The sequence below is a fragment of the Chryseobacterium sp. JV558 genome (genome assembly GCF_033712365.1).
Taxonomy (GTDB): Bacteria; Bacteroidota; Bacteroidia; order Flavobacteriales; family Weeksellaceae; genus Chryseobacterium.
Window position 1 is genome coordinate 922744 of record NZ_WJHU01000001.1, and the last position, 230686, is coordinate 1153429.

The window sequence follows — 230686 nt, forward strand, 5'->3', positions numbered from 1 at the left end:
CATCTTAAATTATTTGGGACACTTCTATTCGGAACAGGGTAAAAATACAGAAGCTATTGAGTATGCGCAGGAAGTTTTACAATTAGAAAAGAAAACACATTCTCCTGCCAGCAGAGTGGCTGCGTATGCTACTTTGACTAATTCTTTTGAAAGTCTTAAAAATAAAGATTCTACCATCAAATATATGGCTCTTTATTCAAACCTTAGCGATAGTTTAGCTCATTCTAATAAGCTGTCTGCCGATAAAACTATCAAAAAAATCAGCCTGCAACAAGATAAAGTTCATCAGGATAATATCTTACAGTTCGCTGCTGTTTTTTTCATCATTGCCGTGATTCTTATTGCAGGAGGATGGTGGTATTGGAAACGAAATCAAAATAAACTTCATCAACGATATGAAATAATTATTGAAAACCTCAAAAAAGAAGTTCAAATTTCTGAAAATCAACCTACTGAAATAAAAACAGAGAATAAAGGAACCGAAAATAATCTGATTATCTCGGAAGAAACTACAGCCTTATTACTAAGTAAGCTTTCAAAATTTGAAAAATCTGAAAAGTTTCTGAAAAAGGATATGACATTAACTTCTTTATCCAATTCACTTACTACCAACCCAAGGTATCTTTCAGAGATTATCAAACAATATAAAAACAAAAGCTTCAATAATTATATCAATGGGCTTCGGATTCAATTCATTACAAACAAGCTTTATGACACTCCTATTTTCAGAGAATATAAAATAAGCTATCTGGCCGAGGCTTGCGGTTTCTCTTCAAGAGAAGTTTTTGCAGTAATATTTAAAAAAGAAACAGGTGTAAGCCCTTCATATTTTATCAACCAATTGAAAAAAGAAAAAGCAGCAGAATGATTCTATCCATCAACAACTGTCTGAAAAATAGAGTATCTTCGTTAGAGACAGAAATTTTTATCAATCATGAAGTTAGAATTATATCAAATAGATGCATTTACTGAGAAAATTTTCCATGGAAATCCAGCCTGTGTCGTTCCCCTAAAAAACTGGTTACCTGATGAGGTCCTTTTAAAAATATCCCGCGAAAATGCCGTAGCTGAAACAGCTTTCTTTATTGATAACGGCAGTACAATTCATCTAAGATGGTTTACGCCTGAAATAGAAATGGACTTATGCGGACACGCTACCCTTGCCACAGCGCACTGCCTGATTTCAATCTTAAACTATCAGAGCAATAGAATTGTTTTTGAAACTAAGAGCGGTGAATTAACAGTTGAGGTTAAAGAGGACATTTATTATATGAATTTTCCTTCCAGAATGCCTGAAGCTGCAACTCTTCCGGAAAGCCTGTCCCGATCGCTCAATATTCAGCCTAAAGAAGTTTTCAAATCAAGAGATTATATTCTGGTATATGATTCTGAGGATGACATCAAAAATATCAACATTGAAAGATCCGTTTTTGACCTTATCAATCTGGATCCTGGCGGTCTTATTGTAACGGCAGCAGGTACTGACAGTGATTTTGTTTCAAGATATTTTACTCCCCAGTCATCTATTCTCGAAGATCCTGTAACCGGCTCTGCACACTGCTCGCTTATACCGTTCTGGTCTTCAAGATTAGGAAAAGATACACTTTTTGCCCGTCAGCTTTCTGAGAGAGGCGGACAGCTCTATTGTGAAAACAAAAATGAAAGAGTGATTGTAGCAGGTAAAGCCAAAACATATTCTATGGGACATCTGTGGATAGAGTAAATAATGCGGATATTATAAAAAATCCTGTGACAAAAGCTTTGGGAAAAAGCAGATCAGATCATCCCAATAAAAATTTTTTATTAAATATGAACGAAATTAATCTAGTTTAATTTCAGTGAACGATAACTGTCCTACATTTGCTAAAGAATTAAGACAACAAAAAATTATTAAATAAAACAATCATTCACATTAAAAATTTAAAACTATGAGCACATTTACATTAAAAGACGGAACTGAGATTTTTTACAAAGACCAAGGACAAGGACCGGTATTAATGTTTCACCACGGATGGCCATTATCATCTGACGATTGGGATGCACAGGTTATCTTTTTCTTACAGAGAGGTTTCAGAGTAGTTTCCCATGACAGAAGAGGCCACGGCCGTTCTAGCCAGAACATTTACAACCACACTATTGAACAATATGCATCTGATGCAGCGGAACTTGTAGAATTTCTTGATTTAAAAGATGTTGTTCATATAGGACACTCTACAGGAGGTGGTGAAGTAATCCGCTATGTGAATAAATATTCTAACGGAAGAGCTAAAAAAGCTGTATTAATCAGCGCTGTTCCGCCGGTAATGGTAAAAAGTGAAAGCAATCCTGACGGGGTTCCAATGGAAGTTTTTGATGGTATCAGAGAGCAGACTTTGAACAACAGAAACCAGTTTTATTTTGATTTGACTTTCCCTTTCTATGGGTATAACAGAGAAGGAGCCAACATCAAAGACGGAATCCAGAGAAACTGGTGGAGACAGGGAATGATGGGTGGAATTGTAGCTCATTATGATGGAATCAAAGCATTTTCTGAAACCGATTTTACAGAAGATTTGAAAGCCGTTGATATTCCAGTTTTAGTTTTACATGGAGAAGATGATCAGATTGTTCCTATCGAAAATTCTGCTATAAAATCAGCAAAATTATTAAAGAACGGTAAACTGATTACTTACCCAGGTTTTCCTCACGGAATGCCGACTACAGAACATGAAACTATTAATAAAGATCTTTTGGAATTCATCCAGTCTTAATAACAGAATATACCTATTATAAAGAAAGGTGGACTATTGCAGTCCACCTTTTGTTTTGGCCATATTTTAAAAATTAAATTGCTTAATAATAAAGCTTTTTACGTTTCAGATAATTGATAAGCTCTTTCGGTCGGTCGGTCTGAATAATGTTGACTTCTTTATTAATGTACCAATCATATACCTCTGGATTATCCAGAACCTGATCATCATTATTTCCGGCATTATGATGCGGCCACAATGAATTGACCCATATTTTGACCTTTTTTTCTCTTAAAGATTTAAAATCAATCAGATTTTTCTCGGTTGTTCCTACTGTAAATTCAAAACCGTAGATTTTATAGTTTTTGATATAATCTGATATTTTTGTAAGATCATCACTTTTGCCTAACTGGATAATCGGCATATAATGAATATCATTTTTTATATCACCGTATTTCTGATTAAACTCCTTGTAAGATTCATGACCTTTAAACAAAATCTGATCAAGCATATTTCTTTTTTTCACCAAAGGATACACCTGCTTGATGTAATCAAAACCTTTATCCAGATTCAGAAGAATTTTTCCGTCTGAGATTTCCAGAATTTCCTGTAACGTGGGAACTTTCATTTGCGTTTCCACTCCAAGTCCGTCTCTCAGATGCAGTTTTTTAATTTCGTCCAGTGTAAAATCAGACGGTTTTCCTTTTCCTGTTGTCGTTCTGTCGATCGTATTGTCGTGCATCAGGATCAAAACACTGTCTTTGGTCATGGCCAGATCTATTTCAGCCATATCCACTCCTTTTTCAATGGCCTTTTTTACTGCCCATACTGAGTTTTCCGGCGCTTCTCTCCAATCACCTCGGTGGGCAACCACCATTACTTTATTATCAGGAAAATCAGAAAGTGAAATTTTCTTTTGTTGCGCAATGAACAGTGAAGAAAAACTCAGAAGAAATATTTGTAATAATTTATTGTTTAGCATAATTTCAAATGTTTAATTAATATCCTGGATTTTGTTTAATAGCTGGATCTGTATTGATCTGTCCCTGCGGAACAGGCATCAGAAGATGATAGGATTTAATCTGTGCAGTACTGTAACCCGGGTTATTAGCAAAATGAGCAGTCATCACCGGGATTGCTTTTCCGGTTCTCAAAAGATCAAACCAACGGTGGCCCTCTCCTACAAATTCAAGCCTTCTTTCGCGGTCAATTTCATTCAACAGAAGATCTTTTGTTGAAAGGTTTACGGCAGCAATTCCTGCTCTGGTTTTAATTTTATTCAGATATAGATTCGCATTGGAAATGTCATTCTGTTCCGCAAAACACTCTGCCATCATCAGGAAAACATCAGCTAATCTCAGCACCACAAAATTGCTTCCTCCATCGGCAATAGTATTAGATGTTTTTACCAATTTCTTACTGAAAGGAATTCCGTTTGAAGTGAGCCCAATGTATGCAGAACGCCTTGTATCTCCGGCTGAATAGAGATTGTAGACTTCTTTGGTCGGAAGATTGTGACCTTTAGCTCCCGAAACCGATCCGGAAGGACTGAACATCTGAAATGCCGTACTTCCCTCCGAATTTCCGTTCAATCCCGAAGTAAACTGTACATCGAAAATAATTTCAGCATTATTTTCATTGGTGACATCAAAAATTTTATTGACATCAGGCAAAAGCTGGTAACCTAAAGATTCAATCTGATTTAAATAAGTCAATGATTCACCAAATTTCTTCTGTGTTAAAAGTACTTTTCCCATAATTCCCAACGCAGCTCCTTTAGTCACTCTCCCTTTTTGTGAGGTTGTTGTCGGCAAAAGATCAATAGCTTCTTTCAAATCCTTTTCTATAGCGGAATACACCTCAGCAGCAGGAGTTCTTGGCTGCCCGAAATAATCGTTAACATTCGTGGTTTCTTTTAAAACCAATGGAACATCACCATAAATTCTTACGAGATTAAAATACATCAGTGCACGAAGAAATTTCATTTCGCCTATCCTTGTATTCTTCAGAGCATCTGTCATATCAGGAATTTTTCCAATCCTTGTCAGAATAATATTTGCCTGCTGAATACCGATATAATGGTCCTTCCAAGCACTTGCGATAAGACTGTTATTAGGCTGAATTGTGAAAAAATCCATTTCACCATACGTAAAAGAATCATTGGCAGGAACCTCATCATAGGTATTGTCTGAAGGTAATTCTCCCAAAGCAGGCATTGCCAGCTGATATTGTCCCGTATACTGTAGAGCACTGTAAACCGAAATGATACCCTGCTCAATTTCAGAGGAATTGGTATAAAATTGTGAGGATACTTTCTGCGCCTCAGGATTAACGTTCAAAAGATCAGACGAGCACGAGCACATCACCGAAAGGCTGAATATTGTAATGAATATTTTTTTCATGATTTTAAAATTTAAGATTAAAGCCCATAGAATAAATTTTAGCGACCGGATAATAAGCCTGATCAAATCCTTGCGTAAGAACATTGTCTGAAGTAGCATCGATGTTCATTCCCTTGTATTTTGACAGGGTGAAAAGATTGTTTCCTACCAGATAGATCTGTGCGTTTTCTATCCCGATATTTTCAAGCATAGATTTAGGGAAATTAAAAGCCAGACGAAGCGATCTCAATCTCACATAATCTGCATTTTTAAAGTATAGATTAGAAGTTCTGGCTTCTTTCCTGTTGTTAGAGAAATTCATATTTGGCATCCCAAAAAAGCCATCAGGATTGGTTACTGCATTATAGCGGTTGTCAAAATAATACTGAGAAGCCATTCCGAAGCCTTCTCCTGATTCTAAAGTGGTCACCGCATCCGCATTATAGATTTTCTTCCCAATTTCGCTGTATAATGAGAAGCTCAACTCAAAAAGTCCGTATCTGAAATTATTATTAAAACCGAGAATGTATTTCGGAACACCGCTTCCAAAGCTTCTTTTATCGTTGACATCTATTTTTCCGTCACCATTCAGATCTTCCATAATATAATCTCCAACCATGGTTCCAGTAATGTGTGGTGAATTGTTGATCTCTTCCTGAGTTTTATAGATTCCAAGGATATTATAGCCGTACATTTCACCAATTGAACCCCCTACTTTGGTTACAGAGAAGTTATTTTCTCCCGTGATAATCTGGCTCTGGCCGTTTGCCAATGCCAACACTTCATTTTTATTGGTTGAAAAATTAAAACTTCCGGAATACGTAAAATCTTTAGCGATGGTAAACGTTTTTGAGGCAATCTGTAATTCAAAACCGGAATTCTTGATCTTACCGATATTTTGAAGTGAGGTACTGAAACCGGATTGCTGCGGAACAGGAACATCCAATAACAAACCATCTCTGTTCAGGATATAATAATCTGCAGAAATATTCAGGATATTCTTAAACAAAGAAAAATCGATCCCGAAATTGTTTGATCTGGACTTTTCCCAGGAAATATTCGGGTTCGGGGCTGTTGCCGTTGTGTATCCCGGTACTAACATTCCTCCAAAATTATAATTATCAGGATTCATCAATGAAAGTGCCCCGAAATTAGGAATCTGATTATTACCGTTACTTCCAAGACTGTATCTAAGTTTCAAATCCGTCACGAAATTATTTTCAGGAAAGAAATTTTCATTACTGACGGTCCAGCCTGCAGAAAATGCATAGAAATTCCCCCACTTAGAGTTTTTCCCAAAACGGGAAGAACCGTCTCTACGATAGGAAGCCATCAGGTTATACTTATTGTCAAACGTGTAGTTGACTCTGGTAAAATAAGACATCAGCCTCCATTTGTATTGTGTTAATGTATTTTTAAATGATGTTCCGCCTGCAATATTCTGGATACTGTTATCAGGAAATGCGGTGGCTTCAGTTAAAAGCTGTGTATTATCTTCCTGCTGGAAAGACTGTCCGGCAATGGCATCCACCCGGTGAGCACCCCATTTTTGATCAAATGAAAGTAAGTTTTCTATTAAATAATTTTTGCGGATATATTCTGTTCTGTTGGCAAAAGTAACATCCGGAGCTGGTGCTCTGTACGCTCCTACCGTAGAAGGATCGAAGCAATTGTATTCGTAATTTGAATAATCTCCGCCTACGGACAATCTGTATTTCAGGCCCTTTAACAATTCAAGCTCAGTAAAAATATTCCCGAATGTTTTAAATAATGTATATTTTCTGTTGGTCATTTCCTGAACAGCCACGGGATTTTCTACCAAAGCTCCGTCCGTTGCTGTATTTCCCAGGATCTGTTGAGAAATGGCAAGACTTCCGTCATCATTGTAAGGTTTAAAAAATGGATACATTGCCGTAGCCATCTGCAAGGGATTATAGCTTCTTGAATTTTCTGAAGCATTGATGGTACCCGTAGCGTAAGACGGCGTCATTGTTACGCCCACTTTCCATTTATCCGTAAGCTCTGTCGAAAGATTGATACTGGTGGAAAATTTTTCGTAATCGGTCCCGATAACCAAGCCTTTTTGTTTAAAATAACTCATAGTAAAAGCATATTTGCTCTTATCGCTTCCTCCGGTAATATTCAGTGAAGTCTGGCTGATGGGTGCTGGTTTCATAACTGTATTCAACCAGTCGGTATCCGTTAATCCCGGCTCCTTTGCAAGGTAAGGTGCTAAATAATCCGGAATTAATTCTCTTAAAGAAGCTCCCTTGCTTATTCTTGTCGCATTATTATCGGAAATGCTTCTGTTACTGCCTTTAGAAAGATAATTGTTATCTCTGGCTTCTTTCAGAAAAGTGGCCATGTCATACGCGTTGACTAGTTTTACATTATCACTTCTCATCTGCATTCCGTAGTAGGAATCGAAAGAAACGGCCATCCTGCCTTTTTTACCTTGCTTTGTTTCAATGATAATTACACCGTTTGCTCCTCTGGAACCATAGATTGCAGCTGAAGCGGCATCTTTTAAGATATCAATTTTGGCAATGGAATTAGGATCAATGGCATTCAGATTAGAACCTTCAGTTAATGGCAGCCCGTCTACAACGATCAAAGGATTGGAACCTGCCGTCAACGTTCCAATACCTCGTACCCGTATTGAAGGCGAACTTCCCGGGCTTGCATTGGCCTGAGTAATCTGAACTCCGGTCGCTTTTCCTGCAATAATATCGCCAAAATTACTGGAAGCCACTCCTTTCATCTGCTTCTCGTCAATAGAAGAAATAGAACCTGAATTGTTTTTCTTACTCTGCTTCCCATAGCCCACCAAAACAACCTCATCAATGTTTTTTTCTCTTGATTTTACCGTGTCTTTAATCGGATTTATATACTCTGCAGATTGTTGAGCATTGGTTCTCTGAATTTTTGCCATCGCTCTTGCATTGAGACGAACCGTCACTGTTTTTTGATCTACGTTAAAATCCAGACCGACATTTTTTTTCAGATAGTCTAAAGAGGCTGATAAAGACTGAAAGTTAACTTGAGATTCATCCACCTGAATATCTTTCAGGTCTGAAACCGAATAAAAGAATTTTACGCCATGCTCTTTTGAAAGTTTTTCAAAGATTTTAATCAAAGGCGTTTTCCGCTGAATAACGGACTGTTGAAAACATTTGTTAGCCTCTGCGTAGGTAAACTGTGGCGCACACAAAAGACCCAACAACATCATGCTAATTGTTGTTTTTTTCATAGCTTTGCTGAAATTAGTTGTTATTTGACTGATTTATATTCAATGCATCGGTAACCCCAATTACTGGTGCATTATTTTTCTAAAATGATATGATTTGCTGATTGTTTTCCTGCAGTCAGATTAAATGGAAACCCTATTGTTTTAATAACTTTATCCAGATCTCCGGTGATGTCTCCGTCAATAATATTCTCTTTGTAATGCTGAGGATAGGTTATGGAAACATTGTAGGTCATCTCCAATTGAGAAATGGCCTGCCCGAATTTCATTTCATTAAAATCAAATGTTCTTACCACATCCTGATCGTAAAAATGTTTCTCGGCTCCATCTTTGTCAGCAAGCCAGGTTTCTTTAGGCAAAAGGTATGTTGTATTCCCTTTGTAATCAATTTTTACTTTTCCTTCTTTCAGATAGACTTTCTTATCTGTGGATCTCTGATCAAGCAAAAATTTGGTTCCCAATACTTTTACTTTAAATCCATTGGCATCAATGATAAACGGCAGCGCTTTATTTTTAGCAACACTGAAAAATGCTTTCCCTTTAAAAGAAACATTTCTGTTTTTTTTTCCGAAATCATCCGTCAGTTTCAATTCACTTTCAGGTTCCAGTGTAATGATACTTCCGTCAGATAGTATAAATTCTTTTTGAATCTTTTCTGTCCTGAAAACCATTTGCTGATGATCCTGAGATTTTATTTCATCTCCAGTAGAAAACAAAGTAATCAGTGTAAATAAAGGCAAAAGAACAGCCGCAGCCCATAAAACCCGTTTTGTATTTTTTCTGAACCTGATTTTATTTTCAAGTCCATTCCAGATTCGCTGATCTGCCGAATCCTTCATTTTCCGATTTTCGTCTTTGACCGATTTCCATTGATTGTCGAAATCCATATGCTCCTATTTGATCTTTACTAGAGAATACGCAGGAAGTGTAAAATCGTCAACCTCTATTTTTTTGATTTAACGATTTGTTCATATTGGTTGATGTTGGGTTAAAGTTGAAATTGATTTTTATTTAAATTAATTGATGTAATTAGATACAACTTTACCTTAATCCTGCTCTCTTATTATTATGACTCTGTCATTCAGAATGTAACGCAGTGAAATGAAGAATCCAGGCTTTACATGATGACAATGAGGTAAGTTGTATATAGCTGCCTTAATTAAAACTAATAAACAATTAGATATACAGATTTGAAGTGAAGTTTGTTATCAATATAAACGGAAAAGGTTAAAAGAAAAAATTCAAGTTGGTCCTTAGAAATTTCAAAACCTTGTTGACATGTTTTTCAACAGCTGTTTTGGAAATATGATTTTCCTGAGCAATGGTAAAAAGGCTGAGATTCTGGATTTTATTTTTTATGAAAAAATCACGGCTTCTTTCAGGAACCTGTTCCAGAAGGTTTTCTATCTTTTTGAGTTGATCTTCCTGCTGCAGCTGCTTTTCGATTTCGGAGGTTTCTTCATCCTGATTTTCCGTAGAATTTTCCAGCGGAACAAAGATCATTTTCCTTTTACGGTAAAAGTTGGAGATTTCCTGTTTGGCAGATTTAAAAATGAGTGCTTCAATTTCTGAAGGTGAATTGGTTTTGGATAAATATTTCCAGACATGCATAAAAATATCCTGAACAATTTCTTCAATATCTTCTTCTTCCGAAAGGTATTTTGCCACAAAAAAATACACCCTGTGCTTGTAACCGGAATATATTTCTTTAAAATGATCCATCCTTTAAAATATCTTTGAACCTACAACTCAATGATGCAAAAGTATCTAAAAGCAATGTCAATCATATTAAATTCATATTAAGTTTAAATTCATAATCATAATACAGTTTGACTTTTGACAGACTTCGATTTACCTCAAAAAGAAAAATCTAAATCATCAGCGGAAGGTCTGAAATTGGAGTGCATCGTTGCTGTAAAATAATCACAAAACACCTGATATATTGCAGAATCAGTAGCTGTTGCCCGGATTCCAAGCTGAGTGTAAACAGTAAGTATTTGGTGGGACAATTGCTCGGTTAGTTCTGTTCCGTAAGTATGAATCTCATTTTGATGATCCGCTGAAATCGCTTTGCTATCAGCAAGAATATTTTCAATATTTCTGGCCATACCTAACACCTTTTCCAAATGTTTTTCAACAGACTCAACAAAGTTTTTGAAATTGATCTGAGGACGAATAAGCTCTGCTTCTTCAATAAAATGAGAAGCCATTCCAAGATAATTCACCAAAAGTGTCAAATCTGCAAAAACCCGAAACGGAATGCTGTCCAGTACATCATCAGTGAAAAAATGGTCGTACACAAAGCTGCACTCTTCGCTGACGATAACATTTTCAATGGTAAAGGAATAAGTTCCGCTGGCTTTCATTCCCATTGATTTCCAGTTGGGGATGATTTCAGCCTGTTCTTTGGGAACAATGAAGGATTGAATCCTCTCATTACCTTCATGATCTACCATCGGCTTACCATTTTCTGTAATTCTGGCATTGAGTGTAAAATGAGTCAGATGGGGAGCTCCTGTGGCAAAATTCCATAATCCATTGATGATATAGGTGTTATCATTTTGCTTTTCTGCAGTCCCGCCCACCATTCCGCTTCCTCCAAAACAGGTTTTAGAATCAGTGAACAGCAATTGAGCCACATCGGGTTTTATATTTCTTGAAAAATAATTGGCTCCGGCACAAAGTGTCAGCATCCAGCCAAAGCTTCCATCAGTTTCAGCCCAGCCAAATAATGCTTTAAGTCCCTCTTCAAAACGATATCCCAATCCTCCGTATTTCCTGGGAACCCAGATCTTAAGCCATCCCTCTTCATGAATATGCTGTATCACCTTATCAGAAATTACAGAAGCTCCCTGAAGTTCTTTTCTGATGTCTTTAGTATTGAGCATTGGCTTTGGTTTTAATAAGTTTCTGCCATTCCATATAACCGGAGATTGCCACTAAAAATAAAAATGACGTCAAAACAGCGTAGAGATATAATTCCTTATGAATCATTAAAGGGATGGAAATAATATTACTGATATTGAGGATCACCCAGTTTTCAATTTTCCGTCTTGCCATCAGCCACATTCCTGCCCATGCAAAAGCACTTACCAGAGAATCCCAGACCGGAACATCCGAATCTGTAAAATGAGTGAGAAAGAACCAGAACAGACTAAAAGTTCCCAGTACAATTCCTCCGGTAATCCATTTTTCTAAGGTTGAGGTAACAGAGATTTCCATTTCGGATTTTTGCTTCCCGAATTTCCAATACAGCCATCCGTAGATGCTCATGATCAAATAATAAAGATTTAATGTAAATTCAGCATACAGTTTTGAGGTAAGCATCACATACAAAGTAAGCAGAATACCGGCAATTCCGAAAAGATAGTTATTGACATTGTTTTTACGGGCCAGTAAAACCTGAATGACTGAAAATAAGACTCCGAACCATTCCGGTAAGGTAATTTGTTTTAAAATGTCCTGCATCATATTAATTGTTAGAAATCAAATGATGAGATGATAAGTAAGCAATCCCTACGCCGGCATTATCTGGATCAGGTGTGGAAGTACATTCCTGGGTATCATCTCAGCCACTGTTCTGTAGCACCCCATTGTTGGGGCAAAGGTGCAGCTTTTTTGCTTAAAAAGAAAATACATCAGGCTTTTATTTCAAATAAAATTCATTCGTGGAGAGAACCACAAGATATTTTTTAACTGCTCAAATTACGAAGAATCTGGCTTAGAAATAAATACTCTATAATTGACGAACCAGCCGAAACGTAAGATTGATACGCTCCTTCATGGAAGTTACAGATTTAGCAATCCGGTGCTCCCAGTTCTCCTGCAAGTCTCCTTTCATGATCAATAATGAACCATGAGGAAGAGGAAGGCTGTATTTACTTTGATGGTGATCTTTTTTCCGGAAATCAAAGTTTCTGGTTTGTCCTAAACTTATTGATGCAATCACCGGGCGGTTTCCATATCTGCTTTCCTTATCCCGATGCCAGGCAACAGAGTCATTGTGATCTCTGTAAAGATTAAGCAATACAGAATTGAACTGATAGCCAAATGTTTCTTTTATTCTTTCTTTTAAAGAAAACAGTTCAGGTGTCCAGAGATGAGTCTCCACTTTACCATTTCCTAATGGATAATCCGTTTTCGGATCTCCATACCATGCCGTTAAGCGCGGTGTCAGCACCATTTTATCATACATTTTCTGGGTTCTTTGTTTCCAGGGAGCTGTTTCAAGCAAATGAGTCTTAAGTTTGTCAGCTTCTTCCTGGCTCAGGAAATGTTCTCGATACTCCAGAAGATCTTTGGGAAATTCATACAATTCTTCTGAGTCGAACAGGCTGAGCTGGGTCATATTTTTTAATTTTTAAATAATAGAATTATATTCCTAAGCATAGCAACCGTTACTAACACGGAGCACTCTTGAAGCTTTTATTGACTCTTTGAATATTATACGATAGAAGGAAATTACAATTGATACAAATAATATCTACAAATATATTAAAAACGATACAAAAATAACCAAAACTATTACCACTTCTTTCTTGAATCTCTGGGATCTCAACATAAAAAAGGAGATCAAATTGATATCTGATCTCCTTTCTATAATTGAATATTGTTTTATATTGCTTTGCTGTTAAGATTAGTATCAGCAATTTTTGTTAACAGATCATCACATTTTTTTTCTTCTTCTAGTGTGCTCAAAAGATTTTTAAGACAATCCTTCTCTTTCAATACTTTTGCAAAGGCTGCAAGTGTACCATAGGAAGCAATTTCATAATGTTCCACTTTTTGTGCTGCTGCAATGATTCCTGCATCTCTTACCGCTCCTGGCTCTGTTTCTTCTATAATGCTTTTCCCCTCATCCAGCAGTCCCTGCATCGCATCACATTTCTTTGCCTGAGCTTTCTTACCGAGTGCTTTAAAACATTTTTCCAGCCTGTCAACATGATCTTCCGTTTCCTTAATATGTTTGTTTATTGCTGTTTTAAGTTTTTCACTGGTCGCGTTTTTCATCATTCTTGGCAATGCTTTCAAAAGTGCTTTTTCAGCCCAGTAAAGATCTTTCAGTGCCTCTTCAAAAAGGTCTTCCAACCCTTTTGCCGCACCTTTTTTAGCCGGAGTCTTTGCAGATGCTTTCCGTGTTGCTGCTTTTTTTACGGTTGCTTTTTTTGTTGCTGTTCTAGTTTCCATAATATACTATTTTAGTATTTGATTGGTGATAATTCTACAACTATAAGACCATTTTTGCCTGAAATACTGAGATGTGGTATCTAAAAAATTTAAGGAATATAAGTTATTTTAAGACTGATATTTCTTTACACAAACGGTTATAGATATCAAAATAATTGATCTGTCACTATGTGCAGAAATTTTCAGGCTCCCACCATATCGACAATTATTTATATCGTTGCTGCTGCTCGGTAGAATCTAATGAAGGTCTTGGTTCATTGGAAAACTTCCCTAATTTTTCATAATACTTATGAAGTTGGTCAAGTTCTTCTTCCGTTAAATCTTCAATATCCACCAGCCTGTTACTGGCTTTTTCATAGGATGCTATAAGTTCATTCAGCTTTATCTGGATCGCTTTAGAGTCTTTATTCTGAGTTTTTTGAATCAGAAATACCATTAGGAAAGTTATAATAGTAGTACTTGTATTGATAACCAGCTGCCAGGTTTCTGAATAGTCGAAAACAGGTCCGCAAACCGCCCAGATAACAACAAGTAAACTTGCACCGATAAAAGCTCCTGGACTTCCGGTAATATAGACAACGCGATCTGAAAACTTTTCAAAAAAATTCTTTTTCATACTATAAATACGGTTTTAAAATAAAATGATAATACAAGGTATCAAAACAACAGTATAAAGTTTATGACTCTAGTCAATTACCAAACGTTCTATCACTAAATGGATGAATAATTAGAATATTTTAAAGAAACAGCGGTCGTTATAATAAAAAATATAAGGAACTGCATAATTATTTTATGCAGTTAAACACATTTCCTGTTTTTGATAATTCACTTTTATAACAAATTGTAAATTAAATATCTGAATTAATTAATACACTTAAAAAAATGAGTAATAACAGATCATCCGGATGCTTTCTGAAATCACGTAATGAAGATTTAATACTTTATTAAAAAATAAATATCCATCTTTGCAGCCTTAAATTCAAAAACGCTAGTTTATTTCATGAGCATTACTTTTAAAAAGCGACTAATTATAGCGCTTGTATTACCTACGGCCGCCATATATTATGGACAGAATACGAAGGATTCTTTAGACAAATCAAAATCTATTGATGAGGTTATGTTGGTAGGTAGAAACCTTTCCCAAACAGCCAAAGAGAGAAAAACACCTGTTGCAGTTTCCAACATCAAAGCAGCAGAGATTCAGGAGAAACTGGGAAACAGAGAATTCCCTGAAATTATGAAGTCTACTCCATCCGTTTACGTGACCAAAGTAGGTGGAGGATTCGGAGACAGCAGAATCAACATGAGAGGTTTTGACGGTGCTAACATTGCAGTTATTATCAACGGACAACCCGTGAATGATATGCAGGGAGGTACTGTGTACTGGTCTAACTGGACAGGATTAGCTGACATTGCCAGCAATATTCAGATTCAGAGAGGATTGGGAGCTTCTAAATTTGTTGTTCCCTCTGTAGGAGGAACCATCAACATTGTAACCAAAGCTACAGATTCTGAGCAGAAAGCAATGGTAAAAGGAGAAGTTGGTAATGACAACTACTCCAGAATATCTGCAATGTACTCTTCAGGGTTAAAAAACAAATGGGGAACAACTGTATTGCTTTCCCGTTGGCAAGGTGACGGTTATATCAACGGAACACAGGGAGAAGGTTATTCCTGGTTTTTCTCTACAGGATTTAAGCCTAATGAAAAACATGCTTTCAATTTTATCGCAACGGGAGCACCACAGGTACATGACACAAGAAGATCTTCTGCAACGGGAGCGAATGTAGCTACTTTGCAGCAACTTGACACTTATGGAAGAAGATACAACCCACAAACAGGAATGCTGAATGGTTCTCAATTCAATTTAGCACCTAACTTCTACCACAAGCCTATTGCTTCATTAAACTGGGACTGGAATATCAATGATAATCTGAAATTATCTACCGTTCTTTATGGTTCATGGGGACGTGGAGGCGGTGGTACCGGACTTAACGGTTCTATCAAAAACGCGGCAGGACAAACTATGAATTTCATGAATTCTGGTGCAGGCGGAGACGGTACGATCAACTGGGATATGATTTATCGTTATAACAGAGGCGGTATGGTAACAGATTATAATGGAAACAGCTTCCAAAAATCAACCTTTACAGCACCTGCAGGCTCTCCTACTGATTACAACGGAAAATACGTAGCTACTCTGAACGGAACCAATGGTATCGTTAGAAAGCAAAGCATCAATGCTCATGATTGGTATGGAGTCATTGCAGACCTTAATTACAAAAAGAATAACTGGACCTTTAACGGAGGTATTGATCTTAAAACATATAAAGGAGCTCTGTATGACATTGTAACTGATATGTTAGGATCAGATGCATTATATGTCCCTAATACAGCCAATGCACCAAAGGGATATTTTATCAATCAAACTGTAAAACCTGAACCTCTTACTAAACTTAAAGATGCTCAAAAAGTATCTATCCACAATGAAGGTTTGGTAAAATGGGCTGGTATCTATGGTATGGTTGAATACAGCTCTGAAAAGCTAAGTGCATCCGTTCAGGGATCCGTTTCTGAGCAATATTATAAGAGAGTAGATTATATGCTGTATACACCAGGAAACCAGGAAACAAAATGGTACCACAAAACGGGATATATCGTAAAAGGAGGAGCCAACTATAATATAGATGATCATCATAATGTATTTTTCAATACAGGAGTGATCTCAAGACAGCCGTTATTCAACGCTTTATTCCCATCCAACCAGAATATTTATAACGATGCCAAGAATGAAAGAATCTTCTCTGTAGAATTAGGATACGGTTTCAAATCGCGTTATATAGATGTAAACATTAATGCTTACAGAACGCAGTGGGATGACAGATTTATTTCAAGAACATTCAATGCTACAGCAGCGGATGTTGCAAAATTCCCTCAGTTAAGCCTTGGAAATGCTTATTTCTATAATGCACTGAACGTTGGTCAGGTACACCAAGGACTTGAACTGGAGACAAAAGCAAGACCTTTTGCTAATCTTAAACTTAGAGGAATGGTTTCTTTCGGTAACTGGAAATACAAAGGAAACGCTAACTTCAACATTCTGGATGTTCAAACCAACCAGGAAATATCCGGAGCTACAGGAGTGATCAATATCAAAGATCTGAAGGTGGGAGATGCTGCACAAACAACAGCAAGCATTGGAGCGGATTATAATATTACCAAAGCTTTCAGTATTGATGCGAACTGGGAATATTATGACAGACTGTATGCACAGTTCAACCCGATTAACTTCCTTACTGAAGCAGCAAGAGAAAAAGGAATTGTAAAATTGCCAAGTTACCATTTATTTGATGTAGGTGCTTCTTACAAATTCACATTGGATGCGAAAAAATCTTTAACATTGAGAGCGAATGTATACAACTTATTCAACAAATATTATATTTCTGAATTAAGCTCCAATATTTTCGCAGGTGATAAAATTGCTAATGGTCCGGATGCAGGGAAAACCTATCAGGATGCAGGCAGAGTGTATCAGGGTGTTGCAGATGGCAATACAGGATTCCTTGGTTTTGGAAGAACCTGGTCTGTTGCAGCCACTTTGAGATTCTAAGACAATATTTATTTCAATAATGAATCAATTGAATCGGCTGACCCAAAAATGGGTCAGCCGATTTTTTTATCTTACTCCGAAATCTCGAATAAAAGAATACGCTGTCTTTTACCGATTAAAAGTTTTTAGGTTTTTTATTCTGAGCAGCGTGTGTCGCTATTTCATTTATACGGTTTTTCCTGGTTTCGGGTCTTTTGGCAAGTATCACCCACTGCAGCAACATTTTTTTTATGGATTTGCTCAAACTTAGAAAATACACTTCCGAACCTTCATGAATTTTAAATGCCTCCATCAGATCTTCAGGAATTGCAAGGTCTTCCACACTATCTAAAATATTCCAGGAACCATTTTCTTTAGCAATTCTGATGGTTTCAAATCCGGCTTTTGTCATCAGCTCATTTTCAATCAGTCTTTCAACTTTCTCTTTATTGATTTTTGACCATGTACTATTAGGTTTTCTCCTGCTGAATAACTGCATAAAAGAACCTTCATCAATGGTTTTTCTTGTGCTGTCAATCCAGCCAAAACAAAGAGCTTCATCTACTAGCTCAGTCCAATACACCATGGGTAAATTAGATTTTCGTGTATTGCAGACAAGCCATATAGATTGTAATTTCTGATGGTTCTCTTGTAACCATGCCCGCCATTCTGCTTTTGTATTTATATATACAGTTGGTCTTTCCGGAGTTGTTCCCATACTATCTGCTTTTACACGTTTTGATAGTTTAAAATTAAGAAAGATGATTGACAATAAGTTGTCAGTATTACATGTGCAATATGATACCCTATTATTTGAACTATCAATTCTAAAAAGGCAATAAAATTACTTGGAGTTCTTCACCTGCAGCGCCCTCTGATAAAAAGACTGGCTTGCAATTTTCTCCTCGGCCTCATCAATAGCTGCCAGCAGATTATTATTGTTATCAGTAATTTCCCCCAGAATCTGTGACATCAACTCCCAGACCGGTTTCATTTTACCAATGAGCTCCTTTCCCTTTGGAGTTAATTTAAACATCCTTTTTCGTTCATCCTGTTTATCTTTTTCCCATTGTATCAACTCCAGTTTTTCGAGTTCTTTGAGCAGGGTTATGGTGGATGGATGGGTATACCCTATCTCATTGGCAATTTCAACAACGCTTGCGATCTCTTTTTTATAAATGGTAAAGATCACCGGAAACCATTTAAGCTCAAAATCGATTCCAAATGCTTTATAGATCAGGGCTCCGTCTTTTCTCAGTTGTTCACTCAAACGATGCAATCGGGTTGATATGGCAAGAATTCCTGCTTCGTTGATCACATTCATATTCAGTCAATATTTAAATGGTAAAAAATATCATCAGCACTCATTAAAGGGAATTTCTCAGGAAGATTTCCTTTTTCAATCTTCATAAACCGATTTCTTTCGTAGAAACGCTGTGCTGCTTTCAGGACCGTTATGGTTCCCAAATACAGATCATCAATTGCTGTATCACGGCAGAAAGAAATTAACACTTCCAATAATTCCTGAGCAATATTCAGTTCTTTCCCTCTGAATTCTTTTTTAACAAACATCTTTCTGATCGCTCCTGCCCTTTCATCAAACTTAACCAGTGCAATGGAACCTACCAGTTCACCATCTACAAAAGCACCCCAAAAGTTACCTCCTGCTTCCGTATAAAAACTTTCAATCTGCAAAAGATCAGGCTGATCTTTAATGGTGATCGGAATATTAAACTCCTTCTGCTGAATATTCAAAATCAAGTCAATCGCCTGTTCCGAATAAGAATTTCCTATGGGCTGTATCTTTAATTTCATAGTGTTTGAATTTTAAAGTATAAAACTACGTAGTTAAATACGTATATCCAAACTAAATTTATTCTTTAAAGAATTTTAACATAGAACAAATAAAAAAACGTATGCCATTACTGACATACGTTTTATCGTTTATACTGTTAGAATACGGTTACTTCCAGCCTCCGCCTAAAGCCTGATAAAGCTCTACCGCTGCCTTCATTTTACTGTATCTCGCATTAGAAATATTAAGTTCTGCGTTCAATGAATTCACACTTGCATTCAATACTTCAAGGTAGTTTGCCATACCGTAGTTCACCAATTCCTGGGAATAGTCAACCGATTTTTTATAGGCATTCAGTTCTTTTTGTTTCAAGTCAATGAATGAATCCTGCACAGAGAAAACTCTGATGGCATCTGAAACTTCTTTTCCGGCAGTAAGAACCGTCTTTCTGAAGTTGAGATAAGCCGTTTCCTGATTGGCAAGACTTACATCATAGTTGGTCTTGATCTGTCTTTTGTTCAAAATTGGCTGAGCCAGTCCTGCTACTACATTCGCAAATAATGAATTGACACTGAATAAGTGGTCAATATCCACAGACTGAAGACCTCCGCTTCCAGTCAATTTTAAAGTAGGATAAAACTGAGCTTTAGCAGAATTCGTTAGTTCGAATGCATTCATTAAGCTGTATTCTGCTCTCATAACATCCGGACGGTTAGCCAAAAGCTGAGTAGGATAACCCAATTTTAAATCAATCGGAAGGTTTTGCCCTTCTAATGTAGATCTTTCAATAGAATGAGAAGATTCTCCCATTAAAAGACTCATGGTATTTTCAAGAAGCTGGATCTGTGTATCAATATCAATCAATAATGATTTAGCATTGAAAACAAGTGCCTCACTCTGCTGTACAGCAACTTCAGTAACTGTTCCTGAAATTTTTAAAGCCTTTGTAGCTTCTAAGTTTTTCTCTCTTACCGCAATGGTTTCTGTAATAATTCTCTTCTGTGCATCAAAAGTTAACAATTGATAGTAAGCCGAAGCGATGGAAGATACAAGACTGCTTTTAACAGCTTTGTGAGCAGCAACAGTTCCTAAATAAGTAGCGACTTGCGCTTTCTCCTGAGCTCTTAATTTCCCCCAGATATCTGCTTCCCAGCCTATACTTGCTGTGATATCAAACTGGTTTACATAACGTCTTTCTCCAATGATCTGCCCAAACTGGGTATTGATAGACTGCGTCTGGAAGGTATAGTTGGGTCCTATAGAAAGTGTTGGCTGATAAGCTGCTTTACTTTGTTTCAGGTAAGCTTCCGCAGAATTGATGCTCTGCAGTGCGATTCTGATATCTAAGTTGTTTTCCAATGCTTTAGAAATATGCCCCTGCAGTATTGGATCTGTAAATATCTCTTTCCATGAAATATCTGCGATATTGGTACTGTCTGAAGGAAGCATATCTGTACGAAAAAGCTTTTCGTCCACAACGCTCTTCGGTCTTTCATACTCTTTTCTTGCCATACAGGATGAGATGGCTCCGAGTATGAAAACTGAAAAAGTGATTCCTTTTATGATGTTTAATAAACTCTTCATTATAAAAAATTAGAAATTAGATGTTAGAGGCCAGAAGTTAGATATGGTTTTAGACTGATTTCTAAATATCTAACTTCTAACTTCTCTAATTAATTTTATTCTGCTAAATTGATATCTTCTTTTTTGATAGGTTTAATTTTTTCCTGCAGTGTTTCAAAAATCACATACAGAACCGGAATTACGAATAATCCCAAAATAGTTCCTATCAATAGTCCGATTGCTGCACCTGTAGCGATAGATCTGTTCCCTACTGCTCCAATTCCACTTGCCAGAACTAGCGGTAATAAACCGAAGATAAAGGCGAATGATGTCATTAGAATAGGTCTCACCCTCGCTTTCGCTGCATTGATGGCTGACATGACAATAGTTTCACCATGATGCCTTCTCTGAACAGCAAATTCAACGATAAGGATTGCATTTTTCGCCAGTAGTCCTACAAGCATGATCAGGGCAATCTGGAAGTAAATGTTATTTTCCAAGCCCATAATCTTCTGTCCGAAATAAGCTCCCATTACCCCAAGAGGAAGAGAAATAATAACGATCAGCGGAAGGATATAACTTTCATACTGTGCAGAAAGAATAAAGTAAACGAAGATCAAACTTAACCCGAAAATCAGAAGTGTCTGAGATCCTGAATTTAATTCTTCTCTGGTTAATCCGGTAAATTCTACTGCGTAGTTTTGATTCAATGTTTCATTAGCTACCTGCTGTACAGCTGCGATTGCATCCCCGGAACTGTATCCGTCAGAGTTGGCTCCTGTCACTTTTACTGAAGTAAACAGGTTATAACGGCTAACAGATTGTGGTCCATATGCTTTTGTCAATGTTACAAACTGTGAAATCGGAGACATGATGCCTGATCCTGTTCTTACATAAAGCTGATTCAGGTTTTCGATGTTTTTTCTGTTTTCAGGAAGAGCCTGAACCATCACTCTAAACTGTTTTCCATACTTGGTAAAGTCGGCAGTATAAATACCTCCGATATATCCCTGCATTGTTGCCAAGATGTCATTGACAGAAACTCCAAGCTGCTTGCTCAGCGGAACATTAATTTCCATCTGATACTGAGGATATTTAGTATTGAATGAAGTCTGTGCAAACTGAATTTCCGGTCTCTGCATCAGCTTACCGATGAATTCATTGGTTTTGGCATCCAGATCTGCATATTCTCCACCTGACTTATCCAGCAATACCATTTCAAAACCTGCACTGTTACCAAAACCTGGTACACTTGGCGGCTGAAAGAATACTACTTTGGCATCAGGAACAGATCCTACAATTCCAAATAATTTTTTGGTGATATCTTCAGAAGTCTGCCCGTCTTTTTTTCTTTCTTCAAATGGTTTTAGCTTAACAAAGGCAAGACCGTTGTTACTTCCGTTTCCAGATAAAAATCCTCTACCTGTGGAAATTGTTACGTTCTGTACTCCCGGAACTTTCAATGCTTTAGCCTGAAGCGTTTTCAAAGCGTTGTAAGTTCTTTCCATAGAAGCTCCTGGAGGAAGCTGAACATCTGTAAAGATAATTCCTCTGTCTTCTGTAGGTACAAACCCTTTCTTCATACTGCTGCTTGCCCAGAATAAGATACCTCCGGTAACAGCAAAAATAATAAGGGTTACCCATTTGTGTCTTAACAGGAATACAAATCCTCTTCCGTAACGTTCAGTAGTTGTTTTAAAAGCAATATTAAACTTATAGAAAAACTTCTGTAACAGATTTAAATTTTTATACTCTTTATGGTGCTCTGCATGAGGTTTTAAGAATAATGAACATAAAACCGGGCTCAGCGTTAATGCATTAATAGCAGAAATGATAATCGCTATAATCAGCGTAATACCAAACTGTTGGTAGAATACCCCTGTAGGACCTGTAATGAAGGTTACCGGGATAAATACTGCTGCCATTACCAACGTAATAGAAATAATAGCCCCTGTAATTTCATCCATCGCTTCTACCGTTGCTTTTTTAGCATCTGAAATACCATGCTCCATCTTGGCATGAACAGCCTCGACGACGACAATGGCATCATCCACTACAATACCAATCGCAAGTACCAATGCAAAAAGGGTTAGCAAGTTTAATGAATATCCGAAGAGATTCAGGAAGAAGAAAGCCCCTACAATAGATACCGGAACCGCAATGGCCGGGATCAGCGTAGATCTGAAGTCCTGAAGGAAAATATATACTACAATAAATACCAGGATGAAGGCCTCAATCAGGGTATGTACTACCTTTTCAATAGAAGCTTCCAGGAATTCGTTGGTATCAAAGTTGAAAGTATACTTCACACCCTTCGGAAAAGTTCCTTCTGCAGATTTCAGATATTCTTTGATATTTTTAATAATCTCCTGTGCATTAGATCCCGGAGTCTGGAAGATCCCCATACTGATGGAAGGATTGTTTCCGTTCTCCCCGATTCCTGTATAAGACTGTCCTGCCAGTTCTACTTTAGCAACGTCTTTCAGCATCAGGTTTTGTCCATTTGCAAGAGATTTGATGATAATATTATCGTACTGTTCTTTATCGTTGAATTTACCTACATATTTGATGATATATTCAAAAGAACTTCCGCTGTTTTGTCCGATAGAACCTGCTGCAGCTTCTCTACTCTGCTCGTTGATGGCATTGGTAACATCGGTAGGAGTTACGCTGTAGGCAGCCATTTTTGCAGGATCCAGCCAGATTCTCATTGAGTAGTTTTTACCTCCGAAAACGTTGGCATCCCCTACACCATTTACCCTTTTCAGGTTTGGAATAATGTTAATATTCAAAAAGTTCTGAAGGTATACGTCATCAAGATCTTTATTTTCAGAATAGAAAGACATATACATCAGGGCACTGGTCTGCTGCTTCTGGGTTACAACCCCTGAACGCGTTACTTCAGACGGCAGAAGAGGTGTTGCTCTGGCCACACGGTTCTGTACGTTTACCGCAGCAATATCCGGATCTATTCCTTGTTTGAAGAAAACCTGGATCTGCGCAGAACCATCATTCCCTGCACTGGAAGTAATATAATCCATTCCTTCCACCCCATTGATCTGTTCTTCCAAAGGCACTACTACACTTTTCATCACCGTCTCCGCATTGGCTCCCGTATAGTTGGCGGAAACACTCACTGTGGGCGGTGCAATATCCGGATACTGTGTAACCGGTAACGAGATCAGTCCTAGCACACCGAGAATCACAATCAAAATTGAGATTACGGTAGATAAAACCGGTCTGTTAATAAAGTTTTTTATCATTAGAATTTCGGTTTTATTGATTGAACAAGACTATCCATTTTGATGGGCTTCGGTTTCACTGCTGTTCCCGGTTTTAAACCTCCGATACCAGCTGCAACAACTTTTTCACCCTTATTAACTCCAGATTTGATAAGCGCTAAATTGTCAATTCTGTCAATAACATTTACAACAACGTTTCTGGCAGTATCTCCTTTTTCTATTTTGTATACGTAAACAATACCTTGTTGTTCGTAAGTAGCACTTTCAGGAACTACAAGAACATTATCATATTGATGAGGGAATCTGATGGTTCCACTGTTACCATTACTTAATAATTTCTGAGCATTCGAGAAAGCAACTCTGAACTGGATGGTTCCTGTTGTAGGATCAATCTGACCGGTAATGGCTTCAATTTTCCCTTTTTCAGGATAAAGACTTCCATTCGCCAGCTGAAGCTCAACCATTGGTAAGTTTTTGATTTTCTCAGGCATAGAAGCTCCCGGAGATTTTTCAAGGAAATCAAAATACTCTTTTTCATTCATTGCAAAGTAAGCATAAATCTCAGACGTATCAGAAATCGTTGTCAGAGGAGTCTGATCAGATGGTCCTACCAAACTTCCGACTTTTAACGGCAGTCTTCCGATCACCCCTGAAATAGGAGCACGAATGATGGAATATTCGATATTGGCTTCTACTCCTTTATAATTGGCTTGGGCCTGTCTTTTGGATGCATTGGCCTGTTGTAACTGAGCTTGAGCCTGTGCCAGCTGAGCCTGTGCGGTCTGTAACTGTACGTTGCTGATGATGTTTTTCTGAACCAGAGGCTTTAGTTTGTTAACTTCAACCTGAGCAGCATTTACAGAAGCCTGAGCAGCGGCAATACTGGATTCAGCAGCACCGATTCCTGCTTTGGAAGCAGCTGCAGTTTCGTTCAGGATATTGGTTTCCAAACGGAACAAAGGCTGTCCTTTTGTAACATATTGTCCTTCATCTACCAATACCTGGGTAATATATCCCTGTATTTTTGCACGTACATCATTGTTTACTCTACCCTGGATGGTAGCCGGAAACGTCTGATAACCCACTATATTTTTTGACTCCACGGAAACAACAGGATATGGCTTGGCACCATCCTGTTTCGGAGCTTCTTTTTTGCAGGCAGTCAGTGAAAGCGCTGCAATGGAAAGTATAACTAGCTTATTATTCATTTTATAGTTTATTAAGAGATTCCTGAATATTTTCTATGTTTTTGTTTAAGAGTGCTTTGTAAACTTCTATTCTTTCATTGTATCCATCGTCTTTACTTTTTTTAAAATTGTTTAAATCATCTAATAGTTTCATTTCGTCCTTCATTTTCTGGACAATTTTTTCGAATCGTATTTTTTTGTATTCATCATTGATGAAAAAATACCGCTTCCGCTCATCCATTTTGTTATGATCAACAATAAGCTGAGCATTTAACAATAATGAAATACTGGTAGAAACGGAGCTTTTGCTCGCGGAGAGCACTTCAACAAATTCGTCAAAAGTAATTCCTACTTTCTCATAGTCAAAAAGAAGGTAGGAATAGATTTTTGATGCTAAAGGGGGTAAGCTGAACACGGTGCCATAAAATCTTACGGCATCCTGAAAAATTTTCTCATCAATTTCTATACTCTGGTGCATATATAAAAATTTGAACAAAAGTAAAAATTAGTTCAGAACCAAACGAACAAACCTGATAGAGTTTATAAATACAGGGCGGTTTAAAAATTCAATGAAAGATGATTTAACTTTTTGCTTAAATTATAATCTTCTCAAAAGCCTTTCTCATGCCATCTCTTAAAAGAACCTCTCCACAATAAGAATAGCCTCTGCCTTCAAGGATTTTCAACATGGCAATATTGTCATGATTGGTGTCTACTTTAATACTCTGAATGTCATGGGATTTGGTAAACTCTTCGATATGATCAAAAAATTTCTTTACCATTCCCTGTCCTGCAAATTTTTCATCCACAGCTACTCTATGAACCACCACGAATTCTCCATCACTCAGCCACGCTCCTTCAATGGTACTGTAAGCTGGTTCATCATTCAGAATCAGGGCTCCATAAACTGCAATTTCGCCGTCTACTGTCAAAACATGTCCGAAACCTTTAGCAATATCGCTTTCTACTGTCCCAAGATTAGGATATCCGTTCTGCCATTGGGTGCTTCCATCCTGTCTTCTTCTTTCAATAGATTGCTGGATAATTTCCCAAATTCTGTTTCTGTCTTCAATTTTCGATTGTCTTAGTTTGATCTCTGGGTTCATGTTGTAAAATTTGATTAAAAATTAAAAGATTGAATGATTAAAGAATTAAATTAATCTTTTAATGGTTTGTAATTAATTAAAAAACCGAAAATTAATGAGAATTAATTTTCGGTTTGAAGTAGTAAAATTTAAAATTATGAAATTGTTTATTGATTTTCACTTTGTTGAAGGTAAGCATCAATAATTTCAAATGCTTTTTTTTCTTCTTCCAGATCTACCATTACCTTCAGCGAAGTTGCTGTTGGGGTTGTGGTAAACGTAAGATAGTTATTTTCAACGGTATTTGTAATTTGCGCGTCATCCAATTTAGACTTAACCAACTGAATTTCTGAAGGGTTATCACTTTCATAAACTGATACTCTCGTACTTCTTTCCATATTCTAATTGTTTGAGTATCTAAATATACGATATATTTTTTAAAATTACAAATCCCGGGTTTTAAATTTTATTAATATTGCTTTCAATTTTGTCTAAAGCAAGTTGAATTTCTTCCTTTGTCACATTCAAATGAGGTCTGAAACGAAGAGACTGATCTCCACATGAAAGAATGATTAATCCATCGTTGAAAAGCTCATTCATCAAGTGATTTCTTTGTTCTGCAGATGGCAGGTCAATAGCGCACATCAAACCTCTACCTCTTGCATTTGAAATTTTTTCAGGATATTTTTCAGCAATAGCTTTCAAACTTTCCAATAAGAAGTCTCCAACTACTCTTGCATTCTCAACAAGGTTCTCTTTTTCAATCACTTCCATTACCAGTTGGAAACGAAGCATATCAATAAAATTTCCTCCAAATGTAGAATTGATTCTTGAACTTTCTCTGAAAACATTGTTCGGAACTTCATCAAATTTTTCTTTATTGGCTAAAACACCACAAACCTGTGCTTTTTTACCGAAAGAAATGATGTCCGGTTTTGCTGTAAAGTGTTGGAATGCCCACATTTTTCCTGTAATAGCGATCCCTGTCTGAACTTCATCAAAAATAAGTAAGATTTCGTTATCATCACAGATTCTTCTTAATCCTAATAAGAATTCGTCTCTGAAATGGTTGTCACCTCCTTCTGCCTGAATAGGTTCTATGATGATACAAGCCACTTTATCAGGGTGCATCAAGATAGCCTCTTCAATCTGAAGTAAAGCAAGGTTTTCATTTTTGATTGTTTCTTCAAGGTTTTCTTCAGTAATCGGGAATTTTAATTTCGGGTTTAAAATTCTCGGCCAGTTAAACATTGGGAAATATTGGTATTTTCTTGGGTCAGAAGTATTGGTTAAGCTTAGAGTATAACCGCTTCTTCCATGGAAAGCCTGTTTGAAGTGAATGCAGATTCCTGCTTCTGTTTCTAATCCTTTTGCAAAGTTTTTGCGGGTCTTCCAGTCGAAGCATGCTTTCATCGCATTCTCAACGCCCAGAGATCCGCCTTCGATAAAGAAAGCATATTGTAATTCTTCAGGAATAACCACTCTTTCGAATACTTCAAGAAAATGAGCATATTCTTCCGAGTAAACGTCAGCCAAAGTAGGTTTGTTCACAGCCATTTTTCCCAGCCATTCTGATCTTTCTAAAAGATAAGGATGATTGTATCCGATAGATGCTGATGCAAACATAGAAAACATATCCAGGTACTCTCTATCTGTAAGTTTATCATAAAGCCATGATCCGTGTGATTTTTCAATATCCATCACAAAATCGAAACCGTCTGCCAACACATGTCTTCCTACTATTTCTTTTACTTTATTTGCTTTTATATCTAATATCTGTTCCATAATAAATTGTTGTGTGATTTAATAAATGAATGATTAAATGATCCACAAAGAATGAATCATTTAATCATTCAGGTTATTAAGTTTTATGTTTTTTGGGTGCTTTAAGTAAAGCTTTTATAAATCAAATTTAATTCCTTGTGCTAAAGGAAGTTGTGCGGTGTAATTGATAGTATTTGTTTGTCTTCTCATATAGTATTTCCAAGCGTCTGATCCAGACTCTCTTCCTCCTCCTGTTTCTTTTTCACCTCCGAAAGCTCCACCAATTTCTGCACCGGAAGTTCCGATATTTACATTGGCAATACCACAGTCTGAACCTGCATGAGAAAGGAATAATTCTGCTTCTCTTAAGTTCTGAGTCATGATCGCAGAAGACAATCCTTGTGGAACATCATTCTGAATAGCGATAGCTTCTTCCAGTGTTTTGTATTTGATCAGATACAAGATCGGTGCAAATGTTTCATGCTGCACAATCTCGTATGAGTTTTTCACTTCTGCAACGCAAGGCTTCACATAGCATCCTGATTCGTAGTCTTTTCCAGTTAAAACTCCGCCTTCAACAGCGAATTTCCCACCTTCTTTTTTACATTTCTTGATAGCTTCTTCGTATTGATTTACTGCATCAGTATCAATCAGTGGACCTACATGGTTATTTTCATCCAATGGATTTCCGATTTTCAGCTGCCCGTAAGCTTTTGTCAATCTTGATTTCACTTCATTGTATACACTTTCGTGGATAATCAGTCTTCTTGTTGAAGTACATCTCTGACCTGCAGTTCCTACAGCTCCGAAAACAGCTCCAATGATAGACATATCAATATCAGCTTCTTTTGTAATGATAATAGCGTTGTTTCCACCTAATTCAAGGATAGACTTCCCGAATCTCTCTGCAACCTTAGAAGAAACCATTCTTCCTACTCTTGTAGATCCTGTGAAAGAAACAAGGGCTACTCTTTTATCATCTACCAATTTCTGCCCGATTTCGTGATCTGATACCAATACACTTGAAAGTCCTTCAGGAAGATTGTTTTCCTTTATTACTTCCATCATGATATTCTGACATGCAATGGCACAAAGTGGTGTTTTTTCAGATGGCTTCCAGATCGTAACGTTACCACAGATCCAAGCCAATGCTGTATTCCAAGACCAAACAGCTACCGGAAAGTTGAATGCAGTGATGATTCCTACAACCCCTAGCGGATGGTATTGCTCATACATTCTGTGTCCAGGTCTTTCAGAGTGCATGGTGTATCCCTGAAGCTGTCTTGAAAGTCCTACAGCAAAGTCGCAGATGTCAATCATCTCCTGAACTTCTCCAAGTCCTTCCTGTAATGATTTACCCATTTCGTAAGAAACAAGTTTACCAAGATCATCTTTATATTCTCTTAATTTTAAGCCCAGCTGTCTTACGATCTCTCCTCTTTTTGGAGCCGGGATCAGCCTGAATTCCTGAAACGCTTTCTGAGCAGTTTCAATTACTTTGTCATAATCACTTTCTCCGGAAGTTTTTACTTTAGCGATCAGCTTTCCGTCTACAGGAGAAATGCTTTCAATCACCTTTCCTGAAGCGAAATATTTCCCGCCTGTTGAGGTACCTTTGTTCTCTTCTTTAATACCTAAGTTTTTCAGCGTTTTTTCGATTCCGAAATCCTTTACTTTTTTTGACATAAAATCTTACTTTTCGTTCTCTCTAAAGATAAAAATATTATGTGAACCTCAAAACTTTAATTTTTAATGTGTTTTTTATTTGGACTAATTATAAACATGTTTATCTTTGCAGGGTAATCATTTTGATAATCACCAATGGAAAATTCACAAGAAAATAACTCAAAGCTTAAGAAGTGGTTCAAGCGTGTGGGATGGGCAGGACTTGCTTTCTTTACCATTAAAGGCTTGATTTGGCTCGTCATATTCTACGTTGGAGCAGACAGTCTTCAAAGTTGTATAAAATAAAAAAGCAGAGAAATTTTCTCTGCTTTCTTTTTGGTATAAGGTTAATTGAATTGTTATTTATTTATTGAAAAGCTAAAAAAAGAATCCTTTTTTATATTTTCTGCAATTTCAAAAAGAGAAGAAATACTATCTTTTGGCAGATCTGCTCCCTAAAAAGAGCATTTATACTCCTCAATTCTTCCTTTTTAAAACTAGTCCTTCTTCTTCCTCCCTGCGTTGATCAGGCTTTGATGCAACAGGTATTCTATCTGTCCGTTTACACTTCTGAAGTCATCATTGGCCCACTTTTCAAGGAGTTTATAAGTAGACTCATCTATCCTTATCACAAAAGATTTTTTGCTTTTGTTTTCTGAAGAGTTCTGAGCTTTTTCTGATTTCATTTTCTAAATTCTCTAACATTATTTCTGACTATCCCAGCGTAGATAAGATCTGCACTAGAATCTATTTGTTATTTTTTCACTTCTTAATTATAAAGTGTTCCCGCATTTAATATTGGTGTCGCAGCTTTCTCTCCGCAAAGAACTACCATTAAATTGCTTACCATTGCCGCTTTTCTTTCATCATCAAGCTCAACGATGTTTTCTTCTGAAAGCTTTTTCAATGCAAGATCCACCATCCCTACAGCTCCTTCCACAATCTTGGTTCTTGCCGCTACAATAGCCGTTGCCTGCTGTCTTTGAAGCATTGCTCCTGCAATTTCCGAAGCATAAGCAAGGTGCGAGATTCTCGCTTCCTGAATGATAATTCCTGCTTTTGAAAGACGGTCTGTAAGCTCCTGCTCCAAAATAGAATTGATCTTATCTCCTCCTTCTCTCAGGGTAATGGGAGCATGATCATCTTCTAAGTTATCATAAGGAAAACTCATCGCCAAATGACGTACCGCTGCCTCACTCTGCATTTTTACAAAGTCTGAATATCGTTCTACATCAAAAGCTGCTTTATAAGTATCTCCCACTTTCCATACCATAACAACTGCAATTTCAATAGGATTTCCCATTTTATCATTTACTTTCAAAGTCTGTCCTTGTAAATTCTCAGAACGTAAAGACATTTTCTGTGAAGAATATAAAGGATTGATGAAGAATAATCCGTTCTCTTTTACACTTCCTACATATTTTCCAAAAAAGTTCAGTACTCTTGAGTGGTTAGGCTGAATGATCATTAATCCTTTCAGAAAAAAGCATGAAGTAAGGAAACAAAGCATCGACAGTACTACGAAAGTAATGCTCTGATCTACTCCACTCACGAAGAAATAAACAGCGGCTACAAACAAAATGAGACAAATCACTAATGTCAGATAGCCGGACATAGGTTTTAAGATTTTTTCCATAATTGAATTTTAATTTGATATTATTTTGATATCATAAAGATGGTGATAAATTTTGAATTATGAGTTATGAATTATGAATTTTTTACGGGCTTCGTGATTCGAGGTGTTTAACTAAGCGCAAAGTTCGCGAGGTCAATTTGTTTTATATTGCGTTTTATTTTTTGTTCGCAAAGGCACTTCGTTTTGCTGAGTGAAACGCCTTTGCGAACGATCAATCAACACAATAAAAAATCATTGCGTACTTAGCGTTAAAACAGCTTACCCCAATGCCAAAAACAATAGAAATAAAAAATCCCGGAAAGTAAATTCCGGGATTTTAATTGATATGTTAAACGTTTTATTTCTTCGTTAAGGTTTTAAACTTGAAATAAGAAACAGCTGATAAAAGAATCATTGTTCCTATTCCGATGTATACCCAAGCCGGTACTGGCACCGGATCTCCCGCTGCATAGGAGTGAAGTCCGCTTAAGTAGTAGTTTACCCCAAAATAAGTCATTACCATTGAGCAGAACGCAAACATTGTTGCTACGTGGAATGCCCATCTGCTTCTCAATCCAGGTACTAATCTCATGTGCAGTACAAATGCATATACCATGATGGAAATGAAAGCCCATGTTTCTTTCGGGTCCCAGCTCCAGTATCTTCCCCATGATTCGTTTGCCCAGATTCCTCCTAAGAAGTTTCCTACTGTTAATGCAAACAATCCGATGGTTAATGACATTTCAGAAACGATTACCAATTCCTTCAATGTAGTATCGTGGTGAATTTTATACGTTTCTTTATTGGAGATAATATAAAATACCAATGAGATTACAGCAATAATCATCGACAGGGCGAAGAATCCGTAACTGGATGTAATAATCGCTACGTGAACAATTAACCAATAAGACTTCAGTACCGGAACAAGCGGCGTGATCTGCGGATCAAGAGCTGAACCTCCGTGTGCAAATCCCATCATGATAACAGCTACCATAAACCCGGCTGCAGGAATTAACGCATTTGAGTTTCTATATAATAATAAACCTGCTGTAATACCGACCCAAGAGATAAAGATAATTGCTTCATATCCGTTACTCCATGGTGCGTGTCCTGAGATATACCATCTTGCTACAAGTCCTAAGAAATGACATAGATATCCTACTAGACCAATCGCAATAATTACTTTAATGATTTTATTTAAAATCTTATTAGATTTAAACAACTCAACAAATCCTAAGATTAAAAGAAGCCCTCCAACAAGAGTATAGAAAATCAATAATTTGAAGTTAATATCTGCTTTATTCATGAAAACCTCAAGATCAACTTTAGATTTCGCAGGAACAACTGCTTTACCCCATTTCTGCTGGTATTCTGAAAGCTTCGCCAATTCTGTATCTGCTTTGCTCCAGTTCCCTGTCTTCTGTGCAGTAAGTGCTTCTGCAAAGTAAGGTCCCATCACTTGCTGAGATTCCATATCCGGTTCGAATTTCTGATCTAACCATGAATGCCATGTATGATTGGCGTCATTTTTCACAGGAACAATTCTCATAAACTGACCACTAAAGAACTCATTGAAGATTTGTACTCTTTCGTTTACAGCAATGATTTCTTTATCATAATTGGTCTGCTCAGCCGGTTTTTTACGGAAAGCTGTGTTATAATCGTGTTCCAGAATATAAGTTAAGTTTCCGTTAGCATCTGCCGGGAAAAGGTTCATCAATGAAGTGTAACCCTCTTCGTTGGCCTTTGTTTTATTTTTCAGTTCATCACCACCTTTAGGCCCCACTTTGATCATTGGAACCATTGTCCAGCTTGGTGTATCTGTATTGATAGAAAGGAACCACTGGTTGGCAGTAAGAGACTTTCCGTCTGTTCCTTTGAATTCGTCTTTTTTGTATAGTTTTCTTAAAACATCCAATGCTTCTGTATTGATAGGAACAATTCTTCCTTCAAAACTTTGTACCAAAAGATATCCGAATTTATCAGCATGTTCTTTACTGATTTTATTTCTTGCAATAATTTCATCAGCAGAAATAGATCTCATTTTCCCCATTGGAGTTGCCAATGAATTCTGCTTTGGAGCAGCACCATCAAGCGGTTGAGCAGACGGAGCCGGAGCATGGGTATGATTATCACCTTCTACATGAATATGTTCTCTGCTTCCGTCAGTAGTTCCATGAGTTTCAATTTTCTGTGCATTTAATCCTAAGCTTAAAAACACTAAAAGAATTGTTGCTGCTTTTGTCTTCTTTTTGTTTGCATCAATCAGCATTTTATTCAGTTTCCAGAAGTAAGTTCCCTTCCAAAAGAAGATCACAAACATTCCTAAGAATAAAAGAGTGTATCCTATATAAGAAATTAAAGTTCCCCAGTAATCATGGTTTACAGAAAGAACAGTTCCCATTCTGTCCGGATCAAAACTTGACTGGAAGAAACGGTATCCACCATGGTTTAGAACGTGGTTCATATAAATTTTATAAGGCGTTTCTTTTCCTCCGTCAATGATCTTTACATGACTTTCATAAGCACTTGGAGATGAACTTCCCGGATAAGTTTCCATAACGAAGTCATCCAGTTTTAATGCGAAAGGAGTATTGTATACTTTAGGTCCGAATCCAACCATGATGTTTAATCCGTCCATAGTAACCTGTTTGTAGGCGTTAGGATTTCCTTTTTCAACAGAAAGGTCTACCAACTGCTTTGTTTTTGGACCCTGCAGCTCTATCTGAAGCATATCCGGAACATTAGCATCTTTCTTTCTGTCACCTTCAATAGCCATCAGCCTTCCTTTCTTAAGACCTTCAGGAACTACAAGTTTCAGTTCGTTGATTGTATATAAACTTCTTAATGCCAAAGGCTGGAACTCATTTTTCACAGTACTTCCTGTTGCCTGAGTAGCCATGGTCATAAAGCTCGCATCTACAGGTGTTTTGATGAATAATTGTCCTCCTTCATTTTTGAATTCAACCGCACCTTCAATAGCTCTGTTGAATGTCACCAAAGTTCCGTTGATCGATTTTGTGTCACCCGGTTTGATGTAAATATTTTGTCTTCCGGTGCTTCCGGTAGATACCAAATGAAGATATTCCGCTCCGTTTGGCTCAGCAATAAGACTGTCTTTTTTTCTTTGAATGTATTCCTTAGCAAACACTTTCACTTCTTTTCCGTGGAAGTCATAGGTTGCTTTAAGATCTTTGTTCAATGGAGACATCAAATAAGGAACATCCTGATAGTTAAGAACATCACCTTTTTCTTCGATCTGGATTTTAAAGAAATTTTTATCCGTTACGATCTCGTTGGAAGTTTCGCCTTCTCTGATGTGCATAGTCCCTTCGAAACTGATGTATCTAGTGATGGCACCACCGATAAAAATAAAAATAAAGGCAAGGTGAAAAACAAGAACCGGCCATTTCTCTCTTTTCCATAGTCTGTATCTTCCGATATTTCCTATGAAGTTAAGAATGAGCAGGACCATGATCAGTTCGAACCATTTGGCCTCATAAATTAATGCTTTTGCTGTAGGAGTTCCGTAGTCGTTTTCTAAGAACGTTGCATAAGCCATTGCAAATGCGTACACCAGCAGCAATACAGCCATTGTCCTGGTTGAGATAAGAATATCTTGGAGCTTCTTCATGATTTAATTGTACTTGACATGCAAAAATAAGCATGATAAACCATAAAGAGCTTAAAAAAAGCTGTTTTTTGTCACTTTGGCCTCTGTTTTGCTTATTTTGAAAGATTCTTAATAAGCCTAGAAACATTGAGGAAAATTCAATTCCTAAAACCGAAAAAATAAAGATTCATAATACCTATATCCGTAATTGAAGGCTTCTATTTTTAATTTCAATCATACTTCCCGAAGCCACCTTGAAAATAGTAATATTCTGAATTATTTCGAAAACCAATTTTCAACTATTCTTAACTATTTTCTTCCTGATTTTACTTAAAAACTCATGCGTTATTCCCAAATAGGAAGCAACCTGCTGCTGAGTCAGTCTCTGTTCCAATCCCGGATACTTTTCAAGAAATTCAAGATAACGTTTATCTGCCGTTTTACCCGTTAATGAAAGAATCCTTCTCTGTAATGCTACTGAAGATTTCTGGTTCATGATCCTGAAAAGTTTTTCTATCTGAGGCATGATCTCGTACAGATGTTCTTTGTCTTTTTTGGAAATCATCAGTACTTCACTGTCTTCAAGGGCTTCAATATTCAGAATGCTCGGAACACTATTGATAAGACTGTCTATATCCGTAATCCACCATCCTTCTACAGCGAAATATAAAGTCTGCTCAAATCCGTTTTCATTCATATAATAGATTTTAAAACATCCACTCAGAACAAATCCTTCAAAAATACAATAATCACCTTCTTTGAGAACGACTTCTTTCTTTTTAAATTTTCTGTATTCAAAAGGCTTTACAAACCGGCTGAAATCTTCTTTGGAAAGATTCACATAATTACAGATGTTTTTATACAGCAGATCAGACATTCTATTATTTAAGCAAAATAAAGGTATCAAATTATTGACACCTTTACAAAAATTAAGTTATGTTAAGTTATTTTTGTTTCTAAACAATGGAACTTCAATTTTTTGTTGGGCAAACACAAGGACGCAAAGTTTTTATTATACATTTTGTTTATTTTAAGACGCAAGAAAATCGAAGATTTTCAGCAAAGTGAACCTATTAAATTTTATCGGAGATAAAATCTTCGCGTCTTATAGCATAATTTTAAATATCATTTTGCGCCCTTGCGTATCCAAAGAAGCCTACTTGCTTAAAAATTCATTTGTATTCATTACGTGGGCATAAAGATTTCCAAGAGCAGAAATTCCCGCTAAAAAAGATCTTTGAACCTCTGCAGCCTTTACCACTTCCCCATTCAGTTCCCGGTTTCTGGTTGCCGTGGCATCTCCAATTATCGTATTATTAAATCCAAAGTCGAAAGCAGCTCTCGTAGTTGCCTCTACACAAACATCCGTCATCATTCCTGTAATGACCAGATTTTTGATTTTCTTTGATTGAAGATAACTCAAAAGATCAGTTTCCCTGAAGCTGTTTGGAAAATGCTTGACAACTACTTTTTCATCTTCTTTTGGTGAAACCAGATGATTGATTTTAGCACCTTCTGTATCCGGGAGAAAAAAAGCGGCGCCCTCATTGTCAGAAATATGTTGAATATGAATAACAGGAAGATTATTTTTCCTGAAATATTCTAAAACCTTTTTGCTATTTTCTCCAGCCTGCTCAGCTTTTTCCAATGTCATTTTTCCTCCCGGGAAATAATCATTTTGTACATCGATAATTAATAATGCAGTGTTTTCCATTTTTTGTTTTTGTGCGTTCATTGTAATCAGTGAAATAAAGATCAGACCTAAGGTCAGAATAGTTTTGAATCTGTTTTCCATATGTGAAATTTTCTGAGACAAAATTATAGCTGTTTAAAATCCTGACCTTTGAACTAGTTCAAAAAACGCATCTGATCTTTAATAATATCAATCATAATTTTTAATAGTATTATTTTTTTCATTTCTATATATTTAAATCAGAAATTTTATTATCTTTTTTTAAAGAAATACAAATATGATTAGTTAATATAATTTAACAGCATCAGATTTGCATAAACAAAAAAAATAGCCCTATTTTTATTTTATAATTGCGAACAATATTTTTTAATCAAATTTTAAATAATCGTTGTAAAAATCGGGATTTCCAAAATATTTTTTGGAGAAAAAAGATTCTTTTAGTGTTGAAAAAACATTAAATTTGCGACATTGATATTATGGATAAAAAGACACAAAAAAAACAGACTGAATCGCCTGAAACAGGCAAAATCTTATCTAAGCCGCGTATTTTTTCCGGGCTTACTTTTATACTTTTATCGGCTGTTCTTGCATTCTCATTCATTTCTTATTTAATGAACTGGAAAGCAGATCAAAGCCAAGCGGGAACGATGCTGGACAAGAGTATAAAATCTTCCAATATCTTTGGCAAGGCTGGTGATTGGCTGGGGAATATTTTCATTTTCGAAAGTATTGGTATTGCATCATTCATCATTGCATTTTTATTTCTTGTAGTGGGTACACTGATCCTTAAGAAGAAAATCTTCAAACCATGGAAAACCTTCGGGCACTCTTTGTTTTTTATCTGCTGGCTTCCGATTTTTATGGGAGCACTTACTAAAGGGCAAGGTGTTTTGGGAGGAGTATATGGATTTCAGATCATGGATTACCTTAATTCCATTATCGGAACGGTAGGTCTATGGACTGTATTGGCAGCAAGTATCCTTTTATATTTTATTCTTGAATTTAATCTTCGTCCAAGTTCTATCAAAGCAAAACTGGATAAGATCAATGAAAATACTATTGGAAAAGTAAAATCTATGATTCCTGATTCGGATGATGATTTCGAAGCAGATGAGGAATTGAAAGAAGAAGCTGAAGAAATTGAAGAGGCAGCCCCATCCCGCGTGACGGTAAGTGATATTACCAACGGCACTTCCAATAATTCAATCAATACAATGAAAGAACCAGAACCTGTAAGCATTCCGAAAGGATTTCCAGAAGTTCCGGTTTCCACCGATATAGAAACCATTACCACTCCTAATCACACTTCTTTTGAAGCAGAACCAAGAGAGGTTGCTCAACCGGTAAGTTTAAACCTTTCTACAAAACCTATTGTACCGGTTTCTAGTCCTGAAGAAGCATTTGATATCAGACCATCTGCTCCATCTTCTGGTGTAACCACTTCACCTGCACAGGAAAACATTAAATTCAATATAGAAGTAGCTCCTGTAATTGACATTCTGGATGATACGGATAAAAAATCTCAGGAACTGATAGAAAAACATGGTTTGTATGATCACAAACTGGATTTGGCTAAATTCCAAATGCCGCCTGTAGAATTACTGAAAGATTATGGCAGTGAAGAAATTGCGATCAATAAGGAAGAATTAGAAGAAAACAAAAATAAGATTGTTGGACTTCTGAAGAACTTCAATGTAGGAATCGCAGAGATCAAGGCAACAATTGGTCCTACTGTAACCTTGTACGAAATTGTACCAGAAGCAGGAATTAGGGTAGCTGCAATTAAAAAACTACAGGATGATATTGCACTAAACCTTTCCGCTTTAGGAATCAGGATTATTGCTCCAATGCCTGGAAAAGGAACAATAGGTATTGAAGTGCCAAGAAAAAACCCTACCATGGTTTCTATGCGTTCTGTAATTGCTTCTCAGAAATTCCAGAATACGGATATGGATCTTCCGGTAGTTTTCGGAAAAACGATTTCTAATGAAGTTTTCATGGCTGACCTTTCAAAAATGCCTCACTTGTTGATGGCTGGAGCAACAGGTCAGGGTAAATCTGTAGGGATTAATGCAATCCTTACTTCCCTTCTTTACAAAAAACACCCAAGTGAACTGAAGTTTGTAATGGTGGATCCTAAAAAAGTAGAGCTTTCATTATATTCAAAAATTGAAAGACACTATTTAGCAAAACTGCCGGATGCAGAAGAAGCGATCATTACAGACACCAATAAAGTAATCAATACGCTGAATTCTCTTTGTGTTGAGATGGACACGCGATATGATCTTCTTAAGAACGCTTTCTGTAAAAACTTAAAAGAATACAATAAGAAATTTGCAGAAAGAAAATTAAATCCAGAAAATGGCCACCGTTTCTTACCTTATATTGTATTGGTAGTGGATGAGTTTGCAGATTTGATCATGACCGCAGGAAAAGAAGTTGAGTTACCGATTGCCAGACTGGCACAGCTTGCAAGAGCCGTAGGTATTCACCTTATTGTAGCCACACAGAGACCATCTGTAAACGTAATTACAGGTATGATCAAAGCCAACTTCCCTGCAAGAGCAGCCTTCAGAGTAATCTCCAGTGTAGACTCCAGAACCATTCTTGATTCTCCGGGAGCAGATCAGCTGATCGGTAAAGGAGATATGCTTTATTTCAACGGAAATGAGATTTTAAGACTTCAGTGTGCTTTCGTAGATACTCCTGAAGTAGAAAGACTTGCAGAATTTATTGGAGAACAAAAAGGATATGCTTCAGCATTCTTGCTTCCTGAATATGTTTCTGAAGACTCTACAAGTACAGTAGGTACTTTTGACCCGAACGAAAAAGATGCCCTTTTCGAAGATGCCGCAAGAATTATTGTCTCTACTCAGCAGGGATCTACATCTATGCTTCAAAGACAATTGAAACTGGGTTATAACAGAGCGGGAAGAATTATGGATCAGCTTGAAGCCAGTGGTATTGTTGGAGGTTTTAACGGTGCTAAAGCAAGAGAGGTGCTGATCAGCGATCTTCATTCTTTGGAACAGTTTTTGGAAGATCTGCGTAGTTAAGGGAAAAATCGAATGGTTTAACCTTTCAAAATTTAAAATGTCTAAAGATTATTAAATAAAAAAATGAAAAATATTATTTCAAAAGTTATATTAGGAAGTTTTGTTGTAGGTGCAGTAGGTATGGCCAATGCTCAGAAGATTGATGCTAAGGCTAAAAAGATATTGGATGATATTACAGCCAACTACAATTCTAAAAAGAATTCTTACTTCAAATTTTCTTTTGGAAGCGGCCTTAACGGGCAGGTTACGAAAACAGAGCCAGGTATTTATTATGCTGCCGGAGAAAAATACAAACTGAAGATCATGGATACAGAACAGATCTTCGACGGAAACAAAATTTACAACATCAATGCAGATGATATGGAAGTAACCATCGCTAAACCTAACGGAAGCGGTACCATGTTCTCCCCTATCAACTACCTGACCAATTACAGAAACGATTATAATGTAACGTACAACGGTAAGAAAATGGTAAATGGTGTGAATGCTGATTTTATTAAACTGACTCCTGTAAAGGCAAACGGAATACAGTTCGTATATCTTTTTGTAGATTCTGCTAAAAAGCAAATGGTAAAACTGGAACAGCACGGAAACAACAAAGATGTAGCCGTAATTGCGATAAAAGAATACAAAGAAAATCAGCAACTGGATCCTAATATGTTTGTTTTTGACAAGAATAAGTTTAAAAACTACGTAATTACAGAACTTTAAAAAGCTGAAAGTGAATTGCCAAATAAGCAAATTTGCTTTTTAAGTTAAAAAAATAACAAAATATAAAAAGCCACAAGTAAACTTTGTGGCTTTTTGATTAATTTTGGCGCATGTTAAAAATACTAGACCGATATATCATAAAAACCTTCTTTGGACCGTTTTTCTTTATATTCAGCGTATTGTTTTTCATTTTTATTGTAAACATTATCTGGGTTCAGTTAGGACAGTTTATGGGAAAAGGATTAAGCTACTGGCAGATCCTCAAACTTCTTTTTTATCTTGGGGTAAACGTCATCAGTATGGTTCTCCCCCTTACCATTCTCCTTGCGAGCATCATGTCGTTCGGGGAATTTGGGGAACGGTATGAGCTTGCAGCCATGAAAGCGGCAGGAATTCCTTTGACCAGGGTAATGACTCCCCTGCTTGGAATTTCAACGATTCTTGCCATCATGCTGTATTTTTTCTCAAGCAATATCATTCCCGATTTTCAAAAGAAAGCTAAAAACATGCTTTTCAATATTGCACAGACCAAGCCTGCTCTTAACTTTACACCTGGCCAGTTCATAGATCAGATACCTGGTTATATGGTGAAATTTGATAAGATACACGGAGAAAGCGGAGAAAACATTGAAGGCGTTTTTGTGCATAAAAAAGCCAACGCTTATGAAAACCAGCAGTCGATTGTAGCAGAAAAAGGAAAGTTTGTTCCAGCTGCCAATAAGAATTTCCTGAAACTTGTACTGTATAACGGATATGTATTTGAAGATGCTTTCGCCGGAAAAGGAGATAATGTGAGACAGAAACAGCCCGATCAGGCCATTAAATTTGACACATTGGTTTCTCACTTCGACATCAGTGAAATCATTAATAAAGCAATCGAAAAAGAGCAGATCACGGATGATTACCGTTTTGAGAATTTTAATCAGCTGAACAAAACCATTGCTAAAAATAAAAAGGACAATAAGCAGTTCTTTGACAATATTGGTTCGGAGGTTCTTAACCAGACCAATTCTGTTATTACTTATATGGATAAGGGTAACAAGCATAAAGTAGCTCCAAAAACACAGATAAAACTGGATACGGTAAAAGGAGACAAAAAACTGGAAATCATTTACAACTCTTACAACAGACTGGATAATCTGAAATCCACCCTGGAGTCTAAAAAGAATGAGTATAGCTCCAATGTAAAGTACTTCAGTAAAGTTGTGATTTACCAGCAAAGAATGGTTGCCTATTCAGTGACCTGTATCATCTTCTTCCTGATTGGAGCCAGTTTAGGTTCTATCATCAGAAAAGGAGGAATGGGACTTCCTGTAATCATCGCTATTGTGATTTTCATTATCTTTTATGTAATGAATGTCGGGGTAGAAAACATGTCGTGGAGCGGAAAAATGAATCCTTATCTTGCGGCCTGGCTTCCTAACCTGATCCTTCTTCCTTTTGGAGTATGGATGACGTATAAAGCCCTTACAGACTCACAATTATTTGATGCTGAAAAATACAAAGCATTATTCAAACCCATTACCAGGAGGTTTGCAAAAAGTAAAGAACATCAGAGATATCAATAATTCTGATATACAGCATAAAAGTAGAAAGCTCCGATTTTTTTCGGAGCTTTTTTGTTGAGTTATTTTGAATATAAAAAATTATATTTGCTAAAATTTAAAAACAATACCATGAAGAAATTACTACTTATTGGCCTATTCGGGCTTGTTTCCCTGAACGCATATGCTCAGGAGCAAGATGAAAACGGAACCTACAACGGTGAAAAATACGGATACATTATTGATAAAAGCGGAAAAAAGACTGAAGGCGTTGTCTATCTGCACGGAGGATATTCCAGTCCTTGGCAAAATCAGTTAAAAGTAAAATTTGCTGCGATTGCGGATATTGATAAGGTAAAGAATAAGATCAAATTCAAAACCTACGACACAGGCGATATTAAAGAATATATGGTGTATGAAGGTGATACTCCAAGGATTTTTAAATCAGTAAAATATTCGAATATGAGAGAAGCTTTAAACAGTTCTGAAAGCTCAACAGGGTTGTCAGCGGGCTTTAAAGCGATCAATAATCTTTCAAGAACAGATCAGTTTGCAGAAGTAGTAGCAGAAGGTAAAGTAACCGTTTATAAACTCTATGGTTATCCTACAGCCCTTTCTCCCAACAGCACACAGGCAATTACACAGGCAGAAACAGACCGCTTAAAAGAAAATCCCAATTACATCTTTTCTAAAAAAGGCGGAAAAGTGGAAGAACTCACTCCTGCAAAGGCAAAAGTCATCCTTGCAGACTGTCCGTATGTAAAAGCAAAAATTGCAAAAGGAGAATATGGTTCTCTTAAAAATGAAGAAAAGAAAAGATCCGGTTTCGGAAAATTTATCAGAGATGAAATCAGTAATGCTACAGTAGATAAACTTTCAATTATCAACGAAGTGATCTATGATTACAATGAGAATTGTAAATAAAAAATAGGCTTCCTAGGGAAGCCTATTTTCTTTATTTTCAAACACTGAAATTATACTTTTCATAATTTCAGTTTCTTTTTACTCAATATAAGTTTAAAACTGGTAAACGAAGGCGTTAATATTCATTCCTGCCCCTACAGAAGCAAATAATACCACATCATCTTTCTGGATTCTATGATGCTCCAGTTCATCCTTTAAAATCATCGTCAGTAAAGTAGGAATGGTTGCTACACTGCTGTTTCCCAGTTTATGAATGACCATAGGCATTATATTTTCAGGAACCGGTAAATCATATAGCTGATAAAACCTGCTAACGATAGCCTCATCCATTTTCTCATTAGCCTGATGAATAATAATTTTATTTAATTGGCTGATTGAATATCCACTGCTGTCCAGACATCTTTTCATGGCATCAGGAACATTCACCAGGGCAAATTCATAAATTTTTCGCCCATCCATTTTGATGTATTTTGTATCCGGACATTTCTCATTGTTGTAAGATTTTCCAAAATACAGATAATCCTTCTCCTCAAAGGTATAAGAAGCTGATAAATGAGCCTTTATTCCTGAGTCATCATCATTGTTAACTTCCAGCACAGCTGCTCCCGCACCATCAGCATAGATCATACTGTCTCTGTCATGAATATCCGATACACGGGAAAGAGTTTCACCGCCAATCACCAAACATCGTTTAGCCATACCGGCTTTAATAAATGCATTAGCCTGTATCACTCCTTCAATCCAGCCGGGACATCCAAAAAGAACATCATAGGCCACGCAGAAATTATTTCTGATTCCCAATAAATGTTTTACCCTTGACGCAAGACTTGGCACCGCATCAGACTGAGCTGTTCCAAAACGAACATCTCCAAAATTGTGGGCAAAAATAATATAGTCTAATGTTTCAGGATCTATTCCTGCATTTTCAATGGCAGCCTTGGCTGCGATAAATCCAAGATCTGAAGTAACCTCTGTACTATGGGCATATCTTCTTTCTTCAATGCCTGTAATTTTTTTTAACTTGTCTGTAATAGATGTATTATTTTCTTTTAATAATATCCCCTTTTCATTAAGAAAAATATGTTTATCAAAAAATAGATTGGTTATCGTTTCAGATGGTATGTAGTTGCCTACACCAATAATCTTCGTCATCACTTTAAAATGTTTAACTTCCTGTTTTTAAATTAAGACTGCAGGAATAATTCTATAAATATAATGAATTAACGCAAATACTCATCAATATATTATAGAATGAAGCCTATTTACGATAAAATTCTAAACAAAAATACCAAATACACCGTTCAAAAGCAATAGGACATGCTTATATAAAAGAAAAAAAGAGGTTACCCATCGGAAACCCCTTTATTATTTTCAAAAACTGAAAATTATACTTTCATAATTTCAGCTTCTTTTGTCTTAAGATGCTCATCACAAAGCTTTACATATTTATCCGTAAAACCTTGAATTTCTTCTTCCACTCCTTTTACAACATCTTCAGAAACTCCTTCCAATTTTTTAAGTTCTTTCAAACCGTCCTGTCTTGCGTTTCTTACCGTTACTTTAGTGTTCTCAGCTTCTACTTTAGCCTGTTTTGCAAGCTCTTTTCTTCTTTCTTCTGTCAAAGGCGGAACATTCAGAATAATATTCTCTCCGTTATTAGAAGGAGCAAAACCTAAGTTTGAATTGATGATCGCTTTCTCAATCGCATTGATTGCAGTTCTGTCCCAAGGTTGAATAGAGATTGTCATTGCATCCGGAACAGAAACATTCGCAACCTGGTTGATAGGAGTTGGTGCTCCGTAATATTCTACCATTACATCCTGAACCATTGCCGTAGAAGCACGTCCTGCTCTAATTCTTTGAAATGCATGATCCAAGTGCTTTACAGCTGCATCCATGTCTTGTTTTACAGATTCTAATATAAGATCTAATTCTTCCATTATTATATTAAAGTTTGATAAATTACACATCTATTAATCAATCTGAATATCAATTAGTTAAAATTCGCAAATCCTGTAAACATCAGTGTTCTTTCACTGTTTTAAACTATTTTTTTCTATTCAGTGCTGCAAAAATAATAATTGTTTTTGAATAATAGGTATTTCACAGATGGATTTTGCGTACTTGTCTTTGCTTTGAAAAAAAGAAGGTTGCTTTTCATGATCTTAAGTGCAGAATTTCAGGTACAAATACCTATTATATATTTTGGTAATTTCTACTTACTGACATCCCATTTTATATAACTTATTTTACTCTATCATTTTTAATACAGTTTTGAATTTCATGTAAAATAATTCATAATCACTTTATATTAATTTTAAACCAATCACATTATGACAAATCCATCTTTAGATGCCTATCAACAAGTATTTGGTATGGCAGGTCTTGCAAACCGCGCAGGAGGCTACAACGGCCTAGGTATCCAATTACAATTACAGCTTCAGTATGACTTATCTTTTTATTTTAACAATGTTCCTCCTGTTAAAATAATGGGTCAGAAAGCACCTTCAACAGCTGATCCTTCAGTTCTTCCGGTATTAGGAAACTGGGATCTTGTCTGGGGACCTGCCCTGGTCGAAGAAGAGAATAATAATGTTCCTACAGGAGTTGCAGATAACGCATTATACGTAGTTAAATGTGATGCTGTTGCATTTCCGGGAGGCCCTACATTGCCTGCTTATGTTGTGGCTGTAGCAGCAACTAATCCATCATCACTTTACGATTGGGAAACAGAAGATTTCGCAGTTTCAGAAGTGGTAAACTGGACAACTTATAACCCTTCCGATCCCACTACATCACCATATAATGGCACAGATCCTTACATTTCAAAAGGCACTGCTACCGGTGTAGGTATCCTTCTGGGACTTAAAAGCCCTGATTTTGCGGCCTCACCTAACACGACACTGCAACAGTTTCTTGCAGGTTTAAATCCGGAACCGGGCACAGCCATTATATTTTGCGGACACAGCCTTGCAGGAGCATTATCACCTACCCTTGCCCTTTATCTGAAAGAAAACAAAAATCTGAATGCTTTCGGGGTAACCCTTGTATACCCTACTGCCGGACCAACTCCGGGTGAAGCGGTATTTGCAAACTTATTTAATAGTAAATTTCCACCATTACCGCCAGGATGGGAGGAACAAAAGGGTACTTACCAAAGCTGGAATACCATGCACTGGAATGATCTGGATGTAGTGCCTCATGCGTGGACAATATCAGAACTGGAGAAAATTGCAACTATATATGGTCAGGCCACTAGCAATATGACTCCTTATATATTACAAACTTTACAAAAAATGGCTATTGATGACTCTTCAAAATCAGGAGCCAGTTATACAAGAATACAAAACCAATCGCTTCCAGGCCAACTCCAAACCACTATCAAAACGCCTCCTGCAACTTTACAAGATTATATGCTTCAGCTAGCCGTACAACATGTTGCCATGTATAATGGCATTCCTGCAGCAGGACCTAATCCTCAGGTAAATGGCCTTATTTTACCACAGCCATTACCCAAACCGGATGTTGTAAATCTGGTACCAGGAGTAACTGCTGTCACTGAATCTGAGATGATTATAAAAATAATAAATCAGATCATTGAATGGATTTTGTCCCATTACACTTTGGTTGAAAAGGAAAATGCCACGCAAAATATTGAAGCAGATAAATAGGTATTCAAACTGCTATAAAAACAAAACACCTGTCACGATTATCGTGGCAGGTGTTTTTATATTTTTCTACTAAAATTGATTACAAATCAACCAAAGTACCTACAGTTTCTCCGTCTACAATTTTTGACAGGTTACCATCTTTATTCATATCGAATACAATGATTGGCAACTTATTTTCATGGCTCAAAGTAAAAGCAGTCATATCCATTACTTTAAGGTTTTTTTCAAATACTTCATCGAACGATAATGAATTGTATTTTACAGCATCAGCATTCTTCTCTGGATCACTGTCATAGATTCCGTCTACTCTTGTTCCTTTTAAGATCACATCAGCTCCAATTTCGATTGCTCTAAGCGTAGCAGCCGTATCTGTAGTAAAATAAGGGTTTCCTGTTCCTGCTCCGAAGATCACTACTCTTCCTTTTTCAAGGTGTCTTACTGCTCTTCTTTTGATGAAAGGCTCAGCTACTTTATCCATCTCGATAGCAGACTGAAGTCTTGTCTTGATTCCTGCATCTTCCAGCGCTCCTTGTAAAGCCATACCGTTGATTACAGTTGCCAGCATTCCCATATAGTCTCCCTGTACTCTGTCCATCCCTTTTGCGGCTCCTGCAACACCACGGAAAATATTTCCTCCTCCAATGACGATCGCAACTTCACAGCCTTTTTCGACTACTTTCTTGATCTCAACAGCATATTCCTGCAGTCTTTCGGTATCAATACCATATTGTCTGTTTCCCATTAAGGCCTCACCGCTCAGTTTCAGAAGGATTCTTTTATATTTCATCTTTTATTTTTAATAACTTTTTACTAGTAGGGATTTCCCCAGATTTTGATTTTGCAAATATAATCATTAAAAATTTTGATAAAAGAAAAATATTAAATAGAAATAATGTAAGAAATATTTTGAAAAGTACGAAAAAGGATTATTTTTGCATTAATTATAAATTGAGTTGAAGAAAATTATCATTTTTTCATTATTTCTATCAGGAATTGTTTCTTATGCGCAAACAGGAACAAATGTTTATCCGTTCTTAAATGTACCTGTATCTGCAAGACAGGCTGCTTTGGGTGGAGATGCAATTTCGATAAGAGATTATGATGTTTCCTTTGCTATTGCAAACCCTGCTCTATTAAATAGAGATTCTGACAAACAGCTTTCTGTAAACGCAACAGCTTATCTTGCCGATTCGAAATACGGAACTATTGCTTATGCCAAAGACTTTGATAATGGCCATATGGCTACCATCAATGCAAGGTATATGAGCTATGGAAGTATTCCGAGAACGGATGAAAGCGGGTTTGAAAACGGAGAATTCAAAGCTTCAGATGTAGCCATTGGTGCAGGTTATGCCTACCAGTTTGAAGAAGACTGGACAATTGGTGGAGGGCTTAATTTTGTCACCTCAAAAATTGACAACTATACTTCTTCCGCCATTTCAGGAACAGCGGGAGTTACCTATCATAATAAAAAAAACAAAGAAGTACTTTCTCTGGTCATGAGAAATTTTGGTTTCCAGCTGAAATCATTCAATGGAACAAGAGAAAATCTTCCTTTCAGAATTGATCTGGGATATACCAAAATAATCAAGAACTTCCCTCTTGCGATTACTATTACCGCACACGATCTTCAGAAATTTGACATTTCTTCAGAATATAACCTGGACGGCCAGAAAGTGAATGCAGGCAGAAAAATTGCAGACCACTTTTCATTGGGAGCTGAATTGTTTCCGGAGAAGAATTTCAACATCCGGTTGGGTTATAATGTAAAAAGAGGAAATGAACTGGCAGTTTCAGAACAAAGAAACTTCTCAGGACTTTCTGCAGGATTTGGAGTGAAAGTTTCCAGATTCCGCATAGATTATGCTCATGTAAGATACCACAACTCTTCGAACGTCAATCAGATAGGAATTTCCATGGACCTTTCCAGCCACAGAGGAGAGTAGTCTTTCCGGCTGAAATTTTCTTAATTATTCTGAAATTTTCTTACTTCCTCTTGATTTTTAAGAAAAAATCTTGAAATTTGCAGTATGAAAAAACCTGTAATTGCTATCGATGGGTACTCGTCTACCGGAAAAAGTTCTATCTCTAAAATCATTGCTGATAAACTGGGACTTATTCATATGGACACAGGAGCTCTGTACCGAGGAGTTACCTGGTATGCATTGCAGCACTGTCTGAACGAAAATGAAGAGATTGATCTGAACACACTATTCTCTTCTTTAAATCAAATCAGACTTGAGTTTAAAAACAACGACGGAACACTTATTCTTTTCCTTAATGACACGGATATCTCTAAAGAAATCCGCACTAATATCGTATCTGACAATGTAAGCCTTGTTGCCAAACAGAAAGAAGTAAGAGACTTTTTGCTGCAGTCACAACGCATTTTGGCAGAAAAAGGAGGTGTCATTATGGACGGACGTGACATTGGGACAGTAGTTCTGCCAAATGCAGACTATAAATTTTTTCTTACTGCCAGTATTGACGAAAGAACCAACAGAAGGTTTCTGGAACTGCAAGGCCTGGGGATAGAAGCAGATAAAGAGCAGGTAAAGCAGAACCTTATAGAACGGGATAAGATTGACAGCGAGCGGGAAATAGCCCCATTAAAGCAGGCTGAAGACGCTATCGTTATTGATAACTCAGCATTGACCAAAGAAGAAACTATAGAACTTATTTTATCTCACATCGAAAAGATTTAACAATTTTTAATAGGCTTAAAGCCTCCTTTGGTATACAAATTGTAAGTTTTATTACTGTAAAAACTAATCTATTATTAATTATTAAAAAACTTAAAATGTCTAGAAAAGGAAATAATACAGCAGGTATATTGGCAGGACTTCTTGCAGGTGCTGCGGCAGGTGTAATCTTAGGAATGCTTTACGCACCGGAAGAAGGTAAAGAAACCAGAAAAAAAATAAAGGATAAGGCAAATGATCTTAAAGATCAGGCTAAAAATAAATACGGAGAGGTTTCTGAAAAAGTAAAAGACCAATATGGCAATATTTCTTCTACTTTCAAAGAAACAGCTAACAGCGTAGCACATACTGTGAAAGACGGATATGACAAATACAAAGATCAGATAGTTTCTAAAACTGCAGATGTAGTAAAGGATGTAGAAGCGGAACTGAACGATCTAAAATAATAAGTAATTTATCTTTTTCAGGTAAATTACAGAAAGGAACTTTTGTGCAAAAGTTCCTTTTTTTGTAACTTTAAAAAAAAACAATGATAGAAACTATTAAAGAATACGCCTCCAAGAGAATAGATCTTCTGAAAATTGAAGCGACTGAGAAGTCGTCTCTTTCTGCCGGGCTCATTACTTACTTTGTAGTACTGCTTGTTGCTTTTGCTTTTTTTATTATCCTTTTCAATTTTGGAATCGCTTTCCTTATCGGAAAAGCACTGGATAATTACTCTTACGGATTCTTAATTGTTGCTGCATTCTATGCAGTGGTAATGGCATTTGTCGTTGCCTTCAAAACTAAGATTGTCAATACTGTTGCAGATCAGGTTATTAAATTTTTAAATCATTAAACTATGGGCAGAAATTACGAGAGCATAGAAGAATTAAGAAGAAAGAAAAAACTGCTTCAGGGTGAAATAAATGATCTTGAAAATCTTCTTACCTTCAAGAATACGAAAGAAAGTCTTAGTGCATTTACCAATGGGCTAAGCGATCAGTATCTTCAGGAAAAGATAGATGAAGACGGTGATGAAAAAGTAGTTCTGAGAAAGGACGTCATTGCCAAACAGCTTACCTCAGAAGTAAAAGATTTACTGATTAATAAAAATACTGCTGTAGGGCTTGCAAGTTCCGCTTTTAAAGGAGGAAACATTACGGACAGCCTTGTTAAACTGGGAGTTACTGCTATTGTAGGAAATTATGCAAAAAAGAATATGAAAAGCTCCAACTGGAAGAAAAAACTGATTGGTGCGGCATTGATCTACCTCGCTCCTATAGCGCTGAAGTATGTCAGAAAAAAAATGGAAGTATACCAGAAAAATAAAAGTGTTTCCAGTATGGAACAATTGATTTAAGGAATTAGGGCTTAGAAAAAATGTAAAACTATTTTCTAAGCCCTAATTTCTATATTCTATTTCGAAAATAACTGTCCTAAAATAATCCCGGCAGCCATTGATACATTCAGGCTTTCTGTAGATTGGGATTTTCCAAATCTCGGAATGCTGATACTTTTTTGTAAAAGTTTTTCGGTTTCCGGCCTCATTCCGTTTCCTTCGTTTCCTAAGATCAGGTTGATCTTTTCCGGTTTCTCAAACGTGTAGAGGTTCTCCCCTTCCATATCTGTTCCGATATTTACATTTTCTGTTGCCGAAAGATATTCCACAAGATCTGTATAAACAACATTAACTCTGGTAAAAGAGCCCATAGTCGCCTGAATCACTTTTGGATTGTAAACATCTACTGTATCTTCACTACAGACAATCTGCTCTATTCCGAACCAGTCTGCCAGACGTATAATTGTTCCTAAATTTCCGGGATCCTGTATTCCATCCAAAACCAGCTGTATATTCTTCTCCGTCATTTTTTCTTCCTCAGCGAGATAACATACCGCTACGGAATCTTTTGGCGTTTTAAGAAAACTAATTTTTTTTAATTCATTATCAGAGATATGGGTAACAGGAACATCATTCCGGTCCAGTTTTTGTGGATCGGTTGATAATATTTCTTTAACTTTAAAGTTAGAATTAAAAAGTTCACAAATGATTTTATTACCTTCAACCAAAAACAAATTGTATTTTTGTCTGAACTTCTTTTTATCTAAAGATTGTAAAACTTTTATTGTATGAGCTGTAAGCATTATAAGAATTCTCCTCAAAAATATTATAAAATTATCTCATTTGCAACATTTGTTGGTCTCCTTTATGCTTGTAGTACAACAAAAAAAGTTCCTGAAGGCGAATATCTGCTTACTAAGAACAGTTTAGGGTTCGAGGATAAGAAAGAATTTTTCGATGAAGAACTGAAAGATTATATTCAGCAAAAGCCCAATAAAAAGCAATTTCTTTTCATGCCATTAAGTCTCCTACTGTACAATATGGCTGATACGAAATACGATACGATACTTAATGAATACATGACCTATCCCGGTGAGATGAGAAATCAGAAACTGAGAGACTCTTTATTCCTTAAATACAATATGAAAAGCAGTGTTGGAAAAAGCCTGCTGTTTGATCGTTTATTGCACAACTGGGGAACACCACCGGTAATTCTTGACCAGACGAGAAGTGAAAAAAGCGCTGAATCTATAAAAAAAAGACTTACCTACAGAGGATACTGGGATGCGGATGTAACGTTTAAACATACCTTAGATTCCGCTTCTAAAAAAGCAGCCGTTAATTATTCCATCAAACATAACGATCCTACCCGGATCAAGGATTATTTTTATAATATTCCGGATCAGGGGATCAAAGGATTCTACAATTATAATCTGAACAGAAGTCTTGTGAGATCCGGACAGATTCTTGATCAAACCGTTCTTGAAAGAGAGGTAACCCGAATTACTGATCTGATGAGGGAATTTGGATTCTATAGATTCAATGCCTCCAATGATGAAGTTTATTTTGTAGCGGATTCTCTTAAAAACAGAAAGCAGGTTCCTTTGACACTGGAAATCCATAAAGACTCGCTGGATACTCCCTATAAGATTTCTACTTTCGGAAATATAGATGTGGCGATTGTAGATGAACCGGGCGATTATCCTAAAAATACAAAAAAAGACAGTTTAAGAAGAATACGATTCCATACGATGAATGATAAATATAAACTTTCATCCATATGGAGAGCTATTATTCCGGACAGTAAAAAGGTTTTCGACCAGACCAAACTGGATGTAACCAAGAGGAACCTTTTGGCAATGAACAATTTTAGTATCGTTAAAGCAAGAGACTCCCTGAGACAAGGAGGAATGGCTTCTCCTAACGACAGTATTGTTGATGTTTTATATGTATTGAAACCACTTCCAAAGTATGAGTTTAAACTGGGAACAGATATTAATTATTCTCAGATTCTAAATCTTGGGATCTCTCCTTCTGTAGATCTTACTACCCGAAATGTTTTTAGAGGTGCAGAAAACCTTTCCACGAGCCTTTCAGGGACATTTGGTTCTATCAGAAGTACTAAGGATATTGATAAGAGAGTTGCTGCCTACGAAATATCAGCTCAGGCATCCTTGAATTTCCCAAGGCTTTTGCTTCCTTTTAATTATTATAAATTCATTCCTAAACGATATACTCCTACTTCTTCTATTCTGTTGGGAGCATCCATACAGAACAATATCGGCTTGGGAAGGTTGATTTTCAATACCGGGCTGAACTATCAAGCCAGTGTAAATGATCAGGTGTATCATAAGCTTACTTTATTCAATACCCAGGTCAGTCTGACAAAAAATAAAGATGCTTATTATGATTACTTTGTGAATGACGGAAGGGTAAAAGATGAAGTTTTCGGGAATTATTTTATGTTTAACCCGGAAACTCAGCAAACCGGACAAGATTATAAAGATGGAAAACTTAGTGTAGATGAGGTTTCCAAAAAGATTATTGAAAATGATGCTTACCGTGGAAGTCTTAATCAGCAGGGAACAGATCTTTTGACAGCATTCAGAGGAACATTGGTGAATAAAGACAGACAGACGCAGGATGTACTTATTTCTTCCATGATCTATAACTTTGTATACAGTGAAATCGGGAAAAAAGAATATCCAAACGCATTTTATTTTAATGGAAAAGTGGAGCTTGCAGGTAATATTTTAAGCTTATTCAACAAAAAAGATAATAGCGGAGGGGTTGTTACCGGTCCTCAAAAAACCATTTTCGGATTACCCTATGCACAGTTTGTAAAATTTGATATTGACGCCAGAAAATATTTCAAATTCAATGGAAATCAGACATTGGTACTTCGCCAGTTTATCGGGGTGGGAATACCCTATGGAAATTCTCAGGACATGCCGATCATCAAGTCTTATTTCAATGGAGGTTCCAACGATATCAGAGCCTGGGTAGCATTTGGAGGATTAGGTCCTGCGGATTCTCAGGTTGATGAAAGAGTGCGTACTTATATGACAGACAATTTAAAGCTTACCACCAATATTGAATACCGAATTCCATTCAATAAAACTTATGAGGGAGCTTTGTTTACCGATATAGGAAATACATGGAGTCTTCGTAACTATAATGATGGATACGGAGATGAGTTTAAATTCAATAAGTTCCTGAAGCAGGTAGGTATCGGAAGTGGATTCGGATTAAGGGTTAATATCGCCTATGTAACGGCCAGAATTGACCTTGCATACAAGATCTATGACCCGAATAAACCTGATGGAGACCGATGGAGATTCAAATATTTCCAGCCTTTTAAGCCTACCGTTAATATCGCGTTCGGATATCCGTTCTAATCCGGAGAAACGCCTAAAATAAAATACACTACAGCAATCACACGGGCGAGGATTTCCCTCGTCTGATTTCTGTAGAAGCTTTCAGATTTTGTGACATCCTGAGCATCAAATCCCAAAGCGTTCATATCATTATTTCTCGCAAAGAACAAAGCTCTCAGGTTGTGATATCCCTGAGATACAATAATGACATTTTTCTTTTTATACACATCCTTACAGCGGAGAATACTTTTATAGGTATTGAAACCTTTAGGATCTTCCACAATAATATCTTCCGGAACACCTTCCAGATAAACCAGATAATTTTTCATTGCTCTCGGTTCATTATAGCCTTTACTCTTCTCCCCGCTCACTATGATTTTTTTGATCTTCCCATGATGATAAAGAAGAGCCGCAGCATCCATTCTTTTCGTAAAATAGGGATTGGATTTTCCGGATCTCATTTTCGGAGATGTTCCCAGAACAAGAGCAATTTCTCTGGGTGGAATTTTTGAGATTTTGGTATAGGTTCTCCCATTGGTAAGCCCGAAAACCCACACATTACAGAAGCATATCATTAGAATTCCCAACTCCAATGATATAAAACCCAGGTTAAATATGTTCCTAATAACTCTCAACTAAGATCAAAGTTAAGCTTTATTTTTTTACTTTTCACAATAGACATGCAAGCTAATATATGTCCCTGCTCTTCCTCTTTTTCGGTAAGATACTCATTTTCCAACAGTTCCACCTCTCCTTCTTCCAAAGAACACTCACAACTTCCACAAATTCCGGACTTACAAGAATAAGGAACCGGAAATTTCTGAATCAGAAGCTGTTGCAGGATTCTATCCTTGTTATCAGAAAGTTGAGTAGTATATTTTTTTCCGAGCATGGTAAATTCAACCTCTATATTTTCAATCAGAGGAAATTCTTTTTCTACTGGATAAATATCATCATTAAATTCCTCAAAAAGTTCAAAATGGATATTCTTTTTCGGAATCCCGTGGTGATAGCAAGCATTGGCTAGTGTCTTGATCATTTCTCCTTTTCCACAGATCAGCACTTCATCCACAGCATCCCAGATCGTAGATTCTTCGTCTGTATCATCCAGATGAAGAATCTGATTGATGATAAGATTTAGTTTCTTGGCATCCAATCTGCCATAAAAAAACTGATCCCCTGTATTCTCCTGCGAAAAGAAGTAAAAAATCTGAAGTCTGTCACCACATGTTCTGGCAAGATTATCCAACTGCTCCCGATACACCAGATCGTCAGAACTTTTATTTCCAAAAAATAAAAATAAGCGTGTTCTGGGTTCGTTGTGAAGAATATTTTTAAAATGACTCAAAATCGGGGTAATTCCAATACCCGCAGCAAAAGCTACAATCGTCCTGAACTCACTGGGTTTGGAAACCAGGGTAAATCTGCCTCCTGGATCACTCACCCACAGTTCATCACCTATAGTATAATTTTGAAATAACTGTGAAGCTGCACCTTCAGGAGCGTTGATCTTTATTCCCAGGCATATTTTTCCCTCATAAGGTGCCGAAGTCATTGAATAATCATTAATAACCTCTTTACCATGTGCTTGAAATCTTACACTAACGAACTGCCCTGCTTCAAATCTGAAATTTTCTTTTAAATTCTCAGGAATATCAAACTCCAGAGAAAAAGTATTTTTGGTCAGCTCTTCCTTTTTCGCTATTTTTAACGGATGAAACTGTATCAGTTTCCCTTTATAGATTTGTTGTTCCATAACTTCAATTCAAAAATAGATAAAAAATAATTTATGAAGAAGATAATTTTATCCACGTTACTTCTTACTGCATTGTACAGCTGTAAAAAAGAAGGTCAGAAAACTGAAAACAACACAGCTACAGACTCTCTTTCTGTATCTCAAAATACAGAACCTGAAGGAATTACAATTCTCCCAAAAGAACTTTCTCCTGAAAATGTCAGCCAGCATTTAGCAAAAAATAATGATACTTTATATGTCACCAACTTTTTTGCAACCTGGTGCGGCCCATGTATGAGAGAAATTCCGAGTTTTAAAAGTAAAATGGAAGAATTAAAGGGTAAACCTGTAAAATTCACTTTTATCAATCTTGATGATAAGGCAGAATGGGCTGGTGCAGTTAAAAATTTTGCAACACAAAACAAACTGGGTGGAAATATTATATTACTTGATGGACAAAAATTAGATCAAAATTTCTTCTCTTCCAATTTTAAACAATGGGACGGAGGTTCCATTCCTTTCACTTTTATGAGAAAAGGAGATAAAACCGATGAATATCTGGGAATGATGACGGAAGATGTATTAAATTCAAAAATCGATTCTTTTTTAAAATAAAAATAGACTGAGCTCTTTCTGAATCATGTCAAAAAGATTTAAAATCCTGTGTTTGCTATTCGTGATTGCCATTATTATTAGTGCTGTCATCAATCTGAACACGGGATTTTTAAGTTTAAATTTCCAGGATTTCTTCCTGGATTCTGCTCATAATCAAATCGCTGAAATCCGTATCAACCGAGTTCTCGTCATGATGCTGGCCGGAATTTCAATTCCTACTTCAGGTTTTCTGATGCAGGAATATTTTCAAAATCCACTGGCAGGGCCTGATATATTGGGAATTACTTCGGTAGCCAGCCTGTCTGTCGCCTTTTATATTTTCTTTTCCCATAATATTTTACTGCCTGAGTTTTTGCAGAACAGTTTTCTCAGCTTATCAGCTATTGGGGGAAGTTTACTCCTGATGCTGATATTATTATCAATGTCTAATAGATTTCAAGACAAATCTTATCTTATTATTTTTGGATTTCTTGTTTCTGCCTTTGCCGGGGCAATTGTATCACTGCTTCAGTTTTATGCAGAGAATCAAAGTTTGAAAAACTATATATTATGGTCTTTCGGAGCCAATAATATGGTGACCAGAAACCAGATTTATGTGTTACTTGTCTTGGTTTTAATTGGAATATTCATCTGTTTCCGGGCTATAAAACCTCTCATTGGAAACTCTCTCGGGAATTCCTATGCACAAAGTTTAGGAGTAAACCTGAAACAGCTGAAGCTTTTAATAATAATCGCTTCCTCTCTCCTTTCAGCTTCTATTACTGCATTTCTAGGACCTATTCTCTTTGTCGGAATCATTGTTCCTCATTTTTGCAGACTCGTTTACAACCCTTCAAAACTTTGGCAGCAGTGGATTCTTAATATGTTTCTGGGAATGCTGATCATGTTGCTTTTCTCAGTGATTGCAGAAAAAACACAAATACCTCTGAATGTGATAAGCTCTGTATTTGGAATTCCTGTGATTCTGATGATGCTTCTGAAGCAGAATAAGGTATAATAATAGTATATCAATCAATTCAAATTTAATGTAAATCAAGAAAATTACTCATGTATTTAAGAATAATTTTATAACTTTCTTCAGTGAATAAAAAGGAAAAACATTCATAATGTGTCATTCCGAAGGAATCTAAATCAACTTTGCAGAGATGCTTTCAGCATGACTCACTCAACCCGACTTATCGAACTATAAACGAAACAATGAATATCTTCTTTTAATATGCACCTACAGATCAAACAGGCAAATATCGGCTATAATACAACCTTAATCTCCAATGCTAATGCGGACTTGAAGCTTGGTGATGTATGCCTGCTGATTGGTAATAATGGTGTGGGAAAAACAACGCTGATCAAATCTATTCTGCATCAGCTTCCTTTACTGGATGGAGAGATTTCTATTAATGGGAAAAATGTAAAAAATCTTTCTGTAAAAGAAATTGCGGAGAATATTGCTATTGTTTTTTCAAAGTCGGTGATTCCGCAGCATTATACGGTTGAAGATCTTATTTCTCTTGGAAAATACATCTACTACCCTTTTTATTTTGAGCTTAAAAAAGAAGACCGTGAGGAAGTTGCCCATATCATTGAAGAACTGGATTTAAATCAGTACAGGTATACCCTTCTGAAAAATCTATCCGACGGAAACCTTCAAAAAGCATTTATCGGGCGGGCAATAACCCAGAATTCTCAGATCATTATTCTGGATGAGCCAACTACCCATCTGGACGAAAAAAACAAAATCATTATTCTTAAAACCTTGAGAAAACTGGCTAAAGAACAGAACAAACTTATCCTGTTTTCTTCCCATGACTGGAGGCTGGCTAAAGAATTTGCAGACAAGATATGGTATGTAAAGGAAAATCATCTGTATTCAGGAATTGTTGAGGATATTCTTCTCCAACATGATGAACTCACCAATGCATCGTTATTTCAAATCAATGAGACTTTTATTCCGCCTTTCATCTCGGCACCGCAGTTTCATAAAGAAATGCTGTATTCTCTGCTTCAAAAAAACTTTCCAAAAGACCTTTCTACGCTCAATTTTCACTTTCAGAATGGTTTTTGGGTTATTACTAAAGATTCAGCCAAGTATCAATGTGAATCTTTTGAAGAAATCGTTGATTTGATCCAAAACATTCATTAATACTAGATTTTCTTTGATTAATTCATATACTATGCATGCATAGTATTATGCAAGTCATACAATTTAACATATTTATTTTCAGGTTATTAACAAAATTTAACGTTAATAAATACTATGCATGCATAATATTTACTACATTTGGGTAAAACCATTGGCGCAAAAATGATGGATAATAATAAGGAAAAAATAGAAAACGTAGATTTAATTTTAAAGCAGACCTGGTTGGCTGTTTCTAAAATGTACACAGAACTAGCCCAGGAACATGATTCCACAGCGGTACAGGCGCTTACTCTTCTTAAAATTGATCCCAAAGAAGGAACCCGAAGTACCAATCTTGGTCCAAAGATGGCTATTGAACCCACTTCATTAACGAGAATCATCAAACTTCTGGAAGATAACGGATATATCTATAAGGAAAAGACAACCACTGATAAAAGAGAGGTTATCATTAAGCTTACAGATAAAGGATTAAACTCCAGAAATATGTCAAAGGAAGTCGTTGTCAACTTCAATAAGAAGGTGATGGAAAAAATAGCCCCCGAAAAGCTGGATGCTTTCAAAGACGTGATGACCGAAATAATGAAAATAGCAAACGAATTATTAAACAACAGAAAATAAATTATGATGGGACCTTTGGGTGTCATATAATCTTATAAAAATAAAAATTTACATATGAAAAGAAGAATCAAACATGTAACGGTTCTTGGTTCAGGAATTATGGGAAGCGGTATCGCTGCTCACTTCGCCAACATCGGTGTTGAAGTATCACTCTTGGATATTGTTCCTTTTGAACTTACTGAAGCTGAACAGAAAAAAGGTTTGACCAAAGATGACAAAGTAGTAAGAAACAGAATTGCTTCCGAAAACTTTGAAAAACTTAAAAAAGCAAGTCCTGCACTTCTTTATTCACCAAAGTTTGCAGACAGAATTAAAATCGGAAACTTCGATGATGATTTGCCGAAAATAAAAAATACGGACTGGATCATTGAAGTAGTAGTAGAAAGACTTGACATCAAGAAGTCCGTTTATGAAAAGATTGAACAGTTCAGAAAACCGGGAACATTGATTTCTTCTAATACTTCTGGTATTCCCATTCACTTCCTGACAGAAGGAAGAAGCGAAGATTTCAAAAAGTACTTCGCAGGAACACACTTCTTCAATCCGGTAAGATACCTTCCTCTTTTAGAGATTATTCCTACCAACGATACAGCTCCTGAGATCATTGATTTCTATATGAATTACGGAGCGAAATTCTTAGGTAAAACGACTGTTTTAGCCAAAGATACCCCTGCTTTCATCGCCAACAGAATCGGAGTATTCTCTATGATGGATCTTCTTCATAATGTACAGAAATTGGGCCTTACCGTTTCTGATGTTGATAAATTAACAGGTCCGGTGATCGGCCGTCCAAAATCTGCCACGTTCAGAACAGCTGACGTTGTAGGTCTTGACACCTTGGTTATGGTTGCCAACGGAGTTCGCCAGAGCGGTGCTGAAACCAATGACTTTAATGATGTTTTCGCTCTTCCAGCTTATATCCAGAAAATGATGGATAATAAATGGTTAGGTTCAAAAACTGAACAAGGTTTCTATAAAAAAGTAAAAAACGCAGAAGGAAAATCTGAAATTCACGGATTAAACCTTGATACTTTAGAGTATGAACTTCAAGGAAAATCATCATTTCCTACTTTAGAATTAACAAAAGCGATTGATAAACCAATTGACAGATTCAAAGTTCTGATCGGAGGTAAAGATAAAGCTGGAGAATTATACAGAAAATCTTTAGGGGCATTATTCGCTTATGTTTCGCACAAAGTACCTGAAATTTCTGACGAAGTTTATAAAATTGACGATGCCATGAGAGCCGGTTTCGGATGGGAAAATGGTCCATTTGAAATCTGGGATGCTGTAGGCGTTGCAAAAGGTATTGAACTGGCAAAAGATGCAGGATACGAAGTTTCTGACTGGGTGAAAAACGTAGAAACCTTCTATAAAGTAAATGATGAAGGACAAAGTATTTATGTTGATAAAAATTCAGGAGAATACAATAAAATCCCGGGTCAGGATGCATTCATCATCTTAGACAATATCAGAAAAAACAAAACACTTTGGAGCAATTCCGGTGCTTCTATTGAAGATTTAGGAGACGGAATCATCAACTTTGAGATCCGCTCAAAAATGAACTCTCTTGGAGGCGAAGTTCTTGATGGATTAAACAGAGCGATTGACTTAGCAGAAAAAGAATATGACGGATTGGTTGTAGGAAACCAGGGAACAAATTTCTCTGTAGGTGCTAATCTTGCGATGATTCTCATGATGGCTATTGAGCAGGATTGGGATGATTTGAATATGGCAATTGCTTACTTCCAGAAATCTATGATGAGGGTACGCTACTCCTCTATTCCTGTTGTAGTTGCTCCTCACGGAATGACTCTAGGTGGAGGATGCGAAATGACGATGCATGCAGACCGAGTGGTTGCAGCAGCAGAAACTTATATCGGACTAGTAGAAACCGGAGTGGGTGTCATTCCTGGTGGTGGTGGAACTAAAGAATTGACTTTAAGAACTTCCAGAGAATTCCACAGCGATGATGTGAAAAATAACAGACTTCGTGATGCTTTCATGAATATCGCAATGGGTAAAGTAGCCACTTCAGCATATGAAGCTTATGACATGGGTATCCTTGAAAAAGGAAAAGACATTGTTTCCGTAAGCAAAAACAGACAAATTGCTGAAGCTAAAAAAGTAGCGAAATTATTAGCAGAACAAGGATATACTCAACCTATCGAGCAGAAAGTAAAAGTTCTTGGTAAAGATGCATTAGGAATGTTCTACGTAGGAACTGACCAGATGCTAACCGGAAACTTCATCTCTGCACACGACAAGAAAATTGCAGACAAGTTAGCTAATGTAATGGTAGGTGGAAACCTGTCTGAACCAACAGTTGTTACAGAACAATATTTATTGAACCTTGAAAGAGAAACCTTCCTTCAGCTTTGTGGTGAAAGAAAAACTCTGGAAAGAATTCAGTATATGTTGCAAAATGGAAAACCTTTGAGAAACTAACAGGCAGCTCCGTAGGAGCAAACTGTTAATAGCATGAATAATTTAAAAATTGGAGAGCCTCGTAGAGGCGGCCTGTTAATTTATGGCAAATACCTACACTCAGATTTATATTCAAATTGTTTTCGCTGTAAAAGGAAGACAAAATCTGATTTCAAAAGAAAACAGAGAAGAATTACATCGGTTTATTACAGGTATTGTTTCCAATAGAAACCAAAAATTATTCGCAGTTTTTGCAATGCCAGACCATGTCCATATTCTTGTAAGTCTGAATCCGACACTATCAGTTTCAGATTTAGTAAGAGATATTAAAGCTGGTTCTTCAAAATTCATCAATGAAAAAGGATGGATAAATGGAAAATTCAATTGGCAAGAAGGGTACGGAGCTTTTTCTTATTCTAAAAGCAGTGTTGACTCTGTTGTAAAATATATTTTGAATCAGGAGGAACATCATAAAAAGAAAACTTTTAGAGAAGAATATCTGGATTTTATGTCAAAATTTGAGATAGAATATGATCCAAAATATTTATTTGAATGGGTTATTGATTAACAGGTCGCTCCTACGGAGCTCCACAAAGAAAGCATAAACAAATACTATGAACAGTTTACCTCTACGAGGTTAAAAATTCTTAAAACAATTTAATTAAACAAAAAAAATGAAAACAGCATATATAGTAAAAGGTTTCAGAACTGCCGTTGGAAAAGCTCCAAAAGGAAGTTTAAGATTTACAAGACCTGATGTCATGGCCGCTACCGTTATTGAAAAATTAATGGCTGAGCTACCACAATTAGATAAAAACAGAATTGATGACCTTATCGTAGGAAATGCAATGCCTGAGGCAGAGCAAGGATTAAACGTTGCCCGTTTGATCTCCTTAATGGGTTTAAATACAGATAAAGTTCCAGGAGTAACCGTAAACAGATACTGTGCTTCAGGGAGTGAGGCGATTGCGATTGCTTCTGCAAAAATTCAAGCTGGAATGGCAGACTGCATCATCGCGGGTGGTACAGAATCGATGTCATATATTCCGATGGGAGGTTACAAACCTGTTCCAGAAACGGATATCGCAAAAACTAACCCTGATTACTATTGGGGAATGGGTTACACGGCGGAAGAAGTTGCTAAGCAATATAATATTACAAGAGAAGAACAGGATCAGTTCGCTTTCGAATCTCATATGAAGGCTTTAAAAGCAAATCAGGAAGGAAAGTTTGCCAACCAGATTGTTTCGATTCCTGTAGAATATAACTTTCTGGATGAAAATCAGAAAATGCAGACTAAAAAGTTTGATTTTTCAGTAGATGAAGGCCCAAGAGCTGATACTTCTCTAGCTGGTTTAGCAAAATTAAGACCTGTATTCGCCAACGGAGGAAGTGTAACAGCCGGAAACTCTTCTCAAATGAGTGATGGAGCAGCTTTCGTAATGGTAATGAGTGAAGAAATGGTCAAAGAATTAGGATTGGAGCCCGAAGCAAGATTAGTTGCTTATGCTGCAGCCGGATTAGAGCCAAGAATCATGGGAATGGGACCTATCTATGCTATTCCAAAAGCTTTAAAACAAGCAGGTTTAGAATTAAAAGATATCGAGTTGATCGAACTTAATGAAGCTTTTGCTTCTCAATCTGTTGCTATCAAAAAAGAATTAGGGTTAAATCCTGATATCTTAAACGTAAACGGAGGAGCCATCGCCCTTGGACACCCACTGGGATGTACAGGAACGAAGCTAACCGTTCAACTTCTTGACGAAATGAGAAGACGAGGCAACAAGTACGGAATGGTTTCTATGTGTGTGGGAACCGGACAGGGAGCGGCTTCTATTTTTGAACTACTTTAATTAATTATAGATTTTAAATTATAAATTTTAGATGTAATGAGTTTCAAAGAAGACAATTTGATCCAAATAAAAACTTTTGATTTTGCCTTAAGAATAATTAAATTTTATACTGAATGTAAATCTCAAAGCGAGTTTATTTTATCAAAACAAATTCTTCGTTCTGGAACTTCCATTGGAGCAAATGTAGAAGAAGCTATAGCTGCTCAATCTAAAAAAGATTTTATCTCAAAGCTTTCTATTGCAAATAAAGAAGCTAGAGAAACAAAATATTGGCTGAAGCTTTATGATTCTTCAAATCTTGTTCAAATAGAGATCAATTCATATTTAAGAGACATTGAAATGATCATCAATATTTTGACTAAAATCATCAAAACATCATCTGAAAATTTATAATAACAAAATCTAATTTAAAATTTATAATCTAAAATTTAAAATAATAACAAATGAGCAATATACTTAAAGGCGGAGAATTCCTGATCAAACAAATTCCTGCAAACGAAATTTTCAGTCTTGAAGAACTGAGTGAAGAACAGAAAATGCTTCGTGATTCTGCGAAAGAATTTATAGACAGAGAAGTGATTCCACATCATGACCGTTTTGAGAAAAAAGACTATGAATTGACCGAAAAAACAATGCGTCAGTTAGGTGAAATGGGACTTTTGGGAATTACTGTTCCCGAAGAATATGGTGGTCTTGGAATGGGATTTGTGAGCACCATGTTGGCTTGCGATTATGTTTCAGGAGGAAATGGTTCATTAGCAACAGCTTATGGAGCACATACCGGAATCGGGACTCTTCCAACTCTTCTTTACGGAAGTGAAGAATTAAAAAAGAAATATCTTCCGGATTTAGCTACAGGAACAAAGTTTGGAGCATATTGCCTGACTGAACCGGATGCCGGATCTGATGCCAATTCAGGAAAGACAAGAGCAAAATTGTCTGATGATGGAAAACATTACATCATCAACGGACAAAAAATGTGGATTTCCAATGCTGGTTTTGCTGATACTTTCACTTTATTTGCTAAAATAGATGATGATAAAAATATTACAGGTTTTGTTATCAACCGTTCAGAATTAGAAGATCCAAACAGCTTAACTTTTGGTGAAGAAGAACATAAATTAGGAATTCGCTCCTCTTCAACTCGTCAGGTTTTCTTTAATGATATGAAAGTTCCTGTCGAAAATATGTTGGGTGAAAGAAACAATGGTTTCAAGATCGCTTTAAATGCATTAAATGTTGGTAGAATTAAATTAGCTGCTGCCAATCTTGACGGACAAAGAAGAATTTTAAACCATTCTATTCAGTATGCAAACGAAAGAAAACAGTTTGGAGTTTCCATTTCAACTTTTGGGGCCATCAGAAAGAAAATTGCTGAAATGTCAACCGGAGTTTTCGTAAGTGAAGCTGGTTCTTACCGTTTAGCAAAAAATGTAGAAGATAAAATTGCAGAATTGGTTGCCGGAGGAATGGATCACCAACAAGCTGAATTGAAAGGTGTTGAAGAGTTTGCAGTGGAAGCTTCTATCTTAAAAGTTTTTGTGTCTGATCTTACTCAAAATACAGCTGATGAAGGAATTCAGATTTATGGTGGAATGGGATTCTCAGAAGATACTCCAATGGAATCTGCATGGAGAGATGCAAGAATTGGAAGAATCTATGAAGGTACCAACGAAATCAACAGACTTTTGGCTGTAGGAATGCTTATCAAGAGAGCAATGAAGGGTGAATTGGACCTTTTATCTCCTGCAATGGCAATCAGCAAAGAATTGATGGGTATTCCTTCATTTGAAGTTCCTGATTATTCAGAATTTATGAGTGAGGAAAAAGCAATTATCGCAAATCTTAAGAAAGTATTCTTAATGGTTTCCGGAGCTGCTCTTCAGAAATATATGATGGATATTGAGAAACAACAGCATTTGCTATTGAATGCATCTGAAATCCTGAACCAGATCTACATGGCAGAATCTGCAGTTTTAAGAACTGAAAAACATTTCTCTGCTGATTCTGTGGAAGCTGCGATGGCTCAATTAAATCTTTACAAAGCTATCGACAAAATCATTTCTGCAGCAAAAGAAGGAATTGTTTCTTTCGCGGAAGGCGACGAACAGAGAATGATGCTTTCCGGATTAAGAAGATTCACAAAATATACTAATCAGCCGAATGTAGTGGCTTTAACTGAAAAAGTTGCAGCTCACTATATCGAGAAAGGAGCTTATTAGTCTTTAACAACATAAATTTGATTCAAAACGCCACATTTTGGGGCGTTTTTTTTTATATTTAAATGATAAAACTAAACATGAAATTAAAATTATATTTTATCATTACTATTTTACTACCCGTTATTGCTTTGTCACAGCGCAGACAGAATGATACTTTAGCCTGCAATGGTATTCTTGAAGATCATGTTTTAAACAAAATATTGAGTGCCTATCATTCCAAACCAGAGAAACCCAAAAAGGTATTTGTAGATCGCAGGATAGTCGTTTGTGGTACTGAAGTGATGCAGGAATTTGAAAAAAGCAGATGTAATGATGCCCGCATGATTTTGAAAAAATATCCTTTTCTGATCGATGAAATAAAGAACCTGGCCAATGATTATCCTGGTTATTTAAAGATGGATTTATTTTGGATGGACAGGAAAAGAGATGAAAGTGATGAAAGCTTGCAAATATATAGAGATACAGAGTTTAAAAAATGGAAATCGAAAGGAAATCATTCTTATTTCTCCATGGCCATTATTTCCGATAAAAAGGATGATCACCATGAAAATATACTGCTTACAATCTTATTTCCTAAAAAGATCATTACAAAAAGATATCAGTTATCATTAAAAGATGAATGGACATTTAAAAAACTTTAAATATCAATAATTTTTGCTAATTTTATTATAACTAAAAACCATAAAACGCAAAACATAGCATGAAGACATTATTTCCCCTACTCCTTTTATCTGCTTCTCTGATGGCACAAAAAAAGGACAACTTACTTCCTATTCCCAAAACAGATACCGTAAAAATTGTCAGCAAAGGGGAATTCCCCGGATACTTTGCGTTGAAATCGAATCAACCCCGGACAGCATTTTATAAGATGTTGATTAAGAAACCTAATGATACTATGATGTATCTGGCTTTGAAAGAACCTGCAAAGGATTATTCGCAATACAAAATTTTAAACGCTATCATACCTGACAAACTCCAGGTAAGTCCAAAAAAACTCATACCCTCTAAATAAAACAACACCAATTCAAAAAACAATAAACATGGGAAAATTTATTATCTCTAAAAGAACAAACGGAGACTTTCAGTTTAACCTCAAAGCCGGAAACGGACAGGTTATCTTAACCAGCCAGGGATACAGCACAAAGCCTTCCTGCGAAAACGGAATCGGATCTGTAAAGGCCAATGCGCAGGAAGATTCAAAATTTGAAAGAAATACAGCCAATGACGGCAGATGTTATTTCAATCTTAAGGCAGGAAATGGCCAGATCATAGGAACCAGCCAAATGTATGAATCTGATAACGGCATGGAAAACGGAATAGAATCTGTAAAAAACAATGCTCCACACGCTCACGTAGAGGATGAAGCCAGCCTTTAAAATGAATTGAAATAATCTTGATAAAAATGTCTTATTTTTTTAAGGCATTTTTTATTTTTGTACTCTATTTTTCATTAGAAATGACAAAAGAAGAATTACTGAATAGAGCAATTAAAATTGCAGACAAAGCCCATAAAGGACAAACCGATAAATACCATGCTCCATACATAGCTCATGTAATGCGTGTGATGAATTATGGTAAAACACTGGACGAAAAAATTGTTGGTGTACTACATGATGTAGTAGAAGACCATCCGGAAGAATTCAGTCTGGATTATTTAAGGTCTGAAGGGTTTCCTGAATATATTATTTTCGCCATCAGCTGCCTTACCAAGTTTGATCCGGAAGAAGAATACGATGATTTTATTAAAAGAACAGAAAGATCTCTTCTCTCTGTTGCTGTAAAACTAAATGACCTTCGTGACAATATGGATCTTAGAAGAGTCAACAGAGAACTTACGCCTAAAGATATTAAAAGATTCAACAAATATCTGAAAGCGTATCGCTATCTGATAGAGAAATATTAATAAAAAACACATGACTAATAACCTCCCTAAAATTTCATCAGCTTATCAATCCAAGCTGGTCTCTGCTATTGTATCTATTTCAGTTTTTTTCCTGATTTATCTGATACTTATACTCGCTTCACTCCTAATGATCTTCTTATTAGGATACGGAGCAATAAAGCTGTTAAGTATTTCTCTCAATTACTTTACAGTTTTTGGTGCAGCAGGATTGCTAAGTGTTGGAGTTTTTGTGTTTATATTTCTCGTTAAATTTATTTTCAAAAAGACACATTACAGTACCCGTCATCTGATAGAAGTCAACAGATCCCATCAGCCTGAGCTGTTTGCAATTATTGATGAAATTGTAGCTGAAACCAAAGTAAATACGCCGCAGAAAGTTTTTCTTTCACCCGATGTGAATGCCAGTGTAAGCTATAATTCTATTTTCTGGAGTATGTTTTTGCCGGTAAAGAAAAACCTGACGATAGGGGTTGGACTTATCAATTCAACCAGTGTGGGAGAATTAAGATCCATTTTAGCTCATGAGTTTGGACATTTCTCTCAGAAAAGCATGAAGGTAGGAGGCTATGTGAATCAGGCTGAAAAAATAATCTTTGAAACTGTTTACAATAATAAAGAGTATGAAAATTTCATATTGGAATTTTCGGGAGGCAATGCTGTTTTTAAAATTTTTGGTCTGATATCCGTCAGTTTCATCAATGCATTTCAATCTGTTCTTAAAAGTATATCAAATTTTCTTTTCAAAAACCATGCTTCTCTCCAAAGAGAAATGGAATATCATGCAGATGCTATTTCAACCTTTATTACCAATCCTGAAGAGCAGGCTTCATCGCTGTTAAGGCTGGAATTAAGTGATGCTGCTTTTAATTATTCTTTTAATTTTTATATTGAAAACCAGCAAAAATACCTTCCAAAGGATCTTTATAAGAACCAGATTTCTTTAATGAAAATCTTATGCGAAAGAAATAATCATCCTTATGTAAACGGACTTCCTAAAATAGATCCCGAAGATCTTACCCGGTATAATAAATCCAGAATAGAAATTGAAGACCAATGGACTTCACATCCGGATATTCTAAAAAGGATTGAAAGGATTAAAACAAACGAAACCAGGAATACAGCTGCAGACCACAGATATGCGAAAGAAATCATCAGTGGTTTTGATACTATCTGCGAAATCATGACGTCAAAATTCCTCACTTTACGCAGTGTAAAAAATGTAGGTGAAGTGATAGATGATGAAAGCTTTATACAGCTCTATCTGGACAATAGTACCTATAAAACTTTCAGTTCAGATTTTAACGGATATTACGAAAGGCATAATCCTATTGTAGAAAATATTGAATCTGTAATTTCAGGCTCCTCACCTCATCATACTTCTGAACTTTTCAGTGACAAGAAAGTATCTTTAGTCTACGAAAAATCCGGAATAGAGAGTGATATACAGACTCTGCAATACCTGGCTTCCTATCCGAAAGAAATAAAAACCTTCAGATTTGACGGCAGTCTGTACAAAGCAAAAGATGCCGGAAAACTTATTCCTGATCTTGAAAATGAACTGAAAAAAGTGCAGGAAGAACTTTTGGAAAATGACAAAGCGATCTTTCAACACTATTATCATATTTCTGATGAGGACCTTAAAAAAGACCTGCTCGTCAAGTATAAAAAACTGGCCGTCATAGACAGAGAATTTGATGATTTCCAGAAAAGTCTAAATGAATTTACAGTATATCTGCAGTTTATGGCAGTCACTTTACCTTTTGAAGAAATCCGTAAACATAGAGCCAAGCTGTTAAAAGCAGAAGAACCTTTTAAACAAAAGACCAGAGTACTTCTTGAAAACTCAGCTTATAAGGAAGCCTTAAGTGATGAAGACAAAAACCTTTTTCAGGAATTTGTAGATTCCGAATACATTTACTTCAACAAAGACAAATATCTTGAACATGAGGTAAGTGCTGTATCCCTGCTGATTGAAAAATACCGGGCATTACTCAACGATCATTATCTTAATTCTAAGCTGGATTTATTAAATTTTCAGTCAGGTTTAAATAAGAATTAATCCGCCCCCGGGAAATCATAGGTTTTTGTGTGATGATTTGTTCCATCAATGTTGATGTTTAACGCAAGGTAAACAAAATGTAAATTTTTATTCCCTTTTGCTTCAAATTCACGCTGCCAAAGATATCCGCTTACGATCCCAAAGTAATCATCAATCTGATAGCCGAAACCACCATAGACTCTGTTTCTGGCAAAACTAGGCTTCATCGGGCTTACAAAGAAGATTTCGTCATATGCATTAGCGAAGACAGTTCCTTTCTTAATGGTTTTGGAATTTAAAGGCACACTTACATTCAGACGGTATCTGTAACGCATTCTCTGGGAAGTAAGATCTGTTTTAGGCTCATAGAACCAGCTTTTTTCAACACGAAAACGGTTTTCAAACTTCACGATGCCTTTTTTAATATCAATGACATCCTGAAGCCATACTCTAAACTCCTCTCTGCTTAAGCTGTGCTCTTTATAGTTAACATATCTTCCCAATCCCACAAAAGGCTTGTGATTCTGGGTAAGATTGTATCCTAAGCCCCCTTTTATCTCATAATAATCAGGGTAAGTGTACTCTTCATTACCACGCATCTGCCCTTCTGCATAAAGGAAAAATTTCGGATGAAACTTATAGGTCAGAGTCACTGCATTGAAGCTGGAAATATGTTCCTGTGCTTTAAAAAAAGAAATTCCAAGTAGTAAACCTAAGCCTATAAGACGTTTCATAAAAAATTTTTGCAAATGTATATTTTTTAACAATTTATTAATATTAACTTTCATTAATATTAAATTAACACCTACTTAATATTAATTGTGTAAGAAAACCCAATGTGGAACCACCTTTGTGGCATTGCTACCCCAAATGCTTCCGTGTAGTTTGTATTCGTAATATTGTTAATCAAAACATAGACTGAGTAGTCTTTTTTAGTAAAACTCAGCTTCTCATCAAGAAGATTGTAAGTTCCCAGATTTACTCTTTCATTGTAACGGTAAACAAGCTCGTTGGTAAAGTTTTTCAGGAATTTCACCTCTAATTTGGAAACCAGCTGATGCTTCAGATTATCCAGAATATATCTTGAAACCAAGCCAGTTTTTTCTTCATATTTACTGTCGATATAAGTATATCCAACCGTATATTTCAGCCAGTCTAAAGGCCTATGGCTCCACTCTGCTTCAATCCCTTTGGTTTTGATATCTCCTACATTTTCTGCAAACCAGACTTTGTCTTTAAGGTCATTTTTAACCCAGTCAATAGAATTGCTGGAGTTCCTTAAAAACCCGCTTATTTTAGCTAAAATTTTGTTATTCTGATATTGATATCCTACCTCGGATGAAAGCGCATTTTCAGGCCTTAAATCTGGATTTCCCTGTTCCGTTTTACTTATATAAAAAAGTTCGGTAAAGGTTGGTATACGGTGTACTTTTGCAATATTTCCGTAGATTTTACTATTGGGATTAAAGTTATAACCGACATCCAAACCAGGATAAAAGAAATTTCCTTCTTTAGAGTAGTTGGCCCATGAAATTCCCGGGCTGATGTTCAGTTTTTTATCCAGTAATGAAAAATGATGCTCAAAGAAAACCTGAGATACAAAACGGTTTCTGTTACCCAGATTACTGCTCACCAAAAATTCTTTTCTCAATTCTACCCCAATTCCGGTTGTTCCCAATCCCCATTGGTAGCTGGAATTTACTTCGCCGCCTACATTATTTCCAATGTGCATGTTTCTGTAAAAATCAGGATCCCATCTGTTATAAAGATACATATCCTGTCCTCTTCTCCAATATGCATTTGAATTCAGTTTCAGTTTCCCAAACGTCTGCTGATGAGCTACACTTACAATAGATGCCTGTGTCTCTTCATACTGTTTTGTTGCAGCACTGGAAGCATAAAAACCATTGGCTCCGAATTTCTTTTCCGAAAAACCTGCCTGAACCTTTACGTCCCCGTTTTTAATGTTCAGTTTTCCCTGATAAAAGACATTTCTGATCTCATAATCAGTATTGAACATATACCCTTCTGAAGAGGAAGAGTTGGCTTGAAGGGAATTGGTGAATTTTTCATTTCCTATCTGCGCATTGAATCCAAGCCCGTAAGTACTGTAGTCTCCTCCATCTGCACTGATTTTCACTTTCTTTCCGGGAACCGTTTTAGTAATGATATTGATCACACCTGCATAAGCATTCTGCCCAAAACGTCTGGCAGCTGGCCCTTTTATGATTTCTATTCTTTCTACGTCATCCAGATCAACGGGAATATTCATATTGTTATGTCCGGTCTGGGAGTCATTCATCCTGATTCCGTTCAGAAGCAGAAGAACCTGCTCAAAAGAACTTCCCCGGAAACCGATATCACTCTGCACCCCATTAGCACCTCTCCTTCTGATATCCATTCCTGGTACCTGCTGAAGAATCTCGTCTATACTTTTAGCTGGAGAATTTACAATATCTTCTCTGCTGATAATGCTGATATTCTGGTTGGCACTTTTATAAGGTGTAGAGATAAATTTCCCCTGAAATTCAATGCTTTCAATATCTGTTGTCTTCTCCTGTGCATTTATCCAAAGTAAAGATCCCAGAAAAAAAGCACTTCCTATCTTTTTGATCATAATCGTTTCCGTAGTTTTTCTTTTATAACAGATTCCAAAAGTAAGGGAGTTCACCAAGACAGGCAAATGATAGTTGTCATAAAAAAAGATGCAGCGTAATGCTGCATCTGTGTGTGAGGGAGTAATTCTATCTTTTCTTCATTAAATGTGTAACCAGATCTCTGAATAATTTTCTCATATCTATATTACATATTTACAGGTACAATTTTAAATAATTTTAAAATACAAAACAATAGTTTCATGAAAAAATTTAACATAATTTCTAAAACTATATAAAGTACAGTAAAATAAACAATAAATGAAGAATAAATCACAAAACCCACTTGATTTTATCATTTTCCGATGATTATTTTCCAATTTTAATTGTGTGATTTACCATTTATAATAATAATTTTTAACAATAATATATGCATAAAATTTTCACTAAAAATTCGTAATTTTGTGGGTCTTAATTTTATAATGAAATTATTCTTTTTCAACTGTATTTTTTTAATGCATTCTTTTAAAAAATGAGGCTAAAAAGATCAGACAGATTCAAGAATAGAGGAAAAATTCAATTGATGACAGCCTTGGAATATTCTGTGGCAAAACACCATTATACTGGCAGCCTTAATGCTGTACAGTCACTTTTATGAATAAACAAAATATGGCTAATACAACAGAAATAGACATAAAAAAACAGATTTTCGTTAAGAATGCACATCTTAACAATCTGAAACATATAGATGTTCTGATCCCGAAGAATAAACTGATTGTGATTACAGGAGTTTCAGGAAGCGGTAAGTCATCTTTAGCCTTTGATACCATTTATGCTGAAGGGCAGAGAAGGTATGTTGAAAGTTTAAGTTCTTATGCACGTCAGTTTTTGGGGAAATTAGAAAAGCCAAAAGTAGATGATATCAAAGGACTTGCGCCGTCTATTGCGATCCAGCAGAAAGTAATTTCTTCCAATCCGCGTTCTACGGTAGGAACCTCTACGGAGATCTACGATTATATGAAACTTCTTTTTGCCAGAATCGGGAAAACATTTTCTCCTGTTTCGGGAGAAGAAGTGAAAAAAGACTCGGTTTCTGATGTGGTAGATTTTATCAAAGCATCCAAAAAAGATACTTCTTTCTTATTGACAGCTCCTTTAGAATATGATGCTGACAATTTTAAAGAAACCCTGAATATTTTAAAACTGGCAGGTTTCACAAGACTTGAAATCAACGGAAACTTAGCAGGAATCGAGGATCTGGAAAGCTTTGGATTTGTTCCTGAAAAAGGAATGACGATCAATCTTGTCATTGACCGTTTCTCCTATGAAGAAGATGAAAGCTTTTTGCAAAGGCTTGCGGACTCTATCCAGATGGCGTTTTATGAAGGACGCGGCTATTGCTCGTTAAAAAATACAGATACTGAAAAAGTAAAAGAATTCTCCAATAAGTTTGAACTGGACGGAATGGAATTTCTTGAACCGAATGTTCATTTTTTCAGCTTCAATAATCCATACGGTGCATGCCCTGCATGTGAAGGATATGGAAAAGTAATCGGAATAGACGAAGATCTTGTAGTTCCCAATAAAACATTATCCATCTACGAAGATGCCGTTGTCAGCTGGAGAGGTGAAACCATGAGTGAATGGAAAAAAGACTTCATCAAAAAAGCAGGTGACTTCCCTATTCATAAACCTTATCACCAATTAACAAAAGAACAGAAAAATTTCCTTTGGAAAGGTGATGGAAAAAGCAGTTTCCCATCCATCAATAATTTCTTCAAAATGCTTGAAGAAAACTTATATAAAATCCAGTACAGGGTAATGCTTTCACGCTACAGAGGAAAAACCCTCTGTCCTACGTGTGAAGGATTGAGACTGCGTGAAGAAACAAGTTGGGTAAAAGTAGACGGACATAATATCCAGTCGATGATAGAACTTCCTTTGGATGAACTGGCTCCGGTAATCAATGGATTAAAGCTTTCAGATCATGACAAAGAGGTTGCTAAAAGACTGATCTATGAAATCACCACCCGCCTGGAATTTTTATTAAAGGTAGGGTTAGGTTATTTAACACTAAACAGAACTTCCAATACCCTTTCAGGAGGAGAAAGTCAGAGAATCAACTTAGCAACAAGCTTAGGGAGTTCTTTGGTAGGATCTATTTATATCCTGGATGAACCTTCTATCGGCCTTCACTCTAAAGACACGGAAAACCTGATTGAAGTATTGAAAAATCTTCGTGACCTTGGAAACACCGTAATTGTGGTAGAACACGATGAAGACGTAATGAGAGCTGCGGATTATATTATTGATATTGGTCCGGAAGCAGGTTATCTTGGTGGTGAGCTGGTATTTGCTGGAGATTATAAAGATCTGAAAAAAGCCAATACCCTTACTTCGGAATATCTTACCGGAAGACTGGAAATTGAAGTTCCGAAGAAACGAAGAAAAGGAAAAGAATGGATTCATATTAAAGGAGCCCGTCAGAACAACCTTAAAAATATAGATGTAGATGTTCCTCTGGAAAGTCTGGTTGTTATTTCCGGGGTTTCAGGAAGTGGAAAATCTACTTTGATGAAAGAAATCCTTACGAATGACATTCAGATCCAGCTTGGAATGGGTGGTAAAAAAGGAGACTATGATTCTGTAGAATTCCCGAAAAAACTGATCAAAAACATTGAACTTATTGATCAGAATCCGATTGGAAAATCATCCCGTTCAAACCCTGTAACCTATCTGAAAGCTTATGATGACATCCGTGATCTTTTTGCCAAGCAGAAAATAGCGAAAATGATGGGTTATAAGCCTAAACACTTCTCTTTCAACGTAGATGGAGGAAGATGTGATGAATGTAAAGGAGAAGGAGTGATCAGCGTTTCTATGCAGTTCATGGCAGACATCGAGCTTGAATGTGAGGTTTGTAAAGGAACACGATTCAAAAACGAAATCCTTGAAGTAAAATTTGATGAGAAAAACATCTCGGATATCCTTCACATGACGGTAAATGAAGCACTGGACTTCTTTAAAGATAATAATGAAGAAAAGATCGTAACAAAACTGAGACCTCTTCAGGAAGTTGGGTTAGGATATCTGCAGCTGGGACAAAGCTCTTCTACCCTTTCCGGTGGTGAGGCACAGCGTGTAAAACTGGCTTCATTCCTCGTAAAAGGGGTAACGACAGATAAAACCTTATTTATCTTTGATGAGCCTTCCACAGGATTGCACTTCCATGATATTCAGAAGCTGTTGAAATCATTGCAGGCATTGATTGACCTTGGGCATTCCGTGATTGTTATTGAACATCAGCCTGATATCATCAAATGTGCCGATTATATTATTGATATTGGTCCGGAAGCAGGAAAACACGGTGGTGAAGTTGTATTTGCAGGAACTCCTGAAGATCTGACAAAAAATAAAAAGTCTTACACCGCAAAATACATCAAGGAAAAACTTGAACAATAAAATGAAAAGCGACTGTTTTAGAAACAGTCGCTTTTTTTATGCTGATTTAAATAATAACGGGCTGCATTTTAACACCTGTTTTAAAATAGATTCTTTACCTTTATATATCATTTCAAAATTATTTTTATGCCTTGGAATCCGGAATTATACGATCAATACAAAGATGTACGCTACAAACCCTTCTACGATTTATCAGCATTAATCAAACCTGAAAACGATATAAAAGCCATTGACTTAGGTTGTGGTACCGGAGAACAAACCTCCATTTTAGCCGAAAAACTGACAGGTTCTACATTTTTAGGAATTGATTCTTCAGCAGAAATGCTTGAAAAATCAAAAAAATTTGAAAAAGACAGTTTACACTTTAAGCTTCAGAGCATTGAAGAAACAGTACAGTCTGATCAAAAGTGGGATCTTGTTTTCAGTAATGCGGCTTTACAATGGGCAGATGATCACGAAAATTTATTTCCTAAAATCATTGGATTGCTATCACCTGCAGGACAGCTCGCTATTCAGATGCCTGTTCAGAAAGAAAATGTTCTCAATCAAATTCTTACGGAAATGGCAGACGAAGAACCTTATGTATCACAGTTAAATCATTTCAACCGTGATTCGCCGGTGCTTTCCATGGATGATTATGCTCAGATTCTCTTTGATAACGGAATTCAGGATATAGAAATTTTCCAGAAGGTTTATCCTATTATTGCAGATGATCATGAGGCTTTATATGAATTTATTTCAGGAACAGCCTTATTGCCTTATCTGGAACGTCTGGAAGGAAGTCAAAAAGAAGATTTCATTACTGAATTTAAATCACGTATCACACAAAGGTTTACAAAATATCCTGCTATTTATGCCTTTAAGCGGATATTGATGTATGGCCGTAAAAAATAAAAGAAATTAAAACAGAAATAGCTGTCTTTGAAATGTCATTCTGAACGAAATGAAATGTAGTGAAGAATCTCATATATTGGTTATCAATGAGATTCTTCCTTCGTCAGAAATCGAAGATTTGACGTAGTCAATGACAAAGCTCAAACTATTTGAATTCTGAGACAACTGCTTCTGTTTATCAATTAAAATATTACTCTTTCAGATTATACAAAAACGGACTCTTTCTGATGTACTCAAAATTGTTAATCTGAGAAACCAGAAACTCAGCCAGATCTTTGGCACTGATGCTTTCCCCTTTACAATCTGTAAGACTAGTTTCCGCTGCAAAACTTTCTTCTGTAAGATGAATGAGTGGCAATCTTACAAAAGTCCAGTCCAGATTACTTTCTATAAGAAGTTCATACTCTTTTTGTTTATCAGCCGTTGTTTCAGGATAGTTCTGATACATCCAGTCTGTAGCCATTTTTACCCTTTCATTTTTTTGATCCAATAAGGCATTCACACTCAAACCTGTGGTTGCGATATAACGACTGATCCCATGATGATTCATCGCCCTGATGATATTTTTCGCTGCATCACTGAATATAGATCTCTCTCCTTTTGGCTGCCCCAGAGTGCTCATTACAATATCAGTCCCTTCAATTAATGAACGGACAGCTGCTTCATCTCTTACATCTCCTTTTACCACTTCAATTAAGGAATTTTGAATGGTAAAATTTTCAGGATGTCTTACTAAAAGTTTAAGAGAATATCCCTTTTCCAATAGGTTTTGCACCAAATATTGACCGGATTTTCCCGTTCCGCCGATAACGGCAATTTTATAGGTATTCATAATGATTTTTCTTTATATTAAATATCAATAATCAGCAGCAAATTAACCGCTAATGACTGTTGATACTACAAATGACGTATTGCCTTTGCTTTTTAGATATGATATGATATAATAAAAGTATTGGGTTCAGAAATTGAACCTAAGATTTTCAGGTTTCCTAATGATTCCTGAATCAGTAATATGTATTACGAGATTTTAATGAATTAAAGTTACATTTTTTTCATCATTAAAAAATCAAAAATTTTATGATTTTGACAACACTTATTAAAAGAGAAAGTTTATAACTTTGATAACATTCTTATTATCAACACCTTTCAAGATAATCACTTTACACCAATATAATATATTAATATGGAACCATTTACTGTTAACATCCCCGAATCGGTGATAGCCGACCTGAAAAACCGTATCCAAAACACCCGATGGCCTGAAGAACCCGAAGGCTCTGGCTGGAGCTACGGCACCAACGAAACTTATCTGAAAGAGCTTACCAACTATTGGATAAATGATTACAACTGGAAAATGCATGAACAGCAATTAAATCAACATCCCCAGTACACAACCCACATAGACGGAATTCTGATTCATTTTCAATACATCAGAGGAAAAGGTTCCAACCCAAAACCTTTGATTCTTACCCATGGCTGGCCGGACAGTTATTACCGTTTTCATAAAATTATTCCTTTGCTTACCGAAGGCGAACAGAGTTTTGATCTGATTATCCCTTCTATTCCCGGATTTGGCTTTTCTGATAAAAAGGCGGTCAGCAGTGAAAGAGTCGCCGATCTTTGGAAAAAACTGATGACTGAAGTGCTTGGATATGAAAAATTCTGTGCTGCCGGAGGTGATATAGGGATGGCAGTTGTAAAAGCATTAATTTCAAAATATCCTGATGTCATGGAAGCGGTTCATCTTACAGACGTTGGATATCCAACCGGACAGGAAGATCCGGCAACAATGAGTGAAGATGAAAAACAATTTGCACAGTTTGTACAGCACTGGTGGTATAGTGAAGGAGCTTACGCAATGGTACAGTCTACCAAACCCCAATCTCTTGCTTATGGACTGAACGACTCTCCTGTCGGGCTTGCAGGCTGGATCATAAGCTTCATAAACGCAGGAGCGCCATCAGAATTAGTCGAAACTGCGTTTGGAGGAAGAGATGAGATGCTTACCAATATTATGATTTACTGGGTAACTCAAACAATAGGATCTTCTGCGAGAATGTACAAAGAAGATGCTGCGGCTTTATGGAGCGGAACTCACGTTCATCAAAAGAGTAATGTTCCGGCCGGAGTACTCGTATTTCCCCGTGAAGCTCAGTTCCCGAAAGAATGGGCAGAACGTTTCGTGAATGTAACCAGCTTTAAAAAGATGAATGAAGGAGGGCATTTTGCCGCATTGGAATTACCTCATATATTTGCAGATGAACTAAGATCATTCTTTTATTCTGTCAAATAAAACCATCCATGAAATACTTCTTTACTGCCCTTTTTATTATTCCTCTTTTTATAACCAGCTGTGCTGTACAAAATAAAAATACTGAAAGTCATGATTATGAAGTAAAACTGGATACTTTAACCTTTTTTGATCAAAGCAGAAACCGTAAAATTCCTGTTGCCTTTTATCATCCAAAAACTGATAAAAAGATTCCCAACCAGCAGATTGTTATCTTCAATCATGGGTATGGTCTCAATAAAGGCGGCGATTATTTTGTATATTCTTATTTAACAGAAAAACTGGCTTCAAAAGGCTATTTTACGGTAAGCATTCAACATGAGCTTACTACGGACAGCTTGTTGCCGACAGATGGCAATTTACAGATGGTAAGAAGACCTTTCTGGCAAAATGGTTCGGATAATATTCTGTTTGTACTTAATGAACTTAAAAAGACAAAACCGGAACTGGATTATAAACATCTGACATTAATAGGACACTCCAATGGCGGTGATATGGCAGCGTTATTTGGTAATCAACATCCTAATCTGGTATATAAACTGATCACAATGGACAACCGGAGAATGTTTCTGCCAAGAACTTCTGTTCCTAAGATTTATACTTTACGTTCTAACGATTATCCGGCTGATGAAGGTGTACTTCCTAATGAAGCAGTACAAAAAAAGTATTCTATAACAGTACAAACAACCTCTATCAATCATGGTCATATGGACAATAAAGGCAGTGATGAAGAGAAAAAAATCTTAAATGATTTTGTTTTACAATACCTTTCTGAACAGTAATTGTAAGAAATCATGTGTAAAGTCTAAAATTTGTTAATCCTTCTAAACCATTACTAAAATTTGTTAACAGAACATAAATTTGCTGACAAGTTCTTTATTTTAGCCAAAATTAATAACTATGAAAAAATTGACCTACACCATGATAGCAGCCTTTCTGTTCTGCTCAGTGGAAGCTCAAATACAAAATCCAAGTTTTGAAAACATGACAGATGGAGTACCCAATCACTGGAATATTAAAAAAGCAGATTCATACGAAGGAAAGCTAGATTATTCACAGTATTTTGGAGGAAAAGCCTCGATGCAGCTTATTGGAAAGTCTGATGATACCAAAAACTTTCAATCTTTTTCCCAAAAAGTTCCTCTTGACATTCAGCAATTAGAGAAAATAGAAATAAGTGCATATGTAAAATCTGAAAACACCAATGGAATAATCAATCTATGGACTCAGGTAAAAGATGAAAATGGCCAGATGATTGACTTTGGAAATTCAGATTCACAGCAAAAGTCTATTGCTGTGAATAAAGACTGGACAAAGTATTCTTTAATTTTCACTGTTGATAAAAATGTAAAAAGCCTGCTTCTTGGAGGGGTGTTTACAGGGAACGGAACAGTGTGGTTTGATCATTTTGAACTCAATAAAATTGCATTTTCAAAAGAAGAGCCTTCAAAAGTTTCTGCAAAATACATTCAGGAGTTTAAAGATATTGTAAAAAAGAATTCTATTTTTTCAGATAAATTAGACTGGAAGAATATTGATACAAATCTGAATTATCTTTCAAAAGGAATGAAAACCATTGATGATACAGATGCCGCTTTAAATTATATCATCAAAAACCTGAGAGAGGCTGGTGATAATCATTCTTTTATTGATAGCAAAGAACGTACAGCAAAACAAAAAATTGCCAATACTAATGATGCAAAACCAGATTCCAGACTGATTGATCAGAACATCGGGTATGTTTCAGTTCCGGGTTTTGCGTCTTTAAATACAGAAGTTGGGGATGTATTTGCCCTGCAAATCCATGATATGATTAAAAAACTGGATTCTGAAAATACAATTAAAGGCTGGATTGTAGATCTGAGAACCAATACCGGAGGAAATATGCATCCTATGATCAGTGGACTTGGCAGTCTGATTGGTGAAGGAACACTGGGATATTTTGTTTACAATAGTAAAAAGACCCCATGGATCTATAAAAACAGAAAATTTGGACCGCATAAAATTAAGGATTCTTATGAGCTTAAAAGCGGCCAGTCAAAAATAGCAGTACTGATCGGCCCGAATACTGCTAGCTCAGGAGAAGCCACCACCATCGCCTTTATTGGGAAGGGTAATGTAAAATTATTTGGAAAGCCATCTGCAGGATATACTTCAGCTAACATTCCATATCAGTTAAGTGATGGAAAAAGCCTTGCCCTGGCTGTTTCTTATGAAATGGACCGCAACGGAAAAGTCTATAATGGAAAGATAGATCCGGACATTCCTGTAGAACCTAAAGAAGGACAGGATACGGATATTGAAACGGCAAAAGGCTGGATTTTAAACTAACGCACAAGTTATCCACAATTTTTTGTGGATAACTTGTGAATTTTAACATTAAATTCATATTTCGTATTAAAATTATGACTACATTTACTATGTAATAATAATCGAAGTGGAAACTTTATTTGCTTTTCTTACTACTATTGAAATTGCAATTAAATTTGAAATAAAAATTTAAGCACAGCATTGTCGGCTGTGCTTTTTATTGTTGTCTAATTAAAAAAATGAGATGTATTTATCTACTGAATCTGCCCCTAAAGGGCAGATTCTTTTACCCATATACCCTTTTCCAATAGAGCTTTTTTAATTTTTCTTCCTCAAATGGCACAAAATGGCACAAACATATTTGTCCTAGTCTCTATTCTTACAGTACTCGTTGATCATTAAATAATTTGTATTTTTATAATTCAATCCGGCCTCATAGTTCAATGGATAGAATAAAAGTTTCCTAAACTTTAGATTCAGGTTCGATCCCTGATGGGGCTACCAAACAAGGATAGGCTCTACTCTCTTCCCTATTTATATTCGTTTCTTAATATAATTCTTTATCGGAAAATTTAAAATCCTGTATTTTAGGCAGAGGTCTTATTAAAACTCTTTTTTTTCTTACTTTCAATGCTTTGTCTGAACCTGATATTTCATCAGTTTCGGTTCTGATCCCGGTAATCAGATCAAATTTAGTTTCTGTAAATATTGTTTTTTCATCAATATAGCCTTTAGTTACGTTATTAGTGAGCTTATCAACATAAATTAATTCAAAATTACCATTGTTATATTTGAAGTCGTATGTAATATTCCCGCCTTTAATTTCACTCCACATTTTTAAGACCCCTTTTTCAATAAAAAAATCAGGAATTTGATATCCATTAAATTTCCCTTGGTTTCCAACCGGATATTGGGGTTCAATGATTTGGGTTGAAGACACGGCCAGTGCTAATTTCCCATTTGGTTGAGACAGAAAAATCTGTAATCTTAACGGTCTTGTTTCGTTCACTGTATCCATTTCCACAATTATTCTATCCATCTTACCATCGCTATTTAAGTCTCCATGTTCTTCTCTGACCTGGTACGTATAATGCTCTTTACTATTACTATTTTGAGCCAATAAGTTCAATGGGACCGAAAGTAAAATAAATATAAAATATATGTAAATGCTTTTCATTATTTTAGTCTTTTTTATGATTATCACAGAAGTTAGAATATATTGCAGTAATTATTTATTCTTAATGGCATGACCAACAATATTTGACATTTTATTAATGAAATAAGTCTGTAACGACTGCTTCCAACTGTTTCTGTAACGATTCTGTTTCAGTCGTTTTGACCTTCCGGTTGATTCTTATATCATTTCTAAGTTTGAGATAATCATCCAATTCATTTTTTGTTGTGACAGGTTTGATCTGATGGAAATTTGAACTTATCCAATAATCTCCTTTACATTTGTCATCATATAATTCTAAAAAGATAAAATCGTCCTTTTTATCTCCATTGATATCTTTAATGACGAATGCAGATATACTGAGATTACATCCTTTTACAGTCAAAACAGACTGAAACTGTGAAATCATTTGATTGGTCTGAGGGCTGATAAAGAAATAGGTCAATGACGATGTTTCTTTATTATTTTTCTCTACCGCGCAAATTGCCAATACAACCTCTTCCTGATCTACTTTTGTAATGTAAGCTTTTTTTAGAGTGATAGGAATCAACTCATCATTTATTTTTTTTGGTATTATTTTCTCTGCATATCCGAAAGGATCATTTCTCCAGTCCGATACTTTACTTTGGATATCCATTTTACTTTTCTGTGCGTTGAAACCTATAAATATCAACAGGAATATGAAAAATAACAGCCTTTTAATTTCTTTCATCTTTAACATAAATTGAATGATTACTGAATTTTTTAAAGATAAAACTATTTGCATTAAAAAGATTTCTTCCAAAATTTATATCCTGCTGAATAAATACCCAGTTCTTCCATCTTCTTAATATAAGACATTTCAAACATCATCAATCTGATTTCTGTTACTTCTACCGATTTCGATATTTTATTTCCCTGTGAGTCGAAAGAGATCTCCTCTTCTTGATGATCATCTTTAAAAAGATAATAGTAAAAAGATTCATCTTTCCAGTATGAAGCATTTGGATCATCGTCGTCAACAGCAATTTTCTTGCATTTTTTACTGATGTAGTCTTTGATTTTACTATAATCAGCAGATGTTTTTGAGGTCTTTTCTACTTTAAGATACATTAGTTTACCTTTCCGGTCTTCTACCATATCCATTTTTGGGAAAGTTACTGTATTCAAAACAGCTATCTTGTCCTTTTCCGGATCGTAGGCGACCGTTTTGTATCCATAGCCAAATATTTCAGTTGGTTTCTTATTTCTCACCATCCAGTCATTGGTTGATTCTAAAGAAAGCTCTGTAGGGAATCTCCCATCGGTTTTAAAATAACCTAAAGTATCTTTTACAAAAAAAGCATTATCTAAAAGATTAAGAGCTTCTTTTTTATCCATACTTTTAGGATCTTTCGAGATGATCTCGTTGGTCTTTTTGATCTTATTGCTGTAAAATTCTGAGACATCAAAATCATTGGATATTTTTGCCAAATCAACAATTTTATTATCCTGTGAATGGCAAAAAGACAGAAGCAATAATACGAAAAGCATGTAAATTTTATTTTGCATAGATCATTTGTTTTTTTCTGGATTTTTAATGCTTATCATTTCATTAATGATATTGTAGCTGGTAAAGTGGTCATTAGGTAATAAAATTTTCTTTTATCTGATAAGGGAGTAAATGACTCTTTGGTATTCAAAAGTGTAAAGAAACATTAATCTTCCTCTGTTCCTGCAGATCTCTGAATTCGTTTCATAATCAATGTCCTTAACCGATCCTCATGCTGATCTCCCCATTGCCCCAATGCTGCTATTACAGGAATTAAACTTTCACCAAATTCTGTCAGGCTATATTCTACTTTTGGAGGTACAACAGGATAGATTTTCTTTGTAACCAATTCGTGGTCTTCCAACTCTTTTAACTGGATATTTAAAACCCGCCGGGATGCATCCGGAATCTTGCGCTGCAATTCGCTCGGCCTTTTATATCCTTGATCAATAAACCAAAGCAAACGTATCTTCCATTTGCCATACAGCACTTCACCAATTAGATCAAGCCCGCAATTTAAGTTCGGAATTATTTTTCTCTCATACATAATGTAAAAGTAAGCGTATGTTCCGATTGGTACAATAGGGGAATAATTTATCCCTATATGAATCGTAATTCCGTACTTGTTCGAACTGTTTTTATACCTCAATTTTGTCCTATAAATAATTTTTAAAATGGAACAATTTAATTACAACAATGAGTTATCTGGTAAAATCGCATTGGTGACAGGAGGTACAAAAGGCACCGGAAAAGCAATTGCAGAAAGGTTGCTACAAGCTGGTGCAACGGTTATTATTACCGCAAGAAATGCACCTGAACAAGAAAATAGCAGTCTGCATTTCATTTCAGCAGATTTGAGTACAGCAGAAGGTACTCAAAAAGTGGTCAGCGAAGTGCTTACGAACTATGGAAGGCTGGATATTCTGGTAAACAATCTTGGTGGATCATCTACGCCTGCAGGAGGATTTGCTGCGCTTAGTGATGAAGATTGGGAATCAACACTGCAAGCTAATCTTTTGACTCCGGTTCGGCTGGACAGAGGATTTTTACCCCAGATGATTGATCGAAAAAGTGGTGTTATCATTCACATCGCTTCAATACAGGGTAAATTACCTCTTTATGATTCTACTTTACCTTACGCAGCTGCAAAAGCGGGATTGAGAAACTACAGTAAAAGTTTATCAAACGAAGTTACCCCTAAAGGTGTTCGGGTGCTGACGGTTTCACCCGGCTGGATCAATACAACAGCATCGGAAGCCTGGCTGGGTGAAATTGCAAGAAACTCGAACAGTACTGTAGAAGAAGCACAACAAAGTGTGATGGATGCATTGGGAGGAATCCCTTTCGGAAGACCTGCTGAACCTGCCGAAGTAGCTGAATTTGTTGGCTTTCTTGTTTCACCAAGGGCCAGCTATTTAACAGGAACTGAATATGTAATCGATGGCGGAACAGTACCAACAATTTAATAATCGTTAAAAATAAAAAATATGAATTTACCAAAAGTAATCACCGAGTTAGTAAAAACACAGAACAATTTTGATAGTGCTGCTTATGCGCAATGTTTTACAGAAACAGCCGTAGTCTTTGATGAAGGAAAAACACACAACGGAAAAGCAGAAATTGAACAATGGATTGACAAATCCAATAAAGAATATAAAGCCACTATGGAACCGATAGATTATGATGAAAAAGAAAATATTCTGTCGGCAAAAATTTCAGGATCATTTCCGGGCAGTCCGATTATTTTAAAATTTAATTTCGATATTGTTGACGGAAAAATTCAGCAATTAAAGGTTACAGAATAAGATAAGCAAAGAAAATCTGTTTCAAAACCAAATAAGGCAGTTTATCTGAAAACAATCCCAAACAGAGGAGTTGAGAAAAATTATTAAAAAGCCCGTTTCACGAGTTGTGAAACGGGCTTTTTATTCCAAACTGAAATTATGATAAACGGTATCAGCCTTTCATATTCAGTCTTTCTTCCTGCAAATCCAATAATCTCAGATGTTTTCTAATGATATTTTCATCCAGCAGCAGTTCTTCACGATTTTTGTTAATAAGCCAGCTTCTTTGAGTGTCGAGAATGTCAATATAAATACGTCTGTATTCATCATAGTTTAGAATAATTTCAGAACTACTCAACAGATTTTCATATTTCTGTAACTGATCTTTCAACGCCGGAAAACTATCTATTTTATCAGCATAGTCGCTACTGATTTTATCAATCGCTACTTTTGCCAGACTGTTCTGAATGTCGTAATCTATCTCTTTCGTACTTCTTACGAAATCCCGGTCTAACGGAGGAAATTTGTTAAGCAAAAAAGGAAGGGTAAGCCCTTGTAAAAGCAGTGTTACCAGAATCACAATGAATGTAATGAACAGGATCATATTTCTTTGTGGGAACGGAGATCCATCCTCTAAAGTCAAGGGTATGGAAAGTGCCGCTGCCAAAGAAACCACCCCTCTCATTCCGGTCCACCCAATAATTAATGGAGTCTGCCACCCAGGTGACTGAGGATCGGCAACGGTGATAAAATTTCTCATAATTAAGGTCGTCACCAGCGCTCCGTATCCTGCTAAAATTCTGACGATAATCAGCACTGCCGTGACTGCAATTCCGTAACCGATAGCTGTATAAATATCTGTGTCGCCTAAACCTGAAACAATTTCCGGCAAATCTAAACCAATAAGCATAAACACTATTCCATTTAAAAGAAAACAAAAACTTTCCCAAACGGTTACCGTGCGTATTCTTGATGCACTGCTTAAGAAATCATGACTGCGATAGGAAAGAAATAGTCCGCCTGTTACTACTGCCAGAACTCCGGAAGCATGAACCTGTTCTGCTATCAGATACATGGAGAACGGTGCAATAAAGGTCAGCAGAATATCTATATTTGAATCAGTCGGCAACATTTTGTGCAATTTCAGAAAGACGTATGCAATTGTCAGTCCGATTCCCAAGCCTCCGAAACACATCCATACAAAACTTCCGGCCGCTTCATGCCAAACAAACTGTCCGGTTGCAGCAGCAATCATCGCAAACCTGAAAATAATCAGAGAAGAGGCATCATTCAGCAAACTTTCACCCTCCAATATAGAGGCCAGCCTTTTGGGAACTTTTACAAACTTTAAGATTGCTCCGGCACTCACGGCATCCGGTGGCGAAACGATACCTCCCAGCAAAAAGCCAAGGGCCAGAGAAAACCCGGGAATAAAATAGTTGGCGAAAACGGCAACTGAAAGCGCAGTAAAGAAAACCACTACGAAAGCAAAGCTGAAAATAATCCTCCGCCATCGCCAGAGCTCTTTCCATGAAGTTGACCAAGCCGCTTCATACAATAAAGGAGGTAAAAAAATGATAAATAGTAATTCGGGTTCTACTTTAATGGCTGGAACACCTGGAATAAAACTTATCAGAAGTCCTGCTAACACAAGTAGAACAGGATATGCAACTTTAATTTTATTGGCCAGCATGATGAGCATGGTAATTAAGAAAACCAAGAAAAGATAAAATTCAAAGTCTTTAAGCATATGGAAATTTTAGATACTTAAATATATATTAAATTCTTAAAAACTTTACTCTTTTACGGAATTTCATTTACAGCAAATTCTTATTTCCCATTCATCTCATCCATCAGAATATTAACGAACTAAAATGCAAAAAAATGGGCCAAATTTAAAAAAGATAGATTTATCCCAATAAATGCTGAGAGGTGCAGTTTTCAAATTCTAAAAAAAAGATACCATGAAGGACTATAAAAATGTGCTTATGAATTTTATCCCGACTATTTAAATAATTTATATCTTTATAAGCGAGATCGTCTTATTTATAAATCTCCACAACAAAATTATAACCTGCAAAGCCATCAACAAAACATCATGAAAAACAAGTCAATAAGCGAATACACAAATGAAGAACTCATCAGTAATGAAAAGAAAATTAAGATTATTACTATCATGCTGGGTATTGCAATCCTCTTATTATTCATGAGCAATATAGTCTTAACATTCAAACGTGGATTTAGTGCAATGAGTGTAATTCCTATCGCTCTGGTTCCAATCCTAATTCTGAATATCAATAATTGGAATCAGTTAAAAAAAGAGAAGGCAAATAGAAATTTATAAAGATAAAAGTGAGATTCTTTGCTGTATAAAAAAAATACTACATTATAATCTGTTGGTTTTATTTAAAGAATAAAAGTGAAGAGTAATGTAATCAGCTCCTCACTTTTATATTTTATTTTAATTTAAAATTGGGAGCAATCTTAACACCTATCCAGGTCCATGTCTGCAAATTTTTAGGATCAGGAACATTTTTAACAAACTTCATGCTTTCGCCTGCGAACATAAATGAATGTCCAAGATTTGCAGTAATCACTTTTCCGAATGTATGGGTAAAAACCATATCTAATTCGCTTCCTAAATAAGATGAATATTTTTCTCCTACATTATTAAAACCTAATTTCCCGTTTGAAGTAAATACATGGAAATTGGTTTGCAACTGAGAATTGGAAGTGATTTTAACATTTGATTTTAAATAGTAATCATTCAATCCAAAGCTGTTGAAATGACTGTTTCCCAAATAGAAATAATCCATAAAACCATTATACAAATGATTGGTACCGTACAAAGGGCTGAAAGACCTGTTCTTGCTGGCTTCAGTATCATAATTTCCTCCTGAAAGCCATTCCGTTCCGGCAATGACATTGAACTTTGGATGAATTATAAAATCCGAATTGACAGAAAACTGGTATGCAGATTTACTTTGGGCCTGAGTGTTTTTTCCGGTTTGATAATATGCAGAACCGAAAAAGCCGATGTTTTCGAAATATTTTCTGGCATTTACTCCCAACGTTAGCATATCATAATGGGTACCGGAAGGATTCTGAAGCACATTATTCATCGCAATAGCAGAAAATTGAAATTGATCTTTTCCCGTGTATTGGTAATGGATGATTTGAAGTGATTTTGTGATTTCGCCACTTTCAGCAATGCTGTAGATTTCTTTTTCAGGGAGATCATTGGTGTCATTATCGTCATTATTATACGTTACAACAGTTTCAATCTTTGAATTCGGATTAATTTTGTAAGCCGCTTTCAAAGCATCGAAACTTCTTCCCTGCATCGCCCAATCAAGCGCCCCCACTAAACGTTCGTTATCATAAGAAAGAATCTGTCTACCAATTTTCATTGCGAACTTGTCTGAAAACTGATATTTTGCCCAGGCCTCATTCAGGGTGAAATTTTGATTTTTCCCGGCGGTAGTTGTTGTTTCGCCCCATGTTCTTACATCTTGTGCACTGATATAAACTTCCAGTTTTTTGTAATAATAATCGATTCCGAAACGGGCACGTGAGAGAACCGTAGTTTCAGCTGATTTCCCTCTGGGAATTAAGGTTTTTACGCCATTATCCAGTTCTCCTCTAGTTCTCAAATCAAAATTCAATTTTAAACTATCCATTTGTGCATTCGCATGGCTGAAAGCTAAAACTAAAACTCCAGCCGCTATTATTTTTTTAAACATCTTTAAACAATTTATATTGCGCTTTTTTAATTATCTATAGGTCTAGCAAGGTCTTTCACAGCCTTTTCTTGTATAGAAATACCAATTCACAAAAGTGGCCATCACACAACCTGCGATAAGAAACCAGAAAAATAAACGGGCATCACCGGAAATAGCCCGGGACTGACTGATCAGTACGTTGAAAACAAATGGACCAAAAGCAGCTACAGCAGCTGTCCATCCTATCACACCAGCTGCTTTTCTGGGAGAATTTGAGAAAATCACAGGATATTGCTTGAAGGTTGCAGCATTTCCGATTCCTGTAAAAAAGAAAACACAAAGAATAATTATTAAAAATCCTTTGAAATCATCTTTGCTCGTTGGAGTTAGATATCCACCAAAAATCAAAGCCAGGAAAAGAAGGATTAAGCATAATCCTGTAAGCTGTGTAAGAAATGCACCTCCTATTTTATCAGCTACCTTACCAAAAATAATTCTGGTGGCAGAACCAATAAGAGGACCATAAAATGCATATTGCAAAGGATCCAGATCTTTATCTAAAGGGACATACAGGTTTTTAATCATTAATGGAAAAGAGGCAGATAGCCCTGCAAAGATTCCAAAAGTCATAATGTACGTCATGGTACAATACAGGGTATGCTTATCCTTGAAAATATCCAATTGTTCTCTGAAAGTAGCCATCACCGGAATACTTTTTAAAGAACACCAAGCCCAGATACCTGTTATAAATAAAGGGACAACATAAATAAATGCAATGTTCTCAAGATAAATTTTCTTCCCTGTAGCGACAATTGTTTCACCTCCTCCAAGAAACGAGAATATTGTCAAACTCATAATGAGAGGAGAAAGCAACTGTACAAGGCTTACTCCGAAATTTCCAATCCCGGCCTGAATTCCCAATGCTGTTCCCGCCTCTTTTTTAGGAAAGAATAACGAAGTTGAAGGCATATAAGATGAAAAATCTCCTCCTCCAATTCCCATTAAAAAACCAATAATCATGAAATACTGGAAAGAAGTATTTGGATCCATTACTGCAAACCCAAGCATGAGCAGAGGTATGATTTTAATAAAAGTAGTTATGGAAATTACTTTTTTGGTGCCATAAATAGGAATGAGAAAGGTATTTATAATCCTTAATATACCACCTGCAAGGCCAGGCATTGCGACAAGCCAGAAAAGCTGATCATCTGAAAATTGATAACCGATCTGTGGAAGTTTAATGACAATAACACTGTATAAAAACCATGTAGCAAAAGAAAAAAGTAATGCCGTAGTAGTAATTGTGAGTGTCTTCCAGGCAATTTTTTTTCCTGTAGAGTTCCAGAACCCTTCGTTTGAAGGATCGTAGTTGGATAACCATTCTGAGTTATTCATCTGTAGTGATATTAAATTAGAAATTTTTGTATTATGATCAATGCTCAATTTTATCTTTGATATGAGGAGCCTCGCGATACGTCATATGTTTGATAACATGATTCATCCAGAAAAGAGAGATTGCTGAAATGATGAATACAAAGATCCACGAGCTGGTCCATAATCCCGAAAAATCAAGGAGATACCCAAAAAGAATAGGTCCGATAAAGCCTCCCAGTCCTCCTATAAGTCCTACCATTCCGCCAACAACGCCTATTTCATTTGGGAAATATTCAGGGATGTATTTATAAACTGCCGCTTTACCAATCCCCCACATAATTCCAAGGAGAATAACGAGAACCGAAAATACCCAGATATGAGCTTCAAATTTGATAAGTGTATTACCTTGGGCCAGCAGTTGTTTTTTGTTTACCTGCTGGTTTTGCTTCACTAAAACTTCCTGCCATGAAAAGGATTCGGGAAGTATGGAAGTATGTTCAGGAATTTCAGGTTTGGATTTTATATTCAGAACTTCTTCTCCTAATACAATTTTATTGGTTGAAACCTCAGTAATTACTCCTCTTTTCTTTGCAGTAATCCCCTTACCTGGTGTCAAGATATCCATCTTAGGAAGCATCAGAAAACCGCTCAGAATAAGAGAAGAATAAAGAACCCAATTCATTACTTTCCTTGCTCCGAATTTATCTGACAAATACCCTCCAAAAGCTCTTATGACTCCGCTTGGTAAACTAAAAGCTGAGCTTAAAAGTCCTCCAAGAATCAATGACGTTTTATAAACATTGACATAATAAGGAAGCAGCCATTGAGAAAATGCTACAAACAATCCGAAAACAAGAAAATAATAGAGTCCGAATCTCCATACTCTAAGCTTGGAAAGCGGAGCCAGAAGCTCAGACATTGTTTTATCCTGTACTTCAGCCTTTTTATTTTTAACAAAGAATATAAAGATCAGTCCGATCAGGATGAGTATAATTCCGTAGATGACAGGAAGCATTCTCCAGCCGTTTTCCGGATCAGTTGCAGACAGATAATTCAGTAAAGCGGGGGCAAAAAATGTAGTTAAGGCAGCACCAGCATTTCCCATTCCGAAAATCCCCAGTGCTCTTCCCTGCCATTCCTTCGGATACCATACAGAGGTAAAGGCTATTCCTACGGCAAATCCGGTTCCTATCATTCCGAATAAAGCGCTTAATAAAAAATAAATCCAGTACGAATTCGCAAAATAAAGTAAGAATAAAGGAATACTGCATAGTAACAGTAAGGTTGAAAATACAGGTTTTCCCCCATACTTATCCGTTAGAATTCCTAAAGGCAGCCTCATGATAGAACCGGTAAGAATGGGTATTCCCAGAAGCCAGCCTGTTTCTACTACCGACCAGTTAAAAATACCATTATCAACCAGATACGTCACCAATACCCCATTCATTGTCCAGCAGGCAAAGCAGACTATGAATGCCAGGGTATTCAGAAAAAGTACTTTGTGTGCAGAGGCTAAAGAATTTTCTATCATCAATCTATATTTTGAATTTCAAAATTACTTTTTAAATCAGATAAAAACATCCTATTTAAAATTATTTTTCTTATTTCTGTCAAAAATCATAATCATGATCTTTAACAATAATATTTCACAATTGTTAGAAAAAAGGGGTTATGAAATGTAAATCTGAGAGAATCACATCGGAAAAAACTTATAATGAGTAGAATACCTTAAACCTCACTTTATTTTATAGTTACCTTATTTCAGGCAGGATTTTGTATTTTTGTACTTTAGATATTCTTCTTAGCTTTAATAATTATATATAAAGAATGCTGATATTTTCATATACATGTCAATACGCCATCAAAGCCTGTATCGTGCTGGCGTCCGAGAGAAAAAAAATAGGAATCATTGATATCTCTGAACAGATTGGTACGCCTACTCATTTCACCTCGAAAATTCTTCAGCAGCTTACCAAGAAACAACTGATTTCTTCAGGAAGAGGAAAAGGAGGCGGATTTTACCTTAATGATGAGCAGTTTGAAAAACTAACCATTCAGGATATATACGAAAGCCTTGAAAGAAAAGGAGTTCTAAATTCATGTCTTTTAGGCCTTAAAATCTGCAGCAGCGAAAACCCCTGCCCTATTCATGATATGGCTGTAATAGTGAAAGAAAAAGTTAAAATAATTTTCGATTATAAAATTAAAGATTTAAAAGATCTCGGAAGTGTAATGAAAATGATGGAGTATCCCGGTTGAATCCACTGGTTTAAAAAATTATCTGATAACCAGTTTTTTATGGGTATAATCTTCAAACTCATTTTCGTTATGACTGATCACAAAAAAAGTTACTCCCTCATTGATAGAGGTTTTCACGATCTCCTCTTTCATTACCTTTCTCATTGAAGGATCAACAGCTGAAAAAGGTTCGTCTAAGAGCGCAATTCTGGCATTCTGAACCAATGTCCTTGCCAACGCCACTCTTTGCTGCTGGCCACCGGAAAGCCTGGAAGGAACTGCATTTTTCAGATTTTCCAGATTAAATATTTCTAAAAGGTGATTAATGATCTCTTCATCCTTTTTTTTCTGGGCAAATTCAATATTCTTTTTCACAGTCATATTGGGAAACAAAGCATAATGCTGAAACATCAATGCAATATCACGCTTTTGAGGTGACAGAAAGGTTTTGCTTTTTGTATCCGTTAAAACCGTATTATTTACTGTAATGAGTCCGGAATCCGGAGCAATTAATCCTGATATAATTTTAAAAAAAGTAGTTTTTCCAATTCCCGAATCTCCGGAAACATGGATAATACTCCCCTCTTCAAACTGCTCATTAATCTCAAGAAATTGATTTCCCGAGGAGGTAAAAATCTGGTGTTTTATATTGATCTCAATCATCGGAATGTTGTCATATTAACTTTACGGTTGATACTATAAATCAGCACTAAAGTAAGAAATGAAAGAATAAAAAGTATAAATGCATATCGGTTTGCCGCCTCAAAATTGAGAGCCTGAACCTGGTCATATATTGCAACGGATGCAATTCTGGTTTCTTTAGGAATGTTTCCGCCTACCATAATGACAATACCAAATTCTCCGATACAGTGTGCAAACGTAAGAGCAATTCCGGTAATAACGGAAGTTTTTATGTTGGGAAGAAGAACTTTAATCAGCGTAACTATTTTGGATTTACCCATCGTATAGGAAGCCTGCCTCAACTCATCGGGCAATGAAGAGAAACCGTTCTGAAGGGGTTGAATCATAAAAGGTAAATTGGCGATAATACTAGCAATAACAATTCCGTTAAATGAAAAAGCAAGCCGAACATCAAAATACTGCTCTAAAAATTGTCCAAAGGCGTTATCAGGACTGAAGGCCACCAAAAGGTAATACCCCATCACCGTTGGCGGCAAAACCATAGGCATACAAATGAGCGCTTCTACGATAAATTTCAGTTTAAATCGTGAATAGGTAATCCAGTAAGCCACTGGGATTCCAATGATGAACAGAATAGCAGTGGTCACCAGTGCCAATTTTCCGGTGAGAAGTAAGGTATAAACAAAATCCTGATCCAGCATTAGAATTTAATTACGGGTTTATAGCCATATTTTTTCCAGATTTTTATTGCTTTTTCACTTTTAATAAAATCGAAAAAAAGCTGTGCTTCCGTTGTATTTTTCCCTTTCAGAATAATACCGCTTTGTGGAATTGGAGATGACTCCTGTTCTGAAAGCTCATAAAATTTCCCTTTTCCTGTCATTTCTTTACCTATTACATTGGAAAGTGCTACAAAGGCAATGTCAGCATTACCTGAAGAAGCAAATTGTGCTGCCTGATTAATATTTTCCGCCCAGACAATTTTATGTTCAATCACCGTATATAAACCGGATTTTTTCAAAGCTTCAACAGCATTTTTTCCGTAAGGAGCCAGTTTCGGGTTGGCAATGGCTATTTTTTTAACTTTTGGGTTTAATACAAGCTTCAAACCTTCCGAAACGTCTAAATTCGAGCTCCACAGAGCAATCCTTCCATAGGTGTAGACTGAAGAATTCCCGAAAGCTTTATGGGTATCTTTAATCTTTTCAGGAAATGAAGAATCTGCTGAAAGAAACAGATCGAAAGGTGCTCCGTTTATTATTTGCTGAACCAGCAATCCTGAAGACGCGTAACTAATTTCAACTTTTCTATCAGGATTTTCTTTTACATAAACTTCCTTGAATTCTTCTAAAACATCTCTGAGATTGGCTGCCGCTGCCACAGAAATTACAGAACTTTGACCGTTTTGTGCATGCTCTGAAGGATTTTTTGTACAGCTAAGAATGAGAAGTGAAATTAAAAAAACACTCTGTAAAAATTTTAATGGGATCAATTTATTCATAGTACGAATCGCATAAAAGGAAAGATTTATAATACAATATCATCGACTGCTCAAAAAACATGATAAACAGAAGAATTACTTCAGTTTTTCCAATGTTTTGCATTTTTCTTTATCACCGTTTTTTATCACCGAAATATCAATGTATTTAACAGTTCCGCCACTTGATGATTCAAATTGTTTTGCCTTTTTATCAGCATATTCAAGGGTATAGCCAATTCCCATAACGACTTTATGTCCGTTACATTCTCCCATGGCTAAAAACAGATATTCTCCTAACGCAGATTGGATATTGGTACTCATTTTTAACTCTTTAGATTATTTTATTGTATTGATTTTGTTCCGTTTTTAATGCTGGGCTCCGGCCACTATTTTATAGATATGAAGAATTCCCGGAAATAGGGCGTCCATTGATTCCTCAGCTCCTTTTGTAGAGCCTGGAAGGGCAATGACAAGGGTATCACCAATCATACCCGCCAGACTTCTGGAAAGCATTGAATAAGGGGTTCGCAGCTGTCCGTAGCTTCTTATAGCTTCTGCAACACCGGGAATTTCCCGCTCCAGAAGAGGACGAACAGCTTCAGGTGTTACATCCCGTTTTGACAGTCCGGTTCCTCCCGTGATCATGATAAGTCTGATTCCCTGCTCCACATCTGATTTTATTTTGTCTTGAATTTCCTTGATTTCATCAGGAATAATAACATAATCATTAATATCTACATGATGTTTTTCCAGAGCTGCAATAATCGCTTTTCCAGCTTTATCTTCTTTTTTCCCGGCAAAAATGCTATCTGAACAAACAATTACGGATGCATCAATACCTTCTCCAGAATCTTTATTATCTGATTTTCCTCCTTTTTTCTCCAGCAGTTTAATATTTTTAATTTCAATATTCTTATCAATCGGCTTCAGCATATCATACATTGTGAGTGCAACTACAGAAGCAGAGTGCATGGCCTCCACTTCTACCCCGGTCTTGTAAATGGTATGAATTTCTGAGGTGACATGAATATCGAGATTCCTGATTTCAAACTGAATTGAGGTATATTCTATCGGAAGCGGATGGCAGTCCGGAATAACATCGCTTGTTTTTTTTGCAGCAAATAAACCTGCAGTCTTTGACATTTCAAATACATTTCCTTTCGGAACTTTTTGATTTACAATGGCATCGATAGTATCCTGTGAACTTACGCTCACTACTGCCTCGGCAATAGCTTTTCTAAGTGTGCTGTATTTGTGGGTGATATTGACCATATTTCTGTAATTAATTTTGTTGTTAAAACCTTATTGTATGCTTATCTGTTTTCTTTCCAGGTATGGGATTGATCTTCTAAAATCTCTTTTCCCCACAAAGGAATTTCTTTCTTAATTCTATTTACCATTTCGTCACAGGCATTGATGGCTTCTTTTCTATGCTCAGCAGAAGTAAAGACAAATAAACAGATCTCTCCAACCTTGATATTTCCTAATGAATGGTAGATATGTGCACATATCAGCTTATATTTTGAGATGATTTCTTCCCGGATATCATGGGCTTTTTCCAATGCCATTTCCTGATAAGCAGTAAATTCCATGGATTGAATTTTCTTATCATTAATCACGTCTTCACGAATCTGTCCCAGAAAAATGCTATGTCCACCAATATTGGTTTTAACGGTATGCTTGGCGATACTTTCAGCAACAAATGATGGACTGATAGGGCCTTCAATAAATATATTTTTTATTTTTTTCATGATAATATTGATTTTGCTCCGGCTGGAAAATGTCTGATTTCTTTTTCCGGAAAATATGTTTGGGTAAGTTCTAATGCTTTTCTGCTTCTCTTTCCTGAGGCACAGATAAAGCATAGATTTTCGTAGTTTTCTAATGTTTTCAAATTTTGTCCGAGGGAAGCTAACGGAATTTCCAAAGCCTGGAATGAGTTTAATCTCGGCAGCTCATCTGCTTCCCGGACATCAATCAGAATGCTGTTTTTCTGATTCAGGAATGCCTGTAAATCTTCAGTTGACCGAATTTCATTTTCTTTCCTGATATTACAGAATTCTTCGTAATTGAAATTTTTAAATTGTTCAACTGTTTCGGGTCCTGATTTTTCTTTGCATGGATTAAAATTAACAATCATTGATTGGTAATTTCTGGTATTGAAAGACAATAGTTTATGAATCAGCACATCTTCCGAGCCAATTAACAGCTTGATTACTTCATTGGCCTGAAAAGTACCTATCACAGCCGAATGCGCTGGTAAAACTCCTGCTTCGTTACAATCAGGAACTTCATTCTGATTGGGTGGTACCGGAAAAAGATCACGATAATTGGTTACCTTATTGTCCTTTTCCATATTGAAAACAGAAATCTGGCCTTCATGTCTGAAAATAGATGCATAGACCAATGGTTTTTTCAACAGAGCACAGGCATCATTCAGTAAATACCGGGTTGTAAAATTATCCGTACAGTCTACAATGACATCGAAATTATGAATAATGGAAAATACATTATCATATGTGAGCATTTCCTGAAATGCTGCAATCTCAGTATCTGCATTCATCTTATTCAAATGTTCAACTGCGGCAATTACTTTTGGTGTTCCCACATCCTGTTCATCATACAGAAACTGCCTGTGAAGATTATCTATCTCTACCATATCAAAATCAACGATTCCTATTGCTCCTATTCCGGAAGAAACCAGAATCTGAAGAACGGGACATCCCAAACCTCCTGCACCGACAACCAAAACTGAAGATTCAGCGAGTTTTTCCTGTGCATTGATCCCGAAGTCCGGGAGTATCATTTGTCTGTTGTATCTTTTTAAATCCATTCTTAAAGAAGTTTTTATTTTCAATATAAGGTTAGCCAACTGTTTACTCAAAGATTTTCATTTCTACTGATTATCAGATTATTATAATCAACCTCCTGAATAAGGCGGCAGCAAAGCGATTTCTGCATCACCGGAAATGGATTGTTCGTCCTCAGCCTTTACCCCGTTCACGACAATTAAAAATGTAAGTTCTTTTAAAGCCGGAAATTTTTCATACAACAGGTTTTTTAAATCAGAAACATTATTGATGTTTTCCGTGTCTAAATCATATTGACTGTTCTTGAAGATGTCTGTAAGTTTTCCAAATATTTTAAGTGTCATTATTTCATTTTTAAAAGTGATAGTTTAATGCAGTTATGAATGATCTTCCTTCTTTCGGGTAGCCATAAGACAGATAGTAATTTCTATCTAACAGGTTTCTTACACCGAAGTCAAAGTTTACCCCTTTTACAATATTTACAGAGAGTTTGGCATTCACCAAAGTAAATTCAGGTGCCTGATCTCCTGTACTGGTTATATATCTTTTTCCATAAAATTCTACATTGACATTAAGGACAGAGCGAAGCGACGGAGCTTCTAATTTTGTGTAAGCCATCATTTTATGGTTAGGAACATCGGTGAATTTCTCGTTACTTCCATCCGTCATATCTTTCATATCAATATAACTGTAATTGGCTCCCAACGTGATATTCTTAACCGGGATATAATTCAGGGCCAGTTCATATCCCTGAAATATTGCCTTACCGATATTTACATTCTGGATAATGGGATTTCCATTGTCCTGGGATCCCACTGTTCTTGCAAAAATGGCATCCCGTATTGTATTGATAAATCCTGAAACCTCATAGTTGAACTTATTCCCCAATTTTGCTGAATAAGTAAGGTCGTAAGCCCATGTATATTCTGATTTTAAATCCGGATTGGGAACCTGATTTCCAAAACGGCTGGAATATCTTTCTTTCTGAGAAGCAAATCTTGATCTTTTGGATGCAGATGCTGTAATGGTGTGATTTTTAAAAGGTTGTACAATAATTCCTCCTTTGTAATCAAATGCATGATCAGATCCTTTCGGGAAGTCATATAAAACATTCTTTTCTCCTGTCTCATAATGAGTTCCATATTCCTGAGCTTTGATGTTGTTTCTTGAATTAAAAGATGCCCCAACAACTGCTTTTAAAAAGGAATTGATAGTCACAACATCTTCTAAACCGACATAAAAAGTGTTGTCTTTATAGTTTTGTTCTGGTTCTCCGGCTTTGAACTTTTGCCCAGAAGTGGTGTCAGCTAAAATTTCTTCGTTGTATTCTGTATGTGAATCATATTTGTTATTCACTGAAAGCGTAATGACATTATTTTTAACCGCTTCGGTAGTCAGATTGAGGATCGCACCTAATGAATAGTCATCATACACGCTCGAAAAAGAGGAATTCTTGTTGAGCAAAGTATAGGTATTATCGTCATACTGTTTCATTTTATTGTAATAGGTATCGTAATATCCAGTAAAATTCAGGAACGTTTTGGGAGCAACTAAAGTCTTTGTTTTAATGTATATACTTTTCTTATCATATACCGGGTAATCGCGCCAATTGCTGTTTCCTTTATTATAAGCATTGGGTGAGATATTCTTTTCAGCATTTTGTGAAAGAATACTCAATGAGTATTCATCTGTTTTGTTAGGTGTATACCCAAATTTAGCGCTTAATCTGGCATCAACAGATCCGGAATTTTCTCTTTCTAATGACGGCTGTAGTTCTGTACGGTCAAACTTTCTGGAAATTAAATAATTATCAATTTTCAATATAGAAGCTGAACCCATCAGGTAATATTTATTTTGTCTTGTTCCGATGTTGAGCGACGTAAAATAAGAGTTAATACCGGTTCCATCAGCAAAACCTACGCCTGACTGCCCGTCAATATCCAAGGCCTTTACAGGTTTTCTGGATATAATGTTCACAGCACCACCCATCGTATTGGGACCATATTGAACAGAAACTAATCCTTTTTCCACGGAAATACTGTTGATATCAAAAGTGGTGAAACGACTCAAATCAAAATTACCGTCATAAGGGGTATAAATAGGAATTCCGTCATAAAAAACCGGTGTTCTGAGGGAATTAAATCCTCGTACCAGAATACTTCCTTCATTCCTTGCTCCCATCTGCGTGATGCCTACACCCGGTAGTAGATTGACTGCATCTACCACATTCATTTTGTTGAAATCCTGCATCAGCTTTGCATCAATTCTGGTAATGGGTCCTTCATTCTTTTCTTTTCCATGGATATTGACCTCCTGAATTTCATACAGCTTCTGTAAGGTATCAGTCTTTATCTGCTCCTGTGCAAACACATTCAGTGACAACAAAATTGCACCTGCAATCACATAGTTCTTTTTCATGATCTTAATTGTTTGATTAAAATTTCAGCATTCTTAAAACATTCCGGTGTATTGATATTCAAAAACTGATTTTCAAAATCACCACTCAACTTTATATAATTGGCATTTTGCTGCTGAAGAAAATGCATCATTTTTAGATTTTCTTTTTCTATTGATTTTGTGAAGGCATCCAGAAAGCGATAAGGATAAATACCTACAACCGGATAGATTTTTCCGTTGTACTGCGCTATGTTGATTCTGTTTTCCTCTTTTCTTTGAAGTATATTCTTTATTAATTCTGATGAAAAGAAAGGCATGTCACAGCTGCAGACAAAAATATCGTCTTTACAGTATTCTAAGGCCGAACGAATTCCGCCCATCGGACCTTTATGAGCAATAACATCTTTAATAATTTCTTTAGAATCAGGATAATTTGAATGATTACCAGAAATATAAACCTCATCAAAAACCTGCGACAGATTATCTATTACATACTCTATTACAGTTTTTTGCCCCAGCTTCATCAGGGCTTTGTTCTGACCCATTCTAGAGCTTTCACCTCCTGCTAAAACAACTGCTTTCATAGTATTTAAATAGTTTCTTTTGAGAATTTCAAAAAAAATTCTTCTGCTGTTTTGAATTTTTCAACGATGAGTTTTCCGTAATCAGTGAGCTGACTTTGCCCTCCGGATTTTCCTCCTACTTCTTTTATAACAATTTCACAGGAAGCATTAGAATTAATATCACGCACAATTCCCCAAGCTTTCCGATAGGGTATTTTCAGTACTTTTGCTGCTTCTGCAATACTTCCCAACTGATGAATATGTTCTAAAAGTCTTGCTCTTCCGATACCAATCTTCAGACCGGATCCGGTTTCTATCCATATCCTGCCTTTGATTTTCAGATTTTCCATATTTTCACTTTTTCACCAATATTTATTTCGGTGGCCGCTTCAGAAAACTCTACCAGACAATTGGCCTGAGCTGCCGAATTCATTTTATAGGATTCCTGACCGCTGAGAATACGAACATTTCCTTTGGAATAGAATGCCTTCAGAAACTGAGTCTGCTCATTGCTTTTTTTTCTTATATAAGATTCTGAAATAGCAAAATCCACTTCTTCTTCAAAGTTCTGACGACCGAAACATCCAAGCAGGAATGGCTTTACATATTGATGGTAACAGGAAAAAACAGAAGCCGGATTTCCGGGTAATGCAAAAATAAATTTCCCATTTTGCTTTCCGAAGAACAGTGGTTTTCCCGGTTTTTGCCGGATTTTGTAGAATAATTCTTTAACGTCCAGTTTTTCCAGAGCAGGTTTCACATAGTCATAATCCCCCACCGAAATTCCCCCTGTTATGAGTACAATATCATTATGATGTAAAGCTTCTTTGATCGCATGAAACGTTGCATCTTCTGTATCTTCAGCATGCTTTATATACGAAAACAGCTGATTGATTTCTGTTAAAGCCGCCTGCAGAGTATACCTGTTAGAATTGTAAATTTCACCTTCTGCCAAAGGATTTCCCAGTTCAACCAATTCATTTCCAGTGAAAACAAGTCCTATTTTCAGACGCTCATACACCGTAACTTTTTCAATTCCAAATCCTGCCAGAAATCCGATCAATGCGTGATTGATATAGGTGTTTTTTTCAACAATCACAGTTCCTGACTGTGTCTGTGAAGCTTTCAGGCGAATATTTTCACCCTTTTGAATTTCATTAGTAAAATGAATAAGATGTTCATTCTGCTTTACCTTTTCCTGCATCACCACGGTATCAACACCGTCCGGAATTTTAGCGCCTGTAAAAATGCGAACAGCTTCTCCCCTGCCTAAAACAAAGTCATTTTTTGAAATTCCTGCAGGAATGATTTGGGTAACCTTCAATTCTGTATAATCTGCCAGGTCTTCAAAACGGAAACCATATCCATCCATTGCCGAGTTATCGAAAAAAGGAACATCTAAAGTTGCCCGTATTTCTTCCGCAGCATAAAACCCCTGTGCTTCTAAAAGTGAAAGCTCCGTTTTCTCTGTTGTGAAAATTTGATTCTGAATGATTTTTCTGGCTTCGGAAACGGATATAAAATGGTTCATCTTTTTTCGTTTTGAAATTTTTCAATTTGATTATTTTACTCTGGTCACTTCAATGCTTTTCAGCCATTTTACGTGACGCGGGCCTGTTTTGGTATCAGAAAGGCTTACCACAATCATTTCCCCTTTTTTCTTGAGTGGTTCTCCGTTTTGTTCAAACACCACATATACTTTCTCCCCTGCAGGATTGTTGAATAATTCTGCCCAGGAAAATGTAGCCTTATAATCATCTGAAGCGCGGGCAACAATGTAAAAATTACGGTCTTTGTGATCCTTTTGGGCAATTTTTGCTTTATCTAAAATATCTGTAAGAAGAACAGCTTTTGTAGATTCTATACTGTCTTTGGTTAAACCGCTCTGACAGACAATTTTGAAGTCATTGAGTTCTTTTACATTCATTTTTTTCAAAGAATCTACGGTTAAGGTAAGCGGATTGACTACATCTCCTTTTACCTGTACTTCCCGACTTACATATTTCAAATCATCTTTATCATCGTGCTTATGGTTTTCTTTTTCAGAAGCGGCTTGTGAAGTTTCTGCATGTTTTTCAGCCTGAGCCGTTTCCGATTTTGTACATTGCGTCATTGTAAATGTTATCATGACAACAGCAATGAATTTAATTAATTCTCTCATTGTTAATAAATTATTGAGTTTAGTACAGTTCGTTATGTCTTTTTTATCCTATCGGTTGATAAAAAATTTTATCCTCCTATTTTGATCATACTCCGGTTAATCATTGATTGGTTTCTGACACTTTCCATTTCAGAAAATTGTCCGCCTTTTTCTTTGTGTTTTTTGATTATACCGAGTTGTATGAGTTCTGTTATTTCTTCTTTATTTCTGAAAGCTTTAAGCAAATCAAACTCATCGGCACCGAAAAGGCAGTTTTTCATTTTTCCATCAGATGTTATTCTGATCCGGTTACATCCTGCACAAAAAGAGTTGCTCATGGTAGAAATCAAACCAAAAACACCTTTACTTTCTTCGTTGACTCTATATTTTCTGGATGTATCATTTTTATGATCTTCTATTTTTTCATACGTGAAATGCTGAGAAATCAGGCTGAGCATCTCCGCAATGGGAATAACTTTTTCCTTTTCCCAGGAATTTCCGCTGAAGGGCATAAATTCTATAAACCTCAGCTCAATCGGGTAATGATGTGATAAGGCAATGAATTCAGGAATTTCATCTTCATTGAACCCCCTCATGATAACCACATTCAGCTTAACATTAAATCCTCTTTTGATACTTTCTTTGATATTCTCCCAGACTTTTTGAAATAAATCTCTTTTGGTAATATATTTGAACTTATCCCGATCTAAAGAATCAATACTGATATTGAGGTTTTTAACCCCACATTCCTGAAATAATTCAAAATATTTGTGAAGCAAAACACCATTGGTCGTTATTCCGATGCTTGTCCCTAATGTTGAAATCTGGCGGATAATTGTTTCAAAATCATTTCTTACCAACGGTTCTCCGCCCGTAATCCGGATTTTACTGATATTAAACTCATCAACAAAAATTTTTGCAATTTCAAAGATCTCCTGACTTGTCATCAACTCGATGGATGGTGTACTTTTAAAAGGCTCATCCGGCATACAGTACAGACATCTGAAATTACAGCTGTCGGTAACCGAAAGTCTGAGATAATCATGTTTTCTGCCAAAAGCATCAAGCAGATCAGTAGGCGTGGTCATTCTCATCTTCCTGTTTTTTATTTTGACCTGTCGGGATATCGGGTACGTATCTTAAAAAGAAAACTGTACATAGAAATATGATGACTGAAGCAATGGCTGAATAAGTTGAAAAGTCCAGATGCTCTTTGTCTAAAGCTTTATTGATGGTTCCAAACAGAAGCCACATCTGCAGACTTACCAGTAAAATATAAACACTGATAATGGCTACAAGCATTTCATTGACTCTGAAGGTTACTTTTTTTATGGGTTTCTTTCGTACTGACATCTTTATTTATTTTTGGGGGTGAATCTATCCGTGAGATTCTGCGGTTTGTTTTACGAAATCTGTTACGAATATTTTATCTTCTTTGATGACAACTGTAAGTTGCGGAAGTGGTCTGGGTGGTGGTCCTTGTATAACAGAACCATCCTCCGGATTGAAAAAGCCGTGGTGGCAAGGACATTCTATGACTTTTTCATTATGATTGTATAAAACAGAACAGGAAAGGTGGGTGCATTTCTGCTCGAAGACTTTCCATTTATCTTCTGCCAAACGAATCAGCATATAAGGCGTTCTATGGTCTTCATTGATGTAGAAAGTCCGCATTCCCCCTACATTGAGATCTGTAGTTAATCCAACAAAATATTGCCCTATTTCCTTTTCTTCTTTAAAAAAATTGAATGCAGGAACTGCAACATTGGCCAAAGCTAAAGTCCCTGAGAAAAAGGTAATCAATTTGATGAATTCTTTTCGGGAAACATAGGCTGCTTCACGTTTTTTAATCGGAAAATCGGCTTTCCAGGCGGGTATTTTTTTATTATCTTCTGACATTGTAATTAGTTTTAAAAGACTTTTAATTCTTCACTGCCTTTCGGCATCATTATATTTACTTTTGTATTCACGATTTCTTTTCCGAAAATAAAGCGGTTTACCGGTGTACTGTTCGGTCTTTTTTTAGCTACGTTTTCTCTGGTATCAAAGGTTAATGCTCCACTCGGGCAAACTGTGGCGCACATCGGCTTCAGCCCCGTACTGGTTCTGTCATAGCACATGTTGCATTTCATCATCAGCATTGCGCTCTGATCCGGAATTTGCGGAACTCCGAACGGACAGCCGATAACACAGTTGGCACAGCCGATACATTTGGAAGTGTCTGCCGTGTGAACAATTCCGTATTCATCTTTTGTGATGGCATCTGCCGGACAAACATTGGCACATATAGGATCTTCACAGTGCATACATACCTGAACGGTAGTCTGAATTGTTTCTGCTCTGTCCACATAATGAATATGAATCATTGAGGTTTCTCCATTGGTTTCACACTCTGCACAGGCCATCTCACACGAGTGACAGCCTATACATCGCTGCATGTCAACGAAAAACTCCATATCATTAAATCTTTCAAATTGCTCTGCCATAATTTTTTTTACTTAATATTGAATATCTCTGCTTTGATTGGCAAATTCTTTTGAATGCTCTCCTTTTTTTCTTCCTGTTTTTTCTATTTTGCAGGCACAGACCTTAAACTCGGGAATTTTTGAAACAGGATCCAAAGCATCAATGGTTAATTGATTGGCTGAGTTTACTCCACCCCAATGGTAAGGAATAAATACCGTGTCCTGTCTGATTGTTTCCACCACATTTGCTGGGAACAAAGCACTTCCTCTTCGGGTAGAAACTTTGATCAGATCATTTTCTTCAATACCATATTCAGCGGCAAGATTTGGGTGAATTTCCAATAAAGGTTCCGGATACAGGTCTACCAATTTTCCAATTCTTCTCGTTTGTGAACCACTTAAATATTGGCTTACCACTCTTCCTGTAGTTAGAACAATCGGATATTCTTCATCCGGCTCTTCGGTTGGCTTTCTGTAAGGAGTAGGATTGAAATGTGCTTTTTTATCATTGGTATTAAATTTTCTGTCTTCCCAAAGCCTTGGTGTTCCCGGATGATCTTCAGTGGGACAAGGCCAGAAAATACCTAAATTCTTTTCTACTCTTTCATAGGTAATGCCGTAATAGTCTGCTGCACTGCCTTTTGAAGCGACTCTTAATTCATTAAAAGTTTCCTCACTATTTTTATAATTGAATTTATCGCCTTCGCCTAATCTTCTTGCCAGTTCCATCAGAATTTCACTATCTCTCTTGGCTTTCCCCGGTGGGTCTACTACAGCCCGGATTCTTATTACACGGCCTTCAGCAGAGGTAGTTGTTCCTTCTTCTTCTTCCTGCAATGAACCTGCAAGAATGATGTTGGCATGACGCAGGGTTTCGGATAAAAAGAAATCAATTCCGGCATAAAATTCCAGTTTTTCTAATGCTGCACGAACATTGTTATTATTGGGTAATGAAACCAGCGGGTTAAAACAAATTGATAAAAGCCCTTTGATCTCACCGCGGTTGATGGCTTCGATAATCTCGTAAGCACTCAATCCTTTTCGCGGCATATCTTCTTCTTTGATTCCCCATACATCGGCAACAAATTTTCTGTGTTCCGGGTTTTCAATATCTCTGTTTCCGGGAAGCTGATCGCATTTGTGACCATGTTCTCTTCCACCCTGGCCATTTCCCTGTCCGGTAATTGTTCCGTAACCGCAATAAGGTTTACCGATTCTGCCTGTTGCCAGCACCAAATTGATACAGCTTGAAACATTCTGAACTCCTTTGGAATGATGTTCTATCCCTCGGGCATGCATCAGGAAGCTGGTTTTTGCTTTCCCCCACATTTCTGCAGCTTTAAAAATCAATTCTTTTGGAATGCCTGTAACGGCTTCACCCCATTCTAATGTACATTCTTTTACTGCCTCGGCTGTTTCTTCAAATCCTGAAGTATAATTGTTAATAAAATCATTATCCAGCCAGTTATTATCAATCAGAACTTTAAGCATCGTATTCGTTAATGCAGAATCGGTTCCCGGTCTAAGGGGCAAATGAATATCTGCAGTTCTTGCAATGGGTATCTGACGTGGGTCAATCACAATTAATTTCGCACCATTATCGCGGGCTTCCCAAATCTTGTGTGTAAGAACCGGAAAACATTCACTTACATTGGCTCCAGTAATGATAATGACTTCTGCATGTGCTAAATCTGCCCAGCTGTTAGAAGAGCGGTCCATCCCGAATGCTTTTTTGTTTCCTGCACCTGCACTTACCATACAAAGACGACCGTTGTAATCAAGATTAGCAGTTTTTAAGGCAACACGGGCGAATTTTCCCACCATATAACTTTTTTCGTTGGTCAGTGAAACACCGGAAAGCATTGCAAAAGCGTTTTTCCCATATTGATCCTGTATTCTTCTGATTTCTTTAATGACTGCATCGTATGCCTCATCCCATTCTATAGGTACAAACCCTTTTCCTTCTATTCTTTTATAAGGTGAAAGTAAACGGTCCGGATGGTTGTCCTGCATATATCGCTGAACTCCTTTGGGACATAGTCTTCCTTCATTAAAGGGAAAGTCGTTCCAAGGCTCAAAGCCTACCACCTTTTTGTCTTTTACTTTTAGCTGAATTCCACACTGCAGACCACAAAAGCAGCAATGTGTTTTTATTAAGGCATCAGGATTTTGAGGATTAGATCTTACTGTTCCTTTATTCGGATAGTGTTGATGTGGTCCGAATACACTGATGATTTCGTCGGCTGTTACGGGTAATTTTGCCATTGTATTTTATTTTAACCAAAATAAGTTCCTGATTCCTGTCTTGCTTTAAGGTGTGCTTTTGCAAGCATTGCTCTTTTTCCTTCCGGGCTATAGTCTAAATAGCTTTTACCGTCTTCACGCTCAAGATCAAATCCCATTTCTTTTGTAATTTCTTTTAAGTCTTCGATGTGCATTTTTGTAGTGTACTCGTCTCCGGTGTGTGGACAAACCTGCATTCCTCTGCGTTTTCCCTCAATTTTATAAATATTGGCTCCTACTTGTGCAGGTCTTTGGAAAATGTGAAAGAACTTCCCAAAAGGAATCCACATCAGAAACAGCGCTACGGTAATGGCATGGGTAATTGCCATAAACTGGCTCATCTTCCCTTCCAGAAAGGAATAGTCAAACCAAATTCCCAACCCTGTAACAGAAACAGCTACAAGTAAGATCAATGGCAGCCAGTCTCTTTCAAACCATTGGGTGGCTATTTGTCCTTCATCCACAAATCTTCTGTGCATCATAATCAGACATCCGATAATGACCATAATGGCGGTCCAGACCAGGATATGAAATAATATGAGAGCCATTATTGTATTGAGTGGGAAAGTCATTACTGTAAAACCCATCATATGGGTTTCGTACATATCAGTAGTTCCTTCCTTTAAGGTAAAATGCATCCACCCGAATGTTAATCCAAATGTTACTGCAAAAGAGATAAGACAGCCTGTGGCTAAAAGAAAATGCCCAAACCATCTCGCCTTACCTCTTGGAAGAATAAACCGTTGAAATAAAATATTACGAACCGATAAACGGATCACTTCTTTGATGTATACGGGATAATCTTTACTGAAAATAAATTCCCATGTACGTTTCCAATATTTCTGTGTTGCCGGACGCTGTTTCCATACCGAATGGTGATAGACCACTCCAAAAGTCATACTGATTGTTCCGAAGAAATAAATAATTAACGCTGCATCAAAGTTTTGAAGATTAACGGAGCCTATTACTGTCATAGCGATGACCACTAAGGTTGCAATAATGGCATTAATGAATGCTTTCCTGTTGATATTTGTAAAAATGCTGAACATCTTTTATGTTTTAATAGTCACTCATCAATAATCAGAGATAGACTATATTATTCTTCAGCAAAGATACAGCAACAAAATTTTAAATAAGACTATTTTGTCTTATTTAAAATTATTCAAAATAAATCCTCTGAATTATAAAGTATAAAATATTAATAATCAGAACATTAAATTAATTATGATTTACATCATATTATAACTCACGCCATTTATTAAAAATATTCGAAATGTCATAAACTCATTATATACAGCCTAAATTAAGTACATTCAATAAGGGGCGATTGCTGAACTTGCCTATTTATTGAGGAAAAAGATCTTTGTCAATAATACTGGTATGGTCTGTATCAATCTGGCTGATAAGATTAAAGGGAAATTTTACATATAATCATATTTTATAAGAATAATACTTATATAAATTTTGGAATCAAACCGGATTATCTCCCGAATCAAAATATTCATATATACTTTCTATTCGCAATAAATCTTCTTTAAAAAAATTCGAGAAATCATCCGTTGGGCTACCTATTCAGATTTATATATTTAAGACTTTCTCAACAAAAAACCTCCCTTGAATTGGGAGGTAAAAGTGCAAAATGAATTATAAGTTATAATGATGTGGTGTTAAATAAAGTCTCTCTTAAAAACTCTTTTTATCACGAACAATGCATATGCCATAAGCTTCACTGTTTAATGAAATCGTTCTTTTTGTGGTACATTTTCTTTTAACACAAAAATCCCCGGGAAACCGAGGACATTAAAAAAACTTTGACTTGTACTTTTAGTTTATACAAACGCTGTAAATATACAGAGAGACTGTAGTTATAACTCTACGGGAAACCGTAAGGATTGATTTTGAATTGTTTGTATATTGGTTACTTAACAAAAAAATGAATAATCATGACAATTGAATTTACAACTGACCAATGGACCCAGCAATCTCCAGATGTTTTTATAGCTATGTTAACAATTGACGAAGCTCTAGACAAACCATTAATGCAAGTTTTTAAATATGGAGACCCAGAGACAAAATTAATAATAGGTTTAATTATACCGAAAATACTAAGTTACATTGTACCCAACAATATGATTATGATACAATACCATGAACCTTTTTCTGGATATGTTGTAGCAATATAAAAAACAACCCCCACTGTTAGGTGGGGGTTGTTTTTTATTTCTGTTGATTCTTTATATTTAGATTATTTTCTAATTCGATGATATAATTTTCCCATTTATCATTACTTAATATCCTATTTCCTTTAATTAGAAAATCCCCTTCTATACCACCTTTCACATTAAATGATATTTCCAAAGTAGAACCTCCTCCATCTTTAAAATTATATAATGAAGCGGAAATTATTGGTGAGTCTGTTATGCTTTTATCATTCACATGCCTATCTTCCATTAGATCATCCAATGTTTTTTGTGTAATAGTCAAATTATGCAGTACCTTATCGCCTGAAATATGATCATTTGAATAAATGTAATTAGCAGGATCGACATAAAAGTTTAAAACTTTGCTTCCTTCATAATTAATCTCTATAAATCCTTCAGTAATAGGCACCATCTTCTCAGCTATATACTGAAACATTCCTAGTTTTTTTAAATTAATATTGATTTTTTTGATTTTTTTGATATAATCCCATCCCATTTTATTTATGATATTATCCATTATAATGTCTCTACCATAAACTATATTAATGCCATCATATGAATAAACATCTGCTATTATTGTGGACTTTTCATCAAATTCATCAGGTATTGCATAAAGTACTTTGCTGTAGAATGAAAATTCATGAACAACTTTTTTCACTGGTATTTTCAAAAGCGTCTCCCACTTTTTATTTAAAGCCGAATGAACCGTTAAGCAATCAATACCATAACTTTTTGCTTTAACAAGAGCTGATTCAGTAAATCCATTTGAACATATTAAGATACCTTTATTTGCCTTAGTATCAGCAATAACTGTTTGGAATTGATCAACAACTGAAATGTTGGCTTTTATTTTATAATCTTTCGCTTGCACAATTATAAGATGATCTGTGCCTGCAAACTTATATTTAATGGAAACATCAATTTGTCTTGTTATTTTCGCCCTATCATCATAAATTTGATCATCATGTGTAACTTCAGCATTAGGTTCTAGACTGCGATACATATTCGCTATTAAAAGCTCGTATTCTTTTCCTGCTTTCATCTGGATATAATATGGTTACTATTTTTAGTATATCATCAAACAACAAATCAATTCCATAGATCCTATTTCCGTCAATTACTAACTGTAAAGAATCTTCCAAAACATTAATACTAATCGTTTGAAGATAAAAACTAGTAAAAGAAAATGATTTTTTTCCTCTAGATTTAAAACCAAAAGATCGCAACACATTAATTTGGTCCTGTGATAATGTCATAACGTAAATATAGTAATTTATTAATACCCTTTATTTAAAAGTGTAGAATTCTACAGGTTTACTTTGTAAAGAACAGATCTGCTTCTGCCTTTCTTCTTCGGATAAGTCCATTTAATGTTTTTCCTCCAGCAGTAATGTATTTCGTGGTAAACCAATTTCTGATTGCCTGCTCTTCTGCTTTTTTATTAATCAAAGAAAACAAAGTCTCAGATCCTCCGGTATTATAAGCATGAGAAACCAGCGCATCAAACTGATTCTGATTAAGTTCTATTTTCACTTTTGAGTTCACGATCTTTTCATAAGTTGGCAGGACTGCAGCGAATAGCTCTACTCCTTGTTCTTTTGTAATTGCCGGATCTTTTATGGTTACTTTCATTCCTCCAGGATAATAAGTGTTACCATACCCAATTGTTGGAATTCCTGCAGCATCCAGATAAGGCTTAGCGCTGAAGCCTTCAAATGATACAATCAGACTGATTCCTTTTTGTGATGTTTTCATGTATTTAGCTTTATGTATTGCTCAGCAAAATTAAAATTGTAAATCCCAAAACAGTGAGGAAAAACACCTATTTTTATCGAGTGTTATTATTGTTTTCCTTTTAAGTGCTGACTTTCTTATTCTGTGCTAAAGACTCTGTATTTTACGTTTGTTGCTTATCTTCGGCTTGTTAACAAGCGTTTGTTGAATGTACTCAATCTCTGAATGTATTGAGGCTGTAACTTATAAACTTAATATAAAAAAAACCTCCCGAATCATCGGAAGGTTATACTGTAATTTGTCAGAAATATAAAATTTCAATGGGCCAAATATAATAAGTGTTTATATCACAAAATATGATCTGGATCATACTGCTATGGAAAATATTTCATGGGCCCTACGGAAGATAAAATCATTAGGTTCGAAATCATAGCTTGAAAAATATCTGTTACTTTTTCTTCATCATCCCATTTTTATCAAATTAAATTGTACTTTTGTTTTTCTATTATGCAAAAATTTCTCAGAGTCTTTTTTGTTTTCTCTTTACTTCTGATATTTGTTTCTAATGTCAGCGGTGTAAGCACATGTCTTGATCATGCTAAGCACGCAAAGAGTAAAGTGATCTATAAAAAAGGTTCCAAAGAAGAGAAAATTCCTACCTTTTCACAGGACGACGAATGTCAGTGTGTGCTTCATATGCATATGAGTAATGTTCTCCTTCCTGAACCTTTGGACATGGATTTTGCCATCAATAGTACAAATGACAGCGAAATGCCTCAACCGAAAGCCATTTCGTACCGTTGTCTTCTCGACTTCTTCAGCTCCCGAGCTCCCCCATCCTCATTTTTCGCGGCAGCTTAATCTATAATACTGCCCCTATTTTTTGTATACAGATTTCTTAGTCTGTACTGTGATTCCGTGGATACCTGTGTTTTCACACAAGTAAAGATATCCTTTTATTAATGGGCGTTTTCACTGCCCGTACATTCCTATTCATGATTACCAGTAATTTTAATTATTCGGGAATAATTCATTGTATTTCCCCAAATTCTGTGAAACTTTTAAGTTTAAGTTTCCTCACCGCCTCCTCATTTCTGTATGCTCAGTCCCGTTCTGAAGATTCCTTATCTACAGTGGTACAAACAGTTGAGATCATCGGAAGAAAGTCTAAAGATTATACATCCGACTACTCTTTTGCTGCTACCAAGGTTGCTATGAAAAATAAAGATCTTCCTTTAACTCTTAATACGGTTACCAAGGAGCTGATCACCGACCGCCAGGCCTTTCAGCTTGGAGATGTTATGAAAAATGTGAACGGAGTCTCTCCTTCCAGCTATTACAACCAATACAACATCCGTGGAATCAGTCAAAATGAAGAAGGACAGATTATCAATGGAATGCGGACAAGGCAGTATTATTTTCTACAGCCTATGACTTCCAATATCGAACGTGTGGAAATTTTCAAAGGTCCGGCAAGCATTACCATGTCCAGTGTAGATCCCGGAGGAACAATTAATATGGTTACTAAAAAACCATTGTCAACTTCCCGTCACGAGATCAGTTCATCAGGAGGAAGTTTCGATACTTACCGTGTTACGACAGATCTTACAGGTCCTTTAAATAAAAGTAAAACCTTGCTGTATCGCTTTAACGGCGCTTACCAAAATGCTCATTCGTTCAGGGATCACGTCAAAAACAGTGGGATCCTGATCTCTCCTTCCATCACCTTTGTTCCCAATGAAAAAACATCGGTGAATGTAGAAATGATTTTCAATGATCTTTATGGAAACCTGGACAGAGGACAACCCATTTTCGGTGCTGTTGCAGGAAAAACAGATTTGTACAGTACGCCAAGATCTTTGAATCTGGGAGCTCCTGATGATTTTTTTAAAACCAGGGAATTGATTTTAATGGGAAGTGTTGCCCATCATTTTAACCAATCCATCAGTTTTAATGCCTCCTATATGAAACAATACTGGAGAGAAAACCTGCAGGAACACCGGACCACCAATTCTTTTGCTCCTGATATGGATAACAAACCGGTTTCTAGTCTTGCAATGATGCAGTTTGTACAAAGGAAACAAAACTGGGCAACAGACAATATCAATGCTTATTTTAATTTTAAATTCAAAACCGGAGCTGTTCAGCATCAGGCTTTAATAGGCTATGACAGCCAGATCTGGGAAAAGCGTAAAGGCGGACAGCAAAATGCCGCAAGAGGTTTTCTTTTAAAGAATGGTTCTGTAGCTCCTTCTTACAAACCAGCCAATGCTGCTGATTATCAGACTTTCAATTACAACGGAATACTCATTCCTAAGCCCAATGTCACTCCATTTGATCTGAATCCGGTTGCAGAAAACTATCAGGGTAATGATTTTAATACTTTGAATGTCATAACACCTCTGCCTTCTGCTCTTACCACTACACACGCTGCTTATATCCAGCATTTTTTCACCTGGAAAAAGTTCAAAATTCTATCAGGAATACGTCAGGAATGGTTTCAGGATATTACCAATTTCAAAGAATCCAATGAGTCTTCATTCCGGAATAATAAACTTCTGTACAGATTCGGGATCACCTATAGTCTTACGGATAATATTAATCTTTACGGAACTTACCTTACGGGATTCCAGCCACAATCCAATACAGTGACGTTAATGCCCAATACCTCCAGCCTTACAGGATCTGCTGCCAGATTTAAACCTTTGACATCCGAACTTAAAGAACTGGGAATGAAAGCACAGCTTTTCGGAAAAATTTCATTGAATCTTGCCGTATATGAGATCAATCAGAGAAATATTTTAATCAATGCCAACAATCCTTCGGAACCTGATGAACTTGTACAAAGAGGGGCCGACCGGAGTCGTGGATTTGAAGCTGAGATTTCGGGACATATTCTTCCTCAATGGCATATTTACGGAGGTTACAGCTATATTGATGCTAAAATACTGGATGATACGAATCCTGATCTTGTGGGGAAAAGGAAAGAAAATACTTCTAAAAATTCTTTCAATATCTGGACGCGTTACAACTTTTCAACGATAGAGCTTATAAAAGACTTTGGAATTGGAGCGGGAATGCTTTCTCAGAGTTCAAAAGTACCATGGTTTACAAGAAGTTTTGAGCTTCCGGCATATACTACCATAGATGCTGCATTGTATTATACTCCAGCAAAATCTGTTCAGCTGGCTTTTAATCTGAATAATATTACCAATAAGGTCTACTGGATCGGCGCTCAGAATTACTTAAGACTATTTCCGGGCACACCACGAAACTATTTACTAACTGCTACTTATAAATTTTAAATTATGACTATTTCAAACTTGCAACTGATTGTGAGAAAGACCTGGCAGGACCTGTTCAAAGGGAAACAAAACCTGTTCATCACCATCACTGTACTCCTCTTCTGTATGCTGAGTATCGGTATTGGGTTTACAAAATACACCGATTCTTTTTCAAAAATAAAGGAATACCGGGAGGAAGTTCGGGAACACTGGGAACACAGACCTGATAAGCATCCGCACCGTATGGCTCATTACGGCTATCTGGTTTTCAGAATCGGGCATCCGCTGAATATTTTTGACAACGGATTAGATGACTATCTTGGAAATGTGATATTCCTGGAAGCGCATAAACAGAATACAGCCAATCTTTCGGAAGCAGGAAGTTCAGGGACTTTGGTAAGATTCGGAGCTTTCAGCAGTGCTTTTATTCTGCAGAGTATTGTTCCTCTGATTATTCTTTTTTTAGGGTTTGGATTAATAGTACAGGAACGTGAGAACGCCACATTGAAAATCATCAGTGTACAAGGGGCTTCGGGAAGAGATATCATTTGGGGAAAAGTTCTTGGGCTCTGGCTGTTTTCTTTATGTTTCCTGATCCCGGTAATTCCTGTTGTTTTCGTGGCTGCATTGATGTCACAAACTACAGATTCAGCTGATATCCTGATACGTTTATCATTACTGATGCCCGCTTATATGATCTATTATTTTTTCATCAGCGCCTTAACGGTTATCGTTTCTGCGAACAGTAAAAGTACCTCTTCAGCACTGATTGGTCTTATCGGATTCTGGCTTCTGTTCATTATTGTTTTGCCAAAAGGAGTTCAGTTTGCAGCACAGAATTTATATCCGGCTCCTTCCCGTATTGCTTTTGAGACCAATCTGGAAAAGGATATTTTAAAATCGGGAGACAGCCACAACCCCGACGATCCTCATTTTAAGAAAATTAAAGACTCTTTACTTGCGCATTATAAAGTAAAAACGACCAATGAACTTCCCTTCAACTACGGCGGGTTTGTCATGAAGGAAGGGGAAAAGATAAGCTCCCGGATCTATATCAGACATCAGAAAGAATTGCAAACCATTTACCACAAACAACAAAATCTCACAGATATTTCGGGATTAATCAATCCTGCCATTGCTGTTAAAAACTTTTCCATGATTGCAACAGGTACTGATTTCTTCTCTTATACCCAGTTTCAAAAGCAGGCCGAAGAATATCGCTATCATATGGCTCAGCATTTAAATGATCTGCAGATAAAGCATATCAGCAATATAAAACCGGAAAAAGGAGGACCGCCTGCTGTGATTGATAAGGATAACTGGAAGAAATTCCCGGACTTTAATTATCAGTATACTAATGTTTTGGACAGCTTGAAAGAGCAGCCAATACCTGCTGTTGCTTTACTCCTTTGGCTAGCAATAGGTATCGCTGCCATTGAAATAAGTGGAAGAAAATTAAAATTAATCTAGATGAATCGTTATTTATACATACAATTTTACCGTAACAAAGCGTATATCATTGCGTTGTTATTCTTATTCATGGCCGGGATGATGGCTATTTATACCGGGAAGAAATTTCTGGACCGGAATGAAGATATTATTTCTAAAAGCGGAACATTCCAGAAAGAAAGCATAGAAAGGAACACGAAGTTTCATAAAGATGATCTGGGATTGGTCCTTTATTATATTAAGTTTAATCTGGTGAATGAAACTCCCAGACTGGCTGCCCTGAATATCGGAATGCGAGACTTAAATCCTTCGATACAGGGAGTAACCATCCGGAATCTTGAAGAACAGCGTTATAATTCTGATTTTTATAATCCAGCCAATGCTGCGGTAGGAAACTTTGATTTCAGTTTTGTGATTGTTTTCCTTTTCCCACTGGTGATTGTCGCTTTTTGTTATAATCTGATTTCTGAGGAAGAAGAAAGAGGAACCTGGAAGCTGCTTTCCGTTCAAAGTGGCAATTTACAAAAGCTTTTGGATCATAAAATGCTTATACGACTGGGTGCTGTAACAGCAGTGTATCTGGCATTAATGATTGTTGCTTCAGTTTGGATAAACATACCTTTAGACCTTTATTATATTGCGTTTATCATCAGTGGATGGCTTTATATTCTGTTTTGGTTTGCGTTGTGCAGATGGGTTATTTCTTTCCGGAAATCATCAGCTCAGAATGCATTGATTCTTCTCATTGTATGGGTCAGCATCAATTTTATCATTCCGATGAGTGGTAATATCCTGATCCAGAAGATCTATCCTGTACATGAATCCCTTAAAGCGGTTATGGAGCAGAGAGAAGGCTATCATAACAAATGGGATGAAGCCAAACGCCCGACTATGGAAAAGTTTTACAAAGTATATCCTCAATACAGTAATTTTACGGTGGAAGAAAATGATACTTTTACCTGGACCTGGTACTACGCTATGCAGCATATGGGAGATCTCGAGTCTGCGAAATCTGCAGAACTGTACACCGAAAAAATGCAGAAACGAAATCAGGCAGCAACTTATTTAGGCTATCTTCTTCCGAATCTCCATACGCAGCTCACAGAGAGTCATCTGGCAAAAACTGATATGAGTAATCAGCTGCAGTATGCTTCTTCACTCAAAAAATTCCATGAGAAAAAACGGTTGTTCTTCTACCCCCTTATTTTCTCAGGAAAAAATGCAGAATCTATCAACTGGGTACAGCAAACCATAGAGGTATTCAGCTTGTCTGAACATTTGAAGTGGTTTAAGCTATTGCTGCCCTACCTCATCTTTATTGCTTTATTCATCATTCTTTCACAAAACAAATACAGAAAACTATGTTAAAAACAATCAACTTACATAAAAAATACAACGATTTTACAGCGCTTCATTCTCTTAATCTTGAGGTAAAGAAAGGGGAAATTTTCGCTCTTTTAGGACAAAACGGAGCGGGTAAAAGTACAACCATCAATATTCTTCTGGGGCTTATTAAAGCCACTTCCGGAGATGCTTTCATTAATGACATTTCTGTAAAAGACGAGCCTCAAAAAATAAAAAAGCATCTGGCTTATATTCCTGAAACGGTCCTTTTATACCCTCATCTTACTGGAATAGAAAACCTGGATTTTTTCTCTAAGATCGCAGGATTTGATTATCAAAAAGATGAGTTATCGGCCTTATTAAAACGCACAGGATTACAGGAAACCGCTCACCAGAAAGCATTAGGTGGCTATTCTAAAGGTATGCGTCAGAAAGTAGGAATTGCTATTGCGTTGGCAAAAGATGCAAAAGTCCTGCTTTTAGATGAACCCACCAGTGGATTGGATCCGATAGCTACAGCAGAATTTACAGAGATTGTACGCCAACTCGGTAGGGAAGGCAGAACGGTTCTAATGGCTACCCATGATATTTTCAATGCGGTAAGTGTAGCCACTAATATCGGTATTATGAAGCAGGGAGAACTGGTGCAGAATTTACCTTCCAAAGCCTTTACTGCACAAGAAGTACAGGAGTTGTATCTGAAAACAATCTGATGTTTCGTTTACTTCAATAAGTAACTTTTCATATTTAATTTGGTTGATGCCCGATGACTTTTATGGTCATTGGGCATTTTTTTATCCCTATTATTTATGCCAATCCTTTTTTATATTCTGCTAAAGCTCTTTCACGGGCAAAGGGGTGTTCTATTATCGGAGCGGGATATGCTGGTGTATTCCATTCCGGAAGCCATCTTTTTATATAAAGCATATCTTTATCAAATTTCTCAACCTGAGCCGTTGGATTGAAAACCCTGAAATAAGGAGCCGCATCACAGCCGCTTCCTGCTGCCCATTGCCAGTTCCCATTGTTGGCAGAAAGGTCATAATCATTCAGTTTTAAGGCAAAATAAGTTTCTCCCCAACGCCAGTCGATCAGTAAATGCTTACATAAGAAGCTCGCCACAATCATTCTTACACGGTTATGCATATAGCCCGTCTGATTAAGCTGTCTCATTCCCGCATCTACAATAGGATATCCTGTAGTTCCTTCACACCAGTGTTTAAATTCTTCTTCATTATTCCGCCAATTGATATTATCATACTGCTTTTTAAAGGATTGATGAACTACCTGAGGAAAATGATACAGAATCTGCATAAAAAACTCACGCCAGATCAATTCTGAAAGCCATGTTGCATTATGCTTCAATGCAAAAGCCACACATTGTCTGATGCTGATAGTTCCAAACCGTAAGGCAGTTCCGAGTTGTGTGGTATGCTGTAAGGCCGGATAATCGCGGTATTTATCGTAATCATCTATAATGGAAGCATCCAGAGTCGGTTTTGTAAAATCAAAATCTGTTTTTCTGAAACCGATCTCTTGTAAGGTAAGGATAGCAGAATACTCTTGCGGGAAGAAATTTTTAAAGTTTAATTCTACCGATTTATAATGTTCTGGAGTTAATGCTTCACGCCACTTCTTGGCAAAAGGAGTGTAAACGGTATAAGGCAGCCCATCTTTTTTTACAATCTGATCTTTGTCAAAAATCACCTGATCTTTAAAAGCTTTAAAAGGAATACTCTTTTCCGTAAAAAAATAATAAACCTCCTTGTCTCTTTCAATCGCCTGAGGCTCATAATCCCGGTTGCAGAAAACACCCTGAATATCATATTCTTCTGATAATTTCCTGAATATCTCTATGGGTTTTCCATAATAAGTATTGACTTTTGAATGGTATTTTTTCAATGAAATATTGATATCCGTCAGGGCCTGGTGAATATAATCTACCCTTCTGTCTTCCTTATCTTCCAGTTTCCCAAGAATATCGCTGTCAAATATAAAAACAGGTAATACCGGAGTGTCAGATTGCAGAGCGTGGTGCAGACCCATATTATCTTCCAGTCTCAAATCACGTCTGAACCAGAATAGGGTGACTTTATTTTTCATATTCAAAGGTACTTTGTTTATCTAATTTAATCTAACATTCTTTAAAGATAAACAGAATTCAATAGGTCCTATTTCCCGGTGTTCAGAAACTTATTAAGTCTTACCGCAAATTCCCACTGCTTGCAGCCTGCCATAAAATAAACAAGTCCTATTTTCTGATCTTTATAAATCTGAAACAGAGAATTATAGCAGTTGCCATTGCTTCCTCCATGATAATATTTGGTTCCGTATGGTGTTTTTTCTACGAATACGCCCAGTCCCATCGCAATTTTCAAATTCGGATCCATATTCGGTTCATGAATTTCTATCTGAGGAACAGCCATCTCCTGAAAAATACTTTTTGAGTCTGCACTTTCTTTCATGAGCCGAATGACAAATTTTGCATATTCTCTGGGCTCCGTATATAAACTTGAGGATACCCGGGCTTCCCGATAAGGCTGATTTCTGGCTCTTTCTCCGGTGTCTGTAATGCCATCCGTTATATGTTTCGCTACATAATCATTATAAGTGAGAGAAGAGTTTTTAACAGACATGGGTTTAAAAATATACTGCTGAAAGAGGTCCTCCATTTTCCTCCCTGTGAGATGTTCTATCACACGGGCAAGATACTCGTATCCTTCTCCTGAATAATCAAATTTTGTCCCGGGAGTGAAGTTAATGGTCAGCTTATTATCTCCCCTCCAGTTGGGAAATCCTGTGGTATGATCCAAAACCATTCTTGCCGTTATTAAGGTATAGCGTTTATCATAAGCAATATCATTATTAGGCAGATAGGTATACAGCGGAGTATCCAGATTAAGGGTTTTTTCTTTAGCAAGCTGAAGAACAATATAGGCAAACATCGGTTTTGTCATGGATGCTGCCTCAAAAACAGTATGTTCATCAACAGGTTGAAGCTGAGTGTTTTTAGTACCTGCAGCTTTAAAATAGACTATTTTATTATCCTTTATAAGAGCCATTGATAATGCCCGGATCTGAAGAGAATCCATCTGAACAGCAATAAATCGATCAATTTCTTTTGGAGATAGACTGGCTCCTTTCAATTCTTTTATCTGGGCCGTCATATTCTGGCTTATGAAAAAGCCTGTCAATAATAAATATACTTTTACATTTTTCATAGGTCTGTATTAAAGTTCTGTTATTCATAAGCTAGACAAATATAACAGTCATAAGGTTACATGTTTGAATATTTTCACAATAATTATAATAATTTTCCGACCTTTGGTCGGATTTTAAATGAGTAGAAAAGTATAATAATGGAAGAATTTGAAGTACCCGTTCTCTATAAAGGGAAAGAGCTGTTTTTCAACGGAAAACTGGCTACATTCTCTTATGGATATAAGCTTTATGTAGATGTGGATGGAACTGAAGTGGTTATTGAGCGTGATGATCATGGTGACTTAAGAGCTCTTTTACCAGATGCGGCTTCGGAAAAAACTATAGATAAAGGGCTTATTGAAACCATTATTGAGGTTTTTAAAGAACTTCAGGTTTTATAATTTTTATTAATTAAGAACAGATAAATCTCTATTTAAAGTTTTTTCTGTATTCACCAGGCGTCACTCCCCTATATTTTTTAAACAGTTTGGAAAGATGGCTTTCATCACTAAACTGGAGCTCGTAAGCGATTTCACTTAAGCGTACACTGCTGTATTTTAAATAGGTTTCAACCAGCTTCAGTCTATAATCCAGCAGATAATCCTGATAGGAAACGCCTGTCTGCTGTTTAAAATATTCTCCGAAATAATTCCCTGAAATCCCGAAATGTTCAGCAATAACCTGAATTCCAGTTTTCTCACGATCTTTTATATGCTGTTGAATATAAGAGATAATCTTCATGATTGAAAAAGCTTTTTGATTTTCCTGAAGGTCTGAAGTTTCACTCTGAATGATATTTCTGGCAATCAGATTGAGAAGGATCGACATGCAATTGCGGATGATAAGATAATCCTCAGCTTTGTTTTTGAACTCATTTGCGATCTGTAGAATTAGGGTTTCCGCAAATTGCTCATCATTTTTATTCCTGAAGACACAGCCAGCCCTCGCATGATAATTATGGCTGATGTACTGGAGTTTATACAAATTCTCACAGCTTTCAATACGGTCTGCCTCCAGCCTTATTTTATCAATAAAATCAACCGGACACTGAATACTGATAAGCTGAGCTGTTTCACTCTCAAAGCGGTACTCTTCCTGTTGAGGAATAATGAAAAGCTTACCCTGAGAAAAATTAATACTGCGATCATCATAGGTAAGCGTACCTTTTCCTTTGACAATATAAACGAATGAAAGAAAAGCTTTTGTTTTAAACATCATCTCTTCTTCTTTCAGTTGCATTTCTCTTACCTCAATCTCTTCAAGTGGCAATCCTTTCATAATACACTGTATTTTCCTCCAAAAGTACAATTTTAACAGAACACAAAGCGGGTATTTTTGCATAAAAAATTATGAACACATATCCGAAACGATGGCAGGCACTCAATTTTCTGATTGCAGGTGCTTTTCTCTCACCGCTGGATTATTTTATTGTCAATATGGCTTTGCCTGCTATCAAAAAAGCATTCATTGCCAGCGATCATCAGCTTCAGATGGTCATAGCCATTTATGGACTTACGTATGCAGCACTTGTTGTTTGTGGAGGAAGGTTAGGTGATATTTACGGCCGTAAAAAAGTATTTATATCAGGATTATATACTTTCCTGTTCTCATCTCTGGCCTGTGCCTTCTCTCCTGATATTACATGGCTTATTATTTTCAGACTGTTTCAAGGTGTTGGTGCATCATTGCTTGCCCCTCAGGTGTTGGCTTCTATAAAAGATCTTTTCAGCAGTCAGGAGCAGCCTAAAGCTGTAAGTCTTTTCAGTTCGGTATTTGGGCTTGCTTCAGTGGCTGGACAATTGCTTGGCGGAGTTCTTCTAAGTATGCATTGGGGGAATTTTTCCTGGGAAATGGTTTTTCTTGTGAATGTACCTATTACTGTGATTTGTATTCTGGGAATCCATTTTACCATGAGTGACGGCGATAAGAAAGAACAGACAGGCATTGACTTTATGGGAGTTTTATTATTAATTCTGGCTTTACTTATGCTCATCTGTCCTCTTATTTTCGGACAAAAATTTGAATGGGCCTGGTGGATTTTCGGAATTCTTTTTTCCGGAATCTTACTATTAATCGTGTTTCTAAAATATGAGAAAAAACAGCTTCAAAAAAACCGTCCGATACTTATAGATCCGGCATTGTTGCTGCATAAACCTTTTGCATTAAGCCTTCTTATTATTTTCTTTTACAATTTCACCGCTGGTTTATTCATTTGTTATCCTTATTATCTTCAGCAGTTTCTTCATCAAAACTCAATGCAGACAGGATTGGCCATAATTCCTTATGGGCTTGCCTTTTTTCTGGCACCATTGATCACTTCACGGACAAAACTGGCCACTTCCAAAATGATTTATATAGGATTGGGATTATTGTTGACCGGATTTGTACTCAGTGCAGCGGCTTTCTATTTTCAGCAAAAACCATCTTTTATCACTCATACTACCCTTTTTATTGCCGGATTTGGGCACGGTACTATTATGCCCGTTATGATGCGCACAGCTATTTCTCTGGTTTCTAAAGATAAAGCAGGTCAGGCTTCCGGTCTGGTAAGCATAGGTATTCAGATCGGAAGTGTGACCGGCGGAGCTGTTATTGGGACTTTATTTTTTAATCTGATCCTGATTCTGGGATTCAAAGAAGCATTTGTGATAGCTGTAGGAATGATTGGTATTTTTCAACTTATTGGAATAATAGCAGGAAGTAAATTGAGGAAATTCATTGATTAAAAGACATTTAAATAACAAAAAAATTATACATTTAAATATGAGCAATACAGAAAAAATTATTTGGGAAATAGAAGAGTTTCACAGGAATATTGAAAAATGGTTTCAGGGCAAAATAGACAAACGGGAAAGTCTTTACACCGAATTATTATCCGGATTCTCTCCGGACTTCAGAATGATAAATGGAAACGGAGATACTGTTACACTATCCATGCTTGGAGATTGGCTTCCCACGGTATTTGGAAAGTTTCCGGAAAGAAATATTCAGGTTGAAAATATACAAGTACATTATTCTGATCATCATGGTCTTGCTACTTATATCGAGACTCAGATCACAGGAGAAACTACAAACAAAAGACAATCGTCAGCTGTTTTTCTGTTAAATGAAGAAAAAGCGTTGTGGTTTCATCTTATTGAAAACTGGATATAAATATATAACAGCCCTGATCATCTGAGAATGTCCAGGGCTGTTTAATTGTAAGCGTAAATTTCTTTTGCTTATTCAGACCACGGCGAATGTAAGATACAATCACAGAAGTTTTTCCTTTGAAAATTCGGGATCATGAAGGCGCAGACATCAGCTTTAATATTTCCAAAAGTGGTTTCTGTTTTATGTTCAAAACCACCAAAGAAAGTAGGAATAATCTTCTTTTTAAAATCATTTCTCGGAAAAGCCCTGATAATTTCCTCACGATGTTCTGTACTCAAGTTTTCATATCCTTCTCCCATCACATCCAATCCTACTCCTGAATACATTAAGGCCACTTCATTCTCTTTATGTTCTGCAATTCCAATAGTAGTGTGAAGCGCAATGGTATCCCAAACCAGCTGAAGTTTATCCTGAGCAATCCCATGTCCTTTCAAAAAGTCTCTTGCCGCATTGGCTCCGTCTACCTCAAATCTCAGGTCAGAACTGCTGTAATGAGAAACAAGTCCCAGATCATGAAATACCGATGCCACATATAGCAGCTCTGTATCATGAGCCTTGTTTTCCCGCTTGGCATTCAATGATGAGAATAAAAAAACACGCAGGGAATGATTGTAGATAAATTCTGTTCCGTGTTCCAATAGAAGTTCTGTGGCTTCTGTTGCAATTTTACTGTCCGGAATGATGATTCCGGCAACTTCTTTCATACGATTTACTGACATAGCTTTATGTAATTTTATCCAAAGGTATCCTGATTACAGGTGCCTGAGAATATCAATAAATGCCAATAACATGTCAAAATTTCCGTCTGTGTTATACTACGATATGAATGAAATTACTCCGATAATTTGCCGGAGATATTTCCGTATTTTTTTTGAAAAAGTGACTGAACTGCTCCGAGGTTCCGAAATTAAGCTGATAAGCAATCTCTTTTACGGTATAAGAGCTAAACTGAAGAAGTCTTTTCGCTTCCGCAACAATCTGTCCGTTAATGATCTCTTTTGCGCTTTTATTGCTGCATCGTTTACAAAGTTCGCTCAATCTTCTGGGTGTCATATTCAACATTTCCGAATAATCATTCACGGCATGGAGACTTCGGTACTGACCACTCAACAGCTCCATAAATTTGCGGTAAATGATATAATCCTGACTGTCAAAAGTTTCTTCCTTTACGATTTTTATGTTAGCTAATTTGATCATAATGATCTTTAAATAGGCTGCCAATACATCCATCTGATTGGGATAAGGCTCTGCATTGTATTCTGTCAGTAAAATTTTAAACAAACTTAAAAATTCGTCTGTTTCAGTCTGATCCGGTAACAGCTGTTGATTCGCAGCAGCATTATTAAACAGAACCGCTTTACAATTACTGGCACTGGAAGGCACTCTTTCCCAAAAACAGTCTCCAAAAGAAATATGATAGCCACAGACATCAGAATGATTTTCAGACTTACAGATCTGGCCTTTAGAGAGTAAAAAGATTTTCTGGCCTGCAATATCAAAAGTATGTTCATCTACGCTCAGTACCCCTCTGCCGTTCTCAATCATTAAAATATGATGATAATTGAGTCGTACAAAGTTTCTGGAATAAGGAATTTCATCTTCCAGCCGCTTTACGGAAAAAGAATGATCAATAACAGCTTCGGTTAAAATTCCTGAGACCTGTTTCATGGAAGGAAATTTTTAATAAAGATAGAAAGATTTTGAAATGCAAGATTAATAAGGAATAATGAACCGGAAAATGTCAAAAAAGACCTAACGGATGTCAAAATTCACTGAAAAGTTATGATTTTCTGAAAACCTTCATCTGTCCGGCCATAATCGCCAGTAAAATTCCAAAACAGGCAAAAAGTCCGTATGAATAGCGAAGATCAAAACTTTCAGCAATATATCCGATTAGCGGCGGTCCCATCAGAAATCCTAAAAATGAAATACTGGATACAAACGATAGTGCAATACTTGGCGCTACCGTACTCACCTTTCCCACTGTGCTGTAAACTGACGGCACACTCAGGGAACTTCCAAGACCAATGATCATAAAAGCAATGATACAAATCCATAATTCCGGGAAGAAAACACTTAGAAAAAGTCCTCCGCTCATCAGAATACCGCAGCATTGCAAAACGATCTTTTTCCCATACCTTTCTATGATTCTGTTCCCAATAAACCTACCTAAAGTCATCATTAAAATAAAACTTGTATATCCCAGTATTACAAGATTTTCAGGTGCTTTAACAATCGTTTGAAAATAAACCCCACTCCAGTCGAACATGGCTCCTTCAATCGCCATACTCAGAAATCCTATGATTCCCAAACCAAACAGTGTAGGATTCACAGATTTAAAAATTGACCGGGTTTGCGGCTCTGCTTTATGAATAATATTGGTCAGATTTCTTTTACTATAGAACCAAAGTATTCCTACCAGAATAAAAATAGTAACAAAATGATAGAAAGTTCCCACATGAAGATTAATCATCAATAAACCCACAACAGCTCCCGTAAGCCCTGCAAAACACCAGGCTCCGTGATAAGAAGAGAGAAGAGATCTCTTGGTAATAGATTCTATTTCAATCGCCTGCGTATTGATCGCTATATTGCACATATTTCCGGAAACGCCAAAGAAGAACAGAACAATTGCCAATGTCCAGTAAGAAGGTGATAAGCCAATTAACAGCAGGAAAAAAGGATACAGCATAAAGCATCTTTTAATAATCCCGCTGCTTCCGTAGATACTGATCAGTTTTCCCGCCAAAACCATAGTGGAAAGCTGTCCTATCGGCATCAGAAGTAACAATGTTCCCAACTCTGCTTCATTGATAGAAAGGGCGTTTTTAATGATTGGAATCCGGCTGGCCCAGGAAGAAAAAACAAGTCCGTGGGCAAAGAAAAGTAAGAAACAGGCTGTCGGCATTTTTGCATTAAAAGATTCTCTCTCGTTCATTATAACAGGGTAATAAAAATTCCTTTTGCAAAGATAGACACGCCCCCCATTAAAATCTAGTCCGTTTTTGTCATTTTTATGTTCCATTTTAACCTATAACAAAAAACACCCGGTAATTGAACCGGGTGATATATCTAATTGAATGATTGTCTGTAACTCAGAGGCGTTTTATCTGTTTTCTTTTTAAACAGCTTATTGAATGACTGTGGATGTTCAAATCCCAGAGCATAAGCTACTTCAGATACAGAAAAACCTGTAGTGGTAAGATATTCTTTCGCCTTTTCAATCAGTTTTTCATGAATATGCTGCTGGGCATTCAGCCCGGTCAGGTTACGAAGCATATCACTCAGATAATGCGGTGAAAGATTGAGTGTGGAAGCCAAAAATTCTACCGTAGGAAGCCCTTTATTCAAGGTTTCCTGCTGATTAAAATAATTTTCCAGCACAACATCCATCTTCGTCAACAGATCGCTGTTTACAGCTTTTCTAGTGATAAACTGCCTTTTATAAAAACGGTTGCTGTAATTCAGTAGAACATCCATATAAGAAATGATAACATCCTGGCTTACTTCATCAATCGTGGTATTCAATTCATTTTCAATAGTATCCAACAGCCCTGTTATCGTTGTTTTTTCCTGATCAGACAAGTGCAGCGCCTCATTGGTATCGTAAGAAAAGAAACCGAAGTTTTTGATATTCTTTGCTAAAGGGTAATTTCTGATAAAATCCGGGTGTACCATTAATGTATAGCCATAATATTCTGCATTTTCATCGGTGGAAAGAACCTGCCCGGGTGCGGTGAACATCATTCCTCCTTCATTGAAATCATAATATCCCTGACCATAGCCCATCTTCCCGGTGGTAGAATATTTATACGAAATTTTATAAAAATCCAGGATAAAACTTCTTTTCAGCGTATCCTTTTTAATGCTCATTTTCGTATTATCCACAAGGCTTACCAACGGATGAAGCGGCTTTGGGAGCTGCAATATGTCGTGCAGTTCTGATATGGATGATATTTTCAGAGGAATGTTATCTTTCTTTTCCATGATATAAAATTATAAATTATTTGATTGAAAAGACAGTATAAATATGATTTACTTTATACCATCTTTCAAAAAGCAGATTAAATAAATTGTTTACCAAACTGCTCTCTGAATGCTTCATCACCTAATTCAAGGCGCTGTGCATAGATCGCTTTAGCATCTTCTCCAGCTACATATCTCAGCTGTTTTTTGCCATCTGTAGCAGCCTCGTACACCACTGCTGCAATCTGCTCAGGAATAGAAGCAGCTTCCATCATTCCTTCCATTTTAGAAAACAGAGAATTCGTCATGTCTTCATACGCCGGACTGGATGCTGAGTCCAGAGAGCGGCTTACAAAATCTGTTTTAATTCCTCCGGGAGAAACAGTTTTAACATCTATTCCAAAAGTATTAAGCTCAAAAGCTAAACTTTCGCTCCATCCTTCAAGCGCCCATTTGGTAGCATGATAAGTAGAGCCTAACGGGAACGCAACCAGTCCACCTATAGACGTTGTAGAAATGAACATTCCTTTTTTCTGTTCTCTGAAGTAAGGAATAAATGCCTGGGTAACGCGTAGAACGCCTAGTAAGTTCGTGTCAAGCTGTTTTACGATCTGATCATCAGAAAGGGCTTCCAAAGGGCCTATTAAGCCATATCCAGCGTTATTGTATACCACATCAACATCTCCAAGCTCCAAAGCCTGTTTTACGGTAGATCGTATCTGTTCCGGATTGGTAACATCCAATGGAAGTATGGTTACATTCTCCAAATTGGCAAGATCAGTTGCAGCTTCAGGATTTCTCATCGTAGCGATTACTCTCCATCCGTTGTTTTGAAATAATTGGGCAGTTGCTTTTCCTAATCCTGTAGAAGCACCTGTTATAAAAATTGTTTTCATTTTTCTTTGTTTAAAATTATAGGACAAAGGTCAGCATTAGAACAAACCTGTGAGTTGCCAAAATGGGGTAAGCTGTAGCCAAAATGGATTCTCAAATACATTTGTTTTTTGTAAGTTTGCCTTCATCAATTTTTATGGCAGAATATATTCTTGACAACGTTAATATCAGTACACTTTCCGTATATGACCTGCTGAAACATACCTCAGACAGTGCATTCATCGGAATCAAAGATTTCCGTGAAATCTACCCTGCTGCTATTGAAAACAATACAGGAATATTTACAAAGCAATCTTCATTACAGGATTTCCCAATGGTCAGCATCAGCAAGGTCGGCAGTTCACTACTCTGCTCTTGTACTTGTGATAGCCAGAAAGACCTGCTTTGTTCTCATCAGGCAGAAATCATCCATTGCATCATTGAGGATAAAAATTACCGCCTGTTTTTTGATGATACTCTCCGTAAAAAAGCTTTTCTCCCTAAAGCAAAAGCCTATGGTCTTGAAAATGAACCGGATCTGGATCAATATTTCCAGCTGGAATACAGAGATGGGAAAATTGAAATCCACCCTAAGATCAAGGAAATGCTTCCTGTAGAGGATGTGATGTTTCAGAGAGATCTTCTTCCACAGCTTCCGTCCAAACTGGAGGAACTGGCTGTATTGGAAACAGGTAAGAAGCAAATATTGGTTATCGGTAAGCACCGCTATTATAACCATATGACCTTCTCCCTGATGGAAGCGGAAATAACGCAGACAGGTAAGCTTAAAAATCCGGTGACTCCTGTGGATGCCATGCAGCTGATTTGGAAAGCCGAGAAACCGGCAGACATAAAATTTTATACAGCCATCATCTCTTTCCAGAATAATTATAATGAAGATTACAATCCTTCAGAGCTGGAAGCTTTAAAACTTATTGTACAGAATCCTTTGGGACTGGATGTCTATTATCACGACCGGGAAATTGCAGAAACGGTGTCTGCAAAATCACTTTCTCAAGTTGAATTAAATACTTTAGATGCCGAAGTTCAATTATCTGTATTTAAGAAAGATCCGTTTTACGAAATAACGGGAGAACTGTTATTTAATGATATCTCTGTTCCTTTCAAAAATATTGTTCTCAGAAATGAATATTTTGTATATAACCGAAACATTTTCAGTTTTGTAGAGCATCCTGACATGCTCAGAATCATCAGGTTTTTTAAGGCTAATAATGAAATTTTACTGATTCATTCTTCAAAATATGAGGCGTTTATGAAAGAAATCCTCTCTACTATAGAAGAACGTATCCATATAAATTATAACTACATACAAGTTGCAACGAAAGTACAGCTTGAAGATAAAAATTATCACACGGAAAGAGTCATTTATCTCCGTCAGCAGGAAAATTATATAGAAATCACACCGGTAATGAAATACGGAGATGTTGAAGTTCCCGTCTATTCACGGAAGCAGCTTTTTGATACAGATCAAAATGGTAATCCGTTTAAAATAGAGAGAAATGAATCGGCAGAAGCCCGCTTTACATCTTTGATCATGCAGCAGCATCCTGATTTTGAAGAGCAGATGGACGGCTATCAGTATTTTTATCTTCACAGGGATAAGTTTCTGGATAACAACTGGTTTCTTGAAGCATTTGACACCTGGAGAAATGAAGGAATAATCATACTGGGTTTTAACGAATTAAAAAACAATAAATTAAATTCCCACCGCGCTAAAATCAATATTCAGATCACCAGTGGGCTGGATTGGTTTAATGCTAAATTAAAAGTAGGTTTTGGCCCTAAAGAAGCCTCTTTAAAACAACTTCACCGCTCGATTCGCAATAAAAGTAAATTCGTTCAGCTGGATGATGGCAGTATGGGAATTCTTCCTGAAGAATGGATGGAAAAGATAGCCGCTTATTTTCATGCAGGAGAAATTGACGAAGAACTTTTAAAGATTCCGAAAATCAATTTCACGGAAGTTACCTCATTATTTGAAAAAGAAGTACTGAGCCAAGAGATTCAGGAAGAACTCACCACTTATTCCACCAAGTTCTCAAAAGTAAAAAATATTCCCCAAGTCAATATTCCGGCAGCGCTGAATGCTGAACTTAGGGATTATCAGCATGACGGACTGAACTGGCTTAATTTTCTTGATGGATTCAACTTCGGAGGGTGTCTTGCCGATGATATGGGACTTGGAAAAACCATTCAGATCATTGCTTTTATTTTGTCACAGAGAGAAAAACGGGGACACACCACGAATCTTATTGTGGTTCCTACTTCCCTGCTTTTCAACTGGCAGGAAGAGCTCAGCAGATTTGCACCTTCCATAAAAGTTTTGCTTCACTACGGCGCAGACAGACCCAAAACAACTGCTCATATGCAAGACTATGAAGTCGTTCTTACCACTTATGGAATGATGCTTTCAGATGTCCGTTTTCTGAAAAATTTTAATTTCAATTACGTGTTTCTGGATGAATCACAGACTATTAAAAATCCAAATTCGGAAAGATATAAAGCCGCGCGACTGCTTCAATCGAGAAACAGAATTGTATTGACTGGTACACCTGTTGAAAACAGTACTTTTGACCTTTACAGCCAGCTTTCTTTCGCTTGTCCGGGACTTTTGGGAAGCAAGCAGTATTTTAAAGATATTTATGCCATTCCTATTGATAAATTTGAATACAGTAAACGGGCGTTAGAACTTCAGCAAAAGATAAAGCCCTTTATTCTCAGAAGAACCAAGAAACAGGTTGCAAAAGAGCTGCCTGAGAAAACAGAAACCGTCATCTACTGTGAAATGAATACGGAACAGCGCAAGATTTATGATGCTTATGAAAAGGAACTTCGTGAGTTTATTGCAGCCAATGACGACGATGATCTGAACAAAAACAGCATGCACGTCCTGACTGGGCTTACAAGACTGAGACAGATCTGTAACTCTCCTGTTCTGATGAAAGAGGGATACTCCGGTGCAAATGCCGTTAAAATCGAGATTTTGATGGAACAGATTCTTGGGAAATCAAAAGACCATAAAATTCTGGTCTTCTCACAGTTTGTCGGAATGCTAGATTTGATAAAGACAGAGCTGGAACGTCACAAAATTCAGTTTGAATATCTTACAGGACAGACTAAAGACAGAGGAGAAAAGGTAACTAATTTCCAGAAAAACAATGATATCCGTGTATTCCTGATCAGCTTAAAGGCTGGTGGCGTTGGTTTCAACCTTACCCAAGCAGATTATATTTATCTGGTAGACCCATGGTGGAATCCTGCTGCTGAAAACCAAGCTATTGACCGAAGCTACCGTATCGGACAAACCAAAAATGTAATTGCCGTCCGAATGATTTGTTCTAATACTGTGGAAGAAAAAATTCTTACGCTACAAAAAAAGAAAAAGCAGCTGGCCGAAAATCTGCTTACCACTGACGGAACAAAATTTCAGGGACTTTCCAAACAGGATCTATTGGATCTATTGGAATCAGGTTCGTAAAGTACTTAATGTTTTCCATCTATTACATTTACGGCAGAACCAACCTGTTAGTTTTGAAAGTCTGCAGCATATTACATTTGATGTCTGATTCCAAATTGTATGATTTGATTAATTACCGGAAGCAGCTCTTTTCCTGTATCTGTTAATGTATATTCTACTTTTGGGGGAATTTCAGCGAAAGACTTTTTATGAACGATACCTTTTTCACAAAGAAATTTTAATTGGCTGATCAGCATTTTTTCGCTGATGCCCACAATACAACGTTTCAGCTCACCATAACGGATTGTTCTTTCATTAATCTGAAAAATTATCAGCATTGTCCATTTTCCGCCTATAATTTCCAACGTCTTTCTTAACGGACAGTTTTCATCAGAGATATTTAAATTCATTTTTATAGTATTGATAATCAATATTTACAAACCAAAACACTGTACTATACCTAAAGGTAAGTACTTGTACAATTGAAAGCAAAGTTAGACATTTGTAAATATTTATCAACCAAAAAAAGTAATATGTCAAAAAACATTGAAATCGTTCAGTCATATTTTAATGCTGTCGCAAGAGGAGATTTTGAAACAGTAGATCGTCTGTTTGCAGATGATATTGTATGGCACCAACCCGGAACAGGTGTACAGTCGGGAATTTATAATGGTAAAGCTGAGGTGTTTGCCCATCTTGGAAATTTTGCACAATGGAGCAATGGTACTTTTGCAATAGACACTATTGAGTATTTAACAGACAATCGTGATCTTGTTTCTGCTTCTATTCATTTCAAAGCTGAGAAGAATGATCAGTCAATAGCTATGAAAGGGATGGATCTGTTAAGGATGGAAAACGGACAGATTAAAGAAGTGTGGTTATTTTCAGAGCATATTGAAGATGAAGATGCTTTTTGGAATTATGCTTCAAATAAGTAGTTATCAGATATAGCAAAATCGCATAAGCTTTTCAACCATAAAAGTCACAAATTTTGGTTCTAAAAACTTTTGTGTCTTTTATGGTAAAAATACCCAGCCTTCAAGTATAAAGAGGAATCATTTCAGTAAGCCTTGCTTTTTAGTGATCAATGATCTGCATAAAAAAACCGACAGGTAAAGGACCTGTCGATTAAAAACAAAAATTGATATGGATATGATTTAGATATGATGTGTCTATTTTTTGATAATCTTTTCTGTGACTATTTTTTGATTTTTTGTCAGGATTTTAATAAGATACGTTCCCGGAACAAAACTGTCCATAGAAACTGTTACCGAGTTTCCTTCCAGCATCTTCTGCCCTGACATATTGTAAATTTCATATTTCTCCAGCCCTTCTTTCATCCTGATTGTTACCGAATCTGCTGTCGGGTTGGGATATATTTTAACATTAGTTGAAGCATCTTTAGAAACTTCCATCGTTGAAAGGCTTTCCGGCTGAATATCAATCGTATAATCTTCTGCCTGTCCGATAAACCACCCTGAAGGGCAAGGAAGGTTTTCCAGAGTTCCCATCCATGAATTGGATTCATAGGCTTTCACCAATCTGAAACGGGTTTCTCCAAGCTGTGCTCCTGCCGGAATTGCAATACTGCCAGATGTAATTCCTGATTCTGTAGTAGTCACCGGATTGGAATTGTCCAGATACCCCAGATTAAACTTTTCATCCCCATCAAACTGATTATTATGGTTAAAATCAATATAAGCATAGGCTGATACGGTATTCTGTCCGTGTGTACCTCCTGTTACTGTTATAGGATAGGTATTTCCACGGTTAACCGCAAAGACAGTCGCTGTAAAATTTTCAAGAACGTCTGAATTACCATCAATAGCACTGTTTCTTACGGTTCCGGCAAATTCTACCTTGCTTATTTCGCTTACTGTAAGACTGGTTACATTTTCAGCACCACAGTAAGGAGCCGGGAAATTCACTGTATTTCCAATGATATTGACAGTATAATCTTCAGTCTGCCCTGCTCTTAGACCAGAATCACAGGCTGAAGTGATAGAGTTGGGAGCTGAAGAATCAGAATAAGCCTGAACATTTGTATTTTTGAGAACGCGCATTCTTGTACTTCCATTGGCTGCAGTAGCAGGAACCACAATTATATTATTGATCGTAAATGCATTGGCTGGATTGGCTGCTTCAAATCTTCCGATATAAAAACTTTCTCCGGCATCATCAAAATTACCATTCTGATTAAAATCTATAAAAACAACTACATCACTCGGAAAAGTACTGGAAGGACCAGTTACAGATATATTATAATTACTTCCATGTTGCAAATCTGTAGACATTGATGTAAAATTCTCATAAATTTGTGCATTTCCGGACTGAACCGGTGATGAATTATTAATGCTTCCGAAAGTAACATTACTGATCATATTGCTGTCAGCTCCATACTGAAATGCAGGCATGCAATATTGCAATTGTGCATTCACCAGTGAGCAAAGTACAATACCAGAAAGAGTAGTTATTTTTTTCATTTCTTGTTTTAATTTCTTGGGACAAATTTATATTTATTTAGAATGAATAAAAATAAGAACGTGATGATATTTATCAGTTTAGCAAAAATAGGTCTTTTAACACCGAACCGGATTTGTAAAATAATTCATTTTACTATTGGGTAATCAATCTATTATAAATAAAAAAGACCCTTCTCAAATTTTGATTTTAAGAAAGATCTTTTTGTTGTAAAGAATGAAATCTAAAGAATTCTCCTTATTTTCAGCTTATATTTTCGATAAGAACAGCTGATGCTCCACCTCCACCATTGCAGATGGCAGCGATCCCAAGTCTACCCTTTTCCTGGCGAAGCACATTGACTAAAGTCGTTATAATTCTAGCTCCTGAAGCTCCAATCGGATGTCCCAGAGCAACGGCTCCCCCATAAACATTTACTTTATTCAGGTCATAACCCAATATCTGCTGATTGGATAAAATCACTGAAGAATACGCTTCATTAATCTCGAAATAATCAATATCGGATAAAGTAAGACCTGTTTGTTTCAGTAACTTTTGAATGGCAACAGATGGAGAAGTGGTAAACCATTCCGGGGACTGAGCCGCATCTGCATATGCTATGATTCTGGCTAAAGGTTTCAAACTATGTTCCTGAACAGCCTCTGAAGATCCTAACAGTATTGCTGCAGCTCCGTCATTCAGATTACTGGAGTTGGCGGCTGTTAATGTACCATCTGCTTCAAAAGCAGGTTTCAAAAGAGAAATCTTCTCCAGAATAAGTTTGTCAATATCTTCATCCTTATCCACTATTGCAACCCCTTTCTTTCCTTCAATTGATATCTGGATCAACTCATCGCTGAACTTGCCATTTTTTGCCGCTTCCTGAGCCCGATGATAGGAAAATAACGCATATTCATCAAGCTGCTGTCGTGTTAATCCATATTTTTTCACCCCTAATTCAGCAGCACTTCCCATATGGAAGTCATTATACACATCCCACAGCCCATCTTTGATCACGCCATCAGTAAGATGAGTGTCTCCTAGTTTTGTTCCCTGACGAAGCTTGACATAATGAGGAACATTGCTCATACTTTCCATACCACCAGTCATGACAACATGTTCAAGACCAAGCTGGATCTGCTGAGCACCAATCATTGCCGACTTCATTCCGGAAGCACAGACTTTGTTTATCGTTGTTGCATCTTTATCTACCGGAATTCCGCCAAAAATAGCGGCCTGTCTTGCAGGAGACTGTCCAAGTCCGGCACTGAGTACATTTCCCATATATACACTGTCTATATGTTCCGGAGCCAATCCGATACTTTCATAAGCGTTTTTAATTGCTACAGCTCCCAGTTGAGGAGCAGTAAATCCGGATAAGCTTCCCATAAAACCACCCACAGGGGTTCGCTTTGCAGCTAATATAAATACTTCTTTCATAGGATATTATTTTTAGTACCGATCGGTATATGTATGATTAAAAAAATTTTCTTTTATTTTTTAAGGAATAATACAAAGATAATTAAAATATACCGATTGGTATATTAAATATTTTAAAAAAACTTACTTAGTACAGTAAGATTTTAATTTTTATGTTCTACTCAGCTGATCAAGTTTTTTCAGCAGCGTAGGCATTCTGTAAATACCATGCATTTGCTCTACTTTTAGCTGAACTTCATCTACATCCATTCCTTTGGTCGTTACAAAAAGTGGTGTTTTACTTTCTCCCCGAAATACACTTCTCCTTTGGGAATCCGGAGTTGTAAAACCATTTTTTGCGATCCCAACAATAGGAAACTGTTTTTCCAATGCTTCATAAAGGTGTCCGCCCAACCCAATTTTCCCATCATTATCAAGCGTAACATATCCGTCAACAATGATAATATCTTCTGGTTTCAGTGCTATTTTTGTCAGTAAACTTAAAATGCAGGGTAATTCTCTTTTGTAAAACGCTCCGCTTTCATATTCTGAACTCACAGCGGTCTGTTCTATAAAAACTTCCACTTCTTGTTCAGATGTCCAGTCTTTAAATGCAATACACACGGTATTGGCATAATCCTCATAATAATAGGTATCAAATGCGTAAATCATAGCTTTATTCCCTTAAAAAAATTCACCGAAATGCCACAAAATCCCTGACGGATCGTGTACAAAACACTCTTTTCCCCATTCCATAGTCCTTACAGGAGTAAGTCTTACATTTTCATAAGTGTCTGTAAGCTTTAAAGAAAGAAGCTCTTCCCAGAATTCTTCTGTATTGGCCACTTCCATAAAGATCATCGTATTGTCAACCCAATCTTTTGTATAATAATCCTGCAGATAAAAGCCAATTTCCTCCCGTATAAACAAAGATAGTTTGGGCTCGATAACAACTTCTTCAAATCCCAGATCCCGGTAAAAGTTTCTGCTGATCTCAAAATTCTGTGCTCCGATAAAGGGTCTGATGGATTTCAGTTTCGGTGTCATATTTTTTTATTTTTCCAGTCTTCATAGGTCATTTCAAACCTGATCTCTCCTTTTCCATGAATTCCTGTTTCCTTCCAGCCAGATTTTCTATAAAAGTTTTCAGCCTTGGTTTCGGGTGAAGTACCAAGCCAGACATCTTCTTTCTTTTGTTCAAAATACCAGTCGAGCATAATGTCATGAAGCTTTCTTCCGATTCCCTGATTTTCAAAACCAGGATGTACAAACAATGCCCAGATATTGTTTTCTTTCAGGTCTGCAATAGAAAAGCCTACAATCTGACCTTCTGCTTCGCCTACCCATCCTTTTCCTCTATGAAACAAGAATTCTTCACAGTCCTTATCTGTAACCAAACCTGGATCTGATAACGTGTTTTCTTTCACAGAATTTCTTACGACCTGAATTTGTGGGATGTCTTCCGGTCTTGCTTCCCTAATGATTATACTCATGGTAATTTGTTGATAAACGCAATTTTTATCTTAACCCTTGTCAAGATTTAAAACCTTGACAAGGATTATAATTACTGATTATTTTTTGTCAACGACAATTCTTTCTTCTCTGTTGGCAATATCCCAGGCTGTAGTAAAAACAAGCTGAGTTCTTTTTTCTAATAATTGATAATCAATCTTTTCCGGATCATCCGTAGGTTTATGATAGTCTTCATGAATACCATCAAAGAAAAATGCTACAGGAATATTATGCTTAGCAAAATTATAGTGATCTGAACGGTAATACAGTTGCTCAGGATCATTCAAATCATCGTATTTGTAATTAAGTTCCAGATTATTGGTTCTCTTATTTGCGGCTTCGTTGATTACTTTAAGCTGAGAACTTAACATTTCAGAACCAATCACGTAAACATATTGTTTTCCTCTGTTGGCAGGATCATCGCGCCCTATCATATCAATATTAAGGTCAACAACGGTATTGGCTAATGGAAAAACAGGATTTTCGGAATAATATTCTGAACCAAACAATCCGTGTTCTTCTCCTGTAACATGCAGAAACAGGATTGATCTTTTAGGTCCTTTACCTGCTTTTTTTGCCTGTTGGAATGCTTTTGCAATTTCCATTACAGCTACAGTTCCACTCCCGTCATCATCAGCTCCGTTGTACACCACTCCATTTTTTGTTCCTACGTGATCATAGTGTGCAGAAACCACCACAATCTCCTCTGGTTTTTCACTTCCTTCTATAAAAGCTAAAATATTTTCAGAATCAGGAAGATTACCTCCACCTCTTTTTTTCATAAACTCAGATGGCACTTTCTGATAGTATGAACCTAATGCTTTAGGTCCTGAAATTCCAAGATTTTTATAGTAATTAATCATATACTCTCCCGCTTTTTTCTGCCCTTTGCTGCCTGTATCACGGCCTTCCATATCATCTGCTGCAATGACATAGAGGTTTTTCTTCAAATCTTCAGCATTAATTTCCTTGTATGCATTATTAAATGCCTTGTTGTGTTTTGTAGAAACAGGATGTGAAGCATTTCCATCAGCTATTTTTGCCGTCCCACAGCTGGTTACTACTGCCATAGCAAATAACGGAATAAGTATTTTTTTCATAAAGAATAAATTTCTTAAAAATAACAAATTTTATTGAATTCCAATATGAGAAATCAATTATCACCAGATCATATGTTATCCATTGTAAAATTAACAATACGTTAATTTAAAACCAAATCCGATATCGAATTTTTATTATATTTGATTAAATTACAAAATAAGTGGACAAGATTTACGGGTTTACTCATTATTCCTTTTTTACAGAAATGTCCGAACTGGCAATCAGGCACGGAAGTTTTGATCTATCTCTCGGACTTCCCGATTTTGATATCGATGAACGCCTTAAAATATTTCTAAAAGAGGCTGCTGAAAAAGAGACTTATCAATATGAGCCTCTTGCCGGTAATCCCCTTCTGATCGAAAGTATCATCCGTTTCAATGCAAAACGAACTAACAGAATTCCCGTAACAGCTAAGGAAATCACCATTATCCCTTGTGCAACCTTTGCTTTATATACTTCCCTCAAATCAATTTTAAATCAATATGATGAAGTGATTATTATTCAACCATCTTATTACACATATGGACCTGCTGTTGTCATGAATGGCGGAATCCCTGTTTATTATGATCTTGATGGTGATTTTATGATCAACTGGGATTTGTTTAAAAACTGTATTACTGAAAAGACCAAAGCCATCATTGTAAATTCTCCTCAGAATCCGACCGGAAAAGTATGGAAAAAGGAAGACTGGAATCAATTGTATGAACTGATTAAGGACCGTAATATTTATTTGATTTCCGAAGAGATATATGACACCTATTGCTATGACGAAGCTGAACATTACAGTTCTTTTATTCATCCTGGGCTTAGGGAAAAGACGTTCTGTATTTTTTCTTTTGGAAAAATGTTCCATACTTCCGGATGGAAAGTAAGTTATATGCTTGCTTCTGAAACTTTAACGGCAAGATTTCAGTGTCATCAACAGTATATTTCTTATAGTGCCAATGCGCCTGCACAATATGCTATTGCAAAGTATCTGGATGTATTTGACCCAGCCATCAATAAAGAAATAATGCAGAATAAAAGGGATATTTTTAATCAGCTGATTCAGGAAACTCCCCTGCAAGTAGAACAACAGGCAGAAGGAAGCGTTTTCCAGGTTGTTAATTTCAGGAATATTTCGTCAACAATGACGGATGTAGAATTTTCAAAATGGCTTACGATTGAGAAAAAAGTGTCTTGTCTTCCACTTTCGGCTTTTTATAATTCAAGACAGAACTCAGATTATGTAAGGTTTAGCTTTGCTAAAAAAGATGAACTGATTATCCAGGCTTTGGAGCATTTGAAAAGGAATCTTTAATCTTTCAGGTATTGTTTTTCCCCGCAGATTATACAGATTTTCACAGATGACTATGGATATCTAATTATTTATCATGCAATCCCAAAACATAATAACAAAAGCACCGCCTAGGCAGTGCTTTTGTTGTATTGTAATGATTTTAAAGAGCCAGAACTCTTACATCAATTCTTCTGTTTTTTGCTTTACACTCATCAGTATCATTGGCTTCACATACAGGATGCTGTGATCCGTAGCCTTCAGCTTCTACTCTGTCTGCAGAAATACCCAGTTCCAGTAATTTCAGTTTTGCAGTCTGCGCTCTTAGATTAGATAATTTAAGATTACTATCCTCATTACCACTGTTATCTGTATATCCGCCTAATTTTATTTTCAGGTCGGGATATGCATTTAAAATTTCAGCTAAAGTACTCAACTGGAATTCATATCCTGCTTTCAAATCGCTTGAACCTGTTCCAAAATAAAGGTTTTCAATGGTGTACCATTTATTAGGATCTAAAACCGATTTGTCCTTTTGTTTCACCACATTATAAAGCTGATAAAGCTGGCTTCCATCTCCAATGGCAATCGTTTTTCCTCCATCCAGCTTTATTTTCTGAATATTTCCTGTTTCATACACAAAATCACCGCTTTCATTAAGGTGCCCCCGAACTTCACCAGGAGAAACCGGAACTGCTGTAAGATCCGCATGACCAGCTGCTGTAGCAGATATTCCTGTAAGGCTTTCAATTTTTGCTTTTCTGTTGGCTTCGATTTTATCTTTATGCAATACTGCTAAAGTAGGCGCAATAACTAAAGAAACGATAGACATTAATTTGATCAGAATATTCATGGATGGTCCGGAAGTATCTTTAAATGGGTCTCCAACTGTATCTCCCGTCACAGATGCTTTATGTGGCTCTGAACCTTTATAATAGGTCTGCCCATTGATATCCACTCCTTTTTCAAATGATTTTTTAGCATTATCCCAGGCTCCTCCTGCATTATTCTGGAACATTCCCATCAAAACACCACATACTGTAGCACCAGCCAAAAATCCTCCCAATACTTCAGGGCCGAAAATAAATCCGATTAATAAAGGCGAGATGATTGCTATAGCACCGGGCAGCATCATTTTTCTGATGGATGCGTCTGTGGAAATGGCAACACATTTTTCATATTCAGGTTGTGCTTTTCCTTCTAAAATTCCCGGAATTTCGCGAAACTGTCTTCTTACTTCTTCCACCATGGCCATAGCAGCCTGTCCAACTGCAGTGATTGCCAATGATGAAAAGATAAACGGAATCATTCCTCCAATAAATAATCCGGCCAGCACATCTGCTCTGTAAATATCGATTCCGTCAATTCCTGCAATTCCTACAAAAGCTGCAAATAATGCCAGTGCTGTTAAAGCGGCTGAAGCAATTGCAAATCCCTTTCCGGTAGCTGCAGTTGTATTTCCTACAGCATCCAGGATATCTGTTCTTTCACGTACTTCTTTGGGAAGTTCACTCATTTCGGCAATACCACCGGCATTATCAGCAATAGGCCCAAAGGCATCAATAGCCAGCTGCATCGCTGTAGTAGCCATCATTCCTGCCGCTGCAATAGCCACTCCGTAAAGTCCGGCGCACAGATAAGAACCATAGATTCCACCTGCCAGCACAATAATCGGGAGTAAAGTAGATTCCATACCAACGGAAAGTCCTCCGATAATATTAGTTGCATGCCCGGTAGAAGACTGTCTCACAATACTGGAAACCGGTCTTTTGCCCATTGCGGTATAATATTCTGTTATGATACTCATTAAAGTACCTACAACCAATCCTACCATTATAGCTCCAAACACCCCCATTTTAGTAAACTCATGACCTCTCAGAACCATTTTTTCAGGAAGGATATAAGTTACCAGGAAGTAAGATGAAATAGCTGTAATAACAATACTTCCCCAGTTTCCAAGGTTTAAAGCATTCTGAACACTGGAAGTGGATGAGCCTTCGTTATCATTAATCTTCACAAATAAAGTTCCGATCATTGAAAATATAATTCCTGTTCCTGCGATCAACATCGGTAAAAGAATTGGCGCAAAACCTCCGAAAGCATCATCGGAAACAGTTTCTCTGCCTAATACCATAGTTGCCAAAACTGTTGCAACATAAGATCCGAAAAGATCGGCTCCCATTCCTGCTACATCTCCTACATTATCTCCTACATTATCTGCAATTGTTGCAGGATTTCGAGGGTCATCTTCCGGGATACCGGCTTCTACTTTTCCTACCAGGTCAGCGCCTACGTCTGCCGCTTTTGTATAAATACCACCTCCTACTCTTGCAAAAAGTGCTATGGATTCTGCCCCTAGAGAAAATCCGGTAAGAATTTCAATGGTTTTTTCCATTTCATGAGAGTCTACGGTAGCATCGGGGGCAAAAATCTGCTTAACGATCAGAAATAAAGCTCCTAATCCTAAAACAGCAAGTCCGGCAACGCCCATTCCCATCACAGTACCTCCTGTAAAAGATACTTTAAGGGCTTTTGCCAATGAAGTTTTTGCTGCTTCTGCCGTCCTGACATTGGCCTTGGTAGCGATTTTCATCCCAATAAACCCTGCTAATGCTGAGAATACAGCTCCTACCGCAAAGGCAATTCCGATACTCCAATGTGAGTTGGCGTTGCTTGATCCCATTACGGCAAGTAAAATGGCGACTACCACCACAAAGTACATTAAGATTTTGTATTCAGCCTTTAGAAAAGCCATTGCACCATCTGCAATATGACCGCTGATTATTTTCATTTTTTCATTTCCGGCATTCTGTTTATTTACCCAGTTGCTCTGAAGAAATGTATAAAGCAAAGCGACGACACCAAAAATTGGCACTAACATAAATAGATCCATAGTTTAATATTTTTTTGGTAATAGAAAATTAAATATAATAAATAATTACCATCAAAGCATTAAAAACTTTAACAGTATGATGCTTATCATCAAAAAAATAAAAATGCAACGATGGAATACCGATAATTAAAATTTATGAAATAATAGTACTGAACAAGGCTTTCAGAAACATTATGCGAGTGAAGAATCTTTGAATAATTTGGATCATTAAGGTGTTTTTCAGAGTAGAGATTTCTTCACATTCCGTTCGCAATAACTTTTAACCAACAAAAAAGGATAAGCAGAAAACTGCCTATCCTTTTTTATTTTATGAATAAAGAGAATCTTATCCTCCGAATTTATCTGCGTAGTCTGTTTGAGAAGCTTTAATCACTTTTCTTGCATGCTCAGCACCGTAAACTTCCTGGATTCTGCATTTTGCAGGCTCATCCGGTAGGTTTTTATACGTAAGGAAGTAGTGCATTAATCTTTTTACCTCTGCTTCTGGTAATTCAGCAATATCTCTGAAGTGTCCGAAAGCGTGGTCATTGATCATTACTGCAACAATTTTATCATCAGCTTCACCTCCATCGATCATTTTGAAACCCCCGATTGGAATAGCTTCCATCAATAAACCTCCAGCATGAATATTGTGAGAACTTAAAACACAAATATCAAGAGGGTCATGATCTCCCATTGTAACATCAGTAGCTCCTGCTTCTACAGCAAGTCTCATCACTTCTTTATCACAGTATGTTCTTGGAACAAAACCATATAAAGCAGGGATAATGTTAGAGAATTTCTGTGGTCTGTCTACCTTTAAGTATCCAGTTTCTTTATCTACTTCATATTTAATAGTATCTGAAGGAACAATTTCCACAAATACGTTTACAACATTTGGCGCATCTTCTCCTGCAGAAATTCCGTGCCATGGATGTGCTTTAAAATTTGGAATCATTATTTATCTGTTATTTTTTAAGTTATTATTAAAATTTCTTTTCTTAAATCCTCTATTGTTTCAACAATATAATCATTGCTTTCCATGTAGTTCATGATGAAAATCGTTTTGAATTCATCCAGCTGAACCTCTCCTTTCAATCCGTCATAGGTCTTGTGAAGCAGTTCTATAATCGCATTTTTAGAGTCTACAATATTCTTCCATGAGTTTTTTGTAATGTATAACTGCTGTGAAGAGTTATATTCAAATTCTTCATTGATTGTTTTTTCAGTAAGGAAAATAAACTCATGAACGGCTAGTTCTCTATCAAACCTCTGGATAAGGTTTGACGGCTTCATTCTATCAAGAAACAGGGTCATCCTTTCGTAAGAATGCGCCTTATTCTCTGAATTCGACTTCACGGTGAGTAGTTTGATTTCCTGGTTTTTAAGGGTAATGTACGAGTGTACAAATTGTCTCAGCAAAACCAGAAAAGGAATTGCAATAATCAATGCAAATGCATACGGTAGATATCCTGAAAGACTCGTCATAATTTTAGACTGCAAAATTACTAATTATTTTCCGTCTTCTAAAGAGTTTTTAAAGATATCCACTTTAGAAATCTGTATATAGATCAACGCGAGTATAATTATAAGATAAAAGCCCACCATCATCCTGTTTGCCAGAGACGGAAAAACCAAAAATCTAAGCAAGACCGTTCCATAAATAATAGCAAAAAACAAGGCCTGAGCCTGATTATTTTTATTACGGAATGAAAAATGATTAGCCAGAATAATGATTATAAAAATCAACAGAACCGGAAAATAGGAGGAGTTGAACTCCAGCATCATTTTGCTTTTAATAAAGTGAATATAATCAGAAAAGATAAACGCATCAGGCTGTGACACAGGATAGATCTGAACTTTAGTAAACTGATTCATAAAGAGTGTAGACCACGAAACCTGATTAAAAGTCTGTATCAAAAAGAAGGAAAGAAACAGATATCCGTATGATATGAATAATGGACCTGTTTTCACCTGAAGTTTATTCCTATAAAGGTAAATAAGAGTATACAGGAAAGAATAAAAAATAAAATACTCAGGTCTTGTAAGAACACACAACATAGCAAAAATTCCCGCAAGAAATAAATTTCTTCTTACTAAAAATACATAGAAGCTCAAAAGAAGCAACAGACATGATAAAGAATCTGCTGAGATGTGTCTGGCTGACTCCGGAAAAGGTTTGAATAAGGAAATTAAAATCGTGATGATAAAAGCAAGAGGATAATTTTTCAGAATTTTTATCAAAAAGCTGAAAATCAGAATAAGAATCAAGGCGTAAGAAATAACTGAAATTAAAGAGTTAGAAGCAGACGCACTAAAACCTAGTTTAAAGAATGACCAATTGATGAAATTATAAAAAGGTTTCACCACAAAAAGCTGCAATTCTTCTTCATAGGCTTTAGGGTTTTGTGATAATATTTTGTAATATGTACTTTCGCCCTTTGCTATTTCTTTCGCCATTGGGTCTACAGGCCCTAATCCTGCAAAATCAGGATTCTTTTCCCGCAATTCATCATATACTTTCTGATGAATTTCTTCAATTTTCATATCGGGATATTCTGTTTTATACATCAATCCCATATAAGCCTCCATATCAGTATTGTAATAATGGTTGGTATATAGGTAGTACGACATGAGGCATACATAAATTGAAAATATAAAAACAAAAATATTTTCCCTTTTTTTCATACGTTGATATTATAAGTACACAAATGTAAAAAAACTATCATTTAAACTTATATTCTTATAAAAAGCTTTTATGATAAAGGGTTACAATTCAAACAATGCCGGCCTTTGGGTCACTTCGTGATAGCAAACACTATTTTCGTCAAAGAAATGATAGACAAGGCTTTTTCTCGTTCTGTTTTTATCTGTATGAGGTTCGCCGCCGTGAAGAATATTGGCATGCCAGATCAATAAATCTCCTTTTTTAGCTTTAAAAACTTCTTTTTTCAATCTCAACTCTTTTACTTTATCTTCAAGGAAGGTTTCATAAGCTCTGTAGCTTTTCTTACCGATTTTCAGCGCTGTACCTTCATTATCATAATCAGAATTCAGGAAATAAGGAAGTTTATGGCTTTTAGGAATATAATGTAAAGCCCCGTTACTTTCATCCACATCTTCCAATGCAATCCAGACTCCCAACAATCCTCCCAAAGGATAGGTGGTCATATGAATACTGTCTGAATGTGTTTTTTGCTGGCTTCCGTTGATGAAGTTGATACTTTGGAAAAGTTTAGATTTCCCATCCATTAAAATGGATAAAAAGTCTAACAGTTCTTTGTCACTTCCGATATTTCTAATGATTTCCGAATGATGAATGGCAAACATCAGTTTTCCTCCATAAATAAACTTCAGTGTTCCGTCTTCCATTAGCTTATCAATTTCTGTATTGATTTGATCAGCCGTTTCCGGAGTCAGGAAATTCCTTAGAATCAGGTAACCATTGTCATCATACCGGAGCGTACTTTCTTTATTTTCTTCCGACAGCTTCTTAAAAAAAGGAGTTTCTGTTAGTTTTGCATAATCTACTCCTCTGTTGCTGGTGGGAAGATGAGCAAAATCTTTACTTGAAATACTTGAAAAATAGTTCTTATTGATACCGTATTTTTTATACAGCGGAATGTTATGTTTTAACTTATTCTTTTTAAATAAGTTATAAAGCATATATGATAGTTTGTACTGACGAATCTGTTGTAACATAACTGTTTTACTAAGGATTTTATAAAGTTACGGAATATTACTTAATTAGAACCAATCTAAACAATGCTTTTCATCATAAAAAGGGCTTCCCTCTCATGATAAGATATCCTAATTTTTTAAAAAGGTTCTTTTTTGAATTTTCAATAATTCCGTAAGGTCTTAATTCTGGACGAAAACCTCTGAAAAACTCTTCAATATTGGGTAATTCTCCCCCTTCAAAGTCAAAGATATGATTTTCAATATTTTCTTTAATGGTATGATCAATCAATACGGATGCCCCGGATAATTTGACATAATCTTTATCATTAAAATTACCTAAAAGCGCCACCATATTGCAGTCTGAATACATCGCAATCACATTGACAATTTTATGCTGATAATAAAAAGCCGTAAATTTCAGGTAACCTAACTTGTAGAAACTTTCGAAAATCCTCATGAATTCACACAGATCATTGTCTTTGCTCAGTCCAATTGTATTAGCTTCAATAAAGGTCTTTGCTTGGTCATAGGAAATGGCTTGGATTTCTGTTTCTTTTAAAACTTTTTCATCTAACCGAAGTTTTCTTTTTCTTTTGGGAGAATAATTGGCAGATACTTTCTCATAAGTATCAGGGTACAATAAAAAGTTCTTTTTGATTCTGATCTTGGTACGAAGCTGGTTTACATCATTAAACGGATATGCCCTGATCATGTAATTTTTTTCCAGATATTCTAAAAAAGCCTCATTAAGGTCTACATCATCTTTAGTGGAAAAAACACCGAGCTGCTGGCAAAGCTTCGGATTGTGAACAATTTTCATCCCATATTTTCTTACAAAAGGTACGGGCATTACGGCTTCATAATCTTTATAAACCAGAATTTCCCATGGCATGGTAGAAGTTGTATCTAAAAAATCTTTTGCAGCAGAATATTTTCTTTGTTCGGAATTTTCTAAACATTGAGTATATTTTACAAAATCAATTTCATGGTATTTTAATCTTCTAATCATAGTAATCCTGCATCTGAGAAACTAAAATAGGTATCCTGCGTGACAATAATATGGTCCAAAAGCTGGATACTTAATGTATTTCCTGCCTCTTTTATTTTTTGTGTAATGCTGATATCTTCCCTGCTTGGCTTTAAGCTGCCGGAGGGGTGATTGTGGGCAATGATAATGCCTGTTGAAAAATGCTCCAACGCTGTTTTATAGAGAATTCTGACATCTACAATAGACTGGCTGATTCCTCCTTGGGTAAGCTGCGAAACATGAATCACTTTGTTGCTGTTGTTAAGGAAAATAGCCCAGAACTCTTCCGTTCTTAAATCAGAAAGCTGATTTTTGAGAATCACATAAGCATCATTACTGTTCCCAATGATTGCTTTTTCCGGAATTTCCTGCCCTATTCTCCTTCTTCCAATTTCTAAGGCTGAGATAATAGAAATAGCTTTTGTCTCTCCAATTCCTTTAAACTTTATCAGATCTTTAACGGAAAGTAGACTTAGCTGATGCCAGTTATTATTGACGGAAATTAATATTTTTCTTGCAAGCTCTACTGCATTCTCCTCTTTATTTCCACTTCCCATAATAATAGCCAGGAGTTCAGAATCAGAAAGTGAGCTTTTGCCTTTCTGCAAAAACTTTTCTCTGGGTCTGTCATCTTCTGCAAGAAATTTTATAGTCATGGAAAAGAGATTATAAATTAATAAAATGCATATAAGATCACCGGCTTTGTCGACTGATCAATATATTTTGCTGTTTCTTTAAAAGCATTTGCTGAAAGCATCGGGCACCCTAAGCTTAAACATGCCGGAGTCTGGGATTCCACATCCGGAATACAGCCATAGGAATGAAGAACAATTGCCCTCTGCATTGCATTGCTGTTAGTAGAATCAAGGCCTTTTAAGCGGTAAGCTTTTCCAAATTTCCCTACATAGCTTTCTCCAATGGCATATTTCCCCAGAGATGACTGATAGGAGCCTTCAACATTACTGAATTGTAAAGCATCTGATTTTGGAATGACAGAACCTGAACCATGAGATACAACAGCCTGCTGTATAATTGTATTATTTTTCAGATTATAAATGAAATAACGGTATTTGCCGGAAGGAAGTTTAAAGTTGATAAAAACAGCCAGTTCCTGGTTATATTCTTTTCCTTTGATATAATTTTTAATCTCTGAAATCTTTGCCTGGGGCACAATCAGTGAATTCAATTGCTGGGATTCAGCTTTTGAACAGGAAATTAAAATTATAAAAAGAAAAATAAAGTGTTTCATCATCCGGTGCTGTATACTTTTATTCTATAATCATTCCGTCTTTCATGACCAATTTACGGTCTGTAATTTCTGCTAGATTCGGGTTATGGGTTACAATGACAAAGGTCTGATTATATTTATCTCTCAGATCAAAAAATAATCTGTGAAGATCATCCGCGTTCTTGGAATCAAGGTTTCCTGTAGGCTCATCCGCAAAAATGATTTTAGGTGAATTGATTAAAGCTCTCGCTACTGCTACCCTTTGCGCTTCTCCACCTGAAAGCTGATTGGGTTTATGCTGTAGCCTTTGTTCTATTTTTAAATCTTCAAATAAAGCATAAGCCTTTTCAAGCGCCTCTTTTTCATTAGCTCCGGCAATCTTTGTCGGAAGTAATACATTTTCCAGTGCTGTAAACTCCGGAAGAAGCTGATGAAACTGAAATACAAAACCGATATTCTGATTTCTGAATTTTGACAGCTGCTTATCATTCATATTAATAAATGACTCTCCTGCTATTTCAATTTCAGTATCATATTTGTTTGATTGGCTCGGATTATCCAGCGTTCCTAAAATCTGCAGCAACGTAGATTTACCTGCTCCTGATTCTCCTACAATAGAAACCACCTCGCCCATTTTGATGTGAATATCAACTCCTTTCAGTACTTCTAAATTTCCATAAGATTTATGGATATTTCTTGCTTTAATCATGATTCAAAAATAGTAATTTGATTTTGAAATTCCATCAAAAAATACAGTGATAATTTTTAATTCTCAAATTGACATCATCATAAAAATCTTCAAATAATTCCGAAGGCATATTATATTTAATTGATTTTCTAAAATTTATTCTTGTTGATTATGAGAATCAGATATTGGTAGTATAAAATTCAATCTCCTAGTTTTTACATTTATTTTACACCTATAAAGTTTGTGAAATATTATGGCGTTATCCAGCTATTGACAAAAACAAAAAAACCTCCCAATTTGGGAGGTTTCAATATTCTTAATTCAGAAAATTACAGTAACAATGTTAATGGACTTTCTAAATAGGTTCTTAATGTCTGTAGGAATTGAGCACCAGTAGCACCGTCTACCACTCTGTGGTCACATGCCAATGAAAGTTTCATGGTGTTTCCAACTACGATCTGACCATCTTTAACGATAGGTTTCTCGATAATGGCTCCTACTGAAAGGATAGCAGAGTTTGGCTGGTTAATGATACTTGTAAATGTTTCGATTCCGAACATTCCTAAGTTGGAAATAGAGAATGTAGATCCTTCCATTTCGTTAGCTTTAAGACCTTTGCTCTTAGCTCTTGATGCCATATCTTTTACGGATGCAGAAATCTGAGTATACGTCATCTGATCTGTATTTTTCAATACAGGAACTACCAATCCGTCAGGAATAGCTACTGCTACACCAATATTAATATTTCCTCTGTGGATGATCTTATCTCCTGCCCAGCTTGAATTCACCTGAGGGTGTTTTCTTAAAGCAATTGCAGTAGCTTTAATGATCATATCATTGAAAGAGATCTTAGTATCAGGTAAAGAATTGATTTCTTTTCTCGCTTCAATTGCTTTATCCATGTTAATCTCAACCATCAGATAATAGTGAGGTGCAGAGAATTTACTTTCAGCAAGACGTTTTGCAATAATATTTCTTACCTGTGAGTTTGGAGTCTCTGTATCTTCACCCTGAACGAAATTTACTGCAACCGGAGCAGCAACACTTACTGTTGGAGCCGAAGCAGCTGGTTTCGCAGCTGGCTGATAGTTTTCAATATCTTTTTTAACGATTCTTCCGTTTTCACCAGATCCCTGAACACTGTGGATATCAACTCCTTTATCCTGAGCCATTTTCTTAGCCAGTGGAGAGATTGCTACTCTGTCAGAAGATGAAGAATCTACAGCAGGAGCCGCTTTTTCTTCTGTTTTAATTTCTGCTTTTTGTTCAGCTGGTTTTTCTGTTGATGAAGCAGCTGCTTTTGGAGCTCCTACAGCTGAAACATCTGTTCCTGCAGGGCCAATGATTGCTAATACTGAATCTACCGGAGCAGCACCACCTTCTTCTACCCCTTGCTTCAATAATACTCCATTGAATTCAGATTCGAAATCCTGTACCGCTTTATCTGTTTCGATCTCAGCAAGAAGATCTCCTTCTTTTACTGTATCGCCTACATTTTTGTGCCATTTAGCGACTTTACCTTCTGTCATAGTATCAGAAAGTCTTGGCATTGTAATAACTTCTACTCCAGCCGGAACTTCTGTTGCAGCAGGTGCAGCAGTTTCTGCTTTAGGTTGTTCTTCTGATTTTTTTTCTTCAGTTCCTGCAGCGGGAGCAGGAGCTCCACCTGTCAATCCTGAAATATCTTCTCCTTCATTCCCGATAATAGCCAAAACAGAGTCTACAGCAGCAGCACCTCCTTCTTCTACGCCAACGTATAAAAGGGTCCCTTCTATTTCAGATTCGAAATCCTGTACCGCTTTGTCAGTTTCAATTTCGGCTAAAATATCTCCTTCTTTTACTTTATCTCCTACTTTTTTATGCCATTTTGCCACTTTACCTTCCGTCATAGTGTCGGATAGGCGGGGCATCGTAATTACTTCTGCCATAATTTTCTAATATGATAATTTGTTAATGTGATGATGAGAGAATTAAAAAATCTAATTCATTTTCAAATTCTCAAATTATCTAATTATTAATTTTCTAATTTGTCTAGGAATGGATAGTTTTCCTGAGCATATACATACTCATAGATCTTTTCTACTTCTGGATATGGAGAATTTTCCATAAATTCGATACACTCGTCAACAAAGTCTCTTGACTTATTGTCTGTAACTTCCAAGTCTGCTTCCGTAGCCCATCCGTTTTCTAAAATTCTGTGTTTTACAAGCTCGATTGGGTCATCGTTTTTATGAATAGCCACTTCTTCTTTAGATCTGTATGGCTCAGCATCAGACATAGAGTGTCCTCTGTAACGGTATGTTCTTGCTTCAATGAATGTAGGTCCGTCTCCTCTTCTTGCTCTTTCAATAGCCTCATAAGCAGCTTCAGCTACTTTTTCAGGATCCATTGCATCTACAGCAAGACAAGGCATTTCGTATCCTAATCCTAATTTATAGATATCTTCGTGGTTGGCAGTTCTTTTTACAGAAGTTCCCATTGCATATTGGTTGTTTTCTACCACAAATACTACAGGAAGTTTCCAGTTCATTGCCATGTTGAATGTCTCATGTAAAGAACCTTGTCTTGCAGCTCCGTCTCCGAAGAAACAAATGTTCACTGCTTTTCTGTCAAAATATTTATCTGCAAAAGCAATACCTGCTCCCAAAGGAATTTGTCCTCCAACGATACCGTGTCCTCCATAAAAACGGTGTTCTTTGCTGAAAATGTGCATAGATCCACCCATACCTCCGGATGTTCCTGTAGCTTTACCGCAAAGTTCAGCCATGATTCTTTTAGGATCTACTCCCATCGCCATTGGATGGATGTGGCATCTGTAAGCAGTAATCATACTATCCTTTGTCAAATCCATTGCGTGCGTGAATCCTGCAGGGATAGCTTCCTGACCGTTATACAAATGTAAAAATCCTCTGATCTTTTGTTTTAGGTAAAGAGAACGGCATTTGTCTTCAAACCTTCTCCACATTGTCATATCTTCATACCACTTCAGGTATACCTCTTTAGAAAATTCTTTCATGTGTTAGCTCTTGCTTTTTTATGATGAAATAGTTGAGCAAAATTATGAAAAAAACTTTGTTTTTATTCTATACATAGATAACTTTTCGCTTTTTCTGTAAAATCTATTTGCAGGCCGAATGGATTATTCTTAATTTTCGACCCGGGGAAAGACTTATAAAGCCACGTTTTATCCGTTCATTTCTTACCACGATATATAAAAAAACATCCTATTCATAAGGTTTTTCTGAAACAATCCATTAGTTGAGGATATCAGAATTCATTACTTTTTGTTCTCTTATTTCTTTCCTCTTTAATTATTGTTAATATATCTTTTGGTTATTTCAACAGCTTTTTTTCCGGGGAAAAATCTGTAAGCTTCAAGGTTCTGTCTTCAATTTCATTAACGAAATTGCCATATTGCTTTGCTGTCCTGGCTTTAATTTCCTTCCATTCTTTATCTGCCATAAATCCTTCCCATGCAGTTTTCATAGCAGCTTCATCCTTCCACTCAAGCAGGTAAACAAATTCTACTTTGTCCCTGAACTCTGATTCCCATATCGATACAATAGTAAAACCATATTTCTTCATTATTCTGAGTGCATGGTCTCGAAAACGATCCAGAAAAACCTGTTTATTCTCTTTGGGAACTTCATAAATCCTTAACTGATGTACAGGAACTGGCAGCCCAGAAGTATTCCCCTGAGAAAGCTTTTGTCCGAAAGTAAAATAACTTGCGATTATTAATAGGAATGTGAATAGATGTTTCATTATAAAATAAGATTAAAACTGATGAATTAAAGGTATACATTTTCGGCAAAATTTAATATTAATTTAAAATGACTGAGAAAGATCTCATTTCACCAAAAGCAACTGATACTGAATTGTTTTTACATGAAACGCTCTCTTTCACACCTCTGTTTTCCGTTTGTTTTTTGAGGTTATAATGGTATATTTGGTTTTTAAACTTGATTATGGAAGAAAAGCAGTCTTCATTATTACACAAAATTTCAAAAGTCATCTCTGATTTTTTCAATCCTCTGGTCTCTCTGATCCTATTTTTTATCTATATGAGCATCCGGGAATATACCCTTAAAGATTCTATGATGTACTTCATTCCTATATTAGCAATGATTATTATTCCGGTTGTCATTTGGCTGGTATGGAATGTGAAAACAGGAAGATATACCAATATGGACGTATCCAACCGGGTTCAAAGAAAAACGCTGTATATATTTATTGCAGCCTGTGTGATTGCCTATCTTCTTTTCAATTACATCAGAAACGGATCTGTTGATCTTGTCATGCTGTTTATTTTAATTCTTCTTTTTGCTTTACAGATCAGCAATCTTTTCATCAAAAGTTCAATGCATACTGCATTCAATATATTTGTAGCTGCTTTATTCTTTAGCCTTGACTGGAAAATGGGTCTGCTATGGCTGGGAATTGCCGCTTTAGTAGGAATTACCCGTGTTATTTTAAAAAGACATACGGTAAAAGAAGTATTTATGGGGGCTGGAATAGCTTTTATGGTATCTTTTATCTATCTTTATTGCAATATTCAATTTCAACATTAGAATACTCTATGAAAATAAATCATCTTACTGCCGCAGAAGAAAACTTTATGAAGCTGTTTTGGAAAATGGAATCTTTCTATCTGAAGGACGTTATGGAGCAGCATCCGGAACCGAAACCACACCAGAATACGGTTTCCACTTATTTGAAAATATTGGTTGAGAAAGGCTATCTATCCACTGTAAAAGAAGGAAGAATCTTCAAATATACTGTACTTGTTCCTTTGGATGGATATAAAAAATTCCTTTTGAAAGAACTTTCACATAACTTTTTTAATAATTCTGGGAAGGAGATTCTGGAACTTTTATTAAGTGAAAAATTAATTTCACAGGAAGATATGAAAGGTCATTTTGATCTTAAAATCGAAATAAAACCAGCAAAAATTGAAGAACCTAAGTTTGAATTTGCTGAAGAAATCTTAAGTCCTAAAAAAGAAAAGAAAACCAAAGGAAAAGAGAAGGAGAAGGAGAAAGACAAGGACAAAAAGAAAAAGAAGAAAAAAGATTAATCTTACCCTCAAAAACACCAAATCATGAAAACAAAATTCCAGGAAACTTTAAGCCGGGCCGGCGAAGTCATTTTCCGTTATCCGATTGTTTTAGCAGTAGCTTTATTAGCTGCAATTGGCGCTATCTGCATTGCTGAAACAGAGCTTAATGAAGTTACAGCATATATTAAGTTTACCATTTGTGCCTGTCTCGGGATTTCACTGATGTTTGCCCTGAAAATGGTATCACAGAGAATCGGGAAAGAATTACTCTTACACCTCTGTGGAGTTGCTTTCCTTATTGGATTCTATTGTATTCTGCCCGATAAAAAGAATAATTTCACAGAGATCTATGTTTATATCATTGCAGTTACAGCACTTCTCTCCCACTTACTGGTTTCTTTTATTCCGTTTCTTGAGAAAGACAAGGAACTCAGGTTCTGGCAGTACAACAAAAATCTTTTTGTCAATTTTTTCCTGACTGTTGTATTTACTGGGGTCTTAACTGGTGGCGTTGAATTGGCTATTTTAGCCGTTGATAAACTTTTTGATTTTCATTTTCATCACAGAATTTATACCGATACATTTTTTGTTCTGGCTATTTTCGGAAGTAGTTTTATTTTCCTTTTATTCAGTGATAAAGGTTTAAATAATCTTGAAAAAGATGGAACATATCCTGTTGTTTTAAAGTTCTTCACTCAATTTATCTTAATCCCGCTGCTTCTTATTTATGTAGCAATTCTTTATTTTTACTCTTTTAAAATCCTGATCAACTGGCAGCTTCCAAGAGGCTGGGTTTCGTACCTTGTTTTAGCCTACAGTATTGTTGGGATTCTGGCGTTATTACTGGTACATCCATTAAAAGAGGAAAATGCAAAATCATGGGTTAAAATTTTTTCAAAGGCATTCTATTACACCATTGTTCCTTTAATCATCCTTCTTTTCACAGCTATTTTTACAAGAATTCTGGAGTATGGCTACACAGAACCAAGATACTTTGTTTTTCTACTCGCGCTTTGGCTGTTAAGTATTGTTATCTATTTTATTTTCAGCAGAAAGGCTACGATAAAGTTTATTCCGGTCAGTTTATTTTTGTTTGGAGCTTTTGCCTTAATCTTTCCTTATTTCAATGCTTTCAGTGTTGCCAAGAGAAGTCAGAAGGCAGAACTGATGAAGATTTTAAATCAAAATCAGTTAATCAGTGCCGGTAAAATTAATTTCAATAAAAAAGTTACCGATACAGTCCGTAATGAAATTGCTGATAAATTTGAATTTCTTGCAGAAAGAAAACAAGGTGATTTTTTATCAAATTTCCTGAACCCAAAAGATCAGGCTGAATTATCAGACAATATTGAAAAAGGTTCATTTTACAGTGTCAATTATACGATTCAAGATAAATTTTCAAATGTAAATATCACCGTAAAGAACAGACCTTACGACCTGAATAGAATAGTTCTTGTACCTGAAAAACAAAGCATAGGAATCCAAAATTATCAATATTTACTTTCATTCCATCGTTACAGCAATGATCCACAGAAACTGAATGAAGACCAGTTTCAACTTACAGATCAGCTGACTGACAAATTCTCATTGATATTAAAATTAAATTCTAAGGAAGAAGTAGATTTCGGACCGCAAATCATTCAATTATTTGAAGAAAATAAAAACAAAAAAGGAACTGTAAAAGTTCCTGAAATAACAATGGAATCCGATTTGGGCAAATACCATGTTAAACTTATTTTCAGTGAGATTACAAAAGAAAAATATTCCGACAATGCAGTCGCCAGCATCTATTATGAGAATGTTTATATTCTGATAAGATTAAAACAATAAATTACAAAAAAAGACTGCCCAAAGGACAGTCTTTTTTATTGTATATATGCATTTTTATCTCTGAGTTCCTGAGCTCCAAATTGGAGAATAATCTCCATAGATCACAAGATTCCCATCATTTTGTACCGTAAGTTTTACAGCTCCTTTTCTGTCAGTATTTGAACTCCATACCGCTCTATTATAAGAATCATATACAACCAGGTTTCCATCCCCTTGAAATTCAGCTCTGCCACCTTTGTTATCTGTTGCAGTAGCCCAGATCGGATTACCGTTTCTGTTAGCCAAAACCAGGTTACCATCATCCTGGAAAACTAAATAATAATTACGGTCAGAAGAATAAAGCTTCACATCTTTACGGAATTTATGGCCGGTTCTTACATAATCATTGCCACGCCCATTATTGTTATTATCCTTTGAACCTCCCTGAGAAGCCCATAAAGGGTTAGACCCATTGTAAATAACAAGATTACCATCATCCTGAACGGATAACTTATCTGCTCCTTTACCATAAGTGTTTGAACTAAAAGCAACACCATTCCCTCTTGTGTATACTACAAGATTACCATCTTCCTGAAAAATAGCTCTTACCCCTCTGTTTGTAGTTTTTGATTCCCATGCAGGAGCGCCGGATTTGCTATAATAAACAAGGTTTCCATCGTTCTGAAAGATCAGATAATATCTTCCGTTATCTGCCCAGTACTTTCTGTCCTGCTTTATCGCCTGGCCCGCATAGATGCTTTGTGCATTGATTAATAATCCGCCAAACACCATCATTAATGCTAATAAATGTTTTTTCATTATAATTACTTTTTGATTGATTGATAATTTTCTAAAATTATGCCAAAACATCATAATATTTCAATACAAACTCTAATCAAATGATTTACTGGAAATTAAATTGCATAAAAAAAGCGGCTAAAAGCCGCTTCATATTTTTTACCAACGATTTCCGCCGCCTCCGCCACGGTTGTTGTTACCACCACCATAGCCACCGCCACGGTTGTTGTTACCACCACCATAACCTCCGCCACGGTTGTTGTCGAAGCTTCTTCTTGGTTTTTCTTCTCTAGGCTTAGCCTCAGATACGTTTAGAGCTTTTCCATTGAATTCTTTTTGATTAAGAGCTTCAATAGCCTGCTGTCCTTCTTCATCACCCATCTCTACGAAACCGAAACCTCTAGAACGACCAGTTTCTCTGTCTGTAACGATTTTAGCTGATGATACATCACCAAATTCTGCGAATAGATCGTGCAACTCATACTCTTTAGTTGCGTAATTGATGTTTGAAACAAAAATGTTCATTTTGAATAAATTATAAAAATTAATAAAAATTTGGTATATAAAAGAAAAACAACATAAATTAATGAACAAATATTGATTCCAAATATAAACGTATGCAAGATACAATTAAAAACTTCAAATCAAAGCTTTTTTTTAATATTTCTCACATTATGTTGAGTCTAATAAAATAAAAACCACCAAAAACAACACAAACAAACTGACTGTCAATACTTTAAATACGAAAATCAACTATTATAAAATTAGTTAAATTTTCAAAATAAAAATTAACTAAAGTATCTATACGCTTGAAATACATACGATAGTATCCTATTTATAGGTCTCTTTACTATTTGAATTCAATAAAAATATCAATTAAAACCCAGAAAATGAAACAATACACCACCAATTACACCAATACCTTTATAGAAATAGCCGAAGATTGTCCCGTTTCCCAGGCTCAGATCCCTCCTGAGAAAAAAGAAAAAACAGTCGCCCATCTTCAATATGATAAACTTATAAACAACCCTTATCAATATTCATCAGATGACATTATTTTTGAGTGCTATGCCATTAAAAATGATATTTCAGAAAATGAAACACAGGAAGAAAGAGAAAAATTCTTTTCCACAGGCCAGGCCTGCCTTCGAGCTTCTCCACTAGCCAAAAGATATGGATTCGGAATTCATCATAATAAAGAAGAGAAAGTAGCCCTGGTTCCTATAGACAGCAAGGAATATCACGCGTTACTGAATGACATTTCTATTACAAAAACGAAAGCTATGCGCTCCAAAAGAAAATGATTGAGAAAATGAATCATTATTTTCAGATCAATAAATGCTATTCTGTTGAAAAAATCAGCTATTAACACTAAATTTGTACTACAAAATTATTAAAAGATGAACTACCATACCAGAAAATGGGTAAAACCCGAAGATTTAAATCCTAATCACTCTCTTTTCGGAGGAAGACTCTTGCAATGGATTGATGAAGAAGCTGCATTATATGCTATTATCCAGTTGGAAAATACAAAAGTGGTGACCAAATTTATCTCTGAAATTAATTTTGTCAGCTCTGCCAAACAGGGAGACATTATAGAAATAGGGATTGAAGCTTCTCATTTCGGATCCTCCTCTGTTACTTTAAGATGTGATGTACGAAATAAGATGACCCATCAAACCATTATTACTGTAGAAAAAATCGTAATGGTAAACCTGGATGAGGAAGGCAACCCTTCTCCCCATGGCAAAACTCAGATTGAATTCGTAAAAGACAGGTTAAACAGCAGCCTATGAAGATTTTCATAAAAAACATGGTCTGCAACAGGTGCATTGCGGCAGTGGAAAATATCTTCCGTAATGCAGGTGTAAAAACAAGTGCGGTCTTATTAGGTGAAGCTGAAACAGAAACCGAAGTTTCTCCTGAAAAGATGCAGGCCATAGAAAAAGAACTGCTTGATACAGGTTTTGAAAGAATTATGGATTCTGCTCATCAGATTGCCGAGAAAATCAAAAATCTGATCATTTTAAAGATTAGCGACCTTGATATTGCTGAAGACTTTCTGCTTTCAGAATTTTTAAGTTCAAAACTTAATAAGGATTACAGTGCCCTTTCAAAAACATTTTCACAAAACGAAAATATCACATTAGAACAGTTCTTTATTCTTCAGAAAATTGAAAAGGTAAAAGAACTTCTTCTTTATAATGAATTCAATCTTACTGAAATTGCAGGAAAGCTGGGCTATAAAAGCGTTCAGCATCTCTCTTCCCAATTCCGGAATACTACTGGGTTTACTCCCACTGAATTCAAAAAACTTAAAGAACACAACCGTAAAGCGCTTGATAATCTATAAGTATGAGCGTTTGATAGTATGGGGTGAAAGAGTTAACTATTCCTAATTTCACTTACAACCCCTCATACTCTCAAACGCTTGCACTCTCACACCCTACAATTCTCCCACTTCTTAAATCTCCAACCTAATTTTATAACTAATATCCTTAAATTTATAACAACCTTAATGTTCCTTTTTGGAAATTTGTATTATAATTTTAAGAATCATGGAACAACAGTATAAAATACTCGGAATGACCTGTTCTGGCTGTCAGAAAAAGATTTCTAACCAACTGAACAATATTGAAGGTGTGCAAGCCGATGTTAATCTGGAAAACAATACCGCAACCATTACTTCCGATCATGAAGTAAAACTTTCAGTTTTAAATGAGGCTTTGGCAGAAATAGGAAAATACAGACTTGAAGATCCGAATAGTCCTGAGAAAGCTTTTGTAAAACCTCAGGACCGCGTATCTCCGTCTTCAGTATACTATTGTCCAATGGAATGCGAAGGAGATAAAGTATATTTCAAACAAGGTGAAAGATGTCCTGTATGCAAAATGTATCTGGTACCCATTGAAGAAAAACTAGCTAAAGATCCTAATCATAAGCCAACTTATTCTGTAACCAACCTTCCCGAAAACTTTAAAAACAGTATTGGAAAACACTATTGCCCTATGTTTTGTGAAGGGGATAAAGTATATGATGAAAAGGGAGACTGTCCGGTTTGCTACATGCATTTAGAGCCTATCACTGAAGAACTCGTTCAAAAAGGAAGTTCACACCAGCATCATTCTCACGCCCACGCTCACAATCATCATGATCATCACAGCCATAATCACGAAGCTCCTAAAGTAACTGATGAGATGGCAGGCAGATACTACTGCCCTATGTATTGTGAAGGAGATAAAACCTATGATTCCAATGTAGGATGCCCTGTCTGCGGGATGGATCTTGTGAAATATCCGGAAAAGAAAACAGCAAAATATACCTGTCCTATGCACCCGGAAATCATTCGTGATGAACCAGGAAGCTGCCCGATCTGCGGAATGGATCTCGTAAGAATGCCAGACAGCGGTGACGATGAAGAAGATGAAACATACAATATATTAAAAAGGAAGTTCATTACCTCATTAGCATTCACCATTCCTGTTTTCATTCTTTCAATGGGCGGAATGTTTATCAATTTTCCCTTTTCTCATCAGATTCAGGGATTTATTGAACTTGCTTTGACTCTTCCGGTCATGTTTTATTCCGGATGGTTCCTGCTGAAAAGAGGTTGGGTTTCTTTTAAAACATGGAATCTCAACATGTTCAGTCTTATCGTTTTGGGTGTGGCAGCTGCATTTATTTTCAGTATTGCAGCGTTAGTATTCCCGGATATTATTCCGCACGAAATTCGTGGACACAACCATGAAATTCCACTATATTTTGAGGCGGTCTGTGTAATTTTAACCCTTGTTATTTTAGGTCAGTTAATGGAAGCTGCCGCTCATAAAAAAACAGGAAATGCCATCAAAGAATTGATGAATCTTTCACCGGACGAGGCCAACCTCATTGTAAATGGTGAAGAAAAGAAAGTACTTCTGTCTCAGGTAAAAATAGGAGATTTATTAAAAGTAAAACCAGGTGAAAAAATTCCTGTGGACGGAAAAATTACAGAGGGAAATTCTATCGTAGACGAAAGTATGATTACCGGTGAACCTATTCCTGTTGAAAAGAGTGTAGATGATAAAGTATCTTCGGGAACGATAAATGGCAATCAGGTATTCATAATGAAGGCTGAAAAAGTAGGCGATGAAACTCTCCTTTCACAGATCATTAAAATGGTCAATGAAGCCAGCCGAAGCAAGGCTCCAATCCAGAAGCTTACTGATAAAGTTTCAAAAGTATTTGTTCCTGTAGTAATTCTTATTGCTGTACTTACTTTTATTCTGTGGCAGTTTTTCGGCCCGGAAGGAAAAAGAACTTTATTTGCATTCGTGAATGCTGTAGCAGTTTTAATTGTTGCATGTCCGTGTGCCCTGGGGCTGGCAACTCCTATGTCCTTAATGGTGGGAATCGGGAAAGGTGCTAAAAACGGAATCCTGATTAAAAACGCAGAAGCTCTTGAACAAATGAATAAAGTAAATGTTTTGATCACAGATAAAACAGGAACTTTAACGGAAGGAAAACCTTCAGTGGAACATATTGAAACCGTAACCGGAGATCAGAATCAGATTTTAAAACTGGCCTTTTCATTGAATCAGAACTCAGAACATCCACTTTCCAATGCTGTAATAAAAAGAGCAAAAGAAGAACATATAACTTCTGAAAAAGTAGATCAGTTTGAAAACATTTCAGGAAAAGGAGTAAAAGGAAATATTAATGGTAAAACGGCTTATTTAGGAAATGAAAACCTGTTAACCTCACATCAGATCATCATTCCGGAAAATTTAAAACAAAAAGCTGTGGAAGTACAGTCAAAGGCACATACCATCTCTTATATTGCACAGGATCAGCAGGTGCTTGGCTTCATCAGTTTTACGGATAAGATAAAGGAGAGCTCCAAAAAAGCAGTTAAACAGCTGATGAGCGAAGGAATTGATGTCATTATGATGACCGGAGACAATGAACATACAGCTAAAGCCGTAGCCGATGAATTAGGGATCAAACATTTCAAAGCCAATTGTCTTCCGGAAGATAAACTGAACGAAGTAAAAAGGCTGCAACAACAAGGTAAGATTGTCGCTATGACCGGAGACGGAATTAATGACTCTCCTGCCCTTGCCCAATCTAATGTAGGAATTGCCATGGGAACAGGAACAGATGTAGCCATTGAAAGCGCTGAGATTACTTTATTAAAAGGAGATATTCTTGGGGTTGCAAAAGCGAAATTACTAAGTGAAAAACTTCTCAAAAATATTAAAGAAAACCTGTTCTTTGCATTTATATATAATGTACTCGGAGTTCCGGTAGCGGCAGGATTATTGTATCCATTCTTTGGAATTCTATTATCACCAATGATTGCAGCAGCTGCTATGAGCGTCAGTTCTCTGTCTGTGATTCTGAATTCATTGAGACTAAACTCCGTGGATCTGGATATAAAATAACATCATGACAAAAGAAAATCTTTACATAGGGTGTTCAGGATTTTATAATAACGACTGGAAAGGGTCTTTATATCCTGAAGATGCCCCAAGTAAAGATTTTCTTTCTTTATATTCAAAAACATTCAACTCAGTAGAAATTAATTCTACTTTTTATAGAAAGCCCACATCAAAAACACTTTTGAAATGGTATGATGAAACTCCTGATTCTTTCAGATTTTTTATTAAAATTCCAAAAACTATTACCCATATCAACCGTCTTGAAAATTCGAAAGAAGACATTACAGCATTCTGCAGTCATATCCAAAGCCATCTGAAGGACAAACTCTCCGGATTTCTATACCAACTTCCTCCTTCCTTTACAAACACACCGGAAAATAGAGAACGTATCATCAGTTCTATTGATCATACATTTCTGAATGTCATTGAATTCCGGCACAACTCATGGTGGCAAAAAGAAGTTTTTGATCTTTTAAAAGATCTTAATATTGTTTTTTCAGGCGTAAGTTTTCCGGGTGATCTTCCTGAAGATTTGATTGTCAATCATCCAGCCATACTCTATTACAGACTTCACGGAAAACCTGTCCTTTACAAATCTGAATACAGCGAAAGTTTTTTGAATGAACTTGCCGGGAAGATTAAAAATTCTGAACAAACTTCTTTTATATTTTTCAATAACACCTGGGGAACTTCAGCTATTAAAAATTCACTGTACTTAAAAAGTATTTTAGAGAAATAAGGATCTTTTTATTCAGCACCTGGTTGTACTCAAAAATAATTCCCCATTATATGAGGAATATTGAAACCTTAACAAATATAGAAAACAACTATCGGTTTCGTATTTATAAATGTTAAAAAACAAAGAAAAAGAAATCATAACTTTACTATGCAGAAGTTAATTGAAATCTCCTTTAAAATAAAGTTCTTAAAATAAACTTAAAAAGGCGAAATACAGTAAAATATGGCATGTAATTTGTTAACTTTTAACTGTTATTTTTAACAATCTTTAACAATTTAAATCTATAACCTTTATGAGAAAAATTTTTGCGGGAAAGTCAAGAAATAAGACTTTTCTCGGGATGTTTGCATTGATGAGTGCAACTTCGGCTTTATTGTACAGCTGTAATTTCAAGAATGAAGTGAATAGTGACCCTCTTGTCAATTCACAGGAACATCCTTCCGCAGAAATAGTCCCCAAAATGGACGATGAAAGCGTAGACCCGGATAAAAGAGTGATCTACCTTACCTTCGATGACGGCCCCAACCAGGGAACCGAAAATCTTCTAAAAATCCTGGACAAAAGAAATGTTTGTGCAACTGCCTTTCTGGTAGGGAAACACGCCTATGGAAGCAAAAAACAGAAAGACGACCTGCTGCTTCTGAAGCAAAACCCTCTTATAGAACTGGCCAACCACAGCTTTAGCCATGCCCACAACAAATACACGGATTTTTATAAAAATGCTGAATCTGTAGTTCACGATTTTGATATCGCCAAAGACAGCCTGAAGCTTTCGGATAAAATAGCAAGAACTCCGGGAAGAAATATCTGGAGACTTAATAATATAAATGTAACTGACATCAAAAGTTCTACTGCAGCGGCTGATGGTCTTAAAAATGCAGGCTATAAAGTAATCGGATGGGATCTTGAATGGAGACCTTCCCAAAAAATGACTTTAAAAGGAAGCCATGAAGCGATGATCAAGAAAGTTGACAGTATTTTCTTTAACGACCTTGAAAAAACTTCAAGACACCTTGTTTTTCTTACTCATGATCAATATCTCAGAGATACAGATTCCATCAATGAGCTGGACCTGTTTATTGAAAAATTACAGAAGAGCAACAAGTTTGTTTTCAGAAAGATTTCTCAATATCCTAAGATCAATGAGGTTTTGAATTAATTTTTCTGTAATAGCTCCCCATAAAATGGGTTGATGTCTGGCAACTGTCAGCGAAATTTCGGAAATTTGCATCTATGAGTATTAAAGAAAATTATAAATCCATAAAAGACCAGCTGCCATCCAATGTTCAGCTGGTTGCTGTTTCTAAAACACATCCTGCTGCTGCGGTTCAGGAAGTATACGATCTGGGACAAAAAATTTTTGGAGAAAACAAGGTACAGGAACTGATGGAGAAACACCCTCTCCTTCCTCAGGATATCCAATGGCACCTTATCGGTCATTTACAGACCAATAAAGTAAAATATATTGCTCCTTTTATAGATACGATACAAAGTGTGGATTCTGAAAAATTATTAGCAGAAATCAACAAGGAATCAGCGAAAAACAACAGAATCATTAAGGTTCTGCTTCAGGTAAAAATTGCGGCTGAAGAAAGTAAATTCGGGCTTGAAATCTCAGAGGCAAAAGATCTGTTTCAGCAGTATATTGAAGGTCAATTCCCCAATATTGAAATTACCGGTTTAATGGGAATGGCAACATTTACGGATGATGAACAACAGGTCAGAAATGAATTTTTAATCCTGAGGGGGCTTTTTGATGAATTAAATCAATTAAAACCACTAAATACATTATCAATGGGAATGAGTGATGATTTCCCGGCAGCTATTGAGTGTGGTGCTAACTCTGTGAGAGTTGGATCTGCAATTTTTGGAAGAAGAGACTATTCAAAATAGAATATTTAGGTATGGTTTTTGCTAATAATTGAAACAAAAAATTTAAATTTGCAACTATGCAAAAAATCCTTATAGTAGAAGACGAAAAAGCAATCTCGGGAGTACTTCACAGTATTCTTTCGGATGAACTAACCGATTATGAATTTGTTATCGCTGAAGACGGCCTTGAAGGTTACAAGCAGGTAGAAAAAGAAGATTTCGCATTGGTGATTTCTGATATTAAGATGCCTAAACTTTCAGGAACTGAACTTTTGAAGCAAAGTCTCGCATTAAAACCAGAAACTACTTTTATCATGATCTCAGGCCACGCAGATATTGATTCTGCTGTTTCCTGTTTGAAAGAGGGTGCATACGATTTTATCTCCAAGCCTATTGATATCAACAGATTGATCACGAGTGTGAAAAATGCTTTGGTGAAGGAAACTCTGAAGAAAGAAAACAAAAATCTTCAGACTGAAAATAAAACCTTAAAAAGAAAAGTAAACAAAAAATACCAGATGATCGGTAATTCTCCTGCTCTTCAAAAGATTCAGGATATGATCGAAAAAGTAGCCGTTTCTGACGCCAGAGTTCTTATTACAGGACCTAACGGTGCCGGAAAAGAATTGGTAGCTCATGCAATCCACAATCAAAGTGAACGTGCAAGAGGACCTATGATAGAGGTAAACTGTGCTGCAATTCCGTCTGAGCTTATTGAGTCTGAACTTTTCGGACACGTAAAAGGATCTTTTACAGGAGCTATTAAAGATAAGCAGGGAAAATTTGAGCAGGCTAACGGTGGTACGATCTTCCTTGATGAGATTGGTGACATGAGTCTTATTGCTCAGGCTAAGGTATTGAGAGCTCTTCAGGAAAGCAAAGTTTCTCCTGTAGGAAGTGATAAAGAAATAAAAGTTGACGTAAGAGTAATTGCGGCAACCAATAAAAATATGCAGAAAGAAATTGAGGAAGGGAAATTCAGAGAAGACCTTTACCACAGACTTTCTGTTATTGAAATCTATGTTCCACCACTAGATGACAGGAAAGATGATATCAAATTGCTGGTTGAGCATTTCTCAGGTATGATTGCTGATGAACATGGTACTGCTATGAAAAAGTTTGATGATAAAGCTGTTGACGCTTTAAAAGCTCTTTCATGGACTGGAAATATCAGGGAATTAAGGAATGTTGTGGAAAGATTGATTATTCTTGGTGGAAACACTGTTTCTGAAGGTGACGTTGCAAGTTTTGTAAGGAAATAATAAAGCTATTATTTACAATATTATACAAATTTGCAGTGTACCCACACTGCAAATTTTTTTTGTCCCTATTTTAATTATAAACTATATGAATCTTAAAATATTATGAAATTTTTAAACAAAAACTATACGAAAGAATGCCTGACTTTGGCTCTGCCTGTGATGCTCACCCAGGTGGGGCAGGTTTCGGTAAACTTATTCGATAATATTATTGTCGGAAAACTTTTGGGTGCTGATGCATTGGCATCCGTATCATTGGGGAATGCTGTGTTTTTCTCAATATTTGTATTAGCCCTGGGCTTTTCATTTGCCATCCCGCCACTGGTTTCGGAAGCACATTCAAAGCAGGATCATGCTACCATCAATTCTGTTTTCAGTCACGGTTTTATCATCAATATGTCTGTTGGGGTGATCCTGATGGTTATTTTACTTTTGGGGATGCCTCTACTCTATCACACAGGGCAGCCGGCCAAGATTATCCCTGATACGGTAGGCTTTTTAAGTATAATGGTAATCAGTATGATCCCGTTTATGGCATTCCAGACGCTTCGTGAAGTTTCTGAAGGACTATCTTATACCATTGGAGTTACCAAAGCAACCATTATTGCGAATATCATCAATATTGCTTTAAACTATGTCTTCATCAAAGGACTTTGGGGAATCCCTGCAATGGGTGTACAGGGATCTGCTCTGGCAACTCTGATTTCCAGAATCTTCATGGTTGTTTTCCTTTATTTTGTGTTGGTGAAAGAAGAAAAAACAAGACGTTATATTAAAGATTTCTCTTTAAAAATTCAGGATTTCTCAAAGCAGATGTTTGATAAAATGGTGAAACTGGGATTACCTACCGCTTTACAGATGTTCTTTGAAGTAACCGCTTTCGCCGGAGCTGCATTTATCTGCGGACTGATTTCTGCTCATGATATTGCTTCTCACCAGATCGCCTTAAGTATGGCTTCATTTACCTTTAACTTATGTGTTGGGTTTAGTGTTGCCTCTACGGTAATGATCGGCAGAAAAGTGGGTGAACAGAATTTTGTGGAACTCAGAAAAGTAGGAATCAACAACCTAAAGATTGCCTTTATTTTCATGTGTATCTGTGGATTGGTATTTATTTTAGGAAGAAATATACTTCCAACTTTCTTCACGAAAAAAGAAGAAGTAGAAGTAATTACCCTGGCATCAAAACTAATGATTATTGCAGCACTATTCCAGCTTTCTGATGGAATTCAGGTGACTGCTTTAGGAATGCTGAGAGGGTTGCAGGATGTAAAAATTCCATCTATTTATACTTTTATCGCTTATTGGGTGATTACCATTCCTTTGGGATATTTCTTCTGTGTTACCCTGGAAATGGGAGCATTCGGAATGTGGATTGCGCTCGGATTAGGATTAACAGTTTCTGCTGTTTTCCTGGTGAAACGATTCCTGAATATGTCTGCGAAAAGAATTAAGCAGAATTCATAAACATAAAATATAAGTAAATATTGACGCAGAGTTTTTGAGCTCTGCGTTTTTTATTGAACTATTATTTTAATTTTGTAAGGATGAAATATAAATTAATTAATGGATTTAACTAATGAACAACTTTGGAGTTCAGCAATTAATTTTGATATGGCTGCATCCAGGCTTCGGATTATTATCAAAGGACTAAACGATGCCTTGACATATCTGAGATGTGAAGAACTAGGTATTGATTGGTGGGGAACTATGGATGAAAAATATGAACATGAATCAATATACAATCTGGCTATTTTGGCTTTTGAACATTATTTAAAAACAGTATTAACAGACTATAAACTAGTTAATGAAGAAGACAACCCACAACTTTACTATTCCGATCCCGATATTTCCTTAATTTTTGTTCTGGCAAAATATATAAAAAATGAGCTGGAATCTCCGCAAAAAGTTTTGAGTCATTATAATTTAAATATTCATGATTACCCTGTATACAATGGTATTATTGCATTAAATCTCCAAAAAGATCTTAACGAAATTATGAAACAAATGCAAAATTGGAGAATTAAAATTATTAATTTATATTATCAGGAATCAAAACAAAATAATCTGCTGGGTAAAAAATAAGATGGTTTAAAATTGGAAGCGATCTTGCTAATTTTTTAAGATTTTATAAACACAAATAGCACAAATTAAATTCACAGATAGACACAATTTTCTATCCAGCTTAATCTATTCTCTTTCCTAAAATCTTCAGACTTCTCTCAACGCCATCCAAAATTGCTACATTGGGAAGACTTCCCCAATCTTCAAATCCAAAATATCTAAACAGTTTCAAACTTGGTTCATTATGAAGGAAAATAAGTGCTACCAGGTTTTTTACTCCAAATTTTCCAGCGTTATCAATACAATACTGAAGAATTGTTTTACCATATCCTTTTCCTCTGCAGGTTTCATCCAGATAAATGCTTACTTCCACCGTTCCGTTGTATGCTGCTCTCTCATGGAATGAACTGAAGCTTACCCATCCGATCATTTGGTTTTGATCATCTTCAACCACCCAAAGTGGTCTTGTCTGAGGGTTATGTTCTTCAAACCACTGCAGTTTGCTTTCTACAGACACTTCTTCCATATCTGCAGTTACCATTCTTGAAGCAATTGTTGAATTATATATAGCTACGATTTTATTTAAATCGGCCAATTCAGCATTTCTGAACTTTAATTTTTCCATTGGTAAAAATATTCAACTTAATTCACTACAAAAATAATAAATTTAAAAAACACCCCATAAAAACTATTGCTTAATTATTAAATTTTAATATTTTAAACAAATACACCCCGTAAAAATCAAAAATAAATAACTTACTATTTTATTTAAATACGCAAAGGCGCAATAACATACTTTTAAGGCGCAAAGATTTTTTCTTCGATAAAATTGAATATTGCTTATTTCTAGTCACACCCAAACAAAAGATCTGCATAATTTACTTAATCTGCGAGAAAACTTATCATTATTTGCTGAAAATCCTCGATTTTCTTGCGCCTTAAAATTCTAAACATCAACATGAAAAGCCTTTGCGACTTTGCGATTTTCCAACAAAGAATAAGAATATTGCTTATATATTTTTCCGATAAAATTATTTCAGATCCTTTAAGATTCTATTGAGACTTCTCACCGTAATTCCCAGATAGGCAGCCATGTCTTCTTTTGAAATCTGAATTCCCTGTTTGGACTGCATATTCAATAATTGGGTTAAAGTATGTTCTACCGTATAAAGCTGTTGGTAAGAAGCCCTGCTGGAAGTATTGATAATTCGTTCTGCAAATGAATCCAGCAATAAATGATTCAGAGTCAGATCATTCTTGATCAAAGATTTAAAATAAGAAATGGTTGTTTCATAAACAGCTACCTCAGATACTGCTTTTACCCCGCATAAACAGCTGATGTTTTTAATCAATTCTACTTCTCCAAGGACTTCACCGTTTCCCAGAAATTCGACAATGTATTCCTTTCCATTTTCTTCGGTGAAATAGCATTTGGTGATCCCTTCTTTGATCAACATGACCTTTGACAATGGCTGATCCTGTACCAAAATGTTTTCATCTCTGGAAAAAGACTTTAACGTAACATCTTCTCTACCCTCCTGTTCATGATAAAGTTCTTCAAAATAACTTAAAAATGCCTGATTCGTTCGTAACATATGGATCCGGGACAAATGTCCTTTGCTTATTGAGTTTTTATACTGAATTTTGAGAACAGAAAATTACAAAACAAAAATGAATAATCATATTACTACGATTGCCTTTGATGCAGATGACACGCTTTGGATTAATGAACCCTATTTTCAGGAAGCTGAGAAAGAGTTTTGTATACTGCTTGAAGATTACCTTCCACAACATTCAGTATCGCAGGAATTGTTTAAAACAGAAATGCAGAATCTTCACCTGTACGGTTACGGAGTAAAAGGATTTATGCTTTGTATGATTGAAACCATTGGCAGGGTTTCCAATAACACTGCTCCGTTGGAACTGGTAAACAAAGCCATTCATTTGGGTCAGAATCTTCTTCAGAAACCAATTGAATTATTGGATGGGGTTACAGAAACTCTTGAAAGTTTAAAGGGAAAATACCGACTGGTTGTGGCTACAAAAGGAGATCTTCTGGATCAGGAGCGCAAACTGAAAAACTCAGGGCTGCAGGATTATTTCCATCATATCGAGATCATGAGTGATAAAAAAGAAAATGATTATAAAAAGCTTCTGAAACATCTGGACTGCAAACCGGAAAATTTCCTGATGCTTGGAAATTCTATAAAATCAGATGTTCTGCCGGTATTGGAAATCGGGGGAATGGCAGCTCATATTCCTTATCATGTCACATGGAGCCATGAGCAGCATGATGTTAATCTGGAGCATCCGAATTTTATGGAGCTTAGGAATGTTGATGAAATCTTGAAGCATCTCTAATATGTAAACCATTAAGGTTTATTAAGGGGGTAAGATTATTAAGATGAGCTTCGCTTTAAGCAAGTATCTCTGGTAATATATTCTAACAAGGTTTTGGGTTAATACCTTTTATCTTCTTTATATTTTTTAATCAAAAAAAAGAGACTGTTTATGATAAACAGTCTCTTTTGTAATTTATTTCTTCAAACACTTTTCAAGGAACTGATCCTGTTCCCATAAAAGGTGTAAGATATTTTCTTTAGCCTGATATCCATGGGCTTCTTTTGGAAGAAGAACCATTTTTACCGGAGCACCAAGATTTTTCAATGCCTGGAAGTATCTTTCAGTCTGTAATGTGAACGTTCCCGGATTGTTATCTGCATCACCATGAATCAGAAGAAGCGGTGTTTTCATTTTATCCGCATTCATGAACGGAGACATCTTGTTGTAGATCTCCGGAATATCCCAGTAATTTCTCTGCTCGCTCTGGAATCCGAAAGGTGTCAATGTTCTGTTATAAGCCCCACTTCTTGCAATACCACATGCAAAAAGATCAGAATGAGTCAAAAGGTTAGCCGTCATAAAAGCTCCGTAAGAATGTCCTCCTACCGCTACTTTCTTTCTGTCGATATATCCCAGATGATCTACCGCATCAATGGCAGCAGCAGCATTCGCCACCAACTGAGGGATAAAGGTATCGTTAGGCTCTGTTTTTCCTTCCCCAATAATCGGGAATGCAGCATCATCCAGAACTGCATATCCTTTAGTTGTCCAGTATACAAAAGATCCGTAATACGGGAATGTAAAGTCGTTCGGGTTTTGAGTGTTCTGCCCTGCTGTATTTTTATCTTTATATTCAGTAGGATAAGCCCAGATTAATAACGGAAGCTTCTCTTTTTTCGCTTTTCTGTCGTAATTGGCAGGAAGATAAAGAGTTCCTGTTAAAGTAACACCATCATTTCTCTTATACGTAATCACTTCTTTGTAAACATCTTTGATGCTTTCAAAAGGATTGGCAAAGTTCGTTACAGCTTCTGCTTTATTAGATTTAATATTCTTTTTGAAATAATTAGGATAAAGGCTCGGTGATTGTTGAGTTGTAAGAATTTCACCCTTTGAAGCATTAAGAATATCAATGATATCTTCTTTACCGTTTTTTATATTAGAAGTATAAAGTCTCTTCTTTTTCAGTGATTTAACGTCCATTTCATCAATAAAAGGATGCTGTCCGTCTTTGGTAAATCCATCTCCGATCAGATAGGTCTTTCCTCCTTTCATATCGATTACATATCTCCCATACTGGTTTTTCGTTGTGTTAAAGTTTCCCGGATCACTGTAAACATCCTGATAATTTCTGTCATCAAAAACTTTGGATTCTCCGTTGTTAAGATCTATCAGGTAAGATTTTGTATTTCTTGTGTCATACCAGCCTTCAGAAACAATCGCATAATGATCATTAGTCCAAACTACATCTTCATATCTCTGTTTTGTTTTGAAAAAAGATTTTGGAGCTGCTGCAAATGGAGCTTCCCAGGTAAATATCTCGTCTCTGTAGTCAGCTGTTTTAGACTGATCTCCTCCATCCAAAGCTTCAGCATAGGTAAGTGTAGCAGGAGCATCACTTCTCCATGACATGTCTCTTTTTCCCGTTCTTACAGATGAGAATCCTTTCGGCATTATTTCATTCAAAGGAACTTCGTTTACTGTTTTCACAGCATTTCCTTTCATATCATATATAACCGTTGTTGACGGAAATCTGTTTAATGGAACAATATAAGAAAACGGCTTTTTAATTGTTGTAGCCATCAGGTAATTTCCGTCTGGAGAAAAACTCAAGCCGGCATACATATCCTGATCTTTCACTTTCTTAAGATTTCCTGTAAGATCTACATTATAGATTTCAGAAGCTGTAAGCGTTTCAAAGTTTTTTTCATCCTGAGGATTTTTCAAAAGATCCTGATAAGTTCTGTTTTGAGAGACTTTACCATCTGCTGTTGAAACAATCGGGCCGGTTGGAAGATCTTTGGCTGCATCTATAAGTGCAGGTCTGTTTTGTGGAAGTATTCTGATCAGGAAGCTTTGAGAGTCATTATACCATACGTAAGGCATTCCCAAGTTGGCATTCAGATTATCAGCGGTAATTTTTTTGGCAGAGGCCGTTTCCATATCTACAACCCAAAGCTCTACCCCTTTATTTGTTGTATTGGTAAAAGCCAGTCTTTTCTCATCCGGAGAAAACGAAACATATGCAATTTTTGGATTGGAAGGCATATTTTTTACCTGAATCTCATTTTTATCATTGATCTTTCTGATCTTCAGATTATTTGAGTAGGTCATGCTGCTCGAAATATTAGTGACCGGATTGATTCTCAGTCCCCCCAGTTTCATTTCATTCTGGCTAAGATCTTCCAATGTTTTATATGTTGGACGATAAGTAAAAACTACCCAGTCTTTTTTGCTGTTCATCAAAACACTTGGAGGTCTTTGATAATCTGCAAGTTTTAAAATCTCAGCAGAAGGTTTCTGATAAGTAATATTTTCCTGTGCATCATAAAAATTGAGAAATGCCAATAGGCAAATAGTCAGTTTTATCTTCATATAAATTCATTTTCTACGAATGTAGTGAATTTTAACAAATTTCTAACATGAAAAAATAAGACTCTTTTTAGTGTCATATTTGTTTTTTTATTACTTTTATCTTACAAATTAAAATAATATGAAAAATTTAAGAAAATTATCAAAAAGCAATTTGAAAACGATTAAAGGAGGAAGTGCACCATTATGTGATTCAGGCTATATGGCTTGCAGAGTAAGAGACGAAAACGGAGCCCTTATTTGGGAATGCTTACCTCATTGCAACTATTAATAACAGAAAAGGCACTTCATTTCCTGAAGTGCCTTTCTTATTTATATTCTTGTTAAGATTACCAGTCTGAAGCTCTTTTTCTTCTTTCAATCATATGATCTACCGAAACTTTTCCAGCTCCGATTACCATGAGTAAAAGATAAACGGAAAGATAAACAAGTGCCATTTCTCTTTTCTCAAAAGGTTCTCCTCCAAGTACTGCAAAAGCAGCGATGATCATGGTAAAGATCAGAAAACCTAAAGAAACTCTTGTAAAAAGCCCCAGTATAAGTAGTATTGAACAAACAAATTCAGCAAAGACCGTAAGAATCAGAGATATCTGAGGCCCAAGTCCCATAAAATCGAAGAACTCGATTTTACCACCTGCCAATAGCATCTGAAGTTTTGGAAAGCCGTGAGACAGCATTGCAAAACCAACAAATACTCTCACTGCTAATAAAATAATATCTTTAGGTATTGAGCTCCAATTTGAATTATTATAGTTCATTTACTAAAAAATTTATACTAAGGTAATAAAAATCTTTTAATACAACGGGATTACAGCCGTTTTAGTTTATCTGTAACCGAAATTTTTAAGATCTCTGTCGTTCTTTCTCCAGTCTTTTTTCACTTTTACAAATAAATTTAAGTGAATCTTCTTGGTGAAAAACTTCTCAAGGTCTAATCTCGCTTCTGTACCTACTTTTTTGATGGCCTCTCCTTTGTGCCCAATAATAATTCCTTTCTGAGTATCTCTTTCTACATAAATAATAGAATCGATAAAGATAATTCCTTCTTTCTCCTTGAACTGCTCAGTCACTACTTCTACCGAGTATGGAATTTCCTTATCATAGTTCAGAAGGATTTTCTCACGAATTGCCTCGTTTACAAAGAATCTTTCGGGTTTATCCGTATACTGATCTTTGTCGTAGTAAGGAGGATTTTCAGGAAGTAAAGATTTTATTTTAGGTAAAATAATCTCTGTATTGAAGGCATTTAACGCAGAAATAGGCAGAATTTCAGCTTTTGGAATTCTATTGTGCCAGTCTTCTACTAATTTTTCAAGTCCCGCCTGGTCAGTCTGATCTACTTTGTTTAATAAAAGAAGTACAGGTACGGGAATTTTATTCAGTTTATCAATTAAAAATTCTGATGGTTCCGCTTTATCGGTAACATCTACAATAAACAGGAAAACATCAGCATCCTGTAAAGAGTCCTTTACAAAATCCATCATTTTCTCCTGCAATCCGTATTTTGGATCCAATACTCCCGGAGTATCAGAAAATACAATCTGAAGGTCATCTTCATTATAAATACCAAAAATTCTGTGGCGGGTTGTCTGAGCTTTCTGCGTAACAATCGCTAATTTCTCACCCATTAATTGGTTGAGCAAGGTCGATTTTCCCGCATTGGGCTTTCCAACTATATTTACAAATCCAGCTTTGTGCATAAAAATAATATTACGAACTGCAAAGTTACTAAAACAAAATTGGTCTTTACGGTTAATCTTAATTTTTAAAAGAAAAAAGAGAGTTATATCCCCAGATATAGTATGAGGAAGGGAAATATTTAATGATATGTATTCTGAATGGGAATAATTTTGATTATCTTCATTACAATATTTCTTATAAAAATTACTGATAATTTTGTATTGCATTAGTTAAAACTAATATTTTTGAATATTAGAATTCATCTTTATGAATATAGACCAGATTCTTGACCAGATTTACATTCTGCCTGAAACATCAAAAAACAGTTTAAAAGAGCACATTACAGAGGTTTCTCATCCTAAAGGTTTTTGCCTGATGGAAGCTGATAAAGTGATTCCTTATCTTTATTTTATCCGTAAAGGGATTGCGCGTGCCTATTCTTCAACTGCTGATAATGATATTACCTTCTGGTTTGGAAGTGAAGGGCAATGCATCCTTTCTATGAAAAGCTATGTGGAGGATAAACCCGGCTATGAAAGCATCGAATTGCTGGAAGACTGCGATCTGTACAGAATGGAAACAGAAAGTCTCAGAAAACTTTTCAATGAAAATATTCATATTGCCAACTGGGGAAGAAAACTGGCAGAAGCAGAGATGATAAAATCTGAAGAACTGATTATTTTCAGACAGTTCAAAACTTCGCTGGAGCGCTATAAAGATATTATGGCTTATCAACCTGATCTGCTTAAAAGGGTTCAGCTGGGGTATATTGCATCCTATCTTGGGATTACGCAAGTAAGTTTGAGCAGGATACGGGCAGAAATCAAGTAGATTGAAAAATTGAAGGATTGAAAGATTTAAAAATTCTGTAATTCTTAATTTATGTTTTGGCTAAAGCCAAAGGAACGATTGTTATATTGAAAGCGGACTAAAGTCCGCTCCTAGTGATATGACCATCCTTTACTTCCAGCTTCATTCTTCCCGCTCCCATCTACCTTTCTTAAATCTTTCCTCAACTTCATTTTTTAACAATTGTAAAATTTTTTCTCCTTTCAAATTCTGAACTTTGCGGTAGAAAAATTTAAAAAAATGAATTGGTTACTATTAGTTATCGCGGGATTATTTGAAGTTGCCTTCGCATCATGTCTGGGAAAGGCAAAAGAAACATCAGGAACTGAGATGTACCTGTGGTATACCGGTTTCCTGATCACCATGACCATCAGTATGGTTTTATTGATTAAAGCGACCCAAACCTTACCTATTGGTACTGCTTATGCGGTATGGACAGGAATTGGAGCGGTAGGAACGGCTTTAATGGGGATTATCTTCTTTAAAGATCCTGTAAGTTTCTGGAGAGTTTTCTTTATTGTAACGCTTATTGGTTCTGTAGTAGGCTTGAAAGCCGTGTCTTCATCACACTAAAAGGCATAAACTTCTATCTATATTTAAAAATGGAGCCGTCTTCGTCATGAAGGCGGTTTTTTCGTTCTTAATTTTGATCTTTAAGATCCTGATCAACTGATAAGTGGGAATGATTTCTTTTTATATCTTTACCGGAAACTTTTAACTATGAAGAAATTATTATTCTTTTTAGCGGGTAGTTTACTGACTGCCCAGCAAACTTCTGAACTGCTTTCCAACAACTGGTATATTTCCAAGATGGTAACAAGCGGCGGCCAGACAACCAATACTCCTTTAATAGACAATGGAGTTCCTGCTACGACTTTCAATTCAGCGGGAGGTACCAGCTACGTTATTAATTCCAAATATTACAATTCATCGATGATGAGTTTTGGGATCATGCCTGGAACAAATAACCTTATCAAAACAGCAAGCTCGTGTACTCTTCTGTATTATAATGGAGGAAATGCCGGACCTGTTCGTGCCTACGATCAGAAAAACTGTGATATTTACGGCTTGGCAGCGTATGCATCTATATACAGTTATCAGATCACAACCAACGGTAATTTAAAGACACTCGCGATCACAGATCCTTCAGGAAACAAAATATATTATAACAACAGTGCGCAATTAAGCACTAAAGAAATTGAAGCAGGTAAGAAAACGTTCAAAGCGTATCCTAATCCTGTAAAAGAGGCTTTACATCTTGAAAATATTGAGAGAAGGCTTGCGCTTAAGATTTACGACCTATCAGGGAAACTTGTATTTGAAACTACTACAAATGATGTTACACTATCAATTGACACAAGCGGTTTTCAAAAAGGACAGTATATTTTAGTTTTGGAAAATTATAAATCATATCCTTTTACAAAAGAGTAATAGAGAAATAAAAACCCGTCTTCAATTATTGAAAACGGGTTTTATTTTATTTTTTATAAACTATAGGTAAGATTTCATTGTGTCTTAACCCATATTTTATAATTTCTTCTTCTGCAAATTTCTGTGAATAGAAGTTCGGTTCTGTTTCAAACCCGGCTTTTCTTAACCTGTCAAAATAATCCATTCCGTACCATCGGACGTGATCGTATTGACCGAAGTGTTTCTGACGTTCTTTCGGATCTTTAATGGTAAAATCTTCATAGGTTTTCTCCAATGAATTTTTCATCGGAACCTGAAGAATTCCCCATCCGCCGGGCTTCATTACCCTGTACAGTTCACTTATTGCTTTGGCATCGTCTTCAATATGTTCCAGAACATGATTACAGAAAATAATATCAAAACTTTCGTCTTCAAAAGGTAAATCCAGAATATCTGCTTTCACATCTACAATGGGAGAATATAAGTCTGCCGAAATATAGTTCAGGTTACTCATTCTCTTGAATTTCCTTAAAAATTCCTGTTCGGGAGCAATATGCAGAACTTTATAATTTTTAATGAAAAAATCAGTTTCATTCTGAAGATACAGCCACATCTGGCGGTGTCTCTCCAGGCTTAAAGTTCCCGGAGAAAGAGCATTTTCTCTTTGCTTTCCATATCCATACGGAAGGAATTTTCTGTAAGATCTTCCATCAATAGGATCATAGAACTTATCTCCTTTGAAAAACTGATAAATAAGCGGTCTTGCCCAAATACTCATTTTAATAAGCATAGGACGCGGAATTTTATTCAGTAAAAGTTTCGTTACCTTTTTCATTAAAAATCCAGTTGGAACTGCTTTTCTTCATCACTTACAATCCCTAAAGCTTCATATACATAGTCAAATGTTGAAAGCAATACCGGTTTACCATTGATTACCGCTACATCATGTTCAAAGTGAGCAGATGGCATATTATCTAAAGTAGTTACCGTCCAGCCGTCATTATGGAACTTTACTTTTTCAGTACCCATATTAACCATCGGCTCAATAGCAATTGCCAAACCGTCTTTGATTATTTTTCCGCTCCCCTGTCTTCCGTAGTTAGGAACCTGTGGATCTTCGTGCATTTTTCTTCCTAACCCGTGTCCTACAAGTTCTCTTACTACTCCATATCCTTCTTTTTCACAATGTGCCTGAATTGCATGGGAGATATCTCCTATTCTTTTTCCTCTGACAACCTGCTCAATTCCTTTGTATAAAGATTCTTTGGTCACCTGCAGTAATTTTTTAACTTCAGGCTTCACTTCCCCGATTTCAAAAGTGTAGGCATGATCTCCTACGAAACCGTTAAGAATAACTCCACAGTCTACGGAAAGAACATCTCCTTCTTTTACTACATCCTTGTTTGGAAAACCATGAACTACCTGCTCATTCGGAGAGATACAAAGAGAATTCGGGAATCCTCCATATCCTAAAAATGCAGGTTCAGCACCATGATCTTTAATAAAATCATGAGCCAGTTTATCTAAATATAAGGTCGTAATCCCTGGTTTAATTTCTTTTGCCAACATTCCCAATGTTTTAGAAACAAGTCGGGCACTCTCCTTCATCAGACGCAATTCGTCTATCGTTTTTAATTGAATCATTGTTGTATAGATGTTAGATATTAGATGTTAAAAGCCAGATTACAGCATGTGCATATTTCACTTATAACAATCTATAAACTCTTTCTGATAAAAAACAGAAGCCTGGATTTTCTGATATTAAACTAATTTCCAATATCCGGCTTCCCATGTTATATCCTACCAGAAAAGTCCTTTTTTCTTTTCTTTTTTAAGTTTTGAATAGGCAAGAACTTCTTTTCCTTCTACACGGAATTCTATTCTTTCCTGAATAATATTGTAGATCTCACCCCATCCAGGGAATCCTCCTAAGTTTCTGTCGTCAATAAACCAGTCTGCATCCAGTTTTCTGGATTGAGTTTCAGGATCAAAAACTTCACCTTCAAAACTTGAATTTACTGCATAAAATTCTATTCCGTTTTTTTGACAGAATTCTACGGCTTCATCCAAGGTTTTTCCATGTCTGTAAGTCCAAAGAATAAGTCTGAATCCTTCAGCCTGAAGTCTTTTTAAAGTTTCGAATGCAAAAGTTTTTGGTTTTCCGATTGCCGGGTAAGCATCATCAACAATAGTTCCGTCAAAGTCAACAGCAATCTTTTTATTATTTAACATTTTGTCTTTTTTTAGCTTTGCAAAGATAAGAAATAAAAAGAGTGCCCAAAAGAAAGGCACTCAATACTTTTATATTTTAAATAATAATGTAAATTTCATTAGCTTTTTACCCAGCTAAACTGGAACTGAAGATCCGGAGTAGAAACTCTGTCTGTGATCTTCTGAAGCCTTGCAGGAAGCTTCATCAGGTATTCCTGAGCTTTTTCTGCTTTTTCTGTAAGTCCTTTTACATGCTCAATTTTCCATTCATCTAAAAGGTCTTTCATAATATTGATATAGTCATGACCCGTGTACACCATGCATCTTTGGGCAGCATCTGAGAAGTGTCCCCAAAGTTCTCCAGCCTTTTGTCCAGACTGTCTCATCAGGTGAGCTGGCATTACGATTTTCTTACGCATCATATCCTCGAAAGCAAGAATCATTTCTGAAGGGTCTACTTCCAGGATTTTTGCTACGAAATGTTTGTATGCTTTAGCGTGTCTTGCTTCATCTGCAGCAATTACCCCACACATTTTTGCCAGCTTCCCGTTTCCGGATTGTTTTGCCAGTGTACCTACTCTTCTGTGAGAGATATTGGTAGCTGTTTCCTGGAAACTTGTGTAAATGAAGTTTCTGTAAGGGTCCATACTTGTTCCCAGATCAAAACCATCATTAATCAGGTATTGAGTAGTAATTTCAACCTCTCTCATGTTTACTCTTCCACACAGATAAAGATATTTGTTTAATAAATCTCCGTGTCTGTTTTCTTCAGCTGTCCATGCTCTTACCCAATTGGCCCAACCCAGTTTTTCTTCCTGATTGATTCCGTCAACTCCCATTAACCAAGACTCATATGAAGGAAGAGCTTCTTCCGTGATACAGTCTCCGATAAGAGTTACAAAAAGATCATAAGGCATTTCACGGGCGAAAGTCTGAATTTCTTCCAGGTCGTGTTTAAAGTCATCGCTTGAAGGATCTGGCAAATAATCGGAAGGCTGCCATATTTTTTCAATTGGCGTTAAAAATTTATCAAGAAAAGAACCTACTTCCTTTTCCAATAATCCCATTACTTCTTTCCTAACAAGCTTTTGATACATTTTACTATTCAGTTTTAATTTACAAAGATATAATTTATTTATTATTTAACGCATAATAAAGTATGCAACTCATACCTTATCTGACATAAATCATAAAGGAGTGCTATCATACAAAGTATAACGACATTCTTTTGACAATATTATTGAATTTTAGCTAACTAAAACATCTCCTGTCATTATAGCCGGTATTTCAACTCCCATTACATTAAGAATTGTAGGTGCTACATCTCCCAGTTTTCCTGGTTTTAAATTCCATGTCTGATCTTTGTCCATTACAATGAAAGGAACAAGATTGGTTGAATGCTGTGTATTAGGAGTTCCATCCGGATTCATCATTACATCTGAATTTCCGTGATCCGCAAGAATAAAAACAGCATATCCGTTTTCATAAGCAGCCGTTGCTACTTTTTCTATGCACTGATCTACTACTTCAGCAGCTTTTACAGCCGCTTCAAAAACTCCTGTATGTCCTACCATATCTGTATTGGCAAAATTCAGACAAACAAAGTCAGCAGTTCCCTGTTCCAGTTCCGGTACTATTGCATTGGTAATATCATAGGCTGACATTTCCGGTTTTAAATCATAAGTAGGAACATCTTTCGGGCTTGGGCAAAGCAGTCTTCTTTCTCCTACAAATTCTTCTTCTCTTCCTCCTGAAAAGAAGAAAGTAACGTGTGGATACTTCTCTGTTTCTGCAATTCTGATCTGAGATCTTCCATTTTTTTCAAGAATTTCACCCATTGTTTCCGTCAATACGTTTTCGTCAAAAACAACCTGTACATTCTGGAATGTTTTATCATAATTCGTCAACGTAATATAATAAAGGTTCAGTTTCTTCATAGAATATTCCGGGAAATCCTTCTGAGAAAGAACTTCTGTAATTTCTCTTCCTCTATCTGTACGAAAGTTGAAGCAGATCACAACATCATTATCAATGATTTTCGCTACCGGCACCACATTTCCTGTTGCTGTAGTATTCATTAAAATGATTGGTTTCAGGAATTCGTCAGTTACGTTATTATCATAAGACGTTTTAATGGCAGCCAAAGCATCAGTTACTGGCTCACCTACTCCTTCTACAAGGGCATCATAAGCTAACTTTACACGCTCCCATCTTTTATCTCTGTCCATCGCATAGTATCTTCCGACCACTGTTGCCAGCTTTCCGGTAGTAGCATCCATATGCTTCTGAAGTTCGTCAATAAATCCGAATCCTGAATGTGGATCACAGTCTCTACCATCAGTAAATGCATGAACAAATACGTTCTCATTTAAACCGAATTCTTTTGCAGCAGTCAATAATCCCTTTAAGTGATTGATATGTGAGTGTACACCTCCATTGGAAACCAAACCAATAAAGTGTATTTTTTTATTTCCTTTTTTTGCGTATTCGAAAGCATCCTGAATCACTTTTTCCTGACCCAGCGTTCCGTTTTCAACCGCCATATTCAGTTTCACCAGGTTCTGGTAAACCACTCTCCCCGCTCCAAGGTTCATGTGCCCAACTTCAGAATTTCCCATCTGTCCTGCAGGAAGACCTACAGCCAGTCCACTCGCTTCAAGCGTAGTATGCGGAAATTTTTTGTAACAGCTGTCTATGAATGGTGTATTTGCTTTATCTATTGCAGAAACGTCAGGGTTTGTTCCCAATCCCCATCCGTCAAGAATTGCCAGTATTGCTTTTTTTGACATTTTGTAAAACTTTTGTTAGACAAATTTACCTAATTTCCTATGAATAGAAGAATTTGAAGTCTTGAATTTTATTGATTACTGATGGTCAGCGTGATATTGCAGCTAATCAAACTCTGTAAAGGTTTAAAACCTTGACAGGTTGAAAAATTGAAATTTCGTTGATTATTTCAGTTCATTAATCAGTAAATCTTTTTAATTTTGCTTTATGGATTTACGAGATCAATTGAAGAATCTTTTTCCTGATCATGATGAGCAGGATTTTGAGATGCCTGAAGAGCAATTCAAGCAAAAAGAGCCTTTGGTATGCAAGTTTGAGAAAAAAGGGAGAAATGGTAAGCCTGTTACCGTTGTTGAAGGCTGGGAAGGCAGCGAGGAAGACCTGAAAAAAATCTCAAAGAAAATAAAAACCACCTTAGGTATAGGCGGTTCTGAAAAGGATGGAACGATTATCATTCAGGGGGACAACCGTGATAAAATAATGAATATCCTTAAAGAAATGGGATATAAAACCAAACGTGTTGGCGGGTAGATCTAGAAGTAGATCTGCGTATCCGGCAGTAAGGTTTTTAAATTTTCAATGGTAGATTTTTCTATAGGATTTCCTGTAAGAATCAAAGTTTTTAGATTTTTCAGCTGCTTGATTTCTACAGGAATATCTTTCAGATTATTGTTGGCCAGATTCATGCTGACTACATTTTTCAACCCTTTTACTTTGGGTGATATCTCCGAGATATTGTTTCCACTTACATTCAGAAATTCAAGATACTGAGCTTTGAAAAGATTTTCAGGAAGCTTAACAATTGCATTCTGCTGCAGTTCAAGATATTTTAAATTTTTAGGAAAAGACAAATTCCCAAGATCATTGATCTGATTATCCGAAAGGTTCAAAAATTTCAGATTCCTGATCTTATCCAGTTTGTCAGCAATAAAACTGATCTGGTTTCCCTGAAGATTAATTTCTTCCAACGCTGCAATTTCCATAAGTGCTTCGGGGAAGGTATTCAGGTTATTGGCATCAAAATGCACTACTTTTAATTTCTGAAGCTTTGCGATATTGGGATTAATGCTTGTCAGGCTATTCAGATTCATTGAAAAAGTGGTCAGTTTCTTCAGTTTGCTTACCTCATCCGGAATATATTTGATGCTGTTTTCATTCACATTTAAAATTTCCAGTTCTTTCAATTCAAAGAGTTCCTGATCCATTTTTTCAAGCTTATTGGCCATGATATTCAAAAAGAATAATGAATCCAGTTTCACGATCTGGGGAGGAAGATTGAACAATCCCTTTTCTCTGAAACTCATACTGTAAACTGCTTTTTTACTATGTAAAGCGTCTTCAATATTGGTAAAAGTGGGATATTTCACAGGATCAATCTGAGCTTTGATCTGCGAAAGTGATAGTATAGAAATAAGTAAGAAAAGCTTTTTCATAAACATAAAAAGGTCTGCCAGCAACAGAAGTCACTGACAGACAAGAATTATAAATAATTTATTTCTTTAAAAGTTTAACTGTTTTCTGGAATCCTCCTTCAGCTTCAATATTTAAAACTAAAACACGAGATCCTTCCAACTGTTGTGTGAAGTCAAGGTCCAATACTTTATTTGTTCCGTTGAACTTCTTCGTAAATACGATTTTTCCGTCCATGCTGTAAGCTGTTACTGAAATATCTTTCAATCCTTTTACTGAATTGATTTTTACGATTCCTGAAGTCGGGTTTGGTGCTACCGTTACTGTATTTTCTGCAGTTTTGCTGTCGATAGTACCTAAAGTTCCTTCAGTTCCTAAGTTATTTTTAAGTGCAATTACGATGGTTGCTGATTTTCCTTTATAATTGATTGTATTTCCTGTAGCATCCACATCTGTAGAGATTGTTGAATCCGGGTGCTGAATAGAGAAGAAACCAAATTTATGATCAGGCGTAAATGTCAATCCTGTAGGTTCTGAACCTGCCGGCATAGAAGCAAATAATTTCACTTTAGGGTTAGCCTGTGTATGATCCGGAGCAATTACCCAGATATAGTTTTTACCTCCATCCTGAAGTACCCAAAGGTTTCCAAGCTCATCAAAAGTAAGGTTATCATTTCCGTCTCCCCAAGCTTCAGATTTCATTCCCTGAGCTGTATTGAAAGAATATACAGAAGAACTACCTCCTACGAATGTTTCTACCTGAGAAGCTGTAGTTCCGTTATCCTGTAAACGATATACTCTGTCTAATCCTTTTGCTGTAAAATAGATTCTCCCGTCTAATGGGCTGATGTCAACATCTTCTACTCCATTAAACTTTGTTCCACCCAATGACTGTGCAAGTGTAGCTGTATTGTTTTGGTCTGCTTTGTTTTTATTAGGAACCTGGATCCATGTTGCTGTAGTTCCTACCGGATCTCCTGCAGTTGATAATCCCTGGTCTAATTTTAAAACATACAGGTTTCCTGAAGAAAGGTTATTTGGAGTATCCATTACATATTTATACACCATATGTGTTCCTCCGTCTTCCCCATAATAAGCAGTAGTTCCTGCGTTATTCACCACTACGTTTTCGTGGTTCATGATTCCCATCTGCCAAAGTTTTCCTTTAGATCCGTCAGTATTTTTAGAAATTACCTGAGCTGTTGCAGGATCAATCTCTACCAACCAACCATAATCTTTATATCCATCATTGTTCACGTCATTGGAAGTAACAGATTCTTCTGCGGTTACTACGGTTCCCCAAGGGGTAATTCCTCCTGAACAGTTTCTGATGGTTTGCACCAAACTTGGATCTGAGAAACTTACCGCTCTTGATTTTGTCAGCTGCCAAAGCTTTGAAGTCGCATTATAATTGATTTCTGCCATGGTAACTCCTCCAGGATTCGTTTCATGATTTACAGAAAGATATCCGTTGGTACTGCTTCCTGTTTTTGGAACATACGCTGTAAAGTCATTCTGACCTCCTACTAATCCTCCTCCTTCAGTATAGCTGTCTCCTTCTTTTAAAATAAGTTGATATTTATGTTCAGCAGGGATAATTAACTTATCAGTCTGTGCTGTAGGTACAATGGAAGTAAAGCAGCTGATGTGCGTTCCGTTACAAGCTACAGGAATGGTTGTATTGGCTGTTGTTTTCAGATAAGCATCAATTCTTAAATCTGAACTGGTTGTGCTTCTATTGTGCAATTCTATAGAAAGTCTGTTGACACCGTTTGAAAATTTTGATTTTGGAATAGAGAAAATGTTGTAAACGCTTTCTGCTGCCCCATCAATAGTTGTAGACGAAAAAGTATTGAAAGTAACTGCACCTGCCGGCATGTTGTCTCTTACTACTTCTTCACCGTTAAGGTATACTATAATACCATCATCTCTCATTACTCCCAATTCCATATTATCAGAAAGTGTTGAAAGATCTACCGTAAAATCTTTAGCAAAATAAGCTGTAGTAAGCCCTGAATTGATGGTTGTAGTTACAGGATCTCCATATCCTAACGGACCGTTTCCTGCTGACCATGCTGAAATATCATAGGTCTTGGCATTCCACCCTGCAGGCTGAGCCTGGTTGTTATCTTTGTAATTCCAAGATGCATTCTTATTGAATATCATAGTTTGCGCCTGGATACCTGAACTGGCCAGTATAGCCAACGCTCCCATTGTTAGTAGTTTTTTCTTCATTTTTATTTGATTTATTAGACAATGCAAAACTATTTTTTTAGCGCTTTTTCTCTGTTAATAGGATTTTAAATATAAATCAGCAAATATTAACTTATCAAAAACCTAATGTTAATGGGATTAATTTTTTGTTAAATGATACGGGATTCGAGATTAGGGGTTTTGAAGTGCGAGGTTCGGATTATGATGTATTCTAATTGAAAACACACAAAAAAGAAACATCAGCTACTCAGTTCATTTTCATCCTGAATTTCTTTATTTGCACCCACATCCCGAAACCCGAATCTCGAATCACGCACCTCGCCTACTTCGCTTTACTCACATCCGTAAGAGCATTCAGAAAGGCTATAATCTGTTTTATTTCTGTTTCTGTGAGGTTTAATTTGTCTGGTGCAAGGGTTTGATTTTTCATTTTTAATCCTAATCCTTCTCCACCTCCTTCATTATAAAAATCAAGAACTTCTTCTAATGTATTGAAAGCTCCGTTATGGAAATAAGGTTTGGTAAGAGCAATATTTCTGACAGTGACTGTTTTGAATGAATAATCATAAATCCATGATTTTTCTTTTTTCACGGGACTGTTTCCTCTTCCTAAGTCCTGATCAAGCTCCACGGGGAGCTGTTTGATGGGTCTGGTAGTAATTCCTAATACTTCAGATTCGTTTTCATTGAAAAACGGCGGCACTAATCCTGAAAAGTGAGGCGCAAAATGGCAGGTTGCACAATTGGCTTTCCCCATAAACAGGTTGAATCCTTTTTTTACATCTTCAGAAACATTCTTCTCATTTCTCATAAAACGGTCAAAATCACTGTCAAATGAGTATAATGAAGCTACATAAGAGCTTAATGCTTTCGAAAAGTTCTCTTTACTGATCTTTCCATCTTTGAAAGCCGCACGGAAAGCCTTTTTATATTCAGGTTTTGTTTTTAGTTTCTGAATGATATTTTCATAGCTTGTATTGAATTCCTGCTCATTATAGATGACATGTTCTGCCTGCTGCTCCAGATAAAAAGCACGAAGGTCATAGAAAAACCTCTTGGCAAAAACAGCATTATATAAAGACGGAGAATTTCTCAGTACTGTTTTTCCTTCCACATTGCTTTGTGATTTCGCTTTAAGGTCTGTAAAGGCATTTTCCTGAAGGTGGCATGTTGCACAGCTCATTTTTTCGTTGCCGCTTAAATTCTGATCATAGAAAATTGATTTTCCAAGATTGCGTAGTTCAGGGTTATCTTCTGAAGATTTCAATAAGGTATAAAAATACGGATCTAAAAAGTCACTGCTGAAAAAGTTCTTATTTCCTACATTCCAGCCTGAGAATTCTTTAAGATCATCTGGTCTTCCATCCCATTTCCCAAGCTCTTCATATAAAGGCTGTATGTATTTTTTATAGAACTCAATCCTGTCAAAAGTTTCAAAATCTGTATTTTTCGAAAGGTAGCTGATTCCTTCTGTTAAAATCTGATTGGCTTTCTGGGTATTATAATTTTTAAAATAAGGATCATCATTAATGTATTTCTGCATCCCTGAAAAAGCATGATTTGTTTCCTCAGAAATATTCAGAGAACCGGGAGTATCAAAACCTGTTACTCCGAGAGAATAGATTCTGATCAGCTCAATACGTAAGGGTAATGTCTTGTTATTGCCCTTGCTCAATCCATTTTTTAAAGCACTTAGATAAAATCCGGAATAACTGTTGTATAAAAAGGTTGTAATTGTTTTGATCTTTTCTTTTTCATTTCCTGCTTCATCTGAAAATATCAATTCATCCAGTACCTGCAATCCTTCAGGAGGAAGTGTATATGCAGACGTTCCTGCAGCTTCAATATGAAACAAAGGAGCTGCATTCAGATGGGTTTTGGTAAATTCTGGATAATGATAAGCCACATAAAATTCTATTTCTTTGAATGAATTTCTTGTACTACTCAGTGATTTCTGCAGTTCTTCCAGAGAAATACGGTCTTCAGAGAACTTATCAACATCTGATTTCAGCTGTTCAAGCTTGGTTTTGAAGTTGGACAACCCTTTATTGACAAACGTATGTTCGCTTTCTTTTCCTTTATAAACAGGATTAAAAGACATTACTGCAAATCCTATCAAAAGGACGATTACAAGCAGTGGATAAGATCTCATGAATTTTTAGCGACAAAAGTATTCATCTGATGTTATCTCAGTTTTAATAGCAGATTAAATAATGTTTATATTTCTGATATCATATTTTTCACTAATTTTAAACCCCGAAATCAAATTCATTATTCTAAAGGAAACGGTTTTTCGAAATACCGGTAAAAATAATGGCGGGAGATTATTGGGCGAGGATTTTTTTTAATTGAATTCAACACATCAAAAAAACTAAAATAGTATTATGAAAACAAAACTATGGTTTGCTGTTGCAGCAAGTTTCCTTTCTCTGACGGCATTTTCACAGAAAAAAAAGCAACCGGAAAAGCAATCCGGAAAGCCTCAGGAAATGGCTGTCTACGCAGAGAAAAGAGGTTCTGATTATTATCTGGTCCGCCTGGAAAAGGACAAAAACATTCCCAATGTGTATGTTTATTCCAATGGGGTCACCAAACCCTATAAAAATTATACGGATCTGAAAGATGTTGTTATGGACTTCCCCGGAATGATGACTTCCAACAATTCAACAAAAGAAGAACTTGTTTCAATTCTTAAAAAAGATGATCATTTCTACGAAATCACTTCACAGCGAAAAGATCCCAAAAATATTGAAAAAACGGTCGTTACGGTATACGAAGTGATGAACGGCCAGAAAAGAATTGTAGAAGAATATAATGACATCTACGAGGTAATGGCATCTCCTTATAAAGATGCGATTATGATTAATTAAAAAAAAACAAAAAATATACATATTATGCTAAACAAACTTGCTGCCTCAGAACTTGTTCTGAATGAAGACGGAAGTGTATACCACCTGAATCTTTTACCTGAAGATATTGCTGACAAAATCATCCTTGTGGGTGATCCTGACAGAGTGGCAAAAGTTTCAAAATACTTTGATACGGTAGAGATCAAAAAAAATAAAAGAGAATTCTATACGCATACAGGAACGCTTCGTGGAGAAAGAATTACTGTAATGTCTACTGGTATTGGAACAGAAAACATCGATATCGTGATGAACGAACTTGATGCTTTGGTGAATATCGATCTTAAAAACAAAGAGTTTAAGACTGAGCACAAAGCCCTTGAGTTATTCCGTATGGGAACTTGCGGAAGTGTAAACCCTGATGTACAGGTTGATAATATGCTGGTTACTCAAAATGTAGTAGGATTAGACGGATTGATGCATTTCTATCAGGATTACAATTTCGAAAATGAGTTTTCTAAAAACTTCTTAGAAAAATTCCCTTACGAAAAAATCAAACCGATGCTTTACTTCTCAGATTGGGCTGAAGAAATGGGTGACTATTACAAAGATGCCAAATACCACGGAAATACAGCAACATTCCCGGGGTTCTATGCTCCACAGGGAAGACAGCTTCGTTTAAAAGCAGTAGATGATCAATTCTTAGAAACATTGAACGATCTTGGAATCACCAATTTCGAGATGGAAACTTCTGCAATCTATGCGCTTTCAAAATTATTAGGACACAAAGCAATTACTGTAAACAACGTTATTGCCAACAGAAGACGTGGTGAGTTCTCTGCAGACCACCATGCTTCTGAGAAAAACCTTATTGATTGGGTATTGGAAAGAATTATTAAGTAATTATTTTATTGATATAATAAAAACCTCTGGAAACAACTTCCGGAGGTTTTTTATGTTTTGGCTAAAGCCATTCCATTGAACTTGATTTTGCTGAGTTTTGAGTCTTTCACAATGAATAAAACGACCCATTCAGCTTGTGATTCCCTAGGAATCCAAGTACACAACTTTTAAAAATAGCGTAGAGATTCCTGCGGAATGACAAAGGTGTCAATAGAAATTTCGTAAACAAAATAGGTTAAAAGTAAATGATCAATGATACAAATGCCAGGATCACATATGAAATCTTCTAGGATCCGGATACTGAAATGTATAATCCAATTCTGAAACCAGCTTTGAAGACAGAACCTTCTTCCCTTTCACTTCAAATTCTTCTTCATCAGGGATATTTTTCTGTGCATTAATCACCTGACTTTTTGCAGGATGGATAGGAGCTGTAACATTATAAAGTTTTGCTTCTGCTTTACTTTCAATCATTTGTGTGATAATAGCACTGATATCAGCATAATGAATATGATTCACGGCATGATCAAGATTTCCTACATTATAGTTTTTCAGAAGTCTGTTGTCTCCCATTAAGCCTCCTAATCTCAGAATATTGAGCTGAGGATATTTGTTTCTCAACATTCTTTCTCCCGATACATTTTCCAATGGAACATCTTCTTCTGTAAAATCTTTTGGAAGATCGGGATAAACTCCTGTGGAGCTCATCAGAAACATCTGCCCTTTAAAATCACCGATAAATGCTGATAAATTTTGAATTCTGTTATATAAAGAACTTACACAGCAGCTTTTTTCAGAAACCGGAATGGTAATAATCAAAACATCACTATTCTTAATTTCGTCCCATTGAGAGATAGGTTCTGTCAACTGATAGTCAGGGAAGGAAGCTACTACAGCATTCATTCCTTTGGTATTCAGGTCGCGGGCTTTACTTTCTGTTGTTGTCGTTACAGATAGTGTATATTTTCCGGATAAGGAAGAGGCTATTCTCTCTCCCAGCCAGCCATAGCCTATAATTCCTATTTTCTTCATATTTTGGATATCGGTTGAATGGATAATATTTCGTCTAAGGAAGCACTCAATTGAGTTTTCACATCATCACTCAGATGCATACAGCTTTGAACCGCCACAGGTATATGCTTCGCTCTTTCTTTCAGTTTTGTTCCATTTTCTGTAAGGTTGATCAGTACTACTCTTTCATCTTCAGAGCTGCGGGTACGGATAATCAGCCCGTTTTTTTCCATACGTTTCAGAAGCGGAGTCAATGTTCCATTATCCAGATGAAGGTGTTCACCGATCTTTCCGATATTCATTCCACCATGCTCCCACAAAACGATCATTACAAGATATTGAGGATATGTCAATGAAATTTCATCCAGATAAGGCTTATATAAACCTGTAATATACCGGGAAACAGCATAGGTTTTAAAACATAAATGTTCTGATAAAGGAATCATTTTCTTTTTTAATGAACAAATATAGTTTATTTATTTTGTGCACAATATTTTTGTTTGCAATATTTATTTTATTCAAATGGCCTGAGAATTAAAAGCACTTTATGAAAGCAAATATATTTTTGTGGGACTCTATTTCTGGCTTGTATCTACGTCATCATAAAGAAAGGTTTTAATGGAATAACCCCGCTTTCTTTGGCTTTTTTTCCTTTGTATCTCATTATAAGGAATGGCTGGCAAAATGTCCGCAAGGAAAGCCGCTCCTGAAAACTCATTTAAAATCTTATAACCAAAAAGGACCTCCAACAGGAAGTCCTTCACACCATATCAACTATAATAAAAACTTATTATTTTAAAACTCATTGATCATCACATAAAAATGTCCGGAATACAAGCTATTGGCGCTTCCTGAAATATTAGTAAGATTAATTGTAATACTTGATGTGGAAGTCATCCTAGGATTCGAAATAGAGAATGACGAATTTCCTGCAAAATCTCCTGCCGGAGAAACCACCACAGCAGCTCTTGTAGAATTTGGCTGATATCCCGAAGGAACCGGAATTTCTATTGTTGTAGATTTTCCCGAAGGCAAATTATTGATGGATATTCCCGGCCATGCTTCAAAACTGATCTGATTTTTCTGCACACTTCCTTTTTCTCCCAATTTGAACTGTCCGTTTATATCCAGTTTTGCAGAGATATTCGGAGTACTTGTACCAATCCCTACATTGGCATTGTTATTTCCCAGAACAATAGCATTGGCCTGTGAAGTAGCTGCTCCATATCCTACTGCTGTTGAATATTGTCCCAATGCGTTGGCTTCTGAGCCTAAAGCTGTTGAGTTCTGACTGTTAGTTACTGTATTATATCCTAAAGCTGTTTCACTATTTGTATTCGTTTTTGCATTAAATCCTAATGCGATAGACTGAAACCCGTCTGCTGAAGAATTATTTCCGACTGCAACAGATTCGTTACTGCTGGTTTGGGCATGAAATCCTATTGCTGTAGATCTGAATCCAGCCGCTGCCGTCTTATTTCCCACTGCCAAAGCTTCATTTCCGGAAACTACGGTTGCACTTCCAATAGCTATTCCCATAAATACTGAACTTGCACTTCCAATGGCAATACCATTTTGTCCTCCATTTGATCCTATTCCCAGGCTTACAGAGTTGTCAACCCCCAGTCTTCCTGCTGTCAATGCATTGACTTTAAATATCAAATCATCATATGTTTTTGTCCCTAAAGCCAGCGTTGTATTCGCTCCTCCATAATTTCCCACATTTGTTCCGGAAAGGTTCCAGTTTGTTCCATCCTCTACCTTAGTGGTAGTGCCACCATTTGCCAAAATTTTATTCCATTTTGATTCAAACCAATAATAAAATCCAATTTCTGTCAATGTTCCATTACCATTATTCCACACGATAAGTCCATCTGCCGGTGAAGGTACGGTAACATTGTCTGTTGTTGATACCAACGCAATACTGGGAAGAAGTACTCCTTTATCATTGGCACTGATATGAAGCATAGCAGACGGATTCGGATTCGGTAATCCAATCCCAACCTGAGCATATATAAAACAAGTGAAAAATAATAAAAGAAGAGTATAAGGAAGTTTATAGTTTTTATGCATTACCTGCGATTTTCGAGGATGCAAATATACAAATTTTTAACAATACATTGGTTTTATTGAAAATTTCATAATTAAAAACACTTTCAAGTGATTAAACCTGAATTTACTCACAAAACAATGAAATCTGTTTAAATATAAACAAGTTATAAACCACAGTATTTATTAGCTGTTCCAACAATCCCTGATTTTATGCTTAATTATTTAAATTATAATATCAATAAAAAAAATCACTAAATTTTGAATAAATAACAACCATTACATTCTGGTAAAGCAGTCTTTTATGTGGTCATTTACCATTCCGGTAGCCTGCATATGGGCATAAATTACTGTAGAACCCACGAATTTGAACCCTCTTTTTTTAAGTTCTTTGGATATAAGATCGGAAATTTCTGTTGTAGCTGGAACATCAGCTAAAGTCTCGGGACTGTTATCAATGGGTTTTCCACCTGTAAAGTTCCAGATATAGTTAGAAAAACTCCCGAATTCTTTCTGAATTTCCATAAATTGCTGAGCATTGGTAACCGCTGCCAGAATTTTAAGCCTGTTTCTGATAATTCCCGGATTGTTCATTAATTCTTCGATCTTCTTCTCCGAATAGGCGGCTACTTTTTTATAATCAAAATGATCAAAAGCTTTCCTGAAATTTTCTCTTTTAGACAAAATAGTATACCAGCTCAATCCGGCCTGAAAGCTTTCAAGAATAAGAAATTCAAATAGTGTTTCATCATCATACACGGGTCTTCCCCACTCTTCATCATGATACTTTCTGTAGAGGTCATCTTTTTTGCACCATCCGCATCGTACTGTTTCCATAATTATCATATTTTATAGATTAAAGTTACTATTGATTTTGAAAATTATAACAAAAGATTATGAAAAGTTTAACAAAGAAGCTCTGTTTTAGGAATAGTTATTGTTTAATTACTGATACCAAACTAAAATTTATACTATTATGAACAATTCAGAGTACAACAAAGCGGAAAATGCAGTAAACAATGTAGAAAATTCTTTACAAAATGCAACGGACAAAGCCAAATGGAAAATCAATGAATTGGCAGACAAGGCTAAAGATTATATCAATGAGAAAAGAGATAATGATCAGGAAGCCAGCCAGGAAGACTGGCTCGACAGGGTAAAAGCTAATGTATCCGATGCCTGGGAGGATATCAAGGATAAAGCAGATGAGGCATGGGAAAAAACCAAAGATGCGGCAGAGGATGTAAAGGCAGAGTGGAATAAGAAAACCAATTAGTATTTCAGTCATATAAATATTTTCAATAAAATGGAGTCTTAAATTGATAAGGCTCCATTTTTTATTATGTCATAACCACAATTATTGCTACATTTGTATTATAATAAACATTAAAAAATTATGTCATACGGTTTACTTAAAGGCAAAAAGGGAATTATTTTTGGAGCCCTTAATGAACAATCTATCGCATGGAAAGTTGCTGAAAGATGCCATGAGGAAGGTGCTGAATTTATCTTATCCAATGCTCCTATTGCTTTGAGAATGGGGGAACTTAATGGATTAGCAGAAAAAACAGGTTCTGAAGTAATAGCAGCAGATGCTACTTCTATAGAAGATCTTGAAAAACTTTTTGATGCCGCTGTTGCAAAATTTGGAAAAATCGACTTTATCCTTCACTCTATCGGAATGTCTATCAATGTAAGAAAAGGAAAACATTATACAGAAATGAACTACGATTGGTTGGAAAAAGGTTGGGATATCTCAGCTGTTTCTTTCCATAAAGTAATGCGTGTGGCTTGGGAAAAAGATTGTATGAACGAATGGGGAAGCATCCTTGCACTTACTTATATTGCTGCTCAGAGAACATTCCCGGATTATAATGATATGTCTGATAACAAGGCTTATCTTGAAAGCATTGCAAGAACTTTCGGAAACTATTGGGGTGAAAGAAAAGTACGTGTAAATACGGTTTCTCAGTCTCCTACAATGACTACTGCAGGCAGTGGTGTGAAAGGTTTTGGAGGATTCCTTGGATATGCAGAAGATATGTCTCCTCTAGGAAATGCTACAGCTCTTGAATGTGCAGACTATTGCGTTACCCTTTTCTCTGATCTTACGAAGAAAGTAACTATGCAGAACCTTTTCCATGATGGTGGTTTCAGCAGTTCAGGAGTTACTCAGAAAGTGATCGGTAAATATGATGTTGAATAATATCATTTATCTTAAAAAATAACGAGCTGATAAAGTTTCGTTTATCATACATAACCCCCATGAAGCTTTTTCATGGGGGTTCTTTTTTCTTGAAACCTCATCTTTTATCAGTTGAAGCCAACAGCTATAAAAAGGCTTTCATTAAATTGAATGTCTAAGCTGTATAAAATAAACCCGGCGGCCTCAGAGAGGCCGCCGGATCTGTCAAAAATAATATTAATATGATATTACAAAATTACGGTCTGTATAGAGTGTGCAGGAGCATTCAGCTTGGCAGCCTTTCCTTCTATCCATAGATTGGTTTCAATATCATTGTCTGAATCATTCATGATCACAGTTACCAGCTGTCCGTTTTCATTCATAAAAGCAGAAGACGTCAGCGCAGCTCTGTTGGAAGAACTTCCGATTCTCTGAGCATTCGGTTTGATATATTTTGAAACATGGCCTATATAATAGTATTCATAGGTATAAAACACCTCTCCTGTTTTGGTATCTGCAATAATCGGAGCAAAGCAGAAGTTTCCTTTATGGTTTGGCCCTCCGGTTTCATCCAATAGAATATTCCAGTCTGTCCATAAAGCATTTCCTTTGTTGAAATCATTCAGCATATTTTTGCTGTAAAGCTCACCCAGACTTACATCATAGATCTTATCCATACTGAACTGTTCTTTACATCCTTCTGTAAAAGCCAGGAACTTATCAGGAAAAGCTCTGTGCGTTTCTGCCAGGTTATCAAAAAGCTGGGTTTTATTATTCCATGTTTCATACCAGTGATACCCAATCCCGCTGGCATATTTTGAAGTTTCCGGATCGCTTAGTGTAGTGGTTGCTCTTTGATAAATAAGGTCTCTGTTGTGATCCCAGATCATTACTTTTTTATCTTTATATCCGTTTTTCCAAAGCGTTGGTCCAAGGTTCTTTTTCAGAAATTCTCCTTCTTCTTCAGCAGTGTAGATACATGATTCCCAGCTTTGGGTAGCCATGGGTTCGTTTTGGACAGTCAGTCCCCATATATTAATTCCTCTTTTTTCGTATTCTTTAATGAATTTGATATAATAATCTGCCCATGTCTGATAGTATTCATTTTCCAATCTTCCTCCTTTATACAAACTTTTGTTTGATTTCATCCAGGCTGGCGGACTCCAAGGAGAGAAATAGAAGGTAAAATTATTCCCGATCGCTTTCTGGGCTTCTTTAATCATCGGAATTTTATACTTTTCATCATGAGCAACGTTGAACGTCTTCAGGGAAGTATCATTATCCTCTACATAGGTGTAAGAATCACTGGAGAAGTCGCAGGAGTTCATATTGGTACGAACTACAGTGTAACCCAATCCGTTTTTTCCAAAATAAGCATCCAGGATTTCTTTCTGCTTGTTTTTTGGCATTTTATAAAAAGTTTCTGCTGATGCATCTGTGATAGCACCACCAATCCCTATCAATTTCTGATATTTAAAATTGGGAGCCACAAAAATACAGGCTTCTGTTTCTTTAGGCTGACCAAACTGTTCAAATTTAACGGCTCCTTTATCCACCATCTTCTCATTCGACTTCGAGTTGGTAAGGATTACCTTAGCTGTTTTTCCTGCATTCTTTTTCCAATAATTCTGAGCATTGACATTGATGACAACGCCTACTACAAAACAACTTACAATTAGTTTTCTCATGATTTTTTTTCTATTTTTGGACCTCTTGTCCTCATTTTCATTATTTATTCTGATAGACTCTTACGTAGTCTATGTAATACTTCTGTGGAAAAATAGAATCATCAATTCCTTTTTGGCCTCCCCACATTCCACCTACCGCGAGGTTTAAAATGATATAGTAAGGTTTGTCAAAGGGCCATGCTTCATTATTTTTTTCTTTATTTACATAGGTGAAAAATTTTCGGTCATCAATATACACATCAATCTTTTCCGGTGTCCAGTCTGCTTTATAGACATGAAACTTTTCGCTGGCATCTTTCACAAACAGTGTATCTGTTTTCTGTGTCCCCTGGATATGATTGTATTTTTTTGTGTGAACGGAAGCATGTATATATCCCTGATTAAAACCCACGTGTTCCATAATATCCAGTTCACCATCATCCGGCCATTTCTTCATATTCTCGCTCATCATCCAGATTGCCGGCCAGGTTCCTCGGCCTTCGGGAAGTTTTGCTCTGACTTCTACTGTTCCATATTGAAAAGCGAATTTCCCTTTGGTTAAAAGTCTTGCGGAAGTATATTTATTGTTTTCCCAATTTTCTTTTTTAGCCTCAATGATGAGATTACCTTTTCCCATTCTGGCATTCTCAAGCCTTTCCTTGGTATAAAACTGAGCTTCTTCATTTCCAAAACCACTTCCTCCGGTATCATAATTCCATTTTAATGAATCCGGAAGTCCTTTCCCGTTAAATTCATCATTCCAGATCAGGGTTCTGCCAGAATCAGGTTTGTGCGAGGCACAGTTCAGAACAGAAAGGAAGAAAGTTCCTGCTGCACATATTCTGATGATATTTTTAGCTTTGAGATGCATAGGTTTATGTTTTGGCTAAAGCCATATTCAAAATCTTTTATTAAGCGGGCTAAAGCACGCTCCTATTTAATTTATTTTGTCCAGTTGATTCTTTTTGTCTGGACATGTTGAGAATCAGTTCCAATCATAATATCAAATTCTCCACTTTCCCAGTCAAAATTCAAGTTGTCATCAAAGAACTTCAGGTCTTCTAGTGTCAGCTTAAAATCGATCTTTTTGCTCTCTCCTTTTTTGATGAATATTTTCTGGAAACCTTTCAGTTCCTTTACAGGTCTTACTACTTTACCAAAAAGATCCCTGATATAAAGCTGAATGACCTCTTCTCCATCATATTTTCCTGTATTGGAAACGGTCACATTGATATTCAGAGTCTGATTTCCTGTAAGGCTTGTTGAACTTAATACCATATCAGAATATTTGAAATCGGTATAGCTTAAACCATATCCAAACGGGTATTTTGGGTCATTATCAAGGTCTATATAGGCTGAAACATAGTTTCTGTCTGTATTATTTTTTGCAGGTCTTCCCGTATTGTAGTGATTGTAATACACCGGAATCTGCCCTTCTGTTCTTGGGAAACTCATCGGAAGCTTTCCTCCAGGATTCACAGTACCAAACAGAACATCTGCAATAGAGTTTCCTGCTTCAGTTCCCAACCACCATGTGTACACAATTGTTGGAATATTATCTGCTGCCCAGTTGAAAATAAGAGGTCTTCCGGCATTAACCATCAAAATGATTGGCTTTCCTGTTTTTGCAATTTCTTTCAATAAGTCTTCCTGAACTCCTGTAAATCCAATAACACTACGGCTTTTCGCCTCTCCGCTCATCGCATGTCCTTCTCCCAATGTCATAATCACCACATCTGCTTTTTTTGCCGTTTCTATAGCTTCTGCAAATTGGGTTTTATCCTGATCATCGACATTACAGCCTTTTGCGTAGAGTAAAGTGGAGTTTTTATCAAGCTGGTTTTTAATTCCGTCAAATTGTGAAACGATTCTTTGGTTGTCATCTTTGAATGCAATAGACCAGAAACCGTGATTAGCTACTGTTTCTTTTCCGAAAGGGCCTATCAGTGCAACTGTTTTTGTAGTTTTTGAAAGGGGAAGAATATTTCCCTGGTTTTTAAGAAGAACAATACTTTTTGAGCCAAATTCTCTTCCGAATTTTCTGTTCTCCTGATTATTGGTCTGCTCTTTCTGTCTTTTTTCATCGCTGAATCGGTAAGGATCATCGAAAAGACCCATTTCGAATTTCTTGGTTAAAATTCTTCCCGCTGCATCATCTACCAGTTTTGGATCTACTTTTCCTTCCTTAACCAGTTTTGGAAGTTCTGCCATGTAGACACGGCTTTCCATATCCATATCGCTTCCGCCCTGTATTGCTTTTTCAGCCGCCTGGCTGGCATCTTTAGCATAGCCATGAGGAATCATTTCCCCGATGCTTCCCCAGTCTGAAACCACAAACCCTTTATAGTTCCATTTTCCTTTTAACAGATCTCTCTGAATATATTGGTTGGCCGTTGCCGGAATTCCGTTGATATCATTGAAAGAGTTCATAAAAGTAGCTACTCCTGCTTCAGCAGCAGCTTTGAACGGAGGAAGATATGTTTCATTGAGTTGTCTGAGACTCATATCTACAGAATTGTAATCTCTTCCACCTACCGCAGCTCCATAAGCCGCGAAATGTTTTGCACAGGCCATCACAGCATCAAGACTTCCCAAACCCCTGCCCTGAAATCCTTTAATTCTTGCCAATCCTATTTTTGTTCCCAGGTAAGTATCTTCTCCGGAACCTTCCATTACTCTGCCCCATCTCGGATCTCTGGCAATATCCACCATTGGAGCAAACGTCCAGTGAATGCCATAGGCAGCGGCTTCTGTTGCAGCAATTCTTTCTGATTTTTCTATCATTCCCAGGTCCCAGCTTGCTGCCTGTCCCAGATTTACAGGAAATGTTGTACGGTACCCATGGATAACGTCCTGACCGAACAGCAAAGGAATTCCCAGCCTTGACTGCATGGCCAGTTTCTGAAATGCTTTCGTCTCTTCTGATCCTGCCACATTCAGCATAGAACCTACTTTACCTTTTTTAATTTCTTCTAAAACGGCTGCCGAATTAGATTGCTGAGGTCCTGTAGCATATTCAAACCCGCTGTACTGAACCATCTGTCCTACTTTTTCCTCAAGGGTCATTTTAGACAGCAATTCTGCTACTTTCTGATCAATGGTTTTCTGTCCGTAAGCATTCATTCCCAATGCGGAAAATGCCAGTAAGAAATAAACTCTTTTCATAGTATCAAATTAAAAAATATAGGTTGCTGTAGAACGTCCTGAAATTCTTACAGCAGCGGTTTTCCCGACAAATTTAATATTAAAATTCTCATCTGAAGGGTTATCGTTCTGCACAATTAAAACTATTTTCCCAAATTGAGTCTTAAAAGCAGCAGTGGAAAGTTTATCAGTCTGTGTGGAAGCGATACGCTGAGAACCTGCAGGAACAAATTTAGAAGCGTGTGCAATAATATAGTAGGCAACATTTCTTGTGAAATTTTCACTGTCAGACACGGTAATTGCTCCTTTACACTCTGTACAGCCTCCGTCTGTATGCGGCGCATATTTCGGATCGTTGGCAAGGTTCCATTCCAGTGCAATCTTACTCCAGTTCCTCATAGATCCGATGATTACATTTTTCGTATGCCAGTTCAGGTCTTCGGTAAAAGTTCCTTTGGATCCTGTCCATTGTTCGGTAAAGTATAAATTCTTGTCCGGAAAAGCATCATGTACAGTACTTAGTGCTGAAATATCTCCTTCATATAAGTGAAAAGCAGATCCATCAATATACTGACTGGCTTCGGAATCTTTTAAAATATCAATGGCATATTCAGGTTTGTTGCAGTTGTGATCATAAACCACGATTTTAGTGGTAATTCCATTAGCTTTAAAAACCGGGCCTAAATGATTCTTAATAAAATCTCTCTGTTTTTCAGATGGCATATACAAACTGGGATTATTTCCCGGATGCAGAGGTTCATTCTGTGGCGTTACAGCATTAATGGTAATCCCTTCTTTTTCCATTCCCTGAATATATTTTACAAAATATTGAGCATATGTTCCATAAAATTCAGGTTTCAAACTTCCTCCTTTTGATTTACCATTATCTTTCATCCAAACTGGCGGTGACCATGGCGCTGCAATGATTTTAACAGAAGGATTGATTGCTAAAATTTCTTTTAACATAGCAATCAGATTTTTATCTTTTGCCAAGCTGAATTTTGAAAGAGAAGGATCAGTCTGTCCTTCCGGCAAATCATCGTATGAAAATACTTCACCATCGAGATCGGAAGCTCCTATACTTAGTCTTAAATAACTGATAGAAATTGAGTTTTTGTTGTTTCCAAAAAGCTCATTAAGCAGTGCTTTTCTTTTGGAAGGCGACAATCTGTTGATTACCTCAACACTTCCTCCTGTTAATGTATATCCAAAACCATCAATATATTGAAACTTTTGAGAATCGTCAATTTCAATATTCTGAAAGCTGTTGGTATTATTTACAAATTTAGCAGAGGTCTGCTGTTGCAATTTTACACTCCCATCACCTTTTGTAAGCCAGTACTGAACTTCATTTCCTTTGTTGAAAACAACTGATGTGCATGACAAAGAAAAAAGGGCCACACCACTAAGCAGTGCGGCACCTCTAAAGAAACTATATAAGTTGTGAAACTTCATGTTTTAGTATCCAGGATTTTGTTTTAAAACTGTATTCGGCAATTCATTGAACGGAATTGGAAGAATTTCATTTTTATTGGCTTTAAATCCTTTGAAGGCAAGTTTAGAAGGGGCATCTCCCCATCTTACAAGGTCAAACCATCTGTGCCCCTCACCTGCAAGTTCTCTTCTTCTTTCGTCTTTAATAGCCTGTAAAGAAACCGGAACTGATGTTAAGCCTACTCTTGCTCTTACCGCATCTAATAAAGCCTGGGCTCTTGCTCCTGCTCCACCTAAGGCTTCTGCCTCCATCAGATAAGTATCTGCTAATCTTATTGCAATATAATTCTGACGGAAATTCAGTTCTGCCGGTCCTGGAAGTGAACTTTTTAAAGCATTTGTAGGTAGATATTTATTTAAGAAATATCCTGTATCAGCAAAGGCTGGACTGTAAGTAATTTTACCATCTGTCACCAGTTTTTTTGCATTGAAAACGGTTACATCCAGTCTTGGATCTCCCTGCATGAAAGTAACAAAATTCTCTGTTACGGTATTAAATGCCCAACCTGAATAGATATCAGGTGCATTATTATTCGGGATATCTTTTAGTGAATAAGAACGAGGTCCTACCATTACATTGATAGAGTTTCCTTCATCTTTACCCTGCCCCCAGAATCCCCAATCGGAGTTTCCTTTATTGGTATGCATTACTTCTAGGATAGATTCTGTTGAAAACTTGTACGGATCCGATAATTCAGGACCTACTTTAAATAAGTCTGCATAATTAGCTACCAGTTTATATCCATATTGGCTGGTTCCTCCGGGAGTGCCATTTACCTCAGTGAACTGTGCTGCTGCTTGAGGCATTTTTTTATCATAAAGATAAATTTTACCTAAAATAGCTCTTGCAGTTCCCTGTGTGATTCTTCCTTTATCATTCCCACTTGATACCATCATCAGATCCGGAATGGCAGCATTGATATCGCTTTCTATCTGAGTATAAACATCACTAGGATTAGCCTGTGGAATATTCCAATAATTATCATCAAACTTTACGGATTTAAGAATTAAAGGAATATTTCCAAACATTCTTAACAGTTCGAAATAATATAAAGAACGAAGAACTTTTGCTTCTGCGATATATCTTTTTTTAATATCATCACTCATATTAGCTCCCGGCACTCTTTCTATTAAAAGATTGGCACGGGCAATTCCCTGATAATAATCTCTCCAGTAGCTGGCAGGCATGGTATTAGGGTTAATCATATAATTGTTCAGTCCCTGGATACCTGCTCCATCATTAGAATTTCCTCCTCCGGAATAGAAATCATCAGATCCTGCATTAAAGAAAGTAACGCTATTCTCAAATCCGCCTGAATATTTTCTTAAAAGATCATATACAGAAACCAATGCACTAAAAGATTGCTGTTCATTCTGAAAATACAAATCAGTGTTAAAAGATCCTGAATTCTGTACATCATCCAGATAGGAATCGCTGCAACCCATATTGGTAAAACTCAGACCTGTCAGAAATGCAACGGCAAGTCCTTTATATATAAAATTCTTATTTTTCATTTTGTTAATCATTAAAATTGAATATTAGCTCCTATCAGGAATGTTCTTGCCTGTGGATAGTAAGCTCTGTCTACCCCAATAATATCCTGTTCAGAATTGTTTCTTCCTGCAATTTCCGGATCATATCCGGTATATTTTGTGAAAGTAAGCAGGTTTTCTCCCGTAATATACAGTCTTACTTTGCTCATTCCGAAACGTTGGGTAACATCCTTAGGAATGGTATAGCCTAACTGAACAATTTTCAAACGGACATAATCACCTTTCTGAAGGTAGTAGCTTGACATCCATGAATAGTTGTGGTTAGGGTCATTACGGGTAACTCTTGGGTTATCATTGGTAGAACCTTCACCTGTCCATCTGTCTAAGATTCTTGTCTGATAATTGGCATCAAGCATATCTAATCTTCTCAGACCTTGGAAAATCTTGTTACCAGCCTGTCCCTGTGCAAACATCATCAAATCAAAATTCTTATAATTAAGATTTACGGTAAGTCCAAAAGTATATTTTGGGATAGAACTTCCCAGGTTTACTTTATCTTCGTCATCAATCTTACCATCCCCATTGTTGTCCTGCCAGATAAAGTCTCCCGGTTTTGCATCAGGTAGTAATTTTACTCCGTTGGCATTTACATAATTATCAATTTGTGCCTGATTCTGGAATACACCGCTATAAGTCTGTCCGTAAAATGATCCGTATGGCTGCCCTACTTGTACTCTGGAAACCGCTCCCATGGTCTGGAAGGAAGCCAGATTGAAGTATTTAATATCATCTTCTAATCGAAGAACCTCATTCTTTATTGTAGCGAAGTTTCCATTAATCGAGATACCGAAGTCTTCCCAGTTCTTTTTATATCCTAATTCAAGCTCCAGACCTGTATTCTGCATATCTCCTACATTCGACCAAGGTAAATTCGGAACTCCTACATAACCAGGAATATTGATCTGTCTAAGGATATCTGTTGTTTTCTTTTTATACCAGTCGGCAGTAAGAGTGAAATTATTGAATAATTTTAAATCTGCAGCAATATTAAGCTGACTGGTCTGCTCCCATTTCAGGTTTGGATTTTCCAATGTACTTGGTGCATAACCAATGATGATATTATTACCTGAATTGGTATAGTTACTTCCAGAAACCATGAAACTCGCAAATCTGAAGTTATCCATCTCATCATTTCCTAATACTCCGTAACCTCCTCTTAGTTTCAAATTATTAATCACTTTATTCTCCGGCCAGAAGTTTTCTTTATGAACATTCCATCCAAGAGACATCGAAGGGAAAGTTCCCCAATGCTGATTGGTCGCAAATTTTGAAGAACCATCTCTACGAATTGTTCCTGTAAATAAATATTTGTCTGCATAATCATAAATGATTCTACCAAAATAAGATGCTTTACGGGTTTGAATTCCATCCCATCCTGTTGCAGTAATATTATCTTGTGGAATATTGAAATTGAAGGAAGCATCCTGCCAATTATCAATAGGAAGGTTACTATATGTCAAACTAGTCCCGCCTGCAATGTTATATCTGTAAACTCCCTGACCAATCATAATGTTGATATTATGATCTCCAAATTTATTCTGATAGGTCAGCGTATTTTCCATACTCCATTCAAACTTATTCTCATCCACCTTATTCAAACTGTTGAAGCTGGTATTGTTATAATTAGGACTTAAATAATATTTTGGTGTAAAAGAGCGGCTTCCCCAGTAGGATTTCTTACCGTTCAGGCTGGTTTTAAATGTAAAGTGATCGAGAAACTTAAGCTCAGCAAAAACATTTCCTACGAAATCATCAGACCAGCTATAATTTCCCTGCTGTATATGACGGAAAGCCTGCGGATTGGTCATTTCCTGATTTACATATCTCGAAATTCCATAGGGACGACCTTCAGAATCACGAATAATATACGGATTGGTATAGCCGCTCGGGTCTACCATAGACCAATCTGTTACAACAACAGGAGTGGTAGGATCCAGATTAACTGCTGATGCCAGCGGCCCTCCGTATTCCTCATTTGCACTTACTCCCTGAGATTTTACATGGGTATAAGCAAAAGTTTGACCTATTGTCAGATAGTCTGTAACTTTATGTGTTGAGTTGAATCTTGCATTGATTCTTTTGTAATAAGAAATATCGCTCAATACAATACCACTCTGATCAAAATATCCAAATGATGTATAGTATGTTGATTTTTCATTACCTCCAGTAATGCTTACTTCATGAGACGATTTTTCACCTGTCCCAAAAATAGCATCCTGCCAGTTGGTTCCTTTTCCAAATGATTCCGGATTGGTAAATCTGGGAGCTTGTCCATCATTAACGAAGCCTTCGTTGATAATTTTAGCATACTGCGTAGCATCCAGAAGGTCCAGTTTTTTTGAAGCATTTGAGAAACCATAGAACCCATTGTAAGAAAGAGTCAGTTTTCCTTTTTTCCCTTTTTTAGTAGTCACCAGAATTACTCCTTTTGCCGCGGAAACTCCATAGATTGCCGCTGAAGCTCCATCTTTTAAGACTTCAATACTTTCAATATCAGACTGGTTAAGCCATCCGATATTGTCTACAACAATACCATCTACTACCCACAAAGGACTGTTGCTTCCAGCCCCAAAACTGGTAATACCTCTTACACGTACAGTGGCAGCAGCTCCTGGCTGTCCGGAATTGGTCACTACAGAGACTCCGGCTGCCCTTCCCTGTAATACCTGTTCCGGTTTACCGGATGGAATATTTTCAATATCGCTGGCTTTAATACTTGCTATAGCTCCTGTTACATTACTCTTTTTCTGAGTACCGTAACCAATCACTACAACTTCGTCTATTTTGTTTTCTTTAGCAATCGTGTCCTTCGCTTTGGTAGTCTGGGCACTGAAGTTGGCCGTAAAATAGAGGACGGCAACCACTCCTACGCTTCGTGATATTCTTACATTCATATACAGTTATTGTTTAATTCTCAAATTGAGACAATAAAAATATATTTTTTTTCAATTAATTAACATTCTATTCACAAATATTTTAATTTTTCTTTTATTTTTCAGGGTTAGAAGCCCTATCTTCGCATCAATATTTCATAAAAATTCAAAAAAAAACAATAAAGAAGTCTCCCAAAATGATCATCAAGCATTCTAAAATTTCTCTTCCGTTAAAACTTACCTTTCTTATTTTTTCAATGGTTTTGAATTGTATGGGACTTATTATTCTGCAGTTATCTGAAGAGAAAATCACTTACGGAGAACTGGGCTTTTTAGAATCCTTTAAAGACTTACCTATTGCCTTTATTTCTCTTTTTGCGGTAAGCTTTATCAACAAAACAGGAACGAAAAAAGCATTGATTTCAGCTCTGGTCATTGTTGGAATCTGTTCATGCCTGCTTCCATTTATAGAGGTTTTCTGGTTTTTCAAATTATGGTTTGCCATCATCGGAGCCTGTTTTGCGATTGGTAAAATCTGCGTTTTCGGGATTATCAGGAACAATATTTCGGATGAAAAATCGCTGGCAAAGACGATGAACAGTGTGGAAGCTTCTTTTATGATCGGAATTTTTGTAGTCAATACCTGCTTTGGATGGGTAGTATCAAGTAAATACTCTGAATATTGGAAGTTTTGCTTTTTATTAATCGCGTTTTTATCGGCATTAACTATATTCTTGTTATCAAAAATTACAATTTCTGAATCCAAACCTTTGGAAAATAAAAGTGTATTCTCTGAACTTTCAGGGTTTGTAACTCCTTCTATAGCGTTATTCCTTGGTGTTCTCTTTTTTATTGTGTTTGTAGAACAGGGATTCAATTCATGGCTTCCTTCATTTTATAAAAACCATTTGAAGGTTAACTCATTTTTTGCTCTTCAAGCCACCTCTTTTCTTGCTGTATTTTCGTATCTGGGAAGAACGATAACAGCCAATATTATCAGAAGATTTTCATTACCCACTTATTATATTTCATGTATGGCCTTCATTATTACCCTATTGATCATTATTGTAGGAATACAGTATTTTGAATCTGCAAATTCGAGAATCATTCTTTTCTTATTTCCGGTCATTGGGTTGTTTTTATCTCCGCTCTACCCTGTGATCAATTCAAAGATGATCGCGCAGGTCGACAAAGAGAGGGTTACTCTTTTCACCTCTCTTATTGTTATTTTTTCATCCCTTGGAAGCTCTGTAAGTTCTATTATTATGGCAGTTCTGTTTGAAAAACAATTATTAAATTTTTATCCATTATATATATTATTTTTCGTTATTATTCTTTTTGTTACCAGTTTGATCTTTTTTAACGTTTCAAAAAGAAAATAGTTTTATTTTTACTGCCATGAAAATCAAAGACACAAAAAGTAAAGAAACACTTCGGGAACTTATTGATACCAAAGATTTTGTTGCCCATATCTCTGTGGACTGTACTATATTCGGCTTTCATAATAACATTTTGAAAGTTCTTCTTTTAAAGTATCACGATCTGGATTTATGGTCACTTCCGGGTGGTTTTGTTTTCAATGATGAAGATTTAAGGGAAGCAGCAGCAAGGGTTTTATTCGAAAGAACACATCTTAAAGATATATTTCTGAAACAATTTCATACGTTTGGAAGAATAGACCGTACTGAAAATAATGTTCATCAGATTCTTCTTAACAATAAAGGAATTGAAGTACCGGAAGATCACTGGATTTTTCAAAGATTTGTCACGGTAGGTTATTGCAGCCTTATTGATTTTTCAATGGCCAATACTTTCCCTGATGCCTTCAATGAGAGTTGTGAATGGTTTGAGGTAAACAATCTACCCAAGATGGCTTTCGATCACGACAGAATCATAGAAACCGGGTTAGAATACCTGCGGATGAATATCAATACAGAGGTAGCGGCCAGTAATCTGCTTCCTGAAAAGTTTACGATGAAAGATCTTCAGTCTCTTTATGAAACCATTTTAGGCCAAAAATTCCGAAGAAATAATTTCCAACGCAAAATTTTAAGCTTAAATATTCTCGACAGACTGGAAAAATTGTACGATGGCTCCGCCAATAAAGCACCTTATCTGTATAAATTTAAAAGTAAGGTTCACAATTCTACCAATCAGTATCCTATCTCCAATGATGAGGAGGCTTAAAACACCGAATTTATCCCATTAACAAATAAAAAGAGCATTATCTACCTGAAAACCAATCCAAAGATAAGTTTTCAAAAAAATTTTCAGGACACCACGAAAAATGTTACTTTTAACCAAATCAAAAAATCATGTCATATTATCCTCTTACAAGCATCCCTGATTATTATGGAATTGATGCTTTACTTACTGAAGAACACAAACTCATCCGCCAATCTGTAAGAGACTGGGTTGAAAGTTTTGTAATGCCGCAGATTGATCAGGCCGCTCAAAATCATACAGATATCCCTAATCTTATGAGAGAATTGGGGAAAATCGGAGCACTGGGACCTTATATCCCGGTTGAATATGGCGGTTCAGGATTAGACCAGATTTCTTATGGTCTTATTATGCAGGAGTTGGAAAGAGGAGATTCTGCAGTACGTTCTGCTGCTTCAGTTCAGAGCTCGTTGGTGATGTTTCCTATCAATGAATTCGGTTCTGAGGAACAGAAAATGAAATATCTTCCTAAGCTTGCTGCCGGAGAAATGATTGGTTCTTTTGGATTGACAGAGCCTAACCACGGTTCAGACCCAAGTTCTATGGAAACTTATTTTAAAGATATGGGAGACCATTATCTTTTGAATGGAGCTAAAATGTGGATCACTAACTCTCCTCTATGCGATATCGCTGTGGTATGGGCAAAAAATGAGGAAGGAAAAGTACAGGGATTAATTGTTGAAAGAGGAATGGAAGGATTCACTACTCCTGAAACTCACAATAAATGGAGCTTAAGAGCTTCAAAAACCGGAGAATTGGTATTTAATGACGTAAAAGTTCCGAAAGAAAACCTTCTTCCAGGGGTAACAGGACTGAAAGGACCTTTATCTTGTCTGAATTCTGCTAGATATGGAATTTCATGGGGAGTAATTGGTGCAGCTATTGACTGCCACTGTACTGCTGTTCAATATTCTAAAGAAAGAAAACAGTTTGGAAAACCAATTGGTTCTTATCAGCTTCAGCAGAAAAAACTGGCTGAATTCTTAACAGAGATTACAAAAGCTCAGTTATTATGTCTTCAGTTAGGAAATCTTAAAAATGCTCACAAAGCAACTCCGGCTCAAATCTCTATGGCTAAACGTAACAACGTTAATATGGCTATTGAAATTGCCAGAGAATCAAGACAAATCCTAGGTGGTATGGGAATCATGGGTGAATTCCCAATGATGAGACACGCTGCTAATCTGGAGTCTGTGATCACTTATGAAGGAACGCATGACGTTCACTTGCTGATCACTGGTCTGGATATTACAGGAATCAACGCTTTCTAAAAAAAGATAAAATATAAATAAAAGAGTCTGGCCTTCGGCCAGACTCTTTTATTTTACTCACTTTACAGAGAATTGATATTCAATGAATAATTATTGATGTTGTAATATTTTCTCGGATTTATTAAAGTTATTACCTTAATACCATAGAAAATACATCAATATGAAAAAAATTACAACTTTTTTACTGGGCCTTACCGCTCCATTCTACTTTGCACAACAGGCTGGAGACGTTGTAAGCGCTGAACAGAAACTGGATTTAACGCCACAGGGAGTTATTAATTTTATCGCCAATAATCTCGGCGATCAAAACGCTCCGGAATTTGCCGGCTACCTGAACAGTTTTAATGTGGGCCTAAAGGGCTACAAGATCACTTATTACACCAAAAATGAAAACAATGTCCTTGTAAAAGCTACCGGACTCCTTATGTATCCCAATGTAGGATTCAAATTGTCAACAGTTGTGTCAGATCATGGAACTACAGACAGCAGAAATAATGTGCCGTCTAATTTCAAAGGAGCATTAACAGCAGGGTTTGTTGTGGAGCTTTCTTACGTACTTAATGGCTATATTTTAATGGCGCCAGACTATGTAGGAATGGGAAGTGGCGACGGAGTTCATCCTTATGTAGACTATGCCACTGAAGCGGGTGCAACCATTGATTTTGTCACTGCCGCCAACAAAGTACTCGGACAATTGGGTGTTAAACGCTATGATGAGTACTTTTTAGCCGGGTATTCACAGGGAGCTCATGCAGCAATGTCTACTTTAAAAAGATTAAGCATTTCGAATCCCAATAATATCAAATTCAAATATGCTTATATGGGTGACGGACCTTATGATTTCTCTGGGGTTACTTTAAATAAAGGAGTTCTGGAAAAAGATATTTACCCGTTTACCTCATTCCTGGCCAATGTTCTTCATACCTGCAACAATACAGGATATAAAACCTATAATAACAACATTTCAGAAGTTATTTCTGCAGAATATCTTGATAAATACAATTATCACGTTGTTCAGGATAATGGCGGACTTTTATGGGGTCCTGTGATATGGAAAAAACTCTTTACACCCAATTTTGTGAACGATGTCACCAATAATCCAAACAACAAGCTCAGACTGTGCATGAAACCTAAGGATGTATACGACTGGTACAACAAAACACCTATGACATTGGGTCATTCGACTGTAGATTTAGCTATTCCACCTGAAAATACCTCTAAAACCATTGATGTTCAACGTGGTTATTATGCATGGTGGGATCTGAATAAATATAAACTGGATTCTTTCTACTGGGGACCTCTTGGACACGTAGGCGGAATTCTTCCTTTTACTTTAGCTTCCAATGCCAAATTCAATACGTTGAGAAGCGGCGGACTTCTTAATGAATGGGCAATTGCAGGATCCATTTTCGGCAAGCAGTCAGTAGAGAAGACATCTGAAAAACCTTCCCTTCTCTCTTCACAGATACAACCGGATCTGGGAAATATGCAGCTCGTTGAAATTACAGATTTCAATAAAGAAAAAGCCCAGAGCAGAACAGCCAATGACCAAAATTTATCAACTTTAAAAGACGGAGTTTATTTATTAAAAGTATCAGAAAACAATGAAAATAAGATAATTCCATACATCAAAAATACTCCTAAAGAAGTTTCTGAAAACGAAATCATACAATCTTCCGGCCCATCGGTTTTGCAGTTAAAAGTTGATCAGGGCGAACTTTCTGCAGTAAACATCTTTGATGAAAATAAAACGTTGGTCAAAAGTGTTTCTCAAAAGCAATACCGTGAAGCCGGAGGGATCAATGTACAGGATCTGGAAAATAAAAACTACACTTTTGAAGTGGTAACTTCTTATTATAATCTTCAGTTCAATAAAGCAGTTGGAGGTACAATATCTTCTGAAAGCAATACGGATATCTTTACCCAAAAACAACAAATTATTGCAAAATCCGGCAACGACATTAAAAACATCAGCATTTACAGTATTTCCGGTGCTCTGATCGTTCAGCAGGAAGTCGGCAAACCACTGTTTGAATCCAGAAACCTAGAATCTGGGGTATATCTGGTACAAATCACACTTTCTAATGGGAAGGTCATTAATAAAAAAGTAAAACTGTAATACAATCCTCTTCATAATCTCATTTCAAGTTAATTTTGGCACTTCAGCAATGAAGTGCTTTTTCATGTATGCCGATCCAATAACTCCACAAAAAATAATTAGAGATAAATTGCAGCTAAAATCAAACACAATTACGCAATTCATTATTACAAACCCTTTTACATCTAAAAATATCAACTTTAAACAAAAATATTATCAAAACAGCAAAAATGATTCTTGTCATTTATTTTAAATTATTCTAAATAAAATTAGTAAACTTATATTGATGCTCTTACTTTTGCCGAAAGAATAATGCCAGATGGTACACCATGACTCCCGATTCCCTTTGAGGCTCCGATTTTTCAGCTTTCTTATTTTTATCACCACGATCACAGCAGTCAAGTCCCAGAATCTGGAATTTACAATCACTTTTGAAATAAAAGACAAAAATCAGACTTCACTAAAAGACTCTGAAATAAAAATTTTCTCAGAAGAAAACACTCATACATCTTCTACCAATGAAAAAGGAATAGCAGAAACACATCTTCTCCCCGGAAAATATAAAATTGAAGCCTGGAAAAACGGAATTCTTGGATATTCAGGTACAATATCTGTGACAAAGTCTGAAACATTTGCTTTTTCATTTGCAGAGAAGATAAATACTATTGAAGAAGTGGTTATTACAGCCAAAGAAGGTAAAGGACTTACCTCCTCCTCTATGATCAGCCAGCGGGCTATGCAGCATTTGCAGCCTTCAAGCTTTTCTGATCTTCTGGAACTTCTTCCCGGTGGGAGGTCAGGTGATCCTGTTCTTAATCAGGTTAACAAAATAAGTCTCCGCGAAACCGGCAGACCAAGCAGTGATTACAACACATCTTCTATGGGAACTACATTTTTGGTTGATGGCGCTCCGCTAAACTCTAATGCCAACCTGCAGTATTCTTATGATTTTTTAGACAAAACCAATAATGGACTTAAGAGAAGACTTAATATAAACAGCGGTGTGGATATGAGAACCATTTCTACAGATCAGATTGAGAGCGTGGAAGTTCTTCGTGGAATTCCGTCCGCTGTCTATGGAAACCTGACTTCAGGAATTGTAAAAATCACGAACAAATCCGGATACACAAAATGGAAAGCAAGATTCAAAGCCGATGGTTACAGTAAACTTTTTGCTGTAAGCAAAGGTTTTGAAAACAAAGAAAAAGATTTGAAAATCAATACAGGACTGGATTATCTGAATGCAAAATCTGACCCCAGAGACCGGCTTGAAAGCTATAAAAGAATTACCGCTCATATCGCCGTTATAAAAGAAAAAAAATGGGATCACGGAACCGGTAAATGGCAGAGTAATCTCAGCTATACAGGTTCACTGGACGGTTCAAAATCTGATCCTGATGTGGATTTGTCCGAACTCAATTCTTATGAGGTGAATAATCATTTTTTGAGTCTTTCCAATTTGTTTACTTATACTAAAAATGAGCCTTCGTTCTATCGGTCAACCGAAATTCAGGCAACGGCAAACCAAAGATTTGACAGGATAAAGCAAACCAAATTTATTCAGCTGGAAAATGCAATGGCCTTTCCTCTCTCAGCAACTGAAGGGGAATACGATGGTTATTATCCTGAACCAAGATATATTTCCAATTATACAGTGGACGGAAAACCTCTTGATCTGTTTGTTAAAATGATCAATAACTTTCAGGTTGATTCGAAATCTGTTCACCATGAGTTCAATGCCGGATTCGATTGGCAAATGAGTAAAAACTGGGGCAAAGGGCAGCTATTTGATATCTACAGACCCATTGACCCAAAAGCTACTTTCAGACCACGCCCTTACCGCGATATTCCGGCTTATATGACTTCAGCGTTATTTCTGGAATCTGTAAGTTCATTACCTGCAGGCAATCACAAACTTACATTAGCATTAGGATTAAGAGGAAACACTATGATGAACCTTCCATCTCATTTCAAAATGAATGGAAAATGGTATACAGATCCGAGAGCCAATTTCCAATGGGAACTTCCTTCATTTGACTGGATGAACAAAAAAGCAACTTTAGCTTTAACATTAGGATATGGTAAACAGAGCTTATTTCCGGACCTGAATTTATTATACCCTGAACTTATTTATAAGGATATTCAACAGCTCAATTATTTTCACAACAATCCAAACTACAGAAGAATCAATTATAAGACATTGATCTACAATCCGCAGAATCCTGAAATAGAACCTGCTGTGAATGAAAAATTTGAAGCAAGAGTTGATTTCAGTCTGGGGTCACATCAGTTATCTGTTACTGTTTTTAAAGAAAATATGCGCAATGCATTTCGTTCCATGAATGAATATGCTTTATACCAATATAAAAAATATGACACTTCTGGTCTGAATCACGATGCTATCACTTCTCCGCCTGATTTGAATACACTTCCCTATCAGACAGTGAATGAAAACTTTCTGTATGCCACTCAGCGAAATGGCAGCAAAGTAGATAAAGAAGGTGTAGAATTTCAGTATTCTTCCAACAGAATTCCCGGAATTAATACAAGATTTACTTTAAACGGAGCCTGGTTTCGTACAAAATATGGCAACAGCCTGCCGGTATACAGAGGAAGAGATTTACTGATCAATGGAAAACCTTATCCTTATCTGGGATTATATGAGGGAATGGAACCTAATTCGTTGAATGAAGTACTGAATACCAATCTGATGATGGATACTTATATTCCCCGTTTGGACCTTGTTTTTTCATCCTCATTCCAGTTTTCATGGTATTCTATGAGAAAACTTGAGCCTATGAGCGGAATCCCCAGTCATTATGTAGATCAGGACGGTCATATCTTCCCTTTTAATCCGGAAACAGCCAAGGGAACAATCCTTGAAAGTCTTATCATCGCTCAGAATGAGGACTTATATAATGCCTCCCGAAGACCTATGGAAATGAACCTCAATCTGAAAGTAACCAAAAGCTTCAGAAATAAAGCTGTTGTAGTATCTATGTTTGCCAACAGGCTGTTCAGCTACTATACACCTTACAATATCAACGGATTTACCATAAATAGAAAAGGTGCTTATGATCCTTATTTCGGGATGGAAATCAATTTTAATTTATAAACAATTTCAATTCAATAAGTTATGTTAAAACATGTATTAAGAACACTGTTCGTATTGTGTGCAGCAATTTCGATAACAGCCTGTTCTTCAGATTCCAATGATGTCGCAGAGGCAAAAACTTCGTTAAAGCTGGAACTCAAAGTAGTTCCTGAAAATATTCAGGTTAAAGAATACAAACATCTCACGATAAGCTTCAAAGAACTTAATTCCGGATTTACGGTTACTCAGGAGCTTAAAAACAACAATAAACTGCAGGTTGTTCTTCCCTCGGGAACTTATAACATCATTGCAGAAGGAAACATTATGTATGCTGATAATTCCGGATCGATAGAAGCCAAAGTTGCCGGTGTACAGAACGGGATAGTCATCAATGGCAGTGAAACCAGCAAAACTATGGATCTTGCGTTAAAATCAGGCAGCAGCAGCGATCTTATACTTGAAGAAATCTTCTTTACCGGAACCAAAACCCCACAGGGAGCCATGTACTTCGGTGATCAGTATTTTAAAATTACCAACAATACAGACCAGACTTTGTATGCAGATGGCATGCTGCTGATACAATCCAGCTTTATGACCAATGAAAAACAGGATTACAGTCCCAATATTATGGGAACTACTCTATCTGCCGGGGCTATTATCAGAATTCCAGGAAATGGAGCGACCTATCCTGTAAAACCGGGAGAATATATCATTATTGCTGAAGATGCTATTAATCATAAAGATTTCAACCCTTCTTCCGTTAATCTTTCCAATGCTAACTTCCAGATTTTCAAAGAAGATTCTGATGACATCGACAATCCTTCGGTTCCGAAAATGGTAAATGTTTTTGAAAAAATGGTGATTCACACGCAGGGATATTACGCTTATGCATTAGCACGTATGCCACAGGGAATGACCAATGAGATGCTGATCGCTCAAAACACATATACTTACAATTACAACCTTATTATAGGTGGTGATGTGTATCCTATGGACGGAACTGCTGTCAAAATTCCCAATGAATGGATTACAGATGCTGTTAATTTAAGTGTACAGGATTCATTTCAATGGGTGGTAACCTCTCCTTCTCTGGATCTGGGATGGACTTCTGTAACTTCTTTTGACGGAGATAAAAACCGTTTTGGAAAAGCTGTACGCAGAAAAGTAACAGGAAAAACAATAGATGGTAAAGATATTCTTAAAGACACCAACAACTCCACAACAGACTTTGAACATGGTGTAAAACCATCTTTATTCAACTAAAATGAAATATTTTCTTTCCATATCCGTCCTGCTGATCTCTTTTTCAAGTGTAAAACTGCATGCTCAGATCACGGACACGATAACAGAAAAAGTACGTGAAGAATACAGCTTTGAAAGGCATATTAAAAACAGTATTACCACCAATCCTGCCAGTTATGCCGAAGCAAGGAAATACGGGATCACAACTTTCAATGTGTTTGCTGAAAAAAGCAATACTCCCAACCAGCTGCAACAAAAAGGCAAAAGCAAAAATCTGTGGGGTGCAGAGGTCTACAGCTTACAAAAGCTCAATGACAGAACAACAGTTTGGGGTAATGCTTCTTATACTCAGGGGAAAAATAAGCAGGTGGTATGGAACGAAAATTCAGATTATGATCTCATCTATCCTTACGTGGCGGCCGACAGTGTAGGCGGAGATATGAAGTTTGAAAATTATAGATTTTCAGGAGGATATTCTAAAAAAATCAATACTTACACATTAGGAATTACAGGAAGCTATGAAGCAACATTGAGCTATAGAGACATTGACCCACGACCGAAAAATACAGCAGCCCATTTTTCTTTGACAATGGGTGCCAATAAACTGATGTTTCAGAAATTCAGAATCGGGGCTTATGTGGATGCTGAAAAATATACTCAAAAGCATTATCTGAGCTTTGTGAGCAATCAGGGATATCCTATGATCTATAATATGAGCGGACTGGGAAATTATAACGAACTGCTTTCCGGAAAGCTCCGTCAGGCTTATTATGAAGGCTGGTCTTATGGAGGAGGTCTGCAAATCTTTGAAGCAGGCAGCAAAAACTGGTATCTGAATATAGGTCTGAAAAAGTTTAACCTTGATAAGCTATTGACAGAATATGCGGATCTCAACGCTTCAAAAATTGATGAACGTCAGTTGACCTTTTCAGCAGGAAAATTCTTTGATTCCGGGAAAATAGTCTGGGGAATTTCTGCCGAAGGAAACAATACAGAAAGAAAAGGAACTGAAAATCTGTTTTTGAATGAAAACTCAAGAAACTACCTCCAGATCGGAAGTGTGGAAAAGTACAATCACAAGATCAGCAGTATCATTTTTAAAGGGCTCATACAAATGGGTAATGAAAAGCAAAAATCCTCTTTAATCCCCTTTTTTGGATGGATTCAGGAAAAAGAGAAATACAGCAGTCCCACATCAAGAATAGAATTAAGTAAGATAATCTATGGCGCGGATTATCAATGGCTTAAAACTTTTGACCATCATCAGACACTCTCTATAATTGCAGGGCTTTCCGCAGCTAATACCTATCAAAAAGATGCTCTTTTCAACAATTCCGGAAAGACATCCATTAATACAATGCTTCAGGAGAATTATCTCTTTCAGTCTTCAGATTTCTGGCAGGCAAAGCTTGATATTAATTTTCATTTCAGCTTCCCGGTTATCAAAACCGCTTTTGTAGGAGGTAAAATCATGTACAGCAATTTTAAAAACAGCAGCAATACCCTATTTGCAATCAGTATAGGAAGTATTTTTTAAACACATTATGATAAAATTTTCAGATCTTAAATTAATCGCAGTTCTCGGAAGTATTTCTCTATTCTGTATGCAGCATACCATGCAAAAGTACAGGGTGGACTATGGAGAAACTGTGGAGCAATACAAAAAGCCTGTAAGATTCTGGCCTAAACCCACAATCGATGCCGGGGTTAACTGGAAAGAATTTGAGGCTATAGACTGGGATTCCAACTATTACGAAACACAGGAACTTCCTGAAGTAATGCTTGGAAAAAAACTGTTTTTTGATCCCAAACTATCATCATCCAGCCAGGTATCCTGCAGCAGCTGTCACAATCCTGAACTGGGCTGGGGAGACGGCCAGGAAGTGGCATTGGGAACAGATCATCTGCAGGGAAAAAGAAATACACCGTCTCTTTTTAATATTGCAGACCGGAATTCCTATTTCTGGGACGGAAAAGCCAAAACGTTGGAAGAGCAACTCGTAGGTCCTATTTCCGCTCATAATGAAATGAACATGAAACCGGAAAAACTCGCAGGAAAACTGTCTCAATTGAAAGAATACAGACAGCTTTTTAAAGAAGTATATCAGACGGATAAGATTACATTTGATAAAATCGCCAAAGCATTAGCAACTTTTCAAAGAACCATCAGAAGCCAGCCGAGCAAACTGGATAAGTTCATGAAAGGAGATTATAAAGCCATGAGTGATCAGGAAATTTACGGCATGCATATATTTCGTACTAAAGCAAGATGCATGAACTGTCATTATGGAAAAAATCTGACAGATGAATCTTTTCACAACATAGGGCTTACTTATTACAAACGGGAGTATGAGGATCTGGGGTTGTATAATATTACTAAAAACTCAGATGACACAGGAAAGTTTAAAACTCCTTCTCTGAGAGATCTTAATTATACCGCTCCATGGATGCATAACGGATTGATGGATGACATGCACGGCATTGTCAGTTTATACAACAGCGGTATGCAGATGATTAACCCTACTCCTGAAGAAAAGAAAACTGATCCTAATTTTCCTGTTACCGATCATCTGATAAAACCTTTGAATCTCAATGAGCAGGAACTGGATGCAGTTGTTTCATTTTTAAAAAGCATGTCCGGAAGCTACTATAAAATGCCAAGACCGGAAATCCCAAGAAAATAGTTTTACAACAGAATAAATAATTGATTTTAAAATAGTAAATCCTTTTATCTAAAGTATATTTTAGGTAAAAGGATTTTTAATATTTTCTAAACCGACTCCGGTTATTCTTTAAAACTTGAAACCAACACTGAAATATATCCTTGAAAAATCAAGCTGACTGTTTCTGGAAACATTTATACTGATAGGACCAATAAGAGATTCATATCCCAGGTTTACTCCATATCCAAACATATCGAAGCTGTCATTAAAAGGAGAAAGTTCTTCACTTACTTTTCCATAGCTGAACGAAGGGGTAAGATAAAGTTTTTTCATAATTCTGTACTGAAATGATATTGCAGCCTTCGCAACAGAAGTCACAGGAAGCTCTTTCTGACGAAGACCGTTGAATTCAGGGCTTAAAAGATCATTATTATATTCGCTGCCTCCAAGATTATATTTCTGATTCAGGAATAGATAAGGAACCTGATCGTCTCTCCTCGAGCCAAAACTTGCTCCCAAAAATACGTTTGCCTTTACCGTCAGCCTTCTTGTGATGGGTTGATAGAAGTTTTCATTCAAAGTAAAAGAAATCAGGTTTTTAGGTTCGTAGTAATAAAAATCTTTAGGATTTAGTATCAGATACAGAAGAGGCTGTACTGTATTCAGATCATAAAGCTCATACTGATCTCCGTAATAAAATCTTGTACTCACCTGAAGATGATTCCCTTTTGTTGTGAAATACCTTTTGTTGAGACTGTTCTGTTCAAACTTCAGGAATGTGTTGAAGTTACTGTGGTTATACAATTTCTTACTGTAATTATCCACTTTTGACTGATCCACTTTATCCAGTAAACTGTACATTCTTTCTGTACTGAATTCTGTTCCCAATGACAGATAAGCATTTGGAGTGATGTTATAGTTCAGCGCAATCTTTCCTGTTATATTACGGTACATATGGTTAGGAAAACGGTCACTTCCGTCGTCATTCACATCATATAACCTGAAGTTAAGGTCATTACTTTTAAGATTAACCATCTTGGCTTCCAGATCCAGCCACAAACGCTCTCCGCTGTCCAGAAACTGCTGGTAAGCAAGTTTAGCCTTGAAACGTTCAGAAATATCTACGGTTGCCAGAAATCTTGATCTGTTCAAAAGAATGTTTCTGTATGTATAATTAACAATAATTCCTACCGACTGTTCTGTATCATAGTGCAGAGCCAGTTTAAAAGCTCCTTTTTTTGCCCTTTTCACAAAAACATTCATGATAAGACCATCATTTTCATTGGTGTAGGTATAATACACCTTTATATACTGGCGCATTCCGAATACCCGGTCTATTGCTTCATTTACAGTTTTTGCATCATAATACTTCCCTTCCGTCAATCCCATTTGCTTTTTAAGCACTTCAATCTCCGCAACATCATTAATAGGCGTTCCATCTTCTTCATTGAATGTGAATTTCGTAGTAGGCAATTTCACCTCTTCAATCATCTGATGTTCATATTTGATTCCGGCTTTTCGCTGAGCTTCTGCCAGGGCTACAAACTCAGGAAGGTGTTTTCTTGCTTCCACCTCACCAATTTTGATAATCCTCCGGAACTTGGCAAAATCCTTCGTTGTAATCTCACCCAATGGATCTACAAAGTCTACCAAAACATTAGACAGCTCTTTTTGATGTTTAAAATCTTCCACCGAACGGATGGCATGCGTTTGATAAATCATCTTCATCGGATTCTCAATTTCTTTCTTGGTAAAAAGTCTGAAGCCGGTATACCCTCCGATGACAAAATCTGCTCCCATCTCCCGAACCTCATTAGCTGGATAATTACGGTCTAATCCTCCATCTACCAAAAGCTTTCCATCAATATAAACAGGTGCAAAAGCTGCAGGAATGGCCAATGTAGCACGAATAGCCAACGGTAAAGAGCCTTGTTTCTGCATGATCAGACCTCCGTTTTCAATATCGGAAGAAGTAAGCTGAACAGGAATCCTCAGTTTGCTGAAATCATTGATATGTTTTGCGTTGAAAGTAAGTGTATTAAGAACCTCACCCATATACTGCCCTTCAATATACGAGCCCGGAAGAGTCGGAATCCCTTTTACCACAGGAAACTCGAGAATATATTTATCATATTCGTCTTTTTCACTGATATTGACTTTTCTGTAAGGAATTTTATTGCTCAGAATCCTATTCCAGTCCATTTTATAGACCGTGTGTTTCAGTTGATCCGCATTATACCCCATTGCATACAAACCGCCCAGAATTCCTCCCATACTGGTTCCTGTAATATAATCTACCTTGATTCCCAATGAGTCGATCATCTTCAAAATCCCAATGTGTGCAAAACCCTTTGCGCCACCACCGCTTAGAGCAAGGCCAAATTTAGTATCTTTGGTCACATTCTGAAGGGCAATATTCAGGGAATCATTCTTTTGCTGGGACTTGATAATAAGAGAGAAAGCTATGGCAAAAAATATCAGGATCTTTTTCATTGGTGGTGCTTAATGTATCTGATTTAAACTTTAAAAGCTTTTAATAAGTAGTAAAGATACACAAAAAGTTACCTGCTTTATCAGTGCATTCTGTGAAGCAAATAAATACGCTTCATCATGCTATTCGAAACAAATAACATTCTGATTTACAGATAAAAACACATTACTCATCTGTAATTGAATATTTTTAATAGGTTTTTATTGTTTCCACAAAATTAATATCCGGATTCAGGATTTCAAGAATAAGGCTTTTGACAGATTTCATGGCGTCATCAATATTTCCTTTGTCAAACTGCAGAGAAACCATTCCCTTTCTGGCATCTGCAAAACTCCAGATCCCTGTTTCAATAGGATATCCCCAAAACTCAGGAAGATGCTGTACCACGTAATGATAAATACAAAGCTGAAGCGCCTGTTTTCTTTCACTGTTATGGAAATATTCAGCAACATTGTCTCCATCAATTTTCACAATGAGATTTTTGATCTTGGCTGTTTTATAATCAATAATCCTCAACGTACCGTTCAGTTTATCAATCCGGTCAATATATCCCAGGAAAGAAATTTTATCATTTCCATCGAGAGGAAAATCAATGTTTTCAAACTTTCTTTCGATGTCAATAATCTCCAGTTTGTTTCCCTGTTTTATTAAATCAAGATCATGATTAAGGACATTTTCAATCACCTTTTTAGCAATTGCTTTATGAATATAATTCATCCCCTTCTCATAGAATTCCGGCTGATGTTTCAGTTTTTCAATAGCAATATTTATATAATGATCTATTGCTTTAACTGAGTCTTTTAAATCACTTTCTTTTAAAACTTTACCCTTCAATACCTCATACACTTCTTGAAGTGAATAATGGACTAAATTTCCGTAATTTTTCACAGATAGTTCTTCTTCAATCTCATCCGTTTCTGAGGTATTCAAAATCTTTGAAAGGTAGAAATCAATCGGATTATAGAGGTAACTGGTAAGGTGGGATGCGGATACTTTTTCCTTCCATTTCTGAAGGCGTTCCTGTACAATCTGCGTCTTGGAAATTTCTATCGGTTTGGTGGTAATAGGTTCGGAAGAATTTTCAATAATCAGGTGTTCGATCTCGTGTGAGCTCTCCATTTCAATCTGTGTAATGAAACGGCTCTTCTCCCCTGTATTTACTCCGGAACTTAAAGCATTGTACAGCAAATGAACATTCTTTGCATCCTGAATGAGCCTGTAAAAGTGATAGGCATAAATGCTGTCATTTTCCAGGAAAGTATGAAGATCAAAGAATCTTCGGATATCAAAAGGAATATAGGTATTCTGAGAGTTTCCAAGCGGCAGTTTTCCTTCGTTCACAGAAAGCAGGATAACATTTTCAAAGTTCAGGAGACGGGTTTCAAGCAATCCCATGATCTGCAGTCCTCTCAACGGCTCTCCCTGAAAATCGATACTTTCAGAGTTAATATGCTGGTTGATCAGAATTTCCAGTGTCTCCATTTTGATTTCTATGTTGTAGGGAGTCAGCTGATTTTTGATGATTCTGAATGCATTTTCAAAGTGTGAAACATTTTCATACTGAATATCATCTATTTCCAGCCATTTTACCTGCTGGCAAAACGCGATAAGCATATCCAGATAAACATTTGCTCCCACAGCTTTTTGGAGAAGGTTAAAATATGACAACCCACTGAGCAGTTCATGGAGCAGCTTTTTAGAAATATAAACAATATTCCGCTCTTCTACTTTGGCTTTAAAATCATTGATAACAAGCTCGTCTTCAACAGATTTAGGCAATTCTTCCAGAATAGGAAAAACATCTCTGTAGTAATATGAAGATTTATTTTTTTCCAGTTGTTTCTGCAGATAAAACAGACGTTTCACAGCATTGGAGAAAGATAAGTTCTTCAACGGAAATCCCATTGTAATATTCAAATTATCAACACCGTGCATCACATCCAGACTTGCAGGAAGAAGGTTTTCATCCAGCAATACTACTGCGGTATTTGAATAGGTTTTATTGTTGATTCCCTTAAAGATTTCGGGCAGCACTTTCGTCTGAGTCACATTCCCCGACACTTCGTATACTTTAATTTTTTTAGGTTGACTAAAATCGTCCTCTATCCATTGAAAAGTTCTGTTTTCATCAAATTCTTTCCAGGTCTTATGGTTTCTCAGAAACTTTCCGGCTTCCTGTCTCTCATCATCAAAATAATAGCGGTCTGCCTGAAAGAAACATTGCGCTTTATTCCATTTTAAAAGGCTTCTCACCAGCTTTTCCTCCACCGGAGTAAAAGCGTTAAATCCACAAAAAATAAACTCTTCTTTGGTGTCTTTAGCAAAATCTACGATCTTAGCTTTGGCTGCCTCATGAATCATTCCTGAAGTTGCCCAGTTCTTTTCCTGCAGTTTCTCTTTTAAAACAGGAAGAAAAACGTTCATATTCTGCCAGAAGTTAAGAAACTTCTTTCTTGGAACATCCTCATCATCGCCCAGGTTTTGAGCCCATTCTTTAATCCTTTCCTCATCAAACATATACTGCAGAACTGCCTGATCACTGTCTGAGAATTTGAGAATATCATCCCAGTCCTTCTGCAGCGTTGGAAACCACTTCAAAAAGTCCGAAAAATCATCTCTGGGAATGAGATTCAGACTTCTATACACATCGAATGAGAAAAGCCACAATGGGATTCCCTGAATTGGCTGTTGATCGGAAATTTTATTGATAAGCTCTTCAATGGTAAAAAAATTGGGAAGAAGCCCTGAGTAATTGTTTTCCTCCAGAATCTGTCTGATAAACACAATGGGACGTTTTCCGGGCAGAATGATATTAAACGCAGAAAGGTCCGGGTTTTGCGCTAGCAGTTCGTGGATGATCTTATTGAGGAATTTCAAGGGGCTTGATAGCTTTTTAGGTTGTCTAGTTGTTCAGAAATTGTGTTATTATATTCTGCCTGTTTTTCTTTATTGATTCCGTGGCGGGTTTCTCTGTCATAAGCCAGCTGGAAGTTTTGATAATCAGTGGATATTCCATCATAAATTGATTTGAAATACTTGTTGTAATCACCGGAAGTTCTGATTTTTTCAGCGACTGCCTTTCTGAATTTTCTCACAAATAATTCTGCAATATCAAAATGCTTCTGCTCATGAAGAAGGATATAATCATCCATCTTTTTCACGTCTTTCCAGGATTTCTCTTCGTTAAATATGGTTTTGATGGTAATCGTAACCGGTGCTTTTGGATTGGAAGATTTTACCGAGGAAAACTCCCATCCGCAATGGGTATACGCTGCTACATCGGGATTCTTTTTCTTATTGACAGGGCTTTTAAAATTATCCCAGGTCAGTTTTCTGTCTTCATCCCAGGTAATTTTTTGCCCGAATACCATCTGAGCTGTCAATAAACACATTACAAAAGTCAATCTCATTATTCCACTACAATTGTTTTGGTGATCCAGTTATTTCCACCATTCCAGAATTTAAAAGTATAAGTTCCTTTTCTCTGCGGACTGAAGTTGATTTGATTAGCTCCTACATAACTGCCCTGTGTACAAGGTCCGTTTGTAATGTATTTGTAGGAAGTAACTGTTCTTTCAAGATTAGTATTGTAAATATAATCATAGCCGTAAAAGCCATCACAATGAGACGGATAGGTAGAATAAGTCTTTATGCTCTGTATTGCAAAAACGTCCATGGTATCATTGACGATTTTTACGCTGTCTATTTTGATCTTATCAATAGATTCGATTGTATGGTAATCGTCATCATTACACGAAACCAGAAGCCCGCCAAACAGTAATACTGAAAATCCGATATTTAAAAGTTTTTTCATAACCTTTGATTTTCTGATTATTAATAAATATTTAGCAAAAATTATTCCCTAATCACATAAAATCAGGAACTAAAATTACCTTTTGATACATAAACCACTTTTTTAGTATCAAAAAATTCTTCATCAAAATAGTGTTTAAGGTTGAAAATTTCAGATTTAATTCCGGCTAGTTCTTCTGCAAGATCACCGCCTTTTAAATATAAAATTCCGTTATGCTTAGGGTTAAACTGTTCTTTTTCAAACTTTCCTTTCAGCCATCTTAAAAATTCTGGCATCTGGGTTACCGCTCTGCTGACAACAAAGTGGAATTTCTCTTTCAGCTTTTCTGCTCTTCCCTGGATAGCCGTTACATTGGTCAGGCCTACACCTTCTGCTACAGCCTGTACCACACTGATTTTCTTGCCGATAGAATCAATCAAAGTGAATTCTGTTTCAGGAAACATGATCGCCAAAGGAATTCCCGGAAAACCGCCTCCGGTTCCGATATCCAAAACTTTAGTTCCTGGAGCAAATTCCATCACTTTTGCAATTCCCAAAGAGTGCAGAATATGTTTTTCATACAGCGACTCCATATCTTTTCTGGAAATTACGTTGATCTTTTCATTCCATTCATTGTACAGATTTTCCAATTGTGAGAACTGTTCTATCTGTTTTTCAGTAAGATCCGGGAAATATTTTAATAGTAACGATGCAGACATGTGAATTATTATAAACAGCAAAAATAAGTTTTATTTCTCTTGTATTCAAATCTACTTTTCCCAGCAGGCCCTGATCACGGTTTTCCAACAGAGATCATTATTTCGCAATACCCGGAATTACAGGCACGTTCAGGTTTCCGGACTGACTGATTGTCTGTACAGCAAAAATATAATTGTCTTTGGAAAGCGGAACTTTAATGGAAAGTGCCGTTGTAAATATTTTTTTCTGCCATACCGGACTGTCTGTTTCCCGTGCCAGTACATAATATCCTGCTGGAGTTCCTGATTTGGGTTTTTCCCAATGCAAAGTTGTAGAATTGGTCAGTTCTTTAACATCCATTTCTACTTTTTCAGGTTTTGAAGTGGATTTTGCAAGGCTTGCCAGTACCGCAATATTGGCAGCCACGTTTTTCTTCAGGTAATTAAAATCTATAAATTCAGGCAGGTCGCCATATTGCTTATTGTTTTCTATTCTTATATCCTGATGCTGATGATCGTAATTCTCATAATACTCGGTCAATCTTACGGAAGGAAATCCGTTATTGACAAAGCTGGTATGATCTCCTCCACGCAAAAACCTGTCATTTCTGTAGATTAGCTTTACTTCAAGTCCTTTGACGTATTGTTCTGTAGTTTCTTTGATATATCTTGCCAGCTGTCTGGATTCGCTGTCATTTTCAAAACCCAGATTTCTGATCGCCATTGCTTTTTTGTCCAGATCTTTATATGGCAGACCTTCACTGAATACACGGAGTATTCGGGTATTGACTTCTCCTGTTTCTCCTGCTTTAGGATTTCCAATCATATCATTGTTCAGGACGGCTTCCAGCTGCAACCCTTCTCTTTTAATTTTTTCAGCTAATTGTTTAGATCCCAACAATGATTGCTCTTCCCCGGAAAAGGCCACAAAAATAATGGAAGCTGGAAACGCAGACCTGCTCAGGATTCTGGCAGATTCTATAACAGCACTCACCCCACTGCCATCATCATTGGCTCCTGGTGCTTTTGAAGTTCGGTTCATCACATCCGTAACCCTTGAGTCAAGATGCCCGCCGATCAGGAAAATTCTTTTGTCATTAGGATCTCTACCTTTCAGAAAAGCAACAGCATTTCCTAAGCTGACCGTTTTATCAATCCGTTTTCCATCCGGCTGAATATCTTCCTGCTGAAGATAGACTTCCATTCTGCTTCTGGAATTTTTTGCATAATCATTGAATTTTTTAATGACCCAGTTTCTGGCAGCTCCTATCCCCTGTTTGGGATCATCTGCTGTGCTCAAAGTATGTCTGGTCTCAAAGCTTACCAGTTTGCCAATGTATGACTTCAGTGAATCTTCATTCACCTGCGACACGTATTTCTTCACTTCATCATCTTTTGAATATCTCTGAGAAAAGACAGTACAGGAAATCAGCAATAAAAAAACGGAACATTTCATAGAATGGGTCTTAGATTGTTTAAAGATACAAAACACTGAGCTTCAGAAGTACTTTTTATTTACCATAAGATTTTCACCTATCCTATTTATTGGTTATCATTTTACCAAAACATGATTCAACTGTTTATGCTTGCCTAAGTAACATAATGATTTCTAAACAGTAAAAATTTGTTCAAAACCTGACAAAAATCTTTTAAGTACCCCTACTTTTATTATCCCCAGAAGACGTTTTTATTATATATTTGTTAAAATTCAAAAAGTACATGGATAAACTTTCAGATAGAGTAAAAAGATTAGGATACTCACAGACATTTGTAATGTCTAACAAAGCCAGAGAGATGAAAGCCAACGGAATAGATGTAATCAGCTTAACTCTTGGTGAACCGGATTTCGATGTTCCGGACAATATTAAACAGGCAGCCTTCGATGCCATCAACCAAAATTACAGCCACTACTCTCCTGTACCCGGATTTCTGGAACTGCGTGAGGCTATCGCTTATAAATTAAAAAGAGATAATCACCTGGAATACAAACCTACCCAGATCTGTGTTTCAAATGGTGCTAAACAAGCTATCCTTAATGTTCTTGCATCCATTATCAATGATGGTGATGAAGTTCTTCTTCCTGCTCCTTATTGGGTAAGTTATGATGAAATGGTAAAAATGATGGGTGGAGCTTCTGTAATGCTTCCTACCTCTTATTTAACAGATTTTAAAGTGACTGCTGAACAGCTTGAAGAGGCTATTACGGAAAAAACCAAAGCAGTACTTTTCAGTTCACCATGTAATCCATCAGGAGGTTATTACACTTACGACGAATTAAAATCCATTGCAAAAGTTATTGCTAAATATCCTCAGGTAACGATAATTTCTGATGAGATTTACGAATATATCAATTACGAAACAAAAACAACTTCTATTGCACAGTTTCCAGAAGTATATGAACAGACCGCGGTAATCAACGGAATGTCAAAAGCATTTGCAATGACAGGATGGAGAATCGGGTATTCTGCATGTCCGGAATGGCTGGCAAAAGCTTGTGAAAAAGTGCAGGGACAGATGACCAGCGGAGCTAACACTGTGGCACAGAGAGCGTCTATCACTGCATTGAAAACAGACCCATCTGAATACAGATACATGATTGATGCTTTTAAAGAAAGAAGAGATCTTGTGTATGAACTGATCAAAGAAATTCCAGGATTCAAAGTATTGCTTCCTAAAGCAGCATTTTATTTCTTCCCGGATATTTCGCACTATATCGGAAAAACCCTGAACGGAACGGAAATTAAGAATTCTGACGACTTTGCGATGTTCCTTCTGGAAAATGCTCATGTAGGTTGTGTGGGAGGTTTTTCTTTCGGAAGCCCGGAATGTATCAGATTCTCTTATGCTGCTTCTGAGGAAGATTTGAGAGAAGCTATGAAACGTATCAAAAATTTATTGGAACCATTCAATTAATCAACTAACCATCAAAAATAAAACACAACAGCAATGAATCTGTTAAAAAAACTAACGATCGCCACAAGTATTGCCGCAGCAAGTTTTGCAGGATATGCTTTTGGTCAGGATTTCCAGTGGAAAGAAGGAAATTCTAATGGCTACAAGTATAAATACGTTACCAACGACCCTACTTCTGCAAGGTACTACACCTTAAAGAACGGGTTAACAGTTATCCTGAGCCCTACCAATAAGGACCCAAGAATACAAACGTATATCGCCACAAAAGCAGGAAGTAAAACCGATCCAGCAGACCACACAGGTCTTGCCCATTATCTGGAGCACATGCTTTTCAAAGGAACCAATCAGTTTGGATCTAAAGATTGGGCGAAAGAAAAACCTCTTTTAGACCAGATTGATGCTCTTTACGAAAAGTACAATCAGACTAAGGATGAAGCTAAAAGAAAAGAGATCTACAAGGAGATTGACAAGGTTTCCGGAGAGGCTGCCAAATATGCAATTGCAAATGAATACGACAAAATGATGGCGGGTATGGGAGCTGACGGAACTAACGCCTTCACTTCCTTTGAACAAACGGTATACACAGAAGATGTACCAGCCAACGTTCTTGACAAATTTCTTGCTGTACAGGCTGAAAGATTCAGAGAACCCGTTTTGAGACTCTTCCACACAGAGCTTGAAGCGGTATATGAAGAAAAAAACAGATCTCTTGATGATGATGGAGATAAAGTTTTCGACACCATGTTTGCCAATCTTTTCCCTAACAATAACTACGGAAAACAGACAACCATCGGAACGATTGAACACTTGAAAAATCCTTCTCTACATGCTATCAGAGACTATTACAATAATTACTATGTTCCCAACAACATGGGAATCATCATGTCCGGAGATTTTAACCCGGATGAAGTGATTGCAAAAATAGATAAGGCTTTCTCTTACATGAAACCTAAAGCCATTCCTGAATATAAAGTAGGACAGGAAAAAGCTATTACATCTCCTGTTGTAAAAGAAGTTACGGGGCCAAATCCTGAAAACGTAATGCTAGGCTTCAGATTTCCGGGCGCTTCCACAAAAGATGCAAGAATGCTGAACCTTGTTGGAAATATGCTTACCAACGGACAGGCAGGATTAATTGACCTTGATCTGGTAAAAAAACAAAAATTACTGGGTGCTTACGCAGGATCTTATGCCTTAAAAGATTATTCAGTATTACTTTTACAAGGAAAACCAACTGAAGGACAGTCTCTGGATGAAGTAAAAAATCTTCTTCTTCAGGAAATTGATAAATTAAGAAAAGGAGAATTTTCTGATGACCTGATTCAATCTATCGTGAACAACGAAAAGAAAGGTATCATTCAGAAAGACGAAAAATATTCATCAAGAGCAAGCATTCTGATGGATGAATTTACTTCAGATATTGACCACAAAGCATCGCTTGAATACGTTGAAGAAATTTCCAAGCTTACGAAAAAAGACATTATGGATTTCGTATCTAAATATCTTCAGAATAACAACTATGTTGCGGTTTACAAAAGAAAAGGAGAAGACAAGAGCATTGTGAAAGTTGACAAACCAACAATCACTCCGGTTTCTGTGAACAGAGAAGACCAGTCTCCTTTCCTTAAGAAGATTGATGAAATGCCTGAAAACCCTATCGCACCAGTATGGTTGAATTATGATAAAGACATCGCTAAAAACAAATTAGCCGATGTAGATGTGCTTTCTGTAAAAAATACAGACAATGCGCTGTTCAGAATGTATTATCATTTTGATTCTGGAAAATGGAACAACAAAATTCTTCCTGTAGCAGCAGAATATCTTCAGTATTTAGGAACTAAAGACAAATCTTCAGAAATCATCAGCAAAGAGTTCTACAAATTGGCTTCAAGCTTCAATGTAGGTGCTGGAAATGAAGAAACTTATGTATCTCTTGAAGGTTTAAATGAAAACTTCGATAAAACGATTGCTTTATTTGAAGATCTGATTAAAAACTGCCAGGCAGATCAGACAGCTCTTGATGCTTACAAAACAAGATTGAAAAAAGCCAGAGCGAATGCGAAACAAAATAAAGGAACCATTATGGCCGGGCTTAGAAGTTACGCACAGTATGGCGCACAGAATCCTTTCAATAATGTACTGACTGATGCTGAACTTGACGCCTTAAAAGCAGAAGATTTAGTCAATGTCCTTCACGACCTGTTCAATTTCAAGCATAAAGTATTGTATTACGGTCCGAAATCAGGAAACGAGGTGGTAGCATCATTAAAACCTGTCCACAAACTTCCTGCAACCCTGAAAGACCTTCCTAAATCTAAAACTTTTGCGCAGATCCCGACTGATAAAAACAAAGTATTATTTGCTCATTATGACATGGTACAGGCAGAGGTTTTCTGGGTAAGAAACGCAGATCAATACAATCCTTCAACCACTCCTACTGTAAGCTTGTTCAACAACTACTTCGGAGGCGGAATGGGATCTATTGTTTTCCAGACAATCAGAGAATCTAAGGCATTGGCCTACTCTACGTATTCTTATTTTGCACTTCCAAGCAAAAAAACAGATAAGGATATGGTAATGGCGTATGTAGGAACACAGGCTGACAAATTCAATGAGTCTACAACAGCAATGAATGAGCTTTTAACGACGCTACCAAAATCTGAACAG

General features: G+C 36.5%; 205 protein-coding genes, 1 tRNA gene and 1 riboswitch (2 of these 207 running past the window's edge). Of the genes, 84 read left to right on the plus strand and 122 right to left on the minus strand.

The window, feature by feature from the left end:
• The 3 genes from GFU89_RS04305 to GFU89_RS04315 form a co-directional block, all read left to right on the plus strand.
• A protein-coding gene (locus GFU89_RS04305; RefSeq protein ID WP_318845974.1) for an AraC family transcriptional regulator crosses the window boundary here: on the plus strand, positions 1-868 show its 3' portion. 755 nt of this gene lie to the left of the window's left edge; 868 of the gene's 1623 nt are visible here — the last part of the coding sequence; its start codon lies beyond the left edge, outside the window; it ends in the stop codon at positions 866-868.
• Between the two features lie 66 nt (positions 869-934).
• Positions 935-1723, plus strand: a complete 789-nt coding sequence (locus tag GFU89_RS04310; RefSeq protein WP_318845975.1) for a PhzF family phenazine biosynthesis protein — start codon at positions 935-937, stop codon at positions 1721-1723.
• A 205-nt stretch (positions 1724-1928) separates the two neighbouring features.
• A complete protein-coding gene (locus tag GFU89_RS04315; protein ID WP_318845976.1) occupies positions 1929-2750 on the plus strand; it encodes an alpha/beta hydrolase in 822 nt (273 codons plus the stop codon).
• Between the two features lie 82 nt (positions 2751-2832).
• On the opposite strand, the gene GFU89_RS04320 is transcribed toward GFU89_RS04315, so the two are convergent.
• The 10 genes from GFU89_RS04320 to GFU89_RS04365 all read right to left on the minus strand — a co-directional run bounded on the left by GFU89_RS04320 (position 2833) and on the right by GFU89_RS04365 (position 14160).
• Complete coding sequence (locus tag GFU89_RS04320; RefSeq protein ID WP_318845977.1) at positions 2833-3711, minus strand: glycerophosphodiester phosphodiesterase family protein; 879 nt, start codon at positions 3709-3711, stop codon at positions 2833-2835.
• Between the two features lie 16 nt (positions 3712-3727).
• Positions 3728-5131 (minus strand): RagB/SusD family nutrient uptake outer membrane protein, encoded by a 1404-nt coding sequence (locus GFU89_RS04325; RefSeq protein ID WP_318845978.1) that lies wholly within the window; start codon positions 5129-5131, stop codon positions 3728-3730.
• A gap of 4 nt (positions 5132-5135) precedes the next feature.
• Positions 5136-8360 carry a SusC/RagA family TonB-linked outer membrane protein gene (locus GFU89_RS04330; RefSeq protein WP_318845979.1) on the minus strand — a complete coding sequence of 1075 codons (3225 nt, stop codon included), beginning with the start codon at positions 8358-8360 and terminating at the stop codon, positions 5136-5138.
• A gap of 71 nt (positions 8361-8431) precedes the next feature.
• Positions 8432-9244, minus strand: coding sequence for a FecR family protein (locus GFU89_RS04335; protein WP_318845980.1), 813 nt, complete (start codon positions 9242-9244; stop codon positions 8432-8434).
• Positions 9245-9584: 340 nt separating this feature from the next.
• Positions 9585-10079 (minus strand): RNA polymerase sigma factor, encoded by a 495-nt coding sequence (locus GFU89_RS04340; RefSeq protein ID WP_318845981.1) that lies wholly within the window; start codon positions 10077-10079, stop codon positions 9585-9587.
• Between the two features lie 134 nt (positions 10080-10213).
• Positions 10214-11245: a hypothetical protein gene (locus tag GFU89_RS04345; protein ID WP_318845982.1), complete on the minus strand. Its 1032-nt coding sequence runs from the start codon at positions 11243-11245 to the stop codon at positions 10214-10216.
• Positions 11232-11828 (minus strand): nicotinamide riboside transporter PnuC, encoded by a 597-nt coding sequence (gene pnuC / locus GFU89_RS04350; RefSeq protein WP_318845983.1) that lies wholly within the window; start codon positions 11826-11828, stop codon positions 11232-11234. Before pnuC ends, GFU89_RS04345 begins: the two co-directional genes overlap by 14 nt.
• A 25-nt stretch (positions 11829-11853) precedes the next feature.
• Positions 11854-11960, minus strand: a riboswitch (TPP riboswitch).
• A 133-nt stretch (positions 11961-12093) separates the two neighbouring features.
• A complete protein-coding gene (locus GFU89_RS04355; RefSeq protein WP_318845984.1) occupies positions 12094-12705 on the minus strand; it encodes an alpha-ketoglutarate-dependent dioxygenase AlkB family protein in 612 nt (203 codons plus the stop codon).
• A 266-nt stretch (positions 12706-12971) separates the two neighbouring features.
• Positions 12972-13544, minus strand: a complete 573-nt coding sequence (locus GFU89_RS04360; RefSeq protein WP_318845985.1) for a ferritin-like domain-containing protein — start codon at positions 13542-13544, stop codon at positions 12972-12974.
• A gap of 205 nt (positions 13545-13749) precedes the next feature.
• Positions 13750-14160, minus strand: coding sequence for a low affinity iron permease family protein (locus tag GFU89_RS04365; RefSeq protein ID WP_318845986.1), 411 nt, complete (start codon positions 14158-14160; stop codon positions 13750-13752).
• 384 nt (positions 14161-14544) lie between these two features.
• Here GFU89_RS04365 and GFU89_RS04370 point away from each other — a divergent pair, with 384 nt between their 5' ends.
• On the plus strand, positions 14545-17154 hold the full coding sequence (locus GFU89_RS04370) for a TonB-dependent receptor (protein ID WP_318845987.1): 2610 nt from the start codon (positions 14545-14547) through the stop codon (positions 17152-17154).
• A 115-nt stretch (positions 17155-17269) separates the two neighbouring features.
• Here GFU89_RS04370 and GFU89_RS04375 read toward each other — a convergent pair whose 3' ends face one another.
• The 16 genes from GFU89_RS04375 to GFU89_RS04450 form a co-directional block, all read right to left on the minus strand.
• On the minus strand, positions 17270-17851 hold the full coding sequence (locus GFU89_RS04375; protein WP_318845988.1) for a YdeI/OmpD-associated family protein: 582 nt from the start codon (positions 17849-17851) through the stop codon (positions 17270-17272).
• A 126-nt stretch (positions 17852-17977) separates the two neighbouring features.
• A complete protein-coding gene (locus GFU89_RS04380; RefSeq protein ID WP_318845989.1) occupies positions 17978-18457 on the minus strand; it encodes a MarR family winged helix-turn-helix transcriptional regulator in 480 nt (159 codons plus the stop codon).
• A 2-nt stretch (positions 18458-18459) separates the two neighbouring features.
• The gene (locus GFU89_RS04385; RefSeq protein ID WP_318845990.1) at positions 18460-18948 is read right to left on the minus strand and encodes a GNAT family N-acetyltransferase; all 489 of its coding nucleotides are present in this window, start codon (positions 18946-18948) and stop codon (positions 18460-18462) included.
• A 148-nt stretch (positions 18949-19096) separates the two neighbouring features.
• On the minus strand, positions 19097-20512 hold the full coding sequence (locus tag GFU89_RS04390; protein ID WP_318845991.1) for an efflux transporter outer membrane subunit: 1416 nt from the start codon (positions 20510-20512) through the stop codon (positions 19097-19099).
• Between the two features lie 95 nt (positions 20513-20607).
• Positions 20608-23754, minus strand: a complete 3147-nt coding sequence (locus GFU89_RS04395; protein ID WP_318845992.1) for an efflux RND transporter permease subunit — start codon at positions 23752-23754, stop codon at positions 20608-20610.
• On the minus strand, positions 23754-24941 hold the full coding sequence (locus GFU89_RS04400; RefSeq protein WP_318845993.1) for an efflux RND transporter periplasmic adaptor subunit: 1188 nt from the start codon (positions 24939-24941) through the stop codon (positions 23754-23756). The genes GFU89_RS04395 and GFU89_RS04400 overlap by 1 nt, the downstream gene beginning before the upstream one ends.
• A 1-nt stretch (position 24942) precedes the next feature.
• Positions 24943-25398, minus strand: coding sequence for a transcriptional regulator (locus tag GFU89_RS04405; RefSeq protein ID WP_318845994.1), 456 nt, complete (start codon positions 25396-25398; stop codon positions 24943-24945).
• A gap of 115 nt (positions 25399-25513) precedes the next feature.
• The gene (locus tag GFU89_RS04410; protein ID WP_318845995.1) at positions 25514-26026 is read right to left on the minus strand and encodes a GNAT family N-acetyltransferase; all 513 of its coding nucleotides are present in this window, start codon (positions 26024-26026) and stop codon (positions 25514-25516) included.
• A 146-nt stretch (positions 26027-26172) separates the two neighbouring features.
• Positions 26173-26403 carry a DUF2007 domain-containing protein gene (locus tag GFU89_RS04415; protein WP_047422808.1) on the minus strand — a complete coding sequence of 77 codons (231 nt, stop codon included), beginning with the start codon at positions 26401-26403 and terminating at the stop codon, positions 26173-26175.
• 61 nt (positions 26404-26464) lie between these two features.
• The gene (gene lat, locus GFU89_RS04420) at positions 26465-27790 is read right to left on the minus strand and encodes an L-lysine 6-transaminase (protein WP_318845996.1); all 1326 of its coding nucleotides are present in this window, start codon (positions 27788-27790) and stop codon (positions 26465-26467) included.
• A gap of 114 nt (positions 27791-27904) precedes the next feature.
• Entirely contained in the window at positions 27905-29455 is a 1551-nt protein-coding gene (locus GFU89_RS04425) for an aldehyde dehydrogenase family protein (RefSeq protein WP_318845997.1), read from the minus strand.
• A gap of 476 nt (positions 29456-29931) precedes the next feature.
• Positions 29932-30120 (minus strand): Arc family DNA binding domain-containing protein, encoded by a 189-nt coding sequence (locus GFU89_RS04430; protein WP_318845998.1) that lies wholly within the window; start codon positions 30118-30120, stop codon positions 29932-29934.
• An 83-nt stretch (positions 30121-30203) separates the two neighbouring features.
• The gene (locus GFU89_RS04435; protein WP_318845999.1) at positions 30204-31070 is read right to left on the minus strand and encodes an SPFH domain-containing protein; all 867 of its coding nucleotides are present in this window, start codon (positions 31068-31070) and stop codon (positions 30204-30206) included.
• 337 nt (positions 31071-31407) lie between these two features.
• Positions 31408-34683 carry a cytochrome c biogenesis protein CcsA gene (ccsA, locus tag GFU89_RS04440; protein ID WP_318846000.1) on the minus strand — a complete coding sequence of 1092 codons (3276 nt, stop codon included), beginning with the start codon at positions 34681-34683 and terminating at the stop codon, positions 31408-31410.
• A 274-nt stretch (positions 34684-34957) separates the two neighbouring features.
• The gene (locus GFU89_RS04445) at positions 34958-35539 is read right to left on the minus strand and encodes a Crp/Fnr family transcriptional regulator (RefSeq protein ID WP_318846001.1); all 582 of its coding nucleotides are present in this window, start codon (positions 35537-35539) and stop codon (positions 34958-34960) included.
• Between the two features lie 279 nt (positions 35540-35818).
• A complete protein-coding gene (locus GFU89_RS04450) occupies positions 35819-36457 on the minus strand; it encodes a cysteine hydrolase family protein (protein WP_318846002.1) in 639 nt (212 codons plus the stop codon).
• A 374-nt stretch (positions 36458-36831) separates the two neighbouring features.
• On the opposite strand from GFU89_RS04450, the gene GFU89_RS04455 reads away from it, so the two are divergent.
• From GFU89_RS04455 to GFU89_RS04470, 4 genes are all read left to right on the plus strand, one after another.
• The gene (locus GFU89_RS04455) at positions 36832-39411 is read left to right on the plus strand and encodes a DNA translocase FtsK (protein WP_318846003.1); all 2580 of its coding nucleotides are present in this window, start codon (positions 36832-36834) and stop codon (positions 39409-39411) included.
• A 63-nt stretch (positions 39412-39474) separates the two neighbouring features.
• The gene (locus tag GFU89_RS04460; RefSeq protein WP_318846004.1) at positions 39475-40122 is read left to right on the plus strand and encodes an outer membrane lipoprotein carrier protein LolA; all 648 of its coding nucleotides are present in this window, start codon (positions 39475-39477) and stop codon (positions 40120-40122) included.
• Between the two features lie 110 nt (positions 40123-40232).
• Entirely contained in the window at positions 40233-41690 is a 1458-nt protein-coding gene (locus GFU89_RS04465; RefSeq protein WP_318846005.1) for an LptF/LptG family permease, read from the plus strand.
• Positions 41691-41798: 108 nt separating this feature from the next.
• Positions 41799-42590: a hypothetical protein gene (locus GFU89_RS04470; protein ID WP_318846006.1), complete on the plus strand. Its 792-nt coding sequence runs from the start codon at positions 41799-41801 to the stop codon at positions 42588-42590.
• A gap of 93 nt (positions 42591-42683) precedes the next feature.
• Here GFU89_RS04470 and GFU89_RS04475 read toward each other — a convergent pair whose 3' ends face one another.
• Together GFU89_RS04475 and frr are read right to left on the minus strand one after the other, a co-directional pair.
• Positions 42684-43745 carry a ketoacyl-ACP synthase III gene (locus GFU89_RS04475; RefSeq protein ID WP_318846007.1) on the minus strand — a complete coding sequence of 354 codons (1062 nt, stop codon included), beginning with the start codon at positions 43743-43745 and terminating at the stop codon, positions 42684-42686.
• Positions 43746-43975: 230 nt separating this feature from the next.
• Entirely contained in the window at positions 43976-44530 is a 555-nt protein-coding gene (gene frr, locus GFU89_RS04480) for a ribosome recycling factor (protein WP_318846008.1), read from the minus strand.
• Positions 44531-44923: 393 nt separating this feature from the next.
• On the opposite strand from frr, the gene GFU89_RS04485 reads away from it, so the two are divergent.
• A complete protein-coding gene (locus GFU89_RS04485; protein ID WP_318846009.1) occupies positions 44924-46261 on the plus strand; it encodes a lipase family protein in 1338 nt (445 codons plus the stop codon).
• A 79-nt stretch (positions 46262-46340) separates the two neighbouring features.
• On the opposite strand, the gene pyrH is transcribed toward GFU89_RS04485, so the two are convergent.
• Positions 46341-47048 carry a UMP kinase gene (gene pyrH / locus GFU89_RS04490; protein ID WP_318846010.1) on the minus strand — a complete coding sequence of 236 codons (708 nt, stop codon included), beginning with the start codon at positions 47046-47048 and terminating at the stop codon, positions 46341-46343.
• A 166-nt stretch (positions 47049-47214) separates the two neighbouring features.
• Between pyrH and porQ the strand changes: the two genes are divergently transcribed.
• From porQ to GFU89_RS04515, 5 genes are all read left to right on the plus strand, one after another.
• Positions 47215-48207 (plus strand): type IX secretion system protein PorQ, encoded by a 993-nt coding sequence (porQ, locus tag GFU89_RS04495; RefSeq protein WP_318846011.1) that lies wholly within the window; start codon positions 47215-47217, stop codon positions 48205-48207.
• Positions 48208-48291: 84 nt separating this feature from the next.
• Positions 48292-48966: a (d)CMP kinase gene (gene cmk / locus GFU89_RS04500; protein WP_318846012.1), complete on the plus strand. Its 675-nt coding sequence runs from the start codon at positions 48292-48294 to the stop codon at positions 48964-48966.
• A gap of 95 nt (positions 48967-49061) precedes the next feature.
• Positions 49062-49409, plus strand: a complete 348-nt coding sequence (locus GFU89_RS04505; RefSeq protein WP_318846013.1) for a YtxH domain-containing protein — start codon at positions 49062-49064, stop codon at positions 49407-49409.
• 83 nt (positions 49410-49492) lie between these two features.
• Entirely contained in the window at positions 49493-49801 is a 309-nt protein-coding gene (locus GFU89_RS04510; protein WP_318846014.1) for a phage holin family protein, read from the plus strand.
• Positions 49802-49804: 3 nt separating this feature from the next.
• Positions 49805-50305, plus strand: coding sequence for a phosphoribosyl-ATP pyrophosphatase (locus tag GFU89_RS04515; RefSeq protein ID WP_318846015.1), 501 nt, complete (start codon positions 49805-49807; stop codon positions 50303-50305).
• A 56-nt stretch (positions 50306-50361) separates the two neighbouring features.
• Here the strand turns inward: GFU89_RS04515 and GFU89_RS04520 are convergent, their stop codons facing one another.
• On the minus strand, positions 50362-51087 hold the full coding sequence (locus tag GFU89_RS04520) for an RNA methyltransferase (protein ID WP_318846016.1): 726 nt from the start codon (positions 51085-51087) through the stop codon (positions 50362-50364).
• On the opposite strand from GFU89_RS04520, the gene GFU89_RS04525 reads away from it, so the two are divergent.
• On the plus strand, positions 51073-53682 hold the full coding sequence (locus GFU89_RS04525; protein WP_318846017.1) for a BamA/TamA family outer membrane protein: 2610 nt from the start codon (positions 51073-51075) through the stop codon (positions 53680-53682). The genes GFU89_RS04520 and GFU89_RS04525 overlap by 15 nt on opposite strands.
• Here the strand turns inward: GFU89_RS04525 and GFU89_RS04530 are convergent.
• Both GFU89_RS04530 and GFU89_RS04535 read right to left on the minus strand, forming a co-directional pair.
• Positions 53679-54236, minus strand: coding sequence for a vancomycin high temperature exclusion protein (locus tag GFU89_RS04530; protein ID WP_370647742.1), 558 nt, complete (start codon positions 54234-54236; stop codon positions 53679-53681). The genes GFU89_RS04525 and GFU89_RS04530 overlap by 4 nt on opposite strands.
• Positions 54237-54292: 56 nt before the next feature.
• Positions 54293-55417 (minus strand): ferredoxin--NADP reductase, encoded by a 1125-nt coding sequence (locus GFU89_RS04535; RefSeq protein ID WP_318846018.1) that lies wholly within the window; start codon positions 55415-55417, stop codon positions 54293-54295.
• A gap of 33 nt (positions 55418-55450) precedes the next feature.
• Here GFU89_RS04535 and GFU89_RS04540 point away from each other — a divergent pair, with 33 nt between their 5' ends.
• From GFU89_RS04540 to GFU89_RS04605, 14 genes are all read left to right on the plus strand, one after another.
• Positions 55451-56011 carry a TlpA disulfide reductase family protein gene (locus tag GFU89_RS04540; protein WP_318846019.1) on the plus strand — a complete coding sequence of 187 codons (561 nt, stop codon included), beginning with the start codon at positions 55451-55453 and terminating at the stop codon, positions 56009-56011.
• A 25-nt stretch (positions 56012-56036) separates the two neighbouring features.
• Positions 56037-57008: an iron ABC transporter permease gene (locus GFU89_RS04545; protein ID WP_318846020.1), complete on the plus strand. Its 972-nt coding sequence runs from the start codon at positions 56037-56039 to the stop codon at positions 57006-57008.
• Positions 57009-57227: 219 nt separating this feature from the next.
• Complete coding sequence (locus GFU89_RS04550; RefSeq protein WP_318846021.1) at positions 57228-58151, plus strand: ABC transporter ATP-binding protein; 924 nt, start codon at positions 57228-57230, stop codon at positions 58149-58151.
• Between the two features lie 165 nt (positions 58152-58316).
• Positions 58317-58769, plus strand: a complete 453-nt coding sequence (locus GFU89_RS04555; protein ID WP_034694513.1) for a MarR family winged helix-turn-helix transcriptional regulator — start codon at positions 58317-58319, stop codon at positions 58767-58769.
• 54 nt (positions 58770-58823) lie between these two features.
• The gene (locus tag GFU89_RS04560) at positions 58824-61217 is read left to right on the plus strand and encodes a 3-hydroxyacyl-CoA dehydrogenase/enoyl-CoA hydratase family protein (RefSeq protein WP_318846022.1); all 2394 of its coding nucleotides are present in this window, start codon (positions 58824-58826) and stop codon (positions 61215-61217) included.
• A gap of 82 nt (positions 61218-61299) precedes the next feature.
• The gene (gene tnpA / locus GFU89_RS04565; protein WP_318846023.1) at positions 61300-61764 is read left to right on the plus strand and encodes an IS200/IS605 family transposase; all 465 of its coding nucleotides are present in this window, start codon (positions 61300-61302) and stop codon (positions 61762-61764) included.
• 106 nt (positions 61765-61870) lie between these two features.
• A complete protein-coding gene (locus GFU89_RS04570) occupies positions 61871-63049 on the plus strand; it encodes an acetyl-CoA C-acyltransferase (RefSeq protein ID WP_318846024.1) in 1179 nt (392 codons plus the stop codon).
• Between the two features lie 36 nt (positions 63050-63085).
• Positions 63086-63442 (plus strand): four helix bundle protein, encoded by a 357-nt coding sequence (locus tag GFU89_RS04575; protein WP_318846025.1) that lies wholly within the window; start codon positions 63086-63088, stop codon positions 63440-63442.
• Positions 63443-63492: 50 nt separating this feature from the next.
• Positions 63493-65271, plus strand: a complete 1779-nt coding sequence (locus tag GFU89_RS04580; RefSeq protein WP_318846026.1) for an acyl-CoA dehydrogenase family protein — start codon at positions 63493-63495, stop codon at positions 65269-65271.
• Between the two features lie 77 nt (positions 65272-65348).
• Complete coding sequence (locus GFU89_RS04585) at positions 65349-65912, plus strand: hypothetical protein (RefSeq protein ID WP_318846027.1); 564 nt, start codon at positions 65349-65351, stop codon at positions 65910-65912.
• A 59-nt stretch (positions 65913-65971) separates the two neighbouring features.
• Positions 65972-66283, plus strand: coding sequence for a hypothetical protein (locus tag GFU89_RS04590; protein WP_318846028.1), 312 nt, complete (start codon positions 65972-65974; stop codon positions 66281-66283).
• A gap of 28 nt (positions 66284-66311) precedes the next feature.
• Entirely contained in the window at positions 66312-66647 is a 336-nt protein-coding gene (locus GFU89_RS04595; RefSeq protein ID WP_318846029.1) for a YegP family protein, read from the plus strand.
• 80 nt (positions 66648-66727) lie between these two features.
• A complete protein-coding gene (locus GFU89_RS04600) occupies positions 66728-67174 on the plus strand; it encodes a phosphohydrolase (protein ID WP_223598781.1) in 447 nt (148 codons plus the stop codon).
• A 10-nt stretch (positions 67175-67184) separates the two neighbouring features.
• Positions 67185-69233 carry a M48 family metallopeptidase gene (locus GFU89_RS04605; protein WP_318846030.1) on the plus strand — a complete coding sequence of 683 codons (2049 nt, stop codon included), beginning with the start codon at positions 67185-67187 and terminating at the stop codon, positions 69231-69233.
• Here GFU89_RS04605 and GFU89_RS04610 read toward each other — a convergent pair.
• Together GFU89_RS04610 and GFU89_RS04615 are read right to left on the minus strand one after the other, a co-directional pair.
• Entirely contained in the window at positions 69230-69946 is a 717-nt protein-coding gene (locus GFU89_RS04610) for a DUF2490 domain-containing protein (protein WP_318846031.1), read from the minus strand. The genes GFU89_RS04605 and GFU89_RS04610 overlap by 4 nt on opposite strands.
• A gap of 71 nt (positions 69947-70017) precedes the next feature.
• Positions 70018-71829 carry a TonB-dependent receptor plug domain-containing protein gene (locus tag GFU89_RS04615; protein ID WP_318846032.1) on the minus strand — a complete coding sequence of 604 codons (1812 nt, stop codon included), beginning with the start codon at positions 71827-71829 and terminating at the stop codon, positions 70018-70020.
• Positions 71830-72475: 646 nt separating this feature from the next.
• Between GFU89_RS04615 and uvrA the strand changes: the two genes are divergently transcribed.
• Together uvrA and GFU89_RS04625 are read left to right on the plus strand one after the other, a co-directional pair.
• Positions 72476-75268, plus strand: a complete 2793-nt coding sequence (gene uvrA, locus GFU89_RS04620) for an excinuclease ABC subunit UvrA (protein WP_318846033.1) — start codon at positions 72476-72478, stop codon at positions 75266-75268.
• 126 nt (positions 75269-75394) lie between these two features.
• Entirely contained in the window at positions 75395-76162 is a 768-nt protein-coding gene (locus tag GFU89_RS04625) for a methyltransferase domain-containing protein (RefSeq protein WP_318846034.1), read from the plus strand.
• A gap of 190 nt (positions 76163-76352) precedes the next feature.
• Here the strand turns inward: GFU89_RS04625 and GFU89_RS04630 are convergent, their stop codons facing one another.
• Positions 76353-76994 carry an NAD(P)-dependent oxidoreductase gene (locus GFU89_RS04630; protein ID WP_318846035.1) on the minus strand — a complete coding sequence of 214 codons (642 nt, stop codon included), beginning with the start codon at positions 76992-76994 and terminating at the stop codon, positions 76353-76355.
• 351 nt (positions 76995-77345) lie between these two features.
• Here GFU89_RS04630 and GFU89_RS04635 point away from each other — a divergent pair, with 351 nt between their 5' ends.
• From GFU89_RS04635 to GFU89_RS04650, 4 genes are all read left to right on the plus strand, one after another.
• Positions 77346-78455: an epoxide hydrolase gene (locus tag GFU89_RS04635; RefSeq protein ID WP_318846036.1), complete on the plus strand. Its 1110-nt coding sequence runs from the start codon at positions 77346-77348 to the stop codon at positions 78453-78455.
• An 8-nt stretch (positions 78456-78463) separates the two neighbouring features.
• Positions 78464-79234 (plus strand): alpha/beta hydrolase, encoded by a 771-nt coding sequence (locus tag GFU89_RS04640; protein ID WP_318846037.1) that lies wholly within the window; start codon positions 78464-78466, stop codon positions 79232-79234.
• 118 nt (positions 79235-79352) lie between these two features.
• A complete protein-coding gene (locus GFU89_RS04645; protein ID WP_318846038.1) occupies positions 79353-80783 on the plus strand; it encodes a S41 family peptidase in 1431 nt (476 codons plus the stop codon).
• 408 nt (positions 80784-81191) lie between these two features.
• Positions 81192-81266 (plus strand) — tRNA-Arg (locus GFU89_RS04650).
• Positions 81267-81309: 43 nt separating this feature from the next.
• Here the strand turns inward: GFU89_RS04650 and GFU89_RS04655 are convergent.
• The 4 genes from GFU89_RS04655 to GFU89_RS04670 all read right to left on the minus strand — a co-directional run bounded on the left by GFU89_RS04655 (position 81310) and on the right by GFU89_RS04670 (position 84095).
• Positions 81310-81939 (minus strand): hypothetical protein, encoded by a 630-nt coding sequence (locus tag GFU89_RS04655; protein ID WP_318846039.1) that lies wholly within the window; start codon positions 81937-81939, stop codon positions 81310-81312.
• A gap of 94 nt (positions 81940-82033) precedes the next feature.
• Complete coding sequence (locus tag GFU89_RS04660; RefSeq protein WP_318846040.1) at positions 82034-82648, minus strand: hypothetical protein; 615 nt, start codon at positions 82646-82648, stop codon at positions 82034-82036.
• A gap of 53 nt (positions 82649-82701) precedes the next feature.
• The gene (locus tag GFU89_RS04665; RefSeq protein ID WP_318846041.1) at positions 82702-83466 is read right to left on the minus strand and encodes a hypothetical protein; all 765 of its coding nucleotides are present in this window, start codon (positions 83464-83466) and stop codon (positions 82702-82704) included.
• Positions 83467-83612: 146 nt separating this feature from the next.
• Positions 83613-84095, minus strand: coding sequence for a helix-turn-helix domain-containing protein (locus GFU89_RS04670; protein ID WP_318846042.1), 483 nt, complete (start codon positions 84093-84095; stop codon positions 83613-83615).
• Positions 84096-84120: 25 nt separating this feature from the next.
• On the opposite strand from GFU89_RS04670, the gene GFU89_RS04675 reads away from it, so the two are divergent.
• Together GFU89_RS04675 and GFU89_RS04680 are read left to right on the plus strand one after the other, a co-directional pair.
• On the plus strand, positions 84121-84912 hold the full coding sequence (locus GFU89_RS04675) for an SDR family oxidoreductase (RefSeq protein WP_318846043.1): 792 nt from the start codon (positions 84121-84123) through the stop codon (positions 84910-84912).
• Positions 84913-84933: 21 nt separating this feature from the next.
• Entirely contained in the window at positions 84934-85251 is a 318-nt protein-coding gene (locus GFU89_RS04680; RefSeq protein WP_318846044.1) for a nuclear transport factor 2 family protein, read from the plus strand.
• Positions 85252-85402: 151 nt separating this feature from the next.
• Here the strand turns inward: GFU89_RS04680 and GFU89_RS04685 are convergent, their stop codons facing one another.
• Positions 85403-86980, minus strand: coding sequence for a Na+/H+ antiporter (locus GFU89_RS04685; protein WP_318846045.1), 1578 nt, complete (start codon positions 86978-86980; stop codon positions 85403-85405).
• Positions 86981-87328: 348 nt separating this feature from the next.
• Here GFU89_RS04685 and GFU89_RS04690 point away from each other — a divergent pair, with 348 nt between their 5' ends.
• Complete coding sequence (locus GFU89_RS04690; RefSeq protein WP_318846046.1) at positions 87329-87574, plus strand: redox-active disulfide protein 2; 246 nt, start codon at positions 87329-87331, stop codon at positions 87572-87574.
• A gap of 112 nt (positions 87575-87686) precedes the next feature.
• Here the strand turns inward: GFU89_RS04690 and GFU89_RS04695 are convergent, their stop codons facing one another.
• From GFU89_RS04695 to GFU89_RS04705, 3 genes are read right to left on the minus strand one after another with little or no spacing between them, the layout of a single operon-like run.
• The gene (locus tag GFU89_RS04695; protein ID WP_318846047.1) at positions 87687-88973 is read right to left on the minus strand and encodes an alginate export family protein; all 1287 of its coding nucleotides are present in this window, start codon (positions 88971-88973) and stop codon (positions 87687-87689) included.
• A gap of 42 nt (positions 88974-89015) precedes the next feature.
• Positions 89016-90347: an MFS transporter gene (locus tag GFU89_RS04700; RefSeq protein ID WP_318846048.1), complete on the minus strand. Its 1332-nt coding sequence runs from the start codon at positions 90345-90347 to the stop codon at positions 89016-89018.
• Positions 90348-90384: 37 nt separating this feature from the next.
• Positions 90385-91857, minus strand: a complete 1473-nt coding sequence (locus tag GFU89_RS04705) for an MFS transporter (protein ID WP_318846049.1) — start codon at positions 91855-91857, stop codon at positions 90385-90387.
• Positions 91858-92153: 296 nt separating this feature from the next.
• Between GFU89_RS04705 and GFU89_RS04710 the strand changes: the two genes are divergently transcribed.
• Positions 92154-92585, plus strand: coding sequence for an RrF2 family transcriptional regulator (locus tag GFU89_RS04710; RefSeq protein WP_318846050.1), 432 nt, complete (start codon positions 92154-92156; stop codon positions 92583-92585).
• Positions 92586-92603: 18 nt separating this feature from the next.
• Here GFU89_RS04710 and GFU89_RS04715 read toward each other — a convergent pair whose 3' ends face one another.
• From GFU89_RS04715 to GFU89_RS04805, 19 genes are all read right to left on the minus strand, one after another.
• Positions 92604-93227 (minus strand): ATP-binding cassette domain-containing protein, encoded by a 624-nt coding sequence (locus GFU89_RS04715; protein WP_318846051.1) that lies wholly within the window; start codon positions 93225-93227, stop codon positions 92604-92606.
• Entirely contained in the window at positions 93224-93907 is a 684-nt protein-coding gene (modB, locus tag GFU89_RS04720; protein WP_318846052.1) for a molybdate ABC transporter permease subunit, read from the minus strand. The genes GFU89_RS04715 and modB overlap by 4 nt, the downstream gene beginning before the upstream one ends.
• Complete coding sequence (gene modA / locus GFU89_RS04725; RefSeq protein WP_318846053.1) at positions 93907-94707, minus strand: molybdate ABC transporter substrate-binding protein; 801 nt, start codon at positions 94705-94707, stop codon at positions 93907-93909. Before modA ends, modB begins: the two co-directional genes overlap by 1 nt.
• Positions 94708-94782: 75 nt before the next feature.
• Positions 94783-95007 carry a hypothetical protein gene (locus tag GFU89_RS04730; RefSeq protein WP_318846054.1) on the minus strand — a complete coding sequence of 75 codons (225 nt, stop codon included), beginning with the start codon at positions 95005-95007 and terminating at the stop codon, positions 94783-94785.
• Between the two features lie 45 nt (positions 95008-95052).
• Positions 95053-95958, minus strand: a complete 906-nt coding sequence (gene moaCB, locus GFU89_RS04735) for a bifunctional molybdenum cofactor biosynthesis protein MoaC/MoaB (RefSeq protein ID WP_318846055.1) — start codon at positions 95956-95958, stop codon at positions 95053-95055.
• Positions 95959-95999: 41 nt separating this feature from the next.
• Entirely contained in the window at positions 96000-96437 is a 438-nt protein-coding gene (locus tag GFU89_RS04740; RefSeq protein ID WP_318846056.1) for a molybdenum cofactor biosynthesis protein MoaE, read from the minus strand.
• Positions 96434-97519, minus strand: coding sequence for a HesA/MoeB/ThiF family protein (locus GFU89_RS04745; RefSeq protein WP_318846057.1), 1086 nt, complete (start codon positions 97517-97519; stop codon positions 96434-96436). Before GFU89_RS04745 ends, GFU89_RS04740 begins: the two co-directional genes overlap by 4 nt.
• 87 nt (positions 97520-97606) lie before the next feature.
• Positions 97607-97840, minus strand: coding sequence for a MoaD/ThiS family protein (locus tag GFU89_RS04750; RefSeq protein ID WP_318846058.1), 234 nt, complete (start codon positions 97838-97840; stop codon positions 97607-97609).
• A gap of 10 nt (positions 97841-97850) precedes the next feature.
• Positions 97851-99914 (minus strand): TonB-dependent receptor plug domain-containing protein, encoded by a 2064-nt coding sequence (locus GFU89_RS04755; RefSeq protein ID WP_318846059.1) that lies wholly within the window; start codon positions 99912-99914, stop codon positions 97851-97853.
• On the minus strand, positions 99911-100477 hold the full coding sequence (locus tag GFU89_RS04760; protein ID WP_318846060.1) for a molybdenum cofactor guanylyltransferase: 567 nt from the start codon (positions 100475-100477) through the stop codon (positions 99911-99913). Before GFU89_RS04760 ends, GFU89_RS04755 begins: the two co-directional genes overlap by 4 nt.
• A 5-nt stretch (positions 100478-100482) precedes the next feature.
• Positions 100483-100806 carry a LysR family transcriptional regulator gene (locus GFU89_RS04765; protein WP_318846061.1) on the minus strand — a complete coding sequence of 108 codons (324 nt, stop codon included), beginning with the start codon at positions 100804-100806 and terminating at the stop codon, positions 100483-100485.
• On the minus strand, positions 100794-101987 hold the full coding sequence (locus GFU89_RS04770; protein WP_318846062.1) for a molybdopterin molybdotransferase MoeA: 1194 nt from the start codon (positions 101985-101987) through the stop codon (positions 100794-100796). The genes GFU89_RS04765 and GFU89_RS04770 overlap by 13 nt, the downstream gene beginning before the upstream one ends.
• A gap of 30 nt (positions 101988-102017) precedes the next feature.
• Positions 102018-102617, minus strand: coding sequence for a molybdopterin-dependent oxidoreductase (locus GFU89_RS04775; RefSeq protein ID WP_318846063.1), 600 nt, complete (start codon positions 102615-102617; stop codon positions 102018-102020).
• Positions 102618-102685: 68 nt separating this feature from the next.
• Positions 102686-103690, minus strand: coding sequence for a GTP 3',8-cyclase MoaA (gene moaA / locus GFU89_RS04780; protein ID WP_318846064.1), 1005 nt, complete (start codon positions 103688-103690; stop codon positions 102686-102688).
• Positions 103668-103949, minus strand: coding sequence for a DUF6755 family protein (locus tag GFU89_RS04785; protein ID WP_318846065.1), 282 nt, complete (start codon positions 103947-103949; stop codon positions 103668-103670). Before GFU89_RS04785 ends, moaA begins: the two co-directional genes overlap by 23 nt.
• Before the next feature lie 24 nt (positions 103950-103973).
• Complete coding sequence (locus tag GFU89_RS04790) at positions 103974-104495, minus strand: Rieske (2Fe-2S) protein (RefSeq protein ID WP_318846066.1); 522 nt, start codon at positions 104493-104495, stop codon at positions 103974-103976.
• An 11-nt stretch (positions 104496-104506) separates the two neighbouring features.
• Positions 104507-105082, minus strand: a complete 576-nt coding sequence (locus tag GFU89_RS04795) for a 4Fe-4S dicluster domain-containing protein (protein ID WP_149832750.1) — start codon at positions 105080-105082, stop codon at positions 104507-104509.
• Between the two features lie 12 nt (positions 105083-105094).
• Complete coding sequence (locus tag GFU89_RS04800; protein ID WP_318846067.1) at positions 105095-107326, minus strand: molybdopterin oxidoreductase family protein; 2232 nt, start codon at positions 107324-107326, stop codon at positions 105095-105097.
• Positions 107327-107337: 11 nt separating this feature from the next.
• Positions 107338-108393, minus strand: a complete 1056-nt coding sequence (locus GFU89_RS04805; RefSeq protein WP_318846068.1) for an MFS transporter — start codon at positions 108391-108393, stop codon at positions 107338-107340.
• Between the two features lie 894 nt (positions 108394-109287).
• Between GFU89_RS04805 and GFU89_RS04810 the strand changes: the two genes are divergently transcribed.
• Entirely contained in the window at positions 109288-109527 is a 240-nt protein-coding gene (locus GFU89_RS04810; protein WP_318846069.1) for a hypothetical protein, read from the plus strand.
• Positions 109528-109561: 34 nt separating this feature from the next.
• On the opposite strand, the gene GFU89_RS04815 is transcribed toward GFU89_RS04810, so the two are convergent.
• Both GFU89_RS04815 and GFU89_RS04820 read right to left on the minus strand, forming a co-directional pair.
• On the minus strand, positions 109562-110587 hold the full coding sequence (locus GFU89_RS04815; RefSeq protein WP_318846070.1) for a restriction endonuclease: 1026 nt from the start codon (positions 110585-110587) through the stop codon (positions 109562-109564).
• A 272-nt stretch (positions 110588-110859) separates the two neighbouring features.
• Positions 110860-111300: a lysozyme gene (locus GFU89_RS04820; RefSeq protein WP_318846071.1), complete on the minus strand. Its 441-nt coding sequence runs from the start codon at positions 111298-111300 to the stop codon at positions 110860-110862.
• 486 nt (positions 111301-111786) lie between these two features.
• On the opposite strand from GFU89_RS04820, the gene GFU89_RS04825 reads away from it, so the two are divergent.
• The 5 genes from GFU89_RS04825 to GFU89_RS04845 all read left to right on the plus strand — a co-directional run bounded on the left by GFU89_RS04825 (position 111787) and on the right by GFU89_RS04845 (position 118069).
• Positions 111787-112140, plus strand: coding sequence for a hypothetical protein (locus GFU89_RS04825; RefSeq protein WP_318846072.1), 354 nt, complete (start codon positions 111787-111789; stop codon positions 112138-112140).
• Between the two features lie 191 nt (positions 112141-112331).
• Positions 112332-114584: a TonB-dependent siderophore receptor gene (locus GFU89_RS04830; RefSeq protein WP_318846073.1), complete on the plus strand. Its 2253-nt coding sequence runs from the start codon at positions 112332-112334 to the stop codon at positions 114582-114584.
• Between the two features lie 3 nt (positions 114585-114587).
• Positions 114588-116033, plus strand: coding sequence for an ABC transporter permease (locus GFU89_RS04835; protein ID WP_318846074.1), 1446 nt, complete (start codon positions 114588-114590; stop codon positions 116031-116033).
• The gene (locus tag GFU89_RS04840; RefSeq protein WP_318846075.1) at positions 116034-117380 is read left to right on the plus strand and encodes a DUF3526 domain-containing protein; all 1347 of its coding nucleotides are present in this window, start codon (positions 116034-116036) and stop codon (positions 117378-117380) included.
• Positions 117374-118069: an ABC transporter ATP-binding protein gene (locus GFU89_RS04845; RefSeq protein WP_318846076.1), complete on the plus strand. Its 696-nt coding sequence runs from the start codon at positions 117374-117376 to the stop codon at positions 118067-118069. The genes GFU89_RS04840 and GFU89_RS04845 overlap by 7 nt, the downstream gene beginning before the upstream one ends.
• A 94-nt stretch (positions 118070-118163) precedes the next feature.
• Here GFU89_RS04845 and GFU89_RS04850 read toward each other — a convergent pair whose 3' ends face one another.
• Together GFU89_RS04850 and GFU89_RS04855 are read right to left on the minus strand one after the other, a co-directional pair.
• Positions 118164-119459, minus strand: coding sequence for a deoxyribodipyrimidine photo-lyase (locus GFU89_RS04850; RefSeq protein WP_318846077.1), 1296 nt, complete (start codon positions 119457-119459; stop codon positions 118164-118166).
• Positions 119460-119527: 68 nt separating this feature from the next.
• Positions 119528-120577: a serine hydrolase domain-containing protein gene (locus GFU89_RS04855; RefSeq protein WP_318846078.1), complete on the minus strand. Its 1050-nt coding sequence runs from the start codon at positions 120575-120577 to the stop codon at positions 119528-119530.
• A 138-nt stretch (positions 120578-120715) separates the two neighbouring features.
• Here GFU89_RS04855 and GFU89_RS04860 point away from each other — a divergent pair, with 138 nt between their 5' ends.
• Positions 120716-120958, plus strand: a complete 243-nt coding sequence (locus GFU89_RS04860; protein ID WP_318846079.1) for a hypothetical protein — start codon at positions 120716-120718, stop codon at positions 120956-120958.
• A gap of 28 nt (positions 120959-120986) precedes the next feature.
• Here the strand turns inward: GFU89_RS04860 and GFU89_RS04865 are convergent, their stop codons facing one another.
• Entirely contained in the window at positions 120987-121835 is an 849-nt protein-coding gene (locus GFU89_RS04865; RefSeq protein ID WP_318846080.1) for an AraC family transcriptional regulator, read from the minus strand.
• 71 nt (positions 121836-121906) lie between these two features.
• On the opposite strand from GFU89_RS04865, the gene GFU89_RS04870 reads away from it, so the two are divergent.
• Together GFU89_RS04870 and GFU89_RS04875 are read left to right on the plus strand one after the other, a co-directional pair.
• Positions 121907-123283, plus strand: a complete 1377-nt coding sequence (locus GFU89_RS04870; protein ID WP_318846081.1) for an MFS transporter — start codon at positions 121907-121909, stop codon at positions 123281-123283.
• Between the two features lie 37 nt (positions 123284-123320).
• The gene (locus GFU89_RS04875; protein ID WP_318846082.1) at positions 123321-123710 is read left to right on the plus strand and encodes a hypothetical protein; all 390 of its coding nucleotides are present in this window, start codon (positions 123321-123323) and stop codon (positions 123708-123710) included.
• 68 nt (positions 123711-123778) lie between these two features.
• On the opposite strand, the gene GFU89_RS04880 is transcribed toward GFU89_RS04875, so the two are convergent.
• The 5 genes from GFU89_RS04880 to GFU89_RS04900 form a co-directional block, all read right to left on the minus strand.
• Positions 123779-124429: an HD domain-containing protein gene (locus tag GFU89_RS04880; RefSeq protein WP_318846083.1), complete on the minus strand. Its 651-nt coding sequence runs from the start codon at positions 124427-124429 to the stop codon at positions 123779-123781.
• Between the two features lie 91 nt (positions 124430-124520).
• Positions 124521-125378: a helix-turn-helix domain-containing protein gene (locus GFU89_RS04885; RefSeq protein ID WP_318846084.1), complete on the minus strand. Its 858-nt coding sequence runs from the start codon at positions 125376-125378 to the stop codon at positions 124521-124523.
• A gap of 112 nt (positions 125379-125490) precedes the next feature.
• Positions 125491-126648: an MFS transporter gene (locus GFU89_RS04890; RefSeq protein WP_318846085.1), complete on the minus strand. Its 1158-nt coding sequence runs from the start codon at positions 126646-126648 to the stop codon at positions 125491-125493.
• Positions 126649-126782: 134 nt separating this feature from the next.
• Positions 126783-127697, minus strand: coding sequence for a helix-turn-helix transcriptional regulator (locus GFU89_RS04895; protein WP_318846086.1), 915 nt, complete (start codon positions 127695-127697; stop codon positions 126783-126785).
• 77 nt (positions 127698-127774) lie between these two features.
• Positions 127775-128572, minus strand: a complete 798-nt coding sequence (locus GFU89_RS04900; protein ID WP_318846087.1) for an SDR family oxidoreductase — start codon at positions 128570-128572, stop codon at positions 127775-127777.
• A gap of 134 nt (positions 128573-128706) precedes the next feature.
• On the opposite strand from GFU89_RS04900, the gene GFU89_RS04905 reads away from it, so the two are divergent.
• Positions 128707-132048: a DEAD/DEAH box helicase gene (locus GFU89_RS04905; RefSeq protein WP_318846088.1), complete on the plus strand. Its 3342-nt coding sequence runs from the start codon at positions 128707-128709 to the stop codon at positions 132046-132048.
• Between the two features lie 71 nt (positions 132049-132119).
• On the opposite strand, the gene GFU89_RS04910 is transcribed toward GFU89_RS04905, so the two are convergent.
• On the minus strand, positions 132120-132437 hold the full coding sequence (locus tag GFU89_RS04910) for a helix-turn-helix domain-containing protein (RefSeq protein WP_318846089.1): 318 nt from the start codon (positions 132435-132437) through the stop codon (positions 132120-132122).
• A 123-nt stretch (positions 132438-132560) separates the two neighbouring features.
• On the opposite strand from GFU89_RS04910, the gene GFU89_RS04915 reads away from it, so the two are divergent.
• Entirely contained in the window at positions 132561-132965 is a 405-nt protein-coding gene (locus tag GFU89_RS04915; RefSeq protein ID WP_318846090.1) for a nuclear transport factor 2 family protein, read from the plus strand.
• A 234-nt stretch (positions 132966-133199) separates the two neighbouring features.
• Here GFU89_RS04915 and GFU89_RS04920 read toward each other — a convergent pair whose 3' ends face one another.
• The 6 genes from GFU89_RS04920 to GFU89_RS04945 form a co-directional block, all read right to left on the minus strand.
• Positions 133200-134510 carry a T9SS type A sorting domain-containing protein gene (locus tag GFU89_RS04920; RefSeq protein ID WP_318846091.1) on the minus strand — a complete coding sequence of 437 codons (1311 nt, stop codon included), beginning with the start codon at positions 134508-134510 and terminating at the stop codon, positions 133200-133202.
• 241 nt (positions 134511-134751) lie between these two features.
• The gene (locus GFU89_RS04925) at positions 134752-135927 is read right to left on the minus strand and encodes an acetyl-CoA C-acyltransferase (RefSeq protein ID WP_318846092.1); all 1176 of its coding nucleotides are present in this window, start codon (positions 135925-135927) and stop codon (positions 134752-134754) included.
• 150 nt (positions 135928-136077) lie between these two features.
• Positions 136078-136578, minus strand: coding sequence for an endonuclease V (locus GFU89_RS04930; protein ID WP_318846093.1), 501 nt, complete (start codon positions 136576-136578; stop codon positions 136078-136080).
• A 12-nt stretch (positions 136579-136590) separates the two neighbouring features.
• On the minus strand, positions 136591-136953 hold the full coding sequence (locus GFU89_RS04935) for a glyoxalase (RefSeq protein ID WP_318846094.1): 363 nt from the start codon (positions 136951-136953) through the stop codon (positions 136591-136593).
• Complete coding sequence (locus GFU89_RS04940; RefSeq protein ID WP_318846095.1) at positions 136950-137399, minus strand: GNAT family N-acetyltransferase; 450 nt, start codon at positions 137397-137399, stop codon at positions 136950-136952. The genes GFU89_RS04935 and GFU89_RS04940 overlap by 4 nt, the downstream gene beginning before the upstream one ends.
• 78 nt (positions 137400-137477) lie before the next feature.
• Complete coding sequence (locus GFU89_RS04945) at positions 137478-138518, minus strand: M28 family metallopeptidase (RefSeq protein WP_318846096.1); 1041 nt, start codon at positions 138516-138518, stop codon at positions 137478-137480.
• A 161-nt stretch (positions 138519-138679) separates the two neighbouring features.
• Between GFU89_RS04945 and GFU89_RS04950 the strand changes: the two genes are divergently transcribed.
• Complete coding sequence (locus GFU89_RS04950; RefSeq protein WP_318846097.1) at positions 138680-139819, plus strand: aminotransferase class I/II-fold pyridoxal phosphate-dependent enzyme; 1140 nt, start codon at positions 138680-138682, stop codon at positions 139817-139819.
• 139 nt (positions 139820-139958) lie between these two features.
• On the opposite strand, the gene GFU89_RS04955 is transcribed toward GFU89_RS04950, so the two are convergent.
• From GFU89_RS04955 to GFU89_RS05010, 12 genes are all read right to left on the minus strand, one after another.
• Complete coding sequence (locus GFU89_RS04955) at positions 139959-142688, minus strand: sodium-translocating pyrophosphatase (protein WP_318846098.1); 2730 nt, start codon at positions 142686-142688, stop codon at positions 139959-139961.
• A 325-nt stretch (positions 142689-143013) separates the two neighbouring features.
• Positions 143014-143625 carry an inorganic pyrophosphatase gene (locus GFU89_RS04960; RefSeq protein ID WP_318846099.1) on the minus strand — a complete coding sequence of 204 codons (612 nt, stop codon included), beginning with the start codon at positions 143623-143625 and terminating at the stop codon, positions 143014-143016.
• Between the two features lie 17 nt (positions 143626-143642).
• The gene (locus GFU89_RS04965; protein ID WP_103232836.1) at positions 143643-144155 is read right to left on the minus strand and encodes a hypothetical protein; all 513 of its coding nucleotides are present in this window, start codon (positions 144153-144155) and stop codon (positions 143643-143645) included.
• Between the two features lie 24 nt (positions 144156-144179).
• A complete protein-coding gene (locus tag GFU89_RS04970; protein WP_318846100.1) occupies positions 144180-145301 on the minus strand; it encodes a hypothetical protein in 1122 nt (373 codons plus the stop codon).
• 135 nt (positions 145302-145436) lie between these two features.
• Positions 145437-146333, minus strand: a complete 897-nt coding sequence (locus tag GFU89_RS04975; protein WP_318846101.1) for a phytanoyl-CoA dioxygenase family protein — start codon at positions 146331-146333, stop codon at positions 145437-145439.
• A gap of 109 nt (positions 146334-146442) precedes the next feature.
• Positions 146443-147357, minus strand: a complete 915-nt coding sequence (locus GFU89_RS04980; protein WP_318846102.1) for a hypothetical protein — start codon at positions 147355-147357, stop codon at positions 146443-146445.
• Positions 147354-148031, minus strand: a complete 678-nt coding sequence (gene radC, locus GFU89_RS04985; protein ID WP_318846103.1) for a RadC family protein — start codon at positions 148029-148031, stop codon at positions 147354-147356. Before radC ends, GFU89_RS04980 begins: the two co-directional genes overlap by 4 nt.
• Before the next feature lie 17 nt (positions 148032-148048).
• On the minus strand, positions 148049-148561 hold the full coding sequence (locus GFU89_RS04990) for a murein L,D-transpeptidase catalytic domain-containing protein (RefSeq protein WP_318846104.1): 513 nt from the start codon (positions 148559-148561) through the stop codon (positions 148049-148051).
• An 82-nt stretch (positions 148562-148643) separates the two neighbouring features.
• The gene (locus GFU89_RS04995) at positions 148644-149312 is read right to left on the minus strand and encodes an ABC transporter ATP-binding protein (RefSeq protein ID WP_318846105.1); all 669 of its coding nucleotides are present in this window, start codon (positions 149310-149312) and stop codon (positions 148644-148646) included.
• Between the two features lie 308 nt (positions 149313-149620).
• Positions 149621-151219 (minus strand): 2-oxo acid dehydrogenase subunit E2, encoded by a 1599-nt coding sequence (locus GFU89_RS05000; RefSeq protein ID WP_318846106.1) that lies wholly within the window; start codon positions 151217-151219, stop codon positions 149621-149623.
• 86 nt (positions 151220-151305) lie between these two features.
• On the minus strand, positions 151306-152307 hold the full coding sequence (gene pdhA, locus GFU89_RS05005; RefSeq protein WP_318846107.1) for a pyruvate dehydrogenase (acetyl-transferring) E1 component subunit alpha: 1002 nt from the start codon (positions 152305-152307) through the stop codon (positions 151306-151308).
• 317 nt (positions 152308-152624) lie between these two features.
• The gene (locus tag GFU89_RS05010) at positions 152625-153056 is read right to left on the minus strand and encodes an NIPSNAP family protein (protein WP_318846108.1); all 432 of its coding nucleotides are present in this window, start codon (positions 153054-153056) and stop codon (positions 152625-152627) included.
• A gap of 203 nt (positions 153057-153259) precedes the next feature.
• On the opposite strand from GFU89_RS05010, the gene GFU89_RS05015 reads away from it, so the two are divergent.
• The 3 genes from GFU89_RS05015 to GFU89_RS05025 are packed head-to-tail and all read left to right on the plus strand — an operon-like array spanning position 153260 to position 156180.
• Positions 153260-153862: a phosphatase PAP2 family protein gene (locus tag GFU89_RS05015; protein WP_318846109.1), complete on the plus strand. Its 603-nt coding sequence runs from the start codon at positions 153260-153262 to the stop codon at positions 153860-153862.
• A gap of 8 nt (positions 153863-153870) precedes the next feature.
• Positions 153871-154368, plus strand: a complete 498-nt coding sequence (locus GFU89_RS05020) for a BlaI/MecI/CopY family transcriptional regulator (protein ID WP_318846110.1) — start codon at positions 153871-153873, stop codon at positions 154366-154368.
• A 24-nt stretch (positions 154369-154392) separates the two neighbouring features.
• Positions 154393-156180 (plus strand): DUF4153 domain-containing protein, encoded by a 1788-nt coding sequence (locus tag GFU89_RS05025; RefSeq protein WP_318846111.1) that lies wholly within the window; start codon positions 154393-154395, stop codon positions 156178-156180.
• A gap of 54 nt (positions 156181-156234) precedes the next feature.
• Here the strand turns inward: GFU89_RS05025 and GFU89_RS05030 are convergent, their stop codons facing one another.
• Both GFU89_RS05030 and GFU89_RS05035 read right to left on the minus strand, forming a co-directional pair.
• A complete protein-coding gene (locus GFU89_RS05030) occupies positions 156235-156978 on the minus strand; it encodes a hypothetical protein (RefSeq protein WP_318846112.1) in 744 nt (247 codons plus the stop codon).
• Positions 156979-157116: 138 nt separating this feature from the next.
• The gene (locus GFU89_RS05035; RefSeq protein ID WP_047384580.1) at positions 157117-157482 is read right to left on the minus strand and encodes an RNA recognition motif domain-containing protein; all 366 of its coding nucleotides are present in this window, start codon (positions 157480-157482) and stop codon (positions 157117-157119) included.
• Positions 157483-157847: 365 nt separating this feature from the next.
• On the opposite strand from GFU89_RS05035, the gene GFU89_RS05040 reads away from it, so the two are divergent.
• From GFU89_RS05040 to GFU89_RS05085, 10 genes are all read left to right on the plus strand, one after another.
• Positions 157848-158261, plus strand: a complete 414-nt coding sequence (locus GFU89_RS05040; protein WP_318846113.1) for a DUF6157 family protein — start codon at positions 157848-157850, stop codon at positions 158259-158261.
• A 96-nt stretch (positions 158262-158357) separates the two neighbouring features.
• Positions 158358-158753, plus strand: coding sequence for an acyl-CoA thioesterase (locus tag GFU89_RS05045; protein WP_318846114.1), 396 nt, complete (start codon positions 158358-158360; stop codon positions 158751-158753).
• A complete protein-coding gene (locus tag GFU89_RS05050; RefSeq protein ID WP_318846115.1) occupies positions 158750-159310 on the plus strand; it encodes an AraC family transcriptional regulator in 561 nt (186 codons plus the stop codon). The genes GFU89_RS05045 and GFU89_RS05050 overlap by 4 nt, the downstream gene beginning before the upstream one ends.
• Positions 159311-159515: 205 nt before the next feature.
• A complete protein-coding gene (locus GFU89_RS05055; protein WP_318846116.1) occupies positions 159516-162380 on the plus strand; it encodes a heavy metal translocating P-type ATPase in 2865 nt (954 codons plus the stop codon).
• Between the two features lie 4 nt (positions 162381-162384).
• The gene (locus tag GFU89_RS05060) at positions 162385-163116 is read left to right on the plus strand and encodes a DUF72 domain-containing protein (RefSeq protein ID WP_318846117.1); all 732 of its coding nucleotides are present in this window, start codon (positions 162385-162387) and stop codon (positions 163114-163116) included.
• Positions 163117-163408: 292 nt separating this feature from the next.
• A complete protein-coding gene (locus GFU89_RS05065; protein ID WP_318846118.1) occupies positions 163409-164275 on the plus strand; it encodes a polysaccharide deacetylase family protein in 867 nt (288 codons plus the stop codon).
• Positions 164276-164349: 74 nt separating this feature from the next.
• Positions 164350-165009, plus strand: coding sequence for a YggS family pyridoxal phosphate-dependent enzyme (locus GFU89_RS05070; RefSeq protein ID WP_318846119.1), 660 nt, complete (start codon positions 164350-164352; stop codon positions 165007-165009).
• A 56-nt stretch (positions 165010-165065) separates the two neighbouring features.
• Positions 165066-166250, plus strand: coding sequence for a sigma-54 dependent transcriptional regulator (locus GFU89_RS05075; protein WP_318846120.1), 1185 nt, complete (start codon positions 165066-165068; stop codon positions 166248-166250).
• A gap of 102 nt (positions 166251-166352) precedes the next feature.
• Complete coding sequence (locus tag GFU89_RS05080; RefSeq protein ID WP_318846121.1) at positions 166353-167714, plus strand: MATE family efflux transporter; 1362 nt, start codon at positions 166353-166355, stop codon at positions 167712-167714.
• Between the two features lie 99 nt (positions 167715-167813).
• The gene (locus tag GFU89_RS05085; protein WP_318846122.1) at positions 167814-168332 is read left to right on the plus strand and encodes a hypothetical protein; all 519 of its coding nucleotides are present in this window, start codon (positions 167814-167816) and stop codon (positions 168330-168332) included.
• Positions 168333-168432: 100 nt separating this feature from the next.
• Here GFU89_RS05085 and GFU89_RS05090 read toward each other — a convergent pair whose 3' ends face one another.
• Together GFU89_RS05090 and GFU89_RS05095 are read right to left on the minus strand one after the other, a co-directional pair.
• The gene (locus tag GFU89_RS05090; protein WP_318846123.1) at positions 168433-168936 is read right to left on the minus strand and encodes a GNAT family N-acetyltransferase; all 504 of its coding nucleotides are present in this window, start codon (positions 168934-168936) and stop codon (positions 168433-168435) included.
• 406 nt (positions 168937-169342) lie between these two features.
• Entirely contained in the window at positions 169343-169906 is a 564-nt protein-coding gene (locus tag GFU89_RS05095; protein ID WP_318846124.1) for a Crp/Fnr family transcriptional regulator, read from the minus strand.
• Between the two features lie 76 nt (positions 169907-169982).
• Here GFU89_RS05095 and GFU89_RS05100 point away from each other — a divergent pair, with 76 nt between their 5' ends.
• Positions 169983-170672, plus strand: a complete 690-nt coding sequence (locus GFU89_RS05100) for an HAD family hydrolase (RefSeq protein WP_318846125.1) — start codon at positions 169983-169985, stop codon at positions 170670-170672.
• 174 nt (positions 170673-170846) lie between these two features.
• Here GFU89_RS05100 and GFU89_RS05105 read toward each other — a convergent pair whose 3' ends face one another.
• A complete protein-coding gene (locus GFU89_RS05105; protein ID WP_318846126.1) occupies positions 170847-173249 on the minus strand; it encodes an alpha/beta hydrolase family protein in 2403 nt (800 codons plus the stop codon).
• A 118-nt stretch (positions 173250-173367) separates the two neighbouring features.
• Between GFU89_RS05105 and GFU89_RS23335 the strand changes: the two genes are divergently transcribed.
• Positions 173368-173517 (plus strand): bacteriocin-like protein, encoded by a 150-nt coding sequence (locus GFU89_RS23335; protein WP_413228574.1) that lies wholly within the window; start codon positions 173368-173370, stop codon positions 173515-173517.
• 58 nt (positions 173518-173575) lie between these two features.
• On the opposite strand, the gene GFU89_RS05110 is transcribed toward GFU89_RS23335, so the two are convergent.
• Entirely contained in the window at positions 173576-174004 is a 429-nt protein-coding gene (locus GFU89_RS05110; protein WP_318846127.1) for a DoxX family protein, read from the minus strand.
• Between the two features lie 66 nt (positions 174005-174070).
• Positions 174071-174946: a GTPase Era gene (era, locus tag GFU89_RS05115; protein WP_318846128.1), complete on the minus strand. Its 876-nt coding sequence runs from the start codon at positions 174944-174946 to the stop codon at positions 174071-174073.
• A 247-nt stretch (positions 174947-175193) separates the two neighbouring features.
• Between era and GFU89_RS05120 the strand changes: the two genes are divergently transcribed.
• The 3 genes from GFU89_RS05120 to GFU89_RS05130 all read left to right on the plus strand — a co-directional run bounded on the left by GFU89_RS05120 (position 175194) and on the right by GFU89_RS05130 (position 177206).
• Positions 175194-175757: a Crp/Fnr family transcriptional regulator gene (locus GFU89_RS05120; protein ID WP_318846129.1), complete on the plus strand. Its 564-nt coding sequence runs from the start codon at positions 175194-175196 to the stop codon at positions 175755-175757.
• 258 nt (positions 175758-176015) lie between these two features.
• Positions 176016-176348 (plus strand): multidrug efflux SMR transporter, encoded by a 333-nt coding sequence (locus tag GFU89_RS05125; protein ID WP_318846130.1) that lies wholly within the window; start codon positions 176016-176018, stop codon positions 176346-176348.
• A 147-nt stretch (positions 176349-176495) separates the two neighbouring features.
• Positions 176496-177206 (plus strand): T9SS type A sorting domain-containing protein, encoded by a 711-nt coding sequence (locus tag GFU89_RS05130; RefSeq protein ID WP_318846131.1) that lies wholly within the window; start codon positions 176496-176498, stop codon positions 177204-177206.
• A gap of 46 nt (positions 177207-177252) precedes the next feature.
• Here GFU89_RS05130 and GFU89_RS05135 read toward each other — a convergent pair whose 3' ends face one another.
• The 5 genes from GFU89_RS05135 to gpmI form a co-directional block, all read right to left on the minus strand.
• The gene (locus GFU89_RS05135; protein ID WP_318846132.1) at positions 177253-178020 is read right to left on the minus strand and encodes a class I SAM-dependent methyltransferase; all 768 of its coding nucleotides are present in this window, start codon (positions 178018-178020) and stop codon (positions 177253-177255) included.
• Positions 178020-178829: a type I methionyl aminopeptidase gene (map, locus tag GFU89_RS05140; RefSeq protein WP_223598896.1), complete on the minus strand. Its 810-nt coding sequence runs from the start codon at positions 178827-178829 to the stop codon at positions 178020-178022. The genes GFU89_RS05135 and map overlap by 1 nt, the downstream gene beginning before the upstream one ends.
• Positions 178830-178985: 156 nt before the next feature.
• Positions 178986-179417: a BT0820 family HAD-type phosphatase gene (locus GFU89_RS05145; RefSeq protein ID WP_318846133.1), complete on the minus strand. Its 432-nt coding sequence runs from the start codon at positions 179415-179417 to the stop codon at positions 178986-178988.
• A 98-nt stretch (positions 179418-179515) separates the two neighbouring features.
• Positions 179516-180493 (minus strand): acyl-ACP desaturase, encoded by a 978-nt coding sequence (locus GFU89_RS05150; RefSeq protein WP_318846134.1) that lies wholly within the window; start codon positions 180491-180493, stop codon positions 179516-179518.
• A gap of 150 nt (positions 180494-180643) precedes the next feature.
• On the minus strand, positions 180644-182185 hold the full coding sequence (gpmI, locus tag GFU89_RS05155; RefSeq protein WP_318846135.1) for a 2,3-bisphosphoglycerate-independent phosphoglycerate mutase: 1542 nt from the start codon (positions 182183-182185) through the stop codon (positions 180644-180646).
• Between the two features lie 205 nt (positions 182186-182390).
• Between gpmI and GFU89_RS05160 the strand changes: the two genes are divergently transcribed.
• Entirely contained in the window at positions 182391-182714 is a 324-nt protein-coding gene (locus tag GFU89_RS05160) for a translation initiation factor (RefSeq protein WP_236858998.1), read from the plus strand.
• A 2-nt stretch (positions 182715-182716) separates the two neighbouring features.
• Here GFU89_RS05160 and GFU89_RS05165 read toward each other — a convergent pair whose 3' ends face one another.
• From GFU89_RS05165 to GFU89_RS05175, 3 genes are all read right to left on the minus strand, one after another.
• Positions 182717-183616, minus strand: a complete 900-nt coding sequence (locus GFU89_RS05165) for a leucine-rich repeat domain-containing protein (protein WP_318846136.1) — start codon at positions 183614-183616, stop codon at positions 182717-182719.
• Between the two features lie 58 nt (positions 183617-183674).
• The gene (locus GFU89_RS05170) at positions 183675-185828 is read right to left on the minus strand and encodes an alkaline phosphatase PhoX (protein ID WP_318846137.1); all 2154 of its coding nucleotides are present in this window, start codon (positions 185826-185828) and stop codon (positions 183675-183677) included.
• A gap of 301 nt (positions 185829-186129) precedes the next feature.
• On the minus strand, positions 186130-187959 hold the full coding sequence (locus GFU89_RS05175; RefSeq protein ID WP_318846138.1) for a cytochrome-c peroxidase: 1830 nt from the start codon (positions 187957-187959) through the stop codon (positions 186130-186132).
• A 232-nt stretch (positions 187960-188191) separates the two neighbouring features.
• On the opposite strand from GFU89_RS05175, the gene GFU89_RS05180 reads away from it, so the two are divergent.
• Together GFU89_RS05180 and GFU89_RS05185 are read left to right on the plus strand one after the other, a co-directional pair.
• A complete protein-coding gene (locus tag GFU89_RS05180) occupies positions 188192-188677 on the plus strand; it encodes a hypothetical protein (RefSeq protein WP_318846139.1) in 486 nt (161 codons plus the stop codon).
• A gap of 24 nt (positions 188678-188701) precedes the next feature.
• On the plus strand, positions 188702-189556 hold the full coding sequence (locus tag GFU89_RS05185; RefSeq protein WP_318846140.1) for a nucleoside phosphorylase: 855 nt from the start codon (positions 188702-188704) through the stop codon (positions 189554-189556).
• A 270-nt stretch (positions 189557-189826) separates the two neighbouring features.
• Here the strand turns inward: GFU89_RS05185 and GFU89_RS05190 are convergent, their stop codons facing one another.
• The 4 genes from GFU89_RS05190 to GFU89_RS05205 form a co-directional block, all read right to left on the minus strand.
• The gene (locus tag GFU89_RS05190) at positions 189827-190588 is read right to left on the minus strand and encodes a hypothetical protein (protein ID WP_318846141.1); all 762 of its coding nucleotides are present in this window, start codon (positions 190586-190588) and stop codon (positions 189827-189829) included.
• Positions 190585-191013, minus strand: a complete 429-nt coding sequence (locus tag GFU89_RS05195; protein ID WP_318846142.1) for a MarR family transcriptional regulator — start codon at positions 191011-191013, stop codon at positions 190585-190587. Before GFU89_RS05195 ends, GFU89_RS05190 begins: the two co-directional genes overlap by 4 nt.
• Before the next feature lie 349 nt (positions 191014-191362).
• Positions 191363-192640, minus strand: a complete 1278-nt coding sequence (locus GFU89_RS05200) for a hypothetical protein (RefSeq protein WP_318846143.1) — start codon at positions 192638-192640, stop codon at positions 191363-191365.
• A 255-nt stretch (positions 192641-192895) separates the two neighbouring features.
• Positions 192896-193453, minus strand: coding sequence for a DNA-3-methyladenine glycosylase I (locus GFU89_RS05205; RefSeq protein WP_318846144.1), 558 nt, complete (start codon positions 193451-193453; stop codon positions 192896-192898).
• 139 nt (positions 193454-193592) lie between these two features.
• Here GFU89_RS05205 and GFU89_RS05210 point away from each other — a divergent pair, with 139 nt between their 5' ends.
• Together GFU89_RS05210 and GFU89_RS05215 are read left to right on the plus strand one after the other, a co-directional pair.
• A complete protein-coding gene (locus GFU89_RS05210) occupies positions 193593-193892 on the plus strand; it encodes a hypothetical protein (protein ID WP_047384507.1) in 300 nt (99 codons plus the stop codon).
• Between the two features lie 120 nt (positions 193893-194012).
• Positions 194013-194822, plus strand: coding sequence for an enoyl-ACP reductase (locus GFU89_RS05215; RefSeq protein WP_123940030.1), 810 nt, complete (start codon positions 194013-194015; stop codon positions 194820-194822).
• Between the two features lie 227 nt (positions 194823-195049).
• Here GFU89_RS05215 and GFU89_RS05220 read toward each other — a convergent pair whose 3' ends face one another.
• From GFU89_RS05220 to GFU89_RS05245, 6 genes are all read right to left on the minus strand, one after another.
• The gene (locus GFU89_RS05220; protein ID WP_318846145.1) at positions 195050-196489 is read right to left on the minus strand and encodes a glycoside hydrolase family 30 protein; all 1440 of its coding nucleotides are present in this window, start codon (positions 196487-196489) and stop codon (positions 195050-195052) included.
• A 40-nt stretch (positions 196490-196529) separates the two neighbouring features.
• Positions 196530-197339 (minus strand): glycoside hydrolase family 16 protein, encoded by an 810-nt coding sequence (locus tag GFU89_RS05225; RefSeq protein WP_318846146.1) that lies wholly within the window; start codon positions 197337-197339, stop codon positions 196530-196532.
• Between the two features lie 71 nt (positions 197340-197410).
• Complete coding sequence (gene bglX / locus GFU89_RS05230; protein WP_318846147.1) at positions 197411-199633, minus strand: beta-glucosidase BglX; 2223 nt, start codon at positions 199631-199633, stop codon at positions 197411-197413.
• Between the two features lie 9 nt (positions 199634-199642).
• The gene (locus tag GFU89_RS05235) at positions 199643-201067 is read right to left on the minus strand and encodes a glycoside hydrolase family 30 protein (RefSeq protein WP_318846148.1); all 1425 of its coding nucleotides are present in this window, start codon (positions 201065-201067) and stop codon (positions 199643-199645) included.
• A 3-nt stretch (positions 201068-201070) separates the two neighbouring features.
• The gene (locus GFU89_RS05240) at positions 201071-202621 is read right to left on the minus strand and encodes a RagB/SusD family nutrient uptake outer membrane protein (RefSeq protein WP_318846149.1); all 1551 of its coding nucleotides are present in this window, start codon (positions 202619-202621) and stop codon (positions 201071-201073) included.
• Between the two features lie 11 nt (positions 202622-202632).
• Positions 202633-205554 (minus strand): TonB-dependent receptor, encoded by a 2922-nt coding sequence (locus tag GFU89_RS05245; RefSeq protein ID WP_318846150.1) that lies wholly within the window; start codon positions 205552-205554, stop codon positions 202633-202635.
• A gap of 176 nt (positions 205555-205730) precedes the next feature.
• Between GFU89_RS05245 and GFU89_RS05250 the strand changes: the two genes are divergently transcribed.
• From GFU89_RS05250 to GFU89_RS05285, 8 genes are all read left to right on the plus strand, one after another.
• Entirely contained in the window at positions 205731-206915 is a 1185-nt protein-coding gene (locus GFU89_RS05250; protein WP_318846151.1) for an MFS transporter, read from the plus strand.
• A gap of 16 nt (positions 206916-206931) precedes the next feature.
• A complete protein-coding gene (locus GFU89_RS05255) occupies positions 206932-207720 on the plus strand; it encodes an NUDIX hydrolase (RefSeq protein ID WP_318846152.1) in 789 nt (262 codons plus the stop codon).
• A gap of 128 nt (positions 207721-207848) precedes the next feature.
• Positions 207849-209027 (plus strand): acyl-CoA dehydrogenase family protein, encoded by a 1179-nt coding sequence (locus tag GFU89_RS05260; protein WP_077414460.1) that lies wholly within the window; start codon positions 207849-207851, stop codon positions 209025-209027.
• Between the two features lie 160 nt (positions 209028-209187).
• Positions 209188-211146 (plus strand): T9SS type A sorting domain-containing protein, encoded by a 1959-nt coding sequence (locus GFU89_RS05265; RefSeq protein WP_318846153.1) that lies wholly within the window; start codon positions 209188-209190, stop codon positions 211144-211146.
• A gap of 298 nt (positions 211147-211444) precedes the next feature.
• Complete coding sequence (locus GFU89_RS05270) at positions 211445-214240, plus strand: TonB-dependent receptor plug domain-containing protein (protein WP_318846154.1); 2796 nt, start codon at positions 211445-211447, stop codon at positions 214238-214240.
• 21 nt (positions 214241-214261) lie between these two features.
• Positions 214262-215482 carry a DUF4876 domain-containing protein gene (locus tag GFU89_RS05275; protein WP_318846155.1) on the plus strand — a complete coding sequence of 407 codons (1221 nt, stop codon included), beginning with the start codon at positions 214262-214264 and terminating at the stop codon, positions 215480-215482.
• A 1-nt stretch (position 215483) separates the two neighbouring features.
• Positions 215484-216998, plus strand: coding sequence for a DUF6850 family outer membrane beta-barrel protein (locus tag GFU89_RS05280; RefSeq protein ID WP_318846156.1), 1515 nt, complete (start codon positions 215484-215486; stop codon positions 216996-216998).
• Between the two features lie 67 nt (positions 216999-217065).
• Complete coding sequence (locus GFU89_RS05285; RefSeq protein WP_318846249.1) at positions 217066-218145, plus strand: cytochrome-c peroxidase; 1080 nt, start codon at positions 217066-217068, stop codon at positions 218143-218145.
• 108 nt (positions 218146-218253) lie between these two features.
• On the opposite strand, the gene GFU89_RS05290 is transcribed toward GFU89_RS05285, so the two are convergent.
• The 6 genes from GFU89_RS05290 to GFU89_RS05315 all read right to left on the minus strand — a co-directional run bounded on the left by GFU89_RS05290 (position 218254) and on the right by GFU89_RS05315 (position 226562).
• Complete coding sequence (locus tag GFU89_RS05290) at positions 218254-220617, minus strand: patatin-like phospholipase family protein (RefSeq protein ID WP_318846157.1); 2364 nt, start codon at positions 220615-220617, stop codon at positions 218254-218256.
• Positions 220618-220804: 187 nt separating this feature from the next.
• The gene (locus GFU89_RS05295; RefSeq protein WP_318846158.1) at positions 220805-223492 is read right to left on the minus strand and encodes a PD-(D/E)XK nuclease family protein; all 2688 of its coding nucleotides are present in this window, start codon (positions 223490-223492) and stop codon (positions 220805-220807) included.
• Positions 223489-224025 carry a DUF922 domain-containing protein gene (locus tag GFU89_RS05300; RefSeq protein WP_318846159.1) on the minus strand — a complete coding sequence of 179 codons (537 nt, stop codon included), beginning with the start codon at positions 224023-224025 and terminating at the stop codon, positions 223489-223491. Before GFU89_RS05300 ends, GFU89_RS05295 begins: the two co-directional genes overlap by 4 nt.
• Positions 224025-224429 (minus strand): hypothetical protein, encoded by a 405-nt coding sequence (locus GFU89_RS05305; protein WP_077414471.1) that lies wholly within the window; start codon positions 224427-224429, stop codon positions 224025-224027. The genes GFU89_RS05300 and GFU89_RS05305 overlap by 1 nt, the downstream gene beginning before the upstream one ends.
• A gap of 62 nt (positions 224430-224491) precedes the next feature.
• Positions 224492-225127, minus strand: a complete 636-nt coding sequence (gene rsmG / locus GFU89_RS05310) for a 16S rRNA (guanine(527)-N(7))-methyltransferase RsmG (protein ID WP_318846160.1) — start codon at positions 225125-225127, stop codon at positions 224492-224494.
• Positions 225128-225224: 97 nt separating this feature from the next.
• Positions 225225-226562, minus strand: coding sequence for a M20/M25/M40 family metallo-hydrolase (locus tag GFU89_RS05315; RefSeq protein ID WP_318846161.1), 1338 nt, complete (start codon positions 226560-226562; stop codon positions 225225-225227).
• Between the two features lie 263 nt (positions 226563-226825).
• On the opposite strand from GFU89_RS05315, the gene GFU89_RS05320 reads away from it, so the two are divergent.
• Together GFU89_RS05320 and GFU89_RS05325 are read left to right on the plus strand one after the other, a co-directional pair.
• The gene (locus GFU89_RS05320; RefSeq protein WP_318846162.1) at positions 226826-228019 is read left to right on the plus strand and encodes a pyridoxal phosphate-dependent aminotransferase; all 1194 of its coding nucleotides are present in this window, start codon (positions 226826-226828) and stop codon (positions 228017-228019) included.
• A gap of 33 nt (positions 228020-228052) precedes the next feature.
• Positions 228053-230686, plus strand: partial view of a M16 family metallopeptidase gene (locus tag GFU89_RS05325; protein ID WP_318846163.1) — the 5' portion only. The gene runs 306 nt beyond the window's last position; 2634 of the gene's 2940 nt are visible here — the first part of the coding sequence; it begins with the start codon at positions 228053-228055; the stop codon falls past the right edge of the window.

Bases quoted from the DNA above. Each gene is read 5' to 3' on its own strand.
- GFU89_RS04880 (WP_318846083.1), bottom strand. From the start codon at position 124,429: ATGTCAGTAAATCGTATGAAAGAAGTTGCCGGAATCATCATTCCGGAC.
- GFU89_RS04390 (WP_318845991.1), bottom strand. From the start codon at position 20,512: ATGAAGAGTTTATTAAACATCATAAAAGGAATCACTTTTTCAGTTTTC.
- GFU89_RS05130 (WP_318846131.1), top strand. From the start codon at position 176,496: ATGAAGAAATTATTATTCTTTTTAGCGGGTAGTTTACTGACTGCCCAG.
- GFU89_RS04710 (WP_318846050.1), top strand. From the start codon at position 92,154: ATGCTGATATTTTCATATACATGTCAATACGCCATCAAAGCCTGTATC.
- GFU89_RS04585 (WP_318846027.1), top strand. From the start codon at position 65,349: ATGAAATTAAAATTATATTTTATCATTACTATTTTACTACCCGTTATT.
- GFU89_RS05095 (WP_318846124.1), bottom strand. From the start codon at position 169,906: ATGTTACGAACGAATCAGGCATTTTTAAGTTATTTTGAAGAACTTTAT.
- GFU89_RS05075 (WP_318846120.1), top strand. From the start codon at position 165,066: ATGCAAAAAATCCTTATAGTAGAAGACGAAAAAGCAATCTCGGGAGTA.
- GFU89_RS04425 (WP_318845997.1), bottom strand. From the start codon at position 29,455: ATGTCAAAAAAAGTAAAGGATTTCGGAATCGAAAAAACGCTGAAAAAC.
- GFU89_RS05305 (WP_077414471.1), bottom strand. From the start codon at position 224,429: ATGAAAAAACTTTTAAATATCGGATTTTCAGTATTACTGTTTGGCGGG.
- GFU89_RS04450 (WP_318846002.1), bottom strand. From the start codon at position 36,457: ATGGAAAACAGATTCAAAACTATTCTGACCTTAGGTCTGATCTTTATT.
- GFU89_RS04835 (WP_318846074.1), top strand. From the start codon at position 114,588: ATGACTATTTCAAACTTGCAACTGATTGTGAGAAAGACCTGGCAGGAC.
- GFU89_RS04595 (WP_318846029.1), top strand. From the start codon at position 66,312: ATGGGAAAATTTATTATCTCTAAAAGAACAAACGGAGACTTTCAGTTT.
- GFU89_RS04410 (WP_318845995.1), bottom strand. From the start codon at position 26,026: ATGAACCCAGAGATCAAACTAAGACAATCGAAAATTGAAGACAGAAAC.
- GFU89_RS04415 (WP_047422808.1), bottom strand. From the start codon at position 26,403: ATGGAAAGAAGTACGAGAGTATCAGTTTATGAAAGTGATAACCCTTCA.
- GFU89_RS05190 (WP_318846141.1), bottom strand. From the start codon at position 190,588: ATGAAGAAAATAGGAATTATAGGCTATGGCTGGCTGGGAGAGAGAATA.
- pyrH (WP_318846010.1), bottom strand. From the start codon at position 47,048: ATGAAATATAAAAGAATCCTTCTGAAACTGAGCGGTGAGGCCTTAATG.
- lat (WP_318845996.1), bottom strand. From the start codon at position 27,790: ATGGAACAGATATTAGATATAAAAGCAAATAAAGTAAAAGAAATAGTA.
- GFU89_RS04590 (WP_318846028.1), top strand. From the start codon at position 65,972: ATGAAGACATTATTTCCCCTACTCCTTTTATCTGCTTCTCTGATGGCA.
- GFU89_RS04910 (WP_318846089.1), bottom strand. From the start codon at position 132,437: ATGAATTTAAATATCTCTGATGAAAACTGTCCGTTAAGAAAGACGTTG.
- GFU89_RS04405 (WP_318845994.1), bottom strand. From the start codon at position 25,398: ATGCACCAGAGTATAGAAATTGATGAGAAAATTTTTCAGGATGCCGTA.
- GFU89_RS04385 (WP_318845990.1), bottom strand. From the start codon at position 18,948: ATGAAATTAAAGATACAGCCCATAGGAAATTCTTATTCGGAACAGGCG.
- GFU89_RS04675 (WP_318846043.1), top strand. From the start codon at position 84,121: ATGGAACAATTTAATTACAACAATGAGTTATCTGGTAAAATCGCATTG.
- GFU89_RS04930 (WP_318846093.1), bottom strand. From the start codon at position 136,578: ATGATTTACGCATTTGATACCTATTATTATGAGGATTATGCCAATACC.
- GFU89_RS04850 (WP_318846077.1), bottom strand. From the start codon at position 119,459: ATGAAAAATAAAGTCACCCTATTCTGGTTCAGACGTGATTTGAGACTG.
- GFU89_RS04460 (WP_318846004.1), top strand. From the start codon at position 39,475: ATGAAAAATATTATTTCAAAAGTTATATTAGGAAGTTTTGTTGTAGGT.
- GFU89_RS05290 (WP_318846157.1), bottom strand. From the start codon at position 220,617: ATGAAAAAGATCCTGATATTTTTTGCCATAGCTTTCTCTCTTATTATC.
- GFU89_RS23335 (WP_413228574.1), top strand. From the start codon at position 173,368: ATGAAAAATTTAAGAAAATTATCAAAAAGCAATTTGAAAACGATTAAA.
- GFU89_RS04975 (WP_318846101.1), bottom strand. From the start codon at position 146,333: ATGCTTTATAACTTATTTAAAAAGAATAAGTTAAAACATAACATTCCG.
- GFU89_RS04685 (WP_318846045.1), bottom strand. From the start codon at position 86,980: ATGCTTAAAGACTTTGAATTTTATCTTTTCTTGGTTTTCTTAATTACC.
- GFU89_RS04940 (WP_318846095.1), bottom strand. From the start codon at position 137,399: ATGAGTATAATCATTAGGGAAGCAAGACCGGAAGACATCCCACAAATT.
- GFU89_RS05030 (WP_318846112.1), bottom strand. From the start codon at position 156,978: ATGAAAAAACATTTATTAGCATTAATGATGGTGTTTGGCGGATTATTA.
- GFU89_RS04555 (WP_034694513.1), top strand. From the start codon at position 58,317: ATGGATAATAATAAGGAAAAAATAGAAAACGTAGATTTAATTTTAAAG.
- GFU89_RS04900 (WP_318846087.1), bottom strand. From the start codon at position 128,572: ATGAAAACAATTTTTATAACAGGTGCTTCTACAGGATTAGGAAAAGCA.
- GFU89_RS04785 (WP_318846065.1), bottom strand. From the start codon at position 103,949: ATGTCAGTACGAAAGAAACCCATAAAAAAAGTAACCTTCAGAGTCAAT.
- GFU89_RS04820 (WP_318846071.1), bottom strand. From the start codon at position 111,300: ATGAAAACATCACAAAAAGGAATCAGTCTGATTGTATCATTTGAAGGC.
- GFU89_RS04800 (WP_318846067.1), bottom strand. From the start codon at position 107,326: ATGGCAAAATTACCCGTAACAGCCGACGAAATCATCAGTGTATTCGGA.
- GFU89_RS04935 (WP_318846094.1), bottom strand. From the start codon at position 136,953: ATGACACCGAAACTGAAATCCATCAGACCCTTTATCGGAGCACAGAAT.
- GFU89_RS04525 (WP_318846017.1), top strand. From the start codon at position 51,073: ATGAGCTGTAAGCATTATAAGAATTCTCCTCAAAAATATTATAAAATT.
- GFU89_RS04550 (WP_318846021.1), top strand. From the start codon at position 57,228: ATGCACCTACAGATCAAACAGGCAAATATCGGCTATAATACAACCTTA.
- GFU89_RS04540 (WP_318846019.1), top strand. From the start codon at position 55,451: ATGAAGAAGATAATTTTATCCACGTTACTTCTTACTGCATTGTACAGC.
- GFU89_RS04610 (WP_318846031.1), bottom strand. From the start codon at position 69,946: ATGAAACGTCTTATAGGCTTAGGTTTACTACTTGGAATTTCTTTTTTT.
- GFU89_RS05240 (WP_318846149.1), bottom strand. From the start codon at position 202,621: ATGAAAAATAAGAATTTTATATATAAAGGACTTGCCGTTGCATTTCTG.
- GFU89_RS04560 (WP_318846022.1), top strand. From the start codon at position 58,824: ATGAAAAGAAGAATCAAACATGTAACGGTTCTTGGTTCAGGAATTATG.
- GFU89_RS04965 (WP_103232836.1), bottom strand. From the start codon at position 144,155: ATGACGAGTCTTTCAGGATATCTACCGTATGCATTTGCATTGATTATT.
- GFU89_RS04885 (WP_318846084.1), bottom strand. From the start codon at position 125,378: ATGAAACAGGTCTCAGGAATTTTAACCGAAGCTGTTATTGATCATTCT.
- GFU89_RS04380 (WP_318845989.1), bottom strand. From the start codon at position 18,457: ATGAATGTGATCAACGAAGCAGGAATTCTTGCCATATCAACCCGATTG.
- GFU89_RS04815 (WP_318846070.1), bottom strand. From the start codon at position 110,587: ATGAAAGCAGGAAAAGAATACGAGCTTTTAATAGCGAATATGTATCGC.
- GFU89_RS04795 (WP_149832750.1), bottom strand. From the start codon at position 105,082: ATGGCAGAGCAATTTGAAAGATTTAATGATATGGAGTTTTTCGTTGAC.
- GFU89_RS04945 (WP_318846096.1), bottom strand. From the start codon at position 138,518: ATGAAAAAAATACTTATTCCGTTATTTGCTATGGCAGTAGTAACCAGC.
- GFU89_RS04730 (WP_318846054.1), bottom strand. From the start codon at position 95,007: ATGAGTACCAATATCCAATCTGCGTTAGGAGAATATCTGTTTTTAGCC.
- GFU89_RS04580 (WP_318846026.1), top strand. From the start codon at position 63,493: ATGAGCAATATACTTAAAGGCGGAGAATTCCTGATCAAACAAATTCCT.
- GFU89_RS04485 (WP_318846009.1), top strand. From the start codon at position 44,924: ATGACAAATCCATCTTTAGATGCCTATCAACAAGTATTTGGTATGGCA.
- GFU89_RS05010 (WP_318846108.1), bottom strand. From the start codon at position 153,056: ATGAAACATCTATTCACATTCCTATTAATAATCGCAAGTTATTTTACT.
- GFU89_RS04470 (WP_318846006.1), top strand. From the start codon at position 41,799: ATGAAGAAATTACTACTTATTGGCCTATTCGGGCTTGTTTCCCTGAAC.
- GFU89_RS04465 (WP_318846005.1), top strand. From the start codon at position 40,233: ATGTTAAAAATACTAGACCGATATATCATAAAAACCTTCTTTGGACCG.
- GFU89_RS04770 (WP_318846062.1), bottom strand. From the start codon at position 101,987: ATGAACCATTTTATATCCGTTTCCGAAGCCAGAAAAATCATTCAGAAT.
- GFU89_RS05035 (WP_047384580.1), bottom strand. From the start codon at position 157,482: ATGAACATTTTTGTTTCAAACATCAATTACGCAACTAAAGAGTATGAG.
- GFU89_RS04865 (WP_318846080.1), bottom strand. From the start codon at position 121,835: ATGAAAGGATTGCCACTTGAAGAGATTGAGGTAAGAGAAATGCAACTG.
- GFU89_RS04740 (WP_318846056.1), bottom strand. From the start codon at position 96,437: ATGAAAAAAATAAAAAATATATTTATTGAAGGCCCTATCAGTCCATCA.
- GFU89_RS05110 (WP_318846127.1), bottom strand. From the start codon at position 174,004: ATGAACTATAATAATTCAAATTGGAGCTCAATACCTAAAGATATTATT.
- GFU89_RS04765 (WP_318846061.1), bottom strand. From the start codon at position 100,806: ATGGAAAATCTGAAAATCAAAGGCAGGATATGGATAGAAACCGGATCC.
- GFU89_RS04575 (WP_318846025.1), top strand. From the start codon at position 63,086: ATGAGTTTCAAAGAAGACAATTTGATCCAAATAAAAACTTTTGATTTT.
- GFU89_RS05170 (WP_318846137.1), bottom strand. From the start codon at position 185,828: ATGAAGAAAAAACTACTAACAATGGGAGCGTTGGCTATACTGGCCAGT.
- GFU89_RS04365 (WP_318845986.1), bottom strand. From the start codon at position 14,160: ATGAAAAAGAATTTTTTTGAAAAGTTTTCAGATCGCGTTGTCTATATT.
- GFU89_RS05125 (WP_318846130.1), top strand. From the start codon at position 176,016: ATGAATTGGTTACTATTAGTTATCGCGGGATTATTTGAAGTTGCCTTC.
- GFU89_RS05270 (WP_318846154.1), top strand. From the start codon at position 211,445: ATGGTACACCATGACTCCCGATTCCCTTTGAGGCTCCGATTTTTCAGC.
- GFU89_RS04810 (WP_318846069.1), top strand. From the start codon at position 109,288: ATGACAATTGAATTTACAACTGACCAATGGACCCAGCAATCTCCAGAT.
- pdhA (WP_318846107.1), bottom strand. From the start codon at position 152,307: ATGAAAGAATTTTCTAAAGAGGTATACCTGAAGTGGTATGAAGATATG.
- GFU89_RS05090 (WP_318846123.1), bottom strand. From the start codon at position 168,936: ATGGAAAAATTAAAGTTCAGAAATGCTGAATTGGCCGATTTAAATAAA.
- modB (WP_318846052.1), bottom strand. From the start codon at position 93,907: ATGCTGGATCAGGATTTTGTTTATACCTTACTTCTCACCGGAAAATTG.
- GFU89_RS04920 (WP_318846091.1), bottom strand. From the start codon at position 134,510: ATGAAAAAAATAACTACTCTTTCTGGTATTGTACTTTGCTCACTGGTG.
- GFU89_RS04970 (WP_318846100.1), bottom strand. From the start codon at position 145,301: ATGTCGTACTACCTATATACCAACCATTATTACAATACTGATATGGAG.
- moaA (WP_318846064.1), bottom strand. From the start codon at position 103,690: ATGAGAATGACCACGCCTACTGATCTGCTTGATGCTTTTGGCAGAAAA.
- GFU89_RS05195 (WP_318846142.1), bottom strand. From the start codon at position 191,013: ATGATTCCTTTATCAGAACATTTATGTTTTAAAACCTATGCTGTTTCC.
- GFU89_RS05060 (WP_318846117.1), top strand. From the start codon at position 162,385: ATGACAAAAGAAAATCTTTACATAGGGTGTTCAGGATTTTATAATAAC.
- GFU89_RS05180 (WP_318846139.1), top strand. From the start codon at position 188,192: ATGAAAACAAAACTATGGTTTGCTGTTGCAGCAAGTTTCCTTTCTCTG.
- GFU89_RS04640 (WP_318846037.1), top strand. From the start codon at position 78,464: ATGAAATACTTCTTTACTGCCCTTTTTATTATTCCTCTTTTTATAACC.
- GFU89_RS05150 (WP_318846134.1), bottom strand. From the start codon at position 180,493: ATGTATCAAAAGCTTGTTAGGAAAGAAGTAATGGGATTATTGGAAAAG.
- GFU89_RS04320 (WP_318845977.1), bottom strand. From the start codon at position 3,711: ATGCTAAACAATAAATTATTACAAATATTTCTTCTGAGTTTTTCTTCA.
- GFU89_RS04895 (WP_318846086.1), bottom strand. From the start codon at position 127,697: ATGGAAAAGAAAGATAACATTCCTCTGAAAATATCATCCATATCAGAA.
- GFU89_RS04605 (WP_318846030.1), top strand. From the start codon at position 67,185: ATGACTAATAACCTCCCTAAAATTTCATCAGCTTATCAATCCAAGCTG.
- GFU89_RS05285 (WP_318846249.1), top strand. From the start codon at position 217,066: ATGCAGCATACCATGCAAAAGTACAGGGTGGACTATGGAGAAACTGTG.
- GFU89_RS04705 (WP_318846049.1), bottom strand. From the start codon at position 91,857: ATGATAGAAAATTCTTTAGCCTCTGCACACAAAGTACTTTTTCTGAAT.
- GFU89_RS05025 (WP_318846111.1), top strand. From the start codon at position 154,393: ATGAAAACAAAATTCCAGGAAACTTTAAGCCGGGCCGGCGAAGTCATT.
- GFU89_RS05165 (WP_318846136.1), bottom strand. From the start codon at position 183,616: ATGAAAAAGCTTTTCTTACTTATTTCTATACTATCACTTTCGCAGATC.
- GFU89_RS04745 (WP_318846057.1), bottom strand. From the start codon at position 97,519: ATGGATTTAAAAAGATACAACAGACAAATGATACTCCCGGACTTCGGG.
- GFU89_RS04330 (WP_318845979.1), bottom strand. From the start codon at position 8,360: ATGAAAAAAACAACAATTAGCATGATGTTGTTGGGTCTTTTGTGTGCG.
- GFU89_RS04690 (WP_318846046.1), top strand. From the start codon at position 87,329: ATGAAAAACAAGTCAATAAGCGAATACACAAATGAAGAACTCATCAGT.
- GFU89_RS04760 (WP_318846060.1), bottom strand. From the start codon at position 100,477: ATGAAAGCAGTTGTTTTAGCAGGAGGTGAAAGCTCTAGAATGGGTCAG.
- GFU89_RS04665 (WP_318846041.1), bottom strand. From the start codon at position 83,466: ATGCAAAATAAAATTTACATGCTTTTCGTATTATTGCTTCTGTCTTTT.
- GFU89_RS04875 (WP_318846082.1), top strand. From the start codon at position 123,321: ATGAGCAATACAGAAAAAATTATTTGGGAAATAGAAGAGTTTCACAGG.
- GFU89_RS04845 (WP_318846076.1), top strand. From the start codon at position 117,374: ATGTTAAAAACAATCAACTTACATAAAAAATACAACGATTTTACAGCG.
- GFU89_RS05205 (WP_318846144.1), bottom strand. From the start codon at position 193,453: ATGGAAACAGTACGATGCGGATGGTGCAAAAAAGATGACCTCTACAGA.
- GFU89_RS04600 (WP_223598781.1), top strand. From the start codon at position 66,728: ATGACAAAAGAAGAATTACTGAATAGAGCAATTAAAATTGCAGACAAA.
- GFU89_RS05120 (WP_318846129.1), top strand. From the start codon at position 175,194: ATGAATATAGACCAGATTCTTGACCAGATTTACATTCTGCCTGAAACA.
- GFU89_RS04825 (WP_318846072.1), top strand. From the start codon at position 111,787: ATGCAAAAATTTCTCAGAGTCTTTTTTGTTTTCTCTTTACTTCTGATA.
- GFU89_RS04520 (WP_318846016.1), bottom strand. From the start codon at position 51,087: ATGCTTACAGCTCATACAATAAAAGTTTTACAATCTTTAGATAAAAAG.
- GFU89_RS04960 (WP_318846099.1), bottom strand. From the start codon at position 143,625: ATGATTCCAAATTTTAAAGCACATCCATGGCACGGAATTTCTGCAGGA.
- GFU89_RS04840 (WP_318846075.1), top strand. From the start codon at position 116,034: ATGAATCGTTATTTATACATACAATTTTACCGTAACAAAGCGTATATC.
- GFU89_RS04535 (WP_318846018.1), bottom strand. From the start codon at position 55,417: ATGGAACAACAAATCTATAAAGGGAAACTGATACAGTTTCATCCGTTA.
- GFU89_RS05085 (WP_318846122.1), top strand. From the start codon at position 167,814: ATGGATTTAACTAATGAACAACTTTGGAGTTCAGCAATTAATTTTGAT.
- GFU89_RS04315 (WP_318845976.1), top strand. From the start codon at position 1,929: ATGAGCACATTTACATTAAAAGACGGAACTGAGATTTTTTACAAAGAC.
- GFU89_RS05185 (WP_318846140.1), top strand. From the start codon at position 188,702: ATGCTAAACAAACTTGCTGCCTCAGAACTTGTTCTGAATGAAGACGGA.
- GFU89_RS04680 (WP_318846044.1), top strand. From the start codon at position 84,934: ATGAATTTACCAAAAGTAATCACCGAGTTAGTAAAAACACAGAACAAT.
- GFU89_RS04375 (WP_318845988.1), bottom strand. From the start codon at position 17,851: ATGGGAACAACTCCGGAAAGACCAACTGTATATATAAATACAAAAGCA.
- GFU89_RS04325 (WP_318845978.1), bottom strand. From the start codon at position 5,131: ATGAAAAAAATATTCATTACAATATTCAGCCTTTCGGTGATGTGCTCG.
- GFU89_RS05175 (WP_318846138.1), bottom strand. From the start codon at position 187,959: ATGAGATCTTATCCACTGCTTGTAATCGTCCTTTTGATAGGATTTGCA.
- GFU89_RS04445 (WP_318846001.1), bottom strand. From the start codon at position 35,539: ATGTCTGATCTGCTGTATAAAAACATCTGTAATTATGTGAATCTTTCC.
- GFU89_RS05220 (WP_318846145.1), bottom strand. From the start codon at position 196,489: ATGAGAAAACTAATTGTAAGTTGTTTTGTAGTAGGCGTTGTCATCAAT.
- GFU89_RS05245 (WP_318846150.1), bottom strand. From the start codon at position 205,554: ATGAATGTAAGAATATCACGAAGCGTAGGAGTGGTTGCCGTCCTCTAT.
- GFU89_RS04655 (WP_318846039.1), bottom strand. From the start codon at position 81,939: ATGAAAAGCATTTACATATATTTTATATTTATTTTACTTTCGGTCCCA.
- GFU89_RS04645 (WP_318846038.1), top strand. From the start codon at position 79,353: ATGAAAAAATTGACCTACACCATGATAGCAGCCTTTCTGTTCTGCTCA.
- GFU89_RS04530 (WP_370647742.1), bottom strand. From the start codon at position 54,236: ATGATATGCTTCTGTAATGTGTGGGTTTTCGGGCTTACCAATGGGAGA.
- GFU89_RS04790 (WP_318846066.1), bottom strand. From the start codon at position 104,495: ATGTCAGAAGATAATAAAAAAATACCCGCCTGGAAAGCCGATTTTCCG.
- GFU89_RS04905 (WP_318846088.1), top strand. From the start codon at position 128,707: ATGGCAGAATATATTCTTGACAACGTTAATATCAGTACACTTTCCGTA.
- GFU89_RS04395 (WP_318845992.1), bottom strand. From the start codon at position 23,754: ATGATAAAAAACTTTATTAACAGACCGGTTTTATCTACCGTAATCTCA.
- GFU89_RS04715 (WP_318846051.1), bottom strand. From the start codon at position 93,227: ATGATTGAGATCAATATAAAACACCAGATTTTTACCTCCTCGGGAAAT.
- GFU89_RS05080 (WP_318846121.1), top strand. From the start codon at position 166,353: ATGAAATTTTTAAACAAAAACTATACGAAAGAATGCCTGACTTTGGCT.
- era (WP_318846128.1), bottom strand. From the start codon at position 174,946: ATGCACAAAGCTGGATTTGTAAATATAGTTGGAAAGCCCAATGCGGGA.
- GFU89_RS04430 (WP_318845998.1), bottom strand. From the start codon at position 30,120: ATGAAATCAGAAAAAGCTCAGAACTCTTCAGAAAACAAAAGCAAAAAA.
- GFU89_RS04805 (WP_318846068.1), bottom strand. From the start codon at position 108,393: ATGTTCAGCATTTTTACAAATATCAACAGGAAAGCATTCATTAATGCC.
- frr (WP_318846008.1), bottom strand. From the start codon at position 44,530: ATGGAAGAATTAGATCTTATATTAGAATCTGTAAAACAAGACATGGAT.
- GFU89_RS04615 (WP_318846032.1), bottom strand. From the start codon at position 71,829: ATGATCAAAAAGATAGGAAGTGCTTTTTTTCTGGGATCTTTACTTTGG.
- GFU89_RS05225 (WP_318846146.1), bottom strand. From the start codon at position 197,339: ATGCATCTCAAAGCTAAAAATATCATCAGAATATGTGCAGCAGGAACT.
- GFU89_RS05210 (WP_047384507.1), top strand. From the start codon at position 193,593: ATGAACAATTCAGAGTACAACAAAGCGGAAAATGCAGTAAACAATGTA.
- GFU89_RS05020 (WP_318846110.1), top strand. From the start codon at position 153,871: ATGAAAATAAATCATCTTACTGCCGCAGAAGAAAACTTTATGAAGCTG.
- GFU89_RS05315 (WP_318846161.1), bottom strand. From the start codon at position 226,562: ATGAAATGTTCCGTTTTTTTATTGCTGATTTCCTGTACTGTCTTTTCT.
- GFU89_RS05145 (WP_318846133.1), bottom strand. From the start codon at position 179,417: ATGTTAAATAATAAAAAGATTGCTGTTGACTTTGACGGAACTATTGTT.
- GFU89_RS04660 (WP_318846040.1), bottom strand. From the start codon at position 82,648: ATGAAAGAAATTAAAAGGCTGTTATTTTTCATATTCCTGTTGATATTT.
- GFU89_RS04570 (WP_318846024.1), top strand. From the start codon at position 61,871: ATGAAAACAGCATATATAGTAAAAGGTTTCAGAACTGCCGTTGGAAAA.
- GFU89_RS04455 (WP_318846003.1), top strand. From the start codon at position 36,832: ATGGATAAAAAGACACAAAAAAAACAGACTGAATCGCCTGAAACAGGC.
- GFU89_RS04335 (WP_318845980.1), bottom strand. From the start codon at position 9,244: ATGGATTTCGACAATCAATGGAAATCGGTCAAAGACGAAAATCGGAAA.
- gpmI (WP_318846135.1), bottom strand. From the start codon at position 182,185: ATGTCAAAAAAAGCAATACTGGCAATTCTTGACGGATGGGGATTGGGA.
- GFU89_RS04755 (WP_318846059.1), bottom strand. From the start codon at position 99,914: ATGAAAAAGAACTATGTGATTGCAGGTGCAATTTTGTTGTCACTGAAT.
- GFU89_RS05235 (WP_318846148.1), bottom strand. From the start codon at position 201,067: ATGAAGTTTCACAACTTATATAGTTTCTTTAGAGGTGCCGCACTGCTT.
- GFU89_RS04700 (WP_318846048.1), bottom strand. From the start codon at position 90,347: ATGAATAACTCAGAATGGTTATCCAACTACGATCCTTCAAACGAAGGG.
- GFU89_RS05255 (WP_318846152.1), top strand. From the start codon at position 206,932: ATGAAAATCAAAGACACAAAAAGTAAAGAAACACTTCGGGAACTTATT.
- GFU89_RS05215 (WP_123940030.1), top strand. From the start codon at position 194,013: ATGTCATACGGTTTACTTAAAGGCAAAAAGGGAATTATTTTTGGAGCC.
- GFU89_RS05100 (WP_318846125.1), top strand. From the start codon at position 169,983: ATGAATAATCATATTACTACGATTGCCTTTGATGCAGATGACACGCTT.
- GFU89_RS04750 (WP_318846058.1), bottom strand. From the start codon at position 97,840: ATGACACTTAAAATATTTGGAAAACTTACAGACATCTTCAAGAACAGT.
- GFU89_RS05160 (WP_236858998.1), top strand. From the start codon at position 182,391: ATGGATTTACGAGATCAATTGAAGAATCTTTTTCCTGATCATGATGAG.
- GFU89_RS04310 (WP_318845975.1), top strand. From the start codon at position 935: ATGAAGTTAGAATTATATCAAATAGATGCATTTACTGAGAAAATTTTC.
- GFU89_RS04515 (WP_318846015.1), top strand. From the start codon at position 49,805: ATGGGCAGAAATTACGAGAGCATAGAAGAATTAAGAAGAAAGAAAAAA.
- GFU89_RS04625 (WP_318846034.1), top strand. From the start codon at position 75,395: ATGCCTTGGAATCCGGAATTATACGATCAATACAAAGATGTACGCTAC.
- GFU89_RS05135 (WP_318846132.1), bottom strand. From the start codon at position 178,020: ATGAAAAAGGTAACGAAACTTTTACTGAATAAAATTCCGCGTCCTATG.
- cmk (WP_318846012.1), top strand. From the start codon at position 48,292: ATGAAAAAACCTGTAATTGCTATCGATGGGTACTCGTCTACCGGAAAA.
- GFU89_RS05000 (WP_318846106.1), bottom strand. From the start codon at position 151,219: ATGGCAGAAGTAATTACGATGCCCCGCCTATCCGACACTATGACGGAA.
- GFU89_RS05065 (WP_318846118.1), top strand. From the start codon at position 163,409: ATGAGAAAAATTTTTGCGGGAAAGTCAAGAAATAAGACTTTTCTCGGG.
- GFU89_RS05070 (WP_318846119.1), top strand. From the start codon at position 164,350: ATGAGTATTAAAGAAAATTATAAATCCATAAAAGACCAGCTGCCATCC.
- GFU89_RS04505 (WP_318846013.1), top strand. From the start codon at position 49,062: ATGTCTAGAAAAGGAAATAATACAGCAGGTATATTGGCAGGACTTCTT.
- GFU89_RS04855 (WP_318846078.1), bottom strand. From the start codon at position 120,577: ATGAAAAATGTAAAAGTATATTTATTATTGACAGGCTTTTTCATAAGC.
- GFU89_RS05055 (WP_318846116.1), top strand. From the start codon at position 159,516: ATGGAACAACAGTATAAAATACTCGGAATGACCTGTTCTGGCTGTCAG.
- GFU89_RS05300 (WP_318846159.1), bottom strand. From the start codon at position 224,025: ATGAGATTGACTTTTGTAATGTGTTTATTGACAGCTCAGATGGTATTC.
- GFU89_RS05320 (WP_318846162.1), top strand. From the start codon at position 226,826: ATGGATAAACTTTCAGATAGAGTAAAAAGATTAGGATACTCACAGACA.
- GFU89_RS05265 (WP_318846153.1), top strand. From the start codon at position 209,188: ATGAAAAAAATTACAACTTTTTTACTGGGCCTTACCGCTCCATTCTAC.
- GFU89_RS04955 (WP_318846098.1), bottom strand. From the start codon at position 142,688: ATGGATCTATTTATGTTAGTGCCAATTTTTGGTGTCGTCGCTTTGCTT.
- rsmG (WP_318846160.1), bottom strand. From the start codon at position 225,127: ATGTCTGCATCGTTACTATTAAAATATTTCCCGGATCTTACTGAAAAA.
- GFU89_RS04995 (WP_318846105.1), bottom strand. From the start codon at position 149,312: ATGATTAAAGCAAGAAATATCCATAAATCTTATGGAAATTTAGAAGTA.
- GFU89_RS05105 (WP_318846126.1), bottom strand. From the start codon at position 173,249: ATGAAGATAAAACTGACTATTTGCCTATTGGCATTTCTCAATTTTTAT.
- GFU89_RS05275 (WP_318846155.1), top strand. From the start codon at position 214,262: ATGTTAAAACATGTATTAAGAACACTGTTCGTATTGTGTGCAGCAATT.
- GFU89_RS04980 (WP_318846102.1), bottom strand. From the start codon at position 147,357: ATGATTAGAAGATTAAAATACCATGAAATTGATTTTGTAAAATATACT.
- moaCB (WP_318846055.1), bottom strand. From the start codon at position 95,958: ATGGTCAATATCACCCACAAATACAGCACACTTAGAAAAGCTATTGCC.
- GFU89_RS04775 (WP_318846063.1), bottom strand. From the start codon at position 102,617: ATGAGAGAATTAATTAAATTCATTGCTGTTGTCATGATAACATTTACA.
- GFU89_RS04545 (WP_318846020.1), top strand. From the start codon at position 56,037: ATGTCAAAAAGATTTAAAATCCTGTGTTTGCTATTCGTGATTGCCATT.
- GFU89_RS04340 (WP_318845981.1), bottom strand. From the start codon at position 10,079: ATGGATCATTTTAAAGAAATATATTCCGGTTACAAGCACAGGGTGTAT.
- GFU89_RS05260 (WP_077414460.1), top strand. From the start codon at position 207,849: ATGTCATATTATCCTCTTACAAGCATCCCTGATTATTATGGAATTGAT.
- GFU89_RS04860 (WP_318846079.1), top strand. From the start codon at position 120,716: ATGGAAGAATTTGAAGTACCCGTTCTCTATAAAGGGAAAGAGCTGTTT.
- tnpA (WP_318846023.1), top strand. From the start codon at position 61,300: ATGGCAAATACCTACACTCAGATTTATATTCAAATTGTTTTCGCTGTA.
- map (WP_223598896.1), bottom strand. From the start codon at position 178,829: ATGATTCAATTAAAAACGATAGACGAATTGCGTCTGATGAAGGAGAGT.
- GFU89_RS04370 (WP_318845987.1), top strand. From the start codon at position 14,545: ATGAGCATTACTTTTAAAAAGCGACTAATTATAGCGCTTGTATTACCT.
- GFU89_RS04635 (WP_318846036.1), top strand. From the start codon at position 77,346: ATGGAACCATTTACTGTTAACATCCCCGAATCGGTGATAGCCGACCTG.
- GFU89_RS04345 (WP_318845982.1), bottom strand. From the start codon at position 11,245: ATGCTCAATACTAAAGACATCAGAAAAGAACTTCAGGGAGCTTCTGTA.
- GFU89_RS04360 (WP_318845985.1), bottom strand. From the start codon at position 13,544: ATGGAAACTAGAACAGCAACAAAAAAAGCAACCGTAAAAAAAGCAGCA.
- GFU89_RS04870 (WP_318846081.1), top strand. From the start codon at position 121,907: ATGAACACATATCCGAAACGATGGCAGGCACTCAATTTTCTGATTGCA.
- modA (WP_318846053.1), bottom strand. From the start codon at position 94,707: ATGAATAAATTGATCCCATTAAAATTTTTACAGAGTGTTTTTTTAATT.
- GFU89_RS05040 (WP_318846113.1), top strand. From the start codon at position 157,848: ATGAAACAATACACCACCAATTACACCAATACCTTTATAGAAATAGCC.
- GFU89_RS04915 (WP_318846090.1), top strand. From the start codon at position 132,561: ATGTCAAAAAACATTGAAATCGTTCAGTCATATTTTAATGCTGTCGCA.
- radC (WP_318846103.1), bottom strand. From the start codon at position 148,031: ATGACTATAAAATTTCTTGCAGAAGATGACAGACCCAGAGAAAAGTTT.
- GFU89_RS04890 (WP_318846085.1), bottom strand. From the start codon at position 126,648: ATGAACGAGAGAGAATCTTTTAATGCAAAAATGCCGACAGCCTGTTTC.
- GFU89_RS04630 (WP_318846035.1), bottom strand. From the start codon at position 76,994: ATGAATACCTATAAAATTGCCGTTATCGGCGGAACGGGAAAATCCGGT.
- GFU89_RS04435 (WP_318845999.1), bottom strand. From the start codon at position 31,070: ATGGAAAAAATCTTAAAACCTATGTCCGGCTATCTGACATTAGTGATT.
- GFU89_RS04695 (WP_318846047.1), bottom strand. From the start codon at position 88,973: ATGTTTAAAAAAATAATAGCGGCTGGAGTTTTAGTTTTAGCTTTCAGC.
- bglX (WP_318846147.1), bottom strand. From the start codon at position 199,633: ATGAAAAGAGTTTATTTCTTACTGGCATTTTCCGCATTGGGAATGAAT.
- uvrA (WP_318846033.1), top strand. From the start codon at position 72,476: ATGGCTAATACAACAGAAATAGACATAAAAAAACAGATTTTCGTTAAG.
- GFU89_RS04510 (WP_318846014.1), top strand. From the start codon at position 49,493: ATGATAGAAACTATTAAAGAATACGCCTCCAAGAGAATAGATCTTCTG.
- GFU89_RS05050 (WP_318846115.1), top strand. From the start codon at position 158,750: ATGAAGATTTTCATAAAAAACATGGTCTGCAACAGGTGCATTGCGGCA.
- GFU89_RS04355 (WP_318845984.1), bottom strand. From the start codon at position 12,705: ATGACCCAGCTCAGCCTGTTCGACTCAGAAGAATTGTATGAATTTCCC.
- GFU89_RS05280 (WP_318846156.1), top strand. From the start codon at position 215,484: ATGAAATATTTTCTTTCCATATCCGTCCTGCTGATCTCTTTTTCAAGT.
- GFU89_RS04400 (WP_318845993.1), bottom strand. From the start codon at position 24,941: ATGAATAATAAGCTAGTTATACTTTCCATTGCAGCGCTTTCACTGACT.
- pnuC (WP_318845983.1), bottom strand. From the start codon at position 11,828: ATGATGCAGGACATTTTAAAACAAATTACCTTACCGGAATGGTTCGGA.
- GFU89_RS04925 (WP_318846092.1), bottom strand. From the start codon at position 135,927: ATGAAAGAAGTATTTATATTAGCTGCAAAGCGAACCCCTGTGGGTGGT.
- ccsA (WP_318846000.1), bottom strand. From the start codon at position 34,683: ATGAAGAAGCTCCAAGATATTCTTATCTCAACCAGGACAATGGCTGTA.
- GFU89_RS05250 (WP_318846151.1), top strand. From the start codon at position 205,731: ATGATCATCAAGCATTCTAAAATTTCTCTTCCGTTAAAACTTACCTTT.
- GFU89_RS05045 (WP_318846114.1), top strand. From the start codon at position 158,358: ATGAACTACCATACCAGAAAATGGGTAAAACCCGAAGATTTAAATCCT.
- GFU89_RS05200 (WP_318846143.1), bottom strand. From the start codon at position 192,640: ATGCATAAAAACTATAAACTTCCTTATACTCTTCTTTTATTATTTTTC.
- GFU89_RS05015 (WP_318846109.1), top strand. From the start codon at position 153,260: ATGGAAGAAAAGCAGTCTTCATTATTACACAAAATTTCAAAAGTCATC.